Raw genomic sequence first — 230,686 nt, forward strand, 5'->3', positions numbered from 1 at the left:
CGCAGCCAGCTTGTGCGTATGGCCGAGCGGCTTGAGGCCAGCGGCATGATGCCGGATATTCTGGTCAACAATGCCGGGAAGGCGCATTATGGCATGCTGGCCGATGTAACGGAGGAAGTGTGGGACGATATTATGGCGGTGAATCTGAAGGGCACCTTTATGTGCAGCCAGATTTTTATGCCTTATATGGTCTCCCAGCGTTACGGGCGGATTATTAATGTTTCTTCCGTATGGGGGATTTCGGGCGCTTCCTGTGAAGTGGCGTATTCGGCCAGCAAGGGCGGAGTGAATGCTTTCACCAAGGCGCTGGCGAAGGAGCTGGCACCTTCCAAGGTTACGGTCAATGCCGTTGCACCGGGAGCGGTCCAAACAGCCATGCTGGCCAATCTGCAGGCGGATGAGGTGAAGATGCTGGAGGATGAGATCCCTGCGGGGAGGCTTGCTTCTCCTGAAGATATCTCATCGCTGGTTTATTTTCTGGCGCTGCCTGAATCGGGCTATATTACCGGCCAGATCATCAGTCCGAACGGCGGCTGGATTACTTAAGGCCAGTCAGCATGAGTTCTGGAGAAATGCTCCAGCATAAGAACTTCCGGCTTGAGACATATTATAACTGTTGCTTTTAAATCTCAATATCATTACAACTTGAGGAGGATTTAAGATGTCAACAGATTCCGTAGTGAAGAACTTTGATACCTGGAAAAGCTTTCTGGGAGACCGGGTCATTCAGGCCGAAAAAATGGGGATGAGCGACGAGACCATCACCAAGCTGGCTTTTGAAATCGGGGAATTCCTCGATAAGAAGGTCGATCCGGGCAACTATTCCAACCGGGCCATCAAAGAGCTCTGGGATGTCGGAACGGATGATGAGAAGCATACCATTGCTGGACTCATGGTCAAACTGGCAAAGAAAAACGCATAAGCATGCGGAAGAAGCTCCCCTTGCGGGAGCTTTTCTGCAATTATTACAACAGTGTCCTTGCCTTTCAAAATTTTTTTATATATCATTAACATGACCCGTGTAGCGAAAGTGACATGCAGGGAAAAGGAATCTATGAGGTGCGCTAAAGTGGAATATAAACAGTGGTATATGGAGTACAAGATACATAAGAACAGACCCGGTCTCCTTGGAGATATCGCTTCAATGCTGGGAATGCTGGAAGTCAATATCCTGACGATTAACGGTGTTGAAGGCAAAACCCGCGGGATGCTGCTGGAAACCAGTGACGATGAGAAGATCATGCTGATGGGCGAGATGCTCAAAAAAGTTGATAATATAACGGTTACGGCACTGCGTTCTCCGCGCCTTGTGGATAAGCTTGCCGTCCGTCATGGACGATATATTGACCGCGATTCGGATGACCGCAAGACCTTCCGCTTCACCCGCGATGAGCTCGGACTGCTGGTGGATTTCCTCGGTGAATTGTTTAAGCGGGAAGGGAATCAGGTTATAGGTCTACGAGGCATGCCGCGTGTAGGGAAGACGGAATCTATTATTGCCGGCAGTGTATGTGCCATGAAGCGCTGGACCTTTGTCTCATCGACGCTGCTGCGGCAGACGGTACGGAGCCAACTGGCGGATGATGAGCTGAACCCGAATAATGTATTCATCATTGACGGAATTGTCAGCACTATACGTTCGAATGAGAAGCATTACAACCTGCTGCAGAACGTTATGAGTATGCCGAGCACCAAGGTGATTGAGCACCCGGATATTTTTGTGCGGGAATCCGAATACACCTTTGATGATTTCGATATCATTATCGAGCTGCGCAATACGCCAAACGAAGAGATATTGTACGAGTCGTTTACGACAAGCTACAGTGATGATCTTTAATATATATTATATTTTTAGGGGGTGATGGTATGTCGGAACTGGGCCGGCATTTGAAGGAGGCGCGTCTGCAAAAAGGGATGAGTCTTGATGATGTCCAGGAAGTAACAAAGATCCGCAAAAAATATTTGGAAGCCATCGAAGCAGGTGATTATAAAGTGCTTCCGGGAAGTTTCTATGTCCGGGCCTTTATCAAAACCTATGCTGAAGCGGTCGGGGTAAACCCGGATGAACTGATGGAGGAGCACGGCAATGTGCCTGCGGCTCCGGTCGATACCACCATGGAGACAGTGATCCAGAAGCGGAGCCGCAAGCCTGAAACGGAACGGAATGCCAAGTGGCTGCCTACCTTGCTGATGTGGACCTTTCCTGTCTTAATCCTTGTGGTCATCTATCTGTATGCATCTTCAACGATGAATAAAGAAGAGGCGGACAAAACGGATTCGGGGAGTTTGACTGCCGCTACGCAAGATCCGGCGAAGGTTCAGCCTTCAGCCACAGCGGCCGGCGGCGGTGCAGCAGCTACAGCTACTACGGATACTGGAGCAACTGCGACTGTTGCACCAACTGCTACTCCGGTGCCTTCCCCGACTCCGTCCACGCAGTCCATAACGGTTACAGAGGACCGCAAGTCGGGCAAAACGACAATCTATAAGGTTACGGCACCTGCGGGAAGCTCGGTTCAGGTAGAGATTGCCGCGACGGGAGTCAGCTGGCTTGAAGTCTACCAGGGTGAGAACTCCAAGGGGGAGAAGCTAAGCTTCGGGAACACTAAGGCTGGCGATAATATGAGCTTTACGCTCGGAAGTGCAGGAATGTACATCAAATCCGGATATTCCCCGGCTACCACAATTTCAGTAAACGGACAAGTTATCACCGATGGCAAAACATCGTCCCGGCTGCTTCTGGAGCTGGATGACGGAACTTCTGCCTCCGGCACTGATGATGCAGCTAATGCTGCTTCTGACGGTGAGAGTGCCACAACCGAATAGCAAATCCAATGTATAGGTTTCGGCGGATTGGAGAACCTAGGAATGATTTACAGTTCTTACTCCAAAGTGAGGTGTATTCTCTCATGACCGTCAGCTGGATCGTAACAGGACTTGGCATTATTGTCAGTCTCCTCGGTTATTATCTGACACCGAGTGCCTGGGGCTATGGTATTCTGGGCTTCGGACTGGCACATATTGTGCTCGGGATTCTGGATATGTTCCGGGCTCCTGCACGCAGCAGATAATACCTGGATGTGAGCGTCTCCCGGAGTTTGCTTCGGGAGACGTGTTTTTATAATGTAATCCTTAATACATAGTTATACGCTCTATCTCTTTTACGTTCTATCTCTGGAAGCCAGGGCCCCACTTTGTGGGGTTGTTTTGTAATGCCTGTGGTACTTTTCTTTCCAGTATTAGACTTAGGAGTCCCTTTCTCATATAATAGGAACAGACTAAATGTAAGCAAAGGACGTGGAATCATGAGTTCGGAAAGTTCATTCGACATTGTATCCAAAATGGATATGCAGGAATTGACCAATGCGGTCCATCAGACGGAGAAGGAAATTGATAACCGCTTCGATTTCAAGAACAGCAAAAGCAGTCTAAAGCTGGAAAAAGATGCGCTGATCATCGCTTCAGAGGATGAATACAAGCTAAATGCGGTTATTGATATCCTGCAGTCGAAAATGGTTAAGCGAGGAATTACACTGAAAAATATGGATTTTGGCAAAGTAGAACCCGCCTCACTGGGCACTGTACGCCAGCGTCTGGGCCTGAAGCAGGGAATTGATCAGGAGAACGCGAAGAAGATTAATATCTTGATCCGTGACTCCAAACTAAAGGTGAAGAGCACCATTCAAGGGGATCAGATCCGTGTTACCGGTAAAAGCCGCGATGACCTCCAGCAAATTATCCAGCTCCTGCGCAAAGCTGATTTGCCGCTCGATCTGCAGTTTAACAATTTAAAGTAAGCTTACGTACCCCGCAGTGTATACGCACCTTACTTTGCGGGGTATTTTATGTTTTTTTGACACTTATTTATGGCTATAATATACTAGCTAAAGCAGTTTTGAAGAAAATTGTGGAATATCGGATTCGTATGGATCAGGGGAGGAACTTCAGTGAATTTGCCCAACCGCATCACGCTAGCACGTATTTGTCTTATCCCGATTATGATGTTTTTTCTGCTGGTGGATTTCAGCTTCTATCCGGAACCGATACATTGGGGCTCATTTCAGCTTTCAATTAATCATTTGATTGCAGCTGTTATTTTCCTGCTTGCCGCCAGTACAGATGGAATAGACGGGTACATAGCCAGAAAGTATAACATGGTCACCAATCTCGGCAAACTGCTGGACCCGCTTGCAGACAAGCTGCTGGTCTCTGCAGTATTGATCTCGCTGGTTGAGCTGGGAAGATGTGATTCCTGGATTGCCATTGTCATCATCAGCCGTGAATTTGCCGTGACCGGCCTGCGCCAGGTGGCATTGCTTGAAGGTAAAGTAGTGGCCGCGAGCAAATGGGGCAAGATAAAGACAGTCACTCAGATTGTCGCGATTTCGCTGCTTCTGCTTAACAATTTCCCGTTCCAGTTCGTCAGCATCCCGGTGGATGATATTGCGATTTGGGCTGCAGCGATTATCACCATCTATTCGGGTATTGATTATTTCGTGAAGAACAAGGACTTGCTGCAGCTTCATAATGCCTGAAGTTTGCTAAGCTGCTTGATTTTTGCATCATTTCTACAATCAGGAGGAGAACGCCAGCTATGAAAGCGGAAATTATTGCCGTTGGAACAGAACTTTTGCTTGGACAGATAGTAAACAGCAATGCCCAGTTTCTTTCAATAGAGCTGGCTGCGTTAGGGATTGATGTATATTTTCAGACCGTAGTCGGGGACAACAAGAACCGTCTTCTGGAAGCAATTGAGATTGCACGGAACCGTGCGGATATTATATTGTTCACCGGCGGAATCGGACCGACGGAGGATGATCTGACCAAAGATGCACTTGCTGCGGCGCTTGGCCGTACCCTTCATATCGACCAGCTTGCTATGGATCATGTGCAGCGCTTCTTCGATGACCGCAAGATTGTCATGACCGAGAATAACCGCAAGCAGGCGCTGGTGATTGAAGGAACGACACCGTTGTCTAATGAAATCGGCCTTGCGGTAGGTATTGCTTTTGCAGAAGATAACAAGTATTACATCGTACTGCCGGGTCCTCCCCGGGAGATGAAGCCGATGTTCACAGATAAAGCCAAGCCTTGGCTGCAGCAGCATGCACTGACCAGCGAAATGCCGATTTACTCCAAGATGCTTAAGTTTGCAGGCATTGGCGAATCACTGCTGGAGGACAAGCTGATTGACCTGATCCGCGGCCAGAGCGATCCTACGATTGCTCCTTACGCCAAGGAAGGCGAAGTGACAGTGCGTATTTCCACCAAAGCTCCGTCTGAGCGTGAGGCTATGGTTAAGCTTGATGTGCTGGAGAAGAAGATTGCCGATATTCTGCCGGAGAATCTGTATGCCAATATTGATGTGCCGCTTGAACAGCTGATTGTCGACTGGATGGCGGATGCAGGCCTGACGCTTAGTGCTGCTGAGAGCTGCACGGGCGGACTGCTGATGGAGAGCATTACGAACATCCCGGGCAGTGCATCCATGTTCGCCGGTGGAATCGTCTGTTATTCGAACGATTTGAAGAAGAAGCTGCTGAATGTGCCTGCAGCTATGCTGGAGGGGCCTGACGCACCCGGTGCGGTCAGCCGTGAGGTAGCCGAAGTGCTGGCAGAGCAGGTGCGGATGATCGGGGATAGTGACTTTGGCTTGTCTGTTACGGGTGTAGCCGGGCCGGGATATTCTGAACGGAAGCCTGTGGGGCTGGTATTCGTCGGACTGGCCGAACGCGGCCGGAAGACGGAGGTATACGAGCTGAATCTCAAGGGAACCCGCGAGAATATCCGCCTGCGTACAGTCAAGGCTTTGCTGTACCGCCTCTGGCGCCGGCTGGAGGAACGCAAGGTGGCTACCCCGCTTGAAGGATCGGCCTTGCAATAATCAACCGGGCCGGTATATAATTTGTTCATACGGAAGAACCGTGGCATAGAAATTCTCTGCTGCGGTTCTTTGTTTATATTCCCCGCTGGCGTGACCTCTATGATCCACCGCGTGAGACCTTTTGAGGATTAAGCCCTGTGTGTCTATCATCCGGAAGGAGGCTTACAATAAAAGGGAGTATTAACCCGGGAGACAAAAAAAACGAATGTATGTTCGAAAAAAAGCTTGGCAAGACCTCCAAAACACGTTATTATAATACTATAAACAGTGAAGGAAGTGGTCTGATTGTCAGATCGTCGTGCAGCGCTTGATATGGCGCTTCGTCAAATAGAAAAACAATTCGGTAAAGGTTCGATCATGAAACTGGGAGAATCCACTCACATGAAAGTGGAAGTTGTACCTAGCGGATCTTTGGCACTTGATATTGCACTAGGTATTGGCGGACTTCCCAAAGGACGCATTATTGAAGTATACGGACCGGAATCATCCGGTAAGACGACCGTTGCACTTCATGCTATCGCAGAAGTACAGAAGCTTGGCGGACAAGCTGCTTTCATCGATGCGGAGCATGCTCTTGACCCTAAGTATGCGAATGCGCTTGGCGTTAACATTGATGAATTGCTGCTATCCCAGCCGGATACGGGCGAACAGGCACTGGAAATTGCTGAAGCTCTCGTTCGCAGTGGAGCTGTAGACATCATCGTTGTGGACTCCGTTGCAGCATTGGTACCGAAGGCCGAAATTGAAGGCGACATGGGAGATTCCCACGTAGGTTTGCAGGCCCGTCTGATGTCCCAGGCATTGCGTAAGCTTTCGGGTGCCATTAACAAATCCAACACGATTGCCATCTTCATTAACCAGCTTCGTGAGAAGATCGGAGTTATGTTCGGTAACCCTGAGACCACTCCGGGTGGACGCGCTCTGAAATTCTACTCCTCCGTTCGTCTCGATGTACGCCGGGTAGAGAGCATTAAGATGGGGAACGATGTTGTGGGTAACCGCACCAAGATCAAAGTCGTGAAGAACAAGGTAGCGCCTCCGTTTAAGCAAGCGGATGTGGATATCATGTACGGCGAAGGGATTTCCAGAGAGGGAAGCCTTGTGGATATCGGTACTGAGATGGATATCGTCAACAAGAGCGGCGCCTGGTATTCTTATGAGGGCGAGCGTCTTGGCCAAGGCCGTGAGAACTCTAAGCAGTTCCTGAAAGAACATCAGGATATTGCTCTGTTGATTGAGAATAAGATCCGCGAAGCAAGTAACTTATCTACTCTGGTAGCTGCACCAACAGAAGCTGATGTGGTTGCAGAGCAAGAGGAAGAAGAGAAATTGCTGCTTGAGATTGAATAATGTAAGCTCCAGGTCCTTAGCAATTTAATTTTAATAATGAAGATAAGATATAAGGCGCCCTGTGATGAATGAGCAGGGCGCTTTTTCGTAAATTAAACAGGCATTATGTCTATGTTAACGAGGTGAGTGACAGTATGGTGATACAATTGGATTCTGAGCCGGATGAACAGGATGTACAGATTCTGGCCGATTTTCCCGAATATGAGGAACTGGTAATTACGCGTGTAGAGCGTCTGAAGAAGTCGAACTACCGTTATTTGATTCATTTCGGTGCCTATAACGTGACTGTTCATGAAGATGTCATGATTAAATACCGGATGATTTCCGGAAGCTCGTTTGTGAAGGCGGATCTGGAGGAAATTGTTGCTGCCGATGAACGCCAGCGGGCCTATGTAGAAGGTCTGAAATACCTGGAACGCAAGCCCAGAACGGCACAGGAAATGGCCCGCCGTTTACGGGAGAAGGAAATAGGGGAGACTGTTATTGCCGAAGTTCTGCTGCGGCTGCAGGAGGAGCGGCTTCTGGATGACCCCCTGTATGCCAAGCAGTGGGCGGAACAGCGCATAACGAACCAGCGTAAGGGCAAAATGTGGATCCGCCAGGAGCTTCGCGAGAAGGGGATTGATAAATCGCTGATCTCTGAAGCACTGGATCAGATCACCCCTGAGCAGGAAATGGAGAGCGCACTGCAGACCGGGCGGAAGAAATGGAATTTGCTCCGGGGAGATATAAATGAGAAGCGGCGCAAGACGGGAGCCTTTCTGATGCGCAGAGGATTCTCCGGTGAAATGGTACGCCAGGTGATCCAGATTCTACGTGCGGAAGAGGATTCTGCGGGGGAAGAAGAGGAGATTTTCGATCTGGATTGATTCTCTTGACTTTAATGCGTTTATCGACTCTCTTGACAATGTCTTTTTATAAATAATAAAATATAACATGAATCGGCATAAACTAAGAATCCTTTTTCCTTCCCAAAAAGCAGACTCTTATGATCCGGTTCGCGTACAACTCATATGAAATGTAATCGCCGGATAAGGCGGGCAGTGTGCATGTGCAGCATGTGCAGTATGGCAATCGGTGTATTACCGGTTTTTTGTATGGTGATGAACGGATAGTTTAACAACTGCACAAATACCCAAGGGTAAGCCTTGGAGGATATCAACGAGGAGGTGAACAGATGGAAACAGTGATCTGGGTCATTATCGTTCTCGTTGTAGCTGCAGCATTCTTTGGATTCGGTTATTTTATTCGTAAATCCCTTGCAGAAGCTAAGATTTCAAGCGCAGAGAAAGAAGCCGTAGTCATCGTGGAGAACGCGAAGAAAGAGGCGGAGGCGCTGAAGAAGGAAACGGTACTCGAGGCTAAGGACGAAGTTCATAGAATCCGTACCGAAGCTGAGAAAGAAACTCGTGAACGTCGGAATGAAATCCAACGGCAAGAGAGACGTTTGCTGCAAAAGGAAGAATCGCTGGATAAAAAAATGGAATCGCTTGAACGAAAAGAAGAACAAGTAGCTAACAAAGAGAAACGAATTGATGAAACCCAACAGCAGATTGATGTTATTTACAAGAATCAGGTTACTGAGCTGGAACGTATCTCCAATCTGAGCATCGATGATGCCAGAAGTATCATTCTCAGCAATGTTGAACAGGAAGTTCGCCATGAAACTGCTCAGATGATTAAGGAAATAGAACAGCAGGCCAAGGAAGAAGCGGACAAGAAAGCCCGCGAGATTATTACACTGGCTATTCAACGCTGTGCAGCTGATCATGTGGCAGAAACCACGGTTTCTGTTGTTACATTGCCGAATGAAGAGATGAAAGGCCGGATTATTGGCCGCGAAGGCCGTAACATCCGCGCCCTGGAAACTCTTACGGGGATTGATCTTATTATTGATGATACGCCGGAAGCGGTTATACTGTCAGGATTTGATCCGATCCGCCGTGAGGTGGCCCGTACAGCACTTGAGAAACTGGTGGCTGATGGACGTATCCATCCGGCACGGATTGAAGAAATGGTGGAGAAATCCCGTAAAGAAGTGGATGAGCGGATTCGTGAATACGGTGAACAAGCTACCTTCGAGGTTGGCGTTCATGGTCTGCATCCGGATCTGATCAAAATTCTGGGCCGTCTGAAATTCCGTACGAGCTACGGTCAAAACGTACTTAAGCACTCCATGGAGGTTGCTTATTTGACTGGACTTATGGCCGGTGAGCTTGGGGAAGACATCGTGCTTGCAAAACGTGCCGGACTGCTGCATGATATCGGCAAAGCGCTTGATCATGAAGTAGAAGGCTCGCATGTTGAAATCGGCGTCGAACTGGCGAAGAAGTACAAAGAACATCCGGTGGTTATCAACAGTATCGCATCCCATCATGGAGATGTCGAAGCTACCTCGGTGATTGCTATGCTGGTCGGAGCTGCTGATGCATTGTCAGCTGCACGTCCCGGCGCACGCCGCGAAACCCTGGAAACGTACATCAAACGTCTGGAGAAGCTGGAGGAGATCTCCGAGTCCTTCGAAGGCGTTGAGAAATCCTATGCTATACAAGCAGGCCGCGAGGTCCGCGTAATGGTACAGCCTGAGAAGATTGATGATGCGGAAGCTTTCCGTCTGGCCCGTGACATTACGAAGATGATTGAGAGTGAGCTGGATTATCCGGGTCATATCAAGGTTACCGTTATTCGTGAGACACGTGCTGTAGAATACGCTAAATAAGCAAGGAAATCGGCCCCCCTGCGGGGCCTTTTTTCTTGCATACCGCTAGCGGCCGCATGAGCTGAATCATAGTCAGAGGGGTAAGCCCTGAGTTTGGAACCATGCAGAATCGGTGAAATTAAACTTATAAATAAGTTTTGTACGAAGAGTATTCTCAAAAGCTGATGCTTACAAAACTTAAGAGTATGCTTTCGATGCGAGTTTTGTACGAAGTAAAATTCCAAGAAGCTGATGCTTACAAAACTTTTAGGAGGAGAAAATCATTAAAGTTTTATTTATCGGTGACATCGTTGGCAATACGGGCAGAAAGGCACTGCGTGAAATGCTGCCATCTCTGAAAAGTAAATATCAGCCGCATATTATTATTGCCAATGGTGAGAATGCAGCAGCCGGAAGAGGGATCACAGCGGCTATAGCCAATGAATTTTTCAACTGGGGTGTGCACGGGATTACGATGGGCAATCACACCTGGGACAACAAGGATATCTTTGAGTTCATTGATGACGAGCCGCGGATCATCCGTCCGGCTAATTTTCCTCCGGGGACTCCTGGCAGAGGGTACACTGTGGTTAAAGGCAACGGCAAACAGCTGGCAATTGTGAACCTGCAGGGCCGCACCTTCCTTCCGGCGATTGATGATCCTTTCCGCATTGGCGAGGAGATTGTGGAAGAGCTGCGCAGAGAGCATAAATGTATTCTGGTTGATTTCCATGCTGAAGCCACCTCCGAAAAAATAGCAATGGGCTATTTCATGGATGGCCTCGCCTCGATCGTTGTAGGCACGCACACTCATGTACAGAGCAATGACGATGTGATCCTGCCTGGAGGCACGGCTTATTTGACAGATGCGGGCATGGTTGGTTCAAGAGAAGGAATTCTGGGTATGGAAAAGGATGCGATCATCTATAAATTTACAACTCAGCTTCCCTCCCGGTTTGTAGTCGACGAAGGCAAATGGCAGCTGCACGGTTTATTTGCAGAACTTGATGAAGCTACGGGTAAGGCGACACGACTGGAGAAGATCCGGCTGCGTGAAGATGAATGGGTGATGAGCTAGAGGATTTACAAAGAATCAGGGTTTTCGGGAAAAGTCGCTTGTTTTGGGTGAAGTGTGATATTTATTATATCGAAAAAGAGTATCTTTTGAACTAATTTCTCCAGAGAGGTCCGCAAAAAGAAGGAATTAAATCTTCTCTCGCGAATAACATCTACTGTAGTGGAAGAAGAACACCATCATTTTCCCAGGGGAGGTACTTACTATGGATGTATTAAAAGTATCAGCTAAATCCAATCCAAATTCCGTTGCTGGCGCACTAGCAGGTGTTCTTCGCGAACGTGGATCGGCCGAGCTACAAGCTATTGGAGCAGGAGCACTGAACCAGGCAGTCAAAGCAGTTGCCATCGCCCGGGGATTTGTCGCACCTAGCGGAGTCGACTTGATCTGTATCCCGGCTTTTACGGATATAGTGATTGATGGGGAAGACCGGACGGCGATCAAACTTATTGTTGAACCCAGATAATTATATGACCTTTTTAGATTGAGCCTGTTTACATTGTAAACAGGTTTTTGTATTTTTGGGGTGCCCCACTTTGTGGGGTTATTTTGATATATAAGAATGTATATGCTTCGTAGCCGTTCCCACTTACTGTCCCGTCTCATCCCTGATGCTGTGGCATACACTTATAAATAAGAGATTCCACCGTTATTCAGTTCTTCAAGAGAAGGGAGACGATCTTTACAGTGAGTGTCAAGAAGCTGAGAGTGGCGGATTTCCACTGCGATGCCTTAAGCAAGCTGCAGGCCAGTCCGGAGATAGATTTCAAGAATGACCCCCGTCTGGACGTGACGGCAGAGCGGATGGTGGAGGGGAATGTCGAACTTCAGGTTTTTGCGGTTTATTTGTCGGCGGACCGCGGGAGAGCGAAGTTTGAGGATGTTCTCGGGCAAATTGAATTATTCCGGCAGAAGGTAGTTGGCCCAGGGGGCCTTCAGTGGCTCCGCTGGAAGGAAGAGGCAGATGAACAGATACTTACAGCCCCTGCCTTCGGGATGCTCTCTTTGGAGGGCGTGGACGGTCTGGAGGGCAATCTGTTCTATGCACAGCTGTGCTTTGAGCTGGGAGTGCGTTTCCTGGGGGTAACCTGGAACTACGCCAACTGGGCTGCGGATGGTGTGCTGGAGCAGCGCAACGGCGGTTTCACGGAGAAGGGGAGGAAGCTGATCGAGTGGTGCAACGGAAGCGGTATGCTGCTGGATGTGTCCCATCTGGCACCGGCAGGCTTCTGGGAGCTGGCGGAACGCAGTAAACGCCCGTTCATAGCTTCACATTCCAATAGTGCGGCCATCTGCGGCCATCCCCGCAATTTGAGTGACGGGCAGATTCAGGCGCTGATTGCGGTGGACGGGCGGATGGGATTAACCTTTGTCCCCTGGTTTGTACGTGACGGGGGAGGGGCGAAGATTGATGATATGCGGAGGCATATTGAACATGTCTGCGCGCTGGGAGGCTCGAAGCAGCTGATGTTCGGCTCAGATTTTGACGGCATTGAGATGTGGGTCGAGGGCCTTGAGCATCCGGGCAAATATGCGGAGTTTACTGACTTGCTGCTGAGGTACTATCCCGAGGATGAGGTGAAAGGCTGGTTGTGCGGGAATGCGCTGACTTACCTAAGAACGCATCTGCCTTCTTCTGCGGGAGTGAATCCGCTGTCCCCACCAGAGGGATTATAAAATGGCAAAACTATGACAATCCGTTTCTCGGATCGTAAAATGTCGAAAAAAAGGCGCTCATTGTGATGAGGGTCTTTTTTTTTAAGGGTAATAAGATGTATAATGTTCAGTGGCTTGTACAGATACTAGAGAAAATACAAGGAGTGACTTAAAAATGAGCAAGACTGTATCCGTAGGTGTGTCGGCCCGACATATTCACCTTACGCAGGAGCATGTGGAAGCATTGTTTGGCGCAGGTTACCAATTGACTGAGTTCAAACCCCTTTCCCAACCAGGACAATTCGCAGCAAATGAGCAAGTAGCAGTAATCGGTACCAAAGGTAAGTTCGACAAAGTGAGAATTCTCGGCCCGGCCCGTCCGGCTTCCCAGCTGGAAGTATCGCGCACAGACGCATTCAGCCTCGGCGTGAAGGCACCTGTACGTGAATCCGGCCATATTGAAGGAACACCAGGCATTACTATCAAAGGTCCAGCCGGTGAAGTTGAACTGGAGACAGGTGTCATTGTGGCAGCCCGTCACATCCACTTCCACACTTCTGAAGCAGAAGCTTGGGGCATTGCCGACAAGCAGCTCCTGAAGGTACGCCTTGGCGGCGAACGCGGCCTGGTGCTGGAGAACGTAATCGCCCGTGTATCCGACAATTTCAAGCTTGATATGCATATCGACACCGACGAAGCTAACGCTGCAGGTGCCAATAACGGCGATACTGCTGAAATCGTAGATTAGTCTTATAATATTATTGCAAGGCAACGGGCAGGGGAGAAATCCTCTGCTTTTTTTGTGCTTTTGTCGAATAAAGGGTTTTCGTTGTTGTTGTGGAATAAGAGTAGCATCTGGGAAAATATTCTTGTATGTACCAAAAGCCGGTATCTGGTGTTCAGCGGGTGGTTGCCAAAATGCATTCAGAAAGAAGGCGGAGCAATGAACCAGAAGGAATCGAGTTCAACTTCAACCGATGAGGCAGCAGCCGGAACAGTGGTGTTATCGGAATTTATGGCGGAAAGAAACAAGCGGTTTGAATTAGCACAGGTACTGGCAAATGTGGGGTACTGGGAATATGACCGGATTTTGCAAAAAATAACGTGGTCGAAACATATGTATGCGATTTATGGTCAGGCGCTGTCTTCCGGAGTGGATTTAGATAATGTATTTGCCAGGGTCCATGAGGAGGATGCAGGGCGGGTAAAATTGGCTTTCTCTAATTCCCTGGAGTCCATGCAGTCCTATCAAATAGAATATAGAATTATCCGCCCGGACGGAGAGGTCCGTTATGTCGCTGAAAGTGCGCGGTTTTGGGACAACGAGGCGATTGGGACTGTTCAGGATATCACGGAAAAGACAGCTTTGCAGCTTCAACTGATTGAAGAAGGCCAATACTACAAATCACTGTTTGAAAATAATACGGATGCGGTATATTCCAGCAATCTTGAAGGTATGATTCTGTCCTGCAATGCAGCTATGAACGGACTGTTTGGATATACCGAGGGCGAGCTGGTCCATGCCAGCTTTGAACGCCTGATTGATCCGGAGCAGGTCAGCCTCTCCAGAAAGGTTATTGCAGAAGTGATAAATACCGTAAGCCCGCGAAGCTATGAGCTGACAGCCAGGCATAAGGATGGCACGGCTATTGATATTTTTGTAACGAATATTCCTGTAATGATTGCTAATGAGCTGGTGGGTATCTATGGCATAGCCAAAAATGTAACGGAACAAAAGTCCATGGAGCGGCATCTGCTGGAAGCGGAGGCTAAATACCGGAGTATAGTGGAGCAGTCGATAGTAGGTGTTTTTATTGTTCAAAATGGAATATATATCTATGCTAATCCTCATCTTGAACGAATGCTGGGGAACGTTAATTTGATGGGACGGCAGGTATTGGATTCCATCTACCCGGGGGACCGCGATACGGTATCCACCAAGATGCTGGGTTTAACGGAAGGGCAATTTAACCGCACTATGATACATAGAGCCGTCAAGCCGGATGGCAGCCTTATTTATTGTGAAGTACATTACACCCGGATATTACACATCAATGAGGATGCAATCGTTGGCACTGTCCTGGATATTACCGAGCGGAAGGAAACGGAGCAGGAAACAGAGTATTTGGCGTATCACGATTATCTGACGGGGCTTCCCAATCGGCGGATGTTTGAAGAGCAGCTGGATCAACAGTTAAGACTGGCATCATTTTATAATAAAAAGCTTGCGGTGCTCCTGATTGATCTGGATCGCTTTAAGGCCGTCAATGATATTCTGGGGCACACTATAGGTGACACATTGCTCAAACAGTTTGCCGTCAAACTGCAGGAAAGCCTTGAAAATGGATGGGTGGCGTACCGGTTAAGCGGGGATGAGTTCTGTATTATTCTGCCGGAAGTGGAGAGCCACCGTGAAGCGATTTTTCTGTCCGAGTCCATTATCAGCCGTACCAAGGAAGATTATTTAATAGCAGGCTTTGAGCTTAATATCACGCTGAGTATGGGGATCAGTATTTTCCCGGAGGATGGGGATTCGGTTGATAGGCTCCTGCTGAATGCAGATTCGGCTCTATATCATGCCAAGTCACAGGGGAGGGACCAGGCCCAGTGCTATTCCTCATCGCTGAACATTCAGTCTTTCAAAATATTCACCATGACCAATGATCTGCGCAAAGCCCTGGAGAAACAGGAGCTGTTCCTGCAATATATGCCGCGAGTGGATACGCAGACCCGGGAAATTCTCGGTGCCGAGGCGCTGATCCGCTGGAATCATCCGGACTGGGGGCTGGTGTCGCCGGCGGAGTTCGTCCCGATTGCAGAAGAGAGCGGACTTATAGTGCCTATCGGAGAATGGGTGCTCCGGGAAGCTTGCCGGCAGAACAAGCAATGGCAGGAGATGGGGCTGCCGCATATTACGGTATCTGTTAATTTCTCGGTGCAGCAGCTGTTCCAGCAGAATATTCTGCAGACGATTGATGAAATTCTCGCCGGGTCCGGGCTGGCTCCCGAATATCTGGAGATTGAAATCACGGAGAGCTCCTTCATGACCAATGAGAGGGAAGTCATTCAATTGCTGGAGGAGCTTAGAAAACGGAAGATTAAAGTTTCACTTGATGACTTTGGAACGGGTTATTCTTCTTTATATATGCTTAAGCGGTTAGCGCTGGATACGGTGAAAATTGACAAGGCCTTCGTGGAAGAAATTTTGACTGACCCTGTAAACCAAAGCATTATTGAGTGCATTCTGAATCTGGCCAAGGCGCTAAAAATGAATGTTGTAGCTGAGGGTGTGGAGACGGAGGCGCAATATGAGTATTTAAAGGAGCAGCATTGTGATGAGATACAGGGTTATTATTTCAGCCGTCCGGTTGAACCGGAAGCCCTGGGAATGCTGCTTCGCGAGAAGCATATGGCCAACACGAGCCCGGGAGTAACAGAAATCCCGCCAGTCAGTAACCGCCGGGAATACTTCCGCGTAGATTTAGCCAATCCGCTTGTTGCCGGAATGACGATAAGTACGTTTAAGGGCAGGGAGGTAGATCTCGGAAGTACCGAGGTATATCTGACCAATATCGGACCGGGCGGATTGAAATTCGTGATGGGCTATAAGCTGCCGGTGAACGACAATATTCTGCTTAAGTTTGAAACCGAGATTCTGCATCAGCCAACCCATCTGTTGGGCAAAATTGCCTGGACCCACGAATTGGAGAATGGCGCGGTGTATGAGTACGGTGTCCAGTTTCAGATGGAGGAAAGTGAACGGCTCGGGCTGATCCGGAATCTGAATAACCTGGCGATCCAAATCCGTGAAGGCACGCCTGCGCATACCCGGATATTCCTGGGCGACCCGGTGAAAAGCATTAAAGAACAGCTGAAAAAAGTCCGGCTGTAACAGATAAATATTGGTTTGGAAGAGGAGCGATGAAAGTATCGCTTCTTTTTAATGGCTAAACGTGTTATCATTATGTGTTATGACTTTGACGAGCGCTATGTGGAGACGCCGCAGATGATATATACAGTGATTAATGGCTTGCTAATATATGTACTCAAAATTAAGGAGATAAAATGACATTTAACGATTTGAACTTGATTCCCCCGATTCTCAAGGCACTGAGCCTGGAAAACTATACATCCCCGACTCCAATTCAGGAGGAATCCATCCCTGCGGCCTTGGCCGGCAGAGATATTCTGGGCTGCGCCCAGACGGGTACCGGAAAAACCGCAGCTTTTTCATTGCCGATTATTCAGCTGCTCAGTCAGCAGCCGGCCAGAACCGGCGGAGCGAAACGTATCCGTTCCCTGATTCTGACTCCGACCAGAGAGCTAGCTCTGCAGATCTCCGAGAATATTCAGGCGTACAGCAAGTTCACAACGATCCGCTCGACAGCGATTGTCGGAGGGGTATCCCAGAAGGCCCAGGAACGGGCGCTTAGCCAGGGTGCAGATATTCTGATTGCTACACCGGGCAGACTGATCGATCTGATCAGCCAGAGACATGTGGATCTGCAGCATGTGCAGATCCTCGTGCTGGATGAAGCGGACCGCATGCTGGACATGGGCTTCATTCATGACGTGAAGCGGATTATTGCCAAGATGCCGGCCAAGAAGCAAACGCTGTTCTTCTCGGCAACGATGCCGGCGGAGATCTCCCAGCTGGTGAAGACATTGCTGGTGGACCCGGTGAAAATTGAGATTACTCCGGTATCTTCGACCGTAGACAGAATCGAGCAATCGATTTATTTGCTGGAGAACGGCAATAAGCAGAATCAGCTGAACCGTCTGCTGCAGGATCCTTCGATCGTGTCCGCGCTCGTCTTCACCCGCACCAAACGCGGAGCTGACCGGGTAACCCGCGATCTGACCCGGATCAATATTACCGCTCAGGCCATTCACGGCAACAAATCGCAGAATGACCGCCAGAATGCGCTGAGAAACTTCAAGAGCGGCGCGACACGTGTGCTGGTGGCTACAGATATCGCCGCCCGCGGGATTGATATTGATGAGCTGTCCCATGTCATCAACTTCAACCTGCCGAATATTCCGGAAACCTATGTTCACCGTATTGGCCGGACCGGCCGTGCGGGAATGAGCGGAGTTGCCATCTCGCTGTGCGAAGCTGAGGAAATTCCATACCTAAAGGATATCCAGAAGCTGATCGGCAAGGTGATTCCGGAAGTGAAGGATCATGCTTACCCGATGTCCAAGAGCAATCTGGCATTGCTGGCAGACCGTCCAGGCAAAGCACCGGCCAAACCGTCGCAGAAAGCCAAAACGAATCCGGCACGCAAGCCGAAATCGGAATGGTTCTCGCAAGGCAAGCAGGGCGGCGGTAACGGCGGAGCGAAAAGCGCGTCGGGCAGTAGCTATGCGGGCAGCGGAGCGAAAAGCGCGTCGGGTAGTGGCTATGCGGGCAACGGAGCGAAAAGCGCGTCGGGCAGTAGCTATGCAGGCAGCGGGGCTGGCAGTAGCCGGCCTGCTGGCGAGTCCGGCAATAGAGCAGGCTCCGGCAGCCGGCCGGGCGAAAGATCTGCCGCCCGTCCAGGCGGCAACCAGAGCAGCAAGCCGGCTGGAGGCCAATACGGCCGTTCCAGCCAGTCCGGCAACAGACCTGGCAACCGTCCTGCGGCCAAAGCAGGCAGATCTCAATAACTTTTTGAGATGAATAATGTAAAGATAAACAGCAGCCTTCCCTTGGGAGGCTGTTTTATTTGATTTGAGGTAAAACCTTTGCGGATGCGCAATGTACTCGGATTATCGCATACAATGGGTTCGTTTACCCTTGCGGATGCGTAATGTATTCGGTTTATCGCATACAATGGGTTCATTTAGCTTTACGGTGACGCAATGTATTCGGTTTATCGAATACAATGGGCTCGGTTACCTTTGCGGTGACGCAATGTATTCGGTTTATCGCATACAATGGGCTCGTTTACCTTTGCGGATGCGCAATGTACTCGGATTATCGCATACAATGGGTTCGTTAACTCTACCGTTCGTGGTTTTCTGCATACTTTAGCCATATTCCCTTCACCCATTGCATATTGAGAAACTGTAAGGAAGCGTCTCGTAAAACATTACTTACTCGTCAATCATTATTAGTAGAAGAGCACGCAAAAACCGCCGCTTTCCAGTCCCTGACTGAGAAGCGGCGGTTTCGCCGATGTTGCCTTTATTGTTACTATAATGAGCAGAAGAAGTTACCCGGCGAGATAAGCACCCAGCTCTTCGCGCAGCGCAGCGCTGATGGAGGTCATCGGCAGGCGGAGCGTGTCGGAGGAGATCTCGCCGCGTGCACTGAGCAGCCATTTGATCGGCGCCGGATTGGATTCCTTGAACAGCAGCTTCATCAGCGGCACGAGCTGATCAAAGGCAGCCCGGGCGGCCTCTACCTGGCCGGCTCTGTACTGCTCATAGATGCTGAGATAGGAGGCGGTATGTACATTGGCCGAGGCCAGCATGCCACCGGCAGCTCCGCAGCCCAGCATATCGAAGAAGTTCAAGTCATCGCCGCAGAGCACGGGCTTGGAGCCGTGGCGGGACAGCTCGGAGACCAGCACCGGAGAGCCGGAGCAGTCTTTTAACCCGACAACGTTGTTCATCTCCAGGATCGTACGGGCGGTGTCTACGGACATGCCGACTCCGGCGCGGCCGGGAATATCGTAGGCGATGATCGGAAGGCCGACCTCAGCTGCCTTGCGGAAATGGGCGATAATGCCTTCCTGCGAAGGACGGCTGTAATAAGGGACAACAACCAGTGCGGCATCGGCACCTGAGTTCGCAGCAAGCTCTGTGCGGGTGACAGTGGACATTGTATCATTGGTACCCGTGCCAACCACGAGCGGGATGGAAGTGTTCTTCAAAAGCTCACGTGATGCATCCACGAGTGTCTGCAATTCCTGTATGTTGACTGTCGGCGATTCTCCAGTGGTTCCATTAACGACCAGACCATGAATACTGTTCTTGATGATGTTGTTCACATACCGCTGATACGACTCCAGATCAATCTCGCCGGCGGCATGGAACGGGGTTACCACGGGAACATAGATTCCATAAATCTGTTCTTCTGTTAACATGAATATCGTCCTCCAAAATTGTAAAATCCTTTTATCCTACTGTACCATGGATTATTGCATCGTCGTTAGCTATAATAAATGATGTAGGTTATCAATAATATTGATGTTAGGGTGATGATATGGACTTAACCTATATGCGGACCTTCCGCGAGGTCGCGAAGCGGCAGAGCTTCACCCGTGCGGCTGAAGAACTGGGCTATGCCCAGTCCAGTGTAACGATGCAGATTCAGAAGATCGAGAAGGAATACGGCGTACCGCTGATCGAACGGCATGGCCGGGCCTTGCGCCTGACTCCTCCGGGGGAAGAGCTGCTGAAGCTGTTCGTGGAGATTCTAGATCTGTACGACCGCTCCAAAGAAACGATCGCCCAGCAGATTGGCGGGACGCTGACGATCGGGACGATTGATTCACTTGCCGCCTTTTATTTGCCACCGTTCCTGCAGCAGCTGCGGACCATGTTCCCCGGACTGAACATTCATCTGCAAACGGAGCAGGAGGCCAATCTGGTCTCCAAAATCAGGGACGGCGAGGTCGATATCGGCCTCCTCCTGGACCGCAGCACAGCGGATACCCTGCTTGAGCGTACAATCATCCGGGAGGAGCCGCTCGTCCTCGTGGCCCCTGCCAGTCATCCGCTGGCAAGCGTGGCGCAGGTGACGCTGCAGGACCTCAACAACTGCGAGCTGATCGTCTCCGAGGAGAGCTGTATCTACCGCAGTTTGTTCGAGAACCTGCTCCGGGAGCACGGGATTGTGTTCCGGATCGGTTTTGAGCTGTCGAATCTGGAAGCGATCAAGCGTTGTGTACGCAACGGCCTGGGCATCGCGCTGCTGCCGAGAATTGTGGCTGAGGAGGAGATCGAGCGGGGGAATCTCGCCGAGCTGTCTTTTGCCCATCCGGAGATTCATTTCGATCTGCAGCTCCTGCTCCATCCGAAGAAGTGGAAGTCGCTGCCGCTCCAGTCACTGATCCAGATGCTGCGGGAGGATGCGAAGGCTAAAGCCGCTATACTGTGAAGGTGGAAGCCTGAGTAAGCGCAGTATGCAATGTTCTAATAGAGACACGCGGAGGATCATATGGACATTATTGAGCTACCTATTCAGTTTGAGTATGAAGGACAGCCTTATTACATTTATCCGAGCCTCATTGTATCCGGGGAAGAGTTAACCCTGGTCGATACCGGTTATCCAACTTTCATGCCTTTGATAGAGAAGAAGATCCTGGAGCTGGGATACGACCCCCTGAATTTGAAAAATATCATTATCACCCATTACGACGATGACCATATCGGCGCCTTGTACGAGTTCGTGGAGAAATACCCGTCAGTTACGGTCATGGCGAGCGAAGTGGAGACCCCATCAATCTCAGGCTTGGTGAAATCTGAGCGTCTGGTCCAAGCAGAAGCTCTGCTAGTGGAGATGCCTAAAGAAGAGCAGGCGTCCGGTGAAGAGTTTGTACAGCTATTGAAGAATTTGCGGCATGTTCCGGTGAAGCAGACGGTCCGGGAGGGCCAGTGTATTCTGGATGGTAAGTGTCAGGTCCTTGCCACCCCGGGGCATACGTCTGGTCATATTTCTTTGTATTTTCCTGAGCTAAGCAGTGTTATTACAGGTGACGCGGCAGTGAGCGAGGAGAATGAACTGGCTGTCGCGAATCCGCAGTATTGTTTCGACCTGGAGAGTGCAGAGCAGTCGCTGAACCGGTTACAAGCTCTTAACGCACGATCCTATTACTGCTACCATGGCGGAAAACTCGGCTTCTAAATTAGTGCACAGGAAAACATAACTGGCAAAGATGATTGCTGATCATATCACCTGTATATCTCTCCATAACCGGCCGCTGGTAATCGAGCTGATGTCCGCTGACGTAGAGGGCGGGGAGGATCTCCGTCCATGCTTTTTGAACTGCCTCAGCCGTATGTTGTATAGTAACAACCGCATAGGTACCGCCGGGAATTTCACCGTAGTTAATAGACTTATCCGCTGGGGCATTCTCAAGCACGCTGATACAGGCATCATATCTGCAATGTTCAGGCAGGGTGGTGTCGGGGTTGTCCTGGGGAATCCCGAAGAGGATGGCTGATCCGGTAAGCAGCCGGTGTGCCCGTGCCCATTCCTTTAAGGCCCCCATAGCCTTACTGTTACCGGGACCATAGGGGCCTGTCTGGCGCACATAAGCAATGCGTGTTACAGGAAGCGTTTCGAGCTGGATTTTCATCGTTTCATTGTCCTTTCTTTCGCTGTAATGAGTACATTCCGAATGCTAACATGGACTAAAATAGAATTCATTTCTTTTTTGAGCGGACCTCTATATGCAGCAAGATATTGACATCAAAAACGAGAATATGTTATATAAAAGGTAGTGTTAGCACTCAGGTGAGTGGAGTGCTAAACGATGATCCGCAATTCGAAGGTTATTTTTGAAAGGAGATTTATTTATTCATGGCCAAAAAAGAGTTTAAAGCCGAATCCAAAAGACTGCTGGAAATGATGATTAACTCCATCTATACACAGCGGGAGATTTTTCTGCGGGAACTGATTTCGAATGCAAGCGATGCCATCGACAAAATCTATTACAAAGCACTGGCCGACGAAGGCCTGGTGTTCAATAAAGAGGATTACTACATTAAAGTGACCGCCGATAAGGCAAGCCGTACGCTGACGATTTCCGATACCGGAATCGGGATGACACAGGAAGAGCTGGAGAACAATCTGGGGATTATCGCGAACAGCGGCTCGTTTGCTTTTAAGAAGGATAATGAAGCCAAGGACGGACACAACATCATCGGACAATTCGGGGTAGGTTTCTATTCCGCATTCATGGTGGCTGACGATGTGACAGTGATCAGTAAAGCGCTGGGCAGCGACCAGGCGTTCAAGTGGGAATCCCAGGGTGCGGACGGTTACACGATTGAGCCTTGTGAGAAGGATGCGGTCGGAACCGAAATCACGCTGAAGATCAAAGAAAACACCGAAGACGATAACTACGATGAGTTCCTGGAAGAGTACCGCCTGAAGTCGATCATCAAGAAATATTCGGACTTCATCCGCTTCCCGATCAAGATGGACATTACCGGCAGACAGCCTAAAGAGGACGCCGAGAATGAATTCGTCGATGTTATTGAAGAACAGACCGTGAACAGCATGGTGCCGATCTGGCGCAAGAACAAAAACGAGCTGACCGAAGAAGACTACAACAACTTCTATGCGGAGAAACGCTACGGCTTCGACAAGCCGCTGAAGCATATCCATATCAGTGCCGACGGCGCTGTGGTCTATAACGCAATCCTGTTCATTCCGGAGAATACACCGTTCGACTACTACACCAAGGAATATGAAAAAGGCCTGGAGCTCTACTCCAACGGTGTGCTGATTATGAACAAATGCGGGGATCTGCTGCCGGACTACTTCAGCTTCGTCAAGGGGATGGTGGATTCCGAGGATCTGTCGCTGAACATCTCCCGCGAGCTGCTGCAGCATGACCGCCAGCTGACGCTGATTGCGAAGAACATTAAGAGCAAGATCAAGAGCCAGCTCCTGAGCCTGCTGAAGGATGAGCGTGAGAAATATGAGACGTTCTACAAATCTTTTGGCAGACAGCTGAAGTTCGGGGTCTACAATGACTATGGTATGGAAAAAGAAACGCTGCAGGACCTCCTGATGTTCCACTCCTCCAAGGAGAAGAAGCTGGTTACACTGGCTGAATATGTGGAAAGAATGCCGGAAGACCAGAAGTTCATCTACTATGCCTCCGGTGAATCGGTGGAACGCATCGAGAAGCTGCCGCAGACGGAAATGGTGCTGGACAAGGGTTACGAAATCCTCTACTTCACCGACGATATCGATGAATTCGCAATCAAGATGATCATGTCCTACAAAGAGAAGGAATTCAAGAACGTCTCCAGTGGTGACTTAGGGATCGAAGAAAGCGCCGAGGACAAGCCTTCTGAAGCGGAAGAGAATGAGAACAAGGGATTGTTCGAAGCGATGCAGGGCATCCTGTCCGGCAAAGTGAAGGCAGTCAAAGCATCCAAGCGGCTGAAGTCCCATCCGGTCTGCCTGTCCACCGAAGGCGAGCTGACCATCGAAATGGAGAAAATCCTCAAGGCTATGCCTAACGGCGGCCAGGATGTACAAGCGGACAAGGTGCTGGAAATCAATATTCACCATGATGTCTTCAAATCGCTGAAGGCTGCAGCCGAAGGCGACAAGGAGAAGCTGGGTCTTTACACTAATCTCCTGTATAACCAGGCGCTCTTGATCGAAGGTCTGCAGGTTAACGATCCGGTGCAGTTCACGAACGATATTTGCAAAATCATGGTCTAAACCGGCGTTCGCGCCGGCCAGAGGACCTGCGATACAAGAATACCCCGCTACTGGTGCAGACCAGTGCGGGGTGTTTTTTTATTTATTTGTAAGTAAATGAAAATAAAGTTTCACCGCTGCTGGCATCGATTACAACATTGAATTCTTTATACGTTGGCACCTTTTGCCCTCTTGCAGCATGGCCGGTACCATGAATCCCTTTGAAGGTCACGATATAAACGGGTGTGTTGTTTAGATAACCATCTGCTCTAAGGTTTGCATTCTTATTCAGCGCCTGTTCTGAGAATGCAGTCAAATATGGATAGGTTAGCAGCTGATATTCTATAATTACCTCAGGGGCTTCGGAAGCAAATTTTGGTGCACTCGTGTGCGCTAAGGAAATAGCTTGTTCCTTTGTAATTACCAAATTACTTGATGTTGGCAGATGAAGTTGAATTCCCAATGATTTCAATCGTTCTGTGTCGTGAGCAGTTATTACTCCTTCTTCCTTACTACTCAAGTCTGAAATATCTCCAGCTGCAATTCCTGAAGAGTAAAATATTACAGTGGAAATAACCGCTGTGACTAATGATCTCTTTGTGGGAAGCATTAGCTTCACTCCTCCGGATTGATTAGTTTTAAATAAGCGGAACTTAAAACTATCACTTATACAATCCTGCCCAAAATACAACAATTCCACTATAATCCCGGATATAATTCAAGATTGTTGTATAAAAGGCAGCATTTATGCTCCACCGGGCGGATTAGCGGGACAATTCTTGTATTTCTTACAACAATCTGTCAGAACACCTAGGTATCCAGGTAGCCAAGTTGTAAGATGTACAACATTTAGTCGATGCGGTGTGAAACGTCAGAATCCGGATTCTGCCAGCGGGATACAGGGTGCAGGCGGCCTGAAGGACAGGATGAAGGAAGCAGAAATTGGACATCCTCCAGAATGTCCGGGCCGGATAACTGCACTGCTGCCGCGAGCGGGAATGTTATGTTCAGGGTTCAGCGTGCCCGGAAAGTCTCGATAAACTTGGTAGCCAGCGACGACAAATACTTGTCCTTGATCCAGACGGCGGCTACACGGGTATGCAGCGCTTCACACCGGATCTCCTTAAAGATCAGATTGCTGTGATTCGCCAGCTCAAAAGCAGATTTGGGAATAATTCCGATGCCAAGTCCGGCGTTGGCCCAGAGCAGGGTGGTCCGCGCATCATCGTTCATGCAGAAAATTTGCGGTTCGAAGCCATGCTCCAGACAGGTCTCCCGTATGAGCTGTTCGAAACGGCGGTAGATAATAAGCGGCTTATGCTGAAGCTCTCCGAGTGAAATAGCTGCTTCGCTTGAATTCCAGTCATAATCGGGGGTCATAACGGCAATCATCGGCTCCGAATTGAGATACAGACATTCCAGATTGCTGGAATTAAAAGGGGTGCGGATAATGCCGATTTCGACGATGCCTTTGTTCAGCAGATCGATGATCATAAATGTATTACCTTCATGGATTTCAAAAGTAACGCCCAGATAGTTCTTGTGGAATTCGCCCAGCCGGTCATGCAGCAGGGTCGCTCCGGAAGAGGAGACGGTGCCGATCGAGAGACTGCCCTTCAGTCCTTTGGCAAAATCATTGATTTCTCTCGTGGTCGAATCCGTTAATTCAAGAATTTGCTGAGCCCGGTTACGCAAAATAATCCCCGCATCGGTTAGCTGGATGCTGCGCGGACCGCGTTCAACCAGCTTGACCCCTAGCTCCTCCTCCAGCAGCTTAAGCTGCTGGCTGAGCGGCGGCTGGGCCATTTGCAGCTTCCTGGCGGCTGAGGTGATTTGACCTTCCTCGGCAATCGCCAGGAAATATTTCAATTGGCGGATATCCATGTTATTACAGCCTCCCGTTCCGCGTCTTCAATCAAATGCCATATGAAATTCATATGGAAAAGATACGAAACCAATATTATTAATATGTAAGCAGGTATGACATAATCATAACGGGTCTTTTGATTTTTTCAAGAGTGAATACATACTACGTAGGTTAGGTGAGGATTACTGTGTTCAAAATTGCTGTTTTTCTAAAGCCTTACAGGAAAGAAGTGATCATCGGGCCGATCTTCAAGCTGCTGGAGGCGATTCTGGAGCTGCTGCTGCCGACGATTGTGGCCCTGATTATCAACAACGGGATTGGCAGGCAGGACAGTGCCTATGTCTACCGTATGGGCTCCCTGATGGTGCTGATGGCCATCCTCGGCTTCGGCTGCTCCATGATTTGCCAGTATTACGCAGCCAGGGCATCACAGGGCTTCGGCACATCGCTGCGCAACAAAATGTTTAAGCATATTTCATCATTATCCTACGCAGAGCTTGATATTATCGGCACGCCATCGCTGATCAACCGGATCACGAATGATGTCAATCAGCTCCAGCTGGCCGTAGCCATGCTGATCCGGCTGGTTATCCGTGCGCCGTTCATCTGCATCGGGGCGATCATCATGTCGATGATTCTGGATTTCCGGCTGTCGCTGATCCTGATTGCGGCTACTCCGGTATTCGGAGTCATTCTGTATTTCATCATTACGCGCAGCTCACCGCTTTACCGCAAATATCAGGCCAAGCTGGACCGTCTGGCGCTGGTGCTTAGCGAGAATCTGTCCGGTATCCGGGTCATCCGCGCTTTTGCCGAGAGCCGCCGGGAGAAGCAGCGCTTCAATGAAGCTTCGGAGGATTTGACGCAGACCGCAATCCGGGTCGGACGGATATCCGCCTGGCTGGGCCCGATGACCACGCTGGTGGTTAATGCGGCGATTATCGCCATTCTGTGGGCAGGCGGCATTCATATCGATGCCGGACGGCTGTCACAGGGAGAGATTATTGCATTCATCAACTATGTGACCCAGATCCTGCTGGCGCTGATTGTGGTATCCAATCTCGTTATTCTATTCACCAAAGCTTCGTCATCTGCCAACCGTGTCAACGAGGTACTGGCAATGACGGCATCGGTTGCCGAGGTTGCGGCAGATGCGCCGCCGGCTAAGCGTGATGATTCAGCGCCGGTGATCTCCTTCCGCAATGTTTCGTTCGGGTATAACACAACCGGTGAGCTTGCGCTGCAGAATATCACGGTCGACATTCACCGGGGAGAGACGGTCGGACTAATCGGCAGTACCGGCTCCGGTAAATCGACCTTCGTTAACCTCATTCCGCGGTTCTATGATGCAGTAGAGGGTGAAATTCTCGTCGAAGGTGTGAATGTGCGGCAATACCGGCTGGAGCAGCTGCGGAGCAGAATTGGCATTGTGCCGCAGAAGGCCATGCTGTTCACAGGATCAATTGCCGATAACATCCGCTGGGGCAAGGCCTCAGCAACCCGTGAAGAGATTATGTCTGCAGCAGCGGTAGCCCAGGCGGAAGAGTTCATTGCCAAGCTGCCGGAGGGACTGGATACCCTTGTCGCACGCGGAGGACATAATTTGTCCGGAGGACAGAAGCAGCGGCTGACGATTGCCCGGGCGGTTGTAGGGCGTCCGCCTGTACTCATTCTGGATGATTCCTCCAGTGCGCTGGATTTTGCCACGGATGCAGCTTTGCGCCGTGCACTGAACAAGAACAGCGGAGATATGACAGTTCTGCTTGTATCCCAGCGGGTGAGTACCGTAAGACAGGCGGATCAGATTATTGTCTTCGATGAAGGGCGGATTGCCGGTATCGGCAGCCATGAAGAATTGCTGGAGAGCTGCGGGGTCTATCAGGAAATCTGCATGTCCCAGCTCTCAAGCGAGGAGGCCGTACAATGAACAGTACAAAGACCTGGAAACGGCTGTTTAGATATACAAGCCAATACCGGAAGATAACCATAGGGGCAGTCATCTGCGCCATTCTGAGTGTGATTGCCAGCCTGATCGGACCGCTGTTGATCGGACGCGCGGTTGACCATATGATCGGGCCCGATCAGGTGGACTTCCCGGAGATTTTCCGCCTGCTGCTGATCCTGGGAGCCGTATATCTGGTTGGCAGCTTCTTCGGCTGGCTGCTCACTTACTATACGAACAAGCTGGCATACCGGACAGTCTACGATCTCCGCCGCGAGCTGTTTGACAAGCTGGACGCGCTGCCGCTGAAATTTCATGATAATCATCCGCAAGGTGACAGCATCAGCAGGTTCGTGAACGATATGGATGCTGTCTCTGACGGGCTTCTGCAGGGCTTCTCCACGCTGCTGACGGGGATCGTGACCATTGCCGGGGCTATCGGGCTAATGCTCTATATCAGCCCTGTGATGACGCTGGTGGTGCTGCTGTCTGCACCGGCGACCTTCTTCGTCGCCCGCTTCATTACAATACGTTCCCAGCAGATGTTCCGGGAGCAGGCCAAAATCCTCGGCGGGCTGAACGGTTATGTGGAGGAACTTGTCGGCGGACAAAAGGTAGTGCAGGCCTATCACTACGAGGACCGTTCTTTTGCAGGCTTCGCGGAGCGGAATAATGAGCTGTACAAGACTGGGATCAAATCACAATTCTACGGCTCCCTCTCTAATCCGACTACACGTCTGGTGAACAACATCACCTTCTCGGTGATCGCGATGATCGGCAGTGCGCTTGTGATCGGGGGACATTTTTCCGTCGGGGATTTGTCCAGCTTCCTGATCTATTCGAATCTGTTCGCGAAGCCGTTCAATGAGATTACCGGGGTCATTACCCAGCTGCAGTCGGCGACGGCATCGGCGCAGCGTATTTTCAATATTCTGGATCTGCCTCTGGAGACTCAGGATGCTCCGGGTGCTGTAGTGATGAAGGGAAGTCAGGGTACGATTACCTTCGACAAGGTAAGCTTTGCCTATACCCCGGAACGGCCGCTGATCCGGAACTTCAGTCTGGAGGTGAAGCCGGGTACACGCGTGGCGATTGTCGGCCAGACCGGAGCGGGGAAGACCACACTGGTCAACCTGCTGATGCGCTTCTATGAAGTCGACAGCGGCACCATCCGGATTGACGGTACGGACATTACTTCGATTACCCGGGACAGTCTGCGGCGTAACTTCGGGATGGTGCTGCAGGACACCTGGTTATATGGGGGCTCCATCCGCGACAATATCGCTTACGGCAAGCCGGAAGCGTCGGAGGCTGAAGTCATTGCCGCTGCCAAAGCTGCGAATGCACACAGCTTCATCAAACGTCTGCCCGAGGGCTATAATACGAAAATAAGCGGCTCGGGAGATAATCTCTCCCAGGGCCAGAAGCAGCTGCTTACCATCGCCCGTGTGATGCTCGTCGATCCGCCGATGCTTATTCTGGATGAGGCCACGAGCAGTATTGATACGCTGACGGAGGTGCGGATTCAGAAGGCTTTTCTGGCGATGATCTCCGGCCGTACCAGCTTCGTGATTGCCCACCGGCTGTCTACGATCCGTGAGTCGGACCTGATTCTGTTCATGAAGGACGGCGACATTGTCGAGAGCGGTACGCATGAGGAGCTGGTGAGGAGCGGTGGATATTACGCCCGCTTGTATAATAGCCAGTTTATGGCGGTTTAGATAGGGTAAATGCAGAAAGACAGCTGCGGTCAGGACTTCTTAGGAGGAGGCTGGCTTGCGGCTGTCTTTTTTTGCAGCGGGATAAGCTGAACTTAGGAGATTTACATAAGAATCAGCTGTGACTTTGGTGATCTTTGGGCTTTAGGTTACTTAGGGGTGCTACTGTTGCCATAATTCACCGGTTAACTCGCTGGTAGTGGTGGAGATCCGGCGAACCGGTGACTTTTGGATAATCCTGCACATAATACAACATTTTCCTCATTATTTCGGCCCAAATCGGAAATTGTTGTATAAAAAGCAGGATTTCCCGACCTCCAAGCGGCTGAGCGGGACAATTCTTGTATTTCGTACAACAATTCGCTTGAACACCCGGTTATTATGGGATTAAAGTTGTAATTCGTACAACAATAGTGCCCCATGCAAAAGTGAGTAAGTAGCTCAATCCGCTGTGCCACAGCTAACGAGAGATTTCGGTGATAAATTGCAGTAATCAATAGACGATAACGATGGAGGTTCATTCGAATGGCAACAATCGGTTTAATCAGGCATGGGATTACAGAGTGGAATATCGCAGGAAGGGCTCAGGGACTGGCGGATATCCCGCTTAACAGGGAAGGCAGGGAACAGGCGGTTAAACTTGCCGGACGGCTGCGTAAGGAGCGGTGGGACATCATGATTTCCAGCCACTTGTGCCGGGCCAGGGAGACTGCAGAGATTATTGCTGCTGCCTCAGGGATTGAGGAGCACCTGATTGACGAACGGATATGTGAAATGGATTGCGGACAGCTGGAAGGGCTGAATGAGGCAGAATGGCTCGGAAGATGGGGGCAGGACTGGCGGAGCCTGGAGCTCGGGATGGAGACGGCAGAGGATGTATCACGCAGAGGCGCGCTTGTTCTGGAGGAGCTGTATAACCGCTATGGTAACAAAAAAATACTGGTTGTCAGCCACGGTGCCTTAATCGGCTTGACGCTCCAGCACCTGCTGCCGCAAGTGTTCACCACCACCTACATAGATAATGCTTCGCTAACCCTGCTCACCAAAACCAATAATAACTGGGATTGCCAGCTGTACAACTGTGTGGAGCATTTGGTTTAAGTATTTGCGGGCTGAACTCGTCCGTGAAAATAACCCCATCCCCCCAAGCACACCTTCGGGTCACAGTTGAGCTGACTATTTTTCATATGTTTGGGGGTTCTGGACGTCTTATGCAGTTTGGCGTAACGGATGGAGCACGGATACGTTGCTCACTCTGCACTCCCATGCAACCGGCTCCGCATCACCCCCGGAGTCACCCCGTGCGCCTTGCGGAAGACGCGGATGAAATAATTGGTGTCCATCCCAAGGTTGAGGGCGATATCCTGCACAGGACGCTCAGGGTCCTCGGTGATCATCTGTACGGCGCGCTGCAGCCGCAGGTTCTGCAGATATTTATGCGGAGTCACGCCGTATTCCTGCAGGAACAGACGCTGGAAATGCTGGACAGAATAACCGACGGCAGCGGCCAGATTCGTAATCAGCAGCGGCTCCGTGAAATGCTCGTTGATCAGGCTGACGGCCTTATTCAGAGCTTCGTTGCGTACATTTTCGTTCTCCAGGCGGGTCGCCGTACCGGCGGAGCATTCGCTCCTGCGCAGCATCAGCAGCAGCCTATAGAGGGTTACCGACAGATCCTGCATCGACTGCTCCTCCTGGCGGCCGGTGCTGTTTCCGTTTACCGTATGCCAGATTCCGCCGATCATATCCCAGCAATCCTCGAACCGTTCAGGATGAAACAGTGCAGACGGCAGCAGGCCGAGCCCCTCCAGCACAGATGCTGACTGGCTTCCATGGAAGCCGATGAAACCTACATGCCACGGCTCATGTGACAGCGGATAATACTCGTGCCCGCGGTCGGGTGGAAAAGCATAGGCCATTCCCGGCTTCAGCACGGTCTCAGTGCCGTTCTCAAGGTCGCGGAACCGTCCGCTGCCGCTGCGGATCAGGAATATCTGATGCACCGGGAATCCGGCCGGACGCACATGGTGATACTGGATATGGCGGCCGACCGAATAAGGGTATAAGGGGAACGCATTCAGGTCGCGCGGCATTTCGATCAGGGAGAAGGGGAGCATGTAAACACCTCATATTCATTTTGTGCTATGGAAACGCTATTATTATACTACCATTGGCAACTGATTATCCTTTATTATAAATAGTATAAACGGTTACAAGCTAAAGGGATAGAGCTGACGAAGAACTTATATCAGTGAAAAGTCCCATTCTAACATCGAACCCTATACGAGAGGATGAATGTAATAATATGAACAGCAAAGTTCCTGCAATCAGCAGCAAGGCTCCTGTAATGCTGCATGGTGCCGACTATAATCCCGAGCAATGGCTGAAATACCCTGAGGTGCTGAAAGAAGATATCCGGATGATGAAGCTGGCAGGCTGCAATGTAATGTCCGTGGGGATTTTCTCCTGGGTATCGCTGGAGCGTGAAGAAGGAGTATTCACCTTCGATTGGCTCGATCAGCTGCTGGATACTTTTAAGGATAATGGAATTTATGCCTTCCTGGCTACGCCAAGCGGAGCACGTCCGGCCTGGATGTCGGAGAAATATCCTGAGGTATTGCGGGTAGAACGTAACCGGGTGCGCAATCTGCACGGGGTCCGCCATAATCACTGCTTCACTTCACCGGTCTACCGTGAAAAAACCGCGCTGATGAACTCCAAGCTGGCTGAGCGTTACGCTCATCACCCGGCAGTTATCGGCTGGCATATCTCGAATGAATTCGGCGGCGAATGCCACTGTGATTACTGTCAGAATGCCTTCAGAGAGTGGCTCAAGGTTAAATATAAGGGAAGTCTGGACGAGCTGAATCATGCCTGGTGGGCCACATTCTGGAGCCATACGTACACCTCCTGGGAACAGATTGAATCCCCGGCTCCGCACGGAGAGACTCAGGTGCATGGTCTTAACCTGGACTGGCGCCGTTTCGTAAGTGACCAGACGATTAACTTCTGCCAGCATGAGATTGACTCGGTGCGCAGCTTCAATCCTGAGCTGCCGGTGACAACCAACATGCATATGATCGACGGCATTGATTATCGTAACCTGGCGAAGATCCTTGATGTGGTCTCCTGGGATGCTTATCCGGACTGGGGGTATACCGAGGACGATGATGATGCCCGGCTGGCAGCCTGGACGGCGATGCACCACGATATGTACCGCAGCTTCAAAAAGAAACCGTTCCTGCTGATGGAAAGCACACCTTCGCTCACGAACTGGCAGATTGTCAGCAAGCTGAAGCGTCCGGGTATGCACAAGCTGTCCTCCCTGCAGGCGGTAGCCCATGGTTCAGACTCCGTGCAATACTTCCAGTGGCGCAAAAGCCGCGGCTCCAGCGAGAAGTTCCACGGCGCAGTTGTCGATCACAGCGGACATGCGGAGACCCGTGTATTCAGAGATGTGGCTGAGGTTGGCCGTACGCTGGCAGGATTAACAGATGTAGTGGGTACAACCACTCCTGCCGAAACAGCCATCCTGTTCGACTGGGACAACCGCTGGGCGGTTAAGGATGCCCAGGGTATCCGCAATTCCGGGCTGAAATATGAAGAAACCGTGCTTCAGCATTACCGTGGACTGTGGGAGCTGGGGATTCCTGTGGATGTGGTCGGCTCTGGTGATGATCTGTCCGGCTACAAGCTGGTAATTGCGCCAATGCTGTACCTGATCAGTGAGGAAAACGGCAAGCGGATTGAGAAGTATGTGGAGCAGGGCGGCACATTCCTGGCTACCTATTGGTCGGGAGTCGTTGGCGAGACGGACCTGTGCCACCTGGGCGGCTTCCCTGGACCGCTGCGCAGAACCCTGGGAATCTGGGCAGAAGAGACAGAAGGACTGCACAGCCGTGATCTGAACGGCCTTGTGATGGACCCTGGCAACACCCTGAAGCTGACCGGAGACTACGATGCGCATGAAATCGCTGAGCTGATTCATCTGGAGGGTGCCGAAGCGCTGGGTCATTACCGCAGCGACTTCTACGGCGGACGTCCGGCACTGACCGTGAACAAGCTGGGGGCAGGCAAAGCCTATCATCTGGCCACACGTGTGAAGGACCCGCAGTTCTATGTGGATCTGTATGCTGCCATTGCCGGAAAAGAACGCATCAGCCGCTCCCTGAACACCGAGCTTCCTACAGGAGTAACGGCTCAGCTGCGCAGTGACGGCGAGCATGATTATGTATTTGTGCAGAATTTCAGCGGCAGCGAGCAAGTGGTAACGCTGGATGGTCAGGAGTATACGGACCTCGAATCCGGTGCTGCTGCACCTGCAGAGCTGAAGCTGCCGGTCAACGGGCTGGTTATGCTGAAACGCCAGACTGCAAAGGTATAATCTGCTGAAAATGTAAGCAATGAGTAAAAAAGGCAGGACCCGCTAAAAGTCGGGTTCTGCCTTTTTGAATGATCTGATAAGCCTCCAATTTGCAGTGAAGCAGATGCTGTTTATCTACTTAATTCCCGGGAAACCATTTGCTTACGCCTGACATTTTGCCGTGGAAGCAGCCGAGTAAGCAAATAGGTTTTTGAAATCCGGACGTCATGCCCTGCTATAAAGAGTTTCAATTCCCTCAATAACCCGCAAATAATAAGCAATCTCATGCGGGACGAGCTGTGAGAGATCAACCTGCTCATTAATTTCGGCCCGTTCACCGTCATCGGTTACCCGGAAGCCTTGCACATGTAGAGTGCTGCCAGCTCCAGCGATGAAGCTGCGGAACTCGGTGAAGCGGGCCTGGACGATCCCTGCTACCTCTTCCTGCTGCAGAGAGAAGTCACTTAGAGCATAATTGTTCTCGTAAACAAAAACATTCGCCCGCTCCCGGTCCATAAACCCGGCTGTATCCATCTGGTAGGGGATAATCCCCAAAGGCTTTAATTCGTCAAAAGCCAGCTCAAGGCCCAGCTCCTCCTGTACCTCACGGACTCCATCCTCTACCGTCTCGTCAGCCAGCAGATGTCCGGCAGCGGTGATATCGAGCAGTCCGGCATAATCTCTTTTGTGCCGGCTGCGCAGCTGGAGGTAGATCATCAGTCCATTGTCAGCCTGACGGACAAACCAGCAGTGAAAGGTCTCGTGCCAGAGACCGTGGCGGTGTACCTCATCGCGGGGAGCGGTTCCGGTTCTATTACCTTGCTCATCAAATGTAGTTAGTATCTCTTCGGTCATACAGAAGCTCCTTCACCAATTGCGTCAAAGCAGGATGCGGAATGCAGCGGGTCTTGACGATTATATTTTTTACAGCTTACCATAGATACAGAAATACAGTAATATCCAAATGAAGGTATGGTAGAGGGAAGGTACGGCACAGGAGGAGAACGATGAAATATTTGATTAAGCTAAATCTGGCCAGCATCATCTTGGCTCTGCCGGTCTTTGCAGCCATTGAGCTGATTGGAAATGCACTGAGGATTAGCCGGATCACCGGATGGGAGTACGGGAAGGTTGAGCGTACGGTCACGCTAATCAATATCGCAGGCTTTTTGCTGACCGGATTTCTGATCGTGTATGTAACCCGGCGAATACTGGACAACCTGAGAATAGCTCTGATTACGAGTCTGCTCTGGTTTGCCTATTTCAGCTTATTCGTCTACATGTTCGCTGCGCTTTTTCCCATGACAGTACACGAGGACGAGCCGGCACCGGTTACCGGACTAATCTTCATAGGGATACTTATCCTGCATTTCTTGTATTTAGCCATTGTTCAGGCATGCTCTATATTCTTGACTGTCAGGGAGGACGACTAATGCAGCCAGTACCCATGGAGCGTACTACATTCTACTCGCTAAGCGATGAACGGCTCGGCTATGCCTGCATGGAACCCACGTTCATGAAGATCCGCGCCAAATCTCCGGCGGTGAAGAATGAAGCAATCGCACAGCTTAGCAGGGGACAAAGGGCACTCTGTATGTTCCGGATTCTGTATGACCATAGCTCTAAGTCCGCAGAAGAATACTACGGGTGGCTCAGTTATCTGCTGGATCAGCCGGGATACTGGAGCGGTGTGCTGGAGGGATTGCAGTTTTTTGAAGATGCTCCACTGATTCATCTGCTGGAGGAATCGAAAGAGCTGTTCGAGGCGAGGAACCTGCGTGCAGGCACGGGCTGGGACGAAGCGGCAATTACAGATTTGGAAGCGGACCCGGAGCTGCAAGAAGCCGTAGCCACCCTATATGCACAATATCAGGAGCTTACAGCACATACTCTGCGGATCATCGCCGGTTACATTCGTGCGAATCCTGACGAGTTCATCGTGTTCCGATAAGGGCTGGGCCGGACTGAGCATACAAAGAACCCCGGTGCCTAAGAAGCATCCGGGGTTTGATGTGTTTAGCAGCTGCTCTGAACAGCCTCTGCTAAACTATGAACAATTCTGTCTATACGCGCTCAGTTTGTATATACGGCGCTTATTATCTATATAGTTGGAGCAAGCCGAATCAATTCATGGTACTGTTATTCAAAAATTCCAAGCCGGAATTATCTGGCCAGCCATCCGCCGTCTACATTAAGGATATGTCCGTTCAGGTAATCGGAAGCCGCGGATGCCAGGAATACAGCAGGGCCCTTAACATCTTCAGCAGTTCCCCAGCGTCCGGCTGGAATGCGGTCAAGGATTGAATCGGAACGGCTCTGATCCGCACGGATTGGAGCTGTGTTCTCAGTAGCCATGTATCCTGGAGCGATCGCGTTGATGTTCAGGCCGGAACCAGCCCATTCGTTAGCGAAAGCTTTAGTCAGACCTGCTACGGCATGCTTACTTGCAGTGTAGCCTGGTACGTTAATGCCGCCCTGGTAGGAGAGCATGGAGCAGATGTTGATGATTTTACCGTTGCCTCTTTCAAGGAAGTGGCGGCCGGCGATCTGGGACAGCAGGAATACAGTGTTCTGGTTGAGGTTGATAACGTCAAACCAGTCTTTTTCGCTGTGATCCTTGGCTGGAGTACGGCGGATCATACCCGCGCAGTTCACGAGGATGTCTACTTTGCCTGTGAAGGCAACAGCTTCGTCGAACATGCCCTGAAGCTTGGAATGATCGCTCAGATCAGTAGCGATGCTGAGTGCCTTGACGCCAAAAGCTTCAGCTGCTGCAACAGTTTCTTCACTTCCATTAAGGGAAGCGGAAATTACATCTGCGCCAGCTTCTGCGAAGGCAAGGGCGATCCCTTGTCCAAGACCCTGTGCGGCACCCGTTACGATTGCTGTTTTACCTGCCAAACTGAATAAAGATGACATATTATAATTCTCTCCTTTTAAGTTGCATAATTGAGTATCGCTTATAGGGCTTAAATGGTATTTAAACTACCCGCACTCGATGTTGACGCCTGCCTTGCGGAACAGCTCCACCGTCTCGGGCGCAAGCCCGCTGTCTGTAAGCAGCACATCGACTTCCTGCAGTGAAGCAAAGGTGCGCAGAGCGGTGTGCCCGAATTTGTGATGATCGCAAGCGGCGAATACCTGGCGGGCTGTGGATACCAGGGCTTGTTTGAAATCGATTAAATCTCCGGTATAGATGGACAGGCCATGCTCAATATGAACGGCTGTCGCCGAGAGAAAGGCTTTTTGAATATTAAGCTTCTGTACATAGGAGACAGCTTCAGGGCCGGCCAGCATATTGCGGACACGGTACCCTCCGGGAACGACCAGACGTATGTTGTCTTTGGGAACCAGCTCGCTGATGATATACACATCATTGGTAATGACCGTCAGGGGCATATTCTCCAGCCGCCGGGCAATCTCAAGCGTGGTGCTCCCGCCGTCGAGTGCAATGATGTCATCCTTGGCGATATGTGCCAGCGCACGCAGGGCAATCTCCGATTTCTCCTCGGAATACTTATCCAGCGGGTCTTTGGAGGGCAGAATCCCGAATTGATCGCTCTGTGCCAGCACAGCTCCGCCGTGTACACGCATGATCAGTCCTTGTTCCTCCAGCTTGCTTAAGTCCTCGCGGATTGTTTTTCCCGTTACCTGGAGCTTGTCGCTCAGCTCGTTCACTGTTACATCCTTCTGGTTCAGCATAACTTCCATTATCATCTCGTGTCGCCGTATCGGGTTCATCCGCCTGCCTCATCTTTCCGTAGTTGATTTGCTTCTATTGTAATTCTTTCATGCCTACGGGGTCCATATCGTCGTAACGTTTATTATCTCCGGCCATGCTCCAGATGAAGGTGTAGTTATGTGTACCCACGCCGCTGTGAATGGACCAGCTTGGGGAAATGACAGCCTGTTCATTGTGCATTACAATGTGGCGGGTTTCTGTAGGCTCGCCCATCAGGTGGAAGACGATAGAGTCATCCGGCAGATCGAAGTAGAAGTAAGCTTCCATCCGGCGCGGGTGAGTGTGGGATGGCATGGTGTTCCACATGCTGCCCGGTTTCAGCTGAGTCATTCCCATAACAAGCTGTGCGCTCTGCACGCCGTTCGTGTGAATGAAGCGGTGAATCGTACGTTCGTTGGAATTCTCAAGTCCGCCCATGGCTCCGGATTCGGATTCAGCCAGCGTGGTCTTGGTAGTAGGGTAGGACTGGTGAGCCGGAGCGGAATTCAGGTAGAATTTCGCCGGTTTGGCGCTATCCGCGCTTTTGAAAATAACATCTTTGGAGCCTTGGCCTACATACAGGCATTCCTTGAAGTCAACTTCATATTCAGTTCCGTCTACAACAACCGAACCTTTGCCGCCGACATTGATAATACCCAGCTCACGGCGTTCCAGGAAGTAAGTTACTCCAAGCTCCTTAAGGTCAGTTGTAAGTACAACATCCTCATTGACCGGATTAGCCCCGCCAACGATCATGCGGTCTTCATGGGTCAGGACAAGCTTCAGTTCATCCGGAGCAAAAATAACCGGAATGTGGAACTCCTTGCGCAGGCGCTCAGTGTCAAACTGCTTAACTTCATTCGGATGTGATGCAAAACGTCTTTCCATTGAATATTCAATCTCCTTAAGAAAAATGTATTTTCGTTCGTATAGGTACAATTTAATCCATTTACGTTCATTTGGCAAGAGATAATCTTTTTTAGTACGTTTATTTTAGTTTGTTTGTTAGTTTTAGAGATTGCCATCTGAACTGAAAGCGTGCACAATAGAGCTGGAAAGCAGTGAGTTCCCAGGGTGGAGTATACCTAATAGAAGAGGGATAGTTGTTCTATGTATACACACGCGGACATGACTCCCGGATTAGGGGCTCGTGATACAGAAAATATATATTGGAGGGTGAGGGAAATGGCAGACAGGCTTCAGGATCAGACTTCTTATAAAATACGCCGGCAGGAAATTATCAGTTCAATCGCACTGGAGGCGGAGCGGCGTCCGCTGCTTGCGAGCGGCCTCTGGTTCCATGATGATGTGCGGAATAACTTCTATTATGCTTCTTATTTATTTGCCGCTGCGGTAGATGATACGCTGGAGCTGCCTTTCGATAAGGAGGAAGCGAAACGGAAGGCGGAAGCTGTCATGCTGGAAACGGTCCTGCTGCAGAACCGCCAGCCCGGTACAGAACTCTATGGCCACTGGCCGCTGGGCTTGAATCCGCAGCCTAGAGAAGCGCCGCCGCATGAGCTGCCGGTGGAGATCATGGGCAGCCTGATGGTCTGGTTCTGCAAGCAATATTCGACCCAGTTTAGCGCGGGGCTGCGTATTGCCTTCCACACGGCCATCGGTCATGTGTACCGCAGCGGATTTTTCCGTAAGCCGGTAACGACGTTCGGCCACCATGAAGCGAAATATACGGCAGCCAAGCTGATCTTCGGCAACTTCTTCGAGGATGATGAGCTGCTGGAAGACGGACTGCGCAGTCTGGACATCACACTGGCGCATATCCGGGAGAAAGGGATGCCGGAGTACGGCAGCCTCCCGTGGTTCTGGCACTGGGTGCAGGCGTTCACCTGTGCCTGGGAGCTGGAGACAGACAGCGGCATTAAGCATACCCTTGGCGAGATGCTGGATTATCTCTGGAACGAGCGGAGCCAGTGGTATCTGCAGGGCGCCTGGGCAGGTGCCCATTCCAGAGGCTGGCCGCATGATGTGCCGGCTGACGGTAATGTGCTGCAAGACTATGTGCAGTTCGGAGACTTCAAGCTGCCGGCGGAGATGCCTCGCACCGAATATGCCGGTTTCCTGTTCTATGAAGCGCCGGAGCAGGTGCGTTCGAATGCACTGAACCGCGAGGCAGCGGTAGAGGTCAAGAAGCAAACCGAGAAGGTGGTTGCCGGAGATCCGGACCGCCAGCCGCCGCTCCATTCCTATGCCTACATCACAGAGGATTATGCGGCAGGCGGCATGTGGGAGCGGGTAGAGGAATTCGACAATGAGCAGCTGCGCTGGGCGTATTCGCTCCCTGTGGGTGCAGCCGAAGGCGTGAACCGGCTGTACTTCTTCCATCCGGGCCAGGGGTATAACGCGGGCGATCCGCGTCACCAAAGCCCTTATATGGAAGTCCTGTATCATAAGAACACCGTCATATCCCTGTTCCCGGTTCCCGAGGGGGAGGCCACTGCAATAGTAGGAGTGCTTCCGAAAGGGGAATGGATCAAGCAGCCTTCGGCACTGTTCGGTTATGCAGGCAATGTGTATTTTGCCGTCTACTTATCGCATGGCTATGAGCTGCTGGAACGCCCGGATTATCTCGAGGTGATCTCCGCAGGGATGCCGGGCGGAGTCGTTGTTGAAGCGCTAAGCGTCAGCCAGGCTGCGGAGCTGGGAATAAGCGGGCTTGATGAGTTTGCCGCAGCCGCCGCACAGCGGGCACCTAAGTTTGGAGCGGGAGAAATTCTGTCCGCGGAATATAGCTCTCTGATCAGCAAAGCGCATCTGCAGCTAAGCACAGACAATGGCCTGACAGAGGTAAAAGCAGAGATTAACGGCAAACCGGTTTCTTTTGACAGTTATTCTGTCTAAGCTTGTAAATAATTAATGAACCTATAGAGGACCCGGGGATGCTGAAGCGTCTGCCGGGTTCTTTTGCGCTGTCTGCAGCCAGCTTCGCTATCAAGATGGGCTGGAGCATGATATGTTAAGAATGGTAATATCTTAGTAGATCAAAGGAAAGAATAAGATAACTATTGTGAAAGCCGATCATCGACTACAGGACATGGGGGGAGCATTATGACAGAGATAGAGTACCGGCTGGAGAAGGATTTCTTAGGAAGCAAACAGGTGGAGAAACACGCCTACTACGGGATACAGACGCTGCGTGCAGTAGAGAATTTCCCGATAACCGGGTATCGGGTGCATCAGGAGCTGATTAAAGCTATGGGCATCGTCAAGAAATCTGCGGCACTGGCCAATATGGAAATCGGCAGACTCTACAAGGGACTGGGGGAAGTTATCGTTGCTGCGGCGGATGAGGTGATTGCCGGAAAGTGGCATGACCAGTTCATCGTGGACCCGATTCAAGGCGGGGCCGGCACCTCGCTGAATATGAATGCGAATGAAGTGATTGCGAACCGCGCGCTGGAGCTGCTGGGCCGGGCCAAAGGCGATTATCTGCAGCTTAGTCCCAACACGCATGTGAATATGGCACAGTCCACGAACGATGCTTTTCCGACGGCGATTCATATTGCCACGCTCTCTCTGCTGGAACAGCTGCTGGTGACTATGCGGAGCATGCATGGCGTATTTGTGCTGAAGGCGGCAGAATTTGATCCGGTTATCAAAATGGGACGGACCCATCTTCAGGATGCGGTGCCGATCCGTCTGGGCCAGGAATTCGAGGCGTACAGCCGGGTGCTGGAGCGTGATATTCAGCGGATCGAGCATACGCGGCATCATCTCTATCAGGTGAACATGGGGGCGACGGCGGTCGGCACCGGACTGAATGCGGAGCCGCGTTATATAGCGCGGGTGGTAGAACTCCTGGCCGAGATCAGCGGATTGCCGCTGGTGAGTGCTGAGCATCTGGTGGATGCTACGCAGAATACCGATGCCTACACCGAGGTTTCGGCAGCGCTGAAGGTCTGCATGATGAACATGTCCAAAATCGCCAATGACCTGCGGCTGATGGCCTCCGGTCCGCGTTCCGGCTTTAATGAAATTACGCTTCCGGCCCGCCAGCCCGGATCTTCGATCATGCCCGGCAAGGTGAATCCGGTGATGGCCGAGGTGATCAATCAGGTCGCTTTTCAGGTCATCGGCAATGATCATACGATCTGTCTCGCCGCCCAGGCAGGCCAACTCGAGCTGAACGTTATGGAGCCAGTGCTGGTATTCAATCTGATCCAGTCGATCAGCATTATGAACAATTCCTTCAAGGTGTTCACGGACTACTGCCTGGCGGGAATCGTGGCCAATAAGGAGAAGCTGCAGCGGGAAGTCGAGCAGAGCGTCGGCATCATTACTGCGGTGAACCCGCATCTGGGCTATGAAGTGGTGTCGCGTATTGCCAGAGAAGCGATTCTGACCGGCGAATCCGTGCGCGCTTTATGCCTGAAATATAATGTACTCAGCGAGGAAGAGCTGAATCTGATCCTCGATCCGTATGAAATGACCCATCCCGGGATCGCGGGGGCAGCGCTTTTGAATAAAGAATAAAGGGCAGTATCCGGGGGATAGCGAAAATTGGCTGCAGAGAACGGTATTATTTTGTAAACCCGGGGTAAAGGTCGTGTTATAATATATGGGAGCATTTACACCCGGAAGTATCATAAATTTGTAATGGCTTACTGGAGGCATAGTGTGGCGAAGGCAAAAGTAGCAAAACGTCCAACCCGCGACGAATTCGTGCTGGAAGAGCTGGGCAATCAGCTGGTCGAGGCGAAACAGGAGGATTCCGAGATTCTGCTGACGGTCTGGGGGAAGGAAGAACAGGTTCGCGGAGTGATTGTGGAGATGGATTCGCGTACCGGCAAGGTACATCTGCGATATAACGAAGAAATTATCAAGGTTCCGTTCATGGATATTATGCAGGTGAATTACCCGCGGGATTAGCCGCTGGAGGCAAGTCTTTCAGGGTAGAGTATAGCAGGACTGAAGAAAGCTCCGGCGCGCCGGAGAGTGGTTGGAGGTAGCAGGGACATGCAAGTGAACAAAACCAATGCCATGCGTATGCTAGATGCAAAAAAGGCCGGATACACCCTTCATACTTATGATAATGAGGATGGCCAGATTCACGGGAGTGCTGTTGCTGAGAAGATTGGCCTCCCGGCGGAGACTGTGTTTAAGACACTGGTATCACACAGCGGGCCGCAGCCCTATGTATTTGTTATTCCGGTGGCTGAAGAGCTTGATCTCAAGAAAGCGGCCAAAGCCGCCGGAGCGAAGAAGATCGAGATGCTCCCGCTTAAGGAGCTGCTGAAGTGGACAGGTTATGTGCGCGGCGGATGTTCGCCTGTTGGCATGAAGAAGCTGTATCCTACGTTCATACACAGCAGCGCGGAGGGGTTGCAGACCATCGCCGTCAGTGCAGGCCGCGTCGGCATGCAGATGGAGCTTGAGCCTAAGCTGCTGGCAGATGTGGTGTCAGCTGTATTTACGGATCTGATTAAAGAATAGCAGTAGAACAAGAAGCCGGAATTCCTGGAGGTCTAGGGATTCCGGCTTTTTTGGCGGTTTCGGCTAACTCCATTCTGCGTAGTGACCGGTTATAAACTGGATTTCACGCTCATAGTGTGCCAGATGCCCCTCATCAACCATTTTCATAAAAGCAGGATTGCCGCTCGCGGCCCCATTCTTGAGCGTGTCGCACATGACAGTCAAACGCTCAATGATCCACGTATGCAGATCCTTAGGGACAGGAATCCCATAAGCCTCAAAAAATAACTGTATCCGCTGGCGCCGGTCTGATGCATGTAAATGGGTTTGGTATGCTGCAGTGGACCCTGACGAGTAGTCAGGTGCGAAGCTGGCCAGCGGAACTGATGTGTAGATGGAATAGGCAATATCCCACATCCGCGGACCGGGTCCGGCCATGTCGAAATCAATCAATGCCACTGGAGCATCATTCTGAAAAACCACATTGTACAGGGCAGCGTCATTATGGCAGATCACTTCATGCGCACTGGTATCGGCATAGCTGAGCTGCCAGCTTCCCTCTGGTTGCGGGTTGAATCCTTCAGTCGCATCATGGTAATGACGTAACAGGCGTGCTACATCTGCAAGTGTCTCACCAGACCACATATATGGCTTAAGTTCAGGGTAAGCATTGCCTGGGACTTCTCCTGGAATATAGCTCAGTATTTCACGCCCGGCGTCATCGATTCCGAGAAAACGTGGCGCTCCCCCGAAGTTCTGCTTCTCCAGATGCCGCAGCAGTGCATGGACATTGGGACTCCAATCCCCTGTGGGACGGCGGACGGTGTCCGCCTTACGGACAATGTGATTCACATTTCCGCCGGTCAATATTTCTTCGTGCTGAGTCACAGGCATTCCTCGCTTTCACTAAGGATGTATGTAATATAGTGCAGATACCACAGATACTACCCGGCAGCCCATCCGCAAAGTAAGGATCAACGAGGTGAATGGATGCGGTCGTTCAGAAGTATGCGGACTGAGTCCGTGGGAGTTCCCCGTCATGCCCGGTTTGCAGCTTGAGCAGTTAAGGCAACAGCTTCGCTGCCACAAGCCCCAGATACTCCTTCAGCGCCAGTCCGGTGGTGGAGACGGCCCCGGCGGAGGGAGTGAATTTGTTGAAATAGAGTGACATGGGCCGGCTGGCCAGGTAATCCACCGGGAAGGGCTGCGGCGTTAGTCCCGCGTGCTCAAATTGCACCATGCTGCGCGGCATGTGGAAGGCTGAGGTGACCAGCACCGGACGGCTAAACCCGTGTTCCTGCATAAGTGCAGCGGTGTTGACCGCATTCTGCTCGGTGTTAAGCGAGCGGTTCTCCGGCAGGATGTCTTCTGCCGGGATGCCGAGTCCGATCAGCTGCCGCCGGGCGATATCGGCTTCATTGCCGCTGTCCGCATACACCTGGCCGCCGGAGAAAATAACCGGCAGTCCGGTCTGCCGGTACAGCCGGGCGGCAGCCAGCAGCCGGTTCGCCGCCGGACCGGACATATTGCCCTGCCCGTCCAGATCCGGAGTACCGGAGGTAGCGCCTCCGCCGAGGATAACAATAACATCACCTTCTACTGCAGAAGGCTGCGTATATTGCCGTTCCAGACTGCCGATCAGCAGGTCACTGACCACAGAGGTCATCGACAGATAGAGCAGCAGGCTCACTGCGAGCAGTACGACCGCCGGCCGGCGGCTGCTTTTCCACAGCCAGACCACCATCCCCAGCAGCAGGATTACAAAAATTCCCGGAGGCAGAACAAAGCTGTATGCGAATTTAATGAGGTAGATCAAGCAGGTCACCAACTTTTCAAGGATTATATAAGAGTCTCATGTTCACCTGCCCTGCATAGCAGGTCATTTCTGGTATTGTACCATGAGTCCGGCCGGTGTTCCCAGCTTCGCCCATGCTCAGGTGCGGTACAGATGCTTCATATAGGAGGAGGGGGATTCACCGAGCACTTTTTTGAACACGCGGCTGAAGTAGTAAGGGTTGGGGTAGCCAAGCGCTTCACTGATCTCAGATACATTGTACAAGCTCGTCCGCATCAGCTCGATAGCCTTGTTCATCCGGAGCTTGGTATGGGTCTCAATAATCGTCTGTCCGGTGGCCTGCTTGAACGCGGCCGACAGGTAGCTGCAATTCATATTCAGCTGTGAAGCAAGCTGTTCCCCGGTGAAATGCTTGCCGCAGTGCTTGATCAGATAAGCCGTTACTCTCCGCACAGTACTCCCGCTTTTGCCGCTGACAGTCATACTGCTCTCCTGCTGCCCGGCCGCCTATGGAGGTTCCCCTCTTATATGACTGCTGCTGTTTTCTTTTATTTGTTCTCTCTCAGCCTGAATGCCGGTAGACCCAAGCGGCAATATTCTTAAAAAACTGCGCTTTCCTCTTAAAAAGCTTCACCCGGCCGCCGGGGTTATCGTGATACAGTATAATTGGATGAATCTCTTCAATAACGACTATAGACTGAAACAGCCGCAATCCTGTAATAATATATCAATGACAACCATGCGGAGGTGCAGCAATGAACAGAACCATACGGGTGCTGCTTGCGGATGACGAGCCGGTTATTCTGCGCGGGCTGAAGAAGCTCATAGCCTGGGAGAGCCTCGGGCTTAATATAGTAGGGGAAGCATGTGACGGGATAGAGCTGAAGGCGATGATCGACAGCTGTCATCCCGATCTCATTATCAGTGATATCAGTATGCCGGGTTATTCGGGTATCGATATTATCCGTGAAATCCATCATTCCGGTCGTCCGATCAAAGTGGTCTTTATCAGCGCCTATCAGGAATTTAGTTATGCCCAGCAAGCGGTACAATACGGGGCGCTGGATTATCTGGTCAAGCCGGTGAATACGGGACAGCTGGAGCAGGTAGTGATCCGCGCAGTAACGGTGATCCGCCAGGAATCCGAAGAAGAGCGCAACAAGGAAATGCTCAAATCCTATGAGCGGAAGAACCTGTCTGTTACGGTTGAGGAGCAGCTGGAGCAGCTGACCGACGGCAATAAGGCTGCGGCAGCTACGCTTGCCCGGATGGGCAACACGGCGATTACCCGCTATGCCAGCGTATGTGTCATCGAGACGGATGAATACGGCGGCCAGCCTTCGCGCTGGGAGGAACGGGAACGCAAGCTGGTGGAATTCGCCTTGTTGAACATCATCAAGGAGACGGTGGACGGCAGGGGCAACGGGTATGTGTTCCGCAAAGGAGAGCGTTTCGGGGTGCTGCTTCAGCATGAGCATCTGAATGAACCGCAGCAATTAATGGAGGATCTGCATCACAAAATCAACAGCTTTCTGAAGCTGCAGGTCTCAATAGGCATCGGCCGCCCGGCCAGCGGTATTGAAGAGGCGGCGGATTCCTACCAGTCTGCGTTGAAAGCGCTAAGATTCAGATATTTTGCCGGATTGAACCGGGTGATTCCTTATCCCGCCGAACCAATGGAGACTGCTATACCTGTATCTACACTTGCTGCCATCCAGAGCAGCCTGCCGGAAGCGCTCAAATCACTCGACAAGGAGCGGCTAACGGCGTTAACCGGCGAGCTGCTGGAGACCGTGCGTCTGCTCTCTGGAGATAGCCGGAACCAGGCGGTGTCCTATGTGTATAATGCCGTGATCCAGCTTGAACAAGATATGGCTGATTTCGGCGCGGATGCGGGGCTGTTGAATCAGGGAGAGAAGCCGCTGCTTGAAAAGCTGGCGGATGCCCCGACCTTCGGCGCACTGCAGCAGGAATTTGAAGCGGTCCTGTCCAAAATGTCCGAGCAGCTGAGCTGCCGGATCTCCGGCAAGGAAATGCCGCAGCTCGCGCAGGTGAAAACCTATGTGGAGGAGCATTATGCCGAGAATATTACGCTGGAGTCCATAGCCGCCATGGTGTATATGAATCCCTATTATTTCAGCAGCTTCTTCAAGAAGCATACCGGCCAGAACTTCAAGAATTATGTTACCGAAGTGCGGATGGGTCATGCCCAGCGGCTGCTGCTGCAGAGTGACCTGATGGTCTACGAGATTGCCGACCGGGTCGGCTACAACAATGCGCGGCATTTCAGCGACATGTTCAAGAAGCAATTCGGCAAGCTGCCGCAGGAATACAAGCAATCGGTCAGGAACTAAGCGGATTGGAGGGAGATCATAGAGTGAAAAGACGATGGCCCGTGCGATTCTGGGGACGGGGACCGAAGAGTATTTTTGTTAAATTTTCTGCATCCTTCCTGCTGGTCGGGCTGATTCCGCTCTTTGCGCTGAGTTTCTTCTCCGTACAGACCTTCTCGGGTTATGTGGAGCGGTATACCACCAGCAATCTGCAGCAAATGGTACTCTATATGAGCTATAATCTGAATTCAGCGTTCAATCAGTATAATGAAGTATCCAAATTAATGTATACAGGGCGTTATGAGGGATTCATTGAGAGCTATTCGCAGAATCAGACACAGAATGTGAATGAGCTGGAGCAGATCAACACCATTCCGATAGAATCCTTCCTGAAGACCGTTCTGTTCAGTGATTCTTATATTTCCAGTGTCCAGTTTATCCGCCAGTCTGACGGTAAGTTGTATGTTCAGGAGCGTGGCAACCGGTCGCTGAACATGGAGACGGTTCCGAATGCGGAGTGGCTGTCCGCCATGGCAGGTGACCCTGCGAAGGTGGCTATTTTCCCCACCCATCAGGACAGTTACTTCTATGGCTCAGACCGCCAGGTGTTCACGATCGGGCGCAGCCTGATTGATACCTCCGGACGGGTGACCAAAGAGCCCAAGGTAGTCGGAACGCTTTTCCTGGATATCGATACCTCGTTATTCCAGCAGTTCTTCCGTGAGCTGAGTCTCGGGGAGAAGGATGAGCTGTACCTGCTTGACGGGGAGGGGCGGACGTATTTCAGCAACCAGCCTGCCGGTGCGGCGGGGGCTAGAGCTGCTGATCAAACTAACAATGAGATGATTGTACTCAGTGAGTCCATCCCTTTTTTGAATGGCCAGGTCATCGCCAAAATCCACCGCGGCAACCTGTTCGAACAGCTGCTGTCGGCGCGGGCAACGGTGTATATCGCCATTGGCATGTGTGCTTTTGTAATGATTGTAATGGGGGCCTGGTTCTCCAGACGTCTCGCGGCTCCCATCCGGGAGCTGATCCGGCAGATGGCCGTGGTGGAGTCGGGCAAGCTGGATATCCAGCTCTCCGTGAACAGCAATGATGAGATGGGCAGGCTGGCCCACGGGTTCAACCGGATGGTGGAACGGCTGCAGGTCTACATTGATGAGGCCTATGTGGCCCAGATCAAGCAGAAGCAGACCGAGCTGAATGCACTGAAGAGCCAGATCCGGCCCCATTACCTGTACAACACCCTTGAGGTGATCCGGATGAACGCCGTGGATAAGGAAGCGGGCGAGGTGGCGGATATGATTCTGGCGTTATCCAATGAGCTGAAGTATGTCATCGATTACGGGGAAGACCGCGTAAGCCTTGCCAGCGAGCTCGCCCATCTGCAGAATTACTTCTATATTATTTCTGTACGGTATGAGAACCGCTTCGAGCTGCATCTGGATATTGCCCCGGATGTTAATCTGGACTGGCCTATCCTGAAGCTGTCTCTGCAGCCGATGGTGGAGAATGCGGTTCAGCATGGACTGCGCCTGCAGGGAAAAGGAACCGTCGGCATTACGGTCGAACGGAGAGAGCAGGTGCTGGCGATTACGATATATGATGATGGCGTGGGGATGAGCAGGGAGACTCTGTCCCGCATTAATAAGATTCTGAAAGACCCGGAGGCTCCAAGCAAGAATGTCGGCATGAAAAATGTGCATGAGCGCATCCGCTCCAGCTTCGGGGAGGCGTATGGCCTGTCTGTGAACAGCAGAGAGTATGTCGGGACCTCCATTACGCTGACGTTCCCGGTTATCACTGAATGAGGAGGACACAGGTGGTGCAAATGCCGAGGATATCATGTATGAAAATAACAATAGTGCCGCTTGCGGCCGCGCTGATCCTGTCCGGCTGTGGAGGCAAAACCGGATCAGGCGGAATCGGAGGGAATCATGCGGCTGATCAGGGGAGCCGCCCGGATACAGCATCCGGGGGAGGTGAAATAAGCTTTACTATAGGTTATGCCTCCGGTGATCCGGCGACGAAGCAGGCTATCGAGGATACCATAAAGACCTTCATGCAGGCGAATCCGGACATAGTCGTCCAGGATGTCAGTGAGACAAGCTCCTCTGCCTATATGGATTGGCTGAAGGTTAAGGATGCCGTGGGCGAGTTCCCCGATCTGGTAGAGATGAGGGATACCGAGGCCTTCGCCGATGCGGAGAAGATTGTTCCGCTCCCCGATGAGCTGGCGGAATTGTTCGATCAGCCGCCGCGGATCGGCGGCAAGGTATGGAATGCCCCGCTGTTTGTCGCTGCCCCGCAGGGTATTATTTATAGTAAGAAAGCGTATGCCGAGGCAGGCATTAAGACGCTTCCGGCAACCTACGATGAATTTCTGGAGATCCAGAACAGACTGCGGGCAAGCGGGATCACTCCGCTCGTTGTAGGCGGCAAGGATATTTTTCATATGGGCTTTTGGGTTAATAAATTTCTGATTGATGATGTATATGCCGCTGATCCCGGCTGGAACGCGAAGCGGACGGCAGGTGAGGTTAGCTTCACCGATGACAATGTAGTCCAGGCCATGACTGATTTCAAACAGCTGTTCAGAAGCGATGTCGATAAAGGCTGGCTAAGCACAGGGGATAACCAGACGGCGTCCATTCTGGTATCCGGCAAGGCAGCCCAGCTGTTCTCCGGCTCCTGGATGTTCTCACAAATCCAGGAAGCCGATCCAGGCTTCGAATTCGGCTTCTATGCTGTGCCGGACCGTAGAGGGAAGCTGAATGTGGTCGGCCTGCAGTCGCCCTCCGGCTGGTCGCTGTCTGCCCAGGCGGCGCAGGAGCCGCTCAAAAAGCAGGCGATCGAAGACTTCATCCGGTTCTTTTTCTCACCGGAGCCTTATGCCGCATTTCTGAGCCGGATCGATTCGGTTCCTTCGACCAGGCAGGAATTCAGGCGGGAGGCCGGTGAACAGATGCAGGTGGTGCTTGATCTGATGGCCGATCCGGCCGTTACCAAATCTCTGATGATCAACAATTGGTGGGGAGATAACCTGATTCCTCCGCAGTTCCGTAACTGGTTCTACAAGCTGCTGCAGGAAATGGTTGTTAAGGACGGGGATGTACTAGAATATATGAAACGGGCCGATACTGAATACGACAGGCAGGTACAGGAATACTGGCAGTGACATTACACTACAGCCCGTGCAAGAACGGAGGTCTCCTGGACCTTCGTTTTTTTCTGCTCAGGAGAATCTTCTTAAATTTACCGCACATCCCTCTTAAATTAGTTCATTCTAACCGTGAAGGCTGAATGCTATTCTTGGAGCATAAGGAAACGCTTACGGACGATGATGCGCACATCGGGCCGGCAGTTTCCGGGCTGTATACCCAAGGGGAGGTTACTAAAGATATGAAGAACACCATTACGAAATTATCCGTCATGCTGCTCGCAGCAACCACTGTACTTACCGCATGCGGCGGAAATAACAATAACAATGCCAGTGGCGGCAACGCAGCGGCAACCGGGGCTCCGGCAGGAAATACTGCAGCTACTGATGCTGCGAAGAAGGATGTCAGCTTCACCATCGGTTATGCGTCGGGTGACCCGGCGACCAAGAAAGCCATTGCTGATACCGTTAAGAAATTCATGGAAGCGAATCCTAACGTCACCATCAAAGACCTAAGTGAAACCTCATCGGCTGCTTATCTGGATTGGCTGAAGACGAAGGATGCGGTTGGAGAATTCCCGGATCTGGTGGAAATGCGTGACACCCAGGTATTCGCGGATGCGGGCAAAATTGTCGAGCTTCCAGCCGATCTGCTGGAGCTGTTCGAATCGCCACCGCAGGTGGACGGCAAAGTATGGAACGCTCCCATGCAGGTCAATGCACCGCAAGGGATCATTTACAGCAAAAAAGCTTACGCTGACGCCGGGATCACCGAGCTTCCCAAAACCTATGACGAGTTCATTGCCATCCAGGAAAAATTGAAAGCTACAGGTATCTCCCCGCTGGTAGTAGGCGGCAAGGATATTTTCCATATGGGCTTCTGGGTCAATAAATTCCTGATCGACGATGTCTACAGCAAAGACCCGGACTGGAACTCCAAGCGTACGGCCAAGACCGTCAGCTTCGCAGATCCTGATGTAGTCCAGGGCATGACTGATTTCAAAGAGCTGTTCAAGAACTATGTGGACAAAGGCTGGCTGAGCACCGCAGATAATCAGACCGCGTCGATCCTTGTATCCGGCAAAGCTGCACAGCTGTATTCCGGCACCTGGATGTTTACCCAGATTGCTGAAGCTGATCCAGGCTTCGAATTCGGCTTCTACGCGATCCCGGACCGCCAAGGTAAAGTGAATGTCATCGGTCTGCCGTCACCGGCCGGCTGGTCGTTATCCGTTGATGCGGCCAAGGATGCCGACAAAACGGCAGCGATCAAAGACTTTATCCGCTTCTTCTTTGCACCGGAGCAATACTCGGTCTACCTGGCTTCGATCAATGCCATTCCTTCCACCAAAGAGAAAGTTACCTATGAGACAAGTGAGCAAATGCAGGTTGCACTGGATCTTATTGCCGACACGAGTGTCACCAAGTCACTGGCCATCAATAACTGGTGGGGCGATAACCTGATTCCTCCGCAATTCCGCAACTGGTACTATAAGCTGCTCCAGGATATGGTGGTGAACGATGCCGACGTAACTGAATATATGAAGAAGGCCGATACCGAATATGACAATCAGGTCAAAGCCAATTCGCTGTAAATAAAAGCGCCGGAAGGGAACCTCTGCTCCGGCAGAGGTTCCTCTTATCTAGACAAGCGCGTCCCAGGGAGGGGAGAGGAACCATGGCTACATCCATCGTTAATACAGACAAGTCTTTCATAGCCGCAGAGAAACCGGGCAAGAAAAAGAAAAAATGGCAGTCCTACGCGCTGTTGTTCATCCTGCCGTCATTCCTTTTATACACACTGTTTGTCATAGTCCCTACAGCAGGCAGCGTCTACCTAAGCTTCACATCTTGGGACGGGATCAGCAGCGATATCCGGTATATCGGATTCGCCAATTTCGTCGAGATCTTCCAGAGTCCGCGGGTGCAGAACGCCCTGAAGAACACTTTGGTTATGACAATTACGCTAGTACTGCTTGAGAACATTGCTGCAATCGCCATGGCCTTAATGGTCGACAAGGTACGCTGGTTCCGCAATTTATTCAGAAGTATCTTCTATTTCCCGACCCTGCTCAGCGGGATCGTCATGGGCTTTGTCTGGGCAATGATTCTGAATTACAACTTCGGCGTGTTTAATCAGATCCTGACCTCCGTCGGTTTGGGCGACTATATCGTCGACTGGCTGGGCAATCCGAAATACGCTATGCTGTCGATTATCCTGTCAACGGTCTGGAAAGGCGCGGGTTATTATATGATCATCTATCTGGCCGGACTGCAGGGCATTCCGCAGGAGCTTAATGAAGCGGCCAGCATTGACGGCGCAGGCGGCTGGCAGCAGTTCCGGCATATTACGTTCCCGCTGCTTGCGGGTTCGATGACCGTGTGCATGGTGCTTTCCATGATCAGCGCGCTGAAGATATTTGACCAGATTGCCGTAATGACCGACGGCGGCCCGGGCTTTGAGACAGAGACATTAACTTATATTATCTACAAAGTAGGCTTCGGGGAGCTGAGACAAGGGTTCGGCACGGCGCTGGCTATGGTCCTGTTCCTGATTATTCTGATCATTACGGTCATTCAGGTTAAATTCCTGCAGAAACGGGAGGTGCAGCTCTAAGATGACGATGCAGACCAAGCGGAGAATCACTGAAATTGTCCTGTTTGTCATAACGCTCCTGGTAGCGGTTATCTTTTTCTTCCCGATTTTCTTTAATCTGATGTCCGCGTTCAAAAGCAACGCCGAGATTATGCGCGATGCGGTTGCTTTTCCGAAGACACTGTATTTAGACAGCTTCAAATATCTGCTTACGGAGACCGAGTTTCCGCGTGCGATCCTTAACAGTCTTATTCTGACCGTAGTGGCGATTGTCGCCCAGGTGCTGATTATTCCGATGGCAGGTTACGCGATTGAACGCAGAAATGCCCGCTGGACGCGGCTGGTCTTCATCTATTTCCTGGCAGGCATGATGATTCCGTTCCAGGCGTATATGATTCCGCTGTTCAAAGAGCTCAGAATACTCGGCCTGTACGGCAGTCTGGCGGGTCCTATCATGATTTATGTCGCCGGTGCCGTAGGCTTCGGATGCCTGCTCTATACCAGTTTCGTCAAGGGTATTCCACGGGAGATTGAAGAAGCGGCAGAGATTGACGGGTGCTCCCGATATGGGATTTTCTGGAGAATCGTCTTCCCGCTGCTCGGACCGGTTACGGCAAGTATGGTGGTGCTGAACGGTCTGGGGATCTGGAATGACTTCCTGATGCCGATGCTGGTGCTGCCTTCCGGCCAGGCCAAGACGATGGTAGTAGAAATCTACCGGTATATCGGGGAATTCTCCTCGCGCTGGGATATGATTTTTGCCGGAACCGCCATGTCGGTGGTGCCTGTGCTAATCGTGTTTATCTTCCTGCAGAAGTATTTCGTTAAGGGAATTGCGTCAGGGGCCACCAAAGGGTAAGAGGTGTGTGTTCTCCTGGGGTAAAATAAAGAAACTCCGTGGGCCATTGTTAATGGTTTGCGGAGTTTTTGTGTATAGGGATTATATCTGGGGAGTCCGCCCCCGGTGATTCGTGAGTCACTGATTCGGTGATTGGTGATGCGCTGGTTGCTAATTCGCTGGTTCGTGCTTCATGCGCCCTCCATGCGCCTTCTCGGTGACCTTGCATCTGAAGCGGACTGAGATTAACGGAATCTCAGTCCTTTTCACCGCCAGTTGGAGACTAATGCAGACCCGTCAAGTTCATGGTGACGACATACGCAGTTGATGAGTTCAGCTTTGAATCATCTTTAATGTGAAATTGTGTTCATACCGGTGTCATATAGGTGGCAGGATTCAGCGAATCACCTTCAATAATAATCGCAGTCAATCCCGAATCCGTCCGTGTCTCATGCCATTCATCCTGCGCCCAGAAGATAGCCTGGCCTGCCTGGACAGCCGTGAATTCCTCTTCCTCGCCCCGGACATATCCTTCCCCGCTCATAACCAGCAGCAGCTGCGGACATGCCGCCTGATGATAACCGATCACTCCCTGCGGGCCCAGATATACGCAGCCGATATGCGTTTTTCCATCCGTCTGGATAATCCGGGATAAAATGAAGTCGGAGCTGAAGGCTGAGATTGGCTTGCCGGTGTCCTGGTTGAAATGGTATATCTTCATTCTGTGCCTCCCTGCGTATTAGCGGATAACGCTTTGCCGTCTGTCTTCCCCGGTTCCTCCGTAAGCTGGCGGTAGCCCATGGGGGGCAGGCCGGTCCAGCGCTTGAACTGCTTGCTGAAATGGGAGACATCACGGTAGCCGAGCCGGTAGGCGATACTCTCCACTGACAGGCTGTTATCCAGCAGCAGCAGCTTGGCATGGCGGATAATCAGGTCAGAGAGATACTGCCTCGGCGGCAATCCGTAGATTTGCCGGAAGGCGCGGTTGCAGTGATTCGGGCTGTAGCCAAGCCTTGCGGCGATGTCTTCAATGCTTCCGGCCCGGCTGCCGGTTGCCGCAGCGGTGAATACGGATTCCTGCAGAAGTCCTTCGATGGCATTCGCCAGGGCAACGGTTTTCTCCGTAACACCGGGCAGTGTGCTCCGGGCAGGGGAGGGCAATGCAGCCAGCACCCAGCTGCTGAGTGCGGTGAACAGCTGCAGCGAAGCATTGAGCGTCACCAGCCGGCCCCGCTGGGCATCGCTGGCATCAGGGAGGATCGTCGAGCTGATAATTGCATCGAGCGAAGAACGGATCGCCTGCAGCTCCGGAGTGTCGCCGCTTAGGCTGACGGTGTCCATCGTCATCAGGGAACGGCGCAGAACCAGATCATCAATGTCGAAATGCAGGCAATAATAGGTCATTTCATCCTCTGACACCGTACCCAGGCTGGAATGCAGGACACTTGGGCGGATGAACAGAATGTCGCCGCTGTGCTGGATGTAAGACTGCCCGCCTACGTTCATTTGCTGCGAACCCTGCAGGACGATATTGATCTCGAACATCGGATGGGTGTGGGCCGGATATTGCCACTCCCTGTTCACCTTGCGCCAGTGGGCAGCGAATATATGAAAGGCAGCCTGTATATCCGGGGACATCCGGCCGTCCATGGAATGCTGTGTACCGGGATCTAATACGTTCATACTCAACCTCTTTTTCACTAAAAGTTGGCTCTATTATAGCATAGGCCGCCGCGTCCGATTGATTTGTCCAAATAATTGGCGGCTTTACGCCTGTTGCATAAGCCGGGCCGGCGCTAACATAGAGCTATGAGCCCGGTACTGCCGGGCCACAGCCTGGAGGGAGTGCATTTACGATATGCCGACAAATCAGTTTTTTAATGCCCATCATTCACCGATTGGTTCATTTTCCAGCTTCACTCTGGGGTTTAAGGGAGCGTCCGGCGGTTTTGACCTGGAAGCGGGTAAGCCGCCGAGACAGAATATATATATTGGCCTGGAACGCAAGGATGGCCGCGGCTTCGATACCTTGCCTTTCCATGAGCAGGGCAGTGACGATGAGAGTAAGCGCTATGACATCGAGAACCCTGATCCGAACCCGGATAAACCGCAGATTCTTTATCATTACGCGGACGAAGAGATCACCCGCGATTTCCGGCTGGCTACGGACAGCTGGCAGGCCGGGGATCTGACCTTCCGTATTCTCTCCCCGGTCCGGCCGGTTCCGGACCCGGAAACAGCTGCAGATGCGGAGCTCAAGGAAGTGCTGCTGCCTGCGGTATTGGTAGAGCTGGAGGTTGACAATACTTCGGGCGATTCTGTCCGCCGGGCCTTCTTCGGCTTCCAGGGGAATGATCCGTATAACGCTTTGAGACGCTTTGAGGGCAGCCAGGCAGAGCTGACCGGTGTCGGCCAGGGGCGGTTCCTGGCGATAGCAGCGGAACAGGGGAGTGTCAAGTCCGCTATGCATTTCACCATGGAGGATATTCTGACAACGGAGCTGGAGGAGAACTGGACCTTCGGACTGGGCCAGGTTGGAGCTCTGGTTATGGATGTGCCCGCAGGAGAGCGCAAGGTCTACCGGTTCGCAGTCTGCTTCCACCGGTCCGGCTATGTAACCTCGGGAATGGACGCCGGTTATTACTATAACCGCTATTACAGTAATGTAGAGGCGGTAGCGGAATATGCGCTGTCCCATTTCGATCAGCTGAAGCAGCAGGCAGTGCAGGCTAACTCCATGCTGGAAGGAACAGGGCTCAGCGAAGACCAGACATTTATGCTGGCACATGCCATCCGCAGTTATTATGGCTCAACCGAGCTGCTGGAGTACAAAGCCCAGCCGTTCTGGGTCGTGAACGAAGGCGAATACCGGATGATGAACACATTCGATCTTACGGTGGATCAGCTATTCTATGAGCTGAAGATGAATCCGTGGACCGTACGCAATGAGCTGGATATGTTCGTGGACCGGTACAGCTATGTGGATACTGTCCGTTTCCCGGGAGACGTGGCCGAATATCCGGGCGGGCTCAGCTTCACCCATGATATGGGGGTAGCCAATGCCGTCTCGCGTCCAGGGTATTCCTCATATGAGCTGTACGGCATCGACGGTTGCTTCTCGCATATGACCCATGAGCAGCTGGTGAACTGGATTCTTACTGCGGCGGTATATCTGGAGCATACAGGTGACCTCAGCTGGATGGAACGCAACCTTACAGTACTGGAGAGCTGCCTGCAGAGTATGCTGAACCGGGATCATCCGGACCCGGCGAAACGAAACGGTGTGATGGCCCTCGACAGCTCGCGGACAATGGGCGGCGCGGAGATTACTACGTACGACAGTCTGGATGTGTCACTGGGCCAGGCGCGCAACAATATTTACCTTGCGGGTAAATGCTGGGCAGCGTATTTGGCGATGGAGAAGATCTTCCGTGATAACGGCAATACGGAGCTGTCACAGACTGCCGGCAGACAGGCAGAGCTCTGCGCAGCAACCATTGTGGGCAGTGTTACCGAGGGCGGCTATATCCCGGCGGTAATCGGAGAAGGCAATGACTCGAAGATTATTCCGGCGATTGAAGGCCTCGTTTTCCCTTACTTCACCGGCTGCAAGGAAGCTTTGGAGCGCGGGGGGCGGTTCGGCGAATACATCGCGGCGCTAGACACGCATCTGCAGGCCGTGCTAGTTGAAGGGGTGTGCCTGTTCGAAGACGGCGGCTGGAAAATCTCCTCCACCAGCAATAACAGCTGGCTGAGCAAGATTTATCTGTGCCAGTTCATCGCCAGACAAATTCTTGGTCTGGAGTGGGAGGACAAAGGCCATGCAGCCGATTCGGCACATGTAACCTGGCTTACGCATCCGCAGCTCTCGATCTGGAGCTGGAGCGACCAGATTATCTCCGGCGAGATTACCGGCAGCAAATATTATCCGCGCGGAGTGACGGCGGTCTTGTGGCTGGAGGAGCAGCGGGTGTAATCGTATTGGAGCCTGAATCATTCCGGAATAAGATTCGTGAGGAAGCCCGAAAAATTTTAGAACGCTACTGACATAAGGCTGTCAGTAGCGTTGTTTTATTATCGGGTATGTAAACATAAAGGAGTATAGGAAGGAGGGTATTTTGTGAATTTTGCTTCTGTACGCATCATTACCGACGATGTGAATCGTCTCTCCGAGTTCTATGAAAAAGTCCTGGGTGTTTCGGCGGTGCACCCCGCGCCTGTTTTTGCCGAACTCGTTATGCCGGCATGTACCCTGGCAATCGGCCACTCCCAAACGGCGCAGCTATTCGGCGCTGGTTCCGTAGTGGCAGCGAGCAATCACACTGTCATCATCGAGTTCCGCGTCGACGATGTCGAAGCCGAATACGTACGCTTGAAGCCAATTGTCTATGATTGGGTAAAAGAACCGACCACGATGCCGTGGGGGGACCGTTCTATGCTGTTCCGTGATCCCGACGGCAACCTGGTAAACCTCTTCGAACCGGTGACCGAGGAAGCGATTAAACGGTTTAGCGGCAGGCATTGATTAATCATGTCAGCCGAAACGCAGATAGGCTTTGAGCGATTTGGCGTCTCAGTATCATTGGTCCACCACTGGCTCTCCGGTACAAAGTCGTTAAAAGAAGGGTCATCGATTGTCGCCGAGCAGAGCAACTTTACTTTATTCCTCGAAGGCGATGCCGGTAGCTTTTAAATGTCCATAGGCAACGAGTCTGCTGAACTGAGAAGCAACTTCACCCGCAGGAATAGACAGATCGTTTTTAACCCACCAAATGATAATCCCCATGAAAGACGATACAAGGTATTCGAACAGCAAATCCTTGGACAGCACTAAAGAGAAATTTGCCGCTGTCGGATTCCACCCCTCATTTAGTTTATCTTTAATGATTTTCTCCATTTTTGCGCGGAATGGATAGATTCTATTCTCTTCAATTAGCATGGCGTAGTAAAAAGAGGTGTTATGCGAAATGTGTTCCAGTATAGTTTGCATGATTGTCTCGAGTACAGAAATATTGTAAGGATTCATGCTGATTGGACAAAGAATGACTGCATTTTTTAATTCGCCCAATAACTCATCCATATAGGTATTTAATAAGTCAGGTTTATTTTCGTAATGGAGATAAAAGGTGTTTCGATTGATCATAGCCCGATCGGCAATATCCTGGATTGTTATTGCTTCATATCCCTTTTCTTGAATAAGCGCAATAAACGCCATTCGAATCGATTGTTTAGTGCGCAGTATTCTTAGATCGGTTTTCTTGTTCATTATTTTCGCTCTCCTATATTAAATTAGAGTCGTTAAGCGACAAAGTGATATGAATTGTATGTTATCCCTCAAAACAAAAAATATTGAATATTGAACGTAAAGTTCATCTTAATTATAATGAGCGAAAGATAAATAAACAACATAACGTTCATTATTTATCTAATGCCTATAAACTCGTGATTGAAAGAGGTGAATACCATTTATTGTTAGGCCTAGTAAGGTAACTGTTGAGATAATAAGGAGGATATTCTAATGATATTAAACAATCAAAATGAGTTAGTTCTAAAGGCTAAAGCAGTGCTGGAAAGTTTAGAGAGCGGTAATCCCAAGGCGATTACGAATTACATTCATCCGGATCAATATGTTCAGCACAACCTTGCCTTATCCAATGGCCGTGCAGCCATGCTTGGTGCACTTGATCATTTAAAGGAGATAGGTACAAAGGTGAGCATTAAGCGCATTTTAGCCGATGGAGATTATGTTGCCCTTCATTCCGAATATGATTTTTTTGGACCTAAAATTGGCTTTGATATTTTCCGTTTTGAGAATGGACTGATCGTTGAACATTGGGACAATCTGCAAGATCGGGTAGAAAAGACACCAAGTCATCATACGATGATTGACGGACCGGTCATGATTAAGGATATCGACAAGACTGATGCGAACAAAGTAGTTGTCAAAAGCTATGTCGAGAATATACTGCTTGGGAAGAACCCGGACCTGCTTACCTCTTACTTTGCCGGAGATCAATACATTCAGCATAGTCCACATATTGCAGATGGCCTTTCCGGCCTCGGTGCTGCATTGCAGGGTCTTAAGGCGAAGAATATTGAGTTTCAATATACTCAGGTTCATCAGGTTATCGGACAAGGCGATTTTGTGCTTACAGCGAGTGAAGGTCTATTTGATGGTGAACCTACTGCTTTCTACGATTTGTTCCGTGTTGAGGACAGGAAAATCGCCGAGCATTGGGACGTAATCGAGGCCATATTGCCTGTGGAAAAACGAAAGAATTCGAACAGTAGATTTTGAGATTAGATGAAAACAAATGAGCTTATTAAAAAACAAACTAATAGTTACATTACCCATTATCGTTATTGCAGTCATCTTCATTTTTAGTCTGGCTATGATTCCTAGCATCAATCCTGCTCCACATAACTTGCCCATTGCCATTGTGAATGAGGATCAAGGCTTAACGGCTCCAAAAGTAAATATAGGCGAGACGATAGTGTCTGATATTCAGTCAGAAATCTTGGCAAATTCGGATGGAGATTTGGCGATCAAATGGATCGAAGTTGGTAGTGAAGTGGAAGCGAAGGAAGGACTCGATAACCAAGAATATTATGCTGCATTGGTGATTCCCAAGGATTTCAGCGAGAAGCAGGCATCACTTATGACGCTGGACCCTTCTTCACCCCGGATGCAGATGTATATCAACCAAGGTATGAATGCATCGGCATCTAGTGTGGCAGGGCAAATGCTAAACCACGCGGTTGATGCTATAAATAAGAAGCTGTGTGCTGAGCTATTAGCGGCTATTGATCAGAAGGGCGCTATGCTCTCGACAAAACAAGCCGCTGCTTTAGCTTAGCCAATCGTTAGCGAAATCATCAATGTGAATGCAACCGGTACGCATAGTGCAAACGGGAATTCACCGGTTTTGATGTTACAACCCTTGTGGATGGCCTGTCTAATCGGAAACGTAATTTTCTTGCTTGTCAAAAATAAACAAAATTACGTCAATCGTAATGATCGGCTTCGGGCGAATATAGTCCAATTCCTTTGGGGAGCAATCATTGCTTTGGCAGCTGGCTTTAGCTTCACTTGGTTTGCTGGAAGATGGGGCGTACACACTCCTCATTTCACGGATACCGCTTTATTCTTGGCAATTGCTTATTTAGCATTTTTCCTCATGATAGCTGCTGTTTTCTCCTGGATTGGGTTAAAAGGCATGATTATTTTTGTGTTGTTGCTGTTCTTCGGTGCTCCACTCCTTAGTTCCGCGCCAGAGTTATTATCTCTGTTTTACCGTGATTGGATACTGTCATGGCTGCCGATGCGCTTCATGGTTGATGGGCTACGAGAGTTGTTGTTCTTTGGACAAGGCCTGAGTATGAATCATCCGACATTCGTCTTAATCTGGATCGCATTTGGCAGCCTGTTGGTCTTACTTTCATCTACCTTTAAGGGTTCACGAAAACCAGAGCAGAAGAAAGAGGCGCCGCGATAAATGCGGCCTACTCATAACCGATGAAAGGGGCTGTCCCAAAAGCCAAGATATGGCTGGGACGCCCATTGTTTTTAGAGTCGGATAGACGGTTGCGCTAGGTGAGGACGCTGCGCGAACGGACCGTTGTTCCAATCGCTGTGCTCTCCAGATTTTTTTCATTTCCCTTAGCGGTGAAAATCCGGAGACCAAGGCGACCGCTACCGCTTTTCCACAATCAGTCCGTCCTCTCCGCTGTTTAAGCGGGAAATATACGACAATCCTTCTAAAAATCATAAAAAAAGAAACCTTTCTTTGGTAAAATGGAAGTGCGACCAACCATTTCAAAGGAGAGGTTTCTTTTGTATATTCAATATACCATGGACCAACTTTGTTTGCCAATGGATCTGGAAGAAGACATTCCGGAACATCACCTCGATCGCGCTCGTTAACACAGCCGTCAATCGACTGGACGACTCCATCTTTGACGCTGCCTATCCTGGTGGCGGCCGTGACAGCTACCACCCTAAAATGCTCACCAAAGTCATTATCTTCGCTTACACTCAGCGAATAGTTTCGTCTCGCCAAATCGCCAAAGCGGTACGGGAGAACATTCCCTTCATGTGGCTGGCCGGACGGCAGCGACCCGACTTTCGCACTCTTAATCGCTTCCGTTCCCAGCGGATGAGAAATGTCCTCGAAACGGTATTTACCGCCGTGCTTCAGTTTCTGGCTGACAAAAAATATGTGTCTCTGGGGCATTATTTTGTGGACGGCAAGTGGCAGAGCACCAAGAAGAACGGGAGTTCCAGGGAAAGGACCTCACCGAGCTCGGTGAATCTTACGAGATGAATTGTGAGAAGCTGGAAACCCTGACCCGGGGGCTGGAGTCTAAGCTCCTGGACAAACCCAAAGATAAACCCCTGAAAAAAGCCGTTCGGAAGCTTCGGAAGGATTTACTGCCCCGATTACTAAAGTACGAACACTACCAAAAGCTGCTAGGGGACCGGAACAGTTTCAGCAAGACCGACCCGGATGCGACTTTCATGCGGATACAAATCGGAATGGAAAACCAATTTATTTTAGTCTACAGTCTACACCCGAGACCGACGGACACCCGTTGTTTACAGCCACATATGGAAAAGGCGCGGCAGATCCTGGGAACTTCCCAGAACGGTGATTGCGGATGCAGGCTACGGCAGTGAAGAAAACTACGCCTACCTGGAAAAGGAAGAGATTCAGGCGGTCGTAAAATACGGCAGCTACCACAAAGAAAAGAGCAAAGCTTGGAAAGAGAATGTCGGAAAGATTGAGAACTGGACGTACGACGAAGCCGAAGACAGGTGGACCTGTCCCACCGGACGCATGCTGCATTTTCGCAAAGAAAGTATGGAACTCTTAGAGAGTGGATATGAAATTCGGAAACGTCATTACCGAAGCCAAAGCTGCGAAGGCTGCGAAGGCTGTCCGTTGAAGGAACGCTGCACCAAGGCTGCAGGAAATCGGGAAGTGGTTGTCAGTCTGGAGAGGCTGCGTTACCAGAAGCAGGCTCGGGACATCCTGCGAAGCAAGGAAGGCTATGCTCTGGCTGTACGCCGAATGACGGAACCGGAAAGTGTATTTGGACAACTGAAGAATAACCGGGGCTTCCGGCGCTTTTGGCGATGCGGCATGGAAAAAGTGACGCTTGAGGTCGGTTGGCTTTCGCTTGCGCACATTCTATTGAAGCAAGCTGCAAATGACCAAAAACAAAGAGCAACAATTCTCCAGTGACGGGAGAATTGTTGCTCTTTTGAACGGTTTTGAAAATGAGAAGGATTTGCCTCTACTCGTAGAAAAACTACTTTTGGGACAGTCCCTTAAAGCGATATTCCGCGTTGAGGCCTCTAAGCAACGTTCTTCTGGAACTCAGCCATGAAGAACACTCCCGTCAAGAAACTCACGGCTATAGATGTCGGAAATCTGTCAGTTGCCCTGAACAATCGGAATAAAAACTTACAAGTTTTTTTTGAATCCGGAATGGAGCAACAGATTTTCAACAGATTGAATGCCGTATTGTTTATGGTTCAAGATGACGCTGTGCTGCGGCGCTTTATCGAGCCATCATTTTCGATTCAGTATGATATCACCTTGAAACAAGCAATTATGGATTACCACCACATGAAGCAGTATCAATTGCTAAAACCCGAATACCTGAAGATGATAGACAACTCCAATATGGAGGGGGAAATCGTTCATATTTTGCAAACCATCTCATAAGGGGGATTGAGTATATTAAAATCACAATTGATTGGCAACATAAGAATACCAATAGAGAAGGGTAGACGAGAGAACAGAGATTCACAGAGTCTAATGTCTTCGGCTTAAATCAAAAAACGCGCCTGAACCATAGTGGTTTTGCGCGTTTTGTCGGGGACGAATACGGTGTCAGGACGGAATGTTCATAGCGGTCTGAATATTATTCAGATCGAGTTGAATTTGCTCTGGAATATGGTAAGGATGGTAAAGGTTCCGCTCTATCATGTAGATTGATATTTTTTCATAGGAGTCTATGGCTTCGTCGAGCTGTTTCATCAAAATTTGCTTGATTTCTGGGGTGGCACATTCGGTCACGGCCATAGCGTAGTTTCTGACCCCGCTCTTTGCGTTCATCAGAAAATCCATTGCGATCACGTCGTCGGTTAACGTATGAAGCCCTGTCATGTGTTCTAAGATTGGGTTCATGCTATCATCTCCTATAGGTTCACTTTAGACAGAACTCCACCGAGCTCCTGAAGCTGCTGCTGTGATAATTGCACATCTTGCTGCAAAATTTGTAAGAGCTCCGGGTCGGTTACCAGAGCTTGCATAGTTTTGGATTTGGTCAAGCAAACGGTCTTGAACGCAGCTATCTCATGAACCTCCAGCATCTCATGCAAAGCATAATTGGAATTCATTTGGACTGTCCTCCCATATATCTCTCCATATTCAAGGCTTTAAGACGACTTTGATGCAATCGTCCATTTTCGTATCGAACACTTCATAGCCGCGCTTGGCCTCGCTGAGCGGAATGACGTGCGTAACAATGTCTCCAGGGTCAACTTTGCCCGAAGTAACCAACTCGTACATATACGGCATGTAGTGAATGACCGGAGCTTGTCCGGAACGGATATTCACGTTGCGCTGCATGATATCGCCGAGCGGGAATCCGTTATAGCGCCCACCGTATACTCCAGTGACTTGGATGGTTCCGCCTTTGCGGACAGCCTGAGATGCAATGATAAATGCGCTCATAGTGCCGCCCTGCAGTTTCAAACCGCTGGCTAGAAATTCGAGATCGCTCATCTTGCCGTCCATTCCTACAGCATCAATTACGACATCGGCGCCGCCTTTGGTCATTTCCTTGAGAGTGTTGCCGATATTCTTATCCTGTTCGAAGTTTACGATTTCCACATTGTTCGTTCGCTTCGCATGCTGTAAGCGATAATCGACATAGTCGACGGCAATGACCCGCTTTGCTCCTTTCAGCCAGCAGAATTTCTGGGCCAGAAGTCCAACCGGACCGCAGCCAAGCACGATGACTGTATCTCCATTTTTTACGCCGGCATTATCTACGCTCCAGAACGCCGTCGTCATGGCATCAGCGATCAAGCTTAGCTTCTCGTCCGGTTGTTCGCAGCTTTCGGGAATTTTGAAGTGGGTAAAATTTGCAAACGGAACCCGTAAATATTCGGCTTGCCCTCCAGGGTATCCGCCGGTCGTTCCGGAGTAGCCAAAATATGCGCCCATATCCCCGTGTTCATTTGAGTTGTCACATTGGCTTTCAAGATGATTTTTGCAAAAAAAGCATTCTCCGCACGCGATGTTGAACGGGATAATCACACGATCGCCCTTCTTAACCTTTGTCACGCCGGGGCCTACTTCTTCTACGATCCCCATCGGTTCATGCCCGATGACATAGTTCTCCTGAAGGTTAGGGATCATCCCGTGAATAAGGTGAAGGTCAGAACCGCAAATAGCGGTACTGGTGATCTTTACGATCATATCGTCCGGTTTCTCAATCTTCGGATCCGGTACCTCTTTGACCACGACATTTTTAATCCCTTGGTACGTTACAGCCTTCATGCTCTATGTCCTCCAATATGTTCATCTGGGGTACGGTCAAACATCCCTTTACGTGACGTATCATCCGGGAACAAATTCATCTGCCCGATCATCACCGTGTTATTCGCTGAAAGTTGGTCTAATTGGTACTGTTCGTTAAGCTCGTAAGGATGGAACCATTTTTTACGAATCATGAGCTCTGTAATTTCCTGGTGCATTGCAATCCCCTGCTTAAGATGATTGTGCAGCAGCGCTCTTACATCCGGAGAAGCCGCTTCCGTTAGGGCGATGGACATATTTCGTACACCTTCCTTGGCACGAAGAAGGAAGTCCATTGCAAAAGTCATGTCTGCCATTTCCGGCATATTTAGTGAATTAATCGGGTCTAAATAATCGGCATTCATTGGCGTTCCCCTTTAATGTGTGATAGGTGTCGGGCTATTCGGAACAGGTGCTTGGAAAGGAGCTCTTGCATAGATTGTTTGCAGCTCGGAGATCTGTTGTATGGATTGAATTACGTCTTTCTGCATTAACGCTTTCAGCTCTTGGTCAAAGACCAAGCCTTGCATAAGTTTTGACTTAGCGAGGCAGAGCGTTTTAAAGTTTAAGGCTTCATGAAGTTCCATCGATTCGTGCGGCGCTAGTGTTGGCGTATTCATTGAGATAAGATCACCTCCTTATTCTTCAACGTTAGATTTTCCGACGCATCGGATTTTATACTAAAATTAATTGCCGGAAATCCATATTGCAGCAGCAAACTCATCGCACGCTCGCTTCCTTCAGACAGCAAAGTAAAAACACTTTGTCAACTTATTCGCACGTGATATTCAAATCCGAAGCTTTGGGGAATTCCGTGAAAATATTTAATTATCCAGGCACTTGAACCACATTCAGTCATATAAATAGGTGATAGCAGCTCGAACCTGTGGAGGAGGATTTTATACAAGTGATGTTACCAAGTGAAAATTATTTCGGTAAGTTTGAGGCGGTATTTTTATTTTACGGAGCCATGCCTACAGGCGTTGCTGTTTCTGAAACCGGGCGTATTTTCATTTGCTTTCCGAAATGGGGAGACGACGTTAAATTTACGGTGGCTGAAATCGTTTGTGATACATTACAGCCTTATCCTAGTTTAGACGCTAATGTGGTAAGCCCATTCGATATCTCGACGTCTTTCATTAGTGTCCAAAGTGTCGTTGCTGATGGAAATGGTACGCTTTGGGTTTTGGATACAGGAGCTCCTAATTTCTCAGAACCCATCAAAGGGGGAGCAAAGTTAGTCGCTGTAGATTTAAACTCAAATACCATAAGAAGTGTATATACATTTACGGAAGATGTTGTCCTGCCGACCACTTATCTGAATGATGTCCGATTTGATTTTCGTGTAGGTAAAGCAGGTTATGCTTATATAACGGATTCGTCTTCCCGAGGACCAGGTGCTATTATTGTCGTTGATTTAGAAACCGGTTATGCCTGGAGACGGTTAAACGGAGCAATTTCAACTTCGCCCGATCTCTGTCTCTTACCAAAAGTTGAAGGTGAAATCCTGATGAATCGAAACAAAGACGGATCTACCTCACCCTTTAGATTGGCATCCGATGGCATAGCGATTTCCCCGGACGGCAAGATGTTGTATTTTTGTCCTCTCTCCAGTCGTCAGCTGTACTCGATTTCAACGGAAGCCCTAAGAGACCGAACGATACCGGATACGAATCTACAGTACTACGTGAAGTATTGGGGAGAAAAAGGTGCTTCAGATGGAATGATCACCGATGCAAAAGGAAACGTTTACGCTGGAGACTATGAAAACAATAGTATTCGAAAGATATTTCTGAATGGAATAATGGAAACCATCGCACATGATCCGAGAATTTTATGGCCGGATACTTTTTCTATTGGTCCAGATCAATACTTATATTTCATCGTGAACCAATTAAATCGACAGGCAAGATTTCATTATGGAAATGACCTGCGGCAGAAGCCTTATAGTTTACTCCGTATGAAAATAGACGAACTACCTGCTCCTACCATTTAGTAAATATTTCTGACATTGACAAGGTGGAAGATGTTCAATTTGAGAAATACTTAGGTCATCTATTCCGGGCGCAAAGGTATAAGGCTGAAGTAACCAAAGCTGCTGGAGATTATGGGGTGGATCTCATTATTCAGAAGGATAACAACATCGAAGTGGTATAACAGAGGACTAACCCTTTGCCAGGTACTTTGAAATCCCTAGATTTGATGTGTTATTTATCAAGAGAAAATAGGCTATGATATGAGACGGAAGTCGCATGCTATAGCCTGTTTTTTTCAAAAGCATGACGATCCAGGTGATACCCATCAGATATATGTATAATTCAAAATCAGGAATTTTGATCATACTGTATCCTTTTCCTGACTAATCAAATTGTTTATATAAGGAACTCATTCATAATTTGAACTCATTCAAATTGAAATATTCTGAAGCAGAGTCTGGAAGTCATTGGAAAGAAGAACAGTGGCAAGTGGAATGGGGGAATTATTAAGTATTGCCCAGCGTCTGGTGAAAAAAGCACAAAGATTGACGCAATTAAAGAAGAGCGACATTCGTTGTTTTGAAGCAAGAACAAATCAAGGATTTAATAAATCATACCGATGTTTATGACACTCAGGTCTACCATCAGCAACTTAAACGTCTGGAAGCCATTACAGACCGGTGTATCTCTTCCATACTCAAACGACTCTTTGAAGAATGATACGGTTAAGAACTAAAAAGGAGAGGGCTTTTGTCTGATGCTACCAACACTTTAATTTCAAAGACCGATTTGATCCACGGTTTACGCAAAATGCGAATGAGCTTATTTTTCTTTTAATATAAATAATTCTCTTATAAGAAAACCAACAGCAAAAGAAAGAGAAATTATTGAGATAACACTTAACAATCTAACAGATACCAAAGATGAATAAATTACTTGAAGACTACCTAGTACAATGCTTATTCCAAATATCAAAGAAACAATTATTAAGTCTTTTTGGGTAACTTTTCTCATCTCATTCATTCCTCCTAAAATGGATTGCTAAATATATCCAAATTAAGTTTAACACAAAATGATTATGTATTGCGCAGTACGAAGATGCAGGGACAGAGAGGGGATGCAGCCCTTCTCTCCCAAAGGCAGAGTAGACGCAAAATGCGTAGTAACTAAAAAAAGAAAAGGCGTATCACCTTAATGATTACACCTGTGAGATAGATTAATCCCAAACACGTACTCTTGGAATGTTTGCCGTTCTTAAGTAATCCAGCAATTGGCCGGTATGGACTGATTCATGATATGCGACTCTTAGCAACATGTCACCCAAACTTCTTATATAACCTGAATCAGAACGATCAATTTTAATGCTTGTTAAATCTTCTTCAGAAAATAACTTAATAGATTCTAAGAAGTGATTTCTAAATGGTTCTGCAAATTTCAATTCCGCATTGACGGTAGAAAAAGGTTGTTTTTCGAAAGGAGAATCAAATACCTCCAGACTGCCTCGATTATGGATAGCGAGATGATAATAATATTCACTTTCTAGAACATGCCTAATCATCTCTATACAAGTCATTGCTTCGTTATCCGGTTTCCATATTAGTTTTTCTTGAGATTATATACGAATGAATGTTCGAATAAAAGAAAGCAATTTTGTTTAAACATTACGTCACAGTTCGAGATTACTGGAGCGTGGACGCATACGGCACAGTAATGGTGCTAATTTATCGGAGCGTATTGGACGCAGCAGTTAAAGCTGAGTTAACCTCCGAAAGAATTGCGTGAAGTCCAATTGCCAGACAGAGTGAGCAGGTTGTTCTGCTGCGCATCCTAAACAACAAACAACGGGTCCCCCAGCATGCGGGGGCCCGCTGTTTGTTGTTATCCAATACGCAGACTAGAAAATACGGTGCTTCCAGCCGTTCAGCTTGGCGACGGCTTCGACATAGTAATAGTCGCCGTAGATCAGCGATACATCGATGAAGGAGTCGCCGCTGCCGGTACCATGCAGCAGAATCGCTTCATGCTCCGGCTGGTCCCAGGTGGCATAGTTCTCGGTCAGTGAACGCAGGATCCGCTCCGCGGCATTTGCGTAGAGGCTTTTCTCGCCTAGCGGCACGATGTCAGCCAGCTCCAGCAAGCCTGAAGCAGCGATCGATGCGGCGGAGCTGTCTCGGAACATCCGCTTGTCGTCTGCCAGCCGGAAGTCCCAGTACGGCACATGATCCTCCGGAAGGGCGGAGATGAAATAATGGGCAATCCGCTTCGCTGTATTCAGGAAACGTTCATCCCCGGTGTGGCGGTAAGTATTAATGAATCCGTACAGTCCCCAGGCTGCCCCCCGGCTCCAGCAGGATTCGGCGGAATAGCCCTGGCCGCCGAAATTCTCGATATATGCGCCAGTCTCGGCATCGAAGGAGAGGATATGCTTGGTCGATCCATCCTCACGCACACCATACTGCATCGCAGTCTCCGCGTGGCTGACCGCAATATGTCTATAGCGCGGATCGCCAGTCACCTTGCTTGCCCAGAACAGCAGGGAGATGTTCAGCATGCAGTCGATGATCACCCAGCCGTGTTTGTCCTCATTCCAGGCGCGGATGAACCTGCCAACCGGATTATAGCGTGCGGCCAGGAAGTTAGCGGCCTCAAGGCCTCGGCGCAGGCCATCCTCGTCCCCGGTCAGAACGTTCTTGATTACGGCTGTAGGCAGGAACTGAAAACCAACATCATGATGCAGCTCCACGGTCGGCTTAACGAACCATTGCTCCAGCGTCTCATCCCAGTGCCAGGCCGCATTCTTATAGTGGTCCTTGCCGGTCATATCATGCATAATCCAGAGCATCCCCGGCCAGAAGCCGGTCGTCCACCAGTCGGAGGCGATATCATCGAACTTACCGTCTTCTCCGGCGAAATGCGGACATTTTCCGCCGATCTGCTCTATCATCCGCGTAACCTTCGTATCCAGCCGGTTCATAACTTCCTGCCAATATGCTGTACTCATCACTGATGCCTCCATTAATTAGAATATGGCCTCAGTATAGCGTCCTATGATTATGGAAAGTTGCACTTTGATATGAAGAAATATCGTTATATTGTCATCTATCTACATGTTCCCCTTCCGGTATTTCAGCGGAGTGGTCCCGAGGACCCGCTTGAACAGCTGATTGAAATAGGAGGCGTTCGGGAATCCGACGGCAATGCCGATCTGCTCCACAGGCATATCGGTCGTTCCGAGCAGCCGGCAGGCCTGCTTGAGCCGCCGGGCGGTGAGATAGTCAACCAGCCGGCCGCCTGTCTCCTGATGGAAGATCCGCGATACATAGGATTTCGACAGATGAGTCTCCTCCGCAAGCTGATCCAGATTAACCTCTTCCTGATAATGAGCCTCAATCCAGTTCATGATCTGCTCCGAATAGCGGAGATTCCGGCGTTCTCCGGTATGGATCAGCGATTGCTCGCCTGTTCCGAGACAGCTGAGCAGCTGCAGGAGAAGCATCGAGATATCCTCAGGGTCTTCCTCAGACGATTTCATCCTTAATTCATTGTAATTCTGGTAGAACCATTCTATGGTTTCAACCCGGTCCCCGAGATCAAAGCCGCAATACGGGTTGCTCCCCTGCCAGAGAGCAGAGAAGACCGCTTTGCGCTTGCTGAAGCCCTGCAGCAGATTCTCGGCAATATGGGGGTCTAGATAGAAGATCGTGCGTACGAATGGACACTCAGGTGAAACTTCCGAATAGATCCGGTGCAGCTGATACGGCTGGAAAAAAAACAGCATGCCCGGCCGGATATCATACATCTGCTGATTGACCACAATGCTGCCCTGTCCGCCGTGCACGAACATGATTTCACAGCACTGGTGCCAGTGGTAATATCCCTTGTAATGATCGTCGGTATAGATGCGGTAGTCCCAGATCAGAGACTGCCGGTTCGCAAACAGAACAGGTTCGAATAGCTGTTTCATAACGCTTTGCTGATGCCTCCAACATGACAAAATACAAACATTTTATTATAACCCATTATAACTTTCTGTTCTCCCGGGCGCTACAATAAAAACAGGGGTTCTTCTAAGAATCCAATCGGTGCAATCCAATCTGTAACTTACATTAACCAGGGGGTAACATTTATGGCTCCAACCATTGTCAATCCGGTGCTGACCGGCTTTCATCCCGATCCGTCTTTCCTTAGGGTGGGCGATGATTATTATATCGCAACCTCAACCTTCGAATGGTTCCCCGGTGTAGAGATTCATCATTCCCGTGATCTGGTGCACTGGCATACGCTCACCCGTGTGCTGACCGAGACCTCACAGGTGGACCTGCGCGGCAACGGAAGCTCCGGCTCCATCTGGGCGCCGGCACTATCCTATGACAACGGCTTGTACTACCTGCTGTTTACGGATGTGAAGTCCCGCTCCAGTGTGTATAAGGATCTGCATAACTACCTGATTACGGCTACCAGTCTTGAAGGGCCCTGGAGCCCGCCGGTGCGGCTGAACGGCAGCGGGTTCGATCCGTTCCTGTTTCATGACAGTGACGGACGCAAATGGCTGCTGAATATGCGCTGGGATTTCCGGCAGAATCACAGCAATTTCTCCGGCATCGTGATGCAGGAGTATAACCATGAAAGCGGCAGGCTGACCAGCCCTATTCATGAAATATACAAGGGGACTCCGACAGGTGTAACGGAAGGCCCGCAATTGTACAAGCGCGGAGATTACTACTATCTGCTGGTTGCTGAAGGGGGCACCGGAGTGAATCATATGGTCACGATGGCCCGCAGCCGCAGCCTAACCGGACCTTATGAGACCGATCCGGATTACCCGGTCATGACTACGGCTCATGATCTGACCTATGCCTTCCAGCAGGCAGGGCACGGCTCACTGGTGGAGACGCAGTCCGGGGAATGGTATATGGCTCATCTGTGCACCCGCCCGATCCCGGGTACGGGCAAGCTGAATCCGCTGGGCCGGGAGACGGCGATCCAGCACTGCGTCTGGACCGAGGACGGCTGGCTGCGCCTGGCGCATGGCGGGAAGCTGCCGGCCCTGCGGACCGAAGCGCCGGAGCTTCCCCCGCACCCGTTTGATGCCTTGCCGGAGCGCGATGATTTTGACGGCCACGTGCTGGGTTATCCTTACCAGAGTCTGCGCGTGCCGTTCGAGGAGTCGTGGGTAAGCCTGCAGGAGCGTCCCGGCTTCTTGCGGCTGCGCGGCCGGGAATCCCTGGCATCGCTGTTTGACCAGAGTCTGATCGGGAGGCCGATTCAGCATTTCGCCTGCACCGTAACTACCTGCCTGGAATTCAAGCCGGACAGCTTCATGCAGATGGCCGGACTGGTGCTCTACTATGATGACAAGGACTACTATTATCTGCGTGTAACGGCGGATGAACTCAGAGGGGTAGCTTTAGGAGTCGTAATGTGTCAGGCCGGCAAATATGGGGAAATTTCCTCCATGCAGATTTCGGTGAAGGACTGGGAACGTTACTATTTGAAGGCAGAGATTAACGGCAGAGATATTATGTTCTACGCTTCACCGGACGGGGAGGTCTGGACGGCGATGTGTACGCCGCTTGATTTCGGCACCCTCTCGGATGAGCATGGCGGCAAGCTGGGCTTCACCGGCTCTTATGCCGGAATCTGCGCCCAGGATCTGGACCAGCAGGCGAAGGCGGCGTATTTTGACTACTTCGAGTATACAGGCCTGTACTTCTGAGGCGGGCATAGCCTATAGCTATACAGCTTATGAGGCAGCCGTACGCTGTCTCACTTTATATACAATCAGCATAATCAGCGGCAGCACGAGCGAAAGCGTGAGATCCCAGTCTACCCAGTAGTCCGGGATCTCTTTTACATAGAATATTAAGTTCTTGGCGATGAGCTGGGAGAGTCCGTAGATCAGGAAGGCCACAGGGAAGATAAGCGGACGGTGGCTTTTTAATTTGAATAACTGGGCGGTTCCGAGAACGAAGGCATAGAAGTAGAGCGCTGTTTTGAAATAGGTTGTGATAATCCACGCCGTAGCCATCAATGCTTCAAGACGCTGCAGAAAGTTGCCTATATTAATCTTCTGGGCCAGGATATAGGCTGCATAGAAATTATGCTCTGAGAAATAGACGCCGAGAACGGTCAAAGAGAGGAACAGAATCAGATTCAGACCCAGCGCCCCAAGGATGAGGGCAAGGAAGATATCCCGGTTGATCTTACGGCTCTTGCGGGTGTAGGGATAGACCATGAAAAATACACATAATTCCCCAAACGGATAAAACACGCCGAACAAGACAGCATGCAGCATATCCGGAAAAGGCGTATTCAGAATGGGCTGGACTCGCTCCAGCTGGACCTGCGGAAATAAGAGCACCATCAGGCAAACGAGGAATAAAGCGAACAGCGGAAAAAACACCTGAGCCGCTCTGCCGACCGTCTCAAGGCCCAGACGCAGCCCGTAGACAAGTATAACAATACTCATGAACCGGATGACACCGCCCGGAGTTCCCTCATAGATCTGAGTACACATGAAGTCCTCGATCTCTCTGACATAGGTAGAGGCCGCGATGATGAAGAAGAACAGATAATATACGCCTACCGCACTGCCAATCCACTTCCCCAGAATCTGCTGGCTGAGCTCAATAATGTTTTTGTCCGGATTTATATTCGCAACAGTGACGAACAGGAAGACCAATGCGATTCCCGGCGGAATGCTGATCAGGGCAGCAATCCAGGCATCCTGATGAGCTACAGCAGTCATGGCTGCCGGGTAGACTAGGGCCATATCCCCAATAAAAGTGAAAAGTCCGAGGATTACCATCTGCGCCGTACTGATCCGATCTTTTTCAATACTCATGTCTACCCTCCATTTACACCTTACTATAGCCCGCAGGTTATATCTTTCCGGAAACCATCTTAGTATGGCATCTCCTTCCAGAATTATGTGTTTCAAGCGATGGCAACGATTCAGGAATAATTATCAAGCGGTGCTACCAAACTACAACAGAGTGAATGGATAGGGAAGGGTGGAGGGGAACGAAATTGAAAGATGCGGTTAACGGTGAGTTATCCTGCCGGCTGGAAGACAATGATGATCAATTGTACAAACTGCTTGGGCAGAGCTCAGATCTGGTGCGGAAACGTCTGCAGCTGGGGGAACGTACTGAGCTTGCTATTTTTTATATCGATGGTCTGATAGATACACAGCTGCTGCATAACTCAATTCTGTACTCGCTCCAGGAGGGCAGGGTTTCCGGTCTGCTGGAAGAACTGGTTCCTGACGGCAAAATAGAGATGCTGAGAAAACGCGTGCTTATGGCCGGCGATCTTACTGTGATCCATGACTATAAGAATTTCGTTCACGATTTGTTATCCGGGAATGTGATGCTCATGGTGGAGGGGAGCGCTTCAGCGCTGCGGATCGGACTGCCAGGCTGGGAAGACCGCAACGTGAGTGAACCAATCTCGCAATCTGTGGTCCGGGGACCCATGGAAGGCTTCACAGAGAATCTCAGAACGAACACTGCTTTAATCCGCCGCAAAATCAAAGATAGCCAGCTGTGGCTGGAAACCATCCAGATCGGCCGCGTGACGCAGACCAGTGTGTCGATTATGTATCTCAGCCACATCGCGAATGAAGAACTGGTGCAGGAGGTTAAGCGGCGCCTGAACAGCATTGATACGGACAGTATCCTGGAGAGCGGCTATATCGAGGAGTTCATTCAGGATACGGCGGCGACGCCTTTTCCCACGATTTATAACAGTGACCGTCCCGACACCATTGCTGCAGGGATATTGGAGGGGAAGGTGGCAATCCTGGTTGACGGGACGCCTTTTGTACTGCTGGCGCCTACGATTTTTGTATCGTTTTTTCAGTCGGCGGAAGATTACTATCAGCGGGCGGATATCTCCACGTTGCTGCGGTGCGTACGGTTCCTGGCCTTCTTTGTTACCTTGTTTGCGCCTGCGTTCTATGTAGCCATTACAACCTATCATCAGGAGATGATCCCGACCAATCTGGTAATCAGTCTTGCGGCCCAGCGGGAAACAGTGCCGTTTCCGGCTTTTATCGAGGCGCTGCTGATGGAATTCACCTATGAAATCCTGCGCGAAGCAGGTGTGAGAATTCCCAAGAATGTCGGTCAGGCTGTCTCTATCGTCGGCACGCTGGTCATCGGGCAAGCGGCGGTTGCAGCAGGCTTCATCTCCTCGGCTATGGTTATCATTGTGTCGATCACAGCGATCTCAAGCTTTGTCATTCCCGAAGCAGGGATGGCCATTGCCGCGAGAATTATCCGGTTTGCCCTGATTGGACTCGCCGGGTTCATGGGGCTGTACGGAATTTTGTGCGGAGTGTTCCTGCTGGTGCTGCATCTGGTCAGCCTGCGTTCCTTCGGCGTTCCTTACATGAGTCCGATTGGCCCCTTCAGGGCGGCAGACCTTAAGGATTCCATCTTCAGGCTTCCCTGGCCGCTGCTGAAGACAAGGCCGAAGGAGAATAAAACGCAGAATCTGCAGCGGATGAACACTTCCAAGCGTGAGGAACCTTAATATGTATACAAGAATCAGGAAAGTCTTGACGACATGCATTCCCCTATTGGTGCTTCCGATGCTGCTCAGCGGCTGCTGGGAACGGAAGGAGTTAAATGAACTGGCTTTTGTGCTGGCTCTGGGGCTGGATAAAGCCGAGTCGGGCTACAAGGTATCTATGCAGGTCGTCATTCCGTCTTCGATTACATCACAGGGGGCCGGGGGTTCAGGGGCAGGCGGGGTTCCGGTAGTCACCTATGATTTTACAGTGCCGACGATCTATGAATCGCTCCGCAAGTTCAATCTGGTCAGTTCGCGTTCGCCTTATCTGGGGCATATCCGTGTACTCGTTATCGGAGAAGAGCTGGCTCGTGAAGGGCTCGGTGAAACGCTGGATGTACTCAAAAGAAGCCGCGAGCCGCGTATGGACTTCTTCATGCTTGTGGCGCGGAATACGACCGCAGAGAATGTGCTCAAAGTCCTGACGCCCCTGGACAGGCTGCCGGCGAATAAATTATTCAACGCACTGGACAAGTCCTATAAGGTCTCCGCCAAGACAGCTGCGGTTACACTGGACAAATTCATAGAGGATGCGCTCTGCGAGGGAGAGAATCCGGTGTTGACCGGAGTAGAAGTGCAGGGAAGTCCCGAGGCAGGCGGTGAGAAAATAAATATTGAACAAACCATTCCGCGTGCAAGGCTTAGCTATAATGGGGTGGCTGTATTCAAAAGGGCGAAAATGCTTGGCTGGCTGGATGACAACGAGATTGTAGGATACAACTATGTTATTGATAACGTAAGCAAAAATACAGGGCACATCAAAGACAAAGATAACGGAAGCCTGGTAATCATCGAGGCACTGTCGACTACAACCAGGCGCAAAGTGAAAATCATCGGCGGAGAGCCGCATATTTATCTGAAGGTCGAAGCTGTAAGCAATGTGGAGGAAGTAGAGGGTTCCGGCAAGCTGGATTCGGAGAACAAGATTAGACAGCTGGAGGAGGAATCGGAGGACCGGATTATTGAGCGGATGAGACGATCGGTTGAGAAGGTCAACGAACGCTTTAATGCTGATATTTTTGGCTTCGGCCAATCCATTTACCGGTCCCACCCCCGAATTTGGGCCAAGCTGCTGGAGCAGAACAAGGAAGGCTACCTCAAAACGCTGCCTATTCATTACGATGCCAGTGTGACAATCAACCGGATCGGTACGATAGACAATTCTTTTCTTGACGATATCAAGGAGTGAGCCTGTATGTTGCTGGTGCTGTTGTTTGTCATTATAGCCGCAGGCTGTATTGCGGCGGATTTGCCCTCCCTGAAGGGCAGGGCTAAGCGGCGTGATCTTATGGTTTACGGCGTACTCTGGATTGGCGGATTGGCGGCGACGATCTGCACACTGCTGCGGATTCAGGTCCCAAGCCCGCTGCTGCTCATTATAATCATCTACAAGCCGATCAATGATCTCGTGGCATCATGGTTCTAACCCGTTGACCCGGGAGCGGGATGAGAGGACCGCCCAGCTGTGCAAAAATTCACTTTGAAAAGGTAACAATTATAATATAATCCCAATAATTAACTCGGGCTGGAATATCAGCGAGGTGAAAGGCGGGATGCAAAGTGGAGAACAATCAGCTTCAACGGAAATACAGTGTATTTCTGGGCGTCATATTGTCGGGGTATAATGTGGCTGATAAGCTCTATGGCGCGGTTTTTATCATTTTGATGAGCTTGCGCGGCGTGGATGCCTTTCAGATCAGTATCGTGTTTGCCGTTTCTTCACTGTCCATGGCTGTCTTTGATTATCCGAGCGGGAATCTGTCCGACATCTATGGGAGAAAGCGCATGACGGCGGCCGGGTTCATAGTGTGGGGAGCGGGACTTTGGTTTTTTGCTGCTGCTGAGGGTCTCGCTTTATTCATCCTCGCCTCCATAGTGATGTCTTTGGGTGTAGCGATGATCTCGGATTCTCCCCAGGCCTGGTACATTGATCAGCTGGAAGAGCTGGGAATGCCGGATTATAAAAAAATTGCCCTGCCCCGCATCAGCGGGTTTGTCTCGGCATTTGCCATCGTCGGCGCATTGCTGGGTACGGTGAGCAGCAGCGTTCATTATGTTCTTCCGGTGGCAATTGCCGGCGTGCTGGCGGTAGGCCTGGGCATTTATACCTGGCTCAGCTTCAGCGACAACTACGGAAGCAGAACGCAGAGCAGCATCCTCAGGGAGATCTATGCCAGCTCGGCCGATTTCGCCCGCAGCACAGAGATGCGGTTTATTCTACTGCGCAGCATCCTGACACATACCGCCTTGCTGGCCTTTCTGTTGTCCTGGCAGGTATATGGGGTGAATGAGCTGGAATTTCCGGTCAGTGCCCTCGGGGTCCTTCTGATTCTGTTCATGGGAGTAATCAGTGTATCGAGCTTCCTGGTCTCCTATCTGGCCAAAAAAGAGGTTGCTGCCGTCCGGATCATCGTCTGCGGAACTGTAATCTCTGCACTCGGACTGCTGCTGGTTGGATTGTTTCCGCATAAGGCTGTATTTATTGCCGGTCTGGTGCTGTTTGAATTCGGGCTCGGGATGGATATGTCTTCTTCAGGTGTCTGGGTACAGGATTTCATTCCCGGGGCCAAGCGGGCGACCTTCTCCTCCGGACTGTCAGCACTCAAATCACTCGCCGGGTTCCTGATTACGCTGATCCTGGGGATCATGGCCAAGAATCTCGGGTATGCCTTCATCTGGTGCTTTGCGGCCGCCTCACTGCTGGGATCCAATGTCGTGCTGCTCTATTTCAACACTAAGTATGTACGGGCAGGCAGCGGAGCAGACGGAGAGAAGACACTGGTGTCCTGATTCTGAGAGGCTTAATTTATACTATAAAAGCTAACAACAGCAGGTCTTCTTCCCGGAGATCTGCTGTTTAGCGTGTTCAGGGCAGCGGCATTACAGCCACTTCATCGCCCATGCCTCGACAGGCAGGAGCGCCGTGCCCAGCTCCTGCCCCTTGGCAGTGAGCGAATATTCCGTCCGTACCGGACGGTCAGGAATGACCTCGCGGCTGATCAGGCCGCATTCTTCAAGCTCCTTCAGGCGCTCGTTGAGCATACGTTTGCTTAGATCGGGGATGACCGTGTGCAGCTCACTGAACCGTTTGGTGCCCTCCATTAACACATGGATGATCAGATTCACCCACTTCTTGCCGATGATATGATGGACATGCTCGACTTTGGCGAGCAAGGGCTTAAGCTCCTGTGTCATGCGGATTCCACCTTATAGAGTTATTATTAATATCCACCTTACTATAACATAGTGAAAAGTGCGTGAAAATAAGTACTTTTCGTAAATGTCGAAATGAGGTTGACGAATGGATTCTGCAGTCGTATGATGAGTGTTATAAAGTTTGTGAGTAATAATAAGTAACCACATAAACATTTGATAATTACGGGAGGAATGAAAGTGGAATCATCATCATTCGTACTATTTGGCGCAACCGGGGATTTGGCCAAACGCAAAATATACCCCGCCCTATATAACCTGTTCAAGGATGGCAAGCTTTCTGGTCCTCTCTCAGTCATTGGCCTCGGCAGAAGAGAGCTGTCGAATGAAACCTTCCAGCATCAGGTGCTGGATTCACTGCGCACCTTTTCGCGGCGTCCGGTTGAGGATTCAGCAGAGCTGCAGAATTTCCTGCTGGCTTTTGAATATAGCGTGCTGGATGTCGGACGCCCCGAAGATTATGTGAAGCTGCTGGGCCATGTGCAGCGCCGTGAGGAAGAGCTGGGACTTCCGCAGAACCGGATGTTCTATCTATCCGTCGGTCCTGAATTCTTCGGTGAGATTGCCCGTAACATTAACTTCAGCGGACTTGGTGACACGAAGGGATGGAAGCGGCTGATTATCGAGAAACCGTTCGGACGGGATCTGCAGTCGGCACGGGTGCTTAATGACAGCCTGAACGCTGCTTTTAAGGAGGAAGAGATCTTCCGGATTGACCACTTCCTCGGCAAACCGATGGTGCAGAACCTTGAGGTGCTGAAATATTCCAATCCTGTACTGCGGGCATTGTGGCAGAACCGGTATATCGAGAGCGTGCAGATTACGGCCAGTGAAACGGTCGGTGTGGAAGAGCGGGCAGGGTATTATGACAAGGCTGGCGCGCTGCGCGATATGTTCCAGAACCACATGCTGCAGCTGCTTATGATGATGGCCATGCAATTGCCCAAAGGCAGCACCCCGGAAGATGTCCGCAGCAAGAAGCGCCATGTGATCCGTTCGGTACGGCCATTGCTCCGTGAGGAAGTGACGCAGCATGTGGTACGCGGCCAGTATGCAGCGGGTGAGCTGCGCGGGCAGCAGGTTCCCGCTTATACGGCTGAACCCGGCATAGAAGCCTCTTCACAGAATGAGACCTACATCGCCGCCCGGCTGTGGATTGATGACCCGCTTTGGAAGGACGTGCCTTTCTATATCCGCACCGGCAAACGCATGAAGGAGAAATCGACGCGGATTGTTATAGAATTCAAAGAGCCGTTTAATGATTTGCATAATAAGAACAGAAGCAAGCTTGCCCTGGACCCTAACCTGCTGGTGATTGATATTGGTCCGAACGAAGGGATCTCCCTTACCTTGAATACCAAAAATCCGCGCCAGCACGGACAGCTCGAGCCGGTCAGCATTAAGCATGAGTCGGGCAACCCCGATCTGCCGGAAGCCTATGAGAACCTGATTTATGATGCTTTACTGGGAGATGCCACCTTCTTTGCCCATTGGGATGAAGTTGAGTTGTCCTGGCAGTGGGTTCAGCCTATAATCGAAGCAACAGCAGAAGGGACGCTTCCGCTTCATCTGTATCCAGCCGGTTCCTTTGGACCCCAGGCTGCTGATGAACTCCTTGGAGAGCATCACTGGTGGCTTGATGAACCGGAGGCTGTGGAGCATTCCGGGGTCCGCCAGACACAGGAGCTGAATCCGGAAGCCGTCCGGCCTGGTGCGTGAGCGGCGGCATAATCATCTAATCTATAACATTCGGAGGGATTTGCAATGAAAGTCGGTTTAATTGGACTAGGCAAAATGGGCTTCAATCTCGGCCAGAATCTATTGGAGCACGCACACGAAGTCGTGGCTTATGATGTGAATGCCGCTGCGGTGCAGGAGCTGGAATCGAAAGGAGCTGCCGGTGCGGGAAGTCTGGCGGAGCTTACAGGCAAGCTGGAATCGCCGCGTATTCTCTGGATCATGGTCCCGCACACCTTTGTGGATTCGGTGATCTCAGAACTGACGCCGCTGTTGTCGGAGGGCGATATCATCATCGAAGCCGGGAATTCTCATTATAAGGAGTCAATCCGCCGTCACGATGAGCTTAGCGCCCATGGGATTTATTTCATGGATGCCGGAACCTCAGGAGGAATGGAAGGCGCACGCAATGGCGCTTGTTATATGATCGGCGGAGATGAGGAAGCGTGGGCGGTCGTCGAGCCGGTTTTCCGTGATACTGCGGTCGAGAACGGGTACCTGTATGCCGGCAAATCCGGCAGCGGACACTTCCTGAAGATGGTCCACAACGGGATTGAGTACGGCATGATGGCTGCCATCGGCGAGGGCTTTGAGGTGCTGGAGAAAAGCGGCTATGACTTCGACTTCGAGCAGGTGGCCCGCGTCTGGAATAACGGCTCGGTCGTCCGCTCCTGGCTGATGGAGCTGATCGAACGCGCCTTCTCCAAGGATGCCAAGCTGGATGAGATCAAGGGAATCATGCATTCCTCCGGGGAAGGCAGATGGACGCTGGAGACCGCATTTGATCTGCAGGCGGCTACACCGGTTATCGCCATGGCGCTGCTGATGCGCTACCGGTCGCTGGAGACCGATACCTTCACCGGCAAAGTAGTTGCTGCGCTGCGTAATGAATTCGGCGGCCATGCTGTGGAAGCGAAGTAAAGGAAGCGGCAGGGGCGGCAGTTGCCTGACTCTGGTTCTATAAGATAATAGCAGTGTGAAGAGCAGCAGATCCTTAGGGGATTTGCTGCTTTTTTGGTGCCCGGGCAGTGTCTTTGAGTCGGAGGCAGCCGGCTGATAGCGGCTCAACCCTGCGGCATCCGGAATTAGACAACCCGCACGGAGCATATAGGTACAGAAACACGAAGCAGACGGGGGATGAACCAGTGTCTCGTAATCAGGAATTTACAGTGTATCTGATCACTAAGGGTGATATCATCCGGTTTATTGCAGTTGAAATTGTCATTGGCAGCATGACGTATTCACTGGCACTGAAGATTTTTCATAATGCTATTCTGGCAGGTGCGGGGGGGTGGGCCTGTACTGAAGGGCTGAAGCGGCTGGGAAAACTCGGGTTGTTACTTGGGAAATAAAAGAATTCACGATTTCAGCCGGATGGAAATGAAGTGACCCGCTGGTTAATGGTTAATAACGGGGATTCCCCCAGGCTATCAATCTGAGGTACTATATAGGAATAGTTATATAGAGAGAGATAGAGGAATGGTGATTCGCGTATGGTTAACCTACTGGAAGTATTGATAAAAGAAATTGTTCCGGCAGAAGGCTGCACCGAGCCGATTGCGGTTGCCTATGCAGTCTCTTTGGCGGCTGAACAGGTTGAGGGAGAGATTACTTCGATTCAGCTGTTCCTCAGCGGGAATATTGTGAAGAATGCGATGGGTGTAGGGATTCCGGGCACCGGGCAGACCGGTCTGCCGATAGCGGCAGCCTTGGGCGCAGTGATCCGCCGTTCTCACCGCAAGCTGGAGATTCTCTCCGGACTTACTCCCGAAGAGCTGGCGAAGGCTAATGCGATGATCGAGCAGAAGCTGCTCTATGTGGAACTGAAGGATACCCCTGAGAAATTGTATATTGAAGCCAGGGTATGCAGCTTGAATCATACAGCGACTGCAATTGTAGCCAAAGAGCATACGAATGTAGTATTCCTGTCCAAAGACGGCGTTAAGCTGGAGCAGGGGATAGACAAGGCGGATTGCGAGGAGTCAGACACGCTGGACCCGGAGGTATATTCGGTTTCATTGGAAGAAATATATGAGTTCATCCAGACTGCGGATTTCTCTGAGCTGCGGTTTCTGCTGGAAGGATCGCGGATGAATAAGGCGATTTCGGATGAGGGGCTGCGCGGAGAGTATGGCCTGCAGGTGGGCAGGAAGATGAGCCAGCAGTCGGCTGTCAATCTGTTCGGTAATGATGTGGCGAACCGGATTATTGCCGCGACGGCAGCGGCCTCCGATGCGCGGATGGACGGCAGCGCCATGCCTGTCATGACCACTGCGGGAAGCGGAAATCAGGGCATTGCCTGCACGATGCCGGTAATTGCCCTTGCAGAGCTCCTCGGCAAAGATGAGGAGACACTGGCAAGAGCGATGGCGCTCAGCAATCTGATTACCATTCATGTCAAGCATTATATCGGCCGTCTGTCCCCGCTGTGCGGATCGGGAATTGCCGGCGGAGTAGGGGCAGGGAGCGGTATTGTCTACCTGATGGGCGGCACGCTGGAGCAGATCAAGCGCTCCATCCAGAACACTATTGCTTCTACTTCCGGAATGATCTGCGATGGTGCGAAACCGACCTGCGCGCTCAAAATCTCAACCGCCACGAACGCGGCAATCCAATCCGCAACACTGGCGATGAACGACATTTCAGCCAGTTTGAATGACGGGGTAATCTTTGAGAAGGTTGAAGATACAATCAAGAATATGGAGACACTGGTCCAGGAAGGGCTTGCGGCAACCGACCAGGCCATCCTGAACATTATGCTCTCCAAAGGAGCGGTATCGTAATACGTCCGTATATATTAAACTTAACGGGTATAATCCGGTTGTTCCATAGAGACAGGCTGAGGATTGGCCAGTACCCACTGCACTGCCAGTTCACTTAATTTTGCCGGTTCATCGTAGCCGGAACCCTTACGCAGCCTATTGGTTAATGAAGCTGCCTCCTGGAGGAGGGCAGGAGATAACGGTGTACCTGTGCCCAGATGCCGGATAAGGGCATCCAGCATTTTACGGAAATTGTCATCCCAGTTGCCTCCGCCGTTATTCAGGATTTCATGAGAGACCCGTCCGGTGATGCGGATAACCTCTCCCTGTACAGTTTGCGCGTGCCCTGAAGCAGGGACAAGGTAATCCCAGAGCTCCTGATGCTGGGCGGACCATGCCGCTGTAGCAGCCTTGATGGGGGAGGTTCCATCGTGCTTCACCTGTTTCGCTACAGGCTCGACATCGAATAGCCGGTACAGCTCCAGCAGTGCGGATGCTTTTTGATCCAGCTCATCGTTACTGTGGCTGGCTCTGACGAATTCCAGATCCTTGCCGATCCGCTGCACGGAATCCTTCATCTCCGGTGTGATTGCGGCTCCGGCATCCAGCAGGATTTTTGAGATTTCCACCATGTGGGCAATATCGATATTCCGGCATTGGGATAATCCCTTAGCAAGCGGTGTTTGTTTCCGTTTATTCTCCGCATGGATGTTTGCACCATGGGCGACCAGGTCCTGTATGGCCCGGGTCCGGTAATAACCTGCCGCTGCGTGCAGCGGTGTCTCATTCTGATAATCCAGGGCATCCGGGTCCGCGCCTAATTCCAGCAGTAACGGGATATTTCCGGACCAGGTTGCAGCCTGGGAGTGCAGCGGGGTGTGCTCATATTTGTCCCGGGCGTTGATGTCGGCACCCTGCTCTACAAGCCAGCGGACCAGCTCATCCGGGATTTGCCGGAAGCTGAGCGCGGTTCCTTTGCTGTAGCCCCCGCGGGCATCCCATTCGCACTCCTCAAAGATGGCCTTGAGCGCTGCGATATCATTCGTTTTGACCCGCTCGCCAAAATCGGCGGGTAAGGTTTGCTTCTTTTTCCCCATAGCATTTTTCCGCTCCTTTATGAATAGCAGATAATTTCTGCAAGTTTATCATATAGGGGAAGTGAATTCCAATAGAGTCAGGAATAGACTGCAATGTAACGGAGAGTATGCAAAAAGGCAAAGCTTCTGATCCCGAATCCGGGAAGAGAGGGTTTGCCTTTTGCTTTTATACACTTATATAGGGGACTGGTCTGTTGATTCCTGCGCCAGGTCTACTTAATATAACACTTCCACATTCTTCCCAGACAGCAGCTTAAGCCATGTATCCGAAGGTTTGCGGTCGGTAATCAGCACATCGATCCGGCTCAGCTCGACCAGCTTGGCGAAGGCGGTTTTGTCAAACTTGGTATGGTCGGCCAGCAGCACTACCTTTTCCGCCTGGCGCAGCATATATTTCTTCAGCTCGCATTCCGGTTCATTGGAATCGGTAACTCCGTGCTCCATATCAATGCCTTTACAGCTGATCACTGCGATATCCACATTATAGCGCTGGGTGGTGTCGTGGGCTACAGGGCCGACCAGCGACAGGGAGCGGTGGCGCAGCGAACCCCCGGTGGAAATAATGTTCAGGCTGGAATTCGCGAATTCATGCAGAATGTTGATCGAATTCGTGATGATTGTCAGATTGCTTTTATTGCCCAGCAGCTTAAGGAATTCAAACGAGGTGGAACTGGGGTCCACCATAAGCGTATCCCCGTCGTTAATCAGATTGAGTGCTTTGATCGCAATATTGCGTTTGATATCCGTATTGAGCGCCCCCCGGGTCAGGAACGGCAGATCTTCATTGGTATGTCTGTTCAGCATGGCTCCGCCGTAGGTGCGGCTGACAATTCCGTCCTTCTCCAGCTTCTCCAGATCTCTGCGTATCGTTTCCTCTGTGACCTCGAACATCCGGCTCAAATCAGACACAAGCACACGTTTATCCTGATGGACAAGATCTATTATTTTTTTGCGTCTTTCGGCAGCAAGCATAGGTATCACCTTTCCGGTAGCTTCTTATATTTAAATATAGACCGTTATTTCTGTGTTGTACAATGAATTTAAGAAAAACAACATTTATTCTAATATAATCTTTGTAAAACAGACATTAAACAAATGAAAACAACATAATTAATATTTTATTTGTTGACAACAAAGATTATCGGCGATACGATGAGGGTGCTAATAATCCCTTTGAAAGCGTATGCCGGTTCCCAACGGAAGCGCCGGAGCCGGTCTGCTGCTTAACCTCAGTGACCAGCCTGAGGCGCCACAGCCAGAATGTACATCCTACTATCAGTGGAGATACTTAGCTTTCTGTAATCGTTCTATACTAATTTGCCTGGGAGGCTGGTCAAGCAATGAGTACTCATGTCTATTATGTTCCGTCTATCAACATTATGGGTAAGGGCTGTCTGAAGGAAATCGCTCCCTATATTCAAGAACTGAACCTGAAGAAAGCGCTCGTGGTTACGGATAAGTTCCTGACGAAGAGCGGAATCGCCGGCAAGCTGCTGGCTGTGCTGGATGAAGCGGGAATTAACTATGTGGTATATGATGAAGTGAAACCGAACCCGACCTGCAAAAACGTCCATGACGGCGTTGATTTCCTGAATGATCATGAATGCGACTATCTGATCTCTATCGGCGGCGGTTCGCCTCAGGATACAGCGAAGGCAATCGGGATTGTAGCGACCAACGGCGGGTACATTGCCGACTATGAAGGCGTTCACAAGTCCAAGAACAAATCCTTGCCGATCGTAGCCGTGAACACTACTGCAGGAACCTCAAGTGAAGTTACAATTAACTATGTCATTACGGATGAAGAACGCAAGATCAAGATGGTAATGGTCGACAAGAACAGTATCGCCACCATTTCGGTGAATGATCCTGAACTGATGGTCGACAAGCCTGCTGCACTTACAGCGGCTACAGGTATGGATGCATTGACGCATGCGATCGAAGCTCTGGTCACTCCGGGTGCTTACCCTGTAACTGATGCTACTGCACTGGCGGCTGTTGAACTGATATTTGGCAACCTGGCCCGGACCGTAACAGACGGACATGATATCGAAGCACGTGAGCAGATGGTGTATGCGATCTTCCTGGGAGGCCTGGCCTTCAACAATGCCGGACTTGGTTATGTGCATGCCATGGCGCATCAGCTCGGCGGCGTGTATGATCTGCCGCATGGCGTCTGTAATGCGATGCTGCTGCCATATGTGGAAGAAGAGAATGCCAAATATGTGCCTGAGAAATTCAGAGCGATTGCCAAAGCGATCGGACTGCAGGTACAAGGCAAAAGCGACAAGGAATGCGCGGATTTCGTCATCGAATCGATCAAAGCCCTGTCCAAGGAAGTTGGCATTCCGGCCAAACTGTCTGAACTTGGTGTAGATGAAGTAGATTTGGATCTGCTGGCTGAGAATGCGATGAAGGATGCCTGCGCACCGGGCAACCCGTTCATTCCTACCAAAGAAGAGGTTATTGCCTTGTTCCGCAAAATTCTGTAATTTACCTTCTATAGATAAGGAGATTCCCTATGAACAATCATATCGCCGTCGATATCGGCGCCTCCAGCGGGCGGCTTGTACTCGGAACCCTCGTGGACGGGAGTCTCAAACTGGAGGAGCTTCACCGATTCAGCAATGGATTCACCGAGCAGGAGGGCTCCTGCTTCTGGGACATTGAGTATTTGTTTAATGAAATTATCAGCGGTCTTCATCAAGCGAAAACCGCGGGAATTACTGAATGTACACTCGGGATTGATACCTGGGCCGTGGATTATGTACTGCTGGATGCGGAAGGCAAGCGGATCAGGGAAGTATACGCCTACCGTGACCGCCGCACTGATGGGGTTATGGAGGAAGTCGGCAAGCTGCTCTCCCCTGAGAAGGTTTACGCCAAGACAGGGATTCAGCAGCTGAGCTTCAATACACTGTATCAGCTGTATGCGCATGACCGGGTAGAGCTGGAAGCGGCCGATCAGATTCTGATGGTGCCGGATTATCTCTACTATAGACTCAGCGGCCGCAAAATCAACGAGGTGACCAATGCCTCCACGATGCAGCTGCTGAACCTTGCCACCCGTGACTTTGATCCGGAGCTGCTGTCCTTCCTGCATCTCCGCAGAGAGCAGTTCGCACCGCTTACGGAGCCGGGAGAAGATCTCGGCTTCATTACGGCAGAGCTGGTGCAGCAGCATGATCTGCCGCAGTGCCGCCTAATCTGTGCCGCCACGCATGATACGGCTTCGGCCGTGCTCGGCGTGCCTGCGCAGCAAGGCAGATCCTCAGCTTACATCAGCAGCGGCACCTGGTCACTGCTCGGGGTGGAGCTGGATCACCCGATTAATGACAGCAAAGCTCTGGCAGCCAATTATACGAACGAGTGGGGAGCATACGGCACCTACCGTTTCCTGAAGAACATTATGGGCCTTTGGCTGATCCAGGAAGTACGGAGACTGGATGGGGGAAGATACAGCTTCGCTGAGCTGGCGTCAATGGCCGCGGGCAGCGAAGGCTTCCGCAGCCTGATTCCATGCAACCACCCGCGTTTCCTGAATCCGGACCATATGATAGAAGAAATTCGCCAGGCCTGCGCGGAGAGCGGCCAGCCTGTTCCAGAGACGCCGGGTGAATTAGCCCGTTGTATCTTTGACAGTCTGGCCCTATCCTACCGCAGCTATCTGGCCGAGCTTGAAGGCCTTACAGGCCAAGAGATCGAAGTTCTGCAGATCGTCGGCGGCGGCGCCAATAATGAACTGCTGTGTCAGTTGACCGCCGATATTATCGGCAGAGAAGTACTGGCAGGCCCGACAGAATCAACGGCACTGGGCAACCTGGCCGTGCAGATGATTCAGTCAGGCCGTATGGCCGACATCCATGAAGCCCGGGACGTCATCGGCACTTCCTTTGCAATCAAGTCGTATCTGCCGCGGCCGGTTCCCCGGCTGAATCAGCTGCTGGCCCGCTGGGATGAGCTCCATTCTGCGGCAAGTACGAATGAGAATATATAAAACTTTTAGGAGGCAACGACATGGATCAGAGCATCACAAACAGCTATAACGAAGCCAAAAAATTATATGCAGCCCATGGAATTAACGTAGATGAGGTGCTGGAGAAGCTTGCGAAGATCAAAATTTCAGTGCATTGCTGGCAAGGCGATGATGTTCAAGGATTCCTGTTCAAAGACAAAGAGCTCAGCGGCGGGATTGCTGTAACCGGCAGCTATCCCGGACGTGCCGGCACACCGGATGAGCTGCGCAAGGATTTGGAGAAAGCCCTGTCGCTGATTCCGGGTAAACATAAAGTCAATCTGCATGCAATCTATGCTGATACGGACGAACAGGTCGATCTCGATGAGCTGGAACCGCGCCACTTCGCAAGCTGGGTAGAGTGGGCGAAAGAGCAGGGACTGGGATTGGATTTCAATCCAACCTGTTTCTCGCATCCTAAGGCTGCTGAGGGCTTCACCCTGAGTCATGCCAATGACGAAATCCGCAATTTCTGGATCAAACACTGCAAGGCTTCCCGCCGGATTGCCGAGTATTTCGGCCGCGAGCTGGGACAGCCCTGTGTAACGAATTTCTGGGTACCGGACGGCTACAAGGATACTCCGGTTGACCGCCTGGCACCGCGTGTGCGTCTTAAGGAATCTCTGGATGATATTTTCAGTGAGGAAATTGATCCGCAGTACAATATTGATGCACTTGAGAGCAAGCTGTTCGGGATTGGCTCTGAGAGCTATGTTGTCGGATCACATGAATTCTACATGGGTTATGGCCTGACCCGCGGCAAAGCGATCTGCCTCGATGCCGGACATTTCCATCCGACTGAAGTGATCTCCAATAAGCTTAGCTCGATCCTGATGTTCAGCGAACAGCTGCTGCTGCATGTCAGCAGACCGGTACGCTGGGACAGCGATCATGTCGTCACGATGGACGATGAGCTGCTGGAAATCGCCCGTGAACTGGTTCGCGGAGATTTGCTGCCGCGCACGAACATCGGCCTTGATTTCTTCGACGGCAGCATCAATCATCTCGCAGCTTGGGTAATCGGTACGCGCAACACCATTAAGGCTTTGCTGCGCGCAATGCTGGAGCCGGTTGAGGAGCTTCGCGCCATTGAACTGGCAGGTGACTATACTTCACGCCTCGCGCTGGTAGAAGAATTCAAGTCCTATCCGTTCGGCGCAGTCTGGGATTACTACTGCGCATCACAGGGCACTCCGGTCCGTGAGCAATGGCTGGCTGAAGTGAAGAGCTACGAGCAGGAAGTACTGGCTGCAAGATAGATTAGAACCTTTTTAACAACCGAAATGACAAGTATCCACGCACTTATACGTGCATATAGAGGAGAGATAACATATGAGTACTTCAGTAGTAGAATCCAAAGGTTATATCGCCGGCGTTGAAGCACCGTTTATCCGGGAAATGTCCGAAATCACCCACCACATGTGGTCCCTGGGCTGGGATGAGCTGAACGGAGGCAACGTCAGTTATCTGCTGGATGAAGAAGAAGTAGCCAAGTATATTAACATCCGCGAGCCGCTGCGTACAATCGCCCTTACCTTCCCTGTAACTGAGCTGTCCGGCAAATACTTCATCGTAACCGGCTCCGGCAAATACTTCCGTAATGTCATTAAGGACCCGGAAGCCAACCTAGGTGTGCTGCGTGTCAGTGACAGCGGTGAGAGTGTAGAGGTTCTGTGGGGTCTGCGGAATGGTGCAGTACCGACCAGTGAGCTTGCTTCCCACTTCATGAGCCATATTGAACGGCTGAAGGTAGATCCTTCGCACCGCATCGTGCTGCATACCCATGCAACGAATGTGATTGCCATGACCTTTACCCATGATCTGGATGAACTGAAGTTCACCAAGACGCTGTGGGAAATGTGCACAGAATGTCTGGTTGTCTTCCCGGATGGCGTCAGTGTCATTCCTTGGATGGTTCCGGGCAGCAGTGATATCGGCCGGGCTACTGCGGATAAAATGAAAGACTATCGTGTGGTGATTTGGCCGCAGCACGGTATCTTTGTTACGGGCGCTACCATGGATGCTACCTTCGGTCTGGTAGAAACCATTGAAAAAGCGGCAATTGTCTACAACCTGATCGGCGGACGTGAAATCAAACAGAAAATCACGGATCAGCAGCTGGCCGATCTGGCCGCAGCATTCCGTGTAACTCCGAAAGCCGGCGTTCTGGAGCTGTAGGTTAATTAGGATCATGAAGTCTTGAGAATGCTACGAAAGCCGGACAATGCAGCATGGCTGCTAGTTTCCGGCTTTTTGGCATATTTCCGGTGCTAGTTCATTTGCATTTGCCGCTGAGAACAGTCATACTATACTTACTTAAAGTAATCAAAGTATGAAATGGAGGCCGATCATGAATACCGATAAATTGTTTGAACCCTTTGAAGGAGGGGGCCTGTCCCTGACCAACCGTGTAGTAATGGCACCGATGACACGGGTGCAATCTCCGGGAGGCGTGGCTAGTCCGGAGGTAGCGGCTTATTACCGCCGCCGGGCGGAAGGCGGCGTCGGTCTGATCATTACCGAAGGAACAGCTATCGATCATCCGGCGGCGGTCAGCCACCCGGATATTCCGAATATCCACGGCGAAGCCTCTCTGGAGGGATGGGCGCAGGTAGTCAAGGAAGTGCATGCTGCCGGAGGCAAGATTATTCCGCAGCTGTGGCATGTCGGCATGGCCCGGAGCATCGGTGAATTGCCTAATGCTTCAGCGCTTCCTATCGGTCCTTCAGGGCTTAATCTGGCCGGAGAGCAAGTTACTGAGCCGATGACCAAGAATGAAATCCAGGGGATTGTCAGCGCCTTTGCCAAGGCGGCCAAAGATGCCAAGGCCATTGGCTTCGACGGCATTGAATTACACGGGGCCCACGGTTATCTGATCGACCAGTTCTTCTGGGAGAAGACTAACCGCCGTAACGACGAATATGGCGGTGATCTTGAGGCACGGACCACCTTTGCGGTTGAAGTGATCGATGCCTGCCGCCGTGCGGTAGGACCGGACTTCCCGATTGTGCTCCGCTTCTCGCAGTGGAAGGGCGGCCATTATGACGCCAGACTTGTGGAGACGCCTGAAGATCTGGCCCGCTTCCTGACACCGCTCAGCAATGCGGGTGTGGATATCTTCCACTGCTCCACCCGGCGTTTCTGGCAGCCGGAGTTCGAAGGGTCTGATCTTAATCTGGCAGGCTGGACGAAGAAGATAACCGGCAAACCGACGATCACGGTAGGCTCTGTGGGACTCGACAGTGCTTTTCCTAGCCCGGTAACCGAGAAGAATCAGGAAGATAATATTGACCTTCTGCTGGAGCGGCTGGACAAGGCAGAGTTCGATCTTGTTGCGGTAGGCAGAGCTCTGATCAGCGATCCGGCGTGGGCTGCTAAAGTGCAGGCTGGCAGAATTGGTGAGATCATTCATTTCACCTCCGACGCAACCAAGACATTATACTAAGAATACTAATTAATATAGTTTGAGCCAGAACACCCGATGTATTGGAAATTGCGGCGAACCTCGTGTTTATCCGCTAATGTCCATCTACATCGGGTGTTTTTTGCGCAGATTAGCCCCATTAAGCTGTACTCCTGTCCAATTTCCTGAAATAATGCCATTGTCCGAGCACCCTTACCTTTCTCTCGAATATTGCTATAAGGAGGACCTTTGTAAATTCAGAAGAAGGAGAGTGAGATATGGCGATTCTATCGACGGGACCTATCGAGAACAATGTGGTAAACAGCACAGGTGCCCGCCCGACTCAATCGGTAACGGTCAAAATAGACGGCCGCAATACAACCGAAGAATTCGATGTTCTTATCTTGGGCTACAGCCTGATTGGATTCCGTACCTTGTATGTGCAAGAAGAATTAAGTGTCGGACCGTTTCAGGTGATCACCAGGGATTACTTTGCGGATCTGGACGCATTCGAGTTTGTGTTCAGCACAACAGGAAGCGCAGAACCCGAAGCCCAGGTGTCCGTATGGGGCAAAAATGCCGCAGGACAGCTGGTGACCGCACACCGGCTGGTATCCCAGGAGTTACTGGGTGAAACCGGGGGAGGGATCACTGGCGCAACCGGAGCCACGGGGTTGACGGGTGCTACGGGATTACCGGGAGCTACAGGAGCTACGGGAGCTACAGGGTTTACGGGTGTTACAGGAGCTACAGGAGCTACAGGATTGCCAGGGACTATCGGTGCTACGGGGTTGACGGGTGCTACAGGGTTGACAGGGGGTACAGGCGCGACGGGATTACCGGGTGCTACTGGAGCCACAGGCAGTGTTTCATCGTCCTATGCCTATATTTTCAACACAGGTGCCCAGAGTGTCGCGACCGAAGCGGATGTTACTTTTGACAGCAATGAGAGTCTTGTCGGCTTCAGCCATACCCCTAATACAGCCGCTATTAACGTGGAGAATTCCGGAGACTATGCGGTAATCTTCATTGTCAATGCAGTTGAAGCGAATCAGTTCACTTTGTATCTGAATGGTGCTCCAGTAGGAGGCAGCGTCTACGGTTCAGGAGCGGGAACCCAGCCTAATCCGGGTATGGTGATTATCTCTGCAGTCACTGGCGATGTAATCACGTTAAGGAACCATTCCAGTGCCGCAGCAGTCACATTGCAGACCTTAGCTGGAGGAACACAGATCAACTCCAATGCATCGATTCTGATCTATAGGCTTGGAGGCTGAGCCCGGTTATGGAAAGCAGTGTTTAATGAATAAGTCCGGAACCATAAGCTTGGGCCGGGCTTATTGCTGTGGATAGAATGGAAGGATGCAGTGATATTCTTCGATGAAATATTAAGAATATTTAGTATTATTAAGGAAGTGAGTGGAATTGATACATAAGGAGACTAATACAATGCAAGTTGAGCAGAGAGATCTGGAACTGATCCAGGAAGCCATTAAGGTAATAGACCGCAACTTTGATGAAGTGAATGAACGTCACACGGTAGGTGCAGCAGTACGCTGCGCTAATGGCAAAGTATATACAGGAGTGAATCTCTATTCCATTCATGGCTCCTGTGCAGAGTTTATTGCCATCGGTGCTGCAATTACGGCAGGGGAACGGGAATTCGAGACCATCGTTGCAACCAGAACGCAAAGCGAGGGAGGGATTCTGCTTCCTCCATGCGGCAATTGCCGGGAGATGCTGGTACGTTATGCGCCGGATATTCAGGTTCTGGTGCAAACAGGAAATGGAGTGGAGAAGTACAGTATCCAAGAGCTTATGCCGCATCATTAAACGTAAGATTCAGGAAAAGCTCTGCCTTGTCGCGGGCTTTTTTTTGTCATTCAGGAAATTTTTTCGCATAGCACATTTTCCTCATCCTGCCGGCCCAAATCCAGAATTGTTGTATAAAAGGCTGAATCGTATCTATGGATTAGATGGTTAGATTATCCTTATCTGTGATATAATTTTGAATTGATTGCGGGTGTATCTGAATTCATGAATTACTTATAAAGGAAGTGTAAATCTGATGACGAAGGAGAACCGGAACTCAGCGGACTTCAACTCCACCAAGGGCAAGGATTACTCCAAGTATTTTGATTTTACCGATGCTAAAGTGATAAGTGAGCAAGAGGGCAAGACCACCTATCGCATAAAAGGAAGAAACGTTCAGATAAACAGCCAGCCCGATTACAGGGAAGGCAAGCGCCGCGGCAAGGAAGAGATCGAGGTGCTCTACCATTTCGAGATTCCGCCGGAGATGGAGGATTTCGGCCAAGGCAAAACCTATCATATCACCACCTACGGCTGCCAAATGAATGAGCATGATACCGAAACGATGAAGGGTATGCTGGAGCAACTGGGTTACCGGCCGGCTGATGACCGCAGAGATGCTGATCTTATTCTATTAAATACATGTGCAATCCGCGAGAATGCGGAAGATAAGGTGTTCGGAGAGCTGGGCCATCTCAAATCGCTCAAGCTGGAGAAGCCGGGGCTGCTGCTCGGGATCTGCGGCTGCATGTCCCAGGAAGAAGGCGTTGTTAACCGGATCATGAACCGGTATGGTTTCGTGGATATGATTTTTGGTACGCATAATATCCACCGGTTGCCGGAGCTGATTAAGGAAGCGGTGTTCAGCAGGGAGCTTGTGATCGAGGTCTGGTCCAAGGAAGGCGACATTATTGAGAATCTGCCGAAGAAAAGAGAGGGTTTGCGCGCCTGGGTGAATATTATGTACGGCTGTGACAAGTTCTGTACATACTGCATTGTGCCGTTTACACGGGGCAAGGAGCGCAGCCGGCGTCCTGAAGATGTCATTGCCGAAGTCCGCGAGCTGGCCCGCCAGGGGTTCAAGGAAGTTACGCTGCTGGGGCAGAATGTAAACGCCTACGGGAAGGATTTTACCGACATTGACTATACATTCGGGGACCTGATGGACGACATGCGGGGGATCGATATTCCGCGTATCCGCTTCATGACGTCGCATCCCCGTGATTTTGACGATAAATTGATTCATGTGCTCGGCAAAGGCGGTAATCTAGTGGAGCATATTCACCTGCCGGTGCAGTCGGGAAGCACAGCAGTACTGAAGCGGATGAGCCGCAAATATACCCGTGAAGCTTATCTGGAGCTGGTCCGCAAGATCAAAGCAGGTGTGCCGGATGCGGTGCTGACTACAGATATTATCGTCGGATTCCCCGGTGAAACTGAAGCTCAGTTCGAGGAGACACTGTCGCTGGTGCGCGAAGTAGGGTATGATATGGCATATACCTTCATTTATTCTCCGCGTGAAGGTACTCCGGCTGCTGCAATGGAAGATAACGTTCCGGCAGAGGTCAAGAGCGCACGCCTGCAGCGTCTGAACGATCTGATCAAAGAGCAGAGCCGGCTGGGGAACGAGCGGATGCTCGGCAAGTTGGTCGAGGTGCTGGTGGAAGGCGAGAGCAAGAACAACGTCAATGTACTCGCCGGACGTACCCGTGACAGCAAGCTGGTGCATTTCGAAGGCCCGCCGTCACTGATCGGCACGATGGTGCAGGTGAGAATTACCAGTACGAAGACATGGTACATCAAAGGGGACTATCTGGCGGAAGCCGCAGCAGTCGTCTAATTATAGAGAAATGGGGCGAGAAGAATGAGCCAGGAAGAAGCGCGTTTGAATGAATACGGCATGCAGACCCACAACACCCGTGATTTAATCGTAAGAGAGGATATTATGGGCAAAGCGAAGGAGCTGGCTACACTCATCTCCACCAGTGAAGAGGTCCGGCATTTCCAGCAGGCCGAGCAGAAGATTCTGAATCACGATCGTGTGCAGGGTTTGATAGCTACCATTAAGAAGAAGCAGAAGGAGATTGTGGCCTTTGAGAGCTTCAAGAATCAGGCAATGGTCGCCAAGATTGAACAGGAAATCGAAGTGCTGCAGGATGAAATCGACAGTATTCCGGTCGTGAATGAGTTCCAGCAGAGCCAGAGCGACATTAACTACCTGCTGCAGCTGGTCATCTCCGTCATCAGGGATACCGTCTCGGACAAAATCAATGTGGAAGCAGGCACAGAAGCGCCTCCATCCACTTGCGGTGACTAATTGAATACCCCCGGGGCGGATGAGAATCCGTCCCTTTTTCATATATAGCGCGAACTGCGGTTGATTTTAAGAGGACAGGTTTGGTACATTAAAAGATACGAACAGCAAATATAGCTGCGGCAAAGGATGATCTAAAGTGAGCGAGAACGTGGAACAAACCTATAACGCCAAAAAATACCGCACTCCGGACGGCGTTCCGGCGGATATTGTCATGTTTACGCTGACCAAACGCGAACGGAAGACGGTCACGAAGACACTCCCGCTGCGGGAGCTGAAAGTTATGCTGATCCGGCGCAAGAAATGGCCCTATGCAGGCATGTGGGCCTTGCCGGGCGGCTTTTGCCAGGAAGATGAATCGATCTATGATGCGGCTACGCGCGAGCTGAAGGAAGAGACCGGCGTAGACGGCGGCCATTTGGAATATCTCGGTGTCTACAGCAAGCCGGGGCGCGATCCGCGCGGCTGGATCATCAGCCATGCGTTTTTTGCACTGGTCGAGGAGTGGATGCTGGAGCAGCGGCAGGCCTCTGATGATGCAGGTGAGGTTGGCCTGTTCACCCTGCAGGAAGCGCTGGAGGAGCTGGAGCTGGCTTTTGACCACCATGATATTATTACCGATGCTTATCTGCGGATTCAGCAGCAAATGCTGCAGACCACGATTGCACGGCAGTTTCTGCCGCGCCATTTCACACTGAGTGAGCTGTATCAGGTGATCCAGACGGTCGTGCCTGAATTCAAGGAACCGAATTTTATCCGTAAAATTACGTCAACACGCAGCCGGCAGGGTATATTAAAGGAAGTAAGTGATGAAGCGGGCAATCCGCTCAGCTCCAATCAATACTCCCAGCGTCCGGCACAGCTCTATATGTTCACGGACCATGAACCTTTATTATCGATTTATACCTAAGCTGCAGGAAAGCTTAAGCTCACAACACTTTTAGGAGGCGGTCTGCTTATGAGAGCACTCATCGTAATTGATTTCACCAATGATTTCATTGACGGAAGTCTGCCGGTTGGGCAGCCCGGTATCGACATTGCACCAAGGGTTAGCCAGCTCACGGAACAGTTCGTGCAGAGCGGGGATTATGTTGTGATGGCTGTAGATTTGCATGAAGCAGATGATCCATATCATCCGGAGAGTAAGTTATTCCCGCCGCATAATCTGCGGGGCAGTCAGGGGCGTGAGCTCTACGGCAGCCTGAAGGCCGTATACGAAGCGAACCGCGAAGCCATCTATTGGATGGACAAAACCCGTTACAGCGCTTTTAGCGGCACGGATCTGGCGCTGAAGCTGCGTGAACGCGGCATTACCGAGCTGCACCTGATCGGAGTATGTACGGATATCTGTGTGCTGCATACGGCAGTAGATGCGTACAATCTGGGATTCAGCGTTATTGTTCACGAGGATGCGGTAGCCAGCTTCAACCCGGACGGCCACACTTGGGCGCTGGGACATTTCCGGGGCAGCCTCGGAGCGAAGGTGGTCGCTTCCACATAGATAAAAATATTGAACGAAGATAATATCAAAAGCTGTAAGGAACGAAGGGAAAATTTGGATTATATAACACAACAGCAACTGCAGATCCCGCTACAGCAGTGCAACTATTAGGAGATGAGGACTTGAGGAGAGAACTTGCTCTACATACAGACAAATATCAGATTAATATGATGTACGCCCATTGGGTTAACGGCACACACAAACGCCGGGCTGTGTTTGAAGCTTATTTCCGCAAGCTGCCGTTCGGCAACGGGTTCGCGGTATTTGCAGGCCTGGAGAGGATCGTCCAGTATATCGCTGAACTGCGGTTTACAGAGGATGATATCCGCTACTTGTCGGAGCAGGAGGAGAATTATGCCCCGGCGTTTCTGGAGGAACTGCTGCAGTTCCATTTCCAGGGCAGCATTCATTCGATGAAGGAAGGCGCGCTTGTCTTCCCGGATGAGCCGCTGATCCGCGTGGAAGGCACGATTATGGAGGCTCAGCTGGTGGAGACAGCCATCCTGAACTTCATGAACTACCAGACGCTGATTGCGACCAAGGCCTCCCGGATCAAGCAGGTGGCTCCGAATGATACGCTGCTTGAATTCGGGACGCGGCGTGCGCAGGAAGCAGATGCGGCCGTATGGGGAGCCCGGGCAGCGTATGTGGGTGGCTTCCATGCGACCTCCAACATGCTGGCCGGCAAAATGTTCGGCATTCCTACGAAGGGCACCCATGCCCATTCCTGGGTGCAGAGCTTCCCGAGCGAACAGGAAGCCTTCGACGCTTACGCCAGAGTCATGCCGGACGGCGTTACCCTGCTAGTCGATACCTTCGATACCCTGCGCAGCGGTGTGCCGAATGCAATAAATACTGCCAAGAAGCTGGAGGCGCAGGGCAAACGGATGAACGGCATCCGGCTCGACAGCGGTGACTTGGCCTATCTGTCCCGCAAAGCCCGGCAAATGCTTGATGAAGCCGGCTTGCAGTATGTGAAGATCGTTGCCTCCAATGACCTGGATGAGAACACGATCATGAACTTGAAGTCGCAAGGCGCGGCTATTGATACTTGGGGGGTTGGAACCCAGCTGATTACAGCTTCCGATCAGCCTTCTCTGGGCGGAGTCTACAAGCTGGTCGAGATTGAATCTCCAAGCGGAGAGATGATTCCAACAATCAAGATTTCCTCCAATCCCGAGAAGGTATCGACTCCCGGCAAAAAGGCCGTTTACCGCATTATCGGGCAGAACGGCAAAGCTTTGGCGGATTACATCAGCTTCTCCGGGGAAGAGGCGCCGCGTAACGGTGTCCGGCTCAAGCTGTTCAATCCGCTGCATCCGTATATGAGAAAACATGTGGAGCACTACGAGGCGCTGCCGATGCTGGAGCCGATTGTGGTGAACGGCTTCCAGGTCTATCAGCTGCCGGATCTGAACGAGATCCGCCGCTACCATCAGGAGCAGCTTGATTTGTTCTGGCCGGAGTACCTGCGTAAGCTGAACCCTGAAGTATTCCGCGTGAATCTCAGCGAGCAGCTGTGGAACCGCAAGCAGCAGCTGATTGCGGAGCATATGATGCCGGATGTGGAATAGCCTGATCGCAACAGAGGCATAGACTTATTAATACTTAGCCCTCCCAGTTGGTGGATAATCCACGACCGGGAGGGCTTTTTGCCGGGGCGAGGGCAGAAGGGCGGAAGACAGGCAGGCTCATACCCCTGCCCCCTGCGTATATCCTCATAGACATGTAATACGCAGGACCATATGCTCATTGACACGAAGTCTCTGGAATAATATATTAAATATGTTCTTAAATACAATTTTTACAGGAATGATATTTTTTGGAGCTAAAGTTAAAGCGCTTTAACTTTAGCTCGACAGACAGATGGGCGGATACTCTATGTGAGGGGGTGAACTTTTCCTAAGGCAGTTCGTTTGTGATTGCAATGGATTCGAAGCCATATCCACCAAATCATGAGGAGTGAATGCGTTATGAATAAGCAAGGGAAACGCAAGCTGCACTGGAAAAGTCTGATGCTTCTTTGTCTGGCGCTCTTTATCCTGCCTGCCGGGTCCGCTTTCGCCGCAGTGAACAAACCGTTCCCGCAGCATACGACTTATACGGCCGGAACCATCAAACCGAATAATGTCACGCAGACGGTTATGGATAATGCGGTTAAGACCAAATGGGATGCCTGGAAAGGCGCTTATCTCAAACCGGCCGGGACAGGCAAATATTATGTCAAATATAATTCAGACGGGGAGACCGTCTCCGAAGCGCATGGCTACGGCATGCTGTTCACTGTCCTGATGGCCGGTTACGACACCAATGCGCAGACGTACTATAACGGACTCTACAATTATTACACAGCACATCCAAGCTCCATCAATCCTTATCTGATGTCCTGGAAACAGAACAGCAGCTTCCAGAATATCGAAGGCGAGGATTCCGCAACTGACGGTGATATGGATATTGCGTACTCGCTGCTGCTGGCTCACAGACAATGGGGAAGCACGGGAACAGTTAACTATTTGCAGGCAGCAACCAGCATCATTAATGCAATCATGGATAATGAGATCAATCAGACCCAGTGGACCATCCGACTGGGGGACTGGGCGAACAGCGGTTCATACAATACAGCAACCCGTCCTTCCGATTTCATGCTCAGCCATTTGAAGGCCTTCCAGTCCGCTACCGGGGATGCCCGCTGGCAGAATGTAACGGATAAGACTTATACGATTATTAACAGCCTCTATACCGGTTATAGCTCTACCACTGGTCTGCTGCCGGATTTCGTAGTCTACTCCAGTAGCACCTATAAACCGGCCGCAGCGAATTTCCTGGAGGACGCCAACGACGGCCATTATAACTACAATTCATGCCGTACACCGTGGCGGATTACCACCGATTATTTGCTCACAGGTGATAACCGCGCCTTGTCACAGCTGAATCAGTTAAACAGCTGGATCAAGACCAAGGTAAGCAGTACTCCGGGCAACATCAAGGACGGCTACAAGCTGAACGGAACCACCTTTGGCAGCTACAACAGCGGTGCGTTCTATGCACCGTTTGGCGTAAGCGCAATGACCTCATCAGGGAACCAGAGCTGGCTGAATTCACTCTGGAGCCATACGTCAGGCAGTGCGGCAGAGGATTATTATGAAGACAGCATCAAGCTGTTCTCCATGATCGTGATGTCCGGCAACTGGTGGACTTACTAAGCGTTTTTATTCTTGATATGATCCAAAGACGAAATCCGGGTGATCACTGATCACGGGTTTCGTCTTTTTTCATAATGGGCGACTGTGACATTTATCATGAAATCTGTGACAAATTTAACATCTTAATTTTTAATTTTATTGCTAAATTAAGGGTGACATTGGTTCCACATCATCCTTGGGAAAACGCGGAATTACACACAATTTTCACAATTTGTCGTTTTTATGGCAGATTACCTTCTATTGAAGTAACGCCGCGCTGTCGCGTATAAAGAAATCCATTGAAATCCATAAAGAATTGTGATTCCCAAAGCGTGGATAATGCAAGATATGTCACTTCGCGGCTTGCAATTTCAAGTTACAATCGTTGAAAAAGTCAAAAGGATGTTATTCTTCTTGACACTAAGAAAGGGGTTATGTCGGTGGTACAATTGCCAAAAGTAAATGAGCTCGGCTTCTTTGAGATTCGTCTCGAATCTATTGGGGGCCTGGGAGCGAACCTTGCCGGTAAAATGCTCGCGGAAGCGGGTGTAGTCGGCGCAGGACTCAATGGCGTCAGTTTTTCATCGTATGGTTCGGAGAAGAAGGGGTCGGCGGTTAAAGCTCATATCCGTTTCTGCGATATGGACACTCATATCCGTGATACCTCCCCGGTAGAGCGTCCGCATGTTGTAGGTGTTTTTCACGAAGCGCTTGCCAAGACCGTTAACGTAACCAGCGGAATTCATGAACACAGTACCGTTCTTGTGAACTCGGCCAAGACGCCGGAAGAACTCAAAGAACTGCTGAAGATGAAGGCCGGTACGATTGCAGTAATCGATGCCACCAGCATCGCACTGAAAGAGAAGAACCGCGTGAATATGGCGATGCTAGGCGCGCTGTTCCGGCTCTGTCCGTTCCTGGATACCGATATTATGAAGGGCGTTATTGAGAAATCGCTCGGCAAGAAATATCCGCAGGCGGTCCAGTCGGCCATTACGACCTTTGACCGTGGTTATAATGAAGTGAAATTCATGCATTTCGAGCTCGCTGCCGGTGACAGCATGCCGGTGTATGTCCGCTCCGATATTTCCGCTCTCGGCTACGAGACTCAGCCGATAGGCGGCACCATCACGAACCCGGGCGGCAGTTTCCTGAAGAACCTCAGCATCTCCCGTTCCGGTATGCTTCCGGTCTATGAGAATGAGTCCTGTATCAATTGCGCACAGTGTGACACGGTATGTCCGGATCAATGCTTCGTCTGGGAAGAGCGGCTGGACCGCAAGGGCCGTTCGCAGATGTTCCTGCTCGGCATTGACTATCAATACTGCAAAGGCTGCCTGAAATGCATCGGCGCCTGCCCGACCTCGGCGCTCTCCAGCACCCGGGAGAAGGAAGGCTATGCGGACAGCCATACCGTGAAGCATACGTTTGATCTGGTTACTCAAGTCTAAATTTCGGAAGAAAGGTGGAATGAATTGTGGCTATTGATTATGAAAAAGAAGTAGGCTCCGCCAAAGTGGAGCAGAAATTCCTATATGAATCCGGCAATGAAATGGCTGCTTATGCCGCCCATCAGATTAACTACCATGTCATGGGTTATTTCCCGATCTCCCCGTCGACGGAGGTTGCCCAGTTCCTCGATACCATGAAAGCCAGCGGACAGCATGATATTATGCTGGTGCCTTCCGATGGTGAGCACAGCTCCGCCGGGATCTGTTACGGCGCTTCCACAGCAGGCGGCCGCGTGTTCAATGCTACCAGTGCGCAAGGGTATATGTTCATGCTGGAGCAGCTGCCTGTACAAGCAGGTACGCGGATGCCTATGGTCATGAACCTGATCTGCCGTTCGATCTCGGGTCCGCTGAATATTCACGGTGACCATTCCGATTTGTATTTCGCCCTGAACACCGGCTGGCCGATCCTGATGTGCCGTGATCCGCAGTCCGTCTACGACATGAACCTGATGGCATTGAAGCTTGCGGAGCATGCCAAGGTCCGGCTTCCGGTAATGGTTGCTTCTGACGGTTATTTCACTTCCCACCAGAAGCGCCGTGTGCAGGCTTTTGCCCACCGCGAGGATGTTCACAAGTTCGTAGGCGAGCAGCCGCCAGTTGGCTTCACCGATACGCTGGACCGCAATAACCCTGTTACTGTAGGTCCTTATATGAATGAACCGGATTATATCAACAACCGTTATCAGCAGTCGGTAGCCATGTACAATGCCGGTGAAGTGTTTGAAGAGATCGCAGCGGAATTCGCTGTACTGACAGGCCGGCATTATCCGATGATCGAGCAGTACCGGATGGAGGATGCCGATGTGGCCGTATTCCTGATGAACTCCGCTTCGGAGATTATCAAGGATGTGGTCGACCAGCTGCGTCTGCAAGGAATCAAAGCGGGTGCCATCTCCCCGAACATGATCCGCCCGTTCCCGCAGAAGCAGATTGCTGAAGCGCTGAAGAACGTCAAAGCCATCACTGTTGGTGACCGTGCGGATTCCGTCGGCGGCCACGGCGGCAACATGGTTAACGAAATCAAGGCTGCACTGTTCACATATGGCAACACGACCACTAAGGTAATCAGCCGCATCTACGGACTGGGCGGTAAAGACTTCTATGCTGAAGACGGCCATCATTTCTTCCAGCTCGCAATGGATGCAGTGGTAGCAGACCGCGTAGAAGTGCCGTTTGATTACTACGGCCACAATCCGGGAGCGCCGGAGAATGCGCCGAAGCGTCTGCTGAAGCCGATGAACTTTGATCTGTTGAAGACCGGCCTGATTACGGTGAATAAGAATGAAGAAACTGGTAAGCTGGCCGTGAAGATTCCGCCGATCCGCTCCCTGATGAAGAAGCCAAGACGCTTGTCTCCGGGACATGGCGCATGTCCGGGCTGTGGTATTTTCTCAGGCCTTGAGCTGTTCTTCAAAGGGATTGAAGGGGATATCGTAGCGCTGTATCACACCGGCTGTGCCATGGTTACAACTACCGGCTATCCTTATTCGTCACATAAATCAACGTTCATCCACAATCTCTTCCAGAACGGTGCAGCTACGCTGTCCGGCGTGGTCGAAATGTTCTGGGAACGCAAACGCCGCGGCGAGCTGGACGGCCTGGGGCTGCAGGATGACTTCACCTTCGTTATGGTGACAGGTGACGGTGGTATGGACATTGGTATGGGTCCGGCGATCGGCGCTGCACTGCGCGGCCACAAGATGATCATCGTGGAATACGATAACGAAGGCTATATGAATACAGGTGCACAGCAGTCTTATTCCACACCGCTTGGACACCGTACTTCAACTTCGAGCATCGGCAAAACCCAGCAGGGCAAGCTGACCCAGCATAAGGATACTGCGCAGATTATGGCTGCGACCAATATTCCTTATGTCTTCACCGGCTGTGAAGCTTATCCTCAGGATCTGCTGAAGAAGGCTGCGAAGGCTCAGTGGTATGCTCAGAATGAAGGTCTCGTCTACGGCAAGATCCTGATCGCCTGCCCGCTCAACTGGATGAGTGAAGACAAAGACGGAACAGATATCGTCTCCCTGGCTGTTGAGTCCTGCTTCTTCCCGCTCTATGAAGTAGAGCAGGGCATGACCAACATTACGTATAACCCGGAAGACAAGGAGAAACGGATCGAAGTCTCCGCCTGGCTGAAGACTATGGGCAAAACCCGCCATCTGCTGAAGCCGGAGAACGAGCCTGCGCTGCGCAGCTTCGAGAATGAGGTACAGCGCCGCTGGAGCCGTCTCAAAGCGAAACATGAGCATCCTGATTTGTAAGGCTTAACCTAAGCACCACTATAATTAGCAATCGTTCCTATCCGCCCGGCAGAGATTCTCTGCCGGGCTATTTCAACATTTCAATAATTTTTTTCAAAATAACCATTTATTAAAATACTTTATTAAAGTATTATTATAACGAGGTGAAAGCAGATGCAGAAGATTGGCGGCAATGCGTTAGTCATTCGCGAAGTGAATATGAACCTGGTGCGGCAGGTGCTGAAGGAACACGGGCAGGCAACCAAACGGCAGATTGCCGGAGTTAGCGGCCTTAGTGTCGTTACAGTGGGCACTGTGCTGCAGCTATTGGAAGCGCAGAATGAGGTGCTGGCTGGAGCACAGGTGTCCTCCAGCGGAGGGAGACCTGCACAGCAATACATATACAATGACGAGTATGCCCTGGCGCTGATTCTGTTCACGCATGAAGAGCAGGATGTAATCTACATTCACAGAACGGTTGTTACGCTGACCGGACGTACACTGTTTGAGGATAATACAGCGGTCTCAGGCGTCGATCTGGCGGCCTTTGAAGCGGTGATTGACAGCTCGCTGCAGATGTACCCCCTGATACAGGCTATCGGGCTGGGCCTGCCTGGTGCGGAAGTAGAAGGCCTAATGGTTGTATCCGATTACAAAGCCTTGCGCGGTGTTCCGGTGGCAGAGCATTTCCGGCAGCGGTACGGCAAACCTGTAGTGATCGAGAACGATGTCAACGCTGCCGTGATTGGCTATTGCAGAAGGATGAAGGAGGAGACAGCTTCAGTTGTCTATTTGTATTTTCCGGACCGCTTCGCTCCGGGAGCCGGCATATTTATAGGAGGCAAGCTGTATAAGGGGAAACGCGGCTTCGCCGGAGAGGTAGCCAACATTCCGCTCGGCATTGCCTGGGGAGATGGCGGACTGATTGCTTCTTTTGAGGCACTTACGGATGCAATTGCCAAGCTGGCGGCTGCTGTCAGCAGTGTGCTGAATCCGGATGTTGTTGTGCTGTACGGCAGCTTCCTGAAGGAAGAGCATCTTCTATCCGTGGAGAAGAAATGCAGCGCCTCGCTGCCTTATCCTGCAATTCCAAGGGTGAGAATGTCAGACGATTTCGCTGCTGACTATATTCAGGGCATGATTGTGCAGACGCTGGGCACTTTGGAACAAAGACTGTATTTAACGAAAATAGAAGGTTAGGCGGGGAAGAGATGGCAACGGTATTCTTGATCATTATTTATATGGCATTTATCAGCTTAGGTCTGCCGGACTCCATGCTGGGAGCGGCCTGGCCGATCATGAGGCTGGATTATGGGGCGCCGGTTGAGACAGCGGGACTGCTCTCCATGATTGTAGTTGCGGGGACGATTATTTCTAGTTTAGCCAGCAGTGCCGTGCTGAAACGGCTGGGTACGGGGATGGTTACTTTTATCAGCGTGGCTGTGACGGCTCTGGGCTTGCTCGGCTTCTCTTACTCTTCTTCCGTAGTTTGGCTGGCTGTGCTGGCCTTGCCGCTGGGGCTGGGTGCCGGTTCTATCGATACAGGGCTGAACAATTATGTGGCTACCCACTATAAGGCGCATCATATGAGCTGGCTGCACTGCTTCTGGGGCATCGGGGCAATGCTCGGACCGATCATTATGTCGCGTTATATCGCAGGCGGCGATTCCTGGAGAACGGGATACTTTACTGTCAGCATGATCCAGTTTGCGCTTGTGGTGCTGCTGTTCATCAGTCTGCCGCTATGGAAAAGGGCAGGCAAGAGCGGCAGTCCGCAGGCTGAGAACGTCAGGAATGAGCCAGAGACGGTAATGGCAGCGGAGGCTGCTTCCGGCAATGTGCTGCGGATCAAAGGCGTGAAGCTGGCGATGATTACCTTCCTGTTCTATTGTGGAGTGGAAGCCACGGTAGGACTCTGGGGCAGCAGCTATCTGGTTAATGTCAAGGGTGTCTCAGCAGCAACTGCTGCTGGCTGGGTGTCATTGTATTACGGCGGAATTACGGCCGGGCGGCTGCTTACCGGGTTTATTACCTTCCGGTTCAGCAACAAGGAGCTCATCCGCGGCGGTCTGGTTATATCCATGCTGGGTGCGCTGGTGCTGGCTTTACCGCTTCCGGCGGTCTTTTCACTGGTTGCATTTATCCTGATTGGATTGGGCTCGGCACCGATCTTTCCCTGTATGCTGCATGAGACACCAGCCCGGTTCGGACAAGCGAACTCCCAGAAGATTATGGGCTATCAGATGGCTCTGGCCTATACCGGTGGAGCTTTTCTGCCCCCGCTTCTGGGCTGGGTGGCAGCGCGCAGCAGCTTTATGATTCTTCCGCTGGTGATGATCGGGTATATTATTGTTATGATTCTAAGCTCTGAGCAGATCAACAGTATGATGAAAAAACGGAAAGAAGAGGTGAGCCTGTAATGAGAATAGTAGCGTGGCAGGATGGAGCATGGAGTAACGAACCGGTGTCCAGCAGAGTTGTAGCAGGAGCACTTGTGGCGGAAGCTGCAGAAGGCAGTGATTATTGGCAAAAAACGATGTACGGCTTCCAGCATGACAATGGGCACGCCTTGCTCGCACCCTGGGGGGATGCGGAAGCTATAGAGGTCAGCTTTTCGCTGGACGGGTTCACAGAGCTGTATGATCAGGCAGGCATTATGCTGTGGTATAGTGAGGAAGTCTGGATCAAAGCCGGTATTGAGCTGAATGATGGTATTCCGCATGTGGGCGCCGTTGTGACCGATGGCTACTCCGACTGGTCGCTGTCACCTGTTCCGGAATGGACGGGTGAGGTGATCACCCTCCGGGCTTCGCGGATGAAGGATGCCGTAATCCTCAGAGCCAGAACGGAGAATCATCCCTGGAGGACGATCCGGGTCGCCCGTTTTCCGAATGTGACCGGTAAGCAGGCAGGACCCTTCCTGTGTGCTCCAACCCGGCCGGGATTTCAGGTAACCTTCACACGGTGGGCTGCTTCAGCTCCTGATACCGATGTGCATACGGACCCGCCAGTACGTTAATCTCCCGGTGCACGGAATCATTCCAGCAATTTGCGGTAAGACAATCGGCTCTTTGCATACTTTTCACGTACTCAGCCATCCTATACCCAACAGGAAGAATCTGAGTGTTTGTGAAGGGGGAATAGTTATGAAGCGCCGATTAGCAGGTATGCTGGCTGCGGTATTGACTGCAGGCACACTGCTCGCAGGCTGCTCCGGGGAGCAGAACAAGAAGGAAGCGGGAAGCTATACGATGCAAGCGTATCAGGACGGGTCAATGCTGGCTTACTCGCAGGGAAAAGGGCTGGACGGCCGGTTCCGCAAGGCGATGCGGCGGGCTTTTGCCATTGAACAGCTTGCGCTGACCGATGAGAAGTTCACCGAAGACAACCGCGGAAATACAAGCTATCAGTACCTGATCAACAACCAGCCCGCGCAGAATATCACGCTGCATGTATTCACCAGCCGCCCTGAGCGGGTGAGCCGGATTACGGATTGGTACGGCGGTATAGAGCTGGCGGAGACGTCCGGGGCGAGAACAGAGGTCTATAACAAGGATAATACTTCTCTGGTGTATACCTCCATGGGCAAAGAGAAGGGGAAGTATTCGAAGAAGGTAAAGGACCTGTTTAGCGGACTTCTGGAGCACCTGGGTACACACGCCCATTAAAAGATCACACAATATTCACCATTCAGGGGATTAATTTTTAGGCAGCGGTTAGGTATTTTAATACAAAGTAATTCAATTGGTATTTGTTTAATTAGCCGAGCGGTTCACCGCATGCCGGTCTCAACATCCGTAAGCGGGTGGGGTGCCGGCCTTTTCTTTTATACACCTATGTGAACAAGTTCACAACAAAGCAATGACTGCATAACAGCCTTAAGCAGGAAGCATACACCAAGAGTATAGCGCAGCATCTGCTGAGATTGGGCCGACTGGACCACAATCCGGAGGTCAAACCATACACCTGGGAGGTGAGCGGTTTGGCCTCTTTGTGTATCGCAGAATAGGAGGAGATGGGAGTGACGTGGAAGATTGCTATCGGAAGTGTGGACGGCATCCACATCAATCAGCATTTTGGGCGATGTGACCGGTTCCTGATCTATAGGATGGAGCCGGAGGGAAGTTACAGCATTATAGAGGACCGGAGTTATGACCGGCAAGCGGAAGCAGCAGGCCATGACACGCATTCGATGCAGAATACCGCCGCCCTCCTTGCAGACTGCAGTTTGTCCTGGTCAGCCACATTGGACCGGGAGCGAGAGCGCTGCTCTACGAGCGGGGAATTCAGGCTATGGCGGTCGAGGCTCCGATTGAACAGGCGCTGAAGCGTCTGGAGCATTTTCTCCGCTCAGGCAGGGGTGCTATTCTGCAGTGAATGATTGCATATTACATCAAAGGAGTGTCGGACATGACTAAGAAGTTGAAGCAGATCGCAATTTACGGCAAAGGAGGAATCGGCAAGTCGACAATCACTTCCAATATCAGTACTGCGCTGTTGGGTGGCAGGCTACAAGGTCATGCAATTCGGCTGTGCTCCCAAAAGCGATTCCACCAATACGCTGAGGGGCGGAGAATACATACCTACACTGCTGGATTCATTGCGTGATAACCATTCGGTCAGGGCTCAGTTTTTTGAAATGGCTATGTTGAATTTGGTCAAAAGGCGGTTATCGAGCTATGGCTCAGGTCAATATTCGGATTCCCGTCCGATTTCCCTGTAAGGTCTTAGATGTTGAAGCGGACTGAGAATCCTTTAACTTGTTCTAAAGAGCTTGAAATGAGGCATTTCAAGACGCTTAAGGGAATCTCAGTCAGGATGATCCCAAATTCCTGCAGATTTGGCCAAGTAGCGGAATCTCATTCCTCCTCAGAAGCCGATTCCTTATATTACTCGGTGAAAACGGCTACCCTCTTAATGACGCGTAGCCGTTTCTACCGGAAAGTGAAGACTTATTATGTTTGGGGATCCCCGTAAAGTTCCTGGATCATCCTCGAAGTTAAAGCCCCCCTTTGCGGGGGGATCTTGTCTAGAACATGCTCCAGTTACCCTTCAGGCGGGCATGGCGCTCAGCGCGGTACAGGATATACCGGGTGCATCCGGCAAGCAGAAGACTGCCCGCCACCAGAACGGTCAGCGCCAGCCACCAGGTCCGGCCGGTAGTGCCGTACAATGCTCCGCGTACAAGGATCAGACTGTATGTCACGGGGAACAGGGCGGACAGCCCCGTTGCCCAGGCCGGGAAGACGGCTGGAGGAATACGGACTCCCCCGAACAGCTCCATAGGAGTCTGAAAAATATAATAGAGAAATGAGGATTCCCGGGAGAACAGCGACACCGCGCTCAGCATTGCCCCCCAGATGATAGCGGCAATTATAATCAGCAGCAGAGCAAGGGTTAGCGCCGTCCAATTAACTGAAGCGGTATCTGAAACAAACACAAACGTCAGAATGGAGAAGGCCGCGAACATCCATATTCCATGCAATAAGGAATAGAGGGAGCGTCCATACAGGAAGGCTATTTTGGATGCCGGAGTGAGGAAGACGGTCTCAACAGTACCGTCCTTGCGTTCCTGCTCAAAAATCCAGGCCGCTTCCACCACCGTCCAGAACAGCTGGAATACTAAGTAGCCGCTCAGCAAAAACAACGGGATACGTTCGTCCGGGATGATCCGTGATAACACAGAGCCTTCCCCGGTCCGGTAGGGCTTCATCGTGTAATAAGAGGTCAAGAAGCTGATGATAGGCCAGAAGAGCAGGGAGAAGAAGGTAGCCCGTCCCTTCCGGCGGTTTCTGTGCTGCTTCTTAAGTTCAGCGGCAATTGTCATCCATAGGCCGCCGGGTCTCATGAGGCCCGCTCTTCGGAGAGGAGTATAATAGCATCCTCCAAGGTGGGCTTTTCGCAGGAAAAGCTGTGGATGTGCAGACCGTGATCACTCACCCAGGGAAGCAGCTCTGTAATGAGCCTGTCCGCTTGGGGAGTTTGTACAGAAATTCTATAGGCTTCTTCCGGGCTGGAAGAGATTAGTCCGGCAGCGTGTTGCCCGCCCGCTAGCTTCGCCGGATGACCCAGTGCTCCCAGATGGGCAAGCAGCAACGGCCGGAGGCACTCGTCCCATCCGCTTACATCCAGATGCGCGGTCTGCGAACCGGCAATCTGCGAGACGATAGCCTCCGGTTTGTCGCAGAGCAGCAGCTCGCCGCGGCGCAGGATATACACCCGGTCACACAGCTCTTCAACCTCCTGCAGATAATGGCTGGTCAGCAGAATGCCTTTGCCTTGTTCCTTGGCGAGCTTCCGTACCGTTCCGCGCAGCTGCCGTGCAATGGGTGCATCCAGCCCCAGTGTAGGTTCATCTAAGAATAAGTAAGCCGGATCATTGATTAATCCGCGGGCAATCTGCAGCCGCTGCTTCATCCCTTTGGAGTACTGCTCGACCGGCTGGTCAGCCGCTTCAGCCAGTCCGACCTCCTCCAGCAGCCTGCTGCTTTCCCGGCGGATTGCCAGGCTGCTGAGTCCATACAGCCTGCCGAAATACTCCAGGTTCTCCCTGCCGGTTAGCCGCCAGTACAGCATCCGTTCACCGCCGGGAATCATGTTCACCTTCGATTGGATAGCTTTCCGATTATCATCCATAGAGAGGCCATCCACCTCTATACTCCCCGAAGTCGGATCGAGCAAGGTGGAGAGCATGCGGATGGTTGTGGTTTTGCCTGCTCCGTTCAGGCCGAGCAGTCCGACAACCTCACCCGGTTCAATGGTTAGCGACAGTGCCTTGACAGCGGTATGAAGCTTAATTTCAGAGCGGAACAGGCCAAGCCTGTTTTTGGTCTGATAGATTTTGGTAACCTCATTCATGCGGATCACTTGGACATCATCCTCCCTTATTTAGAATTGCTCGAATAAACGTCGTTCCACCCTGGAGATGCACCATAACCCTACAGTAATATAGACCAGACTAAGCAGCAGTGCAGGCAGGAGGTCCGTCAAAGATACCGTCTCCCCGGTCAGCAGTGCACCGCGCAATAGCTGGAGCGAAGTGGTAAGCGGGAAGACCTCCGCCGCCATCTTCAGGAATCTTGGCAGATACTGGCGCGGGAACTGGAAGCCGCAGAGCAGGGTCATTACGGTGAACAACGTATTCTGCACGATGTATGTATCACGTGTAAGCAGCATCACACTGCCCATCACCAGTGCCATTGCATAGGTAGACAGGATAAAGAGGAAGGCTCCGGCCAACACAGACAGCAGATGGGGAGCTGGAAGCCGCAAGCCGGCCAGAATGCCGAAAGCGAGAACAGCCGCCAGGATTAACCCGCTGCGGTAAAATTGCTGCACGGCCGTTCCGAGGAAATAGCCGTTCCTGCTGGAAGGAGAGAGCAGCAGCGCCTCAAGAGTGCCTTCCCTCCATTCGGTGATTAGTGACCTGGAGACATTCATCATCATGCTGACGCAAAAAATATTCAAAGTGCCGCCGATGATGGCAAATGCGAGATAGTTATTTGTTCCGGTATAAAGGGCGAATTTGTCATCCAAATCCCCTTGAATCAAATAAACATACGAGAAATAGGCGACCAGGACGAGATAGGCTCCTTCAATAATGTGACCCAGGGTGAAATTCCAGGGAAACGCTCTGAGGTTGGACCTCTGGTTTCTTACAGCGGTTGCAATGGCGGTTTGCCACACGGGCGGACATCTCCTTACTCAGGAATCAGACTCATTGTTCAAAATACTGCCGCTGAAGAACAATCAGGCTGTCAAACGCCTCCTTGCTGCTGGAGTAAAACAAATAATTTCCCTTGCGCTCCGAAGTGACGAGTCCGGCTTCGCTGAGCAGCTTAAGCTGCTTCGATACGGCAGCCTCCGAGATGCCAAGCACCGGAGCGAGCTGCTTCGTGCAGTGCGGAGCCTGCCAGAGCAGCTTAAGCATGCGCAGGCGCGTTGCATCGCCGAGCCCCCTGAACTGGCGCAGCAGATCTTCCGGCGGCGCGTCATTGAAGGCCAGCCCGGGAATATCAACAGCAAGCGGCAGCATAAGCCTTCCCTTGTCCCCGGTCCAATCGATCAGCAGATGGGGGAAAATGAAGGTGGAGGATAGCACAAAGATCTCCTGCAATTGTTCATATTCAAAATGATAGGTGAACGCTTTCTGTGCAGTAATGGTCCCATCGGCGGCCTGCAGCCGGGGATGCAGCGAATTCAGCGCTTTCTCCGCAGAGCGTGAGGCTGCTTCCTGAAACTGTGCCGCTGCGGTATGGATCCAAGGCTGAATATACTCCCACTCCTTGCGGAAGTATTCCTGTTCGTAATCCTCCAGGGTGGTGATCAGCAGGTTGCGTACAGACTCCAGATGCTGCAGCAGGTAGCGGGCAGGTTCATCCGGCGGAGTTACAGGTTTGCCGTGCCCCGGCGGCAGTCCATGCTGCCATTCCAGAATCGTACCCAGTGATATCCTGCCGTTCAGCATCACATGAATAAGCTCAGTGTCCGGCAGCGCCTTAAGCACCCGGATGCCTTCCTGGCTGGAGGAGAAAGAGCCAAGGCGGTCCATAAGCGTGAGGCCCGTCCAGCTGTCGGACAGCCTCCCGATCGCCTGTATTCCCTCCACAAGGGAAGGGGACATTCTGCTTAACAGTTCCTTAGCCCAGTGCAGGCGTTTGGGGTGATGCTCCGGCTGATGGAGCACATGCAGGCTGCACAGCATTTCGTGATAGGGGCAGACAACGGTTTTGATCTTGCGTTGCAATCGTTGGAGTGAGCTCATCTCTTTCCTTTCCGGTTAACCATATGGTTAATCAAAAACCACTTTCGCGTAAAGTGTTCAATAGTATAATTACAACTCCAGAAGTTGTCAATGTCATTTGAGGGCAGCTCAAAAAAGGCAAACCTGCCAGCGCGCGCCTCATTAGAGACGCGGTTGGCAGGTCTGCCTTCTGCTGTTAACGGTAAAGTATAAGCGGGGAGGGAGTTCTATCTTCTTCTGCCGTGCTAATTCCGGAAATACCGCACATTTCATCCCGGACGGAATAAGTGTAGATATGCTGCGGGACCGGAACACATGGCGCCGGACCACTTCAACATGGTGGACTAGCTGGACTACCTGGGGGTGATAGTAATCTTCATATACGACCTCTGTAGGGTCTGTAACCGTTTGAACAGGGCATTTTGGACAATTTCTCATTACATTCAGCTTTTCGCGATTGGACTTATGCCAGTATACGCGCTGTACAAGGGCCTGCTTGTTCATTTGTCCATATTCCCGATAAATGGGCGTACGACTATCCGGTACACTAGATCAGGAACGTTTGTAGATTTCACGCATGACATGGCGCAGTTCGGGAAGGATCAGCCGTTCCATGGCAAGCCTGATTGCACCGGTGGAGCCGGGCATCGAGAATACTGCCGTACTGCCGATCGTGCCGGCAATAGCCCGGCTAAGCATGGCGGCAGAGCCGATATCTTCCGTGAAGCTAAGCAGCCGGAAAATCTCCCCGAAACCCGGAAGCGATTTGTCAAGCAGTGAAGCAACCGCCTCATAAGTCGTATCGCGGGGTGAAATGCCTGTCCCTCCAGTCAGCAGTACGGCTTCAATGCCGGAATGGACGGAGCTTTTGTAGACCAGTTCACGGATATCCTCATAATCATCCTTGACGATCGTGCGGCCGGTAACAGTGTAGCCCGCTTCCTCCAGCATATTCTGGATCAGCGGCCCGCCGGTGTCCGTCTCCAGGGTCCGGGTGTCCGAGACCGTAATGATATAACAAGCTACTGAATCGGGGGCTTCACGCCGGTGTTCTTCTACGGATGTCATGCGAACCAGCTCCTTTTGTCTGTAATGAACGCTTTATAACCCCCATGATAGGGGATGAAGGAAGCAAAGACAAGTTCGTGCCGGACAGGCAGAAGCGCCGGAAGGGGCCTGTGTCTTGCACAGAGGCGGTCATTGTAGTACACTCGCTACCATAACTGATTTTTGCGGGGAGCGATTGAACTTGGAACAGTCATTACCAGTTTATATATTGTCGGGATTTCTCGGCAGCGGCAAGACTACATTACTGCAGCGGCTGCTGGAGCACTGGAAGACGCAAGGGCTCCGGCCGGCGGTCATCATGAACGAGCTTGGCGAGGTTAATCTGGATGGTCTGCTGGTAGAGCAGTCTGTGCCGATGGCCGAGATGCTGGGCGGGTGTATCTGCTGCACAAGCAGGGGAGATTTAAGTACAGAACTGACCACTCTGGTCAAAAAAGAATCACCGGATGTAGTCGTCATTGAAGCGACAGGCGCAGCTAATCCGCTGGAGATTGTCGATGCAGTTACTGAAACTTCACTGTATCAGCAGGTGGAGCTTAAAGGCCTGATTACTGTGGTCGATGCCGCCCATCTCCTGGAGCTGTACCGTTCCCAGCAGGGGGCTACCTACCGCCTCATGCAGGAGCAGATCCGCTGCGCATCCGTGCTTATTCTGAATAAGACAGACCGGATCAGTGCAGAAGAGGCTGAAGAGATCACGGTTGTGCTGCGCAAATGGAATGCGTATGCAGAGATAATGCCCGCTGTACGCTGTGAGCTGGAGCCGGATGCCCTGCTCGGCAATATCGGTGGAGTCTATTCGGAAGAACGTGGTGTAACAGAAGAGAATGAGCATAGTGAACAGGATGGAGATGCCAGGCAGATGCATGCTTCGCATGATCATGTGATGGCGTACACGCATTATTTCAAGAATTCCGTGAACAGCGAGGCCTTCGAACGGTTTGTTAAGGACTTGCCGCGTGATGTGTACCGGGCTAAGGGAATTGTATCCTTTAACGATACCTCCAGCCGGTTTCTGTTTCAGTATGCATACCGGGAAGCGGATTTCATGAAAATCACCCCCCAGGGCGAAGTGCCTGATGTTGCCGTATTTATTGGTGAACATTTCTCCTCCAGCGAACTGCGCACGGAACTTCTGCGGTTGGAGAAACGTCTGCTGGCAAGACCGGCTGCCGTCAAAAGAAGCCTGTAATACCTTCCCCTGAAGCCGGGGGATTGGTTCGTTCCTTTTCTTGCAGGTTAATACATAGGCATACCCTATAATAATTGCAGGAGGTTTAAGGCTATGACCCGAATTCAATATCAGGAATGCATTGATGCTTGTATGAAATGTATGGATGCCTGTAACTATAGCTATGTCTCAAGCCTGAAAGAATATGATTTGGCAGCACTAAGGGAGACCATCCAGCTTGACCGCGAATGTGCTGACATGTGTTCTTTCGCTATCCAGGCAATGACGCGGCAGAGCCCGTTCGTGGTGGAGATTCTCCGGTTATGTGCTGATATCTGTGAGCGCTGTGCGGATGCGAGCAGCAGACATGAGCATATACACTGCCAGAAATGCATCGATGCCTGCCGCAGTGCGGCAATGGCCTGCAGACTGGTAAGCGGAGCTGTTGAGGTATACGCATAATACAGATTTAAGCACTTCCTTATATAAAAGCAGGGGCCAGACAGGTGCGGGAATCATTCTGCACCTGTCTGGCTTTTTTGTATCCGATATTCAGTAATCTGCGAAATCCAACAGGAGAAAAGGAGACTTCCGGCGAATGTAGTAAATAGAGAACTTTGGCTGTGATTCCATGCGGCCTGTGTCCTAAAGTAAATTGAAGGAGGCTTTAAGCGGATGTTCCTTCAGAGTACAGACAGAATTAATAGGCCGGAAGATGCGGCGGATGCACCGCCGCTTATTACACTCACCCGGGGAGCCAAGCGGTATGGAGGCCGCCCGGTTCTTCATGAAATATCAATGATTGTCCGCCCTGGCACGGCCACGGCGCTCATCGGCCGGAACGGCTCCGGCAAGAGTACACTGCTCTCCATTCTCGCGGGACTGCTGAGGCTGTCCTCCGGTGAACTTACATACGGCCGTCAAGGGCTGACTACGGGTTATGCGCCCGAAGCGTTTCCGGGACTGAAATTAACAGCAGAAGATTATCTGCACGACATGGGCTGTATTGCCGGGCTCTCCCGGGCGGCAGCGGTATCGCGGGTGAGCGAACTTCTGGATATCTTTAAGCTGGGAGCGTCCCGCAGCCACCCTTTGGTAGGCTTCTCCAAGGGCATGCTGCAGAAGGTCAATCTGATCCAGAGCCTGCTGATCCGTCCGCAGCTTCTGCTGCTGGACGAGCCTATGTCCGGGCTGGATCTTCCGGCGCAGCATACGCTGACCGAACTGCTGCAGGAGCTGAAGTCGGAAGGGACGGCACTGGTCTTCTCCGTGCACGAGCCCCAGACCGTAGAAGCTCTGGCGGATGCCGTGTATGTGCTGCAGGAAGGGCGGATTATCCGGACAATCCATGGAGCAGAGAACCTGCGGACGGTGCCGTCAGTACATATCGTCTACACAGACCTTCCGCCAGTGGAACAACAAGCGGTAATGGCGTTGCCTGGTGTGCTCCATATGCTGCAAGTGCCGGATTCTGCAGGTGCAGCCTGTACAGGATTGACTGTAGAGCAGAAGATGTCGGATACTTGCCTGCAGCAGATTCTTGCCGCAGGAGGTTCAATTGTTTCGGTTGAACGTCTCGGGGGCTTAAGCGGTATAACAGAGTGGATGGACCCGAAGGAAGAGAACGGGAGTGGACGCGGGTGAAGGCTCTCATCGGATATTTTTTGCGCAGCTACAGTGTCTCCCAGCGGTATTTCGGTCCGGTTGCCGGCATTATTATAGCCGTGTTAATTTTGTATTCCTATAAGCCTAATCCTGTAATGAACAGCTACTCCGCTACGGCAGTCTTTCTATTTGTAGCCTGCTGCTGGCTGGGGTTAAGCTTTCTGAATCATGAGCATGCGGTACAGAAGCAGGTGGTTATCGTCCAGCTCCGCAGTGCCCGCCGCTACAGTATCGGCGGTATACTTACATTGGGTCTGCTCACCCTGCTGCTGGACCTCTTCATTGTCATCTATCCGGTGTTGACCGGGAGTTTCAATGAACCGGCCGGGCTGGACCGGATCCTGCTTGCTTTTACCGGACATGCTCTACTTGGGATGTTGGGTATTGCGGTCTCCCTGTACCTGCAGTCCTCGTGGGTGTCCAGAACCAGCTACGCCGCCGGCTTGATGCTGATCACCATCATTTTGTCCATCAGCGCCAGCAAGGTTGCTGAGCTGGTGCCCGGACCCGTTGTCCCGGTGCTGCTGCCGCCCGTATTTCCGGTGATGGATGCAATGATGAATGCGGATACGCTGCCGGTGCCGACCCTGCTTGGCGCCTATGCCCACGCGCTCGTATACATAATATTGCTGACCGGATTCTACATTTACCGCTCCGGCCGCATGGACTATAACAAAATAACATGAGCTAATAAACAGATCAGGAACGGGAGGAAAGATGAAGGATACACAAGTACCGGAGAGTGAACAATCCAAAGAGCTATTTGCTTATTTCGGGCTGGCCGTTTATTATTGCCAGGCGCTGGAGCAGCAATTGACCAATCTGCTGCTGCTGACCAAGCTGTCACAGGGCAAAACGCCAACCGATGCAGAGATATCAGAATTGTATCAACGCAAGCTTAGCAATTCACTCGGCCAGCTCATCAAAGAAATCCAGCATCACTTTCCATTCTCGGAGGAAGAAACGAGCCAGCTTCAGGCAGTATGGAAAGAACGCAACCACATTGTCCATGATTATTTCAAGGAACGGATTCAGGAGACGTTCACTCCGGCGGGACGGGCCCATATGATCCGCGAATTGAAGCGGTTTAAGAACAAGGCAAGCAGACTGGAGATTAAGCTGCAGGGCTATTGTACAGAGATGTATAGCAAGCTGGGGCTTGAAGAAGAGCATATCAAGTAACGCCATTCTATCAGTTCATACCAAAGAGACTCACTCTTTACGCAGATAAACCCTGCGGATAAGAGGAGTCTCTTTACGTTGTGATGTTATTGTGGAGAGGACAGCGCGGATTCCAGCTCCTGCAGCCCGCAGGACTGGACAGTTTCCGGCGCAAACCGGATACCGGATGCTCCGGTTGATCGGGCAAGTGAAGTAAGAGCCTTGACGAGCGCGGGAAGCATGCCCGGAACAAGCGATTCTCCGGTTTCCCACCACCAGCGGACAATGGTAAGAATTCCGCTCTTCTTATCCATCACCGGTTCAAGCCGGGCGATAAAGCGGTCGCCATATAGAAGGGGAAGTACATAGTAACCGTATTCCCGCTCAAGCACCGGCTTGTATACCTCCCAGCGGTAATGGAAGCCAAACAGCTGGCGGATCAGCTCTCTGTCCCACAGCAGGTTGTCGAGCGGAGCCAGCGCCGCTGCGAATGTAATCTCTTGTGTGCCAGTGCCTGTATCAGCGGCGTCTTCCAGCTGCAGTACCGCTTCCAGCTCGGGAGCATCTATTGTCCGCATATACAGCGGAAGCTTGATGCCCTCGACCCGTACCTCGCGGAGCTTATCGCTTAGCAGCAGGCGCTGCACGGCTGCTGTCCGCTCCTTGCTCTTCAGGCCGGAGATTCCGAGCCAGCCGTCCCCAGATTTGTTCCATTGCAGACCGATGCTGCCGATCCGTCTCAGTACATACCAGTCATGGTGCTGATCCATAGTTACATTCGGATCGCTTGCACTGAGCAGTCCGGCCGGCAGCAGCTTAGCCGTATAATCATAATAACGGCGGGTATGCACCCGGTGGTGAATAGAGAGCTCTCCCCAGAAATACATGCTCTCCATCGCTGCCCGGGATAGTCTCGCCGGAGCCCAGGACCAGTCGATCTTCTCTTTGCTCTCCAGATCGAGCGAAGAGAGCGGACCCCGCGAGTTCAGCTCCTCACGGACATGGGTGACCATGGCAGCCATAGCTTCATTGTCCTGATGCCTGGCGGCGGCTTCTCTGCGCCTCTGGAAATAAGGCCAGTCCTCTGTGCAGTAGATCGACATATTCTTGTCCCAGCCGTCAATCAGCAGCCTGTCCTTATAGAGCAGCTCCGTGGCCATTTCCGGCCGGAATCCCGGGAGTCTGGCCTGTAGCACAAGCTCATGATTATGTCCGGCGATGCTGAGCGGATCATATTGGATACAGCCCACGTGGCGGACGAACTCGTGGATGCTCATCTTGCCCTCCTTCAGTCCTCCCGTGACCAGCCGCTGGTGACGCAGCAGGAACAGCCGGGCTTGCCGCTTGCTCAGACTATAGGTCATCAAGTCCTTCACCCCATCCGTATGTATTGCTTTCCATTATACGGAACAAATGTTCTGAACTCAAGCGAAAGAACCCCCTGAAGCTTCTACAGCATCAGGAGGGCTTGTTAACAGCAGAGAGGCTGGCTGATCCTCAAAGATTAAATCTGCTCCAGTGACGGACGCAGTCCGGCAGCGGAAGTAGAAGAGGAGACAGCGCCTGAGGCCGGTGCCTCCGCACCGTTACCGGCACCGGCACCCAGCTGAAGCTGATACATGCGGAAGTAACGTCCGCCCAGCGCCATCAGCTCATCATGGCTGCCCCGTTCAACAATCTCGCCCCGGTGCAGCACCAGAATCTGGTCTGCGCTGCGGATGGTGGACAGCCGGTGGGCAATGATGAATGTGGTCCGGCCCTTCTTCAGCACCTCCAGCGCCTGCTGGATGATGCTCTCCGTTTCGGTATCGATGTTGGAGGTCGCTTCATCCAGAATCAGGATCGCCGGATCGAACGACAACGCTCTGGCGAAGGAGATCAGCTGCCGCTGGCCGGCGGACAATGTGCTGCCTTTCTCAATTACCGGTTCGTCGAAGCCTTGCGGCAGATGGGACAGCAATTTGTCAGCCCCTACTTCACGCAAGGCACGCTCTACACGTTCCCGGCTGATGCGTTCATCCCCGAGACTGACATTCGAGGCAATCGTTCCGGTGAAGAGGTAAGGATCCTGCAGCACAATGCCCATATGGCTGCGCAGCCACTGTTTCGGCAGATCCTTGACCTCCTGGCCGTCAATAGTGATGCTTCCGGCTTGCGGATCATAGAAGCGGAACAGCAGATTGATGATCGAGCTTTTGCCCGAGCCGGTATGACCGACCAGAGCGACAGTCTCGCCCGGACGCGCCTCGAAGGAGATATCGCGCAGGACGAAGTCTTTTTTGTAGGCGAAGGATACATCCTTGAAGACAACATCACCTTTATAACGCGGCATCGAACCGTCGGTTACCGGCTCTCCAGGCTCATCCATCAGTGTGAAGACGCGTCCTGCGGACACCATCGAGCTGTCGAGGTTCGCCAACTGGTTGACCATCCCCGTAATCGGCTGGAACATCCGTCCCAGTACATCGACGAAGGCGTAAAGGACGCCCAGGGAGACGAAGGTTGAACCGTCAAGACTGCCGAAGCCGAAGTACCACAGCACGAGCACGAAGGAGAGACTGCGCAGGGAGTTCACCAGGTTGTGGGACGTGAAGGCATTCAGGTTAAGCATTTTGTTCTGGTATTTCAGATAATCATCATTCAGCTGTTCGAATTCCGCACTACTCTGCTTCTGGCGGCGGAAGATCCGGATAATGGACATCCCTTGAATGGATTCATTGATAATGGCATTGATCTCACTAAGGCGTGAGCGGATGATCGTATTGTATTTCGTTGCAATCTTGCGGTAGAGCACAATCCAGACAATGATAATCGGTACGATGAACAAGCTGACAAGACCCAGCTTCACGTCCAATAGGAAGAGGGCAACATATACACCCGTAATATTAATAATCCCTGTTGCGAAGTTGGACAATACAGCAATGAACAGATCCTTGACCGCTTCCGTATCATTGGTGATCCGGGACACCACCTTGCCTGCAGGCAGATTATCGAAGAAATGCACCGGGAGGCGCTGGATATGCGCATACACGTCCGTCCGCAGCTTGCGGATGACCTGGTTGGCTGATGATTGCAGCCAGTAGGTTTTGCCGAACTCCGCAATTATGGAGATAACGAGGAACATGGCGTATAGAGCGACTAGTTTATAAATCCCGGGGAACTCCGGTTTGTAAAATGAAAACAGGTCATCAGCCGACAGTCTGACGGCCGGATAGACCGTTGCCTGGTCGCCATATTGGATGCGCAGGTTCCCGTCCGAGAAACTCCGTTCGCCTTCGGTCTGGGCTACAGCTTCATTAATGAAATAGAAGCTTCTGCCAGCCTGAAGCAGGCGGATTTCCTGGCCTTTGACTTCATCTGCGGCAAACCGGTCACCGCGCTTGTAATAGTTGTTGTTATATTCAGCAGCATCTTCAGGCGAAGCAGTCTCGAAATAAGGCTTCTCAATCGCGAGCAGGTGATTGTCAATCATACTCTTGGCGATGAAAGGCCCCGCCAGCTCAGCCGCTACCCCGATGGTGAGGAGCAGAAGGGCTGCTATGAATGTTTTTTTGGCAGTCAGTGCGTACTGCAGCAGACGTTTGCCTGTACTCTGTGTCAACGGTGACACCTCCTATATTTCAGAACATTATAATAGATATGATGCACGTTATAACTTGTTTTTGGGTTATTCATTCGTCAGGTTATTCTCAACCTGCTGACGGTCGAACTGCTCACGGTACCAGCCGTTCAATTCAAGCAGCTCCTGGTGGGTACCCCGCTCCGTAATATGTCCTCCGTCAAGCACCACGATCAGATCGGCGTGTTCAATAGCCGAGAGGCGGTGGGTGGAGATGAGCGTCGTTTTACCGCTGCGCTCTTCACGGATGTTCTCGATGATCTTGGCTTCTGTCCGCGCGTCAACAGCAGACAGTGCATCATCCAGAATCAGAATATCCGGATTAGAGATGAAGGCTCTGGAGATTGAGACCCGCTGCTTCTGTCCTCCGGACAGGGAGACACCGCGTTCGCCAACCATCGTGTCGAGCCCGTCGGACAAGGTGCCGAGATCATTTTGGAATGCTGCAGCCGTTATAGCCTGCATAATGAGCTCATCGCTGGCTCCCGAATGGCCGAACTGTATGTTCTCGCGTACCGATTTGGAGAACAGAATCTGTTCCTGCGGGACATACCCCATCCAGCTGTGCAGCTGATCCAGAGCAATCTGCCCGATCGGAACACCTGAGATCAATATCTCACCCTGGCCGGTCGGATATTCATGCAGCAGCTGCTTCAGCAGGGTCGATTTGCCGCTGCCGGTCCGTCCAACCACACCGAGTGTCTGGCCCTGCGACAAGGAGAGGCTGACTCCACTCAGGTTGTCGATAGTTGAGGTAGGATACCGGAAGGTCACATCCTTCAGTTCAATAGATGACGGATGTTCTACCGGGGTGGGATGAGGAACATCCTGCACATCAGGTATGGCATGCAGTGTCTCATCGATCCGCTCCAGCGAGGCGCCGCCGCGCTGCATAATGTTAATCAGCTCGCCGATGGCGAACATCGGCCAGACAATCATGCCGAGATACATATTGAAGGAGACAAGATCTCCAAGTGTGATCTGATTGCGGAAGACCAGATAGATTCCGTAGGTCAGTGCAATAATATAACTGAGGCCTACGCAAAAGCGGATCGTCGGCTCGAAGAAAGCATCGACCCGGGCTACGGCCATATTCTTGCGGTATACATCTTCGGTGATATCAGAGAAACGCTTCTCATCCTGGCGTTCCTGCACATAGGCACGGATAACGCGGATACCGGATACGGATTCGAGCACCTGATCGTTCATGTCACCGAAAGCATCCTGCGCCAGACTGTAGCGGTCGTGAATGGCTTTGCCGTAGAAGACCATAGCTATCGCGATTAGCGGAAGCGGGATAACTGCGGCAAGTGTCAGCTTCCAGCTGACCAGGAACCCCATGGCGAACAGCACTACTGTCAGATAGACTGTCGAATCGACGAGGGTCAGCATACCAAAGCCTACGGTAGCTGATACCGCACGGATATCATTGGTGGCCCGGGCCATCAGATCACCGGTGCGGTTGCGCTCGAAGAAGGCCGGTGTCATCGTCATGAGATGATTCATGAAGCGCGAGCGCAGCAGGCGCTCCACCAGGTTTGAACCTCCGAACAGCTTGTGCATCCATATGTAGGTGATCCAGTAAATTACCAGCAGCATGAGCACGATCATGCCTATATATTTCATTAGTGAACCTGCAGTAATGGCGCCGCTGACAATATCGTCGATGGCGTTACCGAGGAGACGGGGAGGCAGCAATTCAAGCACACCTACCACAATTAGCAGTATAAGGCCTATAGCATAGCGCCTTTTTTCCCGGCGGAAGAACCAGCCGAGATCGCGGAGAACGGAGAACAAGGGAAATCCCTTCCTTTCGTGTTGAGAATGTTGTTTGCCGGCTTGGGTAAGGATATTATGAAGCTTTAGGACAATGGATAACTCTCTCAAAGCATGCAAAAAAGCGTACCATCCGAAAACGGATGATACGCCTGTCATTTACGACTATCATGTCCACGGTGCTTGTCGCAGCACAGAGACATGGAAGAGAATTGCTTAGCCTGAATTCATACGGTACGCGTAACACGCATGATACTCAAGAATTATCCATTACTCGGGCTGCTTCGGTATTCAGTTGTGTGGATTTGCCGACAATAGTTAGGAAATATGCTGGAACAATAGTAAACACCGCGCTCACCCTTTCTTTGATTTGGTAATAACTTGAAGACGCTTCGTTATGTTCCGAGTTTATCATCCCCCTTCAAGGATTGTCAAATGTAATTTTGAACAAATTGCGAATAAGCTGTATGATAAAATAAACTTAATCGGGAGGAGTGGAGAGATGAACATGTTAATTAGCACGGAAGCTGCCGCCTGGTTCAAGAGAGAGCTGAGCCTCCAGAATGGAGCGTATGTCCGTTTGTTTCCCCGGTATAGCTCAGGGGGCGGACTGCATCCCGGATTCTCGCTGGGAATCGCTACAGAACCGCCGGGCCGTCCCGCTGTTCAGTTTGAGCAGGGAAGCCTTATTTTCTATATGGAAGAGCAGGATCTGTGGTACATGGAGGGGTATAGCCTGTCGATTGTCTATTCGGAGGCTGAGGATGATATCGAGTATAAGTATGAGCCTGTGCCGGTCGCCGGAGGCGTAAAGGAATAACCCGGAAGTGAGGAATGGTGCAGGCCCCGTTACGGTGAAAGATGTCAAAATCCCTTGCCAAGTGGCAAGGGATTTTACGTGAGAACGCATAGCGGATAGGCATTCTGCCTACATCAGCTGCTGCAGCTTCAGGGTGAGCTGCGGAATGTTTCTTCTTCCATCGCGAACTCGAAATCATCAATATCAAACACCTGCACCGGCACTCCGCCTTCGATGATACGCTGAATCAGCTCGAATTGGTCGGTGAGAATCGGTACCTGCTCACGTTGGGAGGCCAGCAGCAGCTCCGTCTCGATTGGATCAAAGGTTTCTCCGTAGGAAGCGTTGTCGAGGCTATTGATGATGGTAATCTGCGCCTGTCCGCCGAGCAGAATGCCGGAGCTTTTGGCCCACGGGACATTGAGACAGCGGTTGATCTTCTTGGAATTAAGCGGTTCCTCGAAATAGTTGATCAGCTCGCGGATTCTCAGCTTCACATGCTGGTCATCGTCAGCGTGGCTCATCACCGGCTCATCACTGTCCCGTAGTTCGTACAATTCCATAATAGTAGTGTAAGGCACTATATATTCTACAGGGCTCCGCGGTGCGAGAAGCTGGCCGTAAATCGCCATCATGACGGCTTCCGTCACAAATTGTCTGGGCATCATTATCCTCCTGGATTTCAGGTACTGCGATCGTAACTAATAAAATTATAAAAACACTGCGGAGCGCAAATGTCAACAGTGTCCGGGTAAACCAATTAACGGGAAAGGGCGTAAGAGGCTGTGAAACAATGGAAATCTTATTATACCTTCGTACGGCCTTACATGAAATGGATAGTGCTCACATTAATTATCGGGATGATCAAATTCAGTATTCCGCTGACGCTGCCGATGATTTTGAAGTATGTAGTAGATGATCTGCTGGGCAATCCTGCGTTAACCATTGCTGACCGGGTGTCCAAGCTGATGATCGTGCTCAGCGGCGCATTTGTGCTGTTCGTGATTATCAGAGGTCCGGTAGAGTATTACCGCCAGTATTTTGCCCAGCTGATTACAAGTAAGATACTCTTCGATATGCGCAATAAGCTGTATGGACATATGCAGCGCCTGTCGCTGCGTTATTACCAGAATACCAAAGTGGGCGAGGCGATCTCCAGATTTATTAACGATGTGGAGCAGTCGAAGAATCTGGTTGAGGTCGGAATGATGAACGTCTGGCTGGACATGTTCACCCTGCTCTTTGCACTAGGGTTCATGTTCTACCTGAATCCGGTGCTGGCGCTGGTCTCGATTGCGATTCTGCCGTTGTACGGCATTGCTGTGAATACCCTCTATAAGCGGCTTAAGGTGCTCACCAAGGACCGGTCCCAGGCTCTCGCGGTTATTCAGGGCTATCTGCATGAACGGATTCAGGGGATTGCGGTGATCCGCAGCTTCACCATGGAACGGGTGGACCAGCAGCAGTTCAAGGACATTAACGGCCGATTTCTGGAAAAAGCGATGGCGCAAACGCGCTGGAACGCTTTTACCTTCGCGATTATCAACACCTTGACGGATATCGCGCCGCTGCTCGTCATTGGATACGGGGGATATCAGGTGATCCAGGGTAATCTGACTCTGGGGACCTTCGTAGCTTTCTTCGGGTACCTGGACCGCATGTATGCACCGCTCCGCCGGCTGATTAATTCCTCGACTGTGCTGACCCAGGCTTCTGCTTCGCTGGAGCGGGTGATGGAGCTGATGAACGAGCCTTATGATATTGTAGACGCTCCGGGGGCGAAGCCGCTGCTGGCACCTGCAGGAGAGATTGAATTCAGCGGAGTATGGTTCAAGTATAACGATGAGAACGAGTGGGTGCTGCGCGATATTAATCTGCGTATTGCTCCGGGGCAGACGGTGGCTTTTGTCGGGATGAGCGGGGGCGGGAAGTCCTCGCTGATCAGCCTGATTCCGCGGTTCTACGATATCAGTGAAGGCAGCCTGCGGATGGACGGGCAGGATATCAGAGGGCTGACTCAGGAGAGTCTGCGCAAGGCAGTGGGCATGGTGCTGCAGGATAACTTCCTGTTCAGTGGCTCCGTGCGGGATAATATTCTGTTCGGCAATCCGCAGGCAGGGGAGCAGGAGGTCATTGCAGCGGCGGTGTCAGCTAATGCGCATGATTTCATCATGCAGCTGCCGGAAGGCTATGATACGGAGGTGGGAGAGCGCGGAGTGAAGCTGTCCGGAGGCCAGAAGCAGAGAGTGGCGATAGCGCGGGTATTCCTGAAGGACCCCAAAGTGCTGATTCTGGACGAAGCCACCTCGGCGCTGGATCTTGAATCAGAGCATCTGATTCAGCAGTCGCTGCAGGCCCTCTCCTCAGAACGGACCACACTGATTGTGGCTCACAGACTGTCTACCATAACCTATGCCGATCAGATTGTTGTGCTGGAGAACGGGGCCGTTACTGAACGCGGAACCCATGAACAGCTGATGGCGCTGGAGGGCAGCTATGCACGCCTGTTCAATGTGCAGCGGCTGGATGGTTAACAGGGTCTCCAAGCGCCAGCAGGGCGTCAACTTATTAGGCAGGACAACAAACAGGCTGCATACTCACCCGATTAGGTGAAGATGCAGCCTGTTTCATCTTTGCGGCGGGGTTCAGATCCGTCCAATCAGCAGCGACAGGATACCTGCCGCAATCAGCGGACCAACCGGAACGCCTTTGAAAAAAGCGACGCCGATGACGGTTCCAATCAGCAGCCCGGCCACAATGGTCGGCTGGCTGCCCATAAGCACCGCGCCGCGTCCGCCGAGATAGGCAACGAGAATCCCGATTCCGATTGCGGCCAGCGATTTCCAGTGCAGGAACGATTGCCCGATCGTCTGCAGCGAGATTTTACCGCTGGCCAGCGGTGTCATCACTCCGATGGTGAGGATGATGATGCCAACGGTAAGCCCGTATTTCTCCAGCCAGGGAAAAGCCTGCTGCAGGCCCAGCACCCGGATCAGCAGCAGAACGACCATGGCAATCGTGACCGGAGAATTGCTGCTGATAATCCCCAGTGCCGCGAGACCCAGCAGCAGTAACGAGGTCATATCCATAGCTTAGAAGCACTCCTTCTCTAAGAAAGCCTTTTGCTCATAATATGATCGGCAATCAGTTTGCCGTGCCCCCGACCGCTCTCGATGAATACCTCATTGGCGTTCCGTCCGGACGCGATAACGCCTGCGACATAGATACCGGGAATATTGCTCTCCATCGTAGAAGGATTGAAGGCAGGTTTATCGAGGGACTCATCCATCAGCACACCTGCCGAGGATAACAGGGTTCTGCTCGGACGGAAGCCGGTCATGGCAAGGACGAAGTCATTATCAAGGATGCGTGTCTCCCCGCTGCCTGCCGTGACCACTGCAGAAGACGGGGTGATTTCCGTTACCCGTGACTCCAGATGAAGAGTAATATTCCCTTTCTGGACCATGCTCTCAAAAATCGGACGCACCCATGGCTTAATATTCTCCGAAATACTGCTTCCACGGTAGACCATATCCACCTTGGCACCGACCCGGATGAGCTCCAGAGCGGCATCAACCGCCGAGTTGCTTCCCCCGATGACGGCAACCTTCATGCCGGAATACGGATGGGCTTCACCGAAATAATGGGTTACTTTGGATAGCTCTTCCCCGGGGATCCCGATCATATTCGGCTGGTCGAAATAACCGGTTGAAATGACTACATTCGCGGCGCTATGGTACTGCTCTTCTCCGCGCTTGTTGCGTGTATGTACGATGAAGCTGCCATCCTCCTGCGGCAGAACGGACAGTGCCTCCTCATAGGCGGCGATGTCGAGGCCATGCTGCGCGGCAGCGCGGCGGTAATAGACCAGGGCTTCATGGCGGTATGGCTTGTCGTTCGGGGAGGTGAAGGGCACATCTCCGATTTCAAGCAGCGGGGTTGTACTGAAGAACTGCATATTCGTCGGATACAGGTAGATAGAATGGACAATAAAGTTCTTTTCAATGATCAGGCTGGAGAGCCCCTGGCGCTGGCATTCTATAGCTGCAGACAGTCCGCAGGGACCCGCACCGATAATAATTACGTCTTTCATGATAGCTGCATCCTTTCGGGTAAGTATTCTTTTCAGTAAATGGTACCTTATATTTTAGATTTTTGCCATTCCCCGGTGTTTCCAGTAACAAGAGCATTGCTCAAACGTTGAAAAAGGTATATAATTAGATATATATCTAAACGCAATGCAGCAGATAAAGTAGTGTTTTCATACAACTGCGTTTATGAATGTTCAAATGTCTATAGGAGCGTGTTCCGATGCAGTTAGATAAAATTGTTGCTTACCATAAAGCGTTGTCCGATCCGACCCGGCTGCGGATTCTGCTGCTTTTGTCCAAAGGCGAGGTTCACGGGCATGCGCTGGCCGAGAAGCTGAACCTGTCACAGCCCACTGTTACTCATCATGCCGCCAAACTGCGTGAAGCTGCGCTGATCATGGAGCGCAGAGACAAGAATACCGTATATTTCAAGCTGAATCCTGAGTTTATTCAGGCAGGCTCAGAGGCCTCGCTGAAATTTATTTTTGCCAAGGGGGTGGAAGAGATGGAGGAAGAGTCGCCGGAGAGTAGCCTGAAGGAATCGGTGCTGCGTAATTTTTTTGCCAAGGACGGACGCCTGCGGCAGATTCCCGCACAGTATAAGAAGAAGCTGATCGCCCTGCAGTATATGGTGGAGAAGCTGGAGCCGGGTGTAGTCTATTCCGAAAAAGAGATCAATGAATTCATCAAGCCGTTTCACGAGGATTATGCGACGATCCGCCGGGAGTTCATTATGCATCAATTCATGTACCGCGAGAACGAGAAGTATGAGCTGAATCCGCCCGAGTTGTGGACTCACTGGGAAAATGTCAAATAATGATCTAATAAATGGGGATTTTGTGTGACAAGTTCGAATCTGTTGATTAAATGTTTGAATAACGAATAAAATGGAATTGTAAGCGTTATCCGACATAAACTTCGAAAGGAGACTTTCAGTATGATATTCAAACGCGCCAAAAAAAATATGCCGTCTGTTCATCTCACCGTTACCTTGCCGCAGATCAAGCAGGCTGTTAGGCAATTTGAAGAAGATATGCCTGCGCCGATTAACCGCACTGCTCTGATTATGGAAGATAAAAGTATTGATCTAAACCGGCTTAAACGATATTTGGGCGGGGTCCCGCAACAGAAGTTCTATATGTCCCGCGAAACCTTTGAAATCTTTGAGGAAGCTGACAAGCTGGTACCGTATTATCTCGACATGGTGCAGTCGGCTGTAGATAACTATATCAGTGACACGGGCAAGCTCCCGCTGCTTGAAGATGCCTGGCTGCCAGAAGTTCATTACCGGCTGCTCTCCACGGAACGTTATCTCAAGGAAACGCCGCCGTTCCCGCTTTACATTACGGAAGAGGAAATGATGCTTACGCATCGCGCAGAGCATTTTGAATCTTAAGCGTCCCGGACCTGATCTGAAAATAGAGGCCATCCTGTGAAAGAAGCGTTTGTTCTTCTTAACAGAATGGTCTTTTCTTTGTTCCCCGGTGCATAGTACAATGAATTTCTGGTGTAGGAATCATTGAAATTGATGAAATAAGGGGAACGAAAGAATGAAGGAAGTACAAGCCTTACTGTTTGACCTCGACAATACGCTGATGGACCGTGATCAGACCTTCCGCAGCTTCAGTATGAAATTTGTACAGGATTTCCTCGGACACCTGAATGAGGATGAAGCCGGCCGGGTGGTTGAAGATATGATAATCAGAGATGCCGACGGCTACCGTGATAAGGATGGCTTCTTTGCAGAACTAAGCGAGGTTCTCCCTTGGCAGACAGAGCGGTCGGCAGAGGACATCCGGAAATACTACGACGAAACCTATATTCACCACGGGGCAATCATGAAGCATGCTGTGGCGACACTGGAATATTGCCAAGGCCGCTATCCGCTGGGACTTGTAACGAATGGCAGCAGGGATATTCAATATAGCAAAATTGATCTGCTCGGCCTGCGCCGCTATTTCCGTACTATCGTAATTTCCGGTGAAGTCGGAATCAGCAAACCGGACCCGCAGATTTACCGGCTGGCCTTGGAACGCCTGGGTTCAACCGCTGACCAGACCCTGTTCATAGGAGACCATCCGGTGAATGATATCTGGGGGGCAGTCCGGGCCGGAATGGATACCATCTGGCTGAAGCGTAACCATGCCTGGGATGAGTCGCTGAACGTGCAGCCGATAGCCACCATTCATGAGCTGAATGAGCTTGAAGGCATTATTTAATTGGATTTTGTTAAAAAATTCAAGAGTACCTGTTGACAAACAGCTGGCAGCGCGTTTATCATAACAGCATATTAGTTCGGAAGGAGACGATGTCAAATGACAGTTTATACCGTGTTATCAGGATCAGTTGCAACTGTTGTGGATACGTGTCTTCCGGGAACAGCGGCTGTGGAATAAGATTCCCAGCTTAGCAGGTAAGCTCTAACATGCCTTTTAGAGCCGCCGGGAACCGTATCGGTTCCGGCGGCTTTTTTGCGTGCATAGCCAGATGTATATTCATGCGCTTGAATATATCCTGGTCTGCGACACGCACAGAAACCTGAGGCAGCTTTCTTTGTTCGAGGGGAGTGCTTCAGCTTTTGGTTTGGATTCCGCCGCCGGAACCTTTGGGTTCCGGCGGTTTTTTTGTTGAAACAGTAGCCATTATATGCTGCACGCTGTAAAAGATGCTGCTGTGCTAAAAGGATTGGAAGGGGTACAAACTCCCGGAAATACACGTGAATGATTAAGCAGGCTAGTGAAGCTATTGGTTTAGAATTGAATATTTGAGAAATGAGAAGGAGTGACGGAGGGGGATTTTGGGCTGGAGGAGCGGTAGCGTTCGCCTTTAGGTTTGGATGTCCACCGTGAACACGGTGTTAAATCATGAAATCCAAACCTAACAGCGGCCGGAAGCCCAAATATCCACCGCAGTGGCGACTGATCCTAAAACTCAAAAAGGCAATATTTAAAGCTCAATACGTAACAATTACCAGGAGGAAATGAATGAATATAGAACAGTATGGCTGGAATGAAGAATGGAAAAATAAGTGGACAGAGAAGCTGAAGCAGCTCGAGGCCAGGGTACTTGAGCCGGGCCGGATTGTCGGTGATTTCGGCAGCAAGTACCGGGTCATCGCAAGCACGGGAGAGATCTGGGGAGAGTTATCCGGCAAGCTCAGACATACCTTGACAGGGTCCGGTGATTATCCGGCGGTTGGCGACTGGGTGGCTCTGGCCATGCAGGACGGCGGTGAGCATGCCGTGATTCATGGCGTCCTGCCCCGCCGCAGCGTAATTTCGCGCAAGGTGGCAGGGGTTACGCAAGAGGAACAAATCGTTGCCTCCAACGTCGATACCCTGTTCCTGGTCAGCGCCTTGAACGATGATTTCAATGTACGGCGGATGGAGCGTTATCTGATTATGGCCTGGAACAGCGGGGCGAATCCGGTGATTCTGCTGACCAAGGCAGATCTCTGTGCCGATGCGGCGGATAAAATTGCCGAGATGCAGCGGGCGGCTCCCGGGGTAGCTGTACATGCGGTCAGCGCGCTGCTCGGCGATGGGCGGGAGGAGCTGCTGCCTTATATCGGCCGCGGTCAGACCGTGGCCCTGACCGGTTCCTCCGGCTGCGGTAAATCAACGATGGTCAACTGGCTCAGCGGACAGAATCTGCAGCTAACCCAGGATATCCGGGAAGGGGATAGCCGCGGGCGGCATACGACCACACACCGTGAGCTGTTTGTCCTGCCGGACGGCGGCATCATTGTGGATACGCCGGGGATGCGTGAGCTTCAGCTGTGGGAAGATGAGGGAGGCCTGGATCTGGCCTTCGGTGACATCAGCTCGCTCGCGGCAGACTGCCGCTTCAGTGACTGCCGCCATGTTCGGGAGGAAGGCTGCGCGGTGCTTGAGGCAGTAGCAAGCGGTGTACTGGATGAGAAACGGCTGCTCAATTACCGCAAGACGCAGAAGGAACTGCAGTTCCAGAACAGCAAGGAAGTGAAGCAGAAGCGCAAAACCGTAGCTGCTTCCTCCAAAAGCACACCTCCGCGTGCCAAAGGCAACAGCTGGCAGCGGGTATTGGAAGAGTATTAACCTCTCCGCGGAGCACAAAAAAGGCCCTGCAGCTGACGTAGCAGCTGCAGGGCCTCTTCCTGTAGGGTCCGGCGGGTGTCCCGGAGGATGCACCGGAGGAGCTATATATAAATAAAAGTCCGGTTGATGTTATAGCAGATGCCTGATAAAAAGTGCGGAGCTCTAAAGGTGAAACCGGACTTTTAACGCTGGCGGATTAGAACGATGCAGCTGCAGTTTTTGCCAGTTGCAGACCGGTAGCGATAATTTCAGCGGATTTCTGCGGGTTCTGGTTGTGTCCTTCAACGATAACTTGTGTAGTTTCCTTGAAGCCCCAGAAGTTCAGGTTACCCATGATGAAGTTAACAGCCATTTCAGCACTTGCTGCCGGGCCTTCGGAGTACACGCCGCCTCTGGCGTTCAGTACAGCTGCTTTTTTGCCTGTCAGCAATCCTACAGGACCTTCAGCAGTATACTTGAAGGTTGTGCCGGCCTGGTTCAGGTAATCGATGTAAGTGTGCAGTACGGCCGGAACAGTCATGTTCCAGAGCGGGAAGGCGAATACCACTTTGTCAGCGGCCAGGAACTGGTCCAGATATTTCTTAACAAGAGCGGCGCCGGCAGCTTCTTCAGGAGTTGCCTCGAAGCCTTGTGCTGCTTTGTATACGCCAGTGATCAGCGTGTTATCGTAGTAAGGAAGTTGTTCAGCGAACAAATCCAGTTCAGTAACTTCATCCTGCGGATGAGATTCTTTGTAGCTCGCCAGGAACTCATTATAGAGCTGAACACTTACAGATTGCTCGGCTGGGCGGTTATTTGCTTTGATAAACAGGACATTAGACATTATGATTTCTCCTTAAATATATATTTAATATTAACTATAGATAATATAGCATTTAATAAATTGTTTGTAAATATCCGTCGGATAAAATTTTTATTTTGCCGACACAAACAGGCTGTTTTTTGCACAGATACCATATCTCCTGTTGAAGGAATCCAATCGCAGAAGAACCGTCAATATGTAGTAAGACTAATTTCGCAGCTGTTTGCAGCAGTGATATTGGCTGGTTTAAGCCATCCGGGACCCGGTTATATAGGTGTTACAAGGAGACAAGGAAATGATTTCCTCTCCCTACAACGGGATTCTGATCCCATTCCAAAGGAGCGATTGACATGTCCATTGACCGTTTCATAATTAAGAAATTGGACAACTGTCACGAAGAGCATACCCGGCGCAACCTGGTGAAGTTGTTCAAGCTGCGGATTCAAAAGGCAGAGAAAGAAGAGAAACGGAATCTCAGGATTGGCTGAGGTAAAGCATACCCTGATCATACAGATAACACGCATTATATAAAGAGGGCACATTCCTGGACTGCAGGCGTGTGCTTTTTTGTATGGTGTTCTCCGGGGCTGTATCATGCATATATTCCGGCAAAAAAATATCCCTCTATTAATAGAGGGATAAAGCCAGTGAATCATTTTCACTATAACTGTGCAATATAGCTTCTGAGCCTTTAATTTCGATACTGATCAGAGAATTCAAACATTTCTGCAGGGCGTTTTTTCCCTTTTGAATTTTGAGCTCCAGTGTGCTGTTAAGCAGTCGAAGTACTTTTTGGGTAGGCTGTTTGTTTTCTGTTGTGAAATATACTGGTACAAGCTTGTTCTGAAATGTGATGAGCATTCTCATTTTGAAATCACCTCGCTAAAAGTATTTCATGGTATTGATCTTACCCTGCATTTCTTAATTTTACCTTAAAATTAGCTTATGATAACATAAAGATTGCAAGTTTTATAGTTTTACCGTTTTTTGAAAGCCACTCATTGACAATAAATTTCAGATTTATGGGAATAGGGAAGGATATATGGATGTGAAAACTCAAGATGTAATCTGTTTAGCACAGTTTCTGTTCCCCGGTGAAACAGAGCGTAAAGTGGTGGCGGATATTCTGCAGACCGTCTCTGGTGCAGTTGGAATATGCAGGGTGAAGTACATGGAAGGCGAATCTTCGCAGGATGTATGCATGCAAATACATAAAGATAAAATAGTTGTTACCGGTATACTGGAAGAAGACCCCTTCGGTTATGAATTGAAGGAGCCAAGTGAGATGAAGCGGGCCTGTTATTATCTTTTTAATTGCTTTGAATATGCAGAGACCCGCATGGTGTCTGTTCCGGCACTCTTCCTGTCCAGAAGCAGGTATGAGGAGATTAAACAACAAGCAGGGTCCTGCAGTTTGTGTATGCTGGCTGAGTACCTGGGGGAGGAGACAGGTGATTTGGCCAGTTCAACTGAACTGGCCAAGGTTATGTTAGGCCCGGAAATGACCGGAGAACTGCGGTTATGCTCCCGTGCCGGCAGCGGCTGGAGCCTTCAGCAGGCTTCATATTTTGAGAACGCTTCTGGCGGCTGGCTCCTGCGGATGAGCGCCGAGCCCGCGCGGGACTATCTGATCGCCGCCCCGCTCACGAAGGCGGAGCTGTGCTGCGCCTTTTATGAGTGGGTCATGCATTCTACTCCGATTTGTACTCCAGAATAACTGTTGTGTAAGCAGGAAGCGTGAGTCCGCCGCTGCCGAGTGCAGCCTTGCCGCCAACTGACCGGAGGATACCAGCGTATGTAATGCCTCCAGTTCCGCTATGAAGCTGCATCGTCTGTGCCGATCCCGTTAAGTTATGAATAACAAGGACCTGCTGTCCGGCGGTTATCCGTTCATAAGCCATAATTCCCCCGTTCCCGGAAGGGTAATCACGTATGTCCCCGTCTCGCAGGGCCGGCACCTCTTCCCGCAGCTGAATAAGCTCGCGGTAGCGCACCAGCAGTGAATCCCTGCGCTTTTGCTGGCTCTCTACATCGGCCCCGGGATTCGCAGCGTTATTGCTGCCCGGCTCCCACGAAGTCTGACCTGTATCCCCTCCGTCCGGCGTCCATTTCATGGGCTCACGGATGCCTTCATCCGGCTTCACACCCAGCAGTCCGATCTCTTCCCCATAATAGATAAATGGATTACCCGGCAGGGTCAGCAGCATGGCTGCCGCCATTGCGGCATGATCTGGCTGATTCTCAAGCTGGCTCATGACCCTGTTCTGATCATGATTGGTCAGGAAAATCGCATCTGTGAAAGCACCGCCTGAGATTTGAGAATACAGTTTGTATGTCCGTTCCAGGGTGAACGCGGCTCCGCTGTCCTTCTCCGTTTGAGCCGAATGGACCAGCGTTTCAGCAAGCCCGAAGTTAAATCCGGAATTGAAGGCCTGATCTAGATAGGCCCCTACGGATACAGCGGAATTCTCCCAGACCTCACCCACGATATAAGCCTGCGGATTCACCTCGTTCATGGCTGTGCGGAATTCCTGCCACCAGGCTACATTCTTGGCTGTTGTCGCCGTACTTTTGTCCGAAAGAAGATCCTCATAAATATGCTTTGCAGCATCCAGACGGAACCCGTCGACGCCTTGTTCCAGCCAATAGGTTCCGATGCTCTTCATTTCCCGGCGGACCTCAGGATTATCGAAGTTGAGATCAGGCATTCCCTCCCAGAAAGTCCCCATATAATGGCTTCCCCGCAGAGCATGCCACGGACTGCCGCTGCCGGCAGCACTGGTTCCACTGACCGGGCGGTTCTGATCTTCGGCCCAGATATACCAGCTGCGGTATGGGCTGCCTGGATTCCTGGCTGAATCCACAAACCAGGGATGAGCCTTGGACGTATGGTTCACCACCAGATCCATAATTACCTTGATGCCCCGTTTATGTGCCTCCTTGATCAGTGTCTGCATATCTTCGAGTGTTCCATAGTCCGGATTAATGCTCCGGTAATCGGTTACATCATACCCGTGATAGCTGGGCGAGGGATTAACCGGCATCAGCCATATTCCTCCTACACCGAGATCCTCATGGGTCCCCGGGTCGCCGTCATTCAAATAATCCAGTTTCTCCGTGATCCCCTGCAGATCACCGATACCATCCCCGTCTGAATCGTAGAAGGAGCGGACGAATATTTCATAAAATACGGTGGAAGGCTGCTCGTCTACAGCTGCCTTCGGATTAGCGCCAGGTTGTACAGCGCTGTTGTTCTGTATCCCTGCCCCTGATTGCGGTTCTGTACTGTGAACGGGGGAGGAAGGTTGTGACGATGAGACACCCGCAGCATGATTTCCGCCTGTGCTCTCAGTACTGCTGCAACCGGCCAGCAGCACCGCAGCCAGACCAGTGATTGCTAAGGCATGCAGTATACGGGTTGTTAGCATAACTGATGAAGAACGAGACATAGAATTAAAACTCCTTTCAGGCATTCAGGATATTTTGCTTCATTAAAATATGTAAATTCGTAAGCGCTTTATTGTTACATCTTATTGGAAATTCCACTTTTGGTAAAACGTTTGCACAAGCTGAATATTGTGATAAACATCCATAGGATCGGTCTTGACCATAGAAATCTGGATTTATCGCTTAAATTCTTTGATTTAGTCTGTTTTATTGTCTGATATGAGCATTGGATTAATCCTTATCCGAAAAAACTGCCGAAAAAATATTCAAATCGCTTTAGATAACGCGGATTTTTTGTGCAAACGATAGCAATACAGGTCTTTAACCTTTCGGCGGGCAACCGCATATGCATAGAGCAAGGGCGAAAGACCCGGGAAGAAAGGAGAATGAAGATGAATCTCAAGAAAAAACTGTCATTGTCGCTCATGATGATTGTCACGTGTTTCACAGTACTCGCCGGGTGTGGCGGTGATTCGGCTGTAGTGAAGGTGAAGATCGGTGAGGTTACCCGCTCCGTGTTCTATGCGCCGGAGTATGTGGCGTTGTCCCAGAATTTCTTCAAGGATGAAGGGCTGGATGTGGAGCTGCAGACCATACCGGGCGGGGATAAAACGATGACGGCACTGCTCTCCGGAGCTATAGATGTAGCGCTTGTCGGTTCGGAAACTTCGATTTATGTATATCAGCAGGGGGCGGATGACCCTGTGATTAATTTTGCCCAGCTCACGCAGCGGGATGGAACATTCTTATTTGCACGTACACCGGACAGTACTTTCACATGGGACAAAGTCAAAGGGTCAACTTTCCTGGGCCAAAGGCAAGGCGGCATGCCGCAAATGGCCGGCGCATTTACTCTGCTGAACAAGGGGATTGACACTGCTAAGGACTTGACGCTGATTCAGAATATTGACTTTGCCAATATTGCCGGTGCTTTTGCTTCCGGGACAGGGGATTATGTACAGCTGTTTGAACCGCAGGCATCGATCTTCGAGAGTGAAGGAAGGGGCCAGGTTGTCGCTTCATTTGGCGTAGAGAGCGGTTATCTCCCGTATACCGTGTTCATGTGCAAGGAGAGCTACATCAGCAAAAACAAAGACACAGTGCAGAAATTCACCAATGCCATCCAGCGTGCACAATTGTGGGTGAAGGATCATAGCGCGGAAGAAATCGCTGATGCGGTTATGCCTTATTTTGATAAAACGGACCGTAATATTGTCGTCTCCGCCATCAGCCGCTATAAAGAACAGGACACTTATGCGGTAAACCCGGTTATTGATGATAAAGAATGGAACAATCTGCTTGATGTGATCGACAACGCCGGTGAGCTGAAGGAACGTGTCCCTTCGGGTAAGATTGTTGATAACACTTTTGCTGAAAAAGCGGAGAGCAGCATTAAGTAGGGTTGTGATGCTTCCGGAGCTAGTTTGTTCGAAGCAAAATCGTGTGAAGTAATGCTCACAAACTAAGTTGATGCTTCCGAAGCGAGTTTTGCTGCACAGAAGAATCGAAGATGTGATTTTTCCGCAAAACTAAGTTGATGCTTACGAAGCTAGTTTGTTCGATGCAGAATCGTGAGAAGTAATGCTCACAAACTTTTAGGAGGGCTGATATGCTTCCAGTAGTGGAGTTGAAGGAAATCACGCACGCCTATCTGGGAGACCGCGAGGCTTCGCTTGCGATCGAGGATTTCAATCTCAGCGTGGGCCAGGGTGAGTTCGTCAGCCTCGTCGGGCCCAGCGGCTGCGGCAAGACGACGCTGCTGTCGATCATTGCCGGGCTGCTGCGGCCCTCGCGGGGCGAAGTTCTGCTCAGCGGACGCTCTGCGGCTGGGCCGTCTCCTGAAGTAGGCTATATGCTGCAGCAGGATTACCTGTTCCCCTGGAGAAGCATTCAGGATAATGCACTGCTTGGCCTGGAGCTGACCGGAAGGCTGGATGAAGAGTCGCGCAGCAAAACCCTGCAGCTGCTGGCCGATATGGGGCTTGCGGGCAAGGAGCTTGCCTTTCCGGCTCAGCTCTCGGGCGGAATGCGCCAGCGCGTCGCTCTGGTGCGGACGCTGGCGACAGATCCCGGCCTGCTGCTGCTGGATGAACCGTTCTCCGCGCTGGATTACCAGATTAAGCTACAGCTGGAGGATCTGGTCTCGGAGACGCTGATGCGCCGGGGAACAACGGCTATTCTGGTTACTCACGACCTGTCTGAGGCAATCGCCGTCAGCAGCAGGGTCATTCTGCTCCAGCGGAATCCGGGAAGGATCCGCAGGATTTTTCAGGTTCCGGAAGCCATCCGCAGTACCCCGCCTCTGTATGCGCGGGACTTGCCCGGATTCGCGGAGCTTTTTCATGAAGTGTGGAAGGAAATGGAGCTGGCAGGGAGGGAAGGCGTGTGAAGACGGAATTGCCCGCAGAAGTGGCGGCCTCCCGTGCACTTTGGCTGGAACAAAAGCATGCGGACTACAGGAAGAAGAAGCTGCGCCGCAAGACTCAGGTTCTGATCGTAAGAAGCAGTATCCTGATCCTGTTCTTTGTGCTCTGGGAAGCGGGGGCCAGGCTGGGCTGGATTGATGAACTGCTCTTCAGCTACCCGACGAAAGTGTTCCGGCAAATTTGGGATGACATGGTCAGCGGCAGTCTTTGGCCGCATCTGGGGATGACTGTAGGAGAGACAGTAGTCGGCTTTATTCTCGGAACCCTGCTTGGGACGCTGCTGGCTGTGATCATCTGGTGGTCGCCTTTTCTGTCTGCCGTACTTGATCCTTATATGGTCGTCTTCAACAGTATGCCGAAGGTGGCGCTGGGTCCGATCTTCATTGTTATGTTCGGCGCAGGGTTCACCGCGATTGTGGTCACCACGTTATCCATTACGGTGATTATAACCACTCTGGTGGTGTACAACAGCTTTTGCAGTGTGGACCCGAATCTGGTTAAGGTTGTCCGTTCATTCGGCGCTTCCAGAGTACAGGAATTTAACAAGGTGATTCTTCCGGCGTCCTTCCCTACGGTGGTCTCCACGCTGAAGGTGAATGTCGGGATGTCATGGGTCGGAGTCATTGTAGGGGAATTTCTGGTGGCCAAATCGGGGCTGGGTTATCTGATTATCTATGGCTTTCAGGTATTCAATTTCACGCTCGTCATGTCCAGTCTGCTTATCATCGCCGCGGTGGCTACAGCCATGTATCAGCTTGTTGTATATGTGGAGAAGCTGTTATTGTCGCGGAGGTAGAATAATGTAATATTGTGTCTCCCGGCAAAATCTTGTACCATGACTATATCTTTACCTGAATATTGAAGCTGAACTTTGTAGGAGAGGTATTAACATGGGATTTCGTATTATCAAAACGGCGGCTGCAACTCTGCTGTCCATTCTGCTGGCCGCCGCCGCAGGTATTCCCAATGCGCAAAGCGCGGGACTGCTGGCCATTCTCGGGGTGGAAACAACGCGCAAAAGGAGTCTCCGCACGATCACGGCACGCTTCTTCGCCTCGCTGGTGGGACTCTTTTTGGGCTGTATTCTCTTTTTCACCCTGGGCTTTCATTATTGGGTTCTTGGACTTTATGTACTGTTCGGCTTCCCGCTTATCGTCAAATCCGGCTTCAAAGAGGGGATTGTCACCAGCTCCGTTATTGTGTTCCGTGTTTTTGGACAAGCTGACATTACCGTTCACATCCTGCTGCAGCAGATTGAGCTGCTGATTATCGGTCTGGGTTCGGCCGGACTCGTCAACTTCATCTATATGCCGCAGACGGGAGGCATGATTGCCGGTATCCGCAAAGAGGTGGACGGCTATTTCTCGGTTATCTTCCGGCAGATTGCCAGAACCCTGCGTGATCCCGCTTATGTATGGGACGGAAAGGAACTGATCGGAGCCGGTGAAGCGGTGCAGAAGGGTCTGACCGCAGCTTCAAGAGAGATGGAGAATCATGTGATCCATCCGGATGAAGCCTGGAATGTGTACTTCTACATGCGCAAAGAGCAGCTGGAGTCAATCCAGAATATGATGCAGCTTCTCTCTCAGGTATACCTCCAGCTGCCGCATGGTGATATGGTTGCGGAGCTGTTCGATCAGCTCAGCGGCGATGTGCTGGCTGAGGAATATACGGGCCGGACCGAGAAGCTGCTGGATGATCTGCAGCAGGAGTTTCAGCAGATGGAGCTCCCGGATTCCCGTGAGGTATTCGAGATCCGCTCCGCTATTCTGCAGTTATGCCGGGAGCTTGCGCTCTATCTTAAAATTGCCAAACGCTATAAAAGTCCGGTCGATCCAAGGCCGGTGAAGGACAAGCTGCCCGCAAAGGGAAATGCTTGAGCAGGAAGGTAAATATGTCTCAGGTATTAACATTACGGTGTGAATTAACGATAAGATATATAAGCACTTAAAGTGAGCTTATCTCTATAGTTATGTTCATTTTCTGTTCGGGACAGAGAAACACATTTCAGGATAAGATTGTAGATGAGGCCGCGATGCTTCCAATTACAGCAGCGGTTCACTCCGGTGGACGGCTGCACTGGCAGGTGAGGAACATGAACAACAGCAATGAACAATATATCGGCAAACAGCTTGCAGCCAACCTTTTTAATCATAGCGGTGTGTTTGTTCTGCCGGCGATGACCTTATTAAGCGGGGAACATATCCGGCTGATCTCCCAGCACAAGATCCTCCTGGAGCCGCATGATGTGCTTCAGCTGGACAATGCGGCATTCTATCAGCTGGCCGTGGATGACTGCACAGCAGCGATGGAGAGCATTTTTGACCAGCTCCGCTATACCAAGACCAAAAGGCTGCCGATGATAGAGCTCAGAAATGAAGTCATTCCTTTTATCCAGCAGGTAAGTGAGAAGAACGATTTCTACGGAATATTGGCTGCACTGCAGTCCAAGGATGATTATACATACAGGCATAATGTTGCGGTTGGTATTATCTCCACGCTGCTAGGCAAATGGCTGAAGCTGAAGCCGGACGAGCTAAGCATGCTGACCATCGCAGCGACTCTTCATGATATCGGCAAAATTATGATTCCGGCTGAAATTCTCGCCAAACCCGGTCCGCTGAGTGAGGAAGAATATGCGCTGATGAAGAAGCATACCACCTTTGGATATGAAATGATCCGGGATACCGTGGGCACCACTCACATGCAGGCGCTTGTTGCGCTGCAGCATCATGAACGGATGGACGGCAGCGGTTACCCCTTCGGGGTGCTGGGGCACCGGATTACCGATTTCAGCAAAATTGTCGCTGTGGCGGATATTTTTCATGCGATGACCTCAGACCGCTTCTACCGCACGGCCGCCCCTTTGTATGAGGTGCTCAGGCAGATGGACGATAATGTCTACGGCAAGCTGGACCCTTATATCTGCAGTGTGTTCATCAACAAGCTGATGCAATCGATGATCGGCAATGAGGTACTGCTCACAGACGGACGAATCGGCAAAATCATCATGATTCTTGCCCATGATCCGCTGCGTCCCCTGGTGAATATCGATGACGATTTCATTGATCTGAGCCGTCACAGGCAATTGGGGATTGTGCGTGTAATTCCGCAATAAGCACAGGGTGCAATATCGTAAAACGAAAAAAAGGTAGCGGGTCCCATTATTTTGGGGAAGGGCTGCCTTTTGTTTTTTTCGGAAGCGGGACTCATAACTGGCTAATTTCAGCAATAAAATGAAGCAGGAGGCTTAATTAGACTCTCATGAGGGCTTACCCAAATTTATTTCTACTCTAACAATCAACAAATGCCCAGAACGTGCATACACTTGATAGTGAATGATTGTATGGAGGAGGTTCAAAGATGTCATTAAGCCATAAACGTCAAACAAGGGAGATCATTACGAAGGCAATTTGCGGCAAAGGTCGTAAGTTCTCTACCGCAACCCATACCGTGACTCCGCCACATCATCCGACTAGTATTCTGGGGGCTTGGATTATCAACCACCAGTACGAAGCGGTTGCCGCCGGGAACGGAATCGAAGTAATCGGTACTTATGATGTGAACATCTGGTACTCGTACGACAAAAACAAGCAGACCGAGGTTGCCAAGGAAACGGTCTCCTATGTGGAGCTTATTCCATTGTCGTATCTGGACCCGAGACACCGTGCTTCCACGGCACAGGTCTCTGCGGAGGCAACGCAGGAACCCAATTGTGTGGAAGCCGGGGTATCGCCGGGCGGCGGTAGTGTGACGCTCCGGGTGGAACGGGAGTTCGAGGCGGAGCTGGTGGCTGAGACCAAGGTCCGCGTGTATGTCAGCGATCAGAGTGATGATCTGGAAGACAAGGATTATGATTTTGACGGCGAGAGTTTTGATTACGATGATCTGGACCCTGACGCCCTGGATGATGAGCTGTAAGGAAGGAATACGCCGCTGCCTTTCTGTTACTGTATTGTGTTATGATCCATTATATGATGAGAGGGCAGCGGCGTAGAGGGCGAATGCCCTCTTTTTTTTAAAATATTTTGGGGTTAGGTTTCAGCACCAAAAGCTTCGTCTGCGTACTGCAGAAGGGCGGGCTATCCGGTTATGAAGGATGATGCAGCTGTAGGCGCGGCATGAAGAATTTCGGATGGGCGGTGGCATAAGGATGAACGAAGGGCTTAACTTATCCCTTCAGCTGGCACCGGAGCAGATTATGCGCAGACTCCGGCGCTGCGGGATTGAAGCGGACCCCGGGGCTATCGGCAGACCAGCACGGCGGAAGGATGCAAGAGAGAGTCATACATATTCCCATGGACAAGACCCCGCAAGTTACAGGCAGCACTACCGGGTGGTTATTTTCAATCTGGCTGTGCTGGAGTGCCAGCCTCTGGGTGCAGGGGCGGCTATGAATGCTGCTTTTTTGGGGCCGGTGAGAGGAGAGGGCGGGTATGGCGGAGCGGGTGCTGGCGCGAGCGGGAACAGAGATGGTGGAGCGGGTGCTGGCGCGAGCGGGAACAGAGATGGTGGAGCAGGCGGTGGCGGATATGGGGATGGTGGAGCAGGAGCAGGTGGCGGCAGGGATGGCGGGAATGGTACTGGTGTAGCAGGCGCTGCTGAGTATGGTGAGCGCGGTTATGGTGGAGCGGGTGCCGGAAGTGATAGCGGGAACAGTTATGGCGGAGCGGGTGGCGTAAGTGAGATGCGCGGGGTGGCTGGAGCAGTCCGTGTAACGGCGGTCCGGGCGCTTTACAGCCTGGGGCTGGACAGCGGCGAGGTGGAGCTGCGGGCCATGGGCGGGCGGCGTTATGTGGTGACGGGCATTTATCCGTTGATGCCGGTTCCCGGCAAGCCGCTGCCTGAGCCGTACCGTGCAGCCTCGCGGGAGCTGGCCCGTTCCCTTGCCCTTGAGCAGCCAGGCCGTGCCGGGCTGCTTATGGGTATGGACCCGGAGTTCCTGCTGCTCCGGGAGTCCACGGGCCGCGTCGTGCCGGCGTCGCGGTACCTGCCCATGGACGGCGCCGCGGGCTGCGACGCCGGACCCCCGGGAACGCGCGGCGTGTTCCCGGTGGCGGAGCTGCGCCCTGCGCCGCGCGGGGAACCGCGCGCGCTGCTGGCGCAGCTGATGTCCGCCGCGCGCGAGGCGGACCGGCTCATCGCCGACCGCTCGCTCCGCTGGCGGGCGGGAGGCATGCCGCTGCGGGGCTGGGCCCTAGGCGGCCACCTGCACTTCAGCGGCGTGACGCTGTGCGCGCCGCTGCTGCGTGCGCTCGACAACTATCTCGCGCTGCCCATGCTGCTGCTCGAGGACGTCCGGGCTGCGGCCCGGCGTCCCCGCTATGGCGTGCTCGGCGATTTCCGGCGTCAGCCGCATGGCGGCTTCGAATACCGGACACTGCCGAGCTTCCTGGTGTCCCCGGTCATCGCCAAAGGCGCGGTCTGCCTGGCTCACCTGATCGTGAGCCATTATGAAGAGCTGCCGCTGCGTCCGCTCGACCGGGAGAAGCTGCATGCCGCCTTCTACAGCGGCGACAAGCAACCGCTCCGCGAAGCCTGGCCTCCCCTGGAGGCGCAGCTTCGCGCGCTGGACGGCTACGCAGCCGCCGCCAGCTACATAGAGCCGCTGCTGCGCTCTATAGCCGCGCAGCAGACCTGGGATGAGTCGCGTGATATCCGCGGCTTGTGGTGCGGCAGCGCCCCGTCAGTCTCCGGGGCGCGCCCGGCCGGGCCGGAAGATACTTTTCAATAGAAGCTGTCTGTATAACGGCGGCTGTCTGTTTTCTTTTAGCGAGAAGCGGTCTATTCAACTACCGGACAATCGCTGCGGGCCCAGCAGAATACGTCACATCCCCAACTGAATCGATGCTGGTAGCTTAGAGACTTATTTAGTTAGCACTGTCAGACTTAAAATGTTGTACATTATGCAACGTTGATTCCCAAATAGCTGTCTGTGCGGAAGGAATGTTGTATGAAATACAGGAATTCATCCCTCTAGGCTGTAAGGAGAAGGCGAAATACTGCCTTTTCTACAACAATTTTGGATTGAGACCGCAATGATGAGCGAAATGTTGTATAATGTACAGGATTTTGGGGGTTCACCGGATCACAGCTTTATAAACTCCACTATCATTCCGCTTTATAGCGGCCTCTTAAACAGGAAGGACTACCCTTCTCAAAGAGTGGGCTCCGGTTTCCTATTTGTACAGCACGGACCAGGTGCGATATCGGTGAACCCCAGCTTTTTGCAGATTTATCCGTCTTGCCCTCTTCCAGCACATCAGCACATCAGCGCATAAGCGGGCAACCACCTCTGTGGCTAAACTTTGGCGGTCCTGCACTTGGCCGAACTCCCGCAGTACGTGTGATGAACCCGAGAGCATTTCGGACTTCCCGCTCTTTCTCACCAGCTCCGCGAACCCTTCCACGTCAAAAGAACCTCCGCATACGGAAAAAAGCTTCCATAGAACGGCAGCATTACCGCTTTGATCCGTCCGGGCCGGTTCATCCATCTCCCCCCCACAGCTCCATGAAATCCCGTTCGAACCCGCAATTCTCCACATCCCGACAATAAACATATGAAGTATAGGGTCTTTGTGCAGCATTGTCATCAGCGGGAAGCGGTCAGCCTCATTAAGCTTGCATATCACGATTTTTCCTCCTTACATAAGATAGAATGTACAATCGTTTTCATAGATCATATTATAGAATATTATGGCTTGAAAATATAAATTCGTTCCAATTGGCTTAACGCCAAAGGAAAAACGCTGTATTACAGCGAGAAAAGCTGCTGCCAGCCGCCGGAAAATCTGCACACCAGGTTTTAGCAGGAGACCGGAAGAGGCAGCGGGTAACTTTGAGAGGGAAGTTTCTGCTATAATAGAGAACAGTATGAAGTAGGCATGGAGGTAGACGATGGCAAACTATACGCCGATGATTCAGCAGTATTTAAAAGTGAAGGAAGGGGCAAAAGACGCTTTCCTTTTCTTTCGTCTGGGCGATTTCTATGAAATGTTCTTTGAGGATGCCTTGCTTGCCTCGAAGGAGCTTGAGATTACACTAACAGGCCGTGATGGCGGGGTCGGCGAAAAGATTCCAATGTGCGGAGTCCCGCATCATGCTGCCGAGGGGTACATACAGCGCCTGATCGAGAAAGGCTACAAGGTCGCTATCTGCGAGCAGCTCGATGATCCTGCGGTGACCAAAGGGATGGTCCGCCGCGATATCGTCCGCGTAGTTACACCGGGCACCGTGATGGACGGCAAAATTATAACGGACAAAAGCAACAATTACCTCGTCTGTGTGACTGAGGAAGATGGCATGACGGCACTGGCTGCCTGCGATTTAACAACAGGTGAGCTGTATGTCACCTCTGTACTCTCCAGCACCGAATGGCTGCGGGATGAGATCGGCATCTATGAGCCGGCAGAGATTATCGGGGACGAGGCGCTCCTAGAGCAGCTGCGCAGTGAAGCCTCCCTGCTGGCTAAGCCAGTAGTTTATACACCGTGGGACAAGCAGGAGGAAGGACTGGCCCGCCGCCAGTTCGGCGAAGCGGCATGGGTACGGCTGGAGAAGGAACGCGGCCGCTGTCTGGCGCTGCTGATCTCTTATTTCAGCGAGACCCAGCGCCGGTCACTTGGGCAGCTAACCCAGATTTCCCCCTACGAGCCCGGAAATTATATGATTCTTGATCCGTTCACCCGGCGCAATCTGGAGCTGACCGAAACCGTAAGGGAGCGCTCCAAAAAAGGCTCGCTGCTCTGGCTACTCGACCGCACCGAAACCTCGATGGGCGGGCGTCTGCTGCGCCGCCGGATCGACAAGCCGCTTCTGCAGCGTGCGCCGATTGAACGCCGCCTCGAAGCTGTCGACTATTTGTATAACCAGTTTATCGTCCGTGAGGATTTGCGCGGCGCACTGAAAGAAATCTATGATCTGGAGCGGCTCGTCGGACGGATTGCCTTCGGCAGCGCCAACGGTCGGGATATGAACGCCCTGAAGCTGTCGCTGGCGCAGATTCCGGCGCTGAAGGAGATGTGCCTGACATCCGGTTCGGCCACCCTGCGGGAGATCGGCACGTCCATGGATGAGTGCGCAGAGCTCCGCGAGGATATCGAACGGGCCATTGTTGAGGATGCTCCGGTATCTGTCCGTGACGGCGGAATTATCCGCGGCGGATATCATGAGCGGCTGGACGAGCTGCGTGAAGCCAGCAGCAGCGGCAAACGCTGGATTGCCGAGCTGGAAGCGAAGGAACGCCAGGCGACGGGCATCAAATCCCTGAAGATCGGCTATAACAAAATCTTCGGCTATTATATTGAAATTACCCGCTCCAATCTGTCTGCACTTCCGGAAGGCAGATATGAACGGAAACAGACGCTGGCCAATGCCGAGCGTTATGTTACCCCGGAGCTGAAGGAGAAGGAAGCGCTGATCCTGGAGGCCCAGGACAAAATGACAGACCTGGAGTACAGCCTGTTTACCGAGCTGCGCGAGCGGATTAGCGCCCAGGTTCCCCGGCTGCAGGCGCTTGCTGAGAAGGTAGCCGAGATTGATGTGTATCAATGTCTCGCGGCGGTTAGTGCAGAGCACCGTTTCGTGAAGCCTAAGCTGTCCGACAGCTATGACCTGCGACTCGAAGGCGGGCGCCATCCGGTGGTTGAGGCAGTGCTGAAGGATTCCGCGTTTATTGCGAACGGCAGCACGCTCAGCAAGGATGAGGGCAATATCCTGCTGATTACCGGACCGAATATGGCAGGCAAAAGCACGTACATGCGCCAGGTTGCGCTAATCTGCATCATGGCCCAGATCGGCTGCTTCGTGCCGGCATCCAGTGCTGAGGTTCCGCTGATTGACCGCATCTTCACGCGGATCGGAGCAGCGGATGACCTGATCGGCGGCCAGAGTACCTTCATGGTGGAGATGGCCGATATCCAGGTCATGACCGAAAAGGCTACGGCCCGCAGCCTGATCATCATTGACGAGCTGGGCCGGGGGACCTCGACCAGTGAAGGTATGGCGATCGCCCAGGCGGTGATTGAATACGTGCATGATACTATCGCCTGCAAGGCGCTGGTATCGACGCATTTCCATGAGCTGGCTCATCTGGAGCAGAGTCTGAGCGGACTCCGCAACTATTCCATGGCGGTGCAGGAGAGCGGGGACAAGGTCAACTTCCTGCGCAAGCTTGTGCCGGGAGCGGCGGACAGCAGCTACGGGATTTACTGTGCGAGACTGGCCGGACTGCCGGAAGGTATCATCGACCGCGCGTACGGCCTGCTTCAGAGCATCGAACAGGCATCTCCACCGGGCAGCGTGCCGCTGAACTACGGTACGGACTATAATGACCGTTCCGGACCTGTGATTCAGGAGAACCGGGCTGTGGTTTCCATGGCTGCGGCTCAGCAGGAAGCAGCTGTTACACTTGCTTCCCCTGCGGAGGAAGAGGACAATGAGGTTGTACAGCTCTCTATATTTGGTGAGGACGAGCCCCGCAAGAACCGCAAAGGCGGGGTCGCAGCACCGGCAGCCAAAGAAAATCCGCTCCTGAAAGAGCTGATCTCAGCTGTACAGGGTGCGGATCTGATGAATATGACACCGCTGCAGGCGATGGGTCTGCTTAATGAACTGAAGATGAAGGCCAGGGAGCTATAAGCCTGAGAGTATATAAGCGAGTGGGCTAATTAAGATTTTACCGGGCTTATTCAGACATCAATATGAGTTTGCAGCTACATTATTTATAAATTGCGGGGTGAACGAATATGGCCAAGATTCATGTGCTGGACGAGCATATTGCCAACCAGATTGCTGCCGGAGAGGTAGTGGAGCGTCCTGCATCTGTAGTGAAAGAGCTTGTGGAGAACGCGATTGATGCGGGAAGCACACGTATCGAAGTCTCTGTGGAAGAGGGCGGACTGCAGAGCATCCGCGTCAAGGATAATGGCTCCGGCATAGAGCCGGAGGATTGCGAGACGGCCTTTTACCGCCATGCAACGAGCAAAATCGCCAACGGCCGTGATCTGTTCCTGATCACCAGCCTCGGGTTCCGGGGGGAGGCACTGCCGAGTATCGCGGCGGTATCGAAGCTAACCCTGCTGACTGCCAGCGGTGATGACGGGAAGGGACGGCTGCTGGAGATTGAGGGCGGGAAGCTGATCCTGAGTGAGGATGCGCCTTCCGGCCGGGGAAGTGATCTCACCGTACGGGAATTGTTCTATAATACCCCGGCACGGCTGAAGTATATGAAGAGCATCCAGACGGAGCTGGGCCATATTTCGGATGCGATGTACCGCATGGCGCTGGCACATCCGGATATCTCATTCACCTTGCAGCATAACAGCAATCAGCTGCTGCATACGCTGGGCAACGGCGATCTGCTGCAGGTTATTGCCGCCGTGTACGGCACCTCCGCCGCCAAGGCGATGCTGCCGGTCGCGGCTGAAGACCCGGATTATAAGATCTCCGGTTATATCAGCCGTCCGGAATGGACGCGTTCGAACCGTAATGCCGTAACGACGATTGTCGGCGGACGCTATATCCGCAGCAACGGACTGAATGCCGCGATCATGCGTGCGTATCATACGCTGCTGCCGATTAACCGTTATCCGCTGCTGGTGCTGCAGCTCGACATGCATCCGTCACTGGTCGATGTCAACGTGCATCCGGCTAAGCTGGAGGTCCGTTTCAGCAAGGAGACCGAGCTGTATGCATTCGTGGAGCAGCAGATCCGCAGCCTGCTCATGGGACAGAGCCTGATACCACGTCCAACCAAGGAAATTATCGGGGGCAAGAATAGCAGCTCCTTCATTCAGGAGCAGTTCGCCTTTTCCAAAGGGGCGGTTCCGGGAGCTCCGCAGCAAGGTGCTGAGCCAGCTAACCCTGCAGATGCTTCCGCTGGCCGCGGTCCCGGCCAAGGGATGCCTGCTGATGCTCTGCAGGGAGGCAGCAGCCAGCCGCGCCCGGGAGGGAACAGTGCTGCTCCGTTTCCCGGCGGCGCAGCCACGCTAACCGGCAGCAGTGCTCCGCTGTTCGGCGGTGGGGCCGCTGCCGGGGCTCCGCAGCGTTATCCAAGCGGCGGCAATTCTCTGCCGCCGCAGTCTCAGACCAGGGAGACGGCTGCAGCTTACGGCGGCGGTACCATGCCGCCTGCACCTTACCGGAACGGGACCGCAGCACAGCCGTCATCCCGTCCGCGCGACGGCTACCGCCCGCAGGCAGCTGCGGCTGACCGGGGACAAATGCCAACCGCAGAGGAGTTATACGCCCCTGCGGTTGCTCCTGCCGGAAGCGAAGACACAGGACTCCCGCAATTTCCCGAGCTGAATTATATCGGCCAGCATCACGGAACGTATATTATCGCCCAGAATGACAGCGGTCTGTATCTGATTGACCAGCACGCTGCGCATGAACGGGTGAATTATGAATTCTACTATGAGAAATTCGGCAAGCCGGAAGACGCATCGCAGGAGCTGCTGCTGCCGATCACGCTGGAATTCACGCCTTCGGAGAGCAGACAGCTCAGCGAACGGCTGCACTGGTTCCAGCAGGCGGGAGTATTTCTTGAGCATTTCGGCGGACAGACTTTCCTGGTCCGTTCCTTGCCGTACTGGTTCCCGGAAGGTGACGAGAAGGCGGTCATTGAGGAGATGGCGGAGTGGGTGCTAAGCGAACGGTCCATTGACCTCGCCAAGCTGCGCGAGAAATCCTCTATTCTCTGCTCCTGCAAAGCCTCGATCAAGGCTAACCAGAAGCTCACAGAGCTGGAAGTGGAATCGCTGCTCTCCCGGCTAGCGGCCTGCCGCCAGCCTTATACCTGCCCGCATGGACGGCCGATAGTCGTCTCCTTTTCTTCCTATGATCTGGAGAAGCTGTTTAAGCGCGTGATGTAGTGGCAGCATTGAACATTTGAAGAGAGCAAGATCGGAGGCAACATGATTATAACCACGGGCTTTAACCCGATACCGGAAATAGTAGACCGGGCCAGGACTCTGGCTGAGCGCACCGGCTGTCTCTATGCGCCCCGTGCCAAGTTATCCATGGCGAAGCTTGTGGATCAATATGGGGACGAGCAGGTCCTGGTCGTTCTGCAGGAGGCGGTCCGGCTGATAACGCCGGAGATGCCGCCTATGGAGTTCCATCCCAGCATGGGGTTTGTCCGTGCGAAACGGATCATTAGAGGCGAATCAGACCCCCTGATTGATGCAGCGGGCATGCTGCCCGGCGACAGTGTGCTGGATTGTACGGCAGGTCTCGGGGGAGACTCGCTGCTGTTTGCCGTCACCGGAGGTGAGCATTCCCGGGTTACGGCACTGGAGAGCTCCCTGCCGCTGTATGCGCTGCTGCTGGAAGGGATGAGCCAATATGTTTCAGGCCAGATTAAGGTGAATGAAGCCCTGCGACGCATCAATGTCCAGCGGGGTGACCATCTGGAGTATTTGAAGGCTCAGCCGGACAACAGTGTCGATATTGTTTATTTCGACCCCATGTTCCGGGTACCGCTGACGGATTCGGCGGCGATCTCCCCGCTGCGTAAGTTCGCTAATCCCGCCGCATTGTCGGCGGAGAGTGTGGCTGAGGCGGTCAGGGTTGCTCGCAAGACCGTTGTGCTGAAAGAGAAGGCGCTGAGCGGGGAGTTTGCCCGCCTGGGCTTCACGGAGCTGCTGAGAGCAAGCGCCAAAACATCGTACGGGGTGATCACCATTGACAACAGAGACTAAACGCAAGGTACTCGTGCTGCTCGGTCCGACCGCCGTAGGGAAGACCAGGCTGAGCCTGGAGCTGGCCGGGGCTTTCGGTGCCGAGATCATATCAGGGGATTCCATGCAGGTCTACCGTGGTATGGATATCGGCACGGCGAAGATCACCGAAGCTGAGATGAAGGGGATTCCCCATCATCTGATTGATATTCATGATCCGCTTGATGCCTATTCCACCGCAGAATTTCAGGAGCAGGGTACCCGGCTCATCGAAGAGATCAGCAGCAGGGGCAGGCTGCCTTTTATTGTCGGCGGGACGGGACTGTATATTGAGTCCCTGTGCTACGGATTCCGCTTCTCCGAGGCGGTGGCGGATGAGGCCTTCCGCAGCGAGCAGGATGCTTACGCTGAAGAGCATGGGGCGGAAGCGCTGCATGCCCGGCTGGCGGCGGTAGATCCGGCCAGTGCGGAGCGGCTGCATCCCAATGACCGGAGAAGAATTATCCGCGCGCTGGAAATCTATCATCAGACTAACATTCCGCTTTCCGACTCTCTTTCAGGGCAAAAGAAGGAGTCCCCTTATGAGTTGTGCCTAATAGGGCTGACTATGGACCGTAAAATACTATATAAACGTATTGAAGAACGGATTGATCAGATGCTGGCGGAAGGACTTGTGGCTGAAGTTCAGGGACTGCTTGAGCGCGGCTACAGCAGAAGCCTTGTATCTATGCAGGGACTGGGCTACAAAGAGATTGCCGCCTATCTGGAGGGAGAGACAACGCTTGAGGAAGCTGTGATCCTGCTGAAGCGCGATACCCGCCGTTTTGCCAAAAGACAGTTATCCTGGTTTCGCCACATGAAGGAAATTCAATGGATCGACGTGGAGGAGAGTCCGGACTATAATGAGATTTTCGCAATAATTCAGCATAAAATTGCGCAAACCTTTGCAAATTCAATATAACCCTTGAGGTTATATCCATTAAATCCATTCGTTGCTGCACGAACATTGTAGGATGCTTCCAAAGCGTATTCGCGCTTTACCGAAGCATCTTTTTACATCCCGCTTCATGCCTCTTTTTGCCGAATGTACTGATAACCGGGGGGACCAAATGTTAAAAGCTCGATCAGAGCAGCTGCCCAGAGTGACTATGCGGAAGCTTCCCGCGTCACTGCTGATTCAGAGGATATTGTTGTGCCGGATAAACTGTTGAAGCGGGGCCGCAGCAGATACTGGAGCTATTGAGATTGACCGGAAGGGCTCCGAAGATTTAATATGTAGTGGAGGGAACCATAAATATAACCATTTCAACTAAAGGGGATTGGGAGAAAAAACAACTGAAAAATCAGGGTTTATCTTTTATTAACTTTCAAAGGGTTTTATAAATGAGCTGATTTCATCCATGTGTTAACGTTTTACATACCATATCTCAGCCTGTTTTATTACATTGCTGTGCTTGCAGAATACATGGTATAATAGCAGGAAAGTTTCTCTAAGGTGTTGAATATACTTACGAACAATCTAATTGAACCATTGGGGGTACGTCATATGAACAAGTCCATTAACATCCAAGATACGTTCTTGAACCAGCTGCGCAAAGAGAATATCCCTGCTACAGTATATTTGACTAACGGTTTCCAAATCCGGGGAATTATCAAAGCCTTCGACAACTTTACGATTGTCATCGACAGCGACGGGCGCCAGCAGATGGTGTACAAGCATGCGATTTCCACGTTTACACCACAGCGCAGCGTATCGCTGATGCAGGACAATAATAACGAGATTTAAGATTTTACAGCCTTGAAGCGAAACCTTTTTGTTTATCAATCGTTTGAATAGAGAGTGCGAGAGAGCAACCTGTGAAGGTTGTTCTTTTCATTCGTGACCATAATTCATGATTTTTCCGCTAAGGGAGTCAGGAGGCAACATGTCCAGAGACCAACTAACCAGGAATGGCGGCAATAGAAACAGAGGTAGCAGTACGCCGAATTCCAAAGGGAAACCAAAGAAAAAGAAGAAATTTCTAACCAAGAAACGTGTATTGTGGAGTTTGTTTTTTGCAACGGCACTGGCGATTTTTTGTGCGCTGGGCGGCTATTTGTTCATTATGCTGAACGGGCAGAAGCTGCTGGAGGAGAACCAGGGTAAATTGACGGTGAATCCCCCTACGCAGATTTTTGACCGGAATGCGAATCTGATCGGAGAGCTCGCTCTGGAGAAAAGTGATCCGGTGGAATACGAGGATCTTCCCAAGATGCTGATCACCGCTTTTGTAGCTACCGAGGATAAAAGGTTCTTCGATCACAAAGGTGTAGATATCTGGTCCATCGGACGGGCGGCGGTGAAGGATATTGCGGCACGCAGCATGGTTGAAGGCGGAAGCACCATCACCCAGCAGCTTGCGAAGAATATCTTCCTGACCCGGGATAAGACCTTCTTCCGCAAAGCGACAGAGGTTTCGATTGCTGTTGCGCTGGAGAATAAGCATACCAAAGAAGAAATTATCACAATGTATTTGAACCGGATACCTTTTGGGGGAACCATTTACGGTATCAAGGCCGCCTCTATCCGTTATTTCGGTGAGAGTAATTTGAACAAGCTGGAGCTGTGGCAAATCGCTACTCTGGCTGCCATGCCGAAGGGGCCTTCCCGCTATAATCCGCTGCGTAATCCGGAGCTGTCCAAGGAACGCCGTGCGGTTGTGCTGCAGCTTATGTATGATCAGAAGGCGATCACGAAGGAACAGATGGATGAAGCTAAGGCTGTTGATTATAACTATACACCTCCTGAGAGCAGCAAGCAGCGCTACCAGGCATTCATTGATTATGCTATCGACGAGGCTGAGGATAAATTCGGGCTTACCGAAGATGATCTTAATATCGGCGGTTACAAGATTTATACAACGATGGATAAGCATGCCCAGGAGACCATTGAGGATGCTTTTGCCGACAGTGATAATTTCGAGAAAAGCGTGGACGATGAGCTGGTACAGGGTTCGATGACGATCATCAACCAGGAGAACGGCAGTATTGTGGCGCTGATGGGCGGTCGCAATTATGAGAAAAAAGGCTACAGCCGCGTTGACGGCAGCCGGCGTTCTCCGGGTTCAGCGTTCAAACCGCTGGTTGCGTACGCACCAGCACTGGAATCCGGCAAATTCACGAATGATTCGAGACTGAGCAATGAGAAGCAGTGCTTCGGCAAATATTGCCCAAACAATCTGCATGGCTATTCGACAACGATCAGCATGGCGGATGCCTTGACGAAATCAGAGAATATTCCGGCGGTATGGCTGCTGAATGAGATCGGTGTGAACACCGGCTTCCAGTTCGCCAAGAAGCTTGGCATCAATCTGAAGGATGAAGACAAGAACCTGTCGCTTGCCCTCGGCGGGATGAGTGAAGGGACCAATACACTGGAGATGGCCCAGGCCTACAGCGCATTTGCCAATGGCGGAGAGCTGCGGGATGCCTACTCCATTAAGTCGATTGCCGACAGCGATGACAAGACGGTCTACAAGGCCAATACCACCGCTGAACGGGTGATGAGTGAGGACACGGCTTATCAGATGACTGAGATGATGCAGAAGGTCGTACAGGATGGCACGGGTAAAAAAGCGAGAATTAACCGTCCGGTAGCCGGTAAGACAGGAACCACCCAGAGCGGCTACGAAGGAATCAGCTCTAACCGCGATGTCTGGTTCGTCGGCTATACACCGGAATGGACAGCAGCCGTCTGGATGGGCTATGACAAGCCGAGCAAGAAACATCTGCTCAAGAACAGCAGTCCGCTCGCGGCAGCATTCTGGGGCAAGGTCATGGAGGAAGCGCTGGAAGGCGTTCCTGCCAAATCGTTCCCGGTTCCCAAAGGCTCGGCAGAGGTTGAAGCTACACCGACACCTGAGGCGACTCCGGTTGTAACCGGTCTGCAGGCGGCTTATGATGCCTCGACCATGACGGTCAACCTGAGCTGGAATCCGGTTGAAGCTGCAGGTGTGGACTACCGCATATACCGCCGGGAAACCTCAGAAGCAGATTTTACTCAGCTCCTTAACACGAGCACTGCTAGTGTCGGTGATATAAGTGCGATGCCGGGACTGTCTTATGAATATTATGTAAGAGCTTATTATCCGGAGCTTGATGTGGAAAGTGAGCCTTCGGATATCGTAACGGTGTCCGTGCAGGATGAACTGCAAACGCCGGAACCTGAACCAACACTCGATCCGAACCTGCCTACGGATGACACTGGCAACGGCGGCAACCCCGGAAACGGCGGTATTCCGGGTGATGACGGCTCCGGCAACAACGGAAATGGTAACGGAAACGGAAATGGTAACGGAAATGGTAACGGTAACGGCAACGGCAATGGCAATGGAGGCAGCGGCAATAACGGCGGAACAGTAACACCTCCGCCTGAAATAACACCGCCTCCAGTGCAAAGCACACCGCTGCCTACGCCGGCTCCGGAAGCAACCGCGACTACTGGCGAACCTGTAACGGATCCCGCTACAGATCCGGGCAGCGATCCGAATGCCGGTTTTGTAGAAGGTGTTAATACTACGCAGTAGATAGCAGTAGTTTAATAAAATTCATGGAACCATTTGACCCCGGCAGCCCGGGGAGCTCTGCATGTTGCAGAATTCCCGGCTGCCGGGGTTTTCTGGTGACTGGGATCACAGTGATATTTTGAGTGTCTAAGCGAAATGTGTTAAGCTGAAGGCACCATTATCTGAGAGGGTTATTCATATGAAACGTAAATTCGGAGACCGGGCCAACTGGCGCCGGATTACGCGCCGCCATTTTGCCTGCCGCTATGTGGAAACCCGGGAATTCAGCGGTTACATTACACTGTATACCATTTACGGGTTGAAGGAGCCGCTGTGGAAGAGCTATGGCAGGCATACATACCGCATTGCGGACAAAGGGTATTCATGGCTGCAGTATTTTCCCAAAGACAGCCACTATATTGTGACGGCCATGTTTGACGAACGGCAGAATATTGTACAATGGTATATCGACACCTGCAAGGTTCAGGGAGTAACAGACCAAGGGGTTCCCTGGTTTGATGATTTGTACCTGGATGTTGTGGTGCTGTGGAACGGTGAAGTGTTCTTGCTGGATGAGGATGAGCTGGAGGAAGCGCTGGAACGGGATGATATTACAGACAGTGACTATAATTTAGCCTGGTCTACAGCGAATACGATACTGCGCAGTATCGATGCTCATGCCTTCCCTTATTTCTCCCTTTCACTGAAGCACCGTGCCGAATTGTTTCATCACGGAGAGTTCAGGAGGAAATAATAATGGAATGGTATGTCTATCAAAGAGGATCATCTCCCATTCGCAGAGTCACCCGGAAGCGCCACTACCGTATGAAGCGCATATTGTGGGCTGCACTGATACTGATTATCGTTGCCGGACTGATCTGGTGCGCTGTGGCATTTAACAGAATTAACAGTGCAGAAACAACCGCGCCTATGGTGAAAGCGGATGCAGGTGTAATTCTGGGCATGTCGATGTGGGGGGATGAACCCAGTCCGGGTCTGAGGGAGCGGCTGGATTATGCGCTTGAGCTCTATCGTTCAGGAGTATTCACCCATTTTGTGGTTTCCGGAGGTCTGGATCACCCCGATTACAAGTATACTGAAGCCGAAGGAATGAAGAGGTATCTGGCGGCACATGGTGTTCCGGAGGATGTGATCTATCTGGAGAATCAGTCTACCAGCACCTATGAGAATCTTCTGTTCAGTAAGGCTGTCATGCAGCAGGAGGGCTTGTCTTCTGCGGTTATCATTACGCATGATTTCCATGGCCGCCGTGCGCTGGAGATTGCACGTGAGCTTAAGTTCACGAACCCGGAGCTTGGGGTTACGGAGTCTGAGGTCATGTCGATGTTCAAGTACAAGACACGCGAAATTCTGGCCTATACCAAATGGAAAATGCAGCAGTTATCTTTATAAATCTGCTAATTTCGGAAACTGCTAATAACACCCCCTGTACCGGAATAGACTGTTTAGAGCAAGTCAGCCCTGTATAATGAGGTGAACAAGGTGAACGGACATGTAGCGGCGGCAAGTGGACGGGATGAAGGAAGACCGTCACGGCAGATCAATATTGTGCTGAGGAATCAGGATCCGGCGCCGGTGGCCAGCTCACCCGCAGACAGTGCCAGCGGACCGGCCCCCTCCAAAAATCACAGTCACAGCGGACTGTTCCAGGAACTCAGCCGGGAACTGGACGCGTTAGTAGGTCTGGATAATATCAAAGAGCTAGTTTTTGAGATATATGCCCTGCTGCAGGTAGCGCAGATGCGCAGTGAAGCCGGACTCGCCAGCGGGGGCCAGGCCTATCATATGGTCTTCAAGGGAAATCCCGGCACAGGCAAAACAACCGTAGCACGTATTGTTGCGAAGCTGTTCCAGCGGATGGGTGTGCTCAGCAAAGGCCATCTCATTGAAGTGGAACGGGCCGATCTGGTGGGCGAATACATCGGGCATACTGCACAGAAGACGCGGGATCTGGTGAAAAAGGCGTTGGGCGGCATTCTTTTTATCGATGAGGCCTATAGTCTGGCCCGTGGGGGAGATAAGGATTTCGGCAAGGAGGCCATCGACACACTGGTGAAATCCATGGAGGATCACCGGAGCCAATTTGTGCTGATTCTGGCCGGTTATTCCGGAGAAATCGACTATTTTCTGATGAGCAACCCCGGTCTGCCCTCACGGTTTCCGATTCAGGTGGAATTTCCTGACTATACGATTGACCAGCTGCTGCAGATTGCCGAGCTAATGGCCAAAGAACGCGATTATATTCTGATGCCGCAGGCCATACTCAAACTTAAGCAGGCTTTACTGCTTGAAAAAACAGAAAGTCTGCATGCCTTCAGCAACGCAAGGTACGTGCGCAACAGTATTGAGAAGGCGGTGCGCTCGCAGGCGGTACGGCTGCTGAATCAGTATGAAAGCACAAGTCCCGGCAAGCAGGAGCTGATGACCCTGCGGACGGAGGATTTCAAATTGTAAGATATGAATGCATACAGATAAGGAGCACTTAATTAATGGCAATCACCACACATGATACCCAAACAGATGTTCAGGACCGGGCAATACTCGTCAGTCTGGTCACGGACAAAATCAAACGCACGGGCATTGATCCCGAGCTTTCACTCCAGGAGCTGGTCCAGCTGGCTGAAACGGCCGGAGTGGAGGTGCTCGATGTCATCCGGCAGAACAAGGAAACCCCGGATTCCAAATGGTTCATCGGTAAGGGAAAGGTAGAAGAGCTGCGGATGGCGGCTGACGGACTGGGTGCCAATACGGCGATCTTCGACCAGGAGCTGTCCGGAGCACAGGTACGGAATCTGGAGGAGTCTCTGGATCTGAAGATTATTGACCGGACCCAGCTGATCCTTGATATTTTTGCCGGCCGGGCAAAAACCCGGGAAGGCATCATTCAGGTAGAGCTGGCGCAGCTCTCCTATCTGCTTCCGCGACTGTCCGGACATGGCAAGAATCTGTCGCGGCTCGGCGGCGGGATTGGTACGAGAGGACCAGGGGAGAGCAAGCTGGAGACCGACCGCCGTCATATCCGCGACCGGATTACCGAGCTGAAACGCCAGCTTGATGAGGTCGTCAAGACGCGTGAGCTGCACCGTGAACGCCGCCGTAAGAGCGGCGCTGTACAGGTGGCACTTGTTGGCTATACCAACGCCGGCAAATCCACGCTGCTGAAGCAGCTTACAGATGCGGATGTCTATATTGAGAACCAGCTGTTTGCGACCCTCGACCCGACTTCACGCGTGCTCCAGCTACCTGGGGGTAAAGAAGTTGTCCTTACAGATACTGTAGGGTTCATTCAGAACCTGCCGCATGATCTGGTAGCCTCCTTCCGTGCTACACTGGAGGAAGTGAATGAAGCGAATCTGGTGCTGCATGTGGTCGATTCCTCTTCGCCGATGCGTGAAGAGCAGATGGATGTTGTCCAGTCGATTCTGCAGGATCTGGGAGCCGCAGGAAAGCCTCAGATCGTCTTGTTCAACAAAACCGATCTGTGCCAGCCGGAGCAGCTGGAAATGCTTCCTACAGGTCCGGGCTTCCTGAAGATCAGTGCTTTTAATCAGGATGACCTGACCAGGATTACGGAGATTATCAGCGATGAACTGGCCGGGGACACCCTTATCTTCCGGATTCCCGGGGACCGGGGAGACCTGTCATCACTGCTCTACCGGGTTGGAGAAGTACTTGAGCAGAATTATGACGGGAATGACGTACTCTATAATGTTCGTCTGAATAAAGAGGACTACGATAAATGGAGCTACAAGCTTGCTGAGTTTATCGAACCGCAATAAGTGCAAGATAGGTACAGGCATTACAAGTCCCCGCACAGCCTCAGTTCTGCTTCGTATCATTCGGGGCAGGCGCTGCTGTGCGGGGTTTCTCGCTGAAACGCACACCGTTCCTCTTGGAATCGCGTAGATGTGTTCAGCTTTGACAAGTAAAAGTAGGGTAAGGAGAGATTGAGGGGAAATGGCAGTATTTGCAGAGGATCTATTACAGGCAGCGGAAGCTGCAGAGCTTGAAATTGAAGTTGCCGTTAAGCGGCTGGATAAAATTGTAGATCATAATCAGTGGAAGGTCATTGAAGCCTTTCAGCGCCAGCATGTCAGTGATTTTCATTTTGCCGGGTCTACGGGATATGCCTACAATGACCGGGGGCGTGAGGTACTGGATCTGGTCTATGCTGAAGTATTCGGCGCCGAGGCGGCGCTCGTACGCCCGCATTTCGCTTCTGGCACTCATACGATATCTACGGCGCTCTTTGGTGTGCTTCGTCCCGGAGACGAGCTTCTATACATTACAGGACGCCCCTACGATACACTGCATAAGGTAGTTGGCAAGGCCGGCGACGGGACAGGCTCTCTGGCGGACTTTGGCATCGGCTACCGCGAGACTGCACTGACGGCTGACGGTAAAATTGACTGGGACGAGGTTGCAATAGCGGTAAACGATAAAACTAAGGTCATAGGAATCCAGCGTTCCCGCGGTTATGATTGGCGTTCTTCCTTCACTGTTGCTGAGATTGGTGAGATGGTAGCGAAGGTAAAAGCGCTAAAGCCTGATGTAATTGTATTCGTAGACAACTGCTACGGAGAGTTCACCGAGACTCTGGAGCCCCCTCAGGTTGGCGCTGACCTCGTTGCCGGTTCATTGATTAAGAATCCTGGCGGCGGAATTGCCGAGACAGGCGGGTATATCTGCGGCCGGGCAGATCTGGTGGAATTGGCCGCATACCGCTTGACTGCTCCCGGGATAGGCGGAGAAGTCGGTGCCATGCTGGGGACGACGCGCGGACTGTATCAGGGGCTCTTCATGGCTCCGCATACCGTAGGGCAGGCTGTGAAGGGCAGTATTTTCGCTTCCGCTGTATTCCAGCGCTGCGGGTTTACGACCAAGCCTGCCTGGGATGAGCCGCGGACGGATCTGATCCAGGCAGTAGCTTTTGACGGACCTGAGCATCTGATTGCTTTCGTGCAGGGAATTCAGCGTGCAGCGGCAGTAGACAGCCACGTTGTTCCCGAGCCATGGGATATGCCTGGTTATGAGCATCCGGTCATTATGGCGGCAGGGACGTTCATTCAGGGCGGCAGTCTGGAGTTATCTGCGGATGCGCCGATCCGGGCGCCGTATATCGGGTATATGCAGGGCGGATTAACTTATTCCCATGTAAAGTACGGGGTACTAATGGCCCTGCAAAGCATGAGAGAGCGCAATTTACTTTAATTAATTGTGAACTTACATTGACCGGACACTCAGCAGATGGCTGTCCGGTTATTTGCATTGTTGGATTGAATTAGAATTTCTCAAATTTGTCTACTTTCATAGAGGCCACTTCGCCGCATCTTTTGCAGATTGTCAATGTAAGCTTCGAACCAAAAGAAAAGTAGTTATTTACAGGCCTTACATTAGCGTAGCCCTCCAGTTTTCCTTCAGCAAAAGTGTTATTTCCGCAAGCTTTACAAATGAGATTATTCTGGTTCATAGAAGTCACCCCGTAGTAGTTTTATACTATATCTACGTAGTTTAAGGAGAAGCGTTCCCCTATGCTCAAAGTGAAGAGGAGATGAAGTCTATGCTGAATGAAGAAGCGGCGGTAGAAAATTTAACACAATACAAAAATACAAGCAAAGTTCCGGTTGTGGTGATGATGTGCGGTGTGGCTGGATCGGGGAAAACAACCTTTGCGCTGAAGCTGGAGAAAGCGGGATTCGTCCGGCTCTCGATCGATGAGGATATTTGGAGTACACATGGCCGTTTTGGTGTAGATTATCCGGGGCAGGCTTATGAATCCTTTAAGGAACAATCGGAAATCAGGCTGCGGGGGGAACTGGTGAAGCTGATTCAGGCGAAGCGTCATGTCGTTATCGATTTCAGCTTTTGGCAGCGGCAGAAGCGGGATGAATATAAACAACTGATTGAGCGTCATGGAGGCGTTTGGGCACTGATCCATTTAAAAGTCCATCCGGACGAATTGCGCCGGAGGCTTCAGATCCGGAGCGGGCGTTTTGATGCTAATGCCGCTTTTCCAATCACGGAAGAGATTCTGACCCGGTTTTTGAGCGGATTTGAGACCCCGGCAGGAGAAGGGGAGCTGGTGATTGAAGGTTAGCCAGTCACATTTTCTTTTGAATAAGGAGTTTCTGAAAAGTTGGAGTCGTGCATGATGCGCGTTTGAGCGAAACAGTTTCCAGTACGGAACTTTTGCTTGAGGATTGATCTATGTGATATACTGCGGGAAGCCAGGTCCCATGTAGCTGACACTTTGTTCACTTAATCTCTCATTGGCTTAAAGAAATCTTGTGAGAAAAACTCACATACCATTGACACGCCATATAAGGAAATGTACAATGAGATGAGAAAAAGATCATTGGAAGGTTGGATGAGTCATGGGTGATGAAATCCGCAGAAATATGGCATTATTCCCTATAGGAATCGTAATGAAGTTAACCGATCTATCTGCCAGACAAATTCGTTATTATGAACAGCACAGTCTGATCGTACCCGCGCGCACATCCGGCAACCAGCGTTTGTTCTCCTTTAATGATGTTGAACGTCTGCTAGAGATCAAGGCATTGATTGAGAAGGGTGTTAATATTGCCGGCATTAAGCAGGTGATGAATCCTGTCTCGAAGGAATCTGAAGAAGCTACAGTCATTACCCCTGATACAGAGGTTCGGCGTAGAGAGTTATCCGATTCACAGCTTCACCGTCTGCTTAAGCAGGAACTGGTTTCCGGTAAAAGACCGGGACAAGTGTCTCTAATCCAAGGCGAGCTATCCCGGTTTTTTAATAAATAACATAGAGATTTTGAAAGGGAGAGGGTAAAGTGAGCTTTTCTAAAGAGGATATTCTGCGTATTGCCAAGGACGAGAACGTCCGGTTTATTCGCCTGCAATTTACCGATCTGCTCGGAACAATCAAAAATGTGGAAATTCCCGTAAGTCAGCTGGAAAAGGCACTCGACAACAAAATGATGTTCGACGGTTCCTCCATCGAAGGTTATGTCCGGATCGAAGAATCCGATATGTACCTGTATCCGGATCTTAGCACTTGGGTGATTTTCCCTTGGGTGACGGATAGTCGTGTTGCACGTCTGATTTGTGATGTGTATATGCCAGACGGAACACCGTTTGCCGGAGATCCGCGCGGTATCCTCAAACGTTGTCTGCTCGAAGCTGAAGAAATGGGCTTTACTGCTATGAACGTTGGACCTGAACCTGAATTCTTCCTGTTCAGAACAGATGAGAAGGGTAACCCGACCACTGAACTGAACGATCAGGGCGGATATTTCGATTTGGCGCCGATGGATCTTGGGGAGAACTGCCGCCGCGAAATCGTACTGACGCTTGAAGAAATGGGCTTTGAAGTGGAAGCCTCCCACCATGAAGTGGCTTCCGGCCAGCATGAAATTGACTTCAAATACGCCGATGCTATCAAGGCAGCGGACCAGATTCAAACCTTCAAGCTTGTCGTGAAGACGGTAGCCCGTCAGCACGGCCTGCATGCTACTTTTATGCCTAAGCCGCTATTTGGCATGAACGGATCCGGTATGCACGCACACCAATCCTTGTTCAAAGGCAACGAGAACATGTTTTATGACGAAAGTGACACACTGGGTCTGAGTAAAACAGCCCGTTATTACATGGCAGGGATTCTGAAGCACGCACGTGCTTTTGCTGCGATCACTAACCCGACTGTCAACTCATACAAACGTCTGGTGCCTGGTTATGAAGCTCCTTGCTACGTGGCCTGGTCTGCGAGCAACCGCAGCCCGATGATCCGTATTCCCGCTTCCAGAGGGCTCAGTACACGCGTTGAAGTCCGTAACCCGGACCCGGCAGCTAACCCTTACCTTGCACTTGCTGTAATGTTGAAGGCAGGTCTGGATGGAATCAAACGCCAGCTTGATCTTCCGGCTCCAATCGACCGTAACATCTATGTGATGTCTGAGGAAGAGCGGATTGAAGAAGGCATCCCAAGCTTGCCGTCCGATCTGAAGGAAGCCCTCAACGAAATGATCCGCAGCCATGTTATTACCGAAGCTCTGGGTGAACATGCGCTGGCCCACTTCTACGAACTTAAAGAAATTGAATGGGATATTTACCGGACCCAGGTTCACGAATGGGAAAGAGATCAGTACATGACGCTTTACTAGGATACAGCAGCCCTTGGCGCTCTAAGCGTCGGGGGTTTTTTTTGTGTGTGGGCGTGAGGGTGGTGGGGGTTGCTTAAATTAACGGTGCCCACAAAATGACCACAAATTAAATAGTGGGAGTTATTCGAGGATAGATTTCATGTAGCTGTTTGCAGAGTGGTTGTAAATGAAATGACAGTATATATCAAAAAAAGTCATATTTCGGCATTTTTAATTATAAATAAATTACATATTTGTGATAGAGAATGGATTCTAATGAACTATGGAAAATAAACATATAAAAGGATAATATTAACTTTGTAATCGGCCGATTAACGAAATTATCGAAAGGCGGAAGATCATTGAAACTTAAAAAGATTCTATCTGCACTTCTTGTCTCAGCTGTTCTTATGATACCTTCAGCATCAGCCTTTGCAGAATCCAATGCAAATGCCGCTGAGGTAACACCATTTCTTATAGGTATTGGTGATTCTCAGGCATCTGCAATATCGCTTGTGCTAAGTAATGGGGTTGATGTGGCCACCGGTGGTGTTATTTATGACCTTTTTATACAAGACGCTTCCGAGAAAGATTGGTTTAAGTGGACCAATACATCTTCAAGTTTTAGGAGGGTTGCTGCTAATATAGGTGGTTATAGTGGAAATGGTCCTATCAGAGCGGGCTTCAAAATCAATTATAACAACGGTTTCGGTGAAACTGATTTGTATTATTCTGATAAGGCAAACACTACAAACACTCAAGTCTTGGGAAATATTTTTGTCCCACCTGGAGCCACAGTATACTTAGTAGTTGATGCACCTAATTTCACAACACCTCCTTCGTACCATCTTAATTTTGCAGCCTACACTTTTTAACGGTTATAGTGCAAGCGCCTCTTGAATTTAAGAGGTGCTTGTTTTTTAGATTAAGGAATGGATCAGAGCGCCCACGAAGGCGTTTTTATTTTGCCCTCGGAGTCGATCCGGGGGCTTTTACATCAGAGAGAGGAAAGGGGAGTGGGGGATGGGCGCAGAGGTATCCACAATACAAGAGCTGCTGCCACTGGTTGAAAAGTGTGGGCTGTCGGTTGTCTTACTGTTCTTGTTTATCATATTTGCTTATATTCAGTGGCGGGCTGTCTCAAAAGGCGAGTTGGTTCCGCGTGCGATGCTGGATCGTGCCCTGGAGGACAATGACCGCCTGCAGGATATCCTGGACAAAGAACGGGCAGCTTTTACGCAGCCAACTCTTGAAGTACTGCAGCGATTAAAGGCAGATCATTCCGCCAATAGCGGAAATGATGAGGATAGGGTAGGACAACCGTGTGGAGTATTGTTCAAACGTCTATTGCCCTAGCACAAAAAGAGAGAAGGAGCTGGCGCAGGCATCCCGCAGGGTTGCCTTTGCAATCGCACATTACAAAGATACTTCAAAAGAAATACAGGAAAAGATCCTGAATAACGGCTTCGCAGAATTCTAAATTTATGATCGAGATTTTAATCATGGAGGGCATTAATATCTTGCTGATAAATGCATCTGGGATTTCATTCATCTGTGCGCTGCTGCTTATAGCCGCGTTTTTTTTTGTAATTCCACACACGGTTCCGGTGATTCAGCGGTGTATGCCGCGTTGAAGTCCACAGCCTTGGCCGTAGCTCAAACCGGCACAACCCTGGGCCTGCTGATCCTGACGTATCTCATGTATACCCGGCGGCAGGATCTGTTTATGATCTTCCCGGCCGTCAAAGAGGAGGTCCATAAAGATGCTGACGCTTGAACAGGTAAAGCTTAAATCCTTGTCGTGGCTGGGCTGCATACGGTCCTGGGTGACGGCTACAGTGGCGCTGATCGAGCGCTGCTACGCCCGGAGAGTCAATATAGTCATTACTCAGGGGCTGCGGACTATCTCGGAGCAGGATGCATTATACGCGCAGGGCCGTACGAAGCCCGGGCAGATCGTAACCAACGCTAAAGGCGGGACCAGTTGTAAATAGTCAGTCTCAAGTGAAAGCTTTATACGCCTCATACAAGTTTGGTCTTACCATTACACCGAATGAATACGGTGGTGCGATATATGATTTGTTCATCCAAAGTGCTACCGATCAAGATTGGTTTAAGTGGACAAATACAACAACAAATCTCAAAAGAATTGGTGTTCATGTGGGAGGATTTAGTGGTAACGGTCCTACAAGAGCGGGTATAATTATTAATTACAATAATGGTCTCGCTGAACTGGGCCCACTTTACACAGGAAAGGCAGGAACTGCTGAAGCGCAATCGTTTAGTAATGTTTTGCTTCCGCCTGGAGCAACAATATATGTGGTCGTAGATAATCCCAACTTCACTGCAATGACGCAGTATCATCTGAATTTTGCTCATTACAACATAAGTTTTTAAATCTAACATGGATGCACCTCGGAATTTTTTGAGGTGCATTTCTATTAAAAATTCATTTATCACATTAAACTGCTTTAAGGGTGTTTTAAGTTTGGTCTTGGAGCGATTTGGGCGTCTTTTTATTACATACTTTTAGAAATAGAGGGGAGCGGGAAGAAGGATGGTTCATTCATGTATAGGAATTATTCGAAAGACTGTGTTTTTTGTTAAATTCAGAGCATACAAAAAATAACCCGCCGGCTTATGCCTGACGGGTTATTTTTTGAATTAATAAATTGTCGGTTTGGATGACAGAATTATCATTTCTTGAGCATCGTCAAGACTTAGTTAACTAAGATAATATAATAAAATGTAATACCATTCCCAAAGTCAGCTGCGACTGTACTGGTTCCAGGATGTAAGGCAGTAAACTGTCCTTCAGCCGGTATTATTTCAATGGATCCGTCATAATTAATATACCAAAAATTATAGCCAGTCAACCATATAGTTTCGCCTACTTGCATTCTAACAATAGCCTGAGTCTCGTCAATTGGTTTTATTACAGCATTTGGAGAAATTGAAGTTGAAGAGCTAAGAGTAGAAGATGGAGCTTCAGCAGCAAATGATGTCGATCCTACCGTAAAACATGCGGCAATAGTTAAAAGTCCAATAAGCAATTTCCTTTTCATAAATAGATAATCCTCCCAAAAAAGTATTTAGTTACATGAAAAACAATACCCCTCATGGATAATAATGTATATGAGTAGTAAGGATGATTTGAAATGCGGTATTATGTAAGAATGTATATAAATAAGTCGAAAAATAATAAAATGTATTAAAATGGTTGTAATTGCCTAGGACTAAATGATCGGAGCTTGAAGCGGAATGAAAATAACTTAAGAGCATTATTTGAAAAATAGAAAAGGCATTGTGCTAATAATCGTAGGATTAATTGTTGCGGGAACAGCGCAGATTAAGCTGGAGAAAAGAGATAATAAAAAAAGAACCTTTAAAAGGTCCTTAGCGGGAAATCTCAGACAACTGTTTGGTATGGGCCTCTAACAACTCGACGACAATCATTTGCCCCGTGACGCCAAAATTCCTTAAGCAACGCAATTCAGCCAATGAAGCTTTCATCAAATCACCCACGGTGATGTAATTGCTATCATATAACGAATTAAGAATACGAGAAATGCTTTTAGGGTTTCTGGTCGATCTCTGTCTTAAGGTGTGAATAGGTCGTGGATATAGTCTACGGTCAATTTCAATGTAAGACATGAGGGGAAGAGTATCTCTAGTGGACAATCTTGTGATGTCTCCCTTCATATATCTGGTAATTATTATAAATATATGAGAATATATTTCAATCCTTTTTTTACAAAATACACATAAAATACAAAATTTTCATTTAGGATAATAGATATTTAATAGAGCTATTGAATTAAAGCGACTCACCGGACTAATGGCTGACGGGTTATTTTATCTACATCCCAATGGTTAGCCGGATGGTTTATTTTACATAATGTACCATGTCCTATATACTAGATCATATACACACTAAAGGAACCCTTTGCAGGTGCTTACCCTGAGAATCACTTTTATGACTAAGGATAGGCTGAAGTGAAGCATGTGTTTAGAGGGTTTGGGCTTGGGGACTATTGCTGTTACAGCTGATACTGGCCGTGGTTGTTGCGGTGCCGGTATTTCCTTTTTAATAAATAAGATACATAGGGGTATGAAATGAGAAATAAATATGTAAGTATTATTGCAATGATCCTATTATTAACGCTAATTTGTTCTCAGGCTGGAGCTGCAGAAGGAACTGGCATGTCAACTGAAACCAGGGAACGGATTATAGAGCAATATGGGCTGGATTCACCGGTAGCAGGTAGTCCGGACTGGAGCGGAATGGATGTGGGGATAAGCGGGCCGGTTGATGTACTGGTTATAATCTGCAGGTTTATTGTGAGTCCGTTAGTGTTCACGATTCAAGAAATATTATAGCTGGAGGGAATAAACATGAACCCACGATATGATGCTCCGCAGCCTGAACCCAGAGCCCGCAAGAAAACAGCGGCGAAACTGTCTTTCGTAATTATAGTAGTACTGGTTTTACTAGCAGTCATGAATCCGGGCAAAGAGGACTTTGGAGAATACGCGGTGAATCATCTGGAGGAAACACTGGGGGGAGGGCTAGCTGGAGGAATTACCAGTATGGTCGCTCAGCCTATGGTCGAATCGTTTACAATCCGGGAAAATCACATTCTGTTCTCCACCTTCAGCATACCTGATATTCAAGACGGTAAGACATTTATCGGTGATATTAAGGCAAAGCGCAAATACCTCGGGCTGTTTAAGATCATTTTCATCAAACTCTAAGCTCTAAATAGGGTATACATTTTGTTCCAGAACCCGGTATAATTGAACTGATTTGTGTGCTCTATGAATCCTTATCATTCTTGCGTGTGCACTAAGGAGGAAAGATGTTGAATACTGCGTATAAAGTTCTTTCAAGTGATGCTGATATATTCGCGGCGGCACTTGCCCAGGTGAAGGTCTATGTCGTTCAGCTGATCGAGGGTAAACCGCATGTTATAGCTGATTACGCCGGACCTGTACAGAAATGGACGCCGGAGTATGTATTGCTGGCCGGAATGACCTATAGACGTGACGAATTTGAGTTCCGGGTAAGGCTGCCCAAGAAGTAAAAGCAGGTAAACGCTTCGGGGTAACGAATTAGAAGCTGAGGAGGTGGTCGCAAGTGAGTAAAGTTATTTTTGAGCTTCAGTATGTGAATGGGCAAATTGAAGAGCTAGAATCTGTGTTTGAATCGGCGGCAGAAGCCAGAACCTATCTGACATCCGGTGGTTTGACAGGCTGGATTCCAGCAGGAGGCAAGTATCTTAATCCTGTAAATATTATCTCCATCAAAGTCAAAGAAAGCTAATTATAATATTACTGCCAAATCACACAGTCTCCGAAGCCAATCTTTGCATTTCTTATACTATAAAACGTAAAAGAGGTGTAATGATGACGCAAAGAGAACGAAACAGAATCCGCAGAGCAATTAATGCTCTGCTCGCACAAAGAGCAATCCTGCTGGAAAGACTTGAGGAAATTAATGAGAACCTGCGCAGATTTCCAAGCGGTTCACGTGCCAGAAGAGAATTGCTGGCTGCCAGAGCATCCATCCGTGAAGCAATTCGTTTAAATACTATTGCTATCCGGTTGTTGCGCAGCGTGTTGTAGTCAGTAGGCAAAGGATATGAATCCACTCAAAGACATCCTTGCGGATGTCTTTTTGGCGTGCGATTGAGACTGTGGGAGGCTCAGAGTATAATTAATCGATGAAGAGTATGAGGCTTGAGGAACAGCTACATATCAGGATAACATGGTGAACAAGCTGCACAAGAGCTTGATACAGGAAGGTGTGAAGAATGGACGATCAATTACGCCAGCGTTTGGGACTGCCGGAAATACAGGATAGTACACTGTCTGTTAACGCAGATCCGGTGATGGAAGAAAGTTCAAAATGGGATGCAGCCGGATCCACCGTGCTGAATGTCTCCAGAGAAGATGTGGAGAAGGGACGGCTGGAGAGCTATTTGCGTGAATTTAAGAAATATGAGAAGAAGCGGCTACGGGGCAAAATCATAATTATATTCAATGGGTATGAGCAGGATCGCCGGGAAGTCTATCAGGTTCGGGAGATTACGAACTGGGTTGACCGTCTGCTCAAGAACGTGCCTCATCTGTTCTATTTCCTCAGCAGAGACAATTACGCGATGCGGATTGCGTTCTTTTGTCTGTCTGAGGTGGTGGGCCGCTCCGGGATGGAAGTGTCCATCACCAAAGAGCAGGGACGCAGGCTGATCGAGAAAGTTACCAAGAGTGCATTGGTCTACGCCAAAAAAAGCAAAGACTCACCTGCGGAACAGTGGAGTCTGGCTGAATATATTCTGGACGAGCTTGGTTATGAGCAAACTGTGCAATAATGCTGTGAAGAACCCCTTTGGTCAAAACCCGTCAGAGGGGTTCTTGTGTTCAATATAGAAATTTATAGGCGGCTGCATGACTGTAGCTACTCCCTGATGGTTACACGGGTGCCAATGGGAATGATAGCAGCCAACGCGACCACATCCTGGTTATACATGCGGATACAGCCGTGGGAGACCATGTGGCCGATGGAGGAAGGGTCATTGGTTCCGTGAATTCCATAATGTGGCTTGGACAGGCCCATCCAGAAGGCTCCGAACGGTCCGCCCGGGTTGGGCTGCTTGTTAATGATCGTGTACTCGCCTACCGGCGAGACGGTCAGCATCCGGCCAATGCCGACAGGAAATCCTCTGGTTACGGTGTCATTATCAAGCAGATAAAGCATGCGCTGTGAAAGGTCGACAATAATTCGATAGTTGGGCATGGGATCAGCACTCCTTTGTAACAGGATATGTGCGGATAGCTAAAGCGGTTCGGAGTTTGGGCAAGCGTAACAGGATCTAAAGAGGAAAAAGGCTGCTTCGCGTGATGCGGAGCAGCCTGATTATGGAGGAGAAAGATTAATGGATATCGCGGAATAATCCAATGACTCTGCCCAAAATAGTAACGCGGTTAAGGCGGAGAGGCTCGTAAGCCGGGTTCTCCGGCTGCAGCCGGATATGATCACGTTCTTTGTAAAAGGTCTTAACGGTTGCTTCATCTTCTTCAGTCATCGCAACAACGATGTCACCATTGTCAGCGGTTTGCTGTTGGCGGACAATAACATAATCGCCGTTCATAATACCGGCATCAACCATGCTGTCGCCGAGTACAGAAAGCATGAATACCTTGTTATCCCCTACGTAATGAGTAGGAAGCGGGAAGTAATCCTCAATATTCTCTGTAGCGGTAATAGGAACACCAGCAGTAACCTTGCCAATTACAGGGATACGGGTAACCGTCTGGACGAATTGATGTACATTCTCTGAATCTTCCTGGCCGAGCAGTTCAATTGCACGCGGCTTCGTAGGATCGCGCCGGATCAGGCCTTTCTTCTCAAGCCGGTCCAGATGACCGTGCACTGTAGAACTGGAGGCCAGGCCAACAGCTTCGCCAATTTCCCGAACGGACGGAGGATAACCCTTGCTGCGGACTTCGTTACGTATAAATTCCAGGATCGCCAGCTGGCGACTCGAAATCTTTGACATCGGAATCAACCCCATATACTATGTTTGGGAAAATTATAACATAGAACTGCCGTTCGTACAAACATAAGTTCTAAATTGTGAGAATTATAGCCTGAAAAATAAAGGGAACAGTTGTTCGAAAAAACTATTGATCAAAACACATGTTCGTGTTATATTATTTTCGAAAGTAAGAACAAGTGTTTGGAGGACGATATTTATGTTAAAATACAGTACCTACAATAGTATCTACAATGAGGATATCAAGGTGTCCGCTCCCGGTAATCCATTACCCCATAATCCATTGGCACAATTCAGAGACAAGACCCTTCGCCTGCTGTCTGTACTTACCTCAATATTCCGCCAGGTCAGCTTTATCAAGATATCTCTGATACTATTACTCACGATCTCCGGATTTACAGTAGTCGGTAATGTGTTCGCTGGTTCTGTCACTTTAATGAAGCCTGAGAAACGGATCGTAGTTGAACGCGGAGACACCTTGTGGAGCATTGCCCTCAAGAATAAACCGGATGATATGAGGACTGCTGTATATATAGAAGGAATCAAGAAGTCAAATGGTCTGAAGGACAGTGGAATTAAGGCAGGAGATATACTGTCCGTGCCGGTATATTAACCGGAAGAAGCATAATGGTGTTCGACTAAGAGAGCTTTCAGGGGGTAGACCTTGACAAGCTCTTTTTCTCATGGCAAAGTTAGAATGAATTTATAGGGGAGGGGAAAGTATTGAATATTGACGAATTGGTCGCACGCATCAATGAATTGGCACGCAAACATAAGGAAAGCGGCCTGAATGAGGAAGAATTGGCAGAACGCGCCAAACTCCGCGAGATTTATCTGGGCAATATCCGCAGCAATTTCCGGGCCCAGCTTGATACCATTGAGATTGTGGATAATCCGGAGCATGAAGAAGGCAACGACGGACGTAAAGCTTAGTCTGCGGCCTTTTCATAGATAATACAGGATGACTAGGGGGAACTAACATGGCCCGTTCTTGGGAAAGAATGGTTCAACGCAACACCAAGCAAATCAATCAGCAAAGAAAGAAGCAGGGAAAAGAGACGATTTATGCAACGAGCTCTAAAGCTGCTGCAAAGAGCACCGATATTTTCAAAGGCCGGAATATTGTATTCCCTGTCGTATTGCTGTTGCTTGGCATTATGTTCTGGGTAGTCGGTTCCATTGATGAAGCGAAAGGAAGCGGAATACTGGCTAACTGGCTGGGGGTAGTACTGTACTTCCTGCTTGCCGCGCTGCTATTCTTCCGCCGTCCGTTCCTTAAGGTGGAACGCGCCCGTCTGTCTACTATTAAATACAACCGTGAACGCTTTTTGCCAGCAGCTGAAATCGAGAAGATTACCTTGTCGCGCAGTGTAGTTACCATTAAGTATAAAGGCAAGCGCAAGCAGTGGATTTTCTCCAAGCTGATCAACCGGTATGATACCGCCGCTATGGCTGCACGCCTGGAACAATTCGGCAAGAACAACAACATTGAAGTAGTGCACGAATAGTAAGATAGACCAGCATAGGGAGTGGGAGAACGAAATGCCGATTACCGCCGTACTATTTGACCTTGACGATACACTGCTATGGGATGATCGAAGTGTGGAAGAAGCATTCCGCTACGCCTCTGAGGCTGCAGGGGATTCTGTTGATCCGCAGGAGCTTGAACAGGCGGTGCGCAGAGAAGCGCGTGCGCTTTATGAGTCTTACGAGACTTTTCCGTTCACGAAGCTGATCGGGATTAATCCTTTTGAGGCACTATGGGCTAACTTCACAGCTGGAGACCAGCCGGAATTCCGGCAGCTGGAACAGCTTGCTCCGGCCTACCGCACCGAATCCTGGCGCCGCGGCCTTGCCTCTCTTGGAGTGGACGATGAAGCGCTGGCGGAACGCCTCGCGGCCAAGTTCGCCGCTGAGCGCCGCAGCCGTCCTTATATATATGAAGAGACGCTTCAGGTGCTGGATGAGCTGCGCGGCAAGGTGAAGCTGCTGCTGTTGACGAATGGCTGTCCTGCACTTCAGCAGGAGAAGCTTGATGGTGTACCTGAGCTTATTCCGTATTTTGACCATATTGTCATTTCTGGAAGCTTCGGTAAAGGGAAACCGGACAAGACAATCTTCGAGCATGCCCTCGGACTGCTGGATATTACGCCTGAGCAGGGGGTCATGGTCGGAGATAAGCTTACGACTGATATTCTCGGAGGATTGGCCGCAGGTCTAACGACGGTCTGGATCAACCGGACGGCCAAGACTCCTGACCCGGACATTACTCCGGATTATCAGATCAGCCATCTTTCGGAGCTTCTGCCATTGGTACACTCCCTATAACTGAATTAGATGAAGCCGGTATCCTTATAGGATATTGGCTTTTTTGATATCCCTGCGAGGATTTGGACAAATGTAGTTCATGTATATGACTATTCTCATGTGATAGGGCGGTTAACGAAGCTTATTTCCGACAAGTTGAATAAAATGTGTATAATAAGGAAGAAAGCAATCTGACTTTCGTTGTTAACATGAAGATGAATCTATCGATGAACCGGGAGGGCTCCAGATGATTAAGCCAAAGATACTTAGAGGTCTCATTTGCATTGTCATGGGTATGACGCTTGCCGGCTGTTCAGGGAATAATGAAGAGGATATGTATATGCATGCAGCTGCTGATTCCTCAATGGTACCTATCAAGGTAGAGCTAAGCTGGAGTCCGGAGGAAATATCCGTTAACGACAAGGTGATTTTTAAAGCAGTCATTAGTCAGGACGGAGAAGTTGTTGAGGACGCCAAAGAAGTGATCTTCGAAATTGTAGATAATGCAGAGCCAGGCAAGAGCACTCAGCTGAAAGGGGCAAGTGACGGAGAAGGAGCTTATATAAGTGAACGTACATTTGAGCAAGCCGGCAGCTATACGGTCACTTCCCATGTGACTGCCCGGACGCAGCACTCTATGCCGTCTAAAGAACTCACGGTACAGCCATGATGAGCTTGTAAGCTGTAGCTATACTGTCAATACAAATAATGCAGGGTGGAAAGGAAGGCTTTCCGAATTCCCTTTATTCTGCTAAACTTACTCTAATGTTTTACTGGGGGGATTGAAAGTGGCCAAATTCACACTTGCAGAAAGCTTGCAGCAACGCATATTGATACTAGACGGAGCCATGGGCACAATGATTCAACAGGTGCCGCTTACCGGCGAGGATTTCGGCGGGGATGAGCTGGATGGCTGTAATGAAATGCTGGTGCTTACCCGGCCGGAGGTGATTCAGGATATTCATGAGAAATACCTGGAAGCCGGTGCGGATCTGATTGAGACTAACACATTCGGCGCCACCTCTGTGGTGCTTGCAGAATATGATATCCCGCAGCGGGCCCGGGAGATTAACCTGGAGGCTGCCAGACTTGCGCGTAATGCCGCAGATAAATACGATACACCTGAGCGCCCAAGGTACGTTATAGGGGCAATGGGACCGACAACCAAGACACTCTCTGTAACCGGAGGAGTAACATTCCAGGAGCTTGTGGACAGCTATGAGGAGCAGGCGGTCGCGTTGATCGATGGCAAGGTAGATGCCCTGCTGCTGGAGACTTCCCAAGACACGCTGAATGTGAAGGCCGGAAGTATAGGCATCCACAATGCCTTCGAGAAAAGCGGAATTACACTGCCGGTGATGATCTCAGGTACCATCGAACCGATGGGGACTACGCTTGCGGGGCAGAACATCGAGGCCTTCTACATTTCGCTGGAGCATCTTAAGCCGATCTCTGTCGGATTAAACTGTGCGACCGGACCGGAATTCATGCGCGATCATATCCGTTCGCTGTCGGCCATTTCTTCAGCAGCGGTAAGCTGCTATCCGAATGCCGGGCTTCCGGACGAGAACGGCAACTACCATGAATCTCCGGATTCACTTGCCCGCAAGCTGGCCGGCTTCGCCGAGAAGGGCTGGCTGAACATTGCCGGCGGCTGCTGCGGCACAACCCCGGATCATATCCGGGCGATGGCCGAAGCCCTGTCGGCATATCCGCCGCGCGGGCTGGATGGCATTCATCCGCCGGCACTCTCCGGCATAGAGCCCGTGTACATTGAGAGCGATAACCGTCCTTACATGGTCGGTGAACGGACCAACGTGCTGGGATCTCGGAAGTTCAAGCGGCTGATTGTCGAAGGCAAGTATGAGGAAGCTTCAGAGATTGCCCGCGCACAGGTGAAGAGCGGAGCGCAGGTCATTGACGTCTGCGTGCAAGACCCTGACCGTGATGAGACAGAGGATATCAAACGTTTCCTCGAGCTGGTAGTGAAGAAGGTCAAAGTCCCGCTGATGATCGATACCACCGATCCGAAGGTGATTGATCTGGCCTTACAATATTGCCAGGGGAAGGCGATTATTAACTCCATTAACCTTGAAGATGGTGAAGAGAAATTCGAGCTAGTGACTCCGCTGATTCATAAATACGGTGCTGCGATCGTTGTGGGCACAATTGATGAAACCGGGCAGGCGATTCTCGCTAAGGACAAGCTGGAGGTTGCCAGACGTTCATACGATCTGCTGGTGAACAAATACGGGCTGGCCGCTGAAGATCTGATCTTTGATACCCTTGTATTTCCTGTCGGAACAGGTGACGAGCAATATATCGGTTCTGCGAAAGAGACGATTGACGGTATCCGCCTGATCAAGGAAGCTCTGCCTTCCGTTCATACAATTCTGGGCATAAGCAATGTATCTTTTGGGCTGCCGGAAGCGGGCCGTGAAGTGCTAAACTCAGTGTTTCTCTATGAGTGCACCAAAGCCGGGCTGGATTATGCAATTGTGAATACCGAAAAGGTGGAGCGTTATGCCTCCATTCCGGAAGAAGAACGCAAGCTTGCCGAACAGCTGATTTATAATACGAATGACGATACTTTGTCTGCGTTCGTAGCGGCTTTCCGGGAGAAGAAGGTCGAGAAGAAAGAGAAGATCTCCAATCTCTCGCTGGAAGAACGTCTCGCCTCGTATGTCGTTGAAGGAACCAAGGAAGGGCTCATTCCTGACCTGGACGAAGCCCTGAAGTTATCCGGTCCGCTTGAGATTATTAATGGTCCGCTGATGGCGGGGATGTCGGAAGTCGGCAGATTGTTCAACAACAATGAATTGATTGTTGCTGAAGTGCTGCAAAGCGCTGAAGTGATGAAGGCCTCGGTCGGTCATCTGGAGCAGTTTATGAAGAAGGATGAGACCTCGGTTAAAGGAAGAATAATGCTCGCAACCGTTAAGGGCGATGTGCATGATATCGGCAAAAACCTTGTGGAGATTATCCTCTCCAATAATGGTTACGAGATCGTCAATCTGGGGATAAAGGTTCCGCCAGAGAATATAATTGAAGCCTTCCGCAAGGAAAAAGCTGACGCCATCGGATTATCCGGCCTCCTGGTGAAGTCGGCGCAGCAGATGGTACTGACGGCGCAGGATCTGCGCGCTGCCGGTATCGATGTGCCGATTATGGTCGGCGGTGCGGCATTAACCCGCAAGTTCACCAAGACCCGTATCCGCCCTGAATATGACGGCCTGGTACTATACGCCAAGGATGCCATGGACGGCCTGGATATCGCCAACCGGCTGATGAATCCGCTGGAGCGGGGCAAGATTGAGGAAGAGGTACGCCAAGAGGCAGAGGCTGCCGTTGCTGTAGCTCCTCAGCAGCCGCTTCCCGAGCTGACGCGTGCCGTCCGCTCCAAGATTTCAGCCGATGCCCCTGTGTTTTCCCCGCCGGATCTGGAACGTCATGTCCTGCGAAATTATCCGCTTGGACATATTATTCCTTATGTGAACATGCAGATGCTGCTCGGTCATCATCTGGGGCTGCGTGGTTCCGTGGAAGCGCAGCTGGCAGCGGGAGATGCGCGTACAGTGGAATTGAAAGAAACCGTAGACGATATTCTGCATCAGGCGATGCTGGAAGGTACCATTGTTCCACATGCCATGTATCAGTTCTTCCCGGCCCAGTCGAGCGGGAATGATATCCTGATCTATGACCCGCAGAATGCTGCCAATGTGCTGCATACCTTTACCTTCCCGCGGCAAAACGTTGAGCCGTATCTCTGCCTCGCCGACTTCCTGAAGCCGGTGGACAGCGGGGTTATGGATTACGTCGGGTTCCTGGTCGTAACCGCCGGCCATGGTGTACGTGAATTGTCCACGGAGCTTAAGGACCGGGGAGATTATCTCCGTTCCCATGCCCTGCAGGCAGTAGCGCTGGAGGTGGCAGAAGGCCTGGCTGAACGCGTTCACCATATGATGCGGGATACCTGGGGGTTCCCGGACCCGGCGGATATGACGATGAAGCAGAGACACGGGGCGCGTTATCAGGGAATCCGTGTATCCTTTGGCTACCCGGCTTGCCCGGATCTGGAGGATCAAGGGCCGTTATTCAAGCTGCTGTCCCCGGAGGATATCGGAGTTCACCTTACCGAAGGCTTCATGATGGAGCCGGAGGCTTCGGTATCGGCTATGGTATTTGCACATCCTGAAGCGCAGTATTTCAATGTGGAGAAGCTGTAAAGTGCCCTGATTGATCATCACCCGTCAGAAGGGCCTGTGCCCGTCATAGCGGAACCTCCCGTCACCGGGAGGTTTTTTGCTGGGATTATAAGAGTTTATATGTAACGTATCCAGCTGATTCCGCTTGAAAGATGCTTTCAGCGCCAAAACAGAGTAGAATTCTTTTCATAAGAACCGGCATGATAAAAATAAGGTGAGAAGTACAAGAGAAGAGAGGAGGGGCATAATGGAAATTTATTTCTTGGGAACAAATGCCGGGGTACCGACACTGCAGCGGAATGTAACCTCAATCGCCCTCAGGCTGCTTGAAGAACGGCGTACGTTCTGGATGTTCGATTGCGGAGAAGGGACGCAGCATCAGGTTCTCCGTTCACCGCTGCGGCTGGGCAAGCTGGAGAAGCTGTTTATCACCCATTTGCATGGTGACCACTTGTTCGGCCTTCCGGGGCTGCTGTCGAGCCGTGGCTATCAGGGCGGTACATCACCGCTTACAGTGTATGGACCCCCGGGGATCAAAGCTTATCTGGATATTTCACTGTCCGCAAGCCAGTCGCGAATCCCTTACAAGCTTGAGATTATCGAGCACTGCGGCGGGCTTGTATTTGAGGATGACACGTTCAAGGTTGAGTCGGGACTGCTGGAGCATAGAATTGACAGCTATGGGTACCGGGTAACGGAGAAAGACAGTCCGGGCAACCTCGATGCAGAGCTGCTTAAGAGTTACGGGCTGAAGCCGGGACCGCTGTACGGCAAGCTGAAGAGAGGCGAAGATATTACAACTGAAGACGGGACTGTAATCCGGGCAGCGGATGTGATCCATGCGCCGAAACGCGGCCGTATTGTTACTATTCTGGGCGATACCCGTCCTTGCGAGGGAACACTGCCGCTGGCACAGGATGCTGATCTGATCATTCATGAGGCTACCTTTGCTCATGACCTGGCGGATATGGCCTACCAGTATCATCACAGTACAGCCCGGCAAGCTGCGGAGCTGGCACGTGAGGCAGGCGGGCGTGAACTGCTGCTGACCCACTTCAGCTCGCGGTACAGCTCACAGGAGGAGCTGATTCCACTCCTGGAAGAGGCGCAGGCCATCTTCCCGAATACACTGCTGGCGGAGGAATTCTGCACCTTCCCGGTCCACCGGAGAGCCGCGGGAAATGCCCCCGGGGAATGAATTATTTTCCGGGAAAGCGCAGGAAATGACAGGGCTGTGCCATAAAAAGCCTGCCGGTACTGCGGTTCGCTATCGTTCGACGAAGTATGTTAAATTTTAAATAGTTGGAGAGCTTTAAGCGTACGAAGCAGTAGAGAAATTGGCGAAACGGAGTAGCGGAAAAGCTAGGATACCATTAAAAAACTTAATAACAGTGGGCTATAGCGGGAAATGGTTAGAAAATTGCGAAAATATTTTATAGCATTAACAATTAATGCGATGAATTAAATAAACGGGACTCAAACAGGGGGTATTATGAACAATATAGGTGGTTTGTTAATTGATCTGGACGGAACCTTGTATCACGGCGGCCGGATGATTCCGGATGCAGATCGGTTGATAGCAGCGCTGCGTAGAGCGGCTGTACCGTTCCTGTTTGTCACGAATAACTCTTCACGCACAGCAGCAAGTGTTGCTGCTCATCTGCGCGGGATGGGAATTGACGCGAATCCGGAAGAGGTCTGCACCTCATCGCTTGCTGCGGCACGCTACATTGCTGAGGAATCACCGGAAGCAACCGTGGCGATACTTGGAGAAGAGGGACTGGTGCAGGCCTGCGCCGAGGCGGGGTTGACCCTGGTCACGGAGAATCCGCAATATGTTGTCCAGGGCATCGACCGTTCTTTTACATATGAATCGCTGGCCCGGGCCTCGCGCTGGATCCGGGAAGGAGCCAGGTTTGTGCTGACCAACCCGGACCTGATGCTCCCCTCCGATGACGGGGTGATGCCCGGCGCCGGAACCCTTGGAGCTGCAATTGAAGCAGCCAGCGGAGTGTCACCTGTAGTAATCGGCAAACCGGAATCCCATCTGATTACCTATGCGACAACATTGCTGGGGATCACACCTGAGGAAGCGGTTGTAGTCGGAGATAACATGCGTACAGACATTTCTGCCGGTGTAAATGCAGGGTGCCGCACGATACTGGTGCTGACGGGTCTGACCACACGCGATAATCTGGAGCACTACCAGACTGTTACAGGAGTTAAGCCGGATGAAATTTGTGCTGATTTAGCTGAACTAATGGTACTGCTCGGTGTATAATGACAAAGGTATGCCTTTTACCAACCTGGAAGGGAAGATGACAATATGCCGGAATTGCCGGAAATGGAGAATTACAGAAAGCTGCTGAGCCAGCATTTAATAAATGTTCCAATTACGGGGGTAACCGTTAACAGAGAAAAAACAATCAATATGGAGACCGCGGATTTCGTGAACGGACTGGTTGGGGCGCGTGTTGTGTTCGTAGAGCGCCGTGCCAAGCATATCCTTTTCCATCTGCATGACGGCAGAAGACTGCTGCTTCATCTGATGCTGGGCGGACTTTTGTTCTATGGGACAGAGGAAGAGCGTCCGGACCGGACTACTCAGGTTGAACTGGCTTTTGGAGAGCATATCCTTTATTTCATGGGCCTGCGCCTGGGTTATCTGCATCTCCTGTCTGTTAAGGAAAGTGAAGCGGCAATGGGTAAGCTTGGACCGGAGCTGCTGGACCGGAGGATGACGGCTGAACGCTTCGCCGCTCTGCTCAAAGGACGCCGCGGTGCGCTGAAGAGTCTGCTGGTCAACCAGCATGTTATGGCTGGAATCGGCAATTGTTATGCCGACGAGATTGCCTTTGAAGCAAGACTTCTGCCGTCTACGCTCGTTCAGAATCTGTCACCGGAGGCAGTAACCCGGCTGTATGACAGTGTGCGCAAGGTACTGACGGAGGCAACCGAGATTGGCGGTTATATGGAAATGCCGTTCATGACCGGAGATACGGTTACCGGTTCTTACAACAATGCTTGTAAAGTGTATGACCGCGGCGGCGAACCCTGCCTGCGCGGCGGGGGAACGATTATCAAGACAGAGCAGTCCGGACGCAAGGTATTTTATTGCCCGGATTGTCAGCATGACGCTTAATCCCGGTATAGGGGCACATGTCAGCATACGCGGCGGATACGGGCAGGCTGCCCGGTTCGCCAGGGAGAGCGGCGCGTCATGTTTCCAATATTTCCCGAAGAATCCGCGCAGTCTGAAGCTTAAGCCGGTTGACTACCGGGATGCCCGCAGCTGTGCCAGTTATTGCCGGGAACAGGGGATGGTCTCCATAGCCCATACCCCTTATCCGACTAATCTGGCTGCAGATTCCGCAGGCAGAGCCGTTATGGCTGCTTCGCTGCGCAATGATCTGGAGATCGCCGAGGCTTGCGGATCCCTGGGCATTGTGGTGCATTTTGGCCATTTTGCCGGAATGGAGCCATTACAAGGCTATCAAAATATTATACAATGTATAAATGACACCCTGTCAGGATGGGAAGGCCAGACAAAGCTGCTGATTGAGAACATGGCAGGCAATCACGGCCATGAAGGCATGACGCTGGAAGAGCTGGTTAAAGTCCGTGAACTGAGCCGCTATCCGGAGAAAATCGGCTTCTGCTTCGATACCTGTCATGCCTTTGCATCAGGGATTTGGAATCCGCAGCATACGGATGAGCTGCTGCAGAGGGGGCAAGCACTTGGTTACTGGCCGCATCTTGCTGCCGTACATCTGAACGACTCCCAGTTCCCCTGCGGCTCGAGGCGGGACAGACATGCTCAGATCGGGCAAGGCCATATTGGAGTTAAGGCGCTGAGAGAACTGCTGACTTCTGCTCCTCTGCGCAAGGTGGCAGCGATTGCGATGGAAACGGAAAAAGGGCCTGACGGCACTCACAGGGCGGAAATTGCTGTAGTCAGGCATTGGTTTGAAGCGGAGGATGAATCGTGATGAATATATATATGGACGATATGAGAAGACGGCCTTCCGGTTTTGCGCTGGCCAGAACCACCGGAGAGTGTCTGCTGATGCTGCGCAGCGGCCCGGTTGATATTCTGTCGCTTGATTATGATATGGGCCCGGACGATTTCTGCGGCGGTGAAGTGGTCAAAAGGATGGTGCTCGAAGGATTATTCCCGCGGGAAATCTATCTGCACACCTCCAGCCTTGAGGCGCGCAAGGAAATGTACGAAATCTTGTATCCGGCCGTGCCTGCCGGCACACAGCTGCACAATGGCCCGCTTGGGCTGGAGAGGCTGCAGGAAATTGCTGCAGGAGCGGCGGCTGGATGAAGGATATGAATCAGGAAGAGCTGATGGAGCTGCTCGGAAGGCCGGGAGAACCTCTTGCAGTGTTCTTGTATACCCCGCTGTGCGGGACCTGCAAGGCCGCACGTCGTATGCTGGAGGTTGCGCAGCATCTGCTGCCGCCCGGACTTCTGATTGCTGAGGGCAACGTAAATATGCTGCCCGGACTTATTAATACGTACCGTATATCCAGTGTGCCTGCACTGATGGTAGTGCCGGCGGACCGCCGCGCTGAACCGGAAATCTTTTATTCAATGGGCTCGGTAGAACGGGTACTGGATTACATAAGGAGAGTGACCTCATAATGATATCTTTACAACATCTTTCCCTGCGCAGGGAACAAAGCCTGATTCTTGATGATGTATCTCTGGAAATGAAGCAAGGCGAGAACTGGGTAATTCTCGGGCGTAACGGCTCCGGTAAAACCACCTTGCTGGAAATGATGACCGGTTACCTGTTTCCAAGCAAGGGTTCCGTTGAAGTGCTGGGCTACAAATTCGGCCAGTGTGATGTACGTGAGGTGCGCAAGGAAATCGGCTATATTGGTCCGTCCCTGATGGAAAAGCTCTCGCTCAGCGATCCCGTATGGGAAGTCGTCGCAACTGGCGCTTATGCCTACTTGCGCTTCTATCAGGCAATCCCGCAAAGTGTGCAGGATCAGGCGCTGAAGCTGCTGGAGGATATGAATCTCAGCGAACTGGCGTACCATCCTTTTGGTACCCTGTCCCAGGGGGAACGCAAGAAAGCGATGCTGGCACGCTGCCTGATAGCCGAGCCCAAGCTGCTGATCATGGACGAGCCTTGCGCCGGCCTTGATCTCTACGAGCGTGAGAAGATGCTGGCCGAGATCGACAAGCTGAAGCAGCGCAATGTTGCTGTAGTGTATGTAACGCATCATGTAGAGGAGATTGTACCTCTCTTCACCCATGTAGCGCTGATCCGTGACGGGAAGCTGGCGGGAGCCGGCCCCAAGGAAGAAGTGCTGACTAGGGAAATGCTGATGGACACTTTCGATATACCTGTTGATGTTGAATGGGATAGCGGCCGTCCCTGGATAAAAATAAGACCTGGAGGCACATCGATTTGAATGATTTTACGCAAGAACCCCTCGAGCCAAATCTGGCTCCTGATGAGAAAATAATTTCAAGATACATCTGCACCGCGAATCACGGCTTTGCTCCCTATGCACAAGAGGAGCTGCGCCGCCTGTTCGGAGCAGTGAAAAGTACTTTGCTGCTGCCGGGTGAAGTGTTCCTGGCAACGCTGGAGGCAGAGCCTGAAGAGGTATCGCGGATGCTGGCACAGAACCTGCCGATCTTCCTGCGCCATATCCAGCCGGTGCAGTTCCAGGACACAGGCGATATGTCTGCTATGGACAGGCTGGCCGTATACTTAAGCCGGCGGACAGAGCTGGAGGGTGAGAAGGTCTCGCTGCATGTCCGCAAGGGCAGCACGTCCTTCTGGGAAGACAGCCCGGGAGAGCTGCGGGAGTGGCTGCAGGGCCGGCTTGACAGTCTGGGTGCAGAATTCACCGTACAGAAGCCGGCATGGGTGGTGTCCGTATATGCAGATGGAGAAGCCCTGTATGCCGGTGTATCCCGGCCGGAAGAGAATCTCTCCAGCTGGAACGGCGGGATGATCCGCTTCCGCAAGGAGGACGGGCAGATCTCACGGGCTAAATTCAAGCTGATGGAGGCGGAGAAGGAATTCGCCATTCCGTTCTACAGCTTCAAGAATGCGGTGGATATCGGCGCTTCCCCGGGCGGCTGGACCTCGTTCCTGCTGGAACGCGGCCTTAAGGTAACCGCTGTGGATCCGGCCCTGATGCATGAATCGCTGCGTAATTATCCCGGACTCAAGATTCTGCGTAAAAATGCCGGGGAGGTCAAATTCCGCGAGAATGAATTTGATCTGCTGGTCTGCGATATGAGCTGGAGTCCCAAGCTGATGGCGAAGCTGGTTACCGGACTGCTCCATAGTCTGACCCCGGGCGGTACAGCCATTGTCACGGTGAAGCTGATGCATAAGAAGCCGCTGGCGATGATCAAAGAGATTATTGCCATGTTCGAAGGTGAACGGATGCAGATTCAGCGTGCGAAGCAGCTGTTCCACAACCGCGATGAAATTACACTTTATATGATTAAATATTAATTAGGTTCATGGATAAAGGGAAAGCATCCCGCTATCTGCACCGCCGGCTTCATGCCGGTACCAGGTGCTGACGGCGGATGCTTTCCCTTTTTTGTGTGACAATAAGGAGGAAAAAAGATGAATGTAGCGGGCAAGCTGACAACCGGACAAATCCTTGGAGGACGTTACAGTATTACCGGACTTATCGGTGCAGGAGGAATGAGCCGTGTATATCTGGCAGAGGATTTGCGGCTGCCGGGAAAGATATGGGCGGTAAAGGAAAGTGTGATACTGGAAGGGGGCGGGCATCGAATTGGAGCCATCCAGGCAGAAGCAGAGCTGCTGATCTCACTGAATCATCCTAAGCTGCCCAGGGTTGGCGATTTCTTCCCGCCGGACCATGACGGCTATAGTTATCTGGTGATGGATTACATTGAAGGGGTAACCCTGCATCAATCCATGATTGAGCATCCGGCAGCCCTTACGGGAGGGCGGATTATCAGCTATGCCAGGCAGCTGCTGGAGGTCCTGCAATACCTGCACAGTCATCATCCGCCGATCGTATACCGTGACCTGAAGCCCTCCAATATTATGCTGACCGGGCCTCATGAGCTGCGGCTAATTGATTTCGGTATTGCGCGTAAGCTGAGAACCGGATCTGATGAAGACACGGAGAAGCTGGGAACCGCCGGCTTCGCTGCCCCGGAGCAATATGGCAGTGCACAGAGCAGTCCTCTGTCTGACCTGTACGGGCTGGGTGCGCTGCTGCTGTACATGGCTTCCGGCGGACAATTCAGCAGCTGGCAGCCGGGAATGGAACGGAAGCTGCATGGCAGCATTCCGGACCGGTTGATTCCGGTAATACGGCGCCTACTGCGTCATCATCCGGAGGAGCGGTACGGCAGTGCCCAGGAGGTGCTGTCAGCGCTTGAACCGCTTGAAGCCGAAGCCGCAGAGCTGACAGCGCCGGAGCATAAGCCGGATTTACAGGCCGCTTCTGTTAGGCTGCAGTCCCGGCAGACCTTAGTAGTGGCTGTGCTGGGCGTAGCTCCGGGACTGGGGACAACGCATACTTCACTGGCTGTGAGCCATTATTTGTCGCAGACTGGCCACACCGCCTGGGTGGAATGCGCTCCTGAAGCGCAAGTATTTAATCGCATTAAAGGAATGGCAGAAGTGCCTGAAAGAAGTGCCAGCCATGGTGTAGTGCTGCCGGAGCATCCCTTTACCTGGAGCAACGTAGATTTCTGGAAGCTTGCGCCTGCTGACGGACTGCCTCAGCGGACGGGGAAGTCGTATTCCTTCGTGGTTCTGGATCTGGGGACAGGCGGTTACGAAGGGGCGCTGCCCGCCTTCACGGCCAGCGGCAGGCCGGTGCTGGTGGCCTCCGGGGCGGATTGGCGGCTGGAGGATACGCTGCACTGGCTGCGCCGCAGCGGTCTCACCCCTCAGCCGGACTGGCGGATCTGTCTGCCGCTGGCCGGCGGTTCAGCAGCGCTTCTGGCTTCTGCTTTGGGACATGCCAAGGTGTGCAGCCTGCCGCTTCAGCAGGACCCTTTTCAGCCCAAAGGCAAGCTGGGTCAAGCGGTTGGAGAGATGCTTGGACTGGGAACGGACAAACGATTTTCTGCAAAAAACAGTGGAATATTTCAGAAAAAACGTTGAAATCACTACTTTTTCTGCGTGTTTTGCAGGAATTAGGCTTATTTTCTATTTCGGCGCAGGACATAGGTGTGCTAGAATGGAGTGATGTATGTGCTTAACCCGTTTCGTAATATTTATAATATAGACAGGAGCTTGCGGAGAATTTATGAGTTTACTTACTGTAGAAGACGTTTCCCACAACTTTGGGGACCGGGTATTGTTCAAGGATGTATCTTTCCGCCTGCTGGATGGAGAGCATGTAGGAATTGTTGGAGCTAACGGCGTGGGTAAGTCGACGCTGATGAATATTTTGACCGGTAAATTGTTGAAGGACAGCGGCAAATTAGAGTGGACTCCGCGTGTCCGTTACGGCTATCTCGATCAGCACACCCAGCTTACGGCAGGCAAAACGGTACGCGATGTGCTTAAAGATGCCTTCCTGCCGCTGCTGGAGCTGGAGGCTGAAATGCTGGCCATTACTGATAAAATGGGCGACGCCACTCCCGAAGAGCTGGAAACGCTGCTGGATCAGATGGGCACGATTCAGGAACAGCTGGACATCGGCGACTTTTATATGATTGATGTGAAGGTGGAGGATATGGCGGGCGGCCTCGGCCTGTCGGCAATCGGTCTGGACCGGGACGTAACCAGCCTGAGCGGGGGGCAGCGGACCAAGGTTCTGCTGGCGAAGCTGCTGCTGGAGAAACCGAATGTGCTGCTGCTCGATGAGCCTACGAACTATCTCGATGTGGAGCATATTGACTGGCTGACCAATTATCTGAAAAATTATCCGTATGCCTTCATGCTGATCTCCCATGATACGGAATTTATGAATAAAATCGTAGATGTGATCTATCATCTGGAGTTCTCGAAGCTGACCCGCTATACGGCAAACTACGAGAAATTCCTGGAAATGGCGGGGATGAACAAAGCCCAGCACATTGATGCGTATGAGAAGCAGCAGGATTTCATCAAAAAGCAGGAAGACTTCATCCAGCGCAATAAAGCGCGGGCTTCCACATCGGGCCGGGCCAAGAGCCGCGAGAAGCAGCTTGGACGTCTGGAACGGATTGACCGTCCGGAAGAGGCGATGAAGCCGACCTTCCAGTTCAAAGAGAGCCGGGCCAGCGGGAAGACCGTGTTCGAAGGCGTTGACTTCGAGATTGGTTATGATCGTCCGCTGCTGCCAAGCAAGCTGAATATGATGATTGAACGCGGAGAGAAGATTGCTATTGTCGGGTACAATGGTGTCGGCAAATCCACGCTGCTCAAAACGATTCTAGGCGTAATCCCGACCTACAGCGGCAAAACCTATCTGGGGGATTACCTGAGTTCAGCGTATTTCCAGCAGGAAATGAAGGCGGAGAATATTACCCCGATTGAGGATGTATGGAATGAATTCTCAAGTCTCACCCAGAATGAAGTACGTGGCCATCTGGCACGCTGCGGGCTGAAGAATGAACATATTACCCGTCCGCTTAGCATGCTGAGCGGTGGCGAGCAGGCCAAAGTACGTCTGTGTAAGCTGCTGATGCGTGAGAGCAACTGGATTCTGTTCGATGAGCCTACGAATCACCTTGATATTGTTGCCAAGGCAGAGCTCAAACGGGCGCTGCAGGAATACAAAGGGACGATTCTGCTTGTCTCCCATGAACCGGAATTCTACGAGGATTGGGTAACGAAGGTATGGAATGTGGAGCAGTGGTCTGCTCAGACTGTATAGATGAATTACAACGTCCGGGGAGGAGCGCTGCAAGGCGCTGTTTCCCGGATTTTCATAATATAGAGTGATAAATGGAATAAACATTTTCTATCGGATAAAGGGGGCTGTTCAGGAATGGGTCCTAATGACAATGACAAACCGGCTCCGGCATCAGCGGCGGGACGGGACGGAAGGTATTCAAGACAGGTCCGCTTTACTCCGTTCGGGGCTGCGGGGCAGCAGGGACTGGCGCGTTCAAGTGTGCTGATAGTAGGAATGGGCGCATTGGGTACAGGGATTGCCGAGACTTTGGCGCGCTGCGGGGTAGGCCGGCTCATCCTTGTGGACCGCGATTATGTAGAGTGGAGCAATCTGCAGCGTCAGCAACTGTATACGGAAGAGGATGCCCGTCTGAGGATGCCCAAAGCGGCTGCGGCCAAATCCAGACTCATGGAGATTAACTCGGAAATCGTGCTTGAAGCCCATGTACTGGATGTGCGTGCAGAGGAGATGGAGAGCCTGCTTCCGGGGGTGGATCTGATTATGGACGGGACGGATAACTTCGACACCCGGCTGATCATGAATGACCTGGCGCAAAAACACGGCATTCCCTGGATCTATGGCGCCTGTGTCGGAAGCTACGGAATTACATACACCATCCTGCCGGGTGAAACGCCCTGTCTGAATTGTCTGCTGGGTACTATCCCGCTGGGCGGGGATACCTGTGATACGGCCGGCATTCTGCCGCAAGCTGTACAGATGGTTACGGCGAATGGAACGGCTGAGGCGCTGAAGCTGCTCGGCGGGTACAAAGAGAAGCTGCGCGGCAAGCTGCTGACATTCGATGTCTGGCAGAGCGAGCAGCAGGAGATTGGCGTCAAGGCGGCGAAAAAGGTAGACTGTCCATCCTGCGGTGACCGTCCGGTCTATCCGTATCTGTCTGCAGCTAACACAGAACGCAGCGATGTGCTCTGCGGCCGGGATACGGTGCAGATCCGCCCGGCGCAGCGCCGGAGCCTCAATCTGCAGGAGACTGCCGCCCGCCTCTCCAGGCTGAATAGCGGCAAGGTAGAGAGCAATCCGTACCTGGTCTCCTTTACAGAGGAGCCTTACCGTATGGTTGTGTTTGCCGACGGGAGGGCATTGATTCATGGAACCAGTGATATTGCTGCGGCACGCAGCTTCTATCACCGGTATTTCGGGTAACGAAGGGGAGGATAAGATGAAGAACGGAACAATCAGGCATATGGCTATTTTTACATTGAAGCATGCCCCGGACTCTGCGGAGACTGCTGCCTTCCTGCGGGACGGAGCGGAGATCCTCAGCGCCATTCCGGTAGTGAAGAATTTCGAGGTGCTGCGCCAGGTCAGTGTGAAATGTGACTTCCGGTATGGCTTCTCGATGGAGTTCGAAGATCAGGCGGCTTATGATGCCTATAATAGCCATCCCGAGCATCAGGCATTTGTTGCAAAACGCTGGGAGGTAGAGGTAGCTGATTTCCAGGAGATTGACTTCGTGAATTAATCGTCCGTAGCCTAAGCAAAGTAAAGCAAAGAGACTATTCCCTGGAATGGTCTCTTTGCTTTACGGGAACTCTAAGCTTCATCTGCGCCGGTACAGCCGGTACAAAGGTGGAAGGTGGGGGACTTCATTGTGAATGAAATCATTGCCTGGTATGCGCCCGGTCCGGCGCCGGAGGTGCGGGAATCTGAGGCGGAATGCAAGAAACGGGAAGAGGGGCGTGTGGAGCTTGAAGCCGCAATCCGTGAGCTGGGTATGAAGACAGCAACAAGCGAAGATGTAGAGGATCTTCGCTTGTTGTTGTCTGGTCAAGAACCAGTGCTGCTGCTCGCAGAGCTGGGTGAACCCGCAGGCTGGTCAGGCTGGAGGGTAGTGTCAGAAATGCGGGAAGGGGGGATGGTTCTGCCGGTGATGGTGATATCCGGAGGGGATGAAGAGGCGCGTGGCCCGGCAGCTGTATCAGCTTTTGATGCAGGGGGCAATGAATATATGGCGAGGCCTGTACATACCGGTGAGTTCAAATGCAGGGTGCTCAATTTATTGAAGCTTACCGGACGCCGCAGAGGAGCGGCTTCGCTGCTTAAGGTGGATGGCTTATTGCTCGATCCCAGCCGCCGGCAGGTCAGCCGGGACGGAATAGAGCTGAAGATGACCCCCAAGGAATTCGACCTATTGTACTATCTTGCCGTTAATCTGGGTGAAATCTGTCCCAGAAACGAGATTTTACAGCAGGTATGGGGGTATCATTTTCACGCTGACACTAATGTGGTGGATGTCTACATCCGGCATATCCGTATGAAGATAGACAAGGGCCACCGGAATAAACTGATACATACGGTACGAGGAACCGGATATGTACTGCGGGCGCCGGAGAGCGGTGTCACAGGTTAGGGAATACTTAACTGACTCTCCGGCTTTTTTGAGAACCGTGCTATGGACTTGCAACAAATCGTGAATGAAGCACGTTTAATATTTAATAAGAGAGAGCTGATCAGATGCGTTTACAGTACGCGGCGTGCTTTCAGGTAGGTTTTTTTCCAGTTGCCCGAATTCAGATCTGAAAGCGTTACTCCAGGTGAACCGTAGGTGTGGAGAATCTTGCCATTGCCTGCATAGACTGCTACATGCGTTACATTCTTGCCTGTTGCCCGGCTTCCGCTGGAGAAGAACACCAAATCGCCGACGCGCAGATTGGCCTTGCTCACGGATGATCCGACTTTAGATTGGGCTACGGAAGTACGCGGCAGGTTAACGCCATATTTCTTGAAAATATATTTCGTGAATGAAGAGCAGTCAAAGTATCTTGTAGTAGAAGTGGATGCACCGAACTGGTAGCGCGTACCCAGATATTTTTTGCCGAAGCTGACAATACTTGAGCCGGTTGAAGATGCGGAAACGGATTCTGCTGTGACAGCGGAAGAGGATACGGATGCGGCAGCAGCAGGGGCTGTGCCTGCTCCGGTAGCCATTAGGGTGCCGAGCCCGATTGTTGTGCACATTCCAATAGCAATTGCTTGCTTAAACCATTGTTGCTTATTCATGTAGTAATACCTCCCAGGTTTGTGTTTATCTTTCTAGTTTCTTTCTCTGATTCGTAGTATAGCAGGTTATCTATTTCCTAAATTATGGAGCAGAGGCTTCAAATGCAGGCTGGGTCTACGTTGTAAGCGTTTTATTAAAATCTCATTAAAAGTTACAAAATATTAATATTTAGCTTGAACAGGCATAGAAAAAAGCCGGGAAACCTTACTGTGTAAGGAGATTCCCGGCTTTACATTTTTGAAACAAAGGTTACAGTGATGTCTCTAAAAACCTATGTAATCAGTCTTTACTCTGGATAATCAGCAGAAGTCCGCTCTCAATAGTAACCGTTCCGCTAGCGGCAAGCAGCACATTACTTACGGCCAGAGACTGGCCCAGCTTAAGGGTGGCATTCTCCAGCGGATATTGAAAACCCTGCAGCGTAATTCCTGTAACCTCCGGTGTCAAAGGCAGCAGAGAGACATAGGTATACCCGCGTTCCTCGACTACAGCATGCGAGCCGGTCAGCGTAATATAGTTATTCGCATCCATGATAGAACAGGCGACCTGACGCTGCAGTGCCCGGGTCATCATCTGGATACTGGCCAGTGTATGGTCCATACGGGTTCCGGTTACACCCATAAGGAGAATGGACTCAGGCTGTGTATTCAGGGCAAGATCCAGCGCCATTTCACTGTCCGTCAGGTCCTTGTTGACCGGATCACAGCTGATGGTTTCCTTGCTTCCCGCCTGTATCAGCAGCAGCGCTTCGGGGGAGACGGAATCGAAATCTCCGACGGCAATATCAGGTGTGTATCCGTGATCAATCAGGAAAAGTGCCCCCCGGTCCGCTCCGATAATAAAATCCTCTTCATCTAATAGGTGCAAACCATCCGGTGATAGCTCACCGCCTGCAAATATGACAACACGCCCAGATGGCAATGTGATCCCCTCCTTGTTGTGGCTATTAAGTTAGTCACCCTGAACAGTATAATGCAGTTTGAAAAGTTGTACAATTGCTGCCATAACGCTAAAATGAAGTCAGATGCATTTCGCCGCAAGACTTATCCGCGGATTGGAAGGCATAAATGGTCACGGGGGGTGAGAGAGATCGTAAACGTGTTATTCGTATGTCTGGGCAATATTTGCCGTTCGCCGATGGCTGAAGCAGTTCTGCGCCACAAAATAGAGCAGCGGCAATTGTCCAGTCAAATCACTGTGGATTCAGCCGGAACCGGAGACTGGCATATCGGCAAGATGCCGCATGAGGGCACAAGAGGGATTCTGGATTTGCATGGAATCAGCTATGAGCACATGACAGCCCGGCTGGTAAGCGGCGAAGATTTTGAGAAGTTTCAATATATAATCTGCATGGACAAGTCCAATGGGGACAATGTTCGCAAAATTCCCGGAGGCGAGAAGTCGGAGCTGTTATTCTTCATGGATCTGCTGCCGGACGAGGAGCTTCGTGAAGTGCCGGACCCGTATTTTACCGGAAATTTCGAGCAGGTATATGATCTGGTGAATGCCGGCTGTGAAGTGCTGCTGGAACGTATTATTACCGAGAAGCTGTAGCAGGCATAGATCCGCAGCATGACCGGTTGCCGTCCTTACATTTAAGGACGGGCACCGTATGCCCGCCCTGTACTGAAAGCGCACTCACCTGCACAACGTACATAAGTTCGGAAGATGTTCACTTTTTAGGCCTTAAAGGCTGTTTCAGCGGTTGAAGAAATAGAGTAATGATTCCGGTAGCTCTTTTTGCCAGAATCCCCAGAGATGGCGGCCGTCCTTCTCACGGTAGGATACGGTGGCTCCCCTTGACTCCAGCATCGCTTTGGTTTCCCTGTTCATTTCTACGAAATCGTAGATTCCGGTATCAGTCTTGTAGTCTCGCTCCTGCAGACCGACGACCATATTGATCTGAAGCCAGGAGAGATCATCTTCCTGTTCCAGCTGTTGGCGGGTTTCGGGGTAATAGGCGCCGGAGAGGCTGAGCACACGGTTGAATAAGGCGGGATAAGCCAGGGCAAGATGCAGGGAGACACTGCCGCCCAGGGAATCGCCGGCGATGATTCGTTCTTCCGGCGTACGCCGTACAGGATAATTATGTTCAATGAAGGGAATAATCTCTTCGGCGAAGCATGCAAGGTACTGCTTAAAGCGGCTGCCAAACGGAGCGTATTCTTCGGTGCGGACAGCTACGTTCACTTCGACACCCACTATAATGAAGGGATCCACATCCTGCTCCAGAATCAGCTGCCCGGCAAGCGTGGCGATCCGGCCGAAGTTGAAGAATTCTTCCCCGTCCTGGCAGTAGACCACCGGGTAACTGAGGACTTCGTTATAGCCGGGAGGAAGATAAATGCGCAGCTTGCGTTCCTCCTGCAGATGCTCGCTCCACAGTGTTTGTTTCACTATTGTACGTTTCAGAAAAACAGGTTCGCTCATTGTCCAATCGTCACCTTTCATGTCGGATTTTTGCATTAGACTAAGTGTTACGTTAAAATTACCCAAGCGGCAAATGTGGGATATATCATTTACTTGAATAATATCCTTCTATCTGTTATAGGATATTCCAAAGCCTGTTATACATACAAAATTTATGGAAACATAAATTTTATGCGTATTTCTTTGACGAAACAGCTACAACAGGTGTATAATAATTCTATAACAGAGACCACTGATATTCAAATTTTTTTATTGAGGTGAAGATAATGACTAGAGTTCCTTATGAAGTGTATACAGAGGACGTTGAAGCCCTTTCGGTACTTTCCCCGGATGGAGAAGTTATCAACAAGGAAATGATGCCTGATCTTACCGATGACCAACTGAAAGAAATTATGTACCGTATGGTATTTACCCGTACTTGGGATGACCGTGCCGTCAACCTGGGCCGTCAAGGCCGTCTCGGCTTCTATGCACCGGTATCCGGTCAGGAAGCTACGATGATCGGCAGCGAGTTCGCTTTGCAGAAGGAAGATTTCGTCTGCCCGGGCTACCGCGATATTCCACAGCTGGTATGGCATGGACTTCCATTATATCAGGCTTTCCTGTATTCCCGCGGACATCAGCACGGCGGACAGATTCCTGAAGGCGTAAATGTACTTATGCCGCAGATCATTATCGGAGCACAGATCCTGCATGCTACCGGTATTGCAATGGGATTCAAATTGAAGAAACAAGCTAATGTAGCTATTACTTATACAGGTGACGGCGGTTCATCCGAAGGTGACTTCTATGAAGGCCTTAACTATGCAGGTGTCTTCAAACTTCCTGTAATCTTCTTTGTTCAGAACAACGGCTATGCGATTACAACTCCGTTCGCGAAGCAGACGGCAGCTAAATCGATCGCCCACAAAGCGGTTGCAGCAGGCATTCCGGGAATCAAGATCGATGGTATGGACGTGTTCGCGGTAATCTCCGCTGTTCAGCAGGCTGCTGAACGTGCCCGTAAAGGCGAAGGCGCGACATTGATTGAAGCCGTAACTTACCGTTTCCGTCCACATTCCCTGTCCGATGACGCCAGTAAATACCGCTCCAAGGAAGAAGAAGGACAATGGAATGAGAAAGATCCGATTGCCCGTCTTGCCAAGTACCTGGAGAAAAAAGGCCTTTGGACCGAAGAAGACACTCTGCGCGTAAGAGAAGAAGCGAAAGCAACTGTGAACGAGCAGATTAAAAAAGCAGAACAGACCGAAAAAATGACCATTCCCGGCTTGATCGACAGCATGTTCGAGGTAACTCCGAAACATCTTGAAGAACAAAAAGCCGATTTTGAATAAGGGGGATATCAGGCAATGGCACAGATGAATATGAAAGAAGCAATTCGTGACGCAATGCGCGTTGAACTGACTCGTGACCCCAATGTTCTTATCTTCGGAGAGGATGTTGGTAATGTAGGCGGCGTGTTCCGTGTAACGGAAGGGCTGCAAAAGGAATTTGGCGAGGAGCGTGTCTTCGATACTCCGCTGGCTGAATCCGCAATCGGAGGTTTGGCTTTCGGTCTCGGCGTACAGGGTTTCCGCCCGATTGCCGAAATCCAGTTCGTAGGCTTCATCTTCGAAGCACTTGATCAAATCGTCATTCAGGCTGCCCGCCTGCGCTGGCGTTCCGGGGGCAGATACAATGCTCCTGTAGTCTTCCGCACTCCATTCGGCGGCGGCGTTAAAGCAGCCGAACTTCATACCGATTCCCTGGAAGGCCTGATTGCCCAGAGCCCGGGTATCAAGGTTGTTATTCCTTCCAATCCATACGATGCCAAGGGACTGCTGATCGCTTCGATCCGCGACAATGACCCTGTATTCTTCATGGAGCACTTGAACCTGTACCATGCTTTCCGTGCAGAAGTGCCTGAAGGTGAATACACCGTTGAATTGGGTAAAGCTAATGTAGTACGCGAAGGAACTGATGTCTCAATCATCACTTACGGCCTGATGGTACATACTGCTACCAAAGCGGCCGATCAGCTCGAAAAAGACGGCATCAAAGCCGAAATTATCGACTTGCGTACGGTTAGCCCGATTGATATCGATACGATTGTCGCTTCTATTAAGAAGACCAACCGTGCCATTGTAGTCCAAGAAGCACAAAAGAGCTCCGGCGTAGCCGCTGAAGTGATTGCTCAAATTAATGAAAAAGCTCTGCTGCATCTTGAAGCTCCTGTGCTTCGTGTAGCTGGCCCTGATACAATCTTCCCGTTCGCACAAATCGAGGATTCCTGGATTCCTACACCGGCGCGTGTCATTGCGGCAGTGAAGAAAGTAATGGAATTCTAAGAGAAATGACCTTGCCGTCCTTGCAAAAGGGCGGCACCCGTTTCTGCAATACATTGTACTGCTTACAAACTAAGCGTATGCAAACATAACTTTTAGGAGGTTATCAAGGTGGCAAAATTTGAGTACCGGTTCCCTGAGCTGGGCGAAGGTCTGCATGAAGGCGAAATTATCAAAATGCATATCAAAGCCGGCGACAAAGTAACCGATGACGATATCGTAATGGAAGTTCAGAATGACAAGGCAGTAGTAGAGGTTCCTTGTCCGGTTAACGGCACAGTGCTTGAAGTCTTCACCAAAGACGGTCAGGTATGCCGCGTAGGTGAAGTAGTTGCAATTATTGATGCAGAAGGCGAAGTTCCTGAACAGGAAGGCGGCCATCCTGCAGAACAGGCTTCCCAGGAAGCAGATGCAGCAAAGGGCGGAGCAGATACAACATCATCTCCGGCAGCCAGCAGCCCTGCAACAGGCGGAACCAGCAACTTTGAATATAAGTTCCCTGAACTCGGCGAAGGTCTGCATGAAGGGGAAATCATCAAGATGCATATCAAGGTCGGCGACAAAATCACCGACGATGATATCATCATGGAAGTTCAGAATGATAAGGCTGTAGTTGAAGTTCCTTCTCCTGTCAACGGTACAGTAGTAGAAGTGTTCACCAAAGACGGTCAAGTATGCCGTGTAGGCGAAGTGGTGGCAATCATTGCTGCAGAAGGCGATGTTCCTCAGCAGGAAGGCGGCCATGCAGAAGCGTCTGGTGCGCAGGCAGCAGCTCCTTCCCAGGCTCCGGCAGCAGCGGCGGCAGCTCCGGCTCCTAACCGTGAAGTGCTGGCAACCCCTAGCGTACGCAAATTTGCCCGTGACAAGAGTGTTGACATCTCTCAGGTAAATGGCTCCGGCAAGAACGGCAAGATCACACTTGAAGATGTAGAAGCCTTCCTGAAGGGCGGATCAGCAGCACCTGCGGCATCGGCTCCGGCGGCGGCATCTGCACCTGCAGCAGCAACAGAAGCTCCAAAAGCTAAGGCAGCAGCTTCTCCGGCAGCTTCCGGCAATGCAAACCTGGAAGAAGAACGCGTACCATTCAAGGGTATCCGTAAAGCCATTGCCAATGCTATGGTTAAATCGGCATACACAGCACCGCATGTTACCATTATGGACGAAGTGGATGTTACTGAGCTTGTAGCCTTCCGTGCCCGTATGAAACCTGTAGCCGAGAAGAAAGGCGTGAAGGTAACTTACCTTCCGTTCATCGTGAAGGCACTCGTTGCAGCTTCCCGTCAATTCCCTGCGCTTAACGCTATGATTGATGAAGCAACGAACGAAATTGTCTACAAGAAATACTACAACATCGGTATCGCTACAGATACAGACAACGGTCTGATCGTTCCTGTAATCAAAGACGCTGACCGCAAGAGCATCTGGATGATCGCAAGCGCGATTACAGATCTGGCAGTCCGCGGACGCGACGGCAAACTGGCTCCGAATGAAATGAAAGGCAGCACCATCTCGATCAGCAACATCGGTTCCGCAGGCGGTATGTTCTTCACCCCAATTATCAACTTCCCTGAAGTTGCGATTCTGGGTACAGGACGCATCACTGAGAAGCCGGTTGTTAAGAATGGCGAAATCGTCGCAGCTCCGGTTATGGCCCTGTCTCTGAGCTTTGACCACCGTATTATCGATGGTGCAACCGCTCAGAACTTCATGAATTACATTAAGACCCTGCTTGCAAATCCTGATATGTTAGTTATGGAGGTGTAATAAATGGTAGTCGGAGACGCTTCAATCGAAATCGACACATTGGTAATTGGTGCAGGTCCCGGCGGGTATGTGGCGGCAATTCGTGCCGCCCAGCTCGGCCAAAAGGTAATCATTGTAGATAAATCGGAACTCGGCGGCGTGTGCTTGAACCGCGGCTGTATTCCTTCCAAGGCGCTGATCTCTGCAGCTCATCAATTCGAGGCTGCTCAGCACGGCGAAGTATTCGGTGTTACTGCCGAGAACGTCAAAGTGGACTGGGCCAAAACCCAGGAGTTCAAAAACGGCGTTGTCAAAAGAATGACTTCAGGGGTAACCAGCCTGATGAAAGGCAACAAAATTGAAGTATTCAGCGGTGAAGCTATGTTCATCAGCACAAACGAAGCCCGTTTGTTCAATGATCATGAATCCCCGCGCTACAAATTCAATAACTGCATCATCGCAACGGGCTCCCGTCCGATTGAACTGAAGCCTTTCCCGTTCGGCGGACGCATTCTGTCCTCGACTGAAGCACTTGATCTGCCGGAAATTCCGAAGAGCATGATTGTTATCGGCGGCGGCTATATTGGAGCAGAGCTTGGCCAGATGTACTCCAAATTCGGCACCAAAGTAACGATCATTGAAGGTCTGGACACTGTTCTGCCTGGCTTCGACAAAGACATGACCCGTCTGGTTGCCAAGAATATGGCGAAGACCGGTATTGAAATTGTGACTAACGCCAAAGCTGAAAGTGCTGTTCAGAACGACAAGGAAGTAACCGTGAAGTACTCCGTGGGCGGCGAGTCCAAAGAAGTGACTGCCGATTACCTGCTGGTTACTGTAGGACGTCGTCCTAACACTGACGGTGAACTGGGTCTGGATCTGATCGGTGTTGAGCTGGATGAACGCGGTCTGGTCAAAGTCGACCACCAGGGACGCACTAATATTCCTAATATCTTTGCCATCGGCGACATCGTTCCCGGTCTTGCTCTGGCACATAAGGCTTCTTACGAAGGTAAAATTGCTGCTGAAGCCATCTCCGGTCACAAATCGGTTGTTGACTACAAGGTTATGCCTGCAGTAGTGTTCACAGATCCTGAATGCTCCAGCGTAGGTCTGACTGAGAAAGAAGCGAAGGACAAGGGCTATGCTGTGAAGAGCGGCAAATTCCCGTTCGCAGGTAACGGCCGTGCCGTTTCCCTGAATGCTCCTGAAGGCTTCATCAAGATTGTGGCTAAGAGCGACAATAATCAGGTGCTCGGCGCGCAAATCGTCGGTATCGAAGCTTCCAACCTGATTGCTGAGCTGGGTCTGGCTATTGAAATGGGCGCTACGCTTGAAGATATCGCCCTGACGATCCACGCGCATCCAACCCTAGGCGAAATCGTCATGGAAGCGGCTGAGCTGGTAGAAGGACACCCGATTCACGTGATTAAATAATACCCTTACGCCTGCACGGGTAAGATCATAAGAGGATGTTTCCAAAGCCATGTAGAATGGTTAAGGGGACATCCTCTTTTCGATCGGCGGCAGAGGAGAGGGGCCGGTATTTTATTTTGACGGGGAGTGGGATCATGCAAGCTGCGAAATTAAAAACAGGGGACGAAATCAGAATTATATCACCGGCAAACAGCCTGGGGATCATAGCCAAAGATCAGCTCGAACATGCCACAAAACTGCTGGAGAAGCTTGGTTTTACGGTTTCTTTTGCCGGACATGCTTATGAACAAGATATCTTCGGCTCATCATCCGTTGCTTCCAGAGTAGAAGATATACATAATGCCTTCAGCGATCCCCAGGTCAAAGGAATATTGACAACCCTGGGCGGACATAACAGCAATCAGCTGCTGCGTGAACTTGATTATGACCTCATTGCGGCCAACCCCAAGCGGTTGTGCGGGTATTCAGATATTACTGTGCTGAGTAACGCAATATACGCCAAGACAGGCCTGCTCACCTATTCCGGACCCCATTTCTCCACTTTCGGCATGAAGCTCGGTAATGAGTATACTGTGGAGTGTTTCACGAAAATGATGATGGGTCATGAAGCCGTCACCGTAGAGCCCTCTGAACATTGGAGCGATGACGCTTGGTTTATAGATCAGGAGAACCGGGTTTTTGAAAAAAACAGCGGCCCTTATATCATTAACGAAGGCGAAACGGAGGGTACGCTGCTCGGCGGAAATCTGTGTACGCTCAGCCTGCTGCACGGAACGGAGTACATGCCGGATCTGGAAGGCTCGGTTCTGTTTCTGGAGTATGATTTCGAGGTCTATCCTGAAGTGTTTGACCGTGATCTGGTAGCGCTGATTCAGCAGCCGGGGTTCTCAGGGGTCAAAGGACTGGCACTAGGCAGGTTTCAGCGGGGGTCGAGAATGAGCCGCGAGATCCTGCACACCATCATCAAATCCAAAAAGGAGCTGGAGCAGCTCCCCGTGATTGCTGATGTTAATTTTGGCCACGCATCGCCGATAATCACTTTTCCCATAGGAGGAAGAGCATCACTGCAAGCATTGCAGGAGAAGGTAGAGCTTAAGATCTGGGAGTAGAGGAGGGCAGAGCATGATGAACAACGGGACAGAGCATGTGCTGGAGCTGCAGAGGGTGCTTAAGCAAATAATTACTAAACAGATTCCTGTACATGTTAGCTGTCTGGTCTTATCGCCGGATGAGTTGTAGTCTCAAGAGTAATCATCATATTTTAGTGCGGGAATTCCGCTAGTTAATTCCCTCTATTATCAGGATTAGGAAAAACTGCTTTTGTCAGTATTTGCTGTCCGCAGGAAATAACATTTTCTGCGCGCGAACAAGTTACAAGCACGGGCAGGTCATGGTAAACTGGTATAAGAAAAAAAGAGAGTGGGGTGCGATACTGCTTGCGTAATTACTTGGATTTATTACAGGATATACTGGACAACGGTACAGCCAAAGGCGACCGGACCGGCACAGGCACAGTGTCTGTATTCGGGCGTCAGCTCCGCTTCGATCTGTCGAAGGGATTTCCGCTGATGACCACCAAACGCATCCATCTGAAATCGGTGGTGCATGAGCTGCTCTGGTTCCTCAAAGGGGATACCAATACTTCTTATCTGAAGGAGAATGGAGTCTCCATCTGGGATGAATGGGCAGATGAGAACGGTGAGCTGGGACCGGTATACGGTTCACAGTGGCGGGCCTGGGAGAGCAAGGACGGTCGCCATATCGACCAGATTGCAAATGTTATTGAGTCGATTAAGCATAATCCGGATTCGCGCCGTCATATCGTCAGTGCCTGGAATGTAGGCGAGATTGAGCAGATGAAGCTACCGCCATGCCATTTTGTGTTTCAGTTCTATGTAGCGGGCGGGAAGCTCTCCTGTATGCTTACCATGCGTTCTGTGGACACGTTCCTGGGGCTTCCTTTTAACATAGCCAGCTACGCGCTGCTCACCCATATGGTGGCCCAGCAGACAGGGCTTGAGGTTGGTGAATTTATCTGGTCAGGCGGCGATGTGCATATATATACAAATCATATGGAGCAAGTGGCCACACAGCTCGCGCGGGAGCCTTACGCATTGCCGAAGCTCAATATCCGCCGGGTGCCTGACAGTATTTTTGATTATACGTTTGAGGATTTCGAGTTTACCGACTATGTCCATCATCCGGGGATCAAAGCGCCGGTTGCTATATAACCCTGTCCGGAAACCTAATCTATGATTTCATGGAAAAGAGGGCATGAATATGAGTATCACCATGATTTGGGCGATGGCTTCGAATGGTGTGATTGGTAAGAATAACGATATGCCCTGGCATTTGCCGCTGGATTTCGCTTATTTCAAAGCAGAGACTCTCGGCAAAAGAATGCTGATGGGCCGTAAAACATGGGACTCTCTAGGCGGGAAGCCGCTTAAAGGCCGCACCAGCCTTATTCTGACCCGGGACCACAGCTTTGCGCCGGAAGGTGCGGAGGTTGTACACTCGTTGGAAGAAGCCCTGGCAGAAGGCCGTAAAGAGGATGAGCTGATGGTGATCGGCGGAGCTGAGATCTACAGCCTGATGCTGCCTCATGCAGATAAGCTGCTGGTCACGCGGATTTACGCGGATATTGCGGGCGATACGAAGTTTCCGGACGTCAACTGGAGCCAGTGGAACGAAATCTCAAGTACACTGGGGATTCGCAATGAACAGAATCCTTATGATTACCGTTTTTTTGTATATGAACGCAGGGAGTAACGAAAAAGCGTTTTCTCTGACACAAGATGTGAAATAGTACAAATAATCAGCAGATTAGTCCATTACAGTGTGAAAGTATTGAATGCTACTATAATTAAAATTAGAAATGATATTTCACTAGGTAGTATAAAATATGCAGGTTCTTCACCTACGCTGCATTAGATATATTTCTGCCGCAGGTATGTTATAGTGTACTATACATCAACACGAAGAGAACGGATGGGGGAAACGTAAATATGTCTACACCTACTGGATTTATGGAGTATAAGCGCCAGCTCCCAGGGGACCGGGATCCCGAGCAGCGCATCAAGGATTGGGAAGAGTTCCATGAGCATCTGACCGAGGACGAGCTTCGGACCCAGGGTGCCCGCTGTATGGATTGTGGAACACCTTATTGCCATACCGGCATAGATATGAGCGGCGGTACCTCGGGCTGTCCGGTGCATAATCTTATTCCGGAATGGAATAATCTTGTCTACCGGGGATTGTGGAAGGAAGCGCTGGAACGCCTGCACAAGACGAATAATTTCCCGGAATTTACGGGCAGCATCTGCCCTGCACCCTGTGAGGGTTCATGTACCGTCGGCCTGATTGGCCAGCCTGTCACCATTAAGACCATTGAGCTGGCAATTGTAGACAAAGGCTTTGAAGAGGGTTGGGTGGTACCGAACCCTCCGGAGAAACGCACAGGCAAACGGGTTGCCATTGTCGGCTCCGGACCGGCAGGTCTGGCGGCAGCAGCTCAGCTGAACAAAGCGGGCCATACTGTGACGGTCTTTGAACGCAGTGACCGCATCGGCGGCCTCCTGATGTATGGTATCCCTACCATGAAGCTGGACAAACGTGTCGTGCAGCGCCGTGTGGATCTGCTGGCAGCGGAAGGCATCCAGTTCGTAGTGAACACGGAAATCGGCAAGGATATTCCGGCACAGCAGCTGGTGGATGAATATGATGCCGTTGTACTCTGCGGCGGAGCGACCAAAGCCAGACGCTTCAATGTAGAAGGCAATGAGCTGAATGGCGTAATGTACGCTATGGATTACCTTAACGGTACGATTAAGAGCTATCTGAATTCCAATCTGGAGGATGGCAACTATGTATCGGCTGCCGGCAAGGATGTTATCGTACTTGGCGGCGGTGACACGGGTTCCGACTGCGTGGCTACCTCATTGCGTCACGGCTGCAGCAGTATTACACAGTTCGGTACGCATGACAAGGCGCCGCTGGAGCGCGATCCGATTGCTAACCCATGGCCGCAATTCCCTAATGTCTATACGCTGGATTATGCCCAGCAGGAAGCCAAGGCGGTCTTCGGTGAAGATCCCCGTGAATTCTCCATCATGACTACGAAGTTTGTAGGCGATGAAGAAGGCAACCTCAAGGAGCTGCACACCGTGCAAATCCGCCGTATGGTGGACGAGACCGGACGGAAGATTTACCAGCCGGTTCCGGGAACTGAGGCTGTCTATCCCGCTCAGCTTGCGCTGATCGCGATCGGCTTCGACGGACCGGAGCAGGATATTATTGAGGAGCTCAAGCTGGATACGGACCGCCGCAGTAATGTAAAGGCCCGTTACGGTAAATTCAACACCAATGTGGATAAAGTATTCGCAGCCGGAGATATGCGCCGTGGACAGAGTCTGGTGGTCTGGGCGATCAACGAAGGCCGTGAAGCGGCACGTGAAGTGGATAGATATCTGATGGGTTCGACCGTACTCGTCTAGATAATAAGACAATGAGTTTTTAGCCTTAATATAATAAAATGCACAAAAAAACCGTCATCCCAGCATTTGCTGAGTGACGGTTTTTTTGTGCTGCTATAGGACTGTAATCTGTGTGAACTAGTCCTCCAGCTTGAAGCGTTCGATCTTAAGCTGCAGTGCTGCGGCCATCTTGGACAGCTCGGTGGAGGAGGAGGAGATTTCCTCCATGGAGGCAAGCTGCTGCTCGGTAGCCGCTGTTACGCTCTGGAATGCATCTGAAGTCGAACGCGAGATGCCGGAAATTTCATGAACAGAAGCAGCTACCTCCTGCGCACCGGCAGACATTTGCTCGGTAATGGCCGAGATGTCATGCAGCTGGCTGTTGATTTTGGTCGTAGAGTGCTCAATACTGATAAACGCTTCCTTAGCTTCGGCTGTAACCTGAATGCCCAAATCTACATCTGCTGCAACCGTATGCCGGATGGCTTCATAGGTCTGATCAATCAGCCGGGTCATCTGCAGCAGGGTGTCCTGGATATCTCCGGCGGTATTCTTCGATTGATCCGCCAGCTTCCGTACCTCAGTGGCGACTACAGCGAATCCTCTGCCATGTTCTCCGGCCCGGGCGGCTTCGATTCCGGCGTTCAGCGACAACAGGTTAGTCTGCACGGCAATAGCTGTAATTGCGCTGCTCATAGCCGAGACTTCGGTGTTCAGGCCGTTTAATTGGCCGATCAGCTCCGAAGAATGGTGGGTGGAGGTACGGATGGCATCCATCTGCCGGCTGACCTGTTCGATCTTGAGGCTGCCGCTAAGCACGTCAGCTTCTGTATTGGCCGAAGAATCTACAATGGTGGCTGCAGCTTCTGCGATTTTTTGGATACCTGAGGACATTTCCTCCATCGCACGCGAGGTCTCAGCCATCGCTGAAGTCTGCGTTTCAGCACCTTCTGAAGATTCCTGCACGAGTCCGGTCACATAAGCAGTAGCTTTGGAGTTCTCCTCAGTCGTGGCTGTAAGCTGCTGGCTTGAAGAGGCAAGCTGTGCCGAAGTGTCAGAAATATCAGAAACGATACCGCGCAGAGAACCTACCATCAGATTATAATTCTCCGCCAGCTGGCCGATTTCGTCCGACCGGTTAATGTGAATCTGTTCGTTCAGATACCCTTCGCTCACCCGCTGCGCGGAACGGTTCAGACTGCGGATCGGATTCGTGATGGAGCGGATAATCAGGAACAATAAGGTCATGCTGACGATCAGAGACACAGCCAGTACAATTGCTCCTGTATTAATAATAGGCTGCGTCGCATCAGAGAATTCCTGGGTCGGAAGAATGCCGACAATCTTGAATCCGGTATTCGCATCGGTTGTATAGTAACCCCGCATATCCATGCCTGAATCCGGATTTGTATAGTCGAGATCTCCGCTTTCATTAACCAGCATCTCCACGACATAGTCTGCTACATCATCACCTGCAGCTTTTACGGGATGAGAGACGAACTTATGATTCCGGTCAACAATATAAAAATAGCCTGTTTCCCCTGGCGTGGTCTTGTTGATTTTCTCACTTAAGGCTTTCAGGTTAAGGCTGGTTGTAATCGCGCCCTGGCCATCCTTCAGCGTTTCCGAGATAAAGAGCGTATAGTTGCCGGTTGTTGCTGAGACAAAAGGGTCGATGATTGTGATTTTACCGGGATTCAGCAGGGTTGCCTTATACCAGTCTCTGGTGCGCGGATCATATTCCTGCTTCCCGGGATCGGGGGCTTTCATCCAGGCACCCTGATTATTGCCCACCGTTAAGATCTCCAGCTCGGGATGCGCCTTCATGAACAATTCAATCAGCGTACGCGTTTCCGGCGAATTTGCATCAATATCGGAAGAATTAATCTGCTGGCTTAGCAGATCTACATTTCGCATTGCGGCTGAAACATATTCGTTAATTGTACTTGCGACCAGATCCACACTGGAATGCGTGGCATCCTGCATTTTGATCTTCAATTGCTTGTTTGCACTGAAATAGGAGAAAGTACTTACGAGCAGGATGGGGATCACCAGCATAATACTGAATAGGATCATCATTTTTCTTTGCAGTGACCCTGACTTGGATTTTCGTTTAGAACGGTTGACGGATTTGGACATTGGAATGGTTCCCCCTCGGATACATGGAAATCGGCTTCTATATGAGAATGTAGCCGTTTCTTTGAATAACTCTACTCATATATTCGGTTTATCGACACAGTTTTTTCATATCTGAAGACGTCTGGAAAAAATATTTAATTGCATCATAGCTTTTCGCGAATGAAAGGGTATACAATTTACAAAATGTTGAATTTCAGCAGAATTGTGTTTTTTCAGTACGGGCTTGACGGGTACCGAAATATCGTATAGATTAAATACAATATTTATAGTGTACAAAGCGTTGACCAAGGATCTATGTTTCCGTACCCGCCAGAACAGAGAGGGGATTCACCGGCTGAAAGGTCCCTCAAGTGCGCGTGAAGCATACCCTGCCTTGGAAGCTGCAGCTTATGGCGATATGTATAATGCTGCCGGCCCCGGCCGTTATCCGGATTTGAGGATCGCCAGGCTCTGTATGGCGGTTGAACCAGGGTGGTAACACGACGCATTCGTCCCTGACGGATGCGTCTTTTTTGCGTCCTTTTGGAGTTATTAAGCTGGGCACTAAAAATATTTATCGAAAGAAAGAGGCTGATCACTATGCGCCAAACCAATCTATTCGTCACAACTCTCCGCGAAGCCCCTGCTGAAGCGGAAACGATGAGCCACCAGCTGCTGCTGCGCGCCGGATACATCCGCCAGCTGGCGGCAGGAGTGTATACATATATGCCGCTGGGGCGGAGGGTACTCCGCAAGATTGAGAACATTGTCAGGGAAGAGATGGATGCCTCTGGAGCACAAGAGCTGCTTATGCCTTCTCTGCAGCCCGGAGAGCTCTGGAAAGAATCGGACCGATATGACGTGTACGGTAAGGAGCTTATGAAGCTGCAGGACCGTCATGAACGGGAATTTGTGCTTGGACCTACCCATGAAGAGGTAGTGACAGCACTTGTAAGGGATGAAATTAACTCCTACCGGCGCCTTCCCCTCACGGTGTATCAGATTCAGACGAAGTTCCGCGATGAACGACGTCCGCGTTCAGGGCTGCTGCGGGGCAGGGAGTTCCTCATGAAGGATGCCTACTCTTTTGACACAGGCTGGGAAGGTCTCGATATGAACTATGAGCAGATGTACAATGCCTACGGGCGGATATTTAACCGCTGCGGTCTGACCTTCCGGGCAGTGCAGGCCAATGCCGGGGCTATCGGCGGAAAAGGCCAGAATCACGAATTTATGGCTCTGTCAGAGATTGGAGAGGATACGGTTGCGGTCTGCTCCATCTGCGATTATGCCGCAAATCTGGAGCAGGCTGAAGTACGCGGGGGAGCCGCATTCGAGGAGCGGGATTACAGCGGCATTCCTGTTCCTGTAAAGTTCCACACGCCTAATCAGAAGACGATCCAGCAGCTGGAGCAGGAGAGCCGGATCAAACCGCAGGATATTATCAAGACACTGATCTACACCGGCGGCGGCCGGTCCTTTGCCGTGCTGGTGCGGGGAGATCATGAGGTCAATGAACTGAAGGTGGAGAAGTATCTGGGCTGCGGTGAAATCGCATTGGCTGAGTATGATAGTGTGCAGGCGGCGGCCGGAGTTGAGAGCGGCTTTGTCGGTCCGGCCGGATTGTCTTTAACCATCCTGGTTGATGCAGCCGTTGCCGGCATGACAGAGGCGGTCACGGGTGCCGGTGAAAAAGATTACCATCTGCGTGGCGTAGTACCTGGCCGCGATTTCACGCTTGCGCATGTTGGGGATTTCCGCAACGCTGCTGCAGGTGATATCTGTCCGGAGTGTGGCGAAGGGAAGCTGGTGTTTCATCAGGGGATTGAGGTAGGGCATGTCTTCAAGCTCGGCACAGTCTATAGTGAGAAGCTTGGTGCGACCTTCTTAGATACGGCCGGGCGGAGCCAGCCTATGGTGATGGGCTGCTATGGTATCGGCATTTCGCGGCTCCTGTCATCAGTCGCAGAGCAGAATCATGATGACCAGGGGCTGATCTGGCCGGCGGCCATTGCTCCTTATACGGTTCATATTCTGCTGATGTCCGTGAAGGATGAGGGGCAGCGTGAGGTTGCTGAAGCCTTGTACGCACAGCTCACCGCCAACGGCATTGAGACGCTGCTGGATGACCGGGATGAGCGGGCCGGGGTCAAGTTCAAGGATTCCGGGCTGATCGGTATTCCGGTTGCTCTGGTCGTGGGCAAGGGGGCAGCAGAGCAGAAAGTTGAATATATGGACCGCCGAGCCGGGACCAAAGAAATGATTGATATCAGTGAGGCTGTGGCGCGGGTGAGCGGGATCTAAGGTTTCTTGAGCGGGACATGGTACAAAGGCCGATTAAGGTTTCAATGGAACCTAATCGGCCTGTTGTATCTATCCAATATAAACAACTACCTCTGTACTCCGAAACGCAGCAGGCAGTTCTTCCACAAGCAGATGGGCATTTTCAAAGAAATATTCTTTATCGGTATCCTTTAATATAAAATCCTGCACGAAATACAACATTCCTCTCATTAAAATGGCGTAAATTTAAAAATGTTGTATGGAATGCAGCAATTCTCCGCCATTATGTGGCTAATCGGAACAATTCTTGTATTTTGTACAACAATCCACCAGCACGTCTGGGTATTTACGAATCAAAGCTGCACAACGTACAACATTTTGAATAACTCCGTTTGATTACCCATAACAAAAACTGTGTCTTTTACGCATATGTGTTTTTCACTCTTTTAGATATGAGTAAGTAAGGCAACCAGATCAGCATATAAGCCAATGAAGATATAACACCCTGATATATATTTATTTCTTCATAGAATTCCTCCGGCAAAAAATGAATACCCAGCAGCCAAAAAAGTGTTAAGCATTGAATAATGAAAGAGCTGATTATGTAAATTACAGATAACTTTTTGAACCATATACTATGCCTTATACAAAAATAGATAATGAATATAATCATAATACAGATGAACAAACTTAGGATGGTATCAACAATTAATGACGGGTACAAGGATGAATTATAATATTCACTGTCTGGATCGGTGATTAGTTTGAATTCGTCAGAAATGATAATGGAGTAGTTATCAAGGGTACTTAATAGAAGTCTGATAAATTGTACGAACAAGCTAGCAGCAAACAGCACTAACCATCCGCCAAATCCTACATATGATTTTCTTGAAATGTTTTTATTCGCCATGAGTTCACCCTTAAGATCCGCATCGGCTGCAGGTTTTGCTGAATTTATGTAACTGAATTATATATCGCGAATAAATAGTGCGAAATGACATATTTAGATGTATCTATTGGAATGAGAAAATATTTATTGAACTGCGACTCAACCTGTGAGCTATAACCGCTAATTCCGCGGGTCTGAACTCAGTCTTCAAGTCAATACGTTAAAAAGTGGTGAAGTAATGGTATAATAGACTACTGGACGTATTTTGGAAGAACCATGGGTAAGGAGCGATTATTTTTGAAGACACTCATTATTGCGGAAAAACCGGACATGGGGCGGAATATCGCCGCCGCAATAGAACCGAAGGCCAAAAATTACCGTTCCTATCTGGAAGGGGAGCAGTACATTATCACCTGGGCGATCGGGCATCTGATTGGCCTGGCGGAGCCGGAAGCTTACGACAACAAATATAAAAAGTGGAACATTAATGATCTGCCGATCATTCCGGAGCAGTTCAAGCTGGTGCCGAATGCGCGGACGCTGGATCAGCTGAAGGTGATCGGAGAGCTGGCGAAGCGCAGCGACCTGCTGGTCAATTCCTGTGATGCCGGGCGCGAAGGGCAGCATATTTTCTCGCTAATCCAGCGCCATCTGGAGCTCAGCCAGCCGGTCAAGCGGCTGTGGATTTCTGACCTGACACCGGAAACGATCCGCAAAGGGTTCCAGGAGCTGAAGGACGGCTCGGAATACGAGAATCTGACCAAAGCGGCAAGGGCACGCAGTGAAGCGGATTGGCTGATCGGGATGAACGGTTCGCGGGCATTTACGACCAAGCACAATGTGCTGCTGTCTGTAGGGCGGGTGCAGACCCCCGTGCTTGCGCTGATTTATGACCGCCAGAAGACGATTGAGGCGTTCTCCTCGCTGAAGTTTTTTGAGGTGGAGGGGCATTTCAGCCAGAACGAACTGAACTACAAGGGAATGTGGCAGGGGGACCGGCTCACTGACGGCACCAAGGCAGAAGCTCTCGCAGCCAAAGTCAAGGGCAAGCCTGCCAGAATTGAATCATATGAGGTTAAGGAAACCAAGGAATATCCGAACAAGCTGTATGATTTGACGCTGCTGCAGCGTGAGGCGAACGGGAAATATGCATTTTCGGCCAAAAAAACGCTGGATATTGCCCAGGCGCTCTATGAAAAGCACAAAGTGATCTCCTATCCGCGTACCAACTCCAACTACGTGACGGAGCAGAACATCCCGGAGATGCACAAGACGCTGTCGGCGCTGCAAGGTACGCAGTACGATGAATGGGTGAAGGGTGCCAACCGCAACCTGGTCCATAAAGGCAATAAGTTTATCTGTAACCCGTCCAAGGTTGAGGATCACCATGCCATTCTGCCGACAAACCGCAAGGCGAACGGACTGAGCGCGGATGAGGCCAAGCTGTACGACCTGATCGTCCGCCGGTTCCTCTCCCAGTTCTATCCGGCTGCTGAATACAAGGTGCATACCGTAATCACCGAAGTGGAGAATGAGAAGTTCAAAACCACCGTCAAGGAGCTGCTCAGCCTGGGCTGGAAGGTGATTTACGGAGACCAGAAGAAGGACAAGTCCAAACCGGCCAAGGGCAAAGGCAAGGAGGATGAGGAGGACGAGGAGGTTGAGGTGAACGAGCCGTTCTCGATCTCAACAACGGATGAGGTGGTCTGCAGTGACGCCATCGTTAAGGAGAAGGATACCCAGCCGCCGAAGCATTACACGGAAGGGACTTTGCTCAAGGCGATGGAAAGCGCAGGCAAGCAGATTGAGGATGAGGAGCTCCGCGATGCCATGAAGGATTCGGGGCTCGGCACTCCGGCGACACGGGCAGCAACCATTGAGCGGCTGAAGAATGTCGGCTACGTGGAGATGCAGGGTAAAAAAATCGCCATCACCCAAAAGGGGCGGACGGCGATTGAGCTGATCCGCGGTGCGGGCGTCGAACTGCTGACTTCGCCGGAAATGACCGGCCAGTGGGAGCGCCGCCTGAATGAGATTGCCCGCGGCACAGCCGCGGACGGCCAGTTCATGGAGAACGTCAAACGTTTCGCCTCCATGATCGTGGACAAGGTCCGGGTGCAGTCCCGTGCAGCCAAAACCTCCTTCGAAGGCGAAACCCCTTCGCTGAACGCCGGAGCCAAAGGACGCAGTGCGGGAGCTGCGCCGCGCAAAGCTGCGGACCGCAAAGCCGCCGACAAACCGGCAGCGGCAAGAAAACGCAGTGAGCCGGCTGCCGAGAAAGCGGAGGATTCCGGGCCGAAGATAATCGGCAGCTGCCCGCGGCCCGGCTGCGGCGGGATGATCTTCATGGGCCGCAAGGGCTACGGCTGTTCCCATTACAAGGAAGGCTGCAAATTCGTGATCTGGAAAGAAAATCACGGCCGCACGCTCACCGATGCCCAGGTGAAAGCATTGATCGAGAAGGGCAAGACCGGCAAGCTGAAGCTGGCTGCAGAAGACGGCTCTCCGCTGGAAGGCAAGCTGGTGCTGACCAACATGGATACAGGACAGCTGGCTGTGGAATAATTCATAAATGAAAAAAGCGCCACGGCCAGTTTATCCCGGCCGGGGCGCTTTTCTATATGCTTTTATAGGCTGTGAAGTTACTTAGCTTCTTGCAGTGCGCTGTCAATCGCAGCGCTTAAGCCTTCATAAGAGGAGTCCGGCAGCAGAACGCCGTTCACCATGAACTTGGGCGTGCCGTTTACACCGTAAGCGCCGGCGATCTTGAAGTCTTCTTTTACATCGAACATATAGGTATGGTTCTTGACGTCCTGCTCGAACTGTCCGTAGTCGATGCCTTCGATGTTATCCTTAACGAATTTCAGGATGAACTTCTGCGTAGCCCAGATCTTGCTCTCATCCCCCTGATTGGCATAGAGCTTATGGACATATTCCCAGAACTTCTCGTTGCTCTGCTTGTATATGGCTTCACCTGCACTGGCGGCAAGATAAGAGTCCCGGTCAATAAAGGCAAAGTTCATGAAGAAGAACTGTACTTTTCCGGTATCCACGTAATCCTTGATGAACGTATCCAGATAGGTTGCGGTCCATTTTTTGCAGGCTGGACATTTGAAATCGGCAAACTCAATGACCTTCACCTTAGCATCTTCCTTGCCCAGATGAGGCTGTTTCTCATATTTCAGCCCGTCAACAACGATTGTTCCCTTCACATCTGTGTAATTGGGCAGGCCCTCGAGTTCGGCTGAACCGGATGACTTGCTGCCTGTAGTGATGAAGAACAGTAAAACCACCAGAAGAACCACAATGACAGCAAGCAACATGGGGAGCAGACGTTTGTTACCCGTGGAATTCTTGGAACTCTTAGATTTCATAGGTTTGTTCATTGCCTACCTCCTGCGCGGGATGAAAATCTACTCAAATAGTATAATCATACCCGCAGCAGGCTGCATATGTCATTTGTAACACCACTCAGCCGTGATGCTTGCGCAGGGCAGCCGAACGGATCACCGGCGGTACCTCATGAATTGCTGAAATGGTCATGACCGACTGCTGCATTTCACGCTGAAGCTCAATCAGGTTGTAGAGCCACTCATTCTGCTGCTTCAGATAGATGCTATTGATGCCGGCGGTCAGCGCGGGAAGCACGTCCGTCCGCAGGGAGTTGCCGATCATCCAGGTTATTTTGCGGTCGAAATTGTAAGTGGTCAGGATATTCTCAAGCGCCTCCACATTCTTGTGCTGGCGGATGTAGATCCGGTCATCGAAGTAGGCGTCCAGCTTCATTTGGGCGATTTTGCGCTGCTGGATGGAATCATCTCCGCCAGTGTAGAGGTACAGGGAATGACCATCCTGCTTCAAGGTATCAAGGGTTTCCACCATACCCGGGTAGGCTTCAACCTCCTGATCGTATACGCTCAGGCCGAGCTTCATCAGCTGCTGCTCCTCGAACGGATCGGTCTTGCGGTTAAATTTGGCGGCGAAATAACGGTATGTGGCAATCAGGGATTTCGGGAAATTATCGCTGGCCAGTCCGCTGGTGCTGACTGTTTCTACATCGATTTCTACCTGCTTGGTGCGGAACTCGCTCATGGTCGGTCCGTAATCACTGAACCAGTCCGACATAAGCTCGAAATACCGGCCTAGAATGAGGTCAAAATATTTGTTGCAGTGCACCAGGGTGTCGTCCAGATCGAAGATTACTTGTTGTGTCAAATATTTCATACTGCTCACTCCTAAATGTTTTGTGAGGAATCCTTCTATGATGTGCGCTTCGAACAAAACCTGCTCCGGAAGCATCCGCTTGGTTGTGTAAGTAAATACGCCTCGGCTGTAAATGTACAATTATTATATACGAATATAAGACTCCAGAAACATCTGAAGTTCAGCTGCGCCATCCGGCCGTATGCTGTAGCGTTCAGTGCCTTCACCTCGCAGATGTACGCGCAGCAGTCCGGCGACCCGCAGACTGAGCAGATGATGCATCAGCATCTCCCGCGACTGGTTCAGCTCGGACTGCATCTCCCACAGGGTCTTGGGCTCACCCGCCACAAAGCGGAGCAGTCTCAGCCGGGTCGGGTCGGAGAGGGCCTGGGTTAACCGGAGCAGCACTGTCGGCGGCTCCTCTTCATTCTCGGAGGGTACATCGACCGGATATTGTACAAGCATCAGATTCTTATAGAAGCAATAAGTATTGATCGGCCGGTTATGTACCGTAGGAAGCAGCACAATGGTCTTCAGCTCAGGAATATCTTCAATAACTACGCCGCCCGAGGCATATTCGATCAGCGGCACCATGTCCATTTTGCTCTCAAGCATTTTTTTCTCGGATGCGTCTTCAATCAGGAGCGGCAGGATCGTGTGTTCCACATGACGGAAATAATGCTCATACCACATCCGCAGCAGCGGGGTATAGCCGTTCTTGATCCGGGCACATTCCTCAAGTGTGAAGTTGTGGAAGAAGGGGGCGGTCCGCAACAGGCAATCCTCAACGGTAGAGGCTTCAAGCTCATCCAGGAACTGCAGTACTTTGGAAGCTTCCCCCCGGCTGTAAGCCCAGGCATAGAGCACATCATAGTCGTCAAAAGGCCATTCGGCAGCCTGCTTCAGCGCGGCCAGCTGCATAGGCGGGAACCGGCCGTCTACATCCCGAACCCAATCGGTGCCGATCTCCAGATTGGAAATCCATTTCTTCGTCACATATAGCATAAAACTGTCCAGCAGTTCATATACGGGTGAAACATCAATTTCGAGTTCATACTTCATCAAGCCGGGTCACCTCCAGAAAATCCGTCACTTCTATATATTATCTCTTGTTTTGAAGAGGGTTGTCCACTATAATGTTCGGTGTTTGCCGCTCTGACGGCAGTTTTGATCACCGCTGAATTACATAGGAGGATTTATTCGTGTCCGATTCCAAATCTATACCGCTTGCGCACAGCAGCACAATGAATTATATGATTCTGATTACCGTAATTATATTGGCAGGACTTAGCCAGGGGATGCTGCTGCCGGTATTATCCATTCTGCTGGAGCAAAAGGGTGTATCCTCCTCACTGAACGGATTAAATGCCGCAGCCCTATACGTAGGCTCCTTCGCAATGACCCTGATTGCAGAGCGGGTACTTGGCGCAATCGGCTTCAAGAAGCTCATTGCCGCAGGCCTCAGTCTGGTGCTTGTGACACTGCTCCTGTTCCCGCTGCTTCCCGGGGTCAAGGTCTGGTTCGTGCTCCGGCTGCTTGTAGGCATAGGCGATTCAGCCATTAACTACGCCGCTCAGCTATGGGTGCTGCTGATGTCACCCGCCGAGCACCGCGGCCGCAATCTGTCCCTGTATGGAATGTCCTACGGACTGGGCTTCAGCCTGGGGCCGCTGGGCATCATCCTGCTGCGCTTTGGCCCGTCCGCGCCGTTTCTGATTACTGCCGTACTGTTTGTGCTTGTACTGCTGCTCGTTGCGGTCAAACTGCCGGATTCCCGTCCGGACCCGATAGACCATAGTGAAGGTCAGGCCAAACGGTTCGGACGAAGCTACAGGCTGGCCTGGTACGCACTGATCCCGGCACTGCTGTACGGATATATGGAAGCGAGCCTGAACAGTAACTTCCCTGTCTACGGACTGCGGATCGGCTTCAGTACGGATCAGATCGCAACGCTACTGCCGTTTGCCGGCATTGGCGGCCTGCTGCTGCAGCTGCCGCTTGGCATATGGAGCGACCGCTATGGCCGCAGAGCCATTCTGATTGCTTCGGGAGTAGGCGGAGGCCTTGCCTTCACACTGCTTCCGCTGGCCGGAGAGCATTTTCTGCTGAATCTGCTGCTCCTGATGATTGCCGGAGGCCTGGTAGGCTCCTTCTTCTCCCTTGGCCTAAGCTATGCGGCAGATATCCTGCCGCGCCATCTGCTTCCGGCGGCGAATGTCGTGTCTTCCTTCCATTATAGCCTCGGAAGTATCGCCGGACCCGGTGTCGGCGGGCTGCTGCTGCAATTCGGCTGGGGCGGCAGTGTATTTGCAGTTATGGGTGGTTTATATATTCTGTTCGGACTGGCAGGCTTATTATTCTCGCCACGGAAGATAATTTGAGGTAAGATAAGAACGAATGCTCGCATGGAATTTGATCCCGCTTTCAGAGTACACTATAGAGTAGAGTTGAAGACAGGAGAGGCTGAACTATGATTACAGTTGAACATTTGGCCAAAGCGGTCGGGGAAGATAAAGCACCGGTTCTGCAGGATATCGGATTTCAATTAGAACCGGGTGAATTTGTGGTTATTCTGGGAGCCAGCGGAAGCGGGAAATCGACCCTTCTGAAATGCCTGGCTCTGCGCGAGAAATGGGATAGAGGGAATTTCCGGGTGGACGGCAAGGACATCATGAAGAGCCCTTTTGCCGGCAAACGCAAAATCCGCCGCGAATGGGCCTATCTGGAGCAGAATGCGGAGCTGAATCCGAACCGTACGGCACTGAAGAACGTGCTGATCGGACAAGCCTCACAGACACCTCTGTGGCGGATGGCTACAGGAATGGTCCGCTCTGATGATTATATGGGGGCAATGGACCAGCTTGATCTGCTGGGTCTGCTGGACAAAGCAAAGATGAAGACAAGCCACCTCAGCGGCGGTGAACGTCAGCGTGTAGCGATTGCCCGCGCATTGGTTCACGGTGCTAAGGTTATACTTGCCGATGAACCAGTTACCGGACTGGACCCCAAGACTGCGGAGAATGTGCTTGAAACGCTCCGTAAGCTGTGCAAGGAAACCGGACTAACCGTAATTACCGTACTGCCGATTGAACTGGCGGAACGTTTTGCCAGCCGGTTATGGGTACTGGAAGACGGAAGAATCAAACATGATGTGAAGGGGCGCCGGCTGACCTCACAGGAGCGGCTGCATCTGTGAAGCGGCAAGGTGTGCAATAAGGAGAGAGTGATGAAGTTGAATAAACGGTTACTCGGAAGGCTTACAGCAGCCTCTTTGTCCCTGTTTGTAATGTCCGGCTGTACCTTCATCAGCGATCCTGTTTCCCAGATGAAGGTGCCGCAGCTGTCCGCTGACAAAGCTTCGCTGATGACAGCGATTAATTCCTCACTGAAGCCGCTTGATGCAACGCTGATCCGTCCGGCCAATGATGATGACAGTTCTATTTTTACCGAGGATCTGGACAAGGACGGGATTATGGAGACGCTTGTCTTCTACCAGACGAAGAATGAAGCTGTAGTGATCCACGGGATGATTCTGGAGAAGCATGAGGACACCTGGGTCAAGAAGCTTGTTTTTGACGGTGACGGAACGATGCTGGATTCGGTTGATCTTAGGGATGTGACGGGTGACGGGAAGCTTGATATTGTTACCGGCTATTCGCGCGGGGAAGAAAAGGGCATGGTGGTCTACAGTTATTCCGGCGGAGAGCTGGAAGAAATTCTGACGAAGCCTTACACCAAATATATACTGGATGATTTGAACGAGGACGGGATTGCCGACATTACAGTCGTGTATTTCAAACGCAATGAATTCGCCACAATAACTACCTATCAATATAATGACAGCTTCAAGGTGCTTGACGAATTGGATAATCTGGACCCCTATTTCGATAATTATTACAATATTGTCTCAGGAAAAGTGGCGGAGAACAAAGAAGGTATAGTTCTGGATTCTGCTGTGGATTCGCGCTCTGCTTATACAACAATTGTTGTTATGGAGAATAACAAGCTGCGCGTAGCCATTCCGGGAGATGTACGGACCTTCAAGGACCGGAAGATTGTCAGTGAGGATATTGACCTGGATGGAATTATTGAGATCGGAATGCTGGAGCCCCCCTCGGGGTGGGAGTATTTCGACCCTGAGACCATACCGTATTTCAATTCTTATTACAAATGGGACGGAAAAGACGGCTTGACCTTTAGTACTCAGTTGTATAATGATCCTTCGGACCGGTTTACCATTAATTTTTCTCCGGAATGGCATGAGAATGTCACTGTGGATACCAAGTCCGTTCAGGATAAATCGCTTAAATTCATTATGCTCGACACCGGGGAGACTGTAGCTGAGGTATCGTTCTTCTCACCGGCTGAGTGGGATAGGGTAAAGAACTCCGGCTGGAAGCTTCTGGGGCGTGATCTGGACAAAATGATCGGCTACCGCGGGGAACTGGAGCAAAACACCATCGGGGGAGAGAACGGAAGAGTCAAATCTTCTATAGAGAGGAAGGGAATCGATGAGTAAAGTACTGATTCTGGAGGATGAAGAATCCATCCGCAGTTTTATTGTGATCAATCTTAAACGCAACGGGTTTGAAGTGCTCGAAGCCGCTGACGGCAATGAGGCTCTGCATAAGCTGACAACGGTTCCGGATATTGATATTGCCCTGCTGGATGTCATGGTGCCCGGCATCGACGGCTTTGAGGTCTGCAGACGCATTAGAGAAACTAACGAGCGGCTCGGCATTATTTTTCTGACAGCCAAAGTTCAGGAGCAGGATAAGGTATATGCACTGTCTGTGGGCGCAGATGATCATGTCAGCAAGCCGTTTAGTCCAACCGAGCTGATTGCCCGTATCCAGTCCCTGCTGCGCCGGGTCAATGTTCACCGTGAGCAGTCGGCCAAAGTCTCATTTCACTCGGGTCCGTTTACGCTGGATCTGATCTCGAAGCAGTTCAAGAAGAGCGGTGAAGCGATTGAGCTTACGCCTACTGAATTTTCGCTGGTGCAATTCTTCCTTGAGAAGGAGAATACGCCGCTCAGCCGCGACTCCCTGCTCGATCATGTGTGGGGCAAGGAGTACATGGGTGATCCCAAAATCGTTGATGTGAACATACGCCGCCTGCGCCAGAAAATCGAAAATAATCCGTCAGAGCCAGAATTCCTGCAGACGGTGTGGGGGCACGGCTACAAATGGAAAGGTCAGGTACAATGATTAAGAAGGGGATGCGCAGACAGATCGTACTGCACTATATTCTTGTAGTCTTTGTGGCGCTTCTCCTCGTGGAGACTATTTTTCTGCTGGCGATCCGGACGTATTATTACGACAGCATCTACAGCAAAATCACCACTCATATCAGTGCGGGGGAGACTTTCGTAAAATATGAATTCTCAGCGGAACGATCGCCGAATCAGCTGCTGAACCTGCTCGACTTCTTCAATCTGGAGTATACCGAACTAGAAGTTCTGACATTAAATGGAGATATCATTACCAGTTCCACCGGATTTCAGCCGGACCGGACCATCACCACCAGTGATGTTCCCGAGGCTGTGGGCGGTAGTGTCGGGCGCTGGGTGGGCCGGCAGGCCGGGACGAATGAGAGTGTAATGGCCGTCTCCAAGATGGTGCAGATCAATTCGCATGAAACTTACATCTTGCGTTACCTGACCTCCATGGAGGGAGTCAACAAGGATCTGCTGAATCTGACGCTGCTCTCCATTGGCATCGGGGCGGCGGTTATGTCGATCGTGGTCTTGTTCAGCTTCGGTCTCGCAAATTCCATTGTGCGGCCGCTCAACAATATCACGGCTGTGTCGGCGCAGATGGCCAAGGGGAAGTTCACCACCCGCATCAAGGGGGATTACCGGTACGAAATCGCTGAACTGGCTTCAACGCTCAATTATATGGCGGAGGAGATCGTCCGCAGTAATCAGATTAAGGATGATTTCATTTCTTCGATCTCCCATGAGCTGCGGACACCGCTGACCAGCATCAAGGGCTGGAGTGAGACTCTCATCTCAGGCGGCTACGATCCCGAGGAAACCAAGCTGGGTATGGGCATTATCTCCAAGGAGAGCGACCGGCTGATCGGGCTGGTGGAAGAGATTCTGGACTTCTCCAAGCTGCAGCAGAACGAAATGAAGCTGTCGATTACCCAGGTGGATATCAAGGTCCTGCTGCAGGAGACGCTGCTGAATATCTGGGCCAAGGCCGAGAAGAAGCGGATTCACCTGCTGCTGGAATGCGAAGAGACTATCTATATAAGAGGCGATGCGAATCGGCTGAAGCAGGTGTTCCTCAATCTGGTCGACAATGCTGTGAAGTTCTCGCCTGAGGATTCCAGTATCGTCCTGTCCGCTGAACGCCTGTCGAATACAGAGATGGCCGTAATTGTAAGGGATAGCGGGATCGGCATCAGCGAAGCGCATCTGTCCAGAGTGCGGGACCGGTTCTTCCAGGTCGATGCGCTCAACGGCGGAACCGGCCTTGGCCTTGCGATCTCCCAGCAGATTGTAGAGCTTCATAACGGCAAGCTGGAAATGGACAGCGAGCTTGGCAAGGGTACTCAGGTTACCGTTATTTTGCCGCTTGATGATGTGCAGGAGGAGAAGGCATGAATACACAGGAATCAGGGAAATCTTCTTCAGAACAAAGGCTCGAGATGATCCGCGGCGGACGTGAACATTCAGCGGATATTCTGAAGCTCCTCCGGGAAGCGGCAGGCTGGATGGAGAGCAAAGGAATCAACCAGTGGACGCCGGGGCAATTCAGCATCCGCGATGTGGAGGATTATTTGAGCAGCAGAGAGGTTTATCTGGCCATGGAGGGAGCGGCTCTTGCCGGGATGTTCACTCTGCAGTTCAGCGATATCCAGTACTGGGGAGACCGCAATGACGAATCCTATGCCTATCTGCACCGGCTCGCTGTAGCCAAATCCCACCGCGGCATGGGACTTGGCGGCCAGATGATCCGATTTGCGTTACGAAGAGCGGAGGAACGGGGTTGTGCGGGTCTCAGACTGGATACAGTAGCCCATAATATTAAGCTTAACCGTTACTATCAGAGCCTGGGATTTCACTATATGGGTACCCGGGATGTCGGAGCAGGCCGGTTGGTTAACCTGTATGAGTATGAAGCGGAGACCGGCGATCCGGGCAGCGTAATTCTCCGGTATATGGGGGAAGCTGATTACGCTTTAATGACGGAATGGAGTGTTTCGCCGGAGTATTTGAAGAAGTGGGCAGGTCCATCGTTGTCCTACCCTCTGGATGACCGGCAGCTTGAGCGATATCTGGACGGAGCCAATCATCCGGCAGAGTCTGGTTTGCTGGTCTATTGTGCGGTGCTGAGAGCTACCGGACAAACGGTTGGACATATAAGCTTATCCGGAATCGACCGTGAGAACGGTTCGGCCAGAATAAGCAGGGTCGTCGTCGACCCCGGGAGCCAAGGGCGGGGAATCGGACTGCAGATGGTTCGTGAAGTCCTGCGTATCGGCTTCGACGGGTTGCGGCTCCACCGGATATCCCTTGGAGTTTTCGATTTCAACACGGCGGCACAGAAAACCTACGAGACAGCCGGATTTACACGGGAGGGGATTTCGCGTGAGGCTGCTACATTCGGGGGGCGCTATGCTGATTGCATCGAGATGGGCATATTGGACAGGGAGTGGAGGGCAAACCGCCCCTCCGGCAAATGAATAGGAAGAACCTACAAAAGGGATACAGCAGAAGGTCGGATAGACCGTAGCTGTATCCCTTTTATGTAGCAGCCCTTAAGGCTGATGTAAGATTATGAAGGCATCCCTTCCGCGCGCAGACGGCCGGTCTTCTCGTAGACCTCCTGAAGCAGACGGGAAGGCTGGGTACGGATGATTGGCTTGGCTGCTACGATCTCATGCGGGCCGACAACCACGATGTTGTCCGCGCTGCCTTTAATCACAGCGCCGTCTTTGATGACTGCTCCCTCCCCGATAATCGCATTCTCAATCAGAACACCGCGGCCGATGCGGACACCCGGCATAATTACACTCTGCTTGATCTTGCTTAGCTTGCCGATCTCTACACCGCCGAAGATAACGGAACGCTGGAGATTGCCTTCCAAGGTGCAGGTTTCGTGCATCAGGCAATCTGCAGGCGGTGCCTGAACCCGTGGTTTATAGGCAGCCAGCTTCGTACGGTAAGACCGGCTGTACATCGGCCAGCGGGAGTTGTCGAGCTTGAAGCCATTCTCGGACTGCAGCAGATCCATATGTGCCTCCCAGAGGCTGTCAACCGTACCTACATCTCTCCAATACCCGTCAAAGCGGTATGCGAACAATTGGTCGTTGGCATCCAGCATGGACGGAATGACATCCTTGCCGAAGTCATGGCCGGATTCCGAATTAGCGGCATCCCGCAGCAAATAGCCTTTCAGATATTCCCATTCAAACATATAAATACCCATGGAGGCGAGGTTGCTTTTCGGAACCTTTGGCTTTTCGGCAAATTCAGAGATCTGGAGATCATCATTAACGTTCATCACACCGAACCGGCTGGCTTCATCCCAAGGCACTTCCATGACCGAAATGGTGGCTTTGGCTGCTTTGCCTACATGGTAATCCAGCATTTTACGGTAATCCATATGATAGATATGATCTGCAGACAGGATAAGCACATGCTCCGGATTCTGGCTGTCAATGTATTCTATGTTCTTATAAATGGCATCGGCTGTACCTGAATAGGTGTCTCTGCCTTCAACCCCTGAAGGAAGCAGCTTCACGCCTTTATCGCTGCGGCTGTGCAGTCCCCAAGGCTCACCTTCCCCAATATGATGATGTAAGGAATCGGCTTCGTACTGTGTCAGAACTCCAATAGTGTCGATCTTGGAATTTACACAATTGCTGAGTGGAAAATCAATGATTCTATATTGTCCTCCGAAAGGGACTGCAGGCTTAGCCATACTGGAGGTCAAGGGGGCTAATCTGCGGCCTTCCCCGCCAGCCAGGAGCATGGCGATACAATCTTTTTTACTCATTTGTTATCCCTCCCATTTTTTTGTCAATGCTTGTAATATAACCTGTCGGCAAGCGCTTGAAACGACATAGGTGAATTATATTGCTGTGCATCAGGAAAAATTACATCAATAATTTTCTTAATTCAGAAATCATTGAATTTGCCCGCAAAATCATTTTCAAACGGCACATATTGGGGTAATGTAATAGGTGCATCCTATATACTAAGGTGGTGATGATTTGGCCGAAATACCAAAAACAGTAAACCTCCCGTCATCTGAAGATATTTATCTGTTCCATGAGGGCACGAATTATCGCAGCTATACGATGCTTGGCGCGCACATTGCCGTGGAAGAAGGGCAAGCTGGCGTTCGCTTTACCGTGTGGGCTCCTCATGCGGCATATGTAGGACTGGCTGGTGATCATAATGGCTGGGATGGAACATTGGACTCCGACTCGTTATATAAGATACCCGATTCAGGATTTTGGAGTCGTTTTTTTCCGGGTATAGAGCCGGGAACTTTTTACAAATACAGGATTCATGGTGCAGATGGAACAAGCTTCCTCAAGGCTGATCCTTACGCGTTCAAAGCTGAGGTACGTCCGGCCACCGCTTCCGTTGTGGCGAATCTGGATGGTTACCAATGGGGCGACGCCGCGTGGCGCCGGAAGAGCAAAGCACCGTACAATGCGCCTATGAACATTTATGAAATGCACTTTGGGACCTGGCGCCAGAAGGATAATGGAGAACTCTATACTTATAGAGAGATGAGCAGCCTGCTGATCCCGTATCTGACGGAGATGAGTTACACTCATGTGGAGTTTATGCCGCTTGCCGAGCACCCGTATGATTTGTCCTGGGGGTATCAGGGAACCGGTTATTTTGCGGCCACCAGCCGCTTCGGTGATCCACAGGATCTGATGTACCTGATTGATCAGCTGCATCAAGCCGGCATTGGGGTTATCCTCGACTGGGTTCCGGCCCATTTTGCCAAGGATGCCCACGGACTGAGAATGTTTGACGGTTCGCCGCTGTATGAATACGCTGATCCGATGCTGGCCGAGAAGCCGGGCTGGGGCACACTATCCTTTGATTTCAGCAAACCGGAGATCATATCGTTCCTGATTTCTAATGCGCTTTTTTGGTTTGAGATGTATCATATTGACGGTATGCGTGTGGATGCCGTAACCAGTATGCTGCGGCTTGATTTCGAGAAGCAGCACCATCAGTACACAAAGAACATGCACGGGGGTCTTGAGAATCTGGAAGCGATCGCGTTCATTCAGCAGTTGAATACGGCGATTTTCCGGTATTATCCGAAAGCTCTGATGATGGCCGAAGAATCCAGTGCCTGGCCTGGCGTAACCTCACCTGTTCATGAAGGGGGGCTCGGCTTTAATTACAAATGGAACATGGGCTGGATGAATGACACTCTTGGGTACATAGAACATGATTTCGGGGCGCGGCCCTACCATCATAATTTGTTGACCTTCCCGATCGTCTATGCCTATGCCGAGAACTATACTCTGCCTTTGTCCCATGACGAAGTGGTGCACGGCAAGAAGTCGCTGCTGAACAAAATGCCAGGCTCGTATGAGCAGAAGTTCGCCGGTCTGCGGGCATTGCTCGGTTACCAGATTAGTCATCCGGGCAAAAAGCTGTTGTTCATGGGCGGTGAGTTTGGTCAATTCATCGAATGGAAGGATCAGGACCAGCTCGACTGGCTGCTGCTGGAATATGAGGCCCACCGCCGGATGCTCGCTTACACGGCTGCCCTGAATAAGCTCTATCTCACGCAAAAAGCGCTGTGGGAGCTCGACCATGATATGGAGGGCTATCAATGGATTGACGCCGATGACAGCGGCCAGAGTGTTGCCTCCTATATCCGCAGAGGGAAGAGGCCTGTGGATACCTTGGTGATCATTATCAATTTCCAGCCGGTGGAACGGCGTAATTACCGGATCGGTGTGCCGCGTCCGGGGACCTATGAAGAGATATTCAGCTCGGAGACCCGCGAATATGGCGGTTCTGGTATTCATAATGAGCCTGTCAAGAGTGAGAAGAAGGAATGGCATAACCAGCTGAACAGCCTGGAGCTGACCCTTCCGCCGCTTGGATTCCTGGTGCTCAAGAAATCCGGACGCAAAACGATTAAATAAACTATTCATATCTATAAGGAGGAAATCTGGATGAAAGTTCTATTTGCTGCAGCTGAAGCCCATCCATTTATCAAAACAGGCGGGTTAGCCGACGTAATCGGTGCCCTGCCGAAGGCGCTTAAGGCTGCCGGAGTAGATGTTCGGGTAATCCTGCCCAAATACAAGGGGATCGCAGAGAAGTATTCCTCCCAGATGGAGCATGTCGCTGTCCTTGAGGTGCCGATCGGCTGGCGCAATCAATATTGCGGGATTGAACGGATTGTCTTTGAGGGAGTTCCTGTATACTTTATCGATAATGAGTATTACTTCGGACGTGACGGCATCTATGGGTATATGGATGACGGCGAACGTTTCGCTTTCTATAACCGCGCTGTGCTTGAATGCCTGCCGGCGATTAACTTCCAGCCTGATGTCCTGCATTGCCATGACTGGCATGCCGCGGTAATTCCGTTGCTGCTGCAGGCGCACTACCGTCACAATCCGTTCTACAGTGAGATGCGTACAGTGTTCACTATACATAATCTCCTGTACCAGGGGGTATTCCCGTATTCGGTGCTGGGCGAGCTGCTCGGTCTCGATGACAGCTATTTCCCTGGTGTAGAATATTACGGGAACGTGAACTATATGAAGGGTGGAATTGTCTACAGTGATCATGTGACCACGGTCAGTCCAACCTATGCCGATGAAATCCGTACACCTTATTATGGATATGGCCTTGACGGACTGCTGACCTCTCGTTCAGATGCTCTAAGCGGGATTGTCAACGGGATTGATACCAAGAGCTACAATCCGGCCAGTGATCCGTCTATTTTCACCCGTTACCGTTCCAACCTGGTCAAGAAAGCTGAGAATAAGCTGGGACTCCAGCAGGAACTGGGCTTGCCTGTAGCTCCTTATATTCCAATGGTAGCTATGGTTACCCGTCTTGTGGATTCCAAAGGGCTGGATCTCCTGACCCGGGTTCTCGATGAGCTGCTCTACTATGACGATATTCAGTTTGTCCTGCTGGGCACTGGTGATGAGGTCTACGAACGCTGGTTCCGCGAGGCGCAGTGGCGTTATCCGACCAAGCTGTCTTCACAGATTCTGTTCAATGATGCCTTGTCCCGCAAAATATATGCCGCCAGCGACCTGTTCCTGATGCCGTCCAAATTCGAGCCTTGCGGCATCAGCCAGCTGCTGGCTCTGCGTTATGGCAGTATTCCTGTAGTGCGTGAGACAGGCGGACTTAACGATACTGTTCAGGCGTACAACGAGGAGACCGGAGAGGGCAACGGCTTTACCTTCAAAGACTATAATGCCCATGATATGATGTACACGCTCCGCCGGGCCGTATCGTTCTACCACAAACCGGAGCACTGGAAAAAAGTAGCGAAGAATGCTTTCACCGGCGATTACAGCTGGAATGTATCTGCGCAGCAGTATATTGATATTTATAACAAGATTTCGGATAAAGTTACGGAGTAGAAGAACTATTGTATAGAAAAGGCATTCCCCGATCATGGTGATGGGAGGAATGCCTTTTTAAATTATGTATAGGGATAATACTGACTCATACTCACATTTGAAGTACCATTCAGCAGCAGTCATGCTGCCTTGATGAATAAATTGTTTTATCGTCCAGACCAGAACTGTACCTCTTGTATTCCAGTCGTCAAACCATTTTGTTATTGTGGCTAATCCGTGATATTCAGGTCCGTAACATTCTGTATAGGTGAGGTTTGGGTCGAAGATTTGCCTTGAGATTCTCCATCTATCCGAATTAAAAAAAGGTGATGTTCCAAGCAGCCATTTCTCAGCTTCTGGGACACCACCCATATTCGTTTGACATATATCTGTTACCTTAACGTAGATTCCGGTACAATATCCTATATCCATACGGATCAAGCGCAACATTCATCATCCCGTTCTCCGGCAATACAGCTTCTCCCGTCAGCGCATCCTGCCAGTCATCGGTCTCCATCGGGTGGCTGAGCGTACGGGGTTGCGGCGAATTGTTCATCCAGACGGTGAAATGAATCCGCTCATCTGCACGCTCATAGACGATGCACGGGTCATTCTCACAGGCCTGGAGAATCCGGAAGCGGCCTTCCCGGAGCGCCTTATGTTCCTTGCGCAGTGCGATCATCATCCGGTAGAAGTCATACAGCTCACGGTCCTGCTTCGTTTCATCCCACTCCATACATTTGCGGCAGTCCGGATCTTCCCCCCCGGTCAGGCCGATTTCGTCCCCGTAATAGATACAGGGAGTGCCCATGAACGTAAACAGGAAGACGACGGTCAGCTTCAGTTTGCGCTTATCTTCCCCCAGGACGGTGAGCAGGCGGGGGGTGTCATGGCTGCCGAGCAGATTGAAGACAACCTCGTTCGTCTGCTGCGGATAACGCATGAGCAGGCCGCCGATCCGGTGGCCGAAGGTGATGCCGTCCATCCCGCCGTTGAAGAATTCCAGCACCGCCCCCGAGAAGGGGTAGTTCATTACCGAATCAAACTGGTCACCGAGCAGCCAGGTTAAGGAATCACTCCATACCTCGCCGACGATATAGGCATCCGGGTTTGCGGCTTTGACCACTTTGCGGAAATCACGCCAGAAGTGATGATCGACCTCATTGGCCACATCCAGCCGCCAGCCGTCTACACGGATCTCCTTGATCCAATACTCCGCAACCTCCAGCAGGTAGGACTTCACTTCATGATTGGCGGTGTTGAACTTCGGCATATTGCCATAGAAGCCGAACGTATCGTACGTGGGAATACCGTCAACAATCTCAGCCGGAAAAGAATTCATATGGAACCAGTCGCGGTAGACGGAGAATTCGCCTTTTTCCAGAACATCCTGAAATGGCGGAAATTTGTCACTGCAGTGGTTGAACACGGCGTCCAGCATGACACGGATGCCACGTTTGTGGCATTCTTCTACGACCTTCTTCAGCAGCTCATTATCGCCGAAATGCGGGTCGACTTTTTTATAATCCACGATGTCGTATTTATGGTTGGAAGGGGAGACGAACAGCGGCGTGAAGTAGACGGCATTAATACCAAGCTCCTGCAGATCATCCAGATGATCCAGCACACCTTGAAGGTCACCGCCAAAGAAATTATCGAGCTTCGGTTTGCTGCCCCAGGGTTCAGTGCCTTCCGGATCATTCAAAGGATTGCCGTTCGCGAACCGCTCGGTCATGATCTGATAAAACACAGCATCCTTCGCCCAGGTGGGTACTTTGAATAAGTCAATCCCGTGTATATAAGGAAACTCATAAAAGTGGTTGGGCGGCTGCGGACATTCGGTCCGGATGCCGTTGTCGAGCAGATACACTGTCTCCGAACCCTTGCTGACGCGAAAAGTATAGCTGAGGCGCTTGTATTTGGGACGGACAGCCGCTTCCCAGTAGTCGAATTTATCGTCTGAGGCAGCTTTTTCCATTATGATGTCGTAAGAGGTATGCTGCCAATCGTACTTGTCGCCAGTAAGCGCAACTACGTAGTCCACATCATCACGTTTGGTACGCACCCGCAGATGTATGGTTGTGGCATCGTAGGCATAAGCCCATTTATCGCGGGGAACATGGTACATCGCTTCCAGCAGCATGACTTCACCTCCTAAAAGTTTTGTGAGCCTATTCACCTTGAGATTACATCGCACAAAACTCGCTTCGAAAGCATACGCCTAAGTTTTGTGAGCCTATTCACCTTGAGATTTCATCGCACTGCAACAAACCAGCTTCGAAGACATACACTTAATGTGTGTCTGCCTATTCACCTTATCCGTTAAATAACGCCTGCGGCGGCATCTGAACCAGCCCGGTTATTCCGGCGGCAAATGGAGATAGTAAATAGTATATACCTCTTTTCATAGGATGTGCAAAATGGGGGAATAGCAGACCCGGCCAACAGCCTGCAATTTATTCATGAATTTAACAGGCTTTGTCACAAATTTGTCTTTGCATATTCATGCGGAGTGATTTATAATAAATCGGTCAATGGGACTACTTAGAGAAATGAACATAAAGAGAATAGGGGAGACAGACAAATGAACAAATGGGGTAAACTTTCATTGGGACTGCTGCTGGCAGCTGGACTACTGGCCGGATGCGGCTCTAATAACAACGAGAATAATACCGCAGCAAGCGGAAATGCCAACACCGGGGCTGCCGCCAAGAAGCTGATTATGGGCACAAGTGCAGACTTTCCTCCGTATGAATTCCACAAGGTGGTTGACGGCCAGGATACGATTGTTGGCTTCGATATCGAGATCGCGAAGGAGATTGCTGCTGATTTGGGCAGAGAGCTTGAGATTAAGGATCTGCCGTTTGATTCGCTGCTGAATGAATTGTCGAGCGGCAGAATCGATATGGTAATCTCCGGGTTAAGTCCGACACCGGAACGTGCTGAAGCTGTGGGCTTGTCCGATATATACTACAAAGCCGAACAGGCTGTCGTTGTACGTGAATCGGATAAGGACAAATATGCAACAATGGACTCGCTGAAGGGTGCCAAGCTGGGCATTCAGACCGGTTCGATCCAGGAAGATATTGCCAAAGATATTGAAGGCGCACAGCTGACATCCCTCAGTAAAATTTCTGAAATCGTCCTGCAGCTGCAATCAAACCGCGTAGACGCTTCAATTATGGAAGGACCTGTTGCCAAGTCCTTTGTGAAGAACGTTAAGGGACTGGTAATTACCGATGCCAAACCTGAAGTGGAAGATGACGGCTATGTAATCGGGGTGAAGAAGGGTAACACAGAGTTGCTGGACCAAGTGAATAAGACATTGACCCGCCTGAACTCGGAAGGCAAGATTGATGAGTATGTAGCGGCAGCAAGCGAGCTTGCTGAGAGCAAATAGAACGCGAACCCGTTACACGGTTTGCCCTGATGAATTAAGTACAACCCGCAGCCAGCTGCGGGACAATGCTCTACTTTGCAGAAAATGGCGGTGATCCGCTGTTTTCTATTTTTTTGAAGACAGGAGGGTTTGAGGGCAATGAATATATTTGATATGGCTTATGAGTACCGCAATTTTTTCTTATCCGGCCTAAAGTACACACTGCTGCTCGCGGTGCTGGGCGTATTCTTCGGCTTCATACTGGGGATTTTGGTTTCGCTGCTGCGGATGTCCAAATGGAGAATTCTGCGTTTTATTGCCACCACCTGGGTGGAGTTTCTGCGCGGGACGCCGATGCTGGTGCAGCTGTTTCTGATTCACTATGGTTTGACAGAGCTGGGACTGGAATTCACGCCGATCCAGTCGGGTGCGATTACATTAACCATCAACAGCTCTGCTTATCTGGCTGAGATTTTCCGTGCCGGAATTCAAGGCGTTGATCGCGGTCAGGTAGAGGCGGCACGTTCGCTCGGGATGAAACAGGGGATGACGATGCGTTACATCGTGCTTCCGCAGGCGATTAAGAACGTGCTGCCTGCCATCGGGAACGAATTTATTACAATCATTAAGGAATCTTCCATCGTATCCATGATTGGGGTTGCAGATTTGTTCTTTCAGGCCAAGACCATTACAACGATAACGTATGAGGGGCTAACTCCGTATGTCGTCATTGCACTGATGTATTTTGTGCTGACCTTCACGTTATCCAAGCTGCTGGGTATATTGGAAAGGAGGCTGAATACGGATGATCGAGGTTAAGAACCTGCAGAAGAGCTTTGGCAAGCTGGAGATCCTCAAGGGGATTGATCTGAATATTCACAAGGGTGAGGTTGTT

Annotated in this window: 216 protein-coding genes and 4 pseudogenes (2 of these 220 cut by a window edge); 163 read left to right on the forward strand and 57 right to left on the reverse strand. The window is 51.1% G+C overall.

Annotated features, from left to right (window positions below; all coding sequences use genetic code 11):
- The 17 genes from ymfI to NSU14_RS11545 all read left to right on the forward strand — a co-directional run.
- Positions 1–546 carry the 3' portion of an elongation factor P 5-aminopentanone reductase gene (gene ymfI, locus NSU14_RS11465; RefSeq protein WP_340944824.1) on the forward strand. 222 nt of this gene lie to the left of the window's left edge, so only the last 546 of its 768 coding nucleotides appear in the window; its start codon lies off the left edge, out of view; it ends in the stop codon at positions 544–546.
- 115 nt (positions 547–661) lie between these two features.
- Entirely contained in the window at positions 662–922 is a 261-nt protein-coding gene (locus tag NSU14_RS11470; protein WP_036692667.1) for a DUF3243 domain-containing protein, read from the forward strand.
- A 147-nt stretch (positions 923–1,069) separates the two neighbouring features.
- The gene (locus tag NSU14_RS11475; RefSeq protein WP_042138084.1) at positions 1,070–1,837 is read left to right on the forward strand and encodes a DUF3388 domain-containing protein; all 768 of its coding nucleotides are present in this window, start codon (positions 1,070–1,072) and stop codon (positions 1,835–1,837) included.
- A 29-nt stretch (positions 1,838–1,866) separates the two neighbouring features.
- Positions 1,867–2,826, forward strand: a complete 960-nt coding sequence (locus NSU14_RS11480) for a RodZ domain-containing protein (protein WP_042138082.1) — start codon at positions 1,867–1,869, stop codon at positions 2,824–2,826.
- 83 nt (positions 2,827–2,909) lie between these two features.
- Positions 2,910–3,071, forward strand: a complete 162-nt coding sequence (locus tag NSU14_RS11485) for a hypothetical protein (RefSeq protein WP_167347618.1) — start codon at positions 2,910–2,912, stop codon at positions 3,069–3,071.
- 234 nt (positions 3,072–3,305) lie between these two features.
- Entirely contained in the window at positions 3,306–3,797 is a 492-nt protein-coding gene (locus NSU14_RS11490) for a YajQ family cyclic di-GMP-binding protein (protein WP_042138080.1), read from the forward strand.
- Between the two features lie 150 nt (positions 3,798–3,947).
- The gene (pgsA, locus tag NSU14_RS11495) at positions 3,948–4,535 is read left to right on the forward strand and encodes a CDP-diacylglycerol--glycerol-3-phosphate 3-phosphatidyltransferase (RefSeq protein WP_039294770.1); all 588 of its coding nucleotides are present in this window, start codon (positions 3,948–3,950) and stop codon (positions 4,533–4,535) included.
- 59 nt (positions 4,536–4,594) lie between these two features.
- Positions 4,595–5,884, forward strand: coding sequence for a competence/damage-inducible protein A (locus tag NSU14_RS11500; RefSeq protein ID WP_042138077.1), 1,290 nt, complete (start codon positions 4,595–4,597; stop codon positions 5,882–5,884).
- Between the two features lie 285 nt (positions 5,885–6,169).
- Positions 6,170–7,234: a recombinase RecA gene (gene recA, locus NSU14_RS11505; RefSeq protein WP_042138075.1), complete on the forward strand. Its 1,065-nt coding sequence runs from the start codon at positions 6,170–6,172 to the stop codon at positions 7,232–7,234.
- 134 nt (positions 7,235–7,368) lie between these two features.
- Positions 7,369–8,103, forward strand: a complete 735-nt coding sequence (locus tag NSU14_RS11510) for a regulatory protein RecX (protein ID WP_340944828.1) — start codon at positions 7,369–7,371, stop codon at positions 8,101–8,103.
- Positions 8,104–8,411: 308 nt separating this feature from the next.
- A complete protein-coding gene (gene rny, locus NSU14_RS11515) occupies positions 8,412–9,953 on the forward strand; it encodes a ribonuclease Y (RefSeq protein ID WP_039294762.1) in 1,542 nt (513 codons plus the stop codon).
- 262 nt (positions 9,954–10,215) lie between these two features.
- Positions 10,216–11,010, forward strand: a complete 795-nt coding sequence (locus NSU14_RS11520) for a TIGR00282 family metallophosphoesterase (RefSeq protein ID WP_039294761.1) — start codon at positions 10,216–10,218, stop codon at positions 11,008–11,010.
- A 202-nt stretch (positions 11,011–11,212) separates the two neighbouring features.
- On the forward strand, positions 11,213–11,473 hold the full coding sequence (locus NSU14_RS11525) for a stage V sporulation protein S (protein ID WP_019910496.1): 261 nt from the start codon (positions 11,213–11,215) through the stop codon (positions 11,471–11,473).
- A gap of 221 nt (positions 11,474–11,694) precedes the next feature.
- Positions 11,695–12,684: a dipeptidase gene (locus NSU14_RS11530; protein WP_340944833.1), complete on the forward strand. Its 990-nt coding sequence runs from the start codon at positions 11,695–11,697 to the stop codon at positions 12,682–12,684.
- A 154-nt stretch (positions 12,685–12,838) separates the two neighbouring features.
- The gene (gene pduL / locus NSU14_RS11535; RefSeq protein ID WP_039294751.1) at positions 12,839–13,411 is read left to right on the forward strand and encodes a phosphate propanoyltransferase; all 573 of its coding nucleotides are present in this window, start codon (positions 12,839–12,841) and stop codon (positions 13,409–13,411) included.
- A 195-nt stretch (positions 13,412–13,606) separates the two neighbouring features.
- Positions 13,607–16,555 (forward strand): EAL domain-containing protein, encoded by a 2,949-nt coding sequence (locus NSU14_RS11540; protein ID WP_340944835.1) that lies wholly within the window; start codon positions 13,607–13,609, stop codon positions 16,553–16,555.
- A gap of 173 nt (positions 16,556–16,728) precedes the next feature.
- The gene (locus tag NSU14_RS11545; protein WP_445670013.1) at positions 16,729–18,312 is read left to right on the forward strand and encodes a DEAD/DEAH box helicase; all 1,584 of its coding nucleotides are present in this window, start codon (positions 16,729–16,731) and stop codon (positions 18,310–18,312) included.
- Between the two features lie 548 nt (positions 18,313–18,860).
- On the opposite strand, the gene dapA is transcribed toward NSU14_RS11545, so the two are convergent.
- Positions 18,861–19,736 (reverse strand): 4-hydroxy-tetrahydrodipicolinate synthase, encoded by an 876-nt coding sequence (dapA, locus tag NSU14_RS11550; RefSeq protein WP_042138071.1) that lies wholly within the window; start codon positions 19,734–19,736, stop codon positions 18,861–18,863.
- 119 nt (positions 19,737–19,855) lie between these two features.
- Here dapA and NSU14_RS11555 point away from each other — a divergent pair, with 119 nt between their 5' ends.
- Together NSU14_RS11555 and NSU14_RS11560 are read left to right on the forward strand one after the other, a co-directional pair.
- Positions 19,856–20,752 (forward strand): LysR family transcriptional regulator, encoded by an 897-nt coding sequence (locus NSU14_RS11555; RefSeq protein WP_076246895.1) that lies wholly within the window; start codon positions 19,856–19,858, stop codon positions 20,750–20,752.
- A gap of 60 nt (positions 20,753–20,812) precedes the next feature.
- Positions 20,813–21,499 (forward strand): MBL fold metallo-hydrolase, encoded by a 687-nt coding sequence (locus NSU14_RS11560; RefSeq protein ID WP_340944839.1) that lies wholly within the window; start codon positions 20,813–20,815, stop codon positions 21,497–21,499.
- A 1-nt stretch (position 21,500) separates the two neighbouring features.
- Here the strand turns inward: NSU14_RS11560 and NSU14_RS11565 are convergent, their stop codons facing one another.
- Positions 21,501–21,953 (reverse strand): AraC family transcriptional regulator, encoded by a 453-nt coding sequence (locus NSU14_RS11565; protein WP_336099931.1) that lies wholly within the window; start codon positions 21,951–21,953, stop codon positions 21,501–21,503.
- 224 nt (positions 21,954–22,177) lie between these two features.
- On the opposite strand from NSU14_RS11565, the gene htpG reads away from it, so the two are divergent.
- A complete protein-coding gene (gene htpG / locus NSU14_RS11570) occupies positions 22,178–24,061 on the forward strand; it encodes a molecular chaperone HtpG (protein WP_042138064.1) in 1,884 nt (627 codons plus the stop codon).
- A gap of 82 nt (positions 24,062–24,143) precedes the next feature.
- Here the strand turns inward: htpG and NSU14_RS11575 are convergent, their stop codons facing one another.
- Positions 24,144–24,650: a hypothetical protein gene (locus NSU14_RS11575; protein WP_042138062.1), complete on the reverse strand. Its 507-nt coding sequence runs from the start codon at positions 24,648–24,650 to the stop codon at positions 24,144–24,146.
- 404 nt (positions 24,651–25,054) lie between these two features.
- Positions 25,055–25,924 carry a LysR family transcriptional regulator gene (locus NSU14_RS11580; protein WP_042138060.1) on the reverse strand — a complete coding sequence of 290 codons (870 nt, stop codon included), beginning with the start codon at positions 25,922–25,924 and terminating at the stop codon, positions 25,055–25,057.
- A 170-nt stretch (positions 25,925–26,094) separates the two neighbouring features.
- Here NSU14_RS11580 and NSU14_RS11585 point away from each other — a divergent pair, with 170 nt between their 5' ends.
- The 3 genes from NSU14_RS11585 to NSU14_RS11595 all read left to right on the forward strand — a co-directional run bounded on the left by NSU14_RS11585 (position 26,095) and on the right by NSU14_RS11595 (position 30,668).
- The gene (locus NSU14_RS11585) at positions 26,095–27,834 is read left to right on the forward strand and encodes an ABC transporter ATP-binding protein (protein ID WP_042138058.1); all 1,740 of its coding nucleotides are present in this window, start codon (positions 26,095–26,097) and stop codon (positions 27,832–27,834) included.
- Complete coding sequence (locus tag NSU14_RS11590; RefSeq protein WP_340944851.1) at positions 27,831–29,570, forward strand: ABC transporter ATP-binding protein; 1,740 nt, start codon at positions 27,831–27,833, stop codon at positions 29,568–29,570. Before NSU14_RS11585 ends, NSU14_RS11590 begins: the two co-directional genes overlap by 4 nt.
- A 522-nt stretch (positions 29,571–30,092) precedes the next feature.
- Positions 30,093–30,668, forward strand: a complete 576-nt coding sequence (locus NSU14_RS11595; protein WP_340944854.1) for a histidine phosphatase family protein — start codon at positions 30,093–30,095, stop codon at positions 30,666–30,668.
- A gap of 149 nt (positions 30,669–30,817) precedes the next feature.
- On the opposite strand, the gene NSU14_RS11600 is transcribed toward NSU14_RS11595, so the two are convergent.
- A complete protein-coding gene (locus NSU14_RS11600) occupies positions 30,818–31,684 on the reverse strand; it encodes an AraC family transcriptional regulator (protein ID WP_081970044.1) in 867 nt (288 codons plus the stop codon).
- A gap of 188 nt (positions 31,685–31,872) precedes the next feature.
- On the opposite strand from NSU14_RS11600, the gene NSU14_RS11605 reads away from it, so the two are divergent.
- Complete coding sequence (locus tag NSU14_RS11605) at positions 31,873–33,951, forward strand: beta-galactosidase (protein WP_340944857.1); 2,079 nt, start codon at positions 31,873–31,875, stop codon at positions 33,949–33,951.
- Positions 33,952–34,155: 204 nt separating this feature from the next.
- Here NSU14_RS11605 and NSU14_RS11610 read toward each other — a convergent pair whose 3' ends face one another.
- Positions 34,156–34,785 (reverse strand): NUDIX hydrolase, encoded by a 630-nt coding sequence (locus NSU14_RS11610; RefSeq protein ID WP_340944861.1) that lies wholly within the window; start codon positions 34,783–34,785, stop codon positions 34,156–34,158.
- 152 nt (positions 34,786–34,937) lie between these two features.
- Between NSU14_RS11610 and NSU14_RS11615 the strand changes: the two genes are divergently transcribed.
- Positions 34,938–35,363 (forward strand): hypothetical protein, encoded by a 426-nt coding sequence (locus NSU14_RS11615; RefSeq protein WP_042138049.1) that lies wholly within the window; start codon positions 34,938–34,940, stop codon positions 35,361–35,363.
- Positions 35,363–35,881, forward strand: a complete 519-nt coding sequence (locus NSU14_RS11620) for a hypothetical protein (protein ID WP_340944866.1) — start codon at positions 35,363–35,365, stop codon at positions 35,879–35,881. Before NSU14_RS11615 ends, NSU14_RS11620 begins: the two co-directional genes overlap by 1 nt.
- 212 nt (positions 35,882–36,093) lie before the next feature.
- On the opposite strand, the gene kduD is transcribed toward NSU14_RS11620, so the two are convergent.
- From kduD to kduI, 3 genes are all read right to left on the reverse strand, one after another.
- On the reverse strand, positions 36,094–36,849 hold the full coding sequence (gene kduD, locus NSU14_RS11625; protein ID WP_042138045.1) for a 2-dehydro-3-deoxy-D-gluconate 5-dehydrogenase KduD: 756 nt from the start codon (positions 36,847–36,849) through the stop codon (positions 36,094–36,096).
- A gap of 66 nt (positions 36,850–36,915) precedes the next feature.
- On the reverse strand, positions 36,916–37,671 hold the full coding sequence (locus NSU14_RS11630; protein WP_039294698.1) for a DeoR/GlpR family DNA-binding transcription regulator: 756 nt from the start codon (positions 37,669–37,671) through the stop codon (positions 36,916–36,918).
- 34 nt (positions 37,672–37,705) lie between these two features.
- Positions 37,706–38,539: a 5-dehydro-4-deoxy-D-glucuronate isomerase gene (gene kduI, locus NSU14_RS11635; protein WP_039294695.1), complete on the reverse strand. Its 834-nt coding sequence runs from the start codon at positions 38,537–38,539 to the stop codon at positions 37,706–37,708.
- Positions 38,540–38,836: 297 nt separating this feature from the next.
- Between kduI and NSU14_RS11640 the strand changes: the two genes are divergently transcribed.
- From NSU14_RS11640 to ybaK, 4 genes are all read left to right on the forward strand, one after another.
- On the forward strand, positions 38,837–40,510 hold the full coding sequence (locus NSU14_RS11640; protein ID WP_076246870.1) for a hypothetical protein: 1,674 nt from the start codon (positions 38,837–38,839) through the stop codon (positions 40,508–40,510).
- 207 nt (positions 40,511–40,717) lie between these two features.
- Positions 40,718–42,142: an aspartate ammonia-lyase gene (aspA, locus tag NSU14_RS11645; RefSeq protein WP_042138041.1), complete on the forward strand. Its 1,425-nt coding sequence runs from the start codon at positions 40,718–40,720 to the stop codon at positions 42,140–42,142.
- A 144-nt stretch (positions 42,143–42,286) separates the two neighbouring features.
- Positions 42,287–42,538 carry a YolD-like family protein gene (locus NSU14_RS11650; protein ID WP_039294685.1) on the forward strand — a complete coding sequence of 84 codons (252 nt, stop codon included), beginning with the start codon at positions 42,287–42,289 and terminating at the stop codon, positions 42,536–42,538.
- Positions 42,539–42,625: 87 nt separating this feature from the next.
- The gene (gene ybaK, locus NSU14_RS11655) at positions 42,626–43,102 is read left to right on the forward strand and encodes a Cys-tRNA(Pro) deacylase (protein ID WP_039294679.1); all 477 of its coding nucleotides are present in this window, start codon (positions 42,626–42,628) and stop codon (positions 43,100–43,102) included.
- A gap of 63 nt (positions 43,103–43,165) precedes the next feature.
- On the opposite strand, the gene NSU14_RS11660 is transcribed toward ybaK, so the two are convergent.
- From NSU14_RS11660 to NSU14_RS11670, 3 genes are all read right to left on the reverse strand, one after another.
- On the reverse strand, positions 43,166–43,969 hold the full coding sequence (locus tag NSU14_RS11660; protein WP_156118657.1) for an aminoglycoside phosphotransferase family protein: 804 nt from the start codon (positions 43,967–43,969) through the stop codon (positions 43,166–43,168).
- Positions 43,970–44,144: 175 nt separating this feature from the next.
- A complete protein-coding gene (locus NSU14_RS11665) occupies positions 44,145–44,897 on the reverse strand; it encodes a YdcF family protein (RefSeq protein ID WP_039294870.1) in 753 nt (250 codons plus the stop codon).
- Between the two features lie 117 nt (positions 44,898–45,014).
- Positions 45,015–45,359 (reverse strand): helix-turn-helix domain-containing protein, encoded by a 345-nt coding sequence (locus tag NSU14_RS11670; protein WP_340944876.1) that lies wholly within the window; start codon positions 45,357–45,359, stop codon positions 45,015–45,017.
- Positions 45,360–45,631: 272 nt separating this feature from the next.
- Between NSU14_RS11670 and NSU14_RS11675 the strand changes: the two genes are divergently transcribed.
- The 6 genes from NSU14_RS11675 to NSU14_RS11700 all read left to right on the forward strand — a co-directional run bounded on the left by NSU14_RS11675 (position 45,632) and on the right by NSU14_RS11700 (position 53,827).
- Complete coding sequence (locus NSU14_RS11675; RefSeq protein WP_340944878.1) at positions 45,632–47,230, forward strand: response regulator; 1,599 nt, start codon at positions 45,632–45,634, stop codon at positions 47,228–47,230.
- 23 nt (positions 47,231–47,253) lie between these two features.
- The gene (locus NSU14_RS11680) at positions 47,254–49,023 is read left to right on the forward strand and encodes a cache domain-containing sensor histidine kinase (RefSeq protein ID WP_256703985.1); all 1,770 of its coding nucleotides are present in this window, start codon (positions 47,254–47,256) and stop codon (positions 49,021–49,023) included.
- 38 nt (positions 49,024–49,061) lie between these two features.
- Positions 49,062–50,390, forward strand: coding sequence for an ABC transporter substrate-binding protein (locus tag NSU14_RS11685; RefSeq protein WP_340944883.1), 1,329 nt, complete (start codon positions 49,062–49,064; stop codon positions 50,388–50,390).
- Between the two features lie 224 nt (positions 50,391–50,614).
- A complete protein-coding gene (locus NSU14_RS11690) occupies positions 50,615–51,967 on the forward strand; it encodes an ABC transporter substrate-binding protein (RefSeq protein WP_340948928.1) in 1,353 nt (450 codons plus the stop codon).
- An 83-nt stretch (positions 51,968–52,050) separates the two neighbouring features.
- The gene (locus NSU14_RS11695) at positions 52,051–52,989 is read left to right on the forward strand and encodes a carbohydrate ABC transporter permease (protein WP_039294669.1); all 939 of its coding nucleotides are present in this window, start codon (positions 52,051–52,053) and stop codon (positions 52,987–52,989) included.
- Positions 52,990–52,996: 7 nt separating this feature from the next.
- Positions 52,997–53,827, forward strand: a complete 831-nt coding sequence (locus tag NSU14_RS11700) for a carbohydrate ABC transporter permease (RefSeq protein WP_042141275.1) — start codon at positions 52,997–52,999, stop codon at positions 53,825–53,827.
- A gap of 346 nt (positions 53,828–54,173) precedes the next feature.
- Here the strand turns inward: NSU14_RS11700 and NSU14_RS11705 are convergent, their stop codons facing one another.
- Together NSU14_RS11705 and NSU14_RS11710 are read right to left on the reverse strand one after the other, a co-directional pair.
- A complete protein-coding gene (locus tag NSU14_RS11705; RefSeq protein ID WP_340944889.1) occupies positions 54,174–54,527 on the reverse strand; it encodes a cupin domain-containing protein in 354 nt (117 codons plus the stop codon).
- A complete protein-coding gene (locus tag NSU14_RS11710; protein WP_042138029.1) occupies positions 54,524–55,489 on the reverse strand; it encodes an AraC family transcriptional regulator in 966 nt (321 codons plus the stop codon). The genes NSU14_RS11705 and NSU14_RS11710 overlap by 4 nt, the downstream gene beginning before the upstream one ends.
- Before the next feature lie 175 nt (positions 55,490–55,664).
- Here NSU14_RS11710 and NSU14_RS11715 point away from each other — a divergent pair, with 175 nt between their 5' ends.
- Both NSU14_RS11715 and NSU14_RS11720 read left to right on the forward strand, forming a co-directional pair.
- A complete protein-coding gene (locus NSU14_RS11715; RefSeq protein ID WP_042138027.1) occupies positions 55,665–57,782 on the forward strand; it encodes a glycoside hydrolase family 52 protein in 2,118 nt (705 codons plus the stop codon).
- A gap of 144 nt (positions 57,783–57,926) precedes the next feature.
- Positions 57,927–58,331 (forward strand): VOC family protein, encoded by a 405-nt coding sequence (locus NSU14_RS11720; RefSeq protein WP_340944892.1) that lies wholly within the window; start codon positions 57,927–57,929, stop codon positions 58,329–58,331.
- A gap of 135 nt (positions 58,332–58,466) precedes the next feature.
- Here NSU14_RS11720 and NSU14_RS11725 read toward each other — a convergent pair whose 3' ends face one another.
- Positions 58,467–59,072 carry a TetR/AcrR family transcriptional regulator gene (locus NSU14_RS11725; RefSeq protein ID WP_076246856.1) on the reverse strand — a complete coding sequence of 202 codons (606 nt, stop codon included), beginning with the start codon at positions 59,070–59,072 and terminating at the stop codon, positions 58,467–58,469.
- 252 nt (positions 59,073–59,324) lie between these two features.
- Between NSU14_RS11725 and NSU14_RS11730 the strand changes: the two genes are divergently transcribed.
- The 4 genes and pseudogenes from NSU14_RS11730 to NSU14_RS11750 all read left to right on the forward strand — a co-directional run.
- Entirely contained in the window at positions 59,325–60,104 is a 780-nt protein-coding gene (locus NSU14_RS11730; RefSeq protein WP_076246854.1) for a nuclear transport factor 2 family protein, read from the forward strand.
- Positions 60,105–60,120: 16 nt separating this feature from the next.
- Positions 60,121–61,302: pseudogene (locus NSU14_RS11735) on the forward strand (YhgE/Pip domain-containing protein).
- A gap of 338 nt (positions 61,303–61,640) precedes the next feature.
- Positions 61,641–63,051: pseudogene (locus NSU14_RS35975) on the forward strand (IS1182 family transposase).
- A 189-nt stretch (positions 63,052–63,240) separates the two neighbouring features.
- A pseudogene (locus tag NSU14_RS11750) lies at positions 63,241–63,537 on the forward strand (TetR/AcrR family transcriptional regulator); the annotation flags it as partial.
- Positions 63,538–63,705: 168 nt separating this feature from the next.
- Here NSU14_RS11750 and NSU14_RS11755 read toward each other — a convergent pair.
- From NSU14_RS11755 to NSU14_RS11775, 5 genes are read right to left on the reverse strand one after another with little or no spacing between them, the layout of a single operon-like run.
- Positions 63,706–64,002 carry a spore coat protein gene (locus NSU14_RS11755; protein WP_042138017.1) on the reverse strand — a complete coding sequence of 99 codons (297 nt, stop codon included), beginning with the start codon at positions 64,000–64,002 and terminating at the stop codon, positions 63,706–63,708.
- An 11-nt stretch (positions 64,003–64,013) separates the two neighbouring features.
- Complete coding sequence (locus NSU14_RS11760) at positions 64,014–64,214, reverse strand: hypothetical protein (protein WP_042138015.1); 201 nt, start codon at positions 64,212–64,214, stop codon at positions 64,014–64,016.
- A gap of 31 nt (positions 64,215–64,245) precedes the next feature.
- The gene (locus NSU14_RS11765; protein ID WP_042138013.1) at positions 64,246–65,382 is read right to left on the reverse strand and encodes a zinc-dependent alcohol dehydrogenase; all 1,137 of its coding nucleotides are present in this window, start codon (positions 65,380–65,382) and stop codon (positions 64,246–64,248) included.
- Positions 65,379–65,765 (reverse strand): spore coat protein, encoded by a 387-nt coding sequence (locus NSU14_RS11770; protein WP_042138011.1) that lies wholly within the window; start codon positions 65,763–65,765, stop codon positions 65,379–65,381. Before NSU14_RS11770 ends, NSU14_RS11765 begins: the two co-directional genes overlap by 4 nt.
- Positions 65,766–65,777: 12 nt before the next feature.
- Positions 65,778–66,020, reverse strand: a complete 243-nt coding sequence (locus NSU14_RS11775; protein WP_042138009.1) for a hypothetical protein — start codon at positions 66,018–66,020, stop codon at positions 65,778–65,780.
- Positions 66,021–66,310: 290 nt separating this feature from the next.
- On the opposite strand from NSU14_RS11775, the gene NSU14_RS11780 reads away from it, so the two are divergent.
- The 3 genes from NSU14_RS11780 (at position 66,311) to NSU14_RS11790 (ending at position 68,005) form a co-directional block, all read left to right on the forward strand.
- On the forward strand, positions 66,311–67,396 hold the full coding sequence (locus NSU14_RS11780) for an L-dopachrome tautomerase-related protein (protein ID WP_179093592.1): 1,086 nt from the start codon (positions 66,311–66,313) through the stop codon (positions 67,394–67,396).
- Between the two features lie 23 nt (positions 67,397–67,419).
- Positions 67,420–67,557 (forward strand): restriction endonuclease, encoded by a 138-nt coding sequence (locus NSU14_RS11785; protein WP_340944902.1) that lies wholly within the window; start codon positions 67,420–67,422, stop codon positions 67,555–67,557.
- 286 nt (positions 67,558–67,843) lie between these two features.
- Positions 67,844–68,005, forward strand: coding sequence for a hypothetical protein (locus NSU14_RS11790; RefSeq protein WP_340944904.1), 162 nt, complete (start codon positions 67,844–67,846; stop codon positions 68,003–68,005).
- 193 nt (positions 68,006–68,198) lie between these two features.
- Here NSU14_RS11790 and NSU14_RS11795 read toward each other — a convergent pair whose 3' ends face one another.
- The 4 genes and pseudogenes from NSU14_RS11795 to NSU14_RS11810 all read right to left on the reverse strand — a co-directional run bounded on the left by NSU14_RS11795 (position 68,199) and on the right by NSU14_RS11810 (position 71,340).
- Positions 68,199–68,390, reverse strand: coding sequence for a hypothetical protein (locus NSU14_RS11795; protein ID WP_336103795.1), 192 nt, complete (start codon positions 68,388–68,390; stop codon positions 68,199–68,201).
- 202 nt (positions 68,391–68,592) lie between these two features.
- Positions 68,593–68,982: pseudogene (locus NSU14_RS11800) on the reverse strand (DinB family protein); the annotation flags it as partial.
- Between the two features lie 288 nt (positions 68,983–69,270).
- On the reverse strand, positions 69,271–70,377 hold the full coding sequence (locus NSU14_RS11805) for a glycoside hydrolase family 88 protein (protein ID WP_336103797.1): 1,107 nt from the start codon (positions 70,375–70,377) through the stop codon (positions 69,271–69,273).
- Positions 70,378–70,479: 102 nt separating this feature from the next.
- Positions 70,480–71,340, reverse strand: a complete 861-nt coding sequence (locus NSU14_RS11810) for an AraC family transcriptional regulator (RefSeq protein ID WP_076246845.1) — start codon at positions 71,338–71,340, stop codon at positions 70,480–70,482.
- A 162-nt stretch (positions 71,341–71,502) separates the two neighbouring features.
- On the opposite strand from NSU14_RS11810, the gene NSU14_RS11815 reads away from it, so the two are divergent.
- Positions 71,503–73,092, forward strand: a complete 1,590-nt coding sequence (locus NSU14_RS11815; protein ID WP_340944911.1) for a glycoside hydrolase family 43 protein — start codon at positions 71,503–71,505, stop codon at positions 73,090–73,092.
- Between the two features lie 27 nt (positions 73,093–73,119).
- Here NSU14_RS11815 and NSU14_RS11820 read toward each other — a convergent pair whose 3' ends face one another.
- Positions 73,120–74,220 carry a GerAB/ArcD/ProY family transporter gene (locus tag NSU14_RS11820; RefSeq protein ID WP_042137997.1) on the reverse strand — a complete coding sequence of 367 codons (1,101 nt, stop codon included), beginning with the start codon at positions 74,218–74,220 and terminating at the stop codon, positions 73,120–73,122.
- Positions 74,221–74,405: 185 nt separating this feature from the next.
- On the opposite strand from NSU14_RS11820, the gene NSU14_RS11825 reads away from it, so the two are divergent.
- The 4 genes from NSU14_RS11825 (at position 74,406) to NSU14_RS11840 (ending at position 78,743) form a co-directional block, all read left to right on the forward strand.
- Positions 74,406–75,914, forward strand: coding sequence for a spore germination protein (locus NSU14_RS11825; RefSeq protein WP_076246842.1), 1,509 nt, complete (start codon positions 74,406–74,408; stop codon positions 75,912–75,914).
- Position 75,915: 1 nt separating this feature from the next.
- The gene (locus NSU14_RS11830; RefSeq protein WP_042137994.1) at positions 75,916–77,142 is read left to right on the forward strand and encodes a Ger(x)C family spore germination protein; all 1,227 of its coding nucleotides are present in this window, start codon (positions 75,916–75,918) and stop codon (positions 77,140–77,142) included.
- A gap of 6 nt (positions 77,143–77,148) precedes the next feature.
- Positions 77,149–77,379, forward strand: a complete 231-nt coding sequence (locus tag NSU14_RS11835; RefSeq protein WP_340944913.1) for a hypothetical protein — start codon at positions 77,149–77,151, stop codon at positions 77,377–77,379.
- 134 nt (positions 77,380–77,513) lie between these two features.
- Positions 77,514–78,743: an MFS transporter gene (locus NSU14_RS11840; protein ID WP_042137992.1), complete on the forward strand. Its 1,230-nt coding sequence runs from the start codon at positions 77,514–77,516 to the stop codon at positions 78,741–78,743.
- Positions 78,744–78,833: 90 nt separating this feature from the next.
- Here the strand turns inward: NSU14_RS11840 and NSU14_RS11845 are convergent, their stop codons facing one another.
- The gene (locus tag NSU14_RS11845; RefSeq protein ID WP_042137990.1) at positions 78,834–79,148 is read right to left on the reverse strand and encodes a winged helix-turn-helix transcriptional regulator; all 315 of its coding nucleotides are present in this window, start codon (positions 79,146–79,148) and stop codon (positions 78,834–78,836) included.
- 198 nt (positions 79,149–79,346) lie between these two features.
- Between NSU14_RS11845 and zwf the strand changes: the two genes are divergently transcribed.
- The 4 genes from zwf (at position 79,347) to NSU14_RS11865 (ending at position 83,686) form a co-directional block, all read left to right on the forward strand.
- Positions 79,347–80,885, forward strand: a complete 1,539-nt coding sequence (gene zwf / locus NSU14_RS11850) for a glucose-6-phosphate dehydrogenase (protein ID WP_076242876.1) — start codon at positions 79,347–79,349, stop codon at positions 80,883–80,885.
- 45 nt (positions 80,886–80,930) lie between these two features.
- The gene (gene gnd / locus NSU14_RS11855; RefSeq protein ID WP_340944918.1) at positions 80,931–81,824 is read left to right on the forward strand and encodes a phosphogluconate dehydrogenase (NAD(+)-dependent, decarboxylating); all 894 of its coding nucleotides are present in this window, start codon (positions 80,931–80,933) and stop codon (positions 81,822–81,824) included.
- A gap of 224 nt (positions 81,825–82,048) precedes the next feature.
- Positions 82,049–82,255 (forward strand): hypothetical protein, encoded by a 207-nt coding sequence (locus NSU14_RS11860; RefSeq protein WP_039294632.1) that lies wholly within the window; start codon positions 82,049–82,051, stop codon positions 82,253–82,255.
- Positions 82,256–82,396: 141 nt separating this feature from the next.
- Positions 82,397–83,686 carry an L-cysteine desulfidase family protein gene (locus tag NSU14_RS11865; RefSeq protein ID WP_340944921.1) on the forward strand — a complete coding sequence of 430 codons (1,290 nt, stop codon included), beginning with the start codon at positions 82,397–82,399 and terminating at the stop codon, positions 83,684–83,686.
- 20 nt (positions 83,687–83,706) lie between these two features.
- Here the strand turns inward: NSU14_RS11865 and NSU14_RS11870 are convergent, their stop codons facing one another.
- Together NSU14_RS11870 and NSU14_RS11875 are read right to left on the reverse strand one after the other, a co-directional pair.
- Positions 83,707–84,762 carry an ankyrin repeat domain-containing protein gene (locus NSU14_RS11870; protein WP_340944923.1) on the reverse strand — a complete coding sequence of 352 codons (1,056 nt, stop codon included), beginning with the start codon at positions 84,760–84,762 and terminating at the stop codon, positions 83,707–83,709.
- Between the two features lie 216 nt (positions 84,763–84,978).
- Entirely contained in the window at positions 84,979–85,734 is a 756-nt protein-coding gene (locus NSU14_RS11875) for a DeoR/GlpR family DNA-binding transcription regulator (protein ID WP_042137981.1), read from the reverse strand.
- Between the two features lie 368 nt (positions 85,735–86,102).
- Between NSU14_RS11875 and NSU14_RS11880 the strand changes: the two genes are divergently transcribed.
- From NSU14_RS11880 to NSU14_RS11985, 22 genes are all read left to right on the forward strand, one after another.
- A complete protein-coding gene (locus tag NSU14_RS11880; RefSeq protein ID WP_039294619.1) occupies positions 86,103–87,254 on the forward strand; it encodes an iron-containing alcohol dehydrogenase in 1,152 nt (383 codons plus the stop codon).
- Between the two features lie 29 nt (positions 87,255–87,283).
- Entirely contained in the window at positions 87,284–88,759 is a 1,476-nt protein-coding gene (gene rhaB / locus NSU14_RS11885) for a rhamnulokinase (protein ID WP_336101755.1), read from the forward strand.
- Positions 88,760–88,779: 20 nt separating this feature from the next.
- Positions 88,780–90,036 carry an L-rhamnose isomerase gene (rhaA, locus tag NSU14_RS11890; RefSeq protein WP_336101756.1) on the forward strand — a complete coding sequence of 419 codons (1,257 nt, stop codon included), beginning with the start codon at positions 88,780–88,782 and terminating at the stop codon, positions 90,034–90,036.
- Between the two features lie 73 nt (positions 90,037–90,109).
- Positions 90,110–90,955 carry a rhamnulose-1-phosphate aldolase gene (rhaD, locus tag NSU14_RS11895; RefSeq protein ID WP_340944928.1) on the forward strand — a complete coding sequence of 282 codons (846 nt, stop codon included), beginning with the start codon at positions 90,110–90,112 and terminating at the stop codon, positions 90,953–90,955.
- A gap of 172 nt (positions 90,956–91,127) precedes the next feature.
- Complete coding sequence (locus tag NSU14_RS11900) at positions 91,128–92,222, forward strand: NADH:flavin oxidoreductase (RefSeq protein WP_076242881.1); 1,095 nt, start codon at positions 91,128–91,130, stop codon at positions 92,220–92,222.
- Positions 92,223–92,458: 236 nt separating this feature from the next.
- Positions 92,459–93,457 carry a BclA C-terminal domain-containing protein gene (locus NSU14_RS11905; RefSeq protein ID WP_340944930.1) on the forward strand — a complete coding sequence of 333 codons (999 nt, stop codon included), beginning with the start codon at positions 92,459–92,461 and terminating at the stop codon, positions 93,455–93,457.
- A gap of 172 nt (positions 93,458–93,629) precedes the next feature.
- On the forward strand, positions 93,630–94,013 hold the full coding sequence (locus NSU14_RS11910) for a hypothetical protein (protein WP_336101758.1): 384 nt from the start codon (positions 93,630–93,632) through the stop codon (positions 94,011–94,013).
- A 235-nt stretch (positions 94,014–94,248) separates the two neighbouring features.
- Positions 94,249–95,832: a tRNA (N6-isopentenyl adenosine(37)-C2)-methylthiotransferase MiaB gene (gene miaB, locus NSU14_RS11915; protein WP_042137967.1), complete on the forward strand. Its 1,584-nt coding sequence runs from the start codon at positions 94,249–94,251 to the stop codon at positions 95,830–95,832.
- A gap of 24 nt (positions 95,833–95,856) precedes the next feature.
- A complete protein-coding gene (locus NSU14_RS11920; protein ID WP_039304693.1) occupies positions 95,857–96,309 on the forward strand; it encodes a RicAFT regulatory complex protein RicA family protein in 453 nt (150 codons plus the stop codon).
- Between the two features lie 136 nt (positions 96,310–96,445).
- The gene (locus NSU14_RS11925; protein ID WP_039304691.1) at positions 96,446–97,216 is read left to right on the forward strand and encodes an NUDIX domain-containing protein; all 771 of its coding nucleotides are present in this window, start codon (positions 96,446–96,448) and stop codon (positions 97,214–97,216) included.
- A gap of 48 nt (positions 97,217–97,264) precedes the next feature.
- Positions 97,265–97,807, forward strand: a complete 543-nt coding sequence (locus NSU14_RS11930; RefSeq protein ID WP_340944934.1) for a cysteine hydrolase family protein — start codon at positions 97,265–97,267, stop codon at positions 97,805–97,807.
- A gap of 122 nt (positions 97,808–97,929) precedes the next feature.
- Positions 97,930–99,381: a nicotinate phosphoribosyltransferase gene (locus tag NSU14_RS11935; protein ID WP_340944936.1), complete on the forward strand. Its 1,452-nt coding sequence runs from the start codon at positions 97,930–97,932 to the stop codon at positions 99,379–99,381.
- 399 nt (positions 99,382–99,780) lie between these two features.
- Positions 99,781–101,010 carry a glycosyl hydrolase family 8 gene (locus NSU14_RS11940; RefSeq protein WP_042137963.1) on the forward strand — a complete coding sequence of 410 codons (1,230 nt, stop codon included), beginning with the start codon at positions 99,781–99,783 and terminating at the stop codon, positions 101,008–101,010.
- A gap of 419 nt (positions 101,011–101,429) precedes the next feature.
- Positions 101,430–102,440, forward strand: coding sequence for a 2-oxoacid:acceptor oxidoreductase family protein (locus NSU14_RS11945; protein WP_042137960.1), 1,011 nt, complete (start codon positions 101,430–101,432; stop codon positions 102,438–102,440).
- A 26-nt stretch (positions 102,441–102,466) separates the two neighbouring features.
- Positions 102,467–104,773 carry a thiamine pyrophosphate-dependent enzyme gene (locus NSU14_RS11950; protein ID WP_042137959.1) on the forward strand — a complete coding sequence of 769 codons (2,307 nt, stop codon included), beginning with the start codon at positions 102,467–102,469 and terminating at the stop codon, positions 104,771–104,773.
- A 153-nt stretch (positions 104,774–104,926) separates the two neighbouring features.
- Complete coding sequence (locus NSU14_RS11955) at positions 104,927–105,952, forward strand: ROK family transcriptional regulator (protein ID WP_076242972.1); 1,026 nt, start codon at positions 104,927–104,929, stop codon at positions 105,950–105,952.
- 11 nt (positions 105,953–105,963) lie between these two features.
- Entirely contained in the window at positions 105,964–107,172 is a 1,209-nt protein-coding gene (locus tag NSU14_RS11960) for an MFS transporter (protein WP_340944940.1), read from the forward strand.
- Complete coding sequence (locus NSU14_RS11965) at positions 107,172–107,771, forward strand: DUF1349 domain-containing protein (protein ID WP_340944942.1); 600 nt, start codon at positions 107,172–107,174, stop codon at positions 107,769–107,771. The genes NSU14_RS11960 and NSU14_RS11965 overlap by 1 nt, the downstream gene beginning before the upstream one ends.
- A gap of 127 nt (positions 107,772–107,898) precedes the next feature.
- Complete coding sequence (locus tag NSU14_RS11970) at positions 107,899–108,420, forward strand: hypothetical protein (protein ID WP_042137954.1); 522 nt, start codon at positions 107,899–107,901, stop codon at positions 108,418–108,420.
- Positions 108,421–108,773: 353 nt separating this feature from the next.
- The gene (locus tag NSU14_RS11975) at positions 108,774–109,079 is read left to right on the forward strand and encodes a NifB/NifX family molybdenum-iron cluster-binding protein (RefSeq protein WP_340944944.1); all 306 of its coding nucleotides are present in this window, start codon (positions 108,774–108,776) and stop codon (positions 109,077–109,079) included.
- Between the two features lie 83 nt (positions 109,080–109,162).
- Positions 109,163–109,360, forward strand: a complete 198-nt coding sequence (locus NSU14_RS11980) for a hypothetical protein (protein WP_042137953.1) — start codon at positions 109,163–109,165, stop codon at positions 109,358–109,360.
- Positions 109,272–109,475, forward strand: coding sequence for a hypothetical protein (locus NSU14_RS11985; RefSeq protein WP_256703772.1), 204 nt, complete (start codon positions 109,272–109,274; stop codon positions 109,473–109,475). Before NSU14_RS11980 ends, NSU14_RS11985 begins: the two co-directional genes overlap by 89 nt.
- Positions 109,476–109,781: 306 nt before the next feature.
- Here the strand turns inward: NSU14_RS11985 and NSU14_RS11990 are convergent, their stop codons facing one another.
- The 5 genes from NSU14_RS11990 to NSU14_RS12010 form a co-directional block, all read right to left on the reverse strand.
- Positions 109,782–110,600, reverse strand: a complete 819-nt coding sequence (locus NSU14_RS11990; RefSeq protein ID WP_340944948.1) for an ABC transporter permease — start codon at positions 110,598–110,600, stop codon at positions 109,782–109,784.
- Positions 110,597–111,610 carry an ABC transporter ATP-binding protein gene (locus NSU14_RS11995; protein WP_042141267.1) on the reverse strand — a complete coding sequence of 338 codons (1,014 nt, stop codon included), beginning with the start codon at positions 111,608–111,610 and terminating at the stop codon, positions 110,597–110,599. Before NSU14_RS11995 ends, NSU14_RS11990 begins: the two co-directional genes overlap by 4 nt.
- Before the next feature lie 30 nt (positions 111,611–111,640).
- Positions 111,641–112,438 (reverse strand): ABC transporter permease, encoded by a 798-nt coding sequence (locus tag NSU14_RS12000; RefSeq protein WP_340944952.1) that lies wholly within the window; start codon positions 112,436–112,438, stop codon positions 111,641–111,643.
- 31 nt (positions 112,439–112,469) lie between these two features.
- Positions 112,470–113,498: an ArsR/SmtB family transcription factor gene (locus NSU14_RS12005; RefSeq protein WP_340944954.1), complete on the reverse strand. Its 1,029-nt coding sequence runs from the start codon at positions 113,496–113,498 to the stop codon at positions 112,470–112,472.
- Positions 113,499–114,047: 549 nt separating this feature from the next.
- Positions 114,048–114,563 carry a MogA/MoaB family molybdenum cofactor biosynthesis protein gene (locus tag NSU14_RS12010; protein WP_042137947.1) on the reverse strand — a complete coding sequence of 172 codons (516 nt, stop codon included), beginning with the start codon at positions 114,561–114,563 and terminating at the stop codon, positions 114,048–114,050.
- 181 nt (positions 114,564–114,744) lie between these two features.
- On the opposite strand from NSU14_RS12010, the gene NSU14_RS12015 reads away from it, so the two are divergent.
- The 5 genes from NSU14_RS12015 (at position 114,745) to NSU14_RS12035 (ending at position 118,581) form a co-directional block, all read left to right on the forward strand.
- Positions 114,745–115,755 carry a CobW family GTP-binding protein gene (locus tag NSU14_RS12015; RefSeq protein ID WP_042137946.1) on the forward strand — a complete coding sequence of 337 codons (1,011 nt, stop codon included), beginning with the start codon at positions 114,745–114,747 and terminating at the stop codon, positions 115,753–115,755.
- Between the two features lie 93 nt (positions 115,756–115,848).
- Positions 115,849–116,196 (forward strand): four-helix bundle copper-binding protein, encoded by a 348-nt coding sequence (locus NSU14_RS12020; RefSeq protein WP_039304665.1) that lies wholly within the window; start codon positions 115,849–115,851, stop codon positions 116,194–116,196.
- A gap of 213 nt (positions 116,197–116,409) precedes the next feature.
- Positions 116,410–117,378, forward strand: a complete 969-nt coding sequence (locus NSU14_RS12025; RefSeq protein WP_340944957.1) for an ABC transporter ATP-binding protein — start codon at positions 116,410–116,412, stop codon at positions 117,376–117,378.
- A complete protein-coding gene (locus NSU14_RS12030) occupies positions 117,375–118,085 on the forward strand; it encodes a hypothetical protein (RefSeq protein ID WP_042137944.1) in 711 nt (236 codons plus the stop codon). The genes NSU14_RS12025 and NSU14_RS12030 overlap by 4 nt, the downstream gene beginning before the upstream one ends.
- Before the next feature lie 31 nt (positions 118,086–118,116).
- Positions 118,117–118,581, forward strand: a complete 465-nt coding sequence (locus NSU14_RS12035) for a hypothetical protein (RefSeq protein ID WP_042137943.1) — start codon at positions 118,117–118,119, stop codon at positions 118,579–118,581.
- Between the two features lie 86 nt (positions 118,582–118,667).
- Here NSU14_RS12035 and NSU14_RS12040 read toward each other — a convergent pair whose 3' ends face one another.
- The 3 genes from NSU14_RS12040 to NSU14_RS12050 form a co-directional block, all read right to left on the reverse strand.
- Positions 118,668–119,924: a winged helix-turn-helix domain-containing protein gene (locus NSU14_RS12040; RefSeq protein ID WP_340948929.1), complete on the reverse strand. Its 1,257-nt coding sequence runs from the start codon at positions 119,922–119,924 to the stop codon at positions 118,668–118,670.
- A 140-nt stretch (positions 119,925–120,064) separates the two neighbouring features.
- Positions 120,065–122,161: an ABC transporter ATP-binding protein gene (locus tag NSU14_RS12045; RefSeq protein ID WP_340944961.1), complete on the reverse strand. Its 2,097-nt coding sequence runs from the start codon at positions 122,159–122,161 to the stop codon at positions 120,065–120,067.
- A gap of 66 nt (positions 122,162–122,227) precedes the next feature.
- Positions 122,228–123,976, reverse strand: coding sequence for an ABC transporter ATP-binding protein (locus NSU14_RS12050; protein ID WP_340944966.1), 1,749 nt, complete (start codon positions 123,974–123,976; stop codon positions 122,228–122,230).
- Positions 123,977–124,457: 481 nt separating this feature from the next.
- Between NSU14_RS12050 and NSU14_RS12055 the strand changes: the two genes are divergently transcribed.
- Positions 124,458–124,775: a HesB/YadR/YfhF family protein gene (locus NSU14_RS12055; RefSeq protein WP_042137938.1), complete on the forward strand. Its 318-nt coding sequence runs from the start codon at positions 124,458–124,460 to the stop codon at positions 124,773–124,775.
- A 128-nt stretch (positions 124,776–124,903) separates the two neighbouring features.
- Here the strand turns inward: NSU14_RS12055 and NSU14_RS12060 are convergent, their stop codons facing one another.
- On the reverse strand, positions 124,904–125,419 hold the full coding sequence (locus NSU14_RS12060) for a hypothetical protein (RefSeq protein ID WP_039304650.1): 516 nt from the start codon (positions 125,417–125,419) through the stop codon (positions 124,904–124,906).
- Positions 125,420–125,539: 120 nt separating this feature from the next.
- On the opposite strand from NSU14_RS12060, the gene NSU14_RS12065 reads away from it, so the two are divergent.
- On the forward strand, positions 125,540–127,288 hold the full coding sequence (locus tag NSU14_RS12065; RefSeq protein WP_336101770.1) for an ABC transporter ATP-binding protein: 1,749 nt from the start codon (positions 125,540–125,542) through the stop codon (positions 127,286–127,288).
- Between the two features lie 111 nt (positions 127,289–127,399).
- On the opposite strand, the gene NSU14_RS12070 is transcribed toward NSU14_RS12065, so the two are convergent.
- Both NSU14_RS12070 and NSU14_RS12075 read right to left on the reverse strand, forming a co-directional pair.
- Positions 127,400–127,843, reverse strand: a complete 444-nt coding sequence (locus tag NSU14_RS12070) for a DUF441 domain-containing protein (RefSeq protein WP_042236951.1) — start codon at positions 127,841–127,843, stop codon at positions 127,400–127,402.
- A gap of 20 nt (positions 127,844–127,863) precedes the next feature.
- Positions 127,864–128,847, reverse strand: a complete 984-nt coding sequence (locus tag NSU14_RS12075) for a YpdA family putative bacillithiol disulfide reductase (protein WP_340944971.1) — start codon at positions 128,845–128,847, stop codon at positions 127,864–127,866.
- A gap of 218 nt (positions 128,848–129,065) precedes the next feature.
- Between NSU14_RS12075 and NSU14_RS12080 the strand changes: the two genes are divergently transcribed.
- The 4 genes from NSU14_RS12080 (at position 129,066) to rsgA (ending at position 132,921) form a co-directional block, all read left to right on the forward strand.
- Complete coding sequence (locus tag NSU14_RS12080) at positions 129,066–129,662, forward strand: DUF2087 domain-containing protein (RefSeq protein WP_039304641.1); 597 nt, start codon at positions 129,066–129,068, stop codon at positions 129,660–129,662.
- Between the two features lie 120 nt (positions 129,663–129,782).
- On the forward strand, positions 129,783–130,241 hold the full coding sequence (locus NSU14_RS12085; protein WP_039304638.1) for a DUF3939 domain-containing protein: 459 nt from the start codon (positions 129,783–129,785) through the stop codon (positions 130,239–130,241).
- Between the two features lie 154 nt (positions 130,242–130,395).
- Positions 130,396–131,064, forward strand: coding sequence for an HAD family hydrolase (locus tag NSU14_RS12090; RefSeq protein WP_042137929.1), 669 nt, complete (start codon positions 130,396–130,398; stop codon positions 131,062–131,064).
- Positions 131,065–131,829: 765 nt separating this feature from the next.
- The gene (rsgA, locus tag NSU14_RS12095) at positions 131,830–132,921 is read left to right on the forward strand and encodes a ribosome small subunit-dependent GTPase A (RefSeq protein ID WP_340944976.1); all 1,092 of its coding nucleotides are present in this window, start codon (positions 131,830–131,832) and stop codon (positions 132,919–132,921) included.
- Positions 132,922–133,117: 196 nt separating this feature from the next.
- Here rsgA and NSU14_RS12100 read toward each other — a convergent pair whose 3' ends face one another.
- Positions 133,118–133,744, reverse strand: coding sequence for an FMN-dependent NADH-azoreductase (locus tag NSU14_RS12100; RefSeq protein ID WP_039310081.1), 627 nt, complete (start codon positions 133,742–133,744; stop codon positions 133,118–133,120).
- A 329-nt stretch (positions 133,745–134,073) separates the two neighbouring features.
- Between NSU14_RS12100 and NSU14_RS12105 the strand changes: the two genes are divergently transcribed.
- A complete protein-coding gene (locus tag NSU14_RS12105) occupies positions 134,074–134,211 on the forward strand; it encodes a hypothetical protein (RefSeq protein WP_171715981.1) in 138 nt (45 codons plus the stop codon).
- Positions 134,212–134,350: 139 nt separating this feature from the next.
- Here NSU14_RS12105 and NSU14_RS12110 read toward each other — a convergent pair whose 3' ends face one another.
- The gene (locus NSU14_RS12110; RefSeq protein WP_039310083.1) at positions 134,351–134,590 is read right to left on the reverse strand and encodes a hypothetical protein; all 240 of its coding nucleotides are present in this window, start codon (positions 134,588–134,590) and stop codon (positions 134,351–134,353) included.
- A gap of 181 nt (positions 134,591–134,771) precedes the next feature.
- On the opposite strand from NSU14_RS12110, the gene NSU14_RS12115 reads away from it, so the two are divergent.
- The gene (locus NSU14_RS12115; protein WP_340944980.1) at positions 134,772–135,440 is read left to right on the forward strand and encodes a hypothetical protein; all 669 of its coding nucleotides are present in this window, start codon (positions 134,772–134,774) and stop codon (positions 135,438–135,440) included.
- On the opposite strand, the gene NSU14_RS12120 is transcribed toward NSU14_RS12115, so the two are convergent.
- Positions 135,415–137,151 (reverse strand): alpha-amylase family glycosyl hydrolase, encoded by a 1,737-nt coding sequence (locus NSU14_RS12120; protein WP_340944982.1) that lies wholly within the window; start codon positions 137,149–137,151, stop codon positions 135,415–135,417. The two genes, NSU14_RS12115 and NSU14_RS12120, sit on opposite strands and share 26 nt — an antisense overlap.
- 444 nt (positions 137,152–137,595) lie before the next feature.
- Here NSU14_RS12120 and NSU14_RS12125 point away from each other — a divergent pair, with 444 nt between their 5' ends.
- From NSU14_RS12125 to NSU14_RS12155, 7 genes are all read left to right on the forward strand, one after another.
- Positions 137,596–138,570: an ABC transporter substrate-binding protein gene (locus NSU14_RS12125; RefSeq protein WP_340944985.1), complete on the forward strand. Its 975-nt coding sequence runs from the start codon at positions 137,596–137,598 to the stop codon at positions 138,568–138,570.
- Between the two features lie 209 nt (positions 138,571–138,779).
- Positions 138,780–139,559 (forward strand): ABC transporter ATP-binding protein, encoded by a 780-nt coding sequence (locus NSU14_RS12130; RefSeq protein ID WP_039310093.1) that lies wholly within the window; start codon positions 138,780–138,782, stop codon positions 139,557–139,559.
- Positions 139,560–139,639: 80 nt separating this feature from the next.
- Positions 139,640–140,392, forward strand: a complete 753-nt coding sequence (locus tag NSU14_RS12135) for an ABC transporter permease (protein WP_373604804.1) — start codon at positions 139,640–139,642, stop codon at positions 140,390–140,392.
- A 94-nt stretch (positions 140,393–140,486) separates the two neighbouring features.
- Positions 140,487–141,476, forward strand: coding sequence for an aromatic acid exporter family protein (locus tag NSU14_RS12140; RefSeq protein ID WP_340944988.1), 990 nt, complete (start codon positions 140,487–140,489; stop codon positions 141,474–141,476).
- A gap of 155 nt (positions 141,477–141,631) precedes the next feature.
- Entirely contained in the window at positions 141,632–142,714 is a 1,083-nt protein-coding gene (locus NSU14_RS12145; protein WP_231575150.1) for an HD-GYP domain-containing protein, read from the forward strand.
- Between the two features lie 245 nt (positions 142,715–142,959).
- Positions 142,960–143,517 carry an outer spore coat protein CotE gene (locus NSU14_RS12150; protein WP_039310097.1) on the forward strand — a complete coding sequence of 186 codons (558 nt, stop codon included), beginning with the start codon at positions 142,960–142,962 and terminating at the stop codon, positions 143,515–143,517.
- A 232-nt stretch (positions 143,518–143,749) separates the two neighbouring features.
- Positions 143,750–145,330, forward strand: a complete 1,581-nt coding sequence (locus NSU14_RS12155) for a putative amidoligase domain-containing protein (protein WP_340944993.1) — start codon at positions 143,750–143,752, stop codon at positions 145,328–145,330.
- 445 nt (positions 145,331–145,775) lie between these two features.
- Here NSU14_RS12155 and NSU14_RS12160 read toward each other — a convergent pair whose 3' ends face one another.
- Entirely contained in the window at positions 145,776–146,228 is a 453-nt protein-coding gene (locus tag NSU14_RS12160; RefSeq protein WP_340944995.1) for a hypothetical protein, read from the reverse strand.
- 265 nt (positions 146,229–146,493) lie between these two features.
- Here NSU14_RS12160 and mutS point away from each other — a divergent pair, with 265 nt between their 5' ends.
- From mutS to NSU14_RS12255, 19 genes are all read left to right on the forward strand, one after another.
- Complete coding sequence (gene mutS, locus NSU14_RS12165) at positions 146,494–149,235, forward strand: DNA mismatch repair protein MutS (protein WP_042137914.1); 2,742 nt, start codon at positions 146,494–146,496, stop codon at positions 149,233–149,235.
- A 107-nt stretch (positions 149,236–149,342) separates the two neighbouring features.
- Positions 149,343–151,469 (forward strand): DNA mismatch repair endonuclease MutL, encoded by a 2,127-nt coding sequence (mutL, locus tag NSU14_RS12170; RefSeq protein ID WP_340944998.1) that lies wholly within the window; start codon positions 149,343–149,345, stop codon positions 151,467–151,469.
- Positions 151,470–151,511: 42 nt separating this feature from the next.
- Positions 151,512–152,297, forward strand: a complete 786-nt coding sequence (locus NSU14_RS12175) for a class I SAM-dependent methyltransferase (protein ID WP_042137908.1) — start codon at positions 151,512–151,514, stop codon at positions 152,295–152,297.
- Positions 152,281–153,237: a tRNA (adenosine(37)-N6)-dimethylallyltransferase MiaA gene (miaA, locus tag NSU14_RS12180; RefSeq protein ID WP_042137906.1), complete on the forward strand. Its 957-nt coding sequence runs from the start codon at positions 152,281–152,283 to the stop codon at positions 153,235–153,237. The genes NSU14_RS12175 and miaA overlap by 17 nt, the downstream gene beginning before the upstream one ends.
- A 585-nt stretch (positions 153,238–153,822) precedes the next feature.
- A complete protein-coding gene (hfq, locus tag NSU14_RS12185) occupies positions 153,823–154,062 on the forward strand; it encodes an RNA chaperone Hfq (RefSeq protein ID WP_039299258.1) in 240 nt (79 codons plus the stop codon).
- Positions 154,063–154,201: 139 nt separating this feature from the next.
- Positions 154,202–156,841 (forward strand): PBP1A family penicillin-binding protein, encoded by a 2,640-nt coding sequence (locus tag NSU14_RS12190; protein ID WP_340945006.1) that lies wholly within the window; start codon positions 154,202–154,204, stop codon positions 156,839–156,841.
- A 178-nt stretch (positions 156,842–157,019) separates the two neighbouring features.
- Entirely contained in the window at positions 157,020–157,574 is a 555-nt protein-coding gene (locus NSU14_RS12195; protein WP_039299253.1) for a DUF402 domain-containing protein, read from the forward strand.
- A gap of 2 nt (positions 157,575–157,576) precedes the next feature.
- Positions 157,577–158,233: a YdcF family protein gene (locus NSU14_RS12200; RefSeq protein ID WP_042137901.1), complete on the forward strand. Its 657-nt coding sequence runs from the start codon at positions 157,577–157,579 to the stop codon at positions 158,231–158,233.
- Positions 158,234–158,323: 90 nt separating this feature from the next.
- Positions 158,324–159,295, forward strand: a complete 972-nt coding sequence (locus NSU14_RS12205) for an AAA family ATPase (RefSeq protein ID WP_042137900.1) — start codon at positions 158,324–158,326, stop codon at positions 159,293–159,295.
- A 35-nt stretch (positions 159,296–159,330) separates the two neighbouring features.
- The gene (hflX, locus tag NSU14_RS12210) at positions 159,331–160,620 is read left to right on the forward strand and encodes a GTPase HflX (RefSeq protein ID WP_039299242.1); all 1,290 of its coding nucleotides are present in this window, start codon (positions 159,331–159,333) and stop codon (positions 160,618–160,620) included.
- 178 nt (positions 160,621–160,798) lie between these two features.
- The gene (locus NSU14_RS12215) at positions 160,799–162,052 is read left to right on the forward strand and encodes a methionine gamma-lyase family protein (RefSeq protein ID WP_042137898.1); all 1,254 of its coding nucleotides are present in this window, start codon (positions 160,799–160,801) and stop codon (positions 162,050–162,052) included.
- Positions 162,053–162,401: 349 nt separating this feature from the next.
- The gene (locus NSU14_RS12220) at positions 162,402–162,938 is read left to right on the forward strand and encodes an AAA family ATPase (RefSeq protein ID WP_340945009.1); all 537 of its coding nucleotides are present in this window, start codon (positions 162,402–162,404) and stop codon (positions 162,936–162,938) included.
- A 277-nt stretch (positions 162,939–163,215) separates the two neighbouring features.
- Positions 163,216–163,626: a MerR family transcriptional regulator gene (locus NSU14_RS12225; RefSeq protein ID WP_019910684.1), complete on the forward strand. Its 411-nt coding sequence runs from the start codon at positions 163,216–163,218 to the stop codon at positions 163,624–163,626.
- Between the two features lie 29 nt (positions 163,627–163,655).
- Positions 163,656–164,984 (forward strand): type I glutamate--ammonia ligase, encoded by a 1,329-nt coding sequence (glnA, locus tag NSU14_RS12230; protein WP_039299225.1) that lies wholly within the window; start codon positions 163,656–163,658, stop codon positions 164,982–164,984.
- Between the two features lie 341 nt (positions 164,985–165,325).
- On the forward strand, positions 165,326–165,838 hold the full coding sequence (locus NSU14_RS12235; protein WP_340945014.1) for a hypothetical protein: 513 nt from the start codon (positions 165,326–165,328) through the stop codon (positions 165,836–165,838).
- A 148-nt stretch (positions 165,839–165,986) separates the two neighbouring features.
- A complete protein-coding gene (locus NSU14_RS12240) occupies positions 165,987–166,319 on the forward strand; it encodes a hypothetical protein (RefSeq protein WP_340945016.1) in 333 nt (110 codons plus the stop codon).
- Between the two features lie 289 nt (positions 166,320–166,608).
- A complete protein-coding gene (locus NSU14_RS12245) occupies positions 166,609–166,740 on the forward strand; it encodes a hypothetical protein (RefSeq protein WP_340945018.1) in 132 nt (43 codons plus the stop codon).
- Positions 166,727–166,957, forward strand: coding sequence for a M15 family metallopeptidase (locus tag NSU14_RS12250; protein WP_445670015.1), 231 nt, complete (start codon positions 166,727–166,729; stop codon positions 166,955–166,957). The genes NSU14_RS12245 and NSU14_RS12250 overlap by 14 nt, the downstream gene beginning before the upstream one ends.
- Before the next feature lie 10 nt (positions 166,958–166,967).
- Positions 166,968–167,360, forward strand: coding sequence for a hypothetical protein (locus tag NSU14_RS12255; protein ID WP_340945021.1), 393 nt, complete (start codon positions 166,968–166,970; stop codon positions 167,358–167,360).
- Positions 167,361–167,683: 323 nt separating this feature from the next.
- On the opposite strand, the gene NSU14_RS12260 is transcribed toward NSU14_RS12255, so the two are convergent.
- Positions 167,684–168,028 carry a hypothetical protein gene (locus NSU14_RS12260; RefSeq protein ID WP_340945024.1) on the reverse strand — a complete coding sequence of 115 codons (345 nt, stop codon included), beginning with the start codon at positions 168,026–168,028 and terminating at the stop codon, positions 167,684–167,686.
- A gap of 1,138 nt (positions 168,029–169,166) precedes the next feature.
- Here NSU14_RS12260 and NSU14_RS12265 point away from each other — a divergent pair.
- From NSU14_RS12265 to NSU14_RS12290, 6 genes are all read left to right on the forward strand, one after another.
- A complete protein-coding gene (locus NSU14_RS12265) occupies positions 169,167–169,343 on the forward strand; it encodes a hypothetical protein (protein ID WP_156118654.1) in 177 nt (58 codons plus the stop codon).
- A gap of 15 nt (positions 169,344–169,358) precedes the next feature.
- Positions 169,359–169,718, forward strand: a complete 360-nt coding sequence (locus tag NSU14_RS12270; RefSeq protein WP_042137882.1) for a hypothetical protein — start codon at positions 169,359–169,361, stop codon at positions 169,716–169,718.
- Between the two features lie 104 nt (positions 169,719–169,822).
- Entirely contained in the window at positions 169,823–170,047 is a 225-nt protein-coding gene (locus NSU14_RS12275) for a hypothetical protein (protein ID WP_305954185.1), read from the forward strand.
- Positions 170,048–170,100: 53 nt separating this feature from the next.
- Entirely contained in the window at positions 170,101–170,286 is a 186-nt protein-coding gene (locus NSU14_RS12280; protein WP_039299211.1) for a hypothetical protein, read from the forward strand.
- A gap of 80 nt (positions 170,287–170,366) precedes the next feature.
- Positions 170,367–170,588, forward strand: coding sequence for a hypothetical protein (locus NSU14_RS12285; protein WP_144026006.1), 222 nt, complete (start codon positions 170,367–170,369; stop codon positions 170,586–170,588).
- 188 nt (positions 170,589–170,776) lie between these two features.
- Positions 170,777–171,334, forward strand: coding sequence for a hypothetical protein (locus NSU14_RS12290; RefSeq protein WP_042137880.1), 558 nt, complete (start codon positions 170,777–170,779; stop codon positions 171,332–171,334).
- Between the two features lie 86 nt (positions 171,335–171,420).
- Here the strand turns inward: NSU14_RS12290 and NSU14_RS12295 are convergent, their stop codons facing one another.
- Together NSU14_RS12295 and lexA are read right to left on the reverse strand one after the other, a co-directional pair.
- The gene (locus tag NSU14_RS12295) at positions 171,421–171,759 is read right to left on the reverse strand and encodes a L,D-transpeptidase (protein WP_039299202.1); all 339 of its coding nucleotides are present in this window, start codon (positions 171,757–171,759) and stop codon (positions 171,421–171,423) included.
- Positions 171,760–171,895: 136 nt separating this feature from the next.
- Positions 171,896–172,522, reverse strand: a complete 627-nt coding sequence (gene lexA, locus NSU14_RS12300; protein WP_039299199.1) for a transcriptional repressor LexA — start codon at positions 172,520–172,522, stop codon at positions 171,896–171,898.
- Between the two features lie 196 nt (positions 172,523–172,718).
- Between lexA and NSU14_RS12305 the strand changes: the two genes are divergently transcribed.
- The 19 genes from NSU14_RS12305 (at position 172,719) to NSU14_RS12395 (ending at position 191,265) form a co-directional block, all read left to right on the forward strand.
- Positions 172,719–173,132 (forward strand): LysM peptidoglycan-binding domain-containing protein, encoded by a 414-nt coding sequence (locus tag NSU14_RS12305; protein WP_042137878.1) that lies wholly within the window; start codon positions 172,719–172,721, stop codon positions 173,130–173,132.
- Between the two features lie 110 nt (positions 173,133–173,242).
- Complete coding sequence (locus tag NSU14_RS12310; protein WP_336101788.1) at positions 173,243–173,452, forward strand: DUF896 domain-containing protein; 210 nt, start codon at positions 173,243–173,245, stop codon at positions 173,450–173,452.
- A 47-nt stretch (positions 173,453–173,499) separates the two neighbouring features.
- Complete coding sequence (locus tag NSU14_RS12315) at positions 173,500–174,027, forward strand: hypothetical protein (RefSeq protein ID WP_042137873.1); 528 nt, start codon at positions 173,500–173,502, stop codon at positions 174,025–174,027.
- A 34-nt stretch (positions 174,028–174,061) separates the two neighbouring features.
- Entirely contained in the window at positions 174,062–174,847 is a 786-nt protein-coding gene (locus tag NSU14_RS12320; RefSeq protein ID WP_042137871.1) for an HAD family hydrolase, read from the forward strand.
- A gap of 226 nt (positions 174,848–175,073) precedes the next feature.
- Positions 175,074–175,496, forward strand: a complete 423-nt coding sequence (locus NSU14_RS12325; protein WP_042137869.1) for a FixH family protein — start codon at positions 175,074–175,076, stop codon at positions 175,494–175,496.
- A gap of 178 nt (positions 175,497–175,674) precedes the next feature.
- The gene (metH, locus tag NSU14_RS12330; RefSeq protein ID WP_371916260.1) at positions 175,675–179,052 is read left to right on the forward strand and encodes a methionine synthase; all 3,378 of its coding nucleotides are present in this window, start codon (positions 175,675–175,677) and stop codon (positions 179,050–179,052) included.
- Positions 179,053–179,278: 226 nt separating this feature from the next.
- Positions 179,279–180,229 (forward strand): ribonuclease Z, encoded by a 951-nt coding sequence (rnz, locus tag NSU14_RS12335; protein WP_042137866.1) that lies wholly within the window; start codon positions 179,279–179,281, stop codon positions 180,227–180,229.
- Positions 180,230–180,523: 294 nt separating this feature from the next.
- Positions 180,524–181,312, forward strand: coding sequence for a TIGR01457 family HAD-type hydrolase (locus NSU14_RS12340; RefSeq protein ID WP_042137864.1), 789 nt, complete (start codon positions 180,524–180,526; stop codon positions 181,310–181,312).
- Positions 181,313–181,357: 45 nt separating this feature from the next.
- Positions 181,358–182,173, forward strand: a complete 816-nt coding sequence (locus NSU14_RS12345) for an Fpg/Nei family DNA glycosylase (protein ID WP_042137862.1) — start codon at positions 181,358–181,360, stop codon at positions 182,171–182,173.
- A complete protein-coding gene (locus tag NSU14_RS12350; RefSeq protein WP_042137860.1) occupies positions 182,163–183,020 on the forward strand; it encodes a deoxyribonuclease IV in 858 nt (285 codons plus the stop codon). Before NSU14_RS12345 ends, NSU14_RS12350 begins: the two co-directional genes overlap by 11 nt.
- The gene (locus tag NSU14_RS12355; protein ID WP_305954186.1) at positions 183,020–183,361 is read left to right on the forward strand and encodes a cyclic-phosphate processing receiver domain-containing protein; all 342 of its coding nucleotides are present in this window, start codon (positions 183,020–183,022) and stop codon (positions 183,359–183,361) included. The genes NSU14_RS12350 and NSU14_RS12355 overlap by 1 nt, the downstream gene beginning before the upstream one ends.
- Positions 183,358–183,681 carry a thioredoxin family protein gene (locus NSU14_RS12360; protein ID WP_042137858.1) on the forward strand — a complete coding sequence of 108 codons (324 nt, stop codon included), beginning with the start codon at positions 183,358–183,360 and terminating at the stop codon, positions 183,679–183,681. The genes NSU14_RS12355 and NSU14_RS12360 overlap by 4 nt, the downstream gene beginning before the upstream one ends.
- Positions 183,681–184,463 carry an ABC transporter ATP-binding protein gene (locus NSU14_RS12365; protein WP_042137857.1) on the forward strand — a complete coding sequence of 261 codons (783 nt, stop codon included), beginning with the start codon at positions 183,681–183,683 and terminating at the stop codon, positions 184,461–184,463. Before NSU14_RS12360 ends, NSU14_RS12365 begins: the two co-directional genes overlap by 1 nt.
- Complete coding sequence (locus tag NSU14_RS12370; protein WP_083705283.1) at positions 184,460–185,527, forward strand: SAM-dependent methyltransferase; 1,068 nt, start codon at positions 184,460–184,462, stop codon at positions 185,525–185,527. Before NSU14_RS12365 ends, NSU14_RS12370 begins: the two co-directional genes overlap by 4 nt.
- A gap of 117 nt (positions 185,528–185,644) precedes the next feature.
- Positions 185,645–187,171: a serine/threonine protein kinase gene (locus NSU14_RS12375; RefSeq protein ID WP_340945041.1), complete on the forward strand. Its 1,527-nt coding sequence runs from the start codon at positions 185,645–185,647 to the stop codon at positions 187,169–187,171.
- A gap of 145 nt (positions 187,172–187,316) precedes the next feature.
- Positions 187,317–188,873, forward strand: a complete 1,557-nt coding sequence (locus NSU14_RS12380; protein WP_042137854.1) for an ABC-F family ATP-binding cassette domain-containing protein — start codon at positions 187,317–187,319, stop codon at positions 188,871–188,873.
- 114 nt (positions 188,874–188,987) lie between these two features.
- Positions 188,988–190,058, forward strand: coding sequence for a ThiF family adenylyltransferase (locus NSU14_RS12385; RefSeq protein ID WP_336101794.1), 1,071 nt, complete (start codon positions 188,988–188,990; stop codon positions 190,056–190,058).
- A 16-nt stretch (positions 190,059–190,074) separates the two neighbouring features.
- Entirely contained in the window at positions 190,075–190,377 is a 303-nt protein-coding gene (locus tag NSU14_RS12390) for a Dabb family protein (RefSeq protein WP_340945047.1), read from the forward strand.
- Between the two features lie 129 nt (positions 190,378–190,506).
- Positions 190,507–191,265 (forward strand): response regulator transcription factor, encoded by a 759-nt coding sequence (locus NSU14_RS12395; RefSeq protein WP_340945049.1) that lies wholly within the window; start codon positions 190,507–190,509, stop codon positions 191,263–191,265.
- 110 nt (positions 191,266–191,375) lie between these two features.
- Here NSU14_RS12395 and NSU14_RS12400 read toward each other — a convergent pair whose 3' ends face one another.
- Both NSU14_RS12400 and NSU14_RS12405 read right to left on the reverse strand, forming a co-directional pair.
- Positions 191,376–191,915, reverse strand: a complete 540-nt coding sequence (locus tag NSU14_RS12400) for a C40 family peptidase (RefSeq protein WP_042137848.1) — start codon at positions 191,913–191,915, stop codon at positions 191,376–191,378.
- 280 nt (positions 191,916–192,195) lie between these two features.
- Positions 192,196–192,837 (reverse strand): thiamine diphosphokinase, encoded by a 642-nt coding sequence (locus tag NSU14_RS12405; RefSeq protein WP_076243015.1) that lies wholly within the window; start codon positions 192,835–192,837, stop codon positions 192,196–192,198.
- Between the two features lie 168 nt (positions 192,838–193,005).
- On the opposite strand from NSU14_RS12405, the gene NSU14_RS12410 reads away from it, so the two are divergent.
- Complete coding sequence (locus tag NSU14_RS12410; RefSeq protein WP_042141256.1) at positions 193,006–193,470, forward strand: low molecular weight protein-tyrosine-phosphatase; 465 nt, start codon at positions 193,006–193,008, stop codon at positions 193,468–193,470.
- A gap of 144 nt (positions 193,471–193,614) precedes the next feature.
- On the opposite strand, the gene NSU14_RS12415 is transcribed toward NSU14_RS12410, so the two are convergent.
- Positions 193,615–194,346, reverse strand: a complete 732-nt coding sequence (locus NSU14_RS12415) for an alpha/beta hydrolase (protein ID WP_042137844.1) — start codon at positions 194,344–194,346, stop codon at positions 193,615–193,617.
- 266 nt (positions 194,347–194,612) lie between these two features.
- Between NSU14_RS12415 and pdhA the strand changes: the two genes are divergently transcribed.
- The 8 genes from pdhA to NSU14_RS12455 all read left to right on the forward strand — a co-directional run bounded on the left by pdhA (position 194,613) and on the right by NSU14_RS12455 (position 204,346).
- Positions 194,613–195,680: a pyruvate dehydrogenase (acetyl-transferring) E1 component subunit alpha gene (gene pdhA, locus NSU14_RS12420; protein ID WP_039299153.1), complete on the forward strand. Its 1,068-nt coding sequence runs from the start codon at positions 194,613–194,615 to the stop codon at positions 195,678–195,680.
- Between the two features lie 15 nt (positions 195,681–195,695).
- Positions 195,696–196,673 (forward strand): alpha-ketoacid dehydrogenase subunit beta, encoded by a 978-nt coding sequence (locus tag NSU14_RS12425; RefSeq protein WP_042137842.1) that lies wholly within the window; start codon positions 195,696–195,698, stop codon positions 196,671–196,673.
- Between the two features lie 108 nt (positions 196,674–196,781).
- The gene (locus NSU14_RS12430) at positions 196,782–198,434 is read left to right on the forward strand and encodes a 2-oxo acid dehydrogenase subunit E2 (protein ID WP_340945056.1); all 1,653 of its coding nucleotides are present in this window, start codon (positions 196,782–196,784) and stop codon (positions 198,432–198,434) included.
- A 3-nt stretch (positions 198,435–198,437) separates the two neighbouring features.
- Positions 198,438–199,850, forward strand: coding sequence for a dihydrolipoyl dehydrogenase (lpdA, locus tag NSU14_RS12435; protein WP_039299144.1), 1,413 nt, complete (start codon positions 198,438–198,440; stop codon positions 199,848–199,850).
- Between the two features lie 134 nt (positions 199,851–199,984).
- Positions 199,985–200,959 carry a S66 family peptidase gene (locus tag NSU14_RS12440; RefSeq protein ID WP_340945058.1) on the forward strand — a complete coding sequence of 325 codons (975 nt, stop codon included), beginning with the start codon at positions 199,985–199,987 and terminating at the stop codon, positions 200,957–200,959.
- Positions 200,960–201,286: 327 nt separating this feature from the next.
- A complete protein-coding gene (thyA, locus tag NSU14_RS12445; protein ID WP_042137834.1) occupies positions 201,287–202,081 on the forward strand; it encodes a thymidylate synthase in 795 nt (264 codons plus the stop codon).
- A gap of 49 nt (positions 202,082–202,130) precedes the next feature.
- Positions 202,131–202,622 carry a dihydrofolate reductase gene (locus tag NSU14_RS12450; protein ID WP_076243019.1) on the forward strand — a complete coding sequence of 164 codons (492 nt, stop codon included), beginning with the start codon at positions 202,131–202,133 and terminating at the stop codon, positions 202,620–202,622.
- A 236-nt stretch (positions 202,623–202,858) separates the two neighbouring features.
- Complete coding sequence (locus tag NSU14_RS12455; RefSeq protein WP_042137832.1) at positions 202,859–204,346, forward strand: glutamate synthase subunit beta; 1,488 nt, start codon at positions 202,859–202,861, stop codon at positions 204,344–204,346.
- Between the two features lie 117 nt (positions 204,347–204,463).
- Here the strand turns inward: NSU14_RS12455 and NSU14_RS12460 are convergent, their stop codons facing one another.
- The gene (locus tag NSU14_RS12460; protein WP_042137830.1) at positions 204,464–206,464 is read right to left on the reverse strand and encodes a methyl-accepting chemotaxis protein; all 2,001 of its coding nucleotides are present in this window, start codon (positions 206,462–206,464) and stop codon (positions 204,464–204,466) included.
- 268 nt (positions 206,465–206,732) lie between these two features.
- Between NSU14_RS12460 and NSU14_RS12465 the strand changes: the two genes are divergently transcribed.
- Positions 206,733–206,942 (forward strand): hypothetical protein, encoded by a 210-nt coding sequence (locus NSU14_RS12465; RefSeq protein WP_156118653.1) that lies wholly within the window; start codon positions 206,733–206,735, stop codon positions 206,940–206,942.
- A 101-nt stretch (positions 206,943–207,043) separates the two neighbouring features.
- The gene (locus NSU14_RS12470; RefSeq protein WP_340945065.1) at positions 207,044–208,747 is read left to right on the forward strand and encodes a proline--tRNA ligase; all 1,704 of its coding nucleotides are present in this window, start codon (positions 207,044–207,046) and stop codon (positions 208,745–208,747) included.
- Positions 208,748–209,147: 400 nt separating this feature from the next.
- Here the strand turns inward: NSU14_RS12470 and NSU14_RS35980 are convergent, their stop codons facing one another.
- Positions 209,148–209,636, reverse strand: coding sequence for a DUF2569 family protein (locus NSU14_RS35980; protein WP_042137826.1), 489 nt, complete (start codon positions 209,634–209,636; stop codon positions 209,148–209,150).
- Between the two features lie 276 nt (positions 209,637–209,912).
- Here NSU14_RS35980 and NSU14_RS12475 point away from each other — a divergent pair, with 276 nt between their 5' ends.
- Positions 209,913–212,180 (forward strand): type IA DNA topoisomerase, encoded by a 2,268-nt coding sequence (locus NSU14_RS12475; protein WP_340945068.1) that lies wholly within the window; start codon positions 209,913–209,915, stop codon positions 212,178–212,180.
- Between the two features lie 77 nt (positions 212,181–212,257).
- Here the strand turns inward: NSU14_RS12475 and NSU14_RS12480 are convergent, their stop codons facing one another.
- The 3 genes from NSU14_RS12480 to NSU14_RS12490 all read right to left on the reverse strand — a co-directional run bounded on the left by NSU14_RS12480 (position 212,258) and on the right by NSU14_RS12490 (position 214,880).
- Positions 212,258–213,001: a DsbA family protein gene (locus tag NSU14_RS12480; protein ID WP_340945070.1), complete on the reverse strand. Its 744-nt coding sequence runs from the start codon at positions 212,999–213,001 to the stop codon at positions 212,258–212,260.
- An 85-nt stretch (positions 213,002–213,086) separates the two neighbouring features.
- Entirely contained in the window at positions 213,087–213,839 is a 753-nt protein-coding gene (locus NSU14_RS12485; protein WP_042137820.1) for an HAD family hydrolase, read from the reverse strand.
- 123 nt (positions 213,840–213,962) lie between these two features.
- Positions 213,963–214,880, reverse strand: coding sequence for an ArsR/SmtB family transcription factor (locus NSU14_RS12490; RefSeq protein ID WP_042137818.1), 918 nt, complete (start codon positions 214,878–214,880; stop codon positions 213,963–213,965).
- 182 nt (positions 214,881–215,062) lie between these two features.
- Between NSU14_RS12490 and NSU14_RS12495 the strand changes: the two genes are divergently transcribed.
- The 6 genes from NSU14_RS12495 to NSU14_RS12520 all read left to right on the forward strand — a co-directional run bounded on the left by NSU14_RS12495 (position 215,063) and on the right by NSU14_RS12520 (position 221,513).
- A complete protein-coding gene (locus NSU14_RS12495) occupies positions 215,063–216,199 on the forward strand; it encodes an MFS transporter (protein ID WP_340948930.1) in 1,137 nt (378 codons plus the stop codon).
- A gap of 89 nt (positions 216,200–216,288) precedes the next feature.
- Complete coding sequence (locus NSU14_RS12500; RefSeq protein WP_042137817.1) at positions 216,289–217,014, forward strand: phosphonate ABC transporter ATP-binding protein; 726 nt, start codon at positions 216,289–216,291, stop codon at positions 217,012–217,014.
- 36 nt (positions 217,015–217,050) lie between these two features.
- Positions 217,051–218,337, forward strand: a complete 1,287-nt coding sequence (locus NSU14_RS12505; protein ID WP_216626424.1) for a hypothetical protein — start codon at positions 217,051–217,053, stop codon at positions 218,335–218,337.
- Positions 218,330–219,028 (forward strand): response regulator transcription factor, encoded by a 699-nt coding sequence (locus tag NSU14_RS12510; protein WP_039299112.1) that lies wholly within the window; start codon positions 218,330–218,332, stop codon positions 219,026–219,028. Before NSU14_RS12505 ends, NSU14_RS12510 begins: the two co-directional genes overlap by 8 nt.
- Positions 219,025–220,431, forward strand: coding sequence for a sensor histidine kinase (locus tag NSU14_RS12515; protein ID WP_039299109.1), 1,407 nt, complete (start codon positions 219,025–219,027; stop codon positions 220,429–220,431). Before NSU14_RS12510 ends, NSU14_RS12515 begins: the two co-directional genes overlap by 4 nt.
- Complete coding sequence (locus NSU14_RS12520; RefSeq protein ID WP_340945080.1) at positions 220,428–221,513, forward strand: GNAT family N-acetyltransferase; 1,086 nt, start codon at positions 220,428–220,430, stop codon at positions 221,511–221,513. Before NSU14_RS12515 ends, NSU14_RS12520 begins: the two co-directional genes overlap by 4 nt.
- A gap of 92 nt (positions 221,514–221,605) precedes the next feature.
- Here NSU14_RS12520 and NSU14_RS12525 read toward each other — a convergent pair whose 3' ends face one another.
- A complete protein-coding gene (locus NSU14_RS12525) occupies positions 221,606–222,829 on the reverse strand; it encodes a glucose-1-phosphate adenylyltransferase (protein WP_042137813.1) in 1,224 nt (407 codons plus the stop codon).
- A gap of 217 nt (positions 222,830–223,046) precedes the next feature.
- Between NSU14_RS12525 and glgB the strand changes: the two genes are divergently transcribed.
- Positions 223,047–224,966 (forward strand): 1,4-alpha-glucan branching protein GlgB, encoded by a 1,920-nt coding sequence (gene glgB / locus NSU14_RS12530; protein WP_042137811.1) that lies wholly within the window; start codon positions 223,047–223,049, stop codon positions 224,964–224,966.
- Between the two features lie 30 nt (positions 224,967–224,996).
- Positions 224,997–226,433: a glycogen synthase GlgA gene (gene glgA, locus NSU14_RS12535; RefSeq protein WP_042137810.1), complete on the forward strand. Its 1,437-nt coding sequence runs from the start codon at positions 224,997–224,999 to the stop codon at positions 226,431–226,433.
- A gap of 57 nt (positions 226,434–226,490) precedes the next feature.
- Here the strand turns inward: glgA and NSU14_RS12540 are convergent, their stop codons facing one another.
- Positions 226,491–226,844, reverse strand: coding sequence for a hypothetical protein (locus NSU14_RS12540; RefSeq protein ID WP_179093449.1), 354 nt, complete (start codon positions 226,842–226,844; stop codon positions 226,491–226,493).
- Positions 226,810–228,555 carry an alpha-glycosidase gene (locus NSU14_RS12545; RefSeq protein WP_076243025.1) on the reverse strand — a complete coding sequence of 582 codons (1,746 nt, stop codon included), beginning with the start codon at positions 228,553–228,555 and terminating at the stop codon, positions 226,810–226,812. The genes NSU14_RS12540 and NSU14_RS12545 overlap by 35 nt, the downstream gene beginning before the upstream one ends.
- A 441-nt stretch (positions 228,556–228,996) precedes the next feature.
- Here NSU14_RS12545 and NSU14_RS12550 point away from each other — a divergent pair, with 441 nt between their 5' ends.
- From NSU14_RS12550 to NSU14_RS12560, 3 genes are all read left to right on the forward strand, one after another.
- A complete protein-coding gene (locus tag NSU14_RS12550; RefSeq protein ID WP_042137806.1) occupies positions 228,997–229,812 on the forward strand; it encodes a transporter substrate-binding domain-containing protein in 816 nt (271 codons plus the stop codon).
- Positions 229,813–229,950: 138 nt separating this feature from the next.
- On the forward strand, positions 229,951–230,610 hold the full coding sequence (locus tag NSU14_RS12555; protein ID WP_042137804.1) for an amino acid ABC transporter permease: 660 nt from the start codon (positions 229,951–229,953) through the stop codon (positions 230,608–230,610).
- Positions 230,597–230,686: the 5' portion of an amino acid ABC transporter ATP-binding protein gene (locus tag NSU14_RS12560; protein WP_039299084.1), read on the forward strand. The gene runs 633 nt beyond the window's last position; 90 of the gene's 723 nt are visible here — the first part of the coding sequence; it begins with the start codon at positions 230,597–230,599; the stop codon falls past the right edge of the window. The genes NSU14_RS12555 and NSU14_RS12560 overlap by 14 nt, the downstream gene beginning before the upstream one ends.

It is taken from the genome of Paenibacillus sp. FSL R10-2771, assembly GCF_038000205.1.
Classification (GTDB): Bacteria; Bacillota; Bacilli; order Paenibacillales; family Paenibacillaceae; genus Paenibacillus_AQ; species Paenibacillus_AQ phytohabitans.

Coding starts and splice junctions, on each gene's coding strand:
- NSU14_RS12450 (WP_076243019.1), top strand. CDS start 202,131: ATGAGTATCACCATGATTTGGGCGATGGCTTCGAATGGTGTGATTGGT.
- NSU14_RS12540 (WP_179093449.1), bottom strand. CDS start 226,844: ATGGATATAGGATATTGTACCGGAATCTACGTTAAGGTAACAGATATA.
- NSU14_RS11775 (WP_042138009.1), bottom strand. CDS start 66,020: ATGAATACGCCAACACTAGCGCCGCACGAATCGATGGAACTTCATGAA.
- NSU14_RS12090 (WP_042137929.1), top strand. CDS start 130,396: ATGAAGGAAGTACAAGCCTTACTGTTTGACCTCGACAATACGCTGATG.
- NSU14_RS12375 (WP_340945041.1), top strand. CDS start 185,645: ATGAATGTAGCGGGCAAGCTGACAACCGGACAAATCCTTGGAGGACGT.
- NSU14_RS11525 (WP_019910496.1), top strand. CDS start 11,213: ATGGATGTATTAAAAGTATCAGCTAAATCCAATCCAAATTCCGTTGCT.
- NSU14_RS11870 (WP_340944923.1), bottom strand. CDS start 84,762: ATGGGGAAAAAGAAGCAAACCTTACCCGCCGATTTTGGCGAGCGGGTC.
- NSU14_RS11805 (WP_336103797.1), bottom strand. CDS start 70,377: ATGAGTACAGCATATTGGCAGGAAGTTATGAACCGGCTGGATACGAAG.
- lexA (WP_039299199.1), bottom strand. CDS start 172,522: ATGTCAAAGATTTCGAGTCGCCAGCTGGCGATCCTGGAATTTATACGT.
- NSU14_RS11940 (WP_042137963.1), top strand. CDS start 99,781: ATGAATAAGCAAGGGAAACGCAAGCTGCACTGGAAAAGTCTGATGCTT.
- NSU14_RS11545 (WP_445670013.1), top strand. CDS start 16,729: ATGACATTTAACGATTTGAACTTGATTCCCCCGATTCTCAAGGCACTG.
- rhaD (WP_340944928.1), top strand. CDS start 90,110: ATGAGTACTTCAGTAGTAGAATCCAAAGGTTATATCGCCGGCGTTGAA.
- NSU14_RS12500 (WP_042137817.1), top strand. CDS start 216,289: ATGATTACAGTTGAACATTTGGCCAAAGCGGTCGGGGAAGATAAAGCA.
- NSU14_RS12360 (WP_042137858.1), top strand. CDS start 183,358: ATGAAGGATATGAATCAGGAAGAGCTGATGGAGCTGCTCGGAAGGCCG.
- NSU14_RS11820 (WP_042137997.1), bottom strand. CDS start 74,220: ATGAGTATTGAAAAAGATCGGATCAGTACGGCGCAGATGGTAATCCTC.
- NSU14_RS12195 (WP_039299253.1), top strand. CDS start 157,020: ATGAAACGTAAATTCGGAGACCGGGCCAACTGGCGCCGGATTACGCGC.
- NSU14_RS11815 (WP_340944911.1), top strand. CDS start 71,503: ATGGCTCCAACCATTGTCAATCCGGTGCTGACCGGCTTTCATCCCGAT.
- NSU14_RS12270 (WP_042137882.1), top strand. CDS start 169,359: ATGAACCCACGATATGATGCTCCGCAGCCTGAACCCAGAGCCCGCAAG.
- NSU14_RS11675 (WP_340944878.1), top strand. CDS start 45,632: ATGAACAGAACCATACGGGTGCTGCTTGCGGATGACGAGCCGGTTATT.
- NSU14_RS11715 (WP_042138027.1), top strand. CDS start 55,665: ATGCCGACAAATCAGTTTTTTAATGCCCATCATTCACCGATTGGTTCA.
- NSU14_RS11610 (WP_340944861.1), bottom strand. CDS start 34,785: ATGACCGAAGAGATACTAACTACATTTGATGAGCAAGGTAATAGAACC.
- NSU14_RS11765 (WP_042138013.1), bottom strand. CDS start 65,382: ATGAAGGCTGTAACGTACCAAGGGATTAAAAATGTCGTGGTCAAAGAG.
- mutS (WP_042137914.1), top strand. CDS start 146,494: ATGGCAAACTATACGCCGATGATTCAGCAGTATTTAAAAGTGAAGGAA.
- NSU14_RS11810 (WP_076246845.1), bottom strand. CDS start 71,340: ATGAAACAGCTATTCGAACCTGTTCTGTTTGCGAACCGGCAGTCTCTG.
- NSU14_RS12080 (WP_039304641.1), top strand. CDS start 129,066: ATGCAGTTAGATAAAATTGTTGCTTACCATAAAGCGTTGTCCGATCCG.
- NSU14_RS12325 (WP_042137869.1), top strand. CDS start 175,074: ATGATTAAGCCAAAGATACTTAGAGGTCTCATTTGCATTGTCATGGGT.
- NSU14_RS11690 (WP_340948928.1), top strand. CDS start 50,615: ATGAAGAACACCATTACGAAATTATCCGTCATGCTGCTCGCAGCAACC.
- NSU14_RS11900 (WP_076242881.1), top strand. CDS start 91,128: ATGAATACCGATAAATTGTTTGAACCCTTTGAAGGAGGGGGCCTGTCC.
- rnz (WP_042137866.1), top strand. CDS start 179,279: ATGGAAATTTATTTCTTGGGAACAAATGCCGGGGTACCGACACTGCAG.
- NSU14_RS12440 (WP_340945058.1), top strand. CDS start 199,985: ATGCAAGCTGCGAAATTAAAAACAGGGGACGAAATCAGAATTATATCA.
- NSU14_RS11970 (WP_042137954.1), top strand. CDS start 107,899: ATGAAGCGCCGATTAGCAGGTATGCTGGCTGCGGTATTGACTGCAGGC.
- hfq (WP_039299258.1), top strand. CDS start 153,823: ATGAACAAGTCCATTAACATCCAAGATACGTTCTTGAACCAGCTGCGC.
- NSU14_RS12380 (WP_042137854.1), top strand. CDS start 187,317: ATGAGTTTACTTACTGTAGAAGACGTTTCCCACAACTTTGGGGACCGG.
- NSU14_RS12365 (WP_042137857.1), top strand. CDS start 183,681: ATGATATCTTTACAACATCTTTCCCTGCGCAGGGAACAAAGCCTGATT.
- NSU14_RS11640 (WP_076246870.1), top strand. CDS start 38,837: ATGGCAGACAGGCTTCAGGATCAGACTTCTTATAAAATACGCCGGCAG.
- NSU14_RS12085 (WP_039304638.1), top strand. CDS start 129,783: ATGATATTCAAACGCGCCAAAAAAAATATGCCGTCTGTTCATCTCACC.
- NSU14_RS11695 (WP_039294669.1), top strand. CDS start 52,051: ATGGCTACATCCATCGTTAATACAGACAAGTCTTTCATAGCCGCAGAG.
- NSU14_RS12355 (WP_305954186.1), top strand. CDS start 183,020: ATGAATATATATATGGACGATATGAGAAGACGGCCTTCCGGTTTTGCG.
- ybaK (WP_039294679.1), top strand. CDS start 42,626: ATGCAAGTGAACAAAACCAATGCCATGCGTATGCTAGATGCAAAAAAG.
- NSU14_RS12130 (WP_039310093.1), top strand. CDS start 138,780: ATGCTTCCAGTAGTGGAGTTGAAGGAAATCACGCACGCCTATCTGGGA.
- NSU14_RS12305 (WP_042137878.1), top strand. CDS start 172,719: ATGTTAAAATACAGTACCTACAATAGTATCTACAATGAGGATATCAAG.
- NSU14_RS12140 (WP_340944988.1), top strand. CDS start 140,487: ATGGGATTTCGTATTATCAAAACGGCGGCTGCAACTCTGCTGTCCATT.
- NSU14_RS11470 (WP_036692667.1), top strand. CDS start 662: ATGTCAACAGATTCCGTAGTGAAGAACTTTGATACCTGGAAAAGCTTT.
- NSU14_RS11845 (WP_042137990.1), bottom strand. CDS start 79,148: ATGACACAGGAGCTTAAGCCCTTGCTCGCCAAAGTCGAGCATGTCCAT.
- htpG (WP_042138064.1), top strand. CDS start 22,178: ATGGCCAAAAAAGAGTTTAAAGCCGAATCCAAAAGACTGCTGGAAATG.
- NSU14_RS11510 (WP_340944828.1), top strand. CDS start 7,369: ATGGTGATACAATTGGATTCTGAGCCGGATGAACAGGATGTACAGATT.
- rhaB (WP_336101755.1), top strand. CDS start 87,284: ATGAACAATCATATCGCCGTCGATATCGGCGCCTCCAGCGGGCGGCTT.
- NSU14_RS12035 (WP_042137943.1), top strand. CDS start 118,117: ATGAAGGATACACAAGTACCGGAGAGTGAACAATCCAAAGAGCTATTT.
- NSU14_RS12525 (WP_042137813.1), bottom strand. CDS start 222,829: ATGAGTAAAAAAGATTGTATCGCCATGCTCCTGGCTGGCGGGGAAGGC.
- NSU14_RS11880 (WP_039294619.1), top strand. CDS start 86,103: ATGAGTACTCATGTCTATTATGTTCCGTCTATCAACATTATGGGTAAG.
- aspA (WP_042138041.1), top strand. CDS start 40,718: ATGACAGAGATAGAGTACCGGCTGGAGAAGGATTTCTTAGGAAGCAAA.
- NSU14_RS12225 (WP_019910684.1), top strand. CDS start 163,216: ATGGGTGATGAAATCCGCAGAAATATGGCATTATTCCCTATAGGAATC.
- NSU14_RS11780 (WP_179093592.1), top strand. CDS start 66,311: ATGTTACCAAGTGAAAATTATTTCGGTAAGTTTGAGGCGGTATTTTTA.
- pdhA (WP_039299153.1), top strand. CDS start 194,613: ATGACTAGAGTTCCTTATGAAGTGTATACAGAGGACGTTGAAGCCCTT.
- pduL (WP_039294751.1), top strand. CDS start 12,839: ATGAGCAAGACTGTATCCGTAGGTGTGTCGGCCCGACATATTCACCTT.
- NSU14_RS12275 (WP_305954185.1), top strand. CDS start 169,823: ATGTTGAATACTGCGTATAAAGTTCTTTCAAGTGATGCTGATATATTC.
- NSU14_RS12545 (WP_076243025.1), bottom strand. CDS start 228,555: ATGCTGCTGGAAGCGATGTACCATGTTCCCCGCGATAAATGGGCTTAT.
- NSU14_RS11565 (WP_336099931.1), bottom strand. CDS start 21,953: ATGAAAATCCAGCTCGAAACGCTTCCTGTAACACGCATTGCTTATGTG.
- NSU14_RS12515 (WP_039299109.1), top strand. CDS start 219,025: ATGATTAAGAAGGGGATGCGCAGACAGATCGTACTGCACTATATTCTT.
- NSU14_RS12520 (WP_340945080.1), top strand. CDS start 220,428: ATGAATACACAGGAATCAGGGAAATCTTCTTCAGAACAAAGGCTCGAG.
- NSU14_RS12105 (WP_171715981.1), top strand. CDS start 134,074: ATGTCCATTGACCGTTTCATAATTAAGAAATTGGACAACTGTCACGAA.
- NSU14_RS11865 (WP_340944921.1), top strand. CDS start 82,397: ATGGTTAACCTACTGGAAGTATTGATAAAAGAAATTGTTCCGGCAGAA.
- NSU14_RS11575 (WP_042138062.1), bottom strand. CDS start 24,650: ATGCTTCCCACAAAGAGATCATTAGTCACAGCGGTTATTTCCACTGTA.
- NSU14_RS12340 (WP_042137864.1), top strand. CDS start 180,524: ATGAACAATATAGGTGGTTTGTTAATTGATCTGGACGGAACCTTGTAT.
- NSU14_RS12425 (WP_042137842.1), top strand. CDS start 195,696: ATGGCACAGATGAATATGAAAGAAGCAATTCGTGACGCAATGCGCGTT.
- NSU14_RS12470 (WP_340945065.1), top strand. CDS start 207,044: ATGCGCCAAACCAATCTATTCGTCACAACTCTCCGCGAAGCCCCTGCT.
- NSU14_RS12285 (WP_144026006.1), top strand. CDS start 170,367: ATGATGACGCAAAGAGAACGAAACAGAATCCGCAGAGCAATTAATGCT.
- NSU14_RS11580 (WP_042138060.1), bottom strand. CDS start 25,924: ATGGATATCCGCCAATTGAAATATTTCCTGGCGATTGCCGAGGAAGGT.
- NSU14_RS12020 (WP_039304665.1), top strand. CDS start 115,849: ATGACCCGAATTCAATATCAGGAATGCATTGATGCTTGTATGAAATGT.
- NSU14_RS12385 (WP_336101794.1), top strand. CDS start 188,988: ATGGGTCCTAATGACAATGACAAACCGGCTCCGGCATCAGCGGCGGGA.
- NSU14_RS12490 (WP_042137818.1), bottom strand. CDS start 214,880: ATGAAGTATGAACTCGAAATTGATGTTTCACCCGTATATGAACTGCTG.
- NSU14_RS12070 (WP_042236951.1), bottom strand. CDS start 127,843: ATGGATATGACCTCGTTACTGCTGCTGGGTCTCGCGGCACTGGGGATT.
- NSU14_RS12200 (WP_042137901.1), top strand. CDS start 157,577: ATGGAATGGTATGTCTATCAAAGAGGATCATCTCCCATTCGCAGAGTC.
- NSU14_RS11710 (WP_042138029.1), bottom strand. CDS start 55,489: ATGAACGTATTAGATCCCGGTACACAGCATTCCATGGACGGCCGGATG.
- NSU14_RS12390 (WP_340945047.1), top strand. CDS start 190,075: ATGAAGAACGGAACAATCAGGCATATGGCTATTTTTACATTGAAGCAT.
- NSU14_RS12055 (WP_042137938.1), top strand. CDS start 124,458: ATGAACATGTTAATTAGCACGGAAGCTGCCGCCTGGTTCAAGAGAGAG.
- NSU14_RS11540 (WP_340944835.1), top strand. CDS start 13,607: ATGAACCAGAAGGAATCGAGTTCAACTTCAACCGATGAGGCAGCAGCC.
- NSU14_RS11755 (WP_042138017.1), bottom strand. CDS start 64,002: ATGAACCCAATCTTAGAACACATGACAGGGCTTCATACGTTAACCGAC.
- NSU14_RS11985 (WP_256703772.1), top strand. CDS start 109,272: ATGCAATTCGGCTGTGCTCCCAAAAGCGATTCCACCAATACGCTGAGG.
- dapA (WP_042138071.1), bottom strand. CDS start 19,736: ATGTTAACAGAAGAACAGATTTATGGAATCTATGTTCCCGTGGTAACC.
- NSU14_RS11500 (WP_042138077.1), top strand. CDS start 4,595: ATGAAAGCGGAAATTATTGCCGTTGGAACAGAACTTTTGCTTGGACAG.
- NSU14_RS11980 (WP_042137953.1), top strand. CDS start 109,163: ATGACTAAGAAGTTGAAGCAGATCGCAATTTACGGCAAAGGAGGAATC.
- NSU14_RS11560 (WP_340944839.1), top strand. CDS start 20,813: ATGGACATTATTGAGCTACCTATTCAGTTTGAGTATGAAGGACAGCCT.
- NSU14_RS11990 (WP_340944948.1), bottom strand. CDS start 110,600: ATGAGACCCGGCGGCCTATGGATGACAATTGCCGCTGAACTTAAGAAG.
- NSU14_RS12220 (WP_340945009.1), top strand. CDS start 162,402: ATGCTGAATGAAGAAGCGGCGGTAGAAAATTTAACACAATACAAAAAT.
- NSU14_RS12485 (WP_042137820.1), bottom strand. CDS start 213,839: ATGAAATATTTGACACAACAAGTAATCTTCGATCTGGACGACACCCTG.
- NSU14_RS11615 (WP_042138049.1), top strand. CDS start 34,938: ATGAAATATTTGATTAAGCTAAATCTGGCCAGCATCATCTTGGCTCTG.
- NSU14_RS11830 (WP_042137994.1), top strand. CDS start 75,916: ATGTATACAAGAATCAGGAAAGTCTTGACGACATGCATTCCCCTATTG.
- NSU14_RS11960 (WP_340944940.1), top strand. CDS start 105,964: ATGGCAACGGTATTCTTGATCATTATTTATATGGCATTTATCAGCTTA.
- NSU14_RS12190 (WP_340945006.1), top strand. CDS start 154,202: ATGTCCAGAGACCAACTAACCAGGAATGGCGGCAATAGAAACAGAGGT.
- NSU14_RS11795 (WP_336103795.1), bottom strand. CDS start 68,390: ATGAGAAAAGTTACCCAAAAAGACTTAATAATTGTTTCTTTGATATTT.
- NSU14_RS12455 (WP_042137832.1), top strand. CDS start 202,859: ATGTCTACACCTACTGGATTTATGGAGTATAAGCGCCAGCTCCCAGGG.
- NSU14_RS11555 (WP_076246895.1), top strand. CDS start 19,856: ATGGACTTAACCTATATGCGGACCTTCCGCGAGGTCGCGAAGCGGCAG.
- NSU14_RS12265 (WP_156118654.1), top strand. CDS start 169,167: ATGTCAACTGAAACCAGGGAACGGATTATAGAGCAATATGGGCTGGAT.
- NSU14_RS12250 (WP_445670015.1), top strand. CDS start 166,727: ATGCTGACGCTTGAACAGGTAAAGCTTAAATCCTTGTCGTGGCTGGGC.
- NSU14_RS12460 (WP_042137830.1), bottom strand. CDS start 206,464: ATGTCCAAATCCGTCAACCGTTCTAAACGAAAATCCAAGTCAGGGTCA.
- mutL (WP_340944998.1), top strand. CDS start 149,343: ATGGCCAAGATTCATGTGCTGGACGAGCATATTGCCAACCAGATTGCT.
- NSU14_RS12025 (WP_340944957.1), top strand. CDS start 116,410: ATGTTCCTTCAGAGTACAGACAGAATTAATAGGCCGGAAGATGCGGCG.
- rsgA (WP_340944976.1), top strand. CDS start 131,830: ATGAATATAGAACAGTATGGCTGGAATGAAGAATGGAAAAATAAGTGG.
- kduD (WP_042138045.1), bottom strand. CDS start 36,849: ATGTCATCTTTATTCAGTTTGGCAGGTAAAACAGCAATCGTAACGGGT.
- NSU14_RS12155 (WP_340944993.1), top strand. CDS start 143,750: ATGAACGAAGGGCTTAACTTATCCCTTCAGCTGGCACCGGAGCAGATT.
- NSU14_RS11620 (WP_340944866.1), top strand. CDS start 35,363: ATGCAGCCAGTACCCATGGAGCGTACTACATTCTACTCGCTAAGCGAT.
- NSU14_RS11685 (WP_340944883.1), top strand. CDS start 49,062: ATGAAAATAACAATAGTGCCGCTTGCGGCCGCGCTGATCCTGTCCGGC.
- NSU14_RS12150 (WP_039310097.1), top strand. CDS start 142,960: ATGTCATTAAGCCATAAACGTCAAACAAGGGAGATCATTACGAAGGCA.
- NSU14_RS12315 (WP_042137873.1), top strand. CDS start 173,500: ATGGCCCGTTCTTGGGAAAGAATGGTTCAACGCAACACCAAGCAAATC.
- kduI (WP_039294695.1), bottom strand. CDS start 38,539: ATGGAAAGACGTTTTGCATCACATCCGAATGAAGTTAAGCAGTTTGAC.
- NSU14_RS12320 (WP_042137871.1), top strand. CDS start 174,062: ATGCCGATTACCGCCGTACTATTTGACCTTGACGATACACTGCTATGG.
- NSU14_RS11700 (WP_042141275.1), top strand. CDS start 52,997: ATGCAGACCAAGCGGAGAATCACTGAAATTGTCCTGTTTGTCATAACG.
- hflX (WP_039299242.1), top strand. CDS start 159,331: ATGGCAATCACCACACATGATACCCAAACAGATGTTCAGGACCGGGCA.
- NSU14_RS12295 (WP_039299202.1), bottom strand. CDS start 171,759: ATGCCCAACTATCGAATTATTGTCGACCTTTCACAGCGCATGCTTTAT.
- NSU14_RS11910 (WP_336101758.1), top strand. CDS start 93,630: ATGCAAGTTGAGCAGAGAGATCTGGAACTGATCCAGGAAGCCATTAAG.
- NSU14_RS12260 (WP_340945024.1), bottom strand. CDS start 168,028: ATGAAAAGGAAATTGCTTATTGGACTTTTAACTATTGCCGCATGTTTT.
- NSU14_RS35980 (WP_042137826.1), bottom strand. CDS start 209,636: ATGGCGAATAAAAACATTTCAAGAAAATCATATGTAGGATTTGGCGGA.
- gnd (WP_340944918.1), top strand. CDS start 80,931: ATGAAAGTCGGTTTAATTGGACTAGGCAAAATGGGCTTCAATCTCGGC.
- NSU14_RS11630 (WP_039294698.1), bottom strand. CDS start 37,671: ATGAACCCGATACGGCGACACGAGATGATAATGGAAGTTATGCTGAAC.
- NSU14_RS12415 (WP_042137844.1), bottom strand. CDS start 194,346: ATGAGCGAACCTGTTTTTCTGAAACGTACAATAGTGAAACAAACACTG.
- NSU14_RS12100 (WP_039310081.1), bottom strand. CDS start 133,744: ATGTCTAATGTCCTGTTTATCAAAGCAAATAACCGCCCAGCCGAGCAA.
- NSU14_RS11905 (WP_340944930.1), top strand. CDS start 92,459: ATGGCGATTCTATCGACGGGACCTATCGAGAACAATGTGGTAAACAGC.
- NSU14_RS12110 (WP_039310083.1), bottom strand. CDS start 134,590: ATGAGAATGCTCATCACATTTCAGAACAAGCTTGTACCAGTATATTTC.
- NSU14_RS12400 (WP_042137848.1), bottom strand. CDS start 191,915: ATGAATAAGCAACAATGGTTTAAGCAAGCAATTGCTATTGGAATGTGC.
- NSU14_RS12290 (WP_042137880.1), top strand. CDS start 170,777: ATGGACGATCAATTACGCCAGCGTTTGGGACTGCCGGAAATACAGGAT.
- NSU14_RS12495 (WP_340948930.1), top strand. CDS start 215,063: ATGAATTATATGATTCTGATTACCGTAATTATATTGGCAGGACTTAGC.
- NSU14_RS11670 (WP_340944876.1), bottom strand. CDS start 45,359: ATGACTGTCAGCGGCAAAAGCGGGAGTACTGTGCGGAGAGTAACGGCT.
- NSU14_RS12215 (WP_042137898.1), top strand. CDS start 160,799: ATGGCAGTATTTGCAGAGGATCTATTACAGGCAGCGGAAGCTGCAGAG.
- NSU14_RS11770 (WP_042138011.1), bottom strand. CDS start 65,765: ATGAATGCCGATTATTTAGACCCGATTAATTCACTAAATATGCCGGAA.
- NSU14_RS11595 (WP_340944854.1), top strand. CDS start 30,093: ATGGCAACAATCGGTTTAATCAGGCATGGGATTACAGAGTGGAATATC.
- NSU14_RS12555 (WP_042137804.1), top strand. CDS start 229,951: ATGAATATATTTGATATGGCTTATGAGTACCGCAATTTTTTCTTATCC.
- NSU14_RS11590 (WP_340944851.1), top strand. CDS start 27,831: ATGAACAGTACAAAGACCTGGAAACGGCTGTTTAGATATACAAGCCAA.
- NSU14_RS11995 (WP_042141267.1), bottom strand. CDS start 111,610: ATGAATGAGGTTACCAAAATCTATCAGACCAAAAACAGGCTTGGCCTG.
- NSU14_RS11920 (WP_039304693.1), top strand. CDS start 95,857: ATGAGCCAGGAAGAAGCGCGTTTGAATGAATACGGCATGCAGACCCAC.
- NSU14_RS11965 (WP_340944942.1), top strand. CDS start 107,172: ATGAGAATAGTAGCGTGGCAGGATGGAGCATGGAGTAACGAACCGGTG.
- NSU14_RS11930 (WP_340944934.1), top strand. CDS start 97,265: ATGAGAGCACTCATCGTAATTGATTTCACCAATGATTTCATTGACGGA.
- NSU14_RS12240 (WP_340945016.1), top strand. CDS start 165,987: ATGGGCGCAGAGGTATCCACAATACAAGAGCTGCTGCCACTGGTTGAA.
- NSU14_RS12010 (WP_042137947.1), bottom strand. CDS start 114,563: ATGACATCCGTAGAAGAACACCGGCGTGAAGCCCCCGATTCAGTAGCT.
- NSU14_RS11480 (WP_042138082.1), top strand. CDS start 1,867: ATGTCGGAACTGGGCCGGCATTTGAAGGAGGCGCGTCTGCAAAAAGGG.
- NSU14_RS12040 (WP_340948929.1), bottom strand. CDS start 119,924: ATGACCTATAGTCTGAGCAAGCGGCAAGCCCGGCTGTTCCTGCTGCGT.
- NSU14_RS12125 (WP_340944985.1), top strand. CDS start 137,596: ATGATGATTGTCACGTGTTTCACAGTACTCGCCGGGTGTGGCGGTGAT.
- NSU14_RS12075 (WP_340944971.1), bottom strand. CDS start 128,847: ATGAAAGACGTAATTATTATCGGTGCGGGTCCCTGCGGACTGTCTGCA.
- rny (WP_039294762.1), top strand. CDS start 8,412: ATGGAAACAGTGATCTGGGTCATTATCGTTCTCGTTGTAGCTGCAGCA.
- NSU14_RS11705 (WP_340944889.1), bottom strand. CDS start 54,527: ATGAAGATATACCATTTCAACCAGGACACCGGCAAGCCAATCTCAGCC.
- NSU14_RS12120 (WP_340944982.1), bottom strand. CDS start 137,151: ATGCTAACAACCCGTATACTGCATGCCTTAGCAATCACTGGTCTGGCT.
- NSU14_RS12510 (WP_039299112.1), top strand. CDS start 218,330: ATGAGTAAAGTACTGATTCTGGAGGATGAAGAATCCATCCGCAGTTTT.
- NSU14_RS11485 (WP_167347618.1), top strand. CDS start 2,910: ATGACCGTCAGCTGGATCGTAACAGGACTTGGCATTATTGTCAGTCTC.
- NSU14_RS11490 (WP_042138080.1), top strand. CDS start 3,306: ATGAGTTCGGAAAGTTCATTCGACATTGTATCCAAAATGGATATGCAG.
- NSU14_RS11835 (WP_340944913.1), top strand. CDS start 77,149: ATGTTGCTGGTGCTGTTGTTTGTCATTATAGCCGCAGGCTGTATTGCG.
- NSU14_RS12350 (WP_042137860.1), top strand. CDS start 182,163: ATGACGCTTAATCCCGGTATAGGGGCACATGTCAGCATACGCGGCGGA.
- miaB (WP_042137967.1), top strand. CDS start 94,249: ATGACGAAGGAGAACCGGAACTCAGCGGACTTCAACTCCACCAAGGGC.
- NSU14_RS11955 (WP_076242972.1), top strand. CDS start 104,927: ATGCAGAAGATTGGCGGCAATGCGTTAGTCATTCGCGAAGTGAATATG.
- NSU14_RS12550 (WP_042137806.1), top strand. CDS start 228,997: ATGAACAAATGGGGTAAACTTTCATTGGGACTGCTGCTGGCAGCTGGA.
- NSU14_RS12345 (WP_042137862.1), top strand. CDS start 181,358: ATGCCGGAATTGCCGGAAATGGAGAATTACAGAAAGCTGCTGAGCCAG.
- NSU14_RS12145 (WP_231575150.1), top strand. CDS start 141,632: ATGCTTCCAATTACAGCAGCGGTTCACTCCGGTGGACGGCTGCACTGG.
- NSU14_RS12480 (WP_340945070.1), bottom strand. CDS start 213,001: ATGAACAAACCTATGAAATCTAAGAGTTCCAAGAATTCCACGGGTAAC.
- NSU14_RS11725 (WP_076246856.1), bottom strand. CDS start 59,072: ATGAACAAGAAAACCGATCTAAGAATACTGCGCACTAAACAATCGATT.
- lpdA (WP_039299144.1), top strand. CDS start 198,438: ATGGTAGTCGGAGACGCTTCAATCGAAATCGACACATTGGTAATTGGT.
- glgA (WP_042137810.1), top strand. CDS start 224,997: ATGAAAGTTCTATTTGCTGCAGCTGAAGCCCATCCATTTATCAAAACA.
- NSU14_RS11600 (WP_081970044.1), bottom strand. CDS start 31,684: ATGCTCCCCTTCTCCCTGATCGAAATGCCGCGCGACCTGAATGCGTTC.
- metH (WP_371916260.1), top strand. CDS start 175,675: ATGGGCACAATGATTCAACAGGTGCCGCTTACCGGCGAGGATTTCGGC.
- NSU14_RS11760 (WP_042138015.1), bottom strand. CDS start 64,214: ATGAATTCCAATTATGCTTTGCATGAGATGCTGGAGGTTCATGAGATA.
- NSU14_RS11605 (WP_340944857.1), top strand. CDS start 31,873: ATGAACAGCAAAGTTCCTGCAATCAGCAGCAAGGCTCCTGTAATGCTG.
- NSU14_RS12175 (WP_042137908.1), top strand. CDS start 151,512: ATGATTATAACCACGGGCTTTAACCCGATACCGGAAATAGTAGACCGG.
- NSU14_RS11730 (WP_076246854.1), top strand. CDS start 59,325: ATGATATTAAACAATCAAAATGAGTTAGTTCTAAAGGCTAAAGCAGTG.
- NSU14_RS11875 (WP_042137981.1), bottom strand. CDS start 85,734: ATGCTTGCTGCCGAAAGACGCAAAAAAATAATAGATCTTGTCCATCAG.
- rhaA (WP_336101756.1), top strand. CDS start 88,780: ATGGATCAGAGCATCACAAACAGCTATAACGAAGCCAAAAAATTATAT.
- NSU14_RS12060 (WP_039304650.1), bottom strand. CDS start 125,419: ATGCCCAGACAATTTGTGACGGAAGCCGTCATGATGGCGATTTACGGC.